This window comes from Variovorax sp. Soil_C_33 (assembly GCF_057656935.1).
The window spans coordinates 55,291-281,199 of record NZ_JBDGJK010000007.1 but is presented as its reverse complement, the minus strand read 5'-3'; the positions used below and the strand labels follow the sequence as shown (position 1 = coordinate 281,199).

Annotated in this window: 208 protein-coding genes, 7 tRNA genes, 2 pseudogenes and 2 riboswitches (2 of these 219 cut by a window edge); of the genes and pseudogenes, 128 read left to right on the top strand and 89 right to left on the bottom strand. The window is 67.5% G+C overall.

Going from position 1 to position 225,909, the window contains the following annotated elements:
- From AC3A6B_RS13750 to ribD, 9 genes are all read right to left on the bottom strand, one after another.
- Positions 1-63, bottom strand: the beginning of a protein-coding gene (locus AC3A6B_RS13750; RefSeq protein ID WP_487837241.1) for an ExbD/TolR family protein. 375 nt of this gene lie to the left of the window's left edge; only the first 63 of its 438 coding nucleotides appear in the window; it begins with the start codon at positions 61-63; its stop codon lies off the left edge, out of view.
- A 14-nt stretch (positions 64-77) separates the two neighbouring features.
- Complete coding sequence (gene tolQ, locus AC3A6B_RS13745; RefSeq protein WP_214701329.1) at positions 78-791, bottom strand: protein TolQ; 714 nt, start codon at positions 789-791, stop codon at positions 78-80.
- Positions 788-1,252 carry a tol-pal system-associated acyl-CoA thioesterase gene (gene ybgC / locus AC3A6B_RS13740; protein ID WP_487837240.1) on the bottom strand — a complete coding sequence of 155 codons (465 nt, stop codon included), beginning with the start codon at positions 1,250-1,252 and terminating at the stop codon, positions 788-790. Before ybgC ends, tolQ begins: the two co-directional genes overlap by 4 nt.
- Positions 1,249-2,442 (bottom strand): pyridoxal phosphate-dependent aminotransferase, encoded by a 1,194-nt coding sequence (locus tag AC3A6B_RS13735; RefSeq protein WP_487837239.1) that lies wholly within the window; start codon positions 2,440-2,442, stop codon positions 1,249-1,251. The genes ybgC and AC3A6B_RS13735 overlap by 4 nt, the downstream gene beginning before the upstream one ends.
- A gap of 82 nt (positions 2,443-2,524) precedes the next feature.
- On the bottom strand, positions 2,525-3,058 hold the full coding sequence (gene nusB / locus AC3A6B_RS13730; protein WP_487837238.1) for a transcription antitermination factor NusB: 534 nt from the start codon (positions 3,056-3,058) through the stop codon (positions 2,525-2,527).
- The gene (ribH, locus tag AC3A6B_RS13725; RefSeq protein WP_487837237.1) at positions 3,055-3,519 is read right to left on the bottom strand and encodes a 6,7-dimethyl-8-ribityllumazine synthase; all 465 of its coding nucleotides are present in this window, start codon (positions 3,517-3,519) and stop codon (positions 3,055-3,057) included. Before ribH ends, nusB begins: the two co-directional genes overlap by 4 nt.
- A gap of 37 nt (positions 3,520-3,556) precedes the next feature.
- A complete protein-coding gene (gene ribBA / locus AC3A6B_RS13720; protein WP_487837236.1) occupies positions 3,557-4,717 on the bottom strand; it encodes a bifunctional 3,4-dihydroxy-2-butanone-4-phosphate synthase/GTP cyclohydrolase II in 1,161 nt (386 codons plus the stop codon).
- Positions 4,714-5,367, bottom strand: coding sequence for a riboflavin synthase (locus tag AC3A6B_RS13715; RefSeq protein ID WP_487837235.1), 654 nt, complete (start codon positions 5,365-5,367; stop codon positions 4,714-4,716). The genes ribBA and AC3A6B_RS13715 overlap by 4 nt, the downstream gene beginning before the upstream one ends.
- A 44-nt stretch (positions 5,368-5,411) precedes the next feature.
- Positions 5,412-6,530: a bifunctional diaminohydroxyphosphoribosylaminopyrimidine deaminase/5-amino-6-(5-phosphoribosylamino)uracil reductase RibD gene (gene ribD / locus AC3A6B_RS13710; protein ID WP_487837234.1), complete on the bottom strand. Its 1,119-nt coding sequence runs from the start codon at positions 6,528-6,530 to the stop codon at positions 5,412-5,414.
- Positions 6,531-6,673: 143 nt separating this feature from the next.
- Between ribD and AC3A6B_RS13705 the strand changes: the two are divergent.
- Positions 6,674-6,766, top strand: a pseudogene (locus AC3A6B_RS13705) (type II secretion system protein); the annotation flags it as partial.
- 4 nt (positions 6,767-6,770) lie between these two features.
- Positions 6,771-6,986: pseudogene (locus AC3A6B_RS13700) on the top strand (GspH/FimT family pseudopilin); the annotation flags it as partial.
- Positions 6,987-7,027: 41 nt separating this feature from the next.
- Here the strand turns inward: AC3A6B_RS13700 and nrdR are convergent.
- From nrdR to AC3A6B_RS13685, 3 genes are all read right to left on the bottom strand, one after another.
- Complete coding sequence (gene nrdR / locus AC3A6B_RS13695; RefSeq protein ID WP_487837233.1) at positions 7,028-7,471, bottom strand: transcriptional regulator NrdR; 444 nt, start codon at positions 7,469-7,471, stop codon at positions 7,028-7,030.
- Between the two features lie 15 nt (positions 7,472-7,486).
- Positions 7,487-8,731, bottom strand: a complete 1,245-nt coding sequence (gene glyA / locus AC3A6B_RS13690; protein WP_487837232.1) for a serine hydroxymethyltransferase — start codon at positions 8,729-8,731, stop codon at positions 7,487-7,489.
- Positions 8,732-8,772: 41 nt separating this feature from the next.
- Positions 8,773-8,899: riboswitch (ZMP/ZTP riboswitch) on the bottom strand.
- Positions 8,900-8,938: 39 nt separating this feature from the next.
- Positions 8,939-9,775 carry a transglycosylase SLT domain-containing protein gene (locus AC3A6B_RS13685; RefSeq protein ID WP_487837231.1) on the bottom strand — a complete coding sequence of 279 codons (837 nt, stop codon included), beginning with the start codon at positions 9,773-9,775 and terminating at the stop codon, positions 8,939-8,941.
- A gap of 597 nt (positions 9,776-10,372) precedes the next feature.
- Between AC3A6B_RS13685 and AC3A6B_RS13680 the strand changes: the two genes are divergently transcribed.
- The gene (locus AC3A6B_RS13680) at positions 10,373-14,173 is read left to right on the top strand and encodes a DUF748 domain-containing protein (RefSeq protein ID WP_487837230.1); all 3,801 of its coding nucleotides are present in this window, start codon (positions 10,373-10,375) and stop codon (positions 14,171-14,173) included.
- An 89-nt stretch (positions 14,174-14,262) separates the two neighbouring features.
- Entirely contained in the window at positions 14,263-17,079 is a 2,817-nt protein-coding gene (locus AC3A6B_RS13675) for a DUF349 domain-containing protein (RefSeq protein WP_487837229.1), read from the top strand.
- 12 nt (positions 17,080-17,091) lie between these two features.
- On the opposite strand, the gene AC3A6B_RS13670 is transcribed toward AC3A6B_RS13675, so the two are convergent.
- The 5 genes from AC3A6B_RS13670 to AC3A6B_RS13650 all read right to left on the bottom strand — a co-directional run bounded on the left by AC3A6B_RS13670 (position 17,092) and on the right by AC3A6B_RS13650 (position 20,395).
- A complete protein-coding gene (locus AC3A6B_RS13670; RefSeq protein ID WP_487837228.1) occupies positions 17,092-17,877 on the bottom strand; it encodes a M90 family metallopeptidase in 786 nt (261 codons plus the stop codon).
- Complete coding sequence (locus AC3A6B_RS13665; protein WP_487837227.1) at positions 17,877-18,638, bottom strand: UDP-2,3-diacylglucosamine diphosphatase; 762 nt, start codon at positions 18,636-18,638, stop codon at positions 17,877-17,879. Before AC3A6B_RS13665 ends, AC3A6B_RS13670 begins: the two co-directional genes overlap by 1 nt.
- A gap of 7 nt (positions 18,639-18,645) precedes the next feature.
- Positions 18,646-19,155: a peptidylprolyl isomerase gene (locus tag AC3A6B_RS13660; protein WP_093109134.1), complete on the bottom strand. Its 510-nt coding sequence runs from the start codon at positions 19,153-19,155 to the stop codon at positions 18,646-18,648.
- Positions 19,156-19,170: 15 nt separating this feature from the next.
- Positions 19,171-19,743, bottom strand: a complete 573-nt coding sequence (locus AC3A6B_RS13655; protein ID WP_487837226.1) for a peptidylprolyl isomerase — start codon at positions 19,741-19,743, stop codon at positions 19,171-19,173.
- A 70-nt stretch (positions 19,744-19,813) separates the two neighbouring features.
- Entirely contained in the window at positions 19,814-20,395 is a 582-nt protein-coding gene (locus AC3A6B_RS13650; RefSeq protein ID WP_487837225.1) for a tetratricopeptide repeat protein, read from the bottom strand.
- Between the two features lie 193 nt (positions 20,396-20,588).
- On the opposite strand from AC3A6B_RS13650, the gene cysS reads away from it, so the two are divergent.
- From cysS to AC3A6B_RS13620, 6 genes are all read left to right on the top strand, one after another.
- On the top strand, positions 20,589-21,965 hold the full coding sequence (gene cysS, locus AC3A6B_RS13645; protein ID WP_487837224.1) for a cysteine--tRNA ligase: 1,377 nt from the start codon (positions 20,589-20,591) through the stop codon (positions 21,963-21,965).
- Positions 21,966-21,982: 17 nt separating this feature from the next.
- On the top strand, positions 21,983-22,633 hold the full coding sequence (locus tag AC3A6B_RS13640) for a DNA-3-methyladenine glycosylase family protein (RefSeq protein WP_487837223.1): 651 nt from the start codon (positions 21,983-21,985) through the stop codon (positions 22,631-22,633).
- A gap of 15 nt (positions 22,634-22,648) precedes the next feature.
- On the top strand, positions 22,649-23,629 hold the full coding sequence (locus AC3A6B_RS13635) for an acetyl-CoA carboxylase carboxyltransferase subunit alpha (protein WP_487837222.1): 981 nt from the start codon (positions 22,649-22,651) through the stop codon (positions 23,627-23,629).
- 33 nt (positions 23,630-23,662) lie between these two features.
- The gene (gene tilS / locus AC3A6B_RS13630) at positions 23,663-24,613 is read left to right on the top strand and encodes a tRNA lysidine(34) synthetase TilS (RefSeq protein ID WP_487837221.1); all 951 of its coding nucleotides are present in this window, start codon (positions 23,663-23,665) and stop codon (positions 24,611-24,613) included.
- Positions 24,614-24,698: 85 nt separating this feature from the next.
- Positions 24,699-25,967, top strand: coding sequence for an aspartate kinase (locus tag AC3A6B_RS13625; protein WP_487837220.1), 1,269 nt, complete (start codon positions 24,699-24,701; stop codon positions 25,965-25,967).
- 22 nt (positions 25,968-25,989) lie between these two features.
- Positions 25,990-26,082 (top strand) — tRNA-Ser (locus AC3A6B_RS13620).
- A 94-nt stretch (positions 26,083-26,176) separates the two neighbouring features.
- On the opposite strand, the gene AC3A6B_RS13615 is transcribed toward AC3A6B_RS13620, so the two are convergent.
- Positions 26,177-26,698 (bottom strand): hypothetical protein, encoded by a 522-nt coding sequence (locus tag AC3A6B_RS13615; protein WP_487837219.1) that lies wholly within the window; start codon positions 26,696-26,698, stop codon positions 26,177-26,179.
- A gap of 413 nt (positions 26,699-27,111) precedes the next feature.
- Between AC3A6B_RS13615 and AC3A6B_RS13610 the strand changes: the two genes are divergently transcribed.
- Positions 27,112-27,651, top strand: a complete 540-nt coding sequence (locus AC3A6B_RS13610; RefSeq protein WP_487837218.1) for a PA2169 family four-helix-bundle protein — start codon at positions 27,112-27,114, stop codon at positions 27,649-27,651.
- Between the two features lie 6 nt (positions 27,652-27,657).
- Here AC3A6B_RS13610 and AC3A6B_RS13605 read toward each other — a convergent pair whose 3' ends face one another.
- Together AC3A6B_RS13605 and AC3A6B_RS13600 are read right to left on the bottom strand one after the other, a co-directional pair.
- Entirely contained in the window at positions 27,658-30,012 is a 2,355-nt protein-coding gene (locus AC3A6B_RS13605; protein ID WP_487837217.1) for a phosphocholine-specific phospholipase C, read from the bottom strand.
- A gap of 119 nt (positions 30,013-30,131) precedes the next feature.
- Positions 30,132-31,409 carry a lytic murein transglycosylase gene (locus AC3A6B_RS13600; RefSeq protein ID WP_487837216.1) on the bottom strand — a complete coding sequence of 426 codons (1,278 nt, stop codon included), beginning with the start codon at positions 31,407-31,409 and terminating at the stop codon, positions 30,132-30,134.
- 115 nt (positions 31,410-31,524) lie between these two features.
- On the opposite strand from AC3A6B_RS13600, the gene AC3A6B_RS13595 reads away from it, so the two are divergent.
- On the top strand, positions 31,525-32,499 hold the full coding sequence (locus AC3A6B_RS13595) for a Bug family tripartite tricarboxylate transporter substrate binding protein (protein WP_487837215.1): 975 nt from the start codon (positions 31,525-31,527) through the stop codon (positions 32,497-32,499).
- Positions 32,500-32,519: 20 nt separating this feature from the next.
- Here AC3A6B_RS13595 and AC3A6B_RS13590 read toward each other — a convergent pair whose 3' ends face one another.
- Entirely contained in the window at positions 32,520-33,161 is a 642-nt protein-coding gene (locus AC3A6B_RS13590) for an NAD(P)H-dependent oxidoreductase (protein WP_487837214.1), read from the bottom strand.
- A 78-nt stretch (positions 33,162-33,239) separates the two neighbouring features.
- Positions 33,240-34,469 (bottom strand): NAD(P)/FAD-dependent oxidoreductase, encoded by a 1,230-nt coding sequence (locus AC3A6B_RS13585; RefSeq protein ID WP_487837213.1) that lies wholly within the window; start codon positions 34,467-34,469, stop codon positions 33,240-33,242.
- A 175-nt stretch (positions 34,470-34,644) separates the two neighbouring features.
- On the opposite strand from AC3A6B_RS13585, the gene AC3A6B_RS13580 reads away from it, so the two are divergent.
- Positions 34,645-35,475: an IclR family transcriptional regulator gene (locus AC3A6B_RS13580; RefSeq protein ID WP_487837212.1), complete on the top strand. Its 831-nt coding sequence runs from the start codon at positions 34,645-34,647 to the stop codon at positions 35,473-35,475.
- A gap of 10 nt (positions 35,476-35,485) precedes the next feature.
- Here the strand turns inward: AC3A6B_RS13580 and AC3A6B_RS13575 are convergent, their stop codons facing one another.
- The 5 genes from AC3A6B_RS13575 to AC3A6B_RS13555 all read right to left on the bottom strand — a co-directional run bounded on the left by AC3A6B_RS13575 (position 35,486) and on the right by AC3A6B_RS13555 (position 39,160).
- Positions 35,486-35,662, bottom strand: coding sequence for a hypothetical protein (locus AC3A6B_RS13575; protein ID WP_214700226.1), 177 nt, complete (start codon positions 35,660-35,662; stop codon positions 35,486-35,488).
- Between the two features lie 121 nt (positions 35,663-35,783).
- Positions 35,784-36,590, bottom strand: a complete 807-nt coding sequence (locus AC3A6B_RS13570) for a PPK2 family polyphosphate kinase (protein ID WP_487837211.1) — start codon at positions 36,588-36,590, stop codon at positions 35,784-35,786.
- 49 nt (positions 36,591-36,639) lie between these two features.
- Complete coding sequence (locus AC3A6B_RS13565) at positions 36,640-37,065, bottom strand: RNA-binding S4 domain-containing protein (RefSeq protein WP_093109148.1); 426 nt, start codon at positions 37,063-37,065, stop codon at positions 36,640-36,642.
- 5 nt (positions 37,066-37,070) lie between these two features.
- Positions 37,071-38,483, bottom strand: coding sequence for a sensor histidine kinase (locus AC3A6B_RS13560; RefSeq protein ID WP_487837210.1), 1,413 nt, complete (start codon positions 38,481-38,483; stop codon positions 37,071-37,073).
- The gene (locus AC3A6B_RS13555) at positions 38,480-39,160 is read right to left on the bottom strand and encodes a response regulator (protein WP_487837209.1); all 681 of its coding nucleotides are present in this window, start codon (positions 39,158-39,160) and stop codon (positions 38,480-38,482) included. The genes AC3A6B_RS13560 and AC3A6B_RS13555 overlap by 4 nt, the downstream gene beginning before the upstream one ends.
- A 102-nt stretch (positions 39,161-39,262) precedes the next feature.
- On the opposite strand from AC3A6B_RS13555, the gene AC3A6B_RS13550 reads away from it, so the two are divergent.
- The 10 genes from AC3A6B_RS13550 (at position 39,263) to AC3A6B_RS13505 (ending at position 50,395) form a co-directional block, all read left to right on the top strand.
- Entirely contained in the window at positions 39,263-40,222 is a 960-nt protein-coding gene (locus tag AC3A6B_RS13550; protein ID WP_487837208.1) for a Bug family tripartite tricarboxylate transporter substrate binding protein, read from the top strand.
- A gap of 79 nt (positions 40,223-40,301) precedes the next feature.
- Positions 40,302-40,862: a tripartite tricarboxylate transporter TctB family protein gene (locus AC3A6B_RS13545; protein WP_487837207.1), complete on the top strand. Its 561-nt coding sequence runs from the start codon at positions 40,302-40,304 to the stop codon at positions 40,860-40,862.
- A gap of 81 nt (positions 40,863-40,943) precedes the next feature.
- The gene (locus AC3A6B_RS13540) at positions 40,944-42,458 is read left to right on the top strand and encodes a tripartite tricarboxylate transporter permease (RefSeq protein ID WP_487837206.1); all 1,515 of its coding nucleotides are present in this window, start codon (positions 40,944-40,946) and stop codon (positions 42,456-42,458) included.
- Positions 42,459-42,558: 100 nt separating this feature from the next.
- Positions 42,559-44,070, top strand: a complete 1,512-nt coding sequence (locus AC3A6B_RS13535; protein WP_487837205.1) for an FAD-binding oxidoreductase — start codon at positions 42,559-42,561, stop codon at positions 44,068-44,070.
- A gap of 21 nt (positions 44,071-44,091) precedes the next feature.
- Entirely contained in the window at positions 44,092-47,307 is a 3,216-nt protein-coding gene (locus tag AC3A6B_RS13530) for an adenylate/guanylate cyclase domain-containing protein (RefSeq protein ID WP_487837204.1), read from the top strand.
- A 45-nt stretch (positions 47,308-47,352) separates the two neighbouring features.
- On the top strand, positions 47,353-47,595 hold the full coding sequence (locus AC3A6B_RS13525; protein WP_487837203.1) for a hypothetical protein: 243 nt from the start codon (positions 47,353-47,355) through the stop codon (positions 47,593-47,595).
- Positions 47,592-47,999, top strand: a complete 408-nt coding sequence (locus AC3A6B_RS13520; RefSeq protein ID WP_487837202.1) for a hypothetical protein — start codon at positions 47,592-47,594, stop codon at positions 47,997-47,999. Before AC3A6B_RS13525 ends, AC3A6B_RS13520 begins: the two co-directional genes overlap by 4 nt.
- A gap of 29 nt (positions 48,000-48,028) precedes the next feature.
- Positions 48,029-49,099, top strand: a complete 1,071-nt coding sequence (locus AC3A6B_RS13515) for an alpha/beta fold hydrolase (protein WP_487837201.1) — start codon at positions 48,029-48,031, stop codon at positions 49,097-49,099.
- Between the two features lie 142 nt (positions 49,100-49,241).
- Positions 49,242-50,195: a hypothetical protein gene (locus tag AC3A6B_RS13510; protein ID WP_487837200.1), complete on the top strand. Its 954-nt coding sequence runs from the start codon at positions 49,242-49,244 to the stop codon at positions 50,193-50,195.
- Positions 50,192-50,395, top strand: a complete 204-nt coding sequence (locus AC3A6B_RS13505; protein ID WP_487837199.1) for a hypothetical protein — start codon at positions 50,192-50,194, stop codon at positions 50,393-50,395. Before AC3A6B_RS13510 ends, AC3A6B_RS13505 begins: the two co-directional genes overlap by 4 nt.
- On the opposite strand, the gene AC3A6B_RS13500 is transcribed toward AC3A6B_RS13505, so the two are convergent.
- The 5 genes from AC3A6B_RS13500 to AC3A6B_RS13480 form a co-directional block, all read right to left on the bottom strand.
- Positions 50,392-50,751, bottom strand: coding sequence for a hypothetical protein (locus AC3A6B_RS13500; RefSeq protein ID WP_487837198.1), 360 nt, complete (start codon positions 50,749-50,751; stop codon positions 50,392-50,394). The genes AC3A6B_RS13505 and AC3A6B_RS13500 overlap by 4 nt on opposite strands.
- 72 nt (positions 50,752-50,823) lie before the next feature.
- The gene (locus tag AC3A6B_RS13495; RefSeq protein WP_487837197.1) at positions 50,824-51,036 is read right to left on the bottom strand and encodes a hypothetical protein; all 213 of its coding nucleotides are present in this window, start codon (positions 51,034-51,036) and stop codon (positions 50,824-50,826) included.
- 803 nt (positions 51,037-51,839) lie between these two features.
- Positions 51,840-54,968, bottom strand: coding sequence for an efflux RND transporter permease subunit (locus tag AC3A6B_RS13490; RefSeq protein ID WP_487837196.1), 3,129 nt, complete (start codon positions 54,966-54,968; stop codon positions 51,840-51,842).
- The gene (locus tag AC3A6B_RS13485; RefSeq protein ID WP_487837195.1) at positions 54,965-56,122 is read right to left on the bottom strand and encodes an efflux RND transporter periplasmic adaptor subunit; all 1,158 of its coding nucleotides are present in this window, start codon (positions 56,120-56,122) and stop codon (positions 54,965-54,967) included. Before AC3A6B_RS13485 ends, AC3A6B_RS13490 begins: the two co-directional genes overlap by 4 nt.
- A complete protein-coding gene (locus tag AC3A6B_RS13480; protein ID WP_487837194.1) occupies positions 56,119-57,606 on the bottom strand; it encodes an efflux transporter outer membrane subunit in 1,488 nt (495 codons plus the stop codon). Before AC3A6B_RS13480 ends, AC3A6B_RS13485 begins: the two co-directional genes overlap by 4 nt.
- Positions 57,607-57,841: 235 nt before the next feature.
- On the opposite strand from AC3A6B_RS13480, the gene AC3A6B_RS13475 reads away from it, so the two are divergent.
- The 8 genes from AC3A6B_RS13475 to AC3A6B_RS13440 all read left to right on the top strand — a co-directional run bounded on the left by AC3A6B_RS13475 (position 57,842) and on the right by AC3A6B_RS13440 (position 65,761).
- Positions 57,842-59,365 carry a sigma-54 interaction domain-containing protein gene (locus tag AC3A6B_RS13475; protein WP_487837193.1) on the top strand — a complete coding sequence of 508 codons (1,524 nt, stop codon included), beginning with the start codon at positions 57,842-57,844 and terminating at the stop codon, positions 59,363-59,365.
- Positions 59,366-59,516: 151 nt separating this feature from the next.
- Entirely contained in the window at positions 59,517-60,713 is a 1,197-nt protein-coding gene (locus tag AC3A6B_RS13470) for a substrate-binding domain-containing protein (RefSeq protein ID WP_487837192.1), read from the top strand.
- Positions 60,714-60,717: 4 nt separating this feature from the next.
- Positions 60,718-61,551, top strand: coding sequence for an ABC transporter ATP-binding protein (locus tag AC3A6B_RS13465; protein WP_487837191.1), 834 nt, complete (start codon positions 60,718-60,720; stop codon positions 61,549-61,551).
- Positions 61,548-62,276: an ABC transporter ATP-binding protein gene (locus AC3A6B_RS13460; RefSeq protein ID WP_487837190.1), complete on the top strand. Its 729-nt coding sequence runs from the start codon at positions 61,548-61,550 to the stop codon at positions 62,274-62,276. The genes AC3A6B_RS13465 and AC3A6B_RS13460 overlap by 4 nt, the downstream gene beginning before the upstream one ends.
- Positions 62,273-63,256 carry a branched-chain amino acid ABC transporter permease gene (locus tag AC3A6B_RS13455; RefSeq protein ID WP_487837189.1) on the top strand — a complete coding sequence of 328 codons (984 nt, stop codon included), beginning with the start codon at positions 62,273-62,275 and terminating at the stop codon, positions 63,254-63,256. The genes AC3A6B_RS13460 and AC3A6B_RS13455 overlap by 4 nt, the downstream gene beginning before the upstream one ends.
- Before the next feature lie 15 nt (positions 63,257-63,271).
- The gene (locus AC3A6B_RS13450; RefSeq protein ID WP_487837188.1) at positions 63,272-64,336 is read left to right on the top strand and encodes a branched-chain amino acid ABC transporter permease; all 1,065 of its coding nucleotides are present in this window, start codon (positions 63,272-63,274) and stop codon (positions 64,334-64,336) included.
- A complete protein-coding gene (locus AC3A6B_RS13445) occupies positions 64,333-65,208 on the top strand; it encodes an alpha/beta fold hydrolase (RefSeq protein ID WP_487837187.1) in 876 nt (291 codons plus the stop codon). The genes AC3A6B_RS13450 and AC3A6B_RS13445 overlap by 4 nt, the downstream gene beginning before the upstream one ends.
- 46 nt (positions 65,209-65,254) lie before the next feature.
- Positions 65,255-65,761 (top strand): DUF1993 domain-containing protein, encoded by a 507-nt coding sequence (locus tag AC3A6B_RS13440; RefSeq protein WP_487837186.1) that lies wholly within the window; start codon positions 65,255-65,257, stop codon positions 65,759-65,761.
- On the opposite strand, the gene hemH is transcribed toward AC3A6B_RS13440, so the two are convergent.
- The gene (gene hemH / locus AC3A6B_RS13435; RefSeq protein WP_487837185.1) at positions 65,755-66,795 is read right to left on the bottom strand and encodes a ferrochelatase; all 1,041 of its coding nucleotides are present in this window, start codon (positions 66,793-66,795) and stop codon (positions 65,755-65,757) included. The two genes, AC3A6B_RS13440 and hemH, sit on opposite strands and share 7 nt — an antisense overlap.
- Positions 66,796-66,810: 15 nt before the next feature.
- Here hemH and AC3A6B_RS13430 point away from each other — a divergent pair, with 15 nt between their 5' ends.
- Complete coding sequence (locus tag AC3A6B_RS13430; RefSeq protein WP_487837184.1) at positions 66,811-67,536, top strand: HAD family hydrolase; 726 nt, start codon at positions 66,811-66,813, stop codon at positions 67,534-67,536.
- A 6-nt stretch (positions 67,537-67,542) separates the two neighbouring features.
- Here the strand turns inward: AC3A6B_RS13430 and AC3A6B_RS13425 are convergent, their stop codons facing one another.
- From AC3A6B_RS13425 to AC3A6B_RS13410, 4 genes are all read right to left on the bottom strand, one after another.
- Positions 67,543-68,025, bottom strand: a complete 483-nt coding sequence (locus AC3A6B_RS13425; protein WP_487837183.1) for a hypothetical protein — start codon at positions 68,023-68,025, stop codon at positions 67,543-67,545.
- Positions 68,025-68,705, bottom strand: a complete 681-nt coding sequence (locus tag AC3A6B_RS13420; RefSeq protein WP_487837182.1) for a C39 family peptidase — start codon at positions 68,703-68,705, stop codon at positions 68,025-68,027. The genes AC3A6B_RS13425 and AC3A6B_RS13420 overlap by 1 nt, the downstream gene beginning before the upstream one ends.
- Before the next feature lie 10 nt (positions 68,706-68,715).
- A complete protein-coding gene (locus AC3A6B_RS13415; RefSeq protein ID WP_487837181.1) occupies positions 68,716-69,063 on the bottom strand; it encodes a hypothetical protein in 348 nt (115 codons plus the stop codon).
- Between the two features lie 83 nt (positions 69,064-69,146).
- Positions 69,147-70,406: a hypothetical protein gene (locus tag AC3A6B_RS13410; RefSeq protein ID WP_487837180.1), complete on the bottom strand. Its 1,260-nt coding sequence runs from the start codon at positions 70,404-70,406 to the stop codon at positions 69,147-69,149.
- A 562-nt stretch (positions 70,407-70,968) separates the two neighbouring features.
- Here AC3A6B_RS13410 and AC3A6B_RS13405 point away from each other — a divergent pair.
- Both AC3A6B_RS13405 and AC3A6B_RS13400 read left to right on the top strand, forming a co-directional pair.
- Positions 70,969-72,270, top strand: a complete 1,302-nt coding sequence (locus AC3A6B_RS13405) for a transporter (protein ID WP_487837179.1) — start codon at positions 70,969-70,971, stop codon at positions 72,268-72,270.
- A 14-nt stretch (positions 72,271-72,284) separates the two neighbouring features.
- Positions 72,285-73,715, top strand: coding sequence for a sigma-54 interaction domain-containing protein (locus AC3A6B_RS13400; protein WP_487837178.1), 1,431 nt, complete (start codon positions 72,285-72,287; stop codon positions 73,713-73,715).
- Here AC3A6B_RS13400 and hpnE read toward each other — a convergent pair.
- The 3 genes from hpnE to hpnC all read right to left on the bottom strand — a co-directional run bounded on the left by hpnE (position 73,631) and on the right by hpnC (position 76,744).
- Complete coding sequence (gene hpnE, locus AC3A6B_RS13395) at positions 73,631-74,905, bottom strand: hydroxysqualene dehydroxylase HpnE (RefSeq protein ID WP_487837177.1); 1,275 nt, start codon at positions 74,903-74,905, stop codon at positions 73,631-73,633. The genes AC3A6B_RS13400 and hpnE overlap by 85 nt on opposite strands.
- 88 nt (positions 74,906-74,993) lie before the next feature.
- Positions 74,994-75,833: a presqualene diphosphate synthase HpnD gene (gene hpnD / locus AC3A6B_RS13390; protein WP_487837176.1), complete on the bottom strand. Its 840-nt coding sequence runs from the start codon at positions 75,831-75,833 to the stop codon at positions 74,994-74,996.
- Positions 75,830-76,744, bottom strand: a complete 915-nt coding sequence (gene hpnC, locus AC3A6B_RS13385) for a squalene synthase HpnC (RefSeq protein WP_487837175.1) — start codon at positions 76,742-76,744, stop codon at positions 75,830-75,832. The genes hpnD and hpnC overlap by 4 nt, the downstream gene beginning before the upstream one ends.
- A gap of 60 nt (positions 76,745-76,804) precedes the next feature.
- On the opposite strand from hpnC, the gene AC3A6B_RS13380 reads away from it, so the two are divergent.
- The 13 genes from AC3A6B_RS13380 (at position 76,805) to AC3A6B_RS13320 (ending at position 92,037) form a co-directional block, all read left to right on the top strand.
- Complete coding sequence (locus AC3A6B_RS13380; protein ID WP_487837174.1) at positions 76,805-78,718, top strand: potassium transporter Kup; 1,914 nt, start codon at positions 76,805-76,807, stop codon at positions 78,716-78,718.
- Between the two features lie 243 nt (positions 78,719-78,961).
- Positions 78,962-80,128: an efflux RND transporter periplasmic adaptor subunit gene (locus tag AC3A6B_RS13375; protein ID WP_487837173.1), complete on the top strand. Its 1,167-nt coding sequence runs from the start codon at positions 78,962-78,964 to the stop codon at positions 80,126-80,128.
- A 10-nt stretch (positions 80,129-80,138) separates the two neighbouring features.
- Complete coding sequence (locus AC3A6B_RS13370; RefSeq protein WP_487837172.1) at positions 80,139-83,315, top strand: efflux RND transporter permease subunit; 3,177 nt, start codon at positions 80,139-80,141, stop codon at positions 83,313-83,315.
- 111 nt (positions 83,316-83,426) lie between these two features.
- A tRNA-Leu gene (locus tag AC3A6B_RS13365) sits at positions 83,427-83,513 on the top strand.
- 28 nt (positions 83,514-83,541) lie between these two features.
- The gene (tig, locus tag AC3A6B_RS13360) at positions 83,542-84,855 is read left to right on the top strand and encodes a trigger factor (protein WP_487837171.1); all 1,314 of its coding nucleotides are present in this window, start codon (positions 83,542-83,544) and stop codon (positions 84,853-84,855) included.
- A 94-nt stretch (positions 84,856-84,949) separates the two neighbouring features.
- Positions 84,950-85,558 carry an ATP-dependent Clp endopeptidase proteolytic subunit ClpP gene (clpP, locus tag AC3A6B_RS13355; RefSeq protein WP_487837170.1) on the top strand — a complete coding sequence of 203 codons (609 nt, stop codon included), beginning with the start codon at positions 84,950-84,952 and terminating at the stop codon, positions 85,556-85,558.
- Between the two features lie 137 nt (positions 85,559-85,695).
- Positions 85,696-86,961 carry an ATP-dependent Clp protease ATP-binding subunit ClpX gene (gene clpX, locus AC3A6B_RS13350; RefSeq protein ID WP_214700303.1) on the top strand — a complete coding sequence of 422 codons (1,266 nt, stop codon included), beginning with the start codon at positions 85,696-85,698 and terminating at the stop codon, positions 86,959-86,961.
- 123 nt (positions 86,962-87,084) lie between these two features.
- A complete protein-coding gene (gene lon, locus AC3A6B_RS13345) occupies positions 87,085-89,526 on the top strand; it encodes an endopeptidase La (protein ID WP_487837169.1) in 2,442 nt (813 codons plus the stop codon).
- Positions 89,527-89,580: 54 nt separating this feature from the next.
- Positions 89,581-89,656: transfer RNA gene (locus tag AC3A6B_RS13340), tRNA-Gly, on the top strand.
- A gap of 55 nt (positions 89,657-89,711) precedes the next feature.
- Positions 89,712-89,785, top strand: a tRNA-Cys gene (locus AC3A6B_RS13335).
- Positions 89,786-89,871: 86 nt separating this feature from the next.
- Positions 89,872-89,964, top strand: a tRNA-Leu gene (locus AC3A6B_RS13330).
- 22 nt (positions 89,965-89,986) lie between these two features.
- Complete coding sequence (locus AC3A6B_RS13325) at positions 89,987-90,619, top strand: DUF6806 family protein (protein WP_487837168.1); 633 nt, start codon at positions 89,987-89,989, stop codon at positions 90,617-90,619.
- Between the two features lie 83 nt (positions 90,620-90,702).
- Entirely contained in the window at positions 90,703-92,037 is a 1,335-nt protein-coding gene (locus AC3A6B_RS13320; RefSeq protein WP_487837167.1) for an MFS transporter, read from the top strand.
- Here the strand turns inward: AC3A6B_RS13320 and AC3A6B_RS13315 are convergent.
- Genes AC3A6B_RS13315 through AC3A6B_RS13305 form a run of 3 tightly spaced genes read right to left on the bottom strand, consistent with a single transcriptional unit; the run spans position 92,004 to position 95,148 of the window.
- The gene (locus AC3A6B_RS13315) at positions 92,004-92,765 is read right to left on the bottom strand and encodes a PA3715 family protein (RefSeq protein WP_487837166.1); all 762 of its coding nucleotides are present in this window, start codon (positions 92,763-92,765) and stop codon (positions 92,004-92,006) included. The genes AC3A6B_RS13320 and AC3A6B_RS13315 overlap by 34 nt on opposite strands.
- A gap of 8 nt (positions 92,766-92,773) precedes the next feature.
- On the bottom strand, positions 92,774-93,598 hold the full coding sequence (gene murI / locus AC3A6B_RS13310; RefSeq protein WP_487837165.1) for a glutamate racemase: 825 nt from the start codon (positions 93,596-93,598) through the stop codon (positions 92,774-92,776).
- A complete protein-coding gene (locus AC3A6B_RS13305; protein WP_487837164.1) occupies positions 93,595-95,148 on the bottom strand; it encodes a fumarate hydratase in 1,554 nt (517 codons plus the stop codon). The genes murI and AC3A6B_RS13305 overlap by 4 nt, the downstream gene beginning before the upstream one ends.
- Positions 95,149-95,209: 61 nt before the next feature.
- Between AC3A6B_RS13305 and fumC the strand changes: the two genes are divergently transcribed.
- Entirely contained in the window at positions 95,210-96,595 is a 1,386-nt protein-coding gene (gene fumC, locus AC3A6B_RS13300) for a class II fumarate hydratase (RefSeq protein ID WP_487837163.1), read from the top strand.
- A gap of 9 nt (positions 96,596-96,604) precedes the next feature.
- Here fumC and AC3A6B_RS13295 read toward each other — a convergent pair whose 3' ends face one another.
- Positions 96,605-97,213 carry a YqhA family protein gene (locus AC3A6B_RS13295; protein WP_487837162.1) on the bottom strand — a complete coding sequence of 203 codons (609 nt, stop codon included), beginning with the start codon at positions 97,211-97,213 and terminating at the stop codon, positions 96,605-96,607.
- A gap of 150 nt (positions 97,214-97,363) precedes the next feature.
- Here AC3A6B_RS13295 and acs point away from each other — a divergent pair, with 150 nt between their 5' ends.
- Together acs and AC3A6B_RS13285 are read left to right on the top strand one after the other, a co-directional pair.
- On the top strand, positions 97,364-99,358 hold the full coding sequence (gene acs, locus AC3A6B_RS13290; protein ID WP_487837161.1) for an acetate--CoA ligase: 1,995 nt from the start codon (positions 97,364-97,366) through the stop codon (positions 99,356-99,358).
- 130 nt (positions 99,359-99,488) lie between these two features.
- Positions 99,489-100,013, top strand: a complete 525-nt coding sequence (locus tag AC3A6B_RS13285; RefSeq protein WP_487837160.1) for a LapA family protein — start codon at positions 99,489-99,491, stop codon at positions 100,011-100,013.
- An 8-nt stretch (positions 100,014-100,021) separates the two neighbouring features.
- Here AC3A6B_RS13285 and AC3A6B_RS13280 read toward each other — a convergent pair whose 3' ends face one another.
- Entirely contained in the window at positions 100,022-100,327 is a 306-nt protein-coding gene (locus tag AC3A6B_RS13280) for a c-type cytochrome (RefSeq protein WP_487837159.1), read from the bottom strand.
- A gap of 106 nt (positions 100,328-100,433) precedes the next feature.
- On the opposite strand from AC3A6B_RS13280, the gene AC3A6B_RS13275 reads away from it, so the two are divergent.
- Positions 100,434-100,697: a TIGR04438 family Trp-rich protein gene (locus tag AC3A6B_RS13275; protein ID WP_126835551.1), complete on the top strand. Its 264-nt coding sequence runs from the start codon at positions 100,434-100,436 to the stop codon at positions 100,695-100,697.
- A 25-nt stretch (positions 100,698-100,722) separates the two neighbouring features.
- Here AC3A6B_RS13275 and ilvD read toward each other — a convergent pair whose 3' ends face one another.
- Positions 100,723-102,417, bottom strand: coding sequence for a dihydroxy-acid dehydratase (gene ilvD, locus AC3A6B_RS13270; RefSeq protein ID WP_487837158.1), 1,695 nt, complete (start codon positions 102,415-102,417; stop codon positions 100,723-100,725).
- Positions 102,418-102,513: 96 nt separating this feature from the next.
- Between ilvD and AC3A6B_RS13265 the strand changes: the two genes are divergently transcribed.
- The 7 genes from AC3A6B_RS13265 (at position 102,514) to AC3A6B_RS13235 (ending at position 109,881) form a co-directional block, all read left to right on the top strand.
- Entirely contained in the window at positions 102,514-103,464 is a 951-nt protein-coding gene (locus tag AC3A6B_RS13265; RefSeq protein ID WP_487837157.1) for a LysR family transcriptional regulator, read from the top strand.
- A gap of 4 nt (positions 103,465-103,468) precedes the next feature.
- Complete coding sequence (gene lgt, locus AC3A6B_RS13260) at positions 103,469-104,299, top strand: prolipoprotein diacylglyceryl transferase (protein ID WP_487837156.1); 831 nt, start codon at positions 103,469-103,471, stop codon at positions 104,297-104,299.
- 121 nt (positions 104,300-104,420) lie between these two features.
- On the top strand, positions 104,421-105,089 hold the full coding sequence (locus tag AC3A6B_RS13255; protein WP_487837155.1) for a GntR family transcriptional regulator: 669 nt from the start codon (positions 104,421-104,423) through the stop codon (positions 105,087-105,089).
- Positions 105,086-106,552: a malonyl-CoA decarboxylase gene (locus AC3A6B_RS13250; RefSeq protein WP_487837154.1), complete on the top strand. Its 1,467-nt coding sequence runs from the start codon at positions 105,086-105,088 to the stop codon at positions 106,550-106,552. The genes AC3A6B_RS13255 and AC3A6B_RS13250 overlap by 4 nt, the downstream gene beginning before the upstream one ends.
- 34 nt (positions 106,553-106,586) lie before the next feature.
- Positions 106,587-107,573 carry a Bug family tripartite tricarboxylate transporter substrate binding protein gene (locus AC3A6B_RS13245; protein ID WP_487837153.1) on the top strand — a complete coding sequence of 329 codons (987 nt, stop codon included), beginning with the start codon at positions 106,587-106,589 and terminating at the stop codon, positions 107,571-107,573.
- On the top strand, positions 107,570-108,328 hold the full coding sequence (locus AC3A6B_RS13240; RefSeq protein ID WP_487837152.1) for an enoyl-CoA hydratase/isomerase family protein: 759 nt from the start codon (positions 107,570-107,572) through the stop codon (positions 108,326-108,328). The genes AC3A6B_RS13245 and AC3A6B_RS13240 overlap by 4 nt, the downstream gene beginning before the upstream one ends.
- A gap of 2 nt (positions 108,329-108,330) precedes the next feature.
- On the top strand, positions 108,331-109,881 hold the full coding sequence (locus tag AC3A6B_RS13235; protein ID WP_487837151.1) for a malonate--CoA ligase: 1,551 nt from the start codon (positions 108,331-108,333) through the stop codon (positions 109,879-109,881).
- Positions 109,882-109,896: 15 nt separating this feature from the next.
- Here AC3A6B_RS13235 and AC3A6B_RS13230 read toward each other — a convergent pair whose 3' ends face one another.
- A complete protein-coding gene (locus AC3A6B_RS13230) occupies positions 109,897-110,280 on the bottom strand; it encodes a VOC family protein (RefSeq protein WP_487837150.1) in 384 nt (127 codons plus the stop codon).
- 97 nt (positions 110,281-110,377) lie between these two features.
- Between AC3A6B_RS13230 and AC3A6B_RS13225 the strand changes: the two genes are divergently transcribed.
- Positions 110,378-111,337 (top strand): AraC-like ligand-binding domain-containing protein, encoded by a 960-nt coding sequence (locus AC3A6B_RS13225; RefSeq protein WP_487837149.1) that lies wholly within the window; start codon positions 110,378-110,380, stop codon positions 111,335-111,337.
- A gap of 18 nt (positions 111,338-111,355) precedes the next feature.
- Here the strand turns inward: AC3A6B_RS13225 and AC3A6B_RS13220 are convergent, their stop codons facing one another.
- The 4 genes from AC3A6B_RS13220 to AC3A6B_RS13205 form a co-directional block, all read right to left on the bottom strand.
- Positions 111,356-111,781: a universal stress protein gene (locus AC3A6B_RS13220; RefSeq protein WP_487837148.1), complete on the bottom strand. Its 426-nt coding sequence runs from the start codon at positions 111,779-111,781 to the stop codon at positions 111,356-111,358.
- A 109-nt stretch (positions 111,782-111,890) separates the two neighbouring features.
- Positions 111,891-112,706: a sulfite exporter TauE/SafE family protein gene (locus AC3A6B_RS13215; protein WP_487837147.1), complete on the bottom strand. Its 816-nt coding sequence runs from the start codon at positions 112,704-112,706 to the stop codon at positions 111,891-111,893.
- 276 nt (positions 112,707-112,982) lie between these two features.
- Positions 112,983-113,321: a cell division protein ZapA gene (locus AC3A6B_RS13210; RefSeq protein WP_487837146.1), complete on the bottom strand. Its 339-nt coding sequence runs from the start codon at positions 113,319-113,321 to the stop codon at positions 112,983-112,985.
- The gene (locus AC3A6B_RS13205) at positions 113,321-113,545 is read right to left on the bottom strand and encodes a DUF904 domain-containing protein (protein ID WP_093109208.1); all 225 of its coding nucleotides are present in this window, start codon (positions 113,543-113,545) and stop codon (positions 113,321-113,323) included. Before AC3A6B_RS13205 ends, AC3A6B_RS13210 begins: the two co-directional genes overlap by 1 nt.
- A gap of 39 nt (positions 113,546-113,584) precedes the next feature.
- Positions 113,585-113,823, top strand: a riboswitch (cobalamin riboswitch).
- A 184-nt stretch (positions 113,824-114,007) separates the two neighbouring features.
- Between AC3A6B_RS13205 and AC3A6B_RS13200 the strand changes: the two genes are divergently transcribed.
- From AC3A6B_RS13200 to AC3A6B_RS13165, 8 genes are read left to right on the top strand one after another with little or no spacing between them, the layout of a single operon-like run.
- Positions 114,008-115,780, top strand: a complete 1,773-nt coding sequence (locus AC3A6B_RS13200; protein WP_487837145.1) for a TonB-dependent receptor domain-containing protein — start codon at positions 114,008-114,010, stop codon at positions 115,778-115,780.
- Positions 115,777-116,349, top strand: coding sequence for a bifunctional adenosylcobinamide kinase/adenosylcobinamide-phosphate guanylyltransferase (cobU, locus tag AC3A6B_RS13195; protein WP_487837144.1), 573 nt, complete (start codon positions 115,777-115,779; stop codon positions 116,347-116,349). The genes AC3A6B_RS13200 and cobU overlap by 4 nt, the downstream gene beginning before the upstream one ends.
- Positions 116,346-117,206 (top strand): ABC transporter substrate-binding protein, encoded by an 861-nt coding sequence (locus tag AC3A6B_RS13190; RefSeq protein ID WP_487837143.1) that lies wholly within the window; start codon positions 116,346-116,348, stop codon positions 117,204-117,206. The genes cobU and AC3A6B_RS13190 overlap by 4 nt, the downstream gene beginning before the upstream one ends.
- On the top strand, positions 117,203-118,207 hold the full coding sequence (locus tag AC3A6B_RS13185) for a FecCD family ABC transporter permease (protein WP_487837142.1): 1,005 nt from the start codon (positions 117,203-117,205) through the stop codon (positions 118,205-118,207). The genes AC3A6B_RS13190 and AC3A6B_RS13185 overlap by 4 nt, the downstream gene beginning before the upstream one ends.
- Positions 118,207-118,995, top strand: coding sequence for an ABC transporter ATP-binding protein (locus AC3A6B_RS13180; protein WP_487837141.1), 789 nt, complete (start codon positions 118,207-118,209; stop codon positions 118,993-118,995). Before AC3A6B_RS13185 ends, AC3A6B_RS13180 begins: the two co-directional genes overlap by 1 nt.
- Before the next feature lie 20 nt (positions 118,996-119,015).
- Positions 119,016-119,585 (top strand): cob(I)yrinic acid a,c-diamide adenosyltransferase, encoded by a 570-nt coding sequence (gene cobO / locus AC3A6B_RS13175; RefSeq protein WP_487837140.1) that lies wholly within the window; start codon positions 119,016-119,018, stop codon positions 119,583-119,585.
- A gap of 9 nt (positions 119,586-119,594) precedes the next feature.
- A complete protein-coding gene (cbiB, locus tag AC3A6B_RS13170; RefSeq protein ID WP_487837139.1) occupies positions 119,595-120,557 on the top strand; it encodes an adenosylcobinamide-phosphate synthase CbiB in 963 nt (320 codons plus the stop codon).
- On the top strand, positions 120,554-121,546 hold the full coding sequence (locus AC3A6B_RS13165; RefSeq protein ID WP_487837138.1) for an aminotransferase class I/II-fold pyridoxal phosphate-dependent enzyme: 993 nt from the start codon (positions 120,554-120,556) through the stop codon (positions 121,544-121,546). Before cbiB ends, AC3A6B_RS13165 begins: the two co-directional genes overlap by 4 nt.
- A 3-nt stretch (positions 121,547-121,549) precedes the next feature.
- Here AC3A6B_RS13165 and AC3A6B_RS13160 read toward each other — a convergent pair whose 3' ends face one another.
- The gene (locus AC3A6B_RS13160) at positions 121,550-122,464 is read right to left on the bottom strand and encodes a LysR family transcriptional regulator (RefSeq protein ID WP_487837137.1); all 915 of its coding nucleotides are present in this window, start codon (positions 122,462-122,464) and stop codon (positions 121,550-121,552) included.
- Between the two features lie 167 nt (positions 122,465-122,631).
- Between AC3A6B_RS13160 and AC3A6B_RS13155 the strand changes: the two genes are divergently transcribed.
- The 4 genes from AC3A6B_RS13155 (at position 122,632) to AC3A6B_RS13140 (ending at position 129,687) form a co-directional block, all read left to right on the top strand.
- Positions 122,632-123,504, top strand: coding sequence for an alpha/beta hydrolase fold domain-containing protein (locus AC3A6B_RS13155; protein WP_487837136.1), 873 nt, complete (start codon positions 122,632-122,634; stop codon positions 123,502-123,504).
- Positions 123,505-123,648: 144 nt separating this feature from the next.
- Positions 123,649-124,893 carry an efflux RND transporter periplasmic adaptor subunit gene (locus tag AC3A6B_RS13150; protein ID WP_487837135.1) on the top strand — a complete coding sequence of 415 codons (1,245 nt, stop codon included), beginning with the start codon at positions 123,649-123,651 and terminating at the stop codon, positions 124,891-124,893.
- 27 nt (positions 124,894-124,920) lie between these two features.
- The gene (locus AC3A6B_RS13145) at positions 124,921-128,190 is read left to right on the top strand and encodes an efflux RND transporter permease subunit (RefSeq protein ID WP_487837134.1); all 3,270 of its coding nucleotides are present in this window, start codon (positions 124,921-124,923) and stop codon (positions 128,188-128,190) included.
- A 12-nt stretch (positions 128,191-128,202) separates the two neighbouring features.
- On the top strand, positions 128,203-129,687 hold the full coding sequence (locus tag AC3A6B_RS13140) for an efflux transporter outer membrane subunit (protein ID WP_487837133.1): 1,485 nt from the start codon (positions 128,203-128,205) through the stop codon (positions 129,685-129,687).
- A gap of 1 nt (position 129,688) precedes the next feature.
- On the opposite strand, the gene AC3A6B_RS13135 is transcribed toward AC3A6B_RS13140, so the two are convergent.
- The gene (locus tag AC3A6B_RS13135; protein ID WP_487837132.1) at positions 129,689-129,922 is read right to left on the bottom strand and encodes a hypothetical protein; all 234 of its coding nucleotides are present in this window, start codon (positions 129,920-129,922) and stop codon (positions 129,689-129,691) included.
- Positions 129,923-130,066: 144 nt separating this feature from the next.
- Between AC3A6B_RS13135 and AC3A6B_RS13130 the strand changes: the two genes are divergently transcribed.
- The 4 genes from AC3A6B_RS13130 to AC3A6B_RS13115 are packed head-to-tail and all read left to right on the top strand — an operon-like array spanning position 130,067 to position 133,912.
- Positions 130,067-131,530, top strand: coding sequence for a cobyric acid synthase (locus tag AC3A6B_RS13130; protein ID WP_487837131.1), 1,464 nt, complete (start codon positions 130,067-130,069; stop codon positions 131,528-131,530).
- Complete coding sequence (cobT, locus tag AC3A6B_RS13125) at positions 131,527-132,570, top strand: nicotinate-nucleotide--dimethylbenzimidazole phosphoribosyltransferase (RefSeq protein WP_487837130.1); 1,044 nt, start codon at positions 131,527-131,529, stop codon at positions 132,568-132,570. Before AC3A6B_RS13130 ends, cobT begins: the two co-directional genes overlap by 4 nt.
- Positions 132,567-133,361 carry an adenosylcobinamide-GDP ribazoletransferase gene (locus AC3A6B_RS13120; protein ID WP_487837129.1) on the top strand — a complete coding sequence of 265 codons (795 nt, stop codon included), beginning with the start codon at positions 132,567-132,569 and terminating at the stop codon, positions 133,359-133,361. Before cobT ends, AC3A6B_RS13120 begins: the two co-directional genes overlap by 4 nt.
- Positions 133,358-133,912 carry a histidine phosphatase family protein gene (locus AC3A6B_RS13115; RefSeq protein WP_487837128.1) on the top strand — a complete coding sequence of 185 codons (555 nt, stop codon included), beginning with the start codon at positions 133,358-133,360 and terminating at the stop codon, positions 133,910-133,912. The genes AC3A6B_RS13120 and AC3A6B_RS13115 overlap by 4 nt, the downstream gene beginning before the upstream one ends.
- Here the strand turns inward: AC3A6B_RS13115 and nth are convergent, their stop codons facing one another.
- Positions 133,913-134,551: an endonuclease III gene (gene nth, locus AC3A6B_RS13110; protein ID WP_487837127.1), complete on the bottom strand. Its 639-nt coding sequence runs from the start codon at positions 134,549-134,551 to the stop codon at positions 133,913-133,915.
- Positions 134,552-134,628: 77 nt separating this feature from the next.
- Between nth and AC3A6B_RS13105 the strand changes: the two genes are divergently transcribed.
- Positions 134,629-135,816 (top strand): aminotransferase-like domain-containing protein, encoded by a 1,188-nt coding sequence (locus AC3A6B_RS13105; RefSeq protein ID WP_487837126.1) that lies wholly within the window; start codon positions 134,629-134,631, stop codon positions 135,814-135,816.
- Between the two features lie 3 nt (positions 135,817-135,819).
- Here the strand turns inward: AC3A6B_RS13105 and AC3A6B_RS13100 are convergent, their stop codons facing one another.
- The 6 genes from AC3A6B_RS13100 to mfd form a co-directional block, all read right to left on the bottom strand.
- The gene (locus tag AC3A6B_RS13100; RefSeq protein ID WP_487837125.1) at positions 135,820-136,884 is read right to left on the bottom strand and encodes an Ldh family oxidoreductase; all 1,065 of its coding nucleotides are present in this window, start codon (positions 136,882-136,884) and stop codon (positions 135,820-135,822) included.
- A 5-nt stretch (positions 136,885-136,889) separates the two neighbouring features.
- Positions 136,890-138,392, bottom strand: coding sequence for a tripartite tricarboxylate transporter permease (locus AC3A6B_RS13095; RefSeq protein WP_487837124.1), 1,503 nt, complete (start codon positions 138,390-138,392; stop codon positions 136,890-136,892).
- Between the two features lie 12 nt (positions 138,393-138,404).
- Positions 138,405-138,872: a tripartite tricarboxylate transporter TctB family protein gene (locus tag AC3A6B_RS13090; RefSeq protein ID WP_487837123.1), complete on the bottom strand. Its 468-nt coding sequence runs from the start codon at positions 138,870-138,872 to the stop codon at positions 138,405-138,407.
- A gap of 7 nt (positions 138,873-138,879) precedes the next feature.
- On the bottom strand, positions 138,880-139,851 hold the full coding sequence (locus AC3A6B_RS13085) for a tripartite tricarboxylate transporter substrate binding protein (protein ID WP_487837122.1): 972 nt from the start codon (positions 139,849-139,851) through the stop codon (positions 138,880-138,882).
- A gap of 123 nt (positions 139,852-139,974) precedes the next feature.
- Positions 139,975-140,685, bottom strand: coding sequence for a phosphoserine phosphatase SerB (gene serB, locus AC3A6B_RS13080; RefSeq protein WP_487837121.1), 711 nt, complete (start codon positions 140,683-140,685; stop codon positions 139,975-139,977).
- Positions 140,682-144,167 carry a transcription-repair coupling factor gene (gene mfd, locus AC3A6B_RS13075; RefSeq protein ID WP_487837120.1) on the bottom strand — a complete coding sequence of 1,162 codons (3,486 nt, stop codon included), beginning with the start codon at positions 144,165-144,167 and terminating at the stop codon, positions 140,682-140,684. The genes serB and mfd overlap by 4 nt, the downstream gene beginning before the upstream one ends.
- Positions 144,168-144,267: 100 nt before the next feature.
- On the opposite strand from mfd, the gene ispD reads away from it, so the two are divergent.
- A complete protein-coding gene (gene ispD / locus AC3A6B_RS13070) occupies positions 144,268-144,981 on the top strand; it encodes a 2-C-methyl-D-erythritol 4-phosphate cytidylyltransferase (RefSeq protein ID WP_487837119.1) in 714 nt (237 codons plus the stop codon).
- On the top strand, positions 144,978-145,463 hold the full coding sequence (gene ispF, locus AC3A6B_RS13065; RefSeq protein WP_487837118.1) for a 2-C-methyl-D-erythritol 2,4-cyclodiphosphate synthase: 486 nt from the start codon (positions 144,978-144,980) through the stop codon (positions 145,461-145,463). Before ispD ends, ispF begins: the two co-directional genes overlap by 4 nt.
- Before the next feature lie 115 nt (positions 145,464-145,578).
- Here ispF and AC3A6B_RS13060 read toward each other — a convergent pair whose 3' ends face one another.
- Positions 145,579-146,979 carry a sensor histidine kinase gene (locus AC3A6B_RS13060; protein WP_487837268.1) on the bottom strand — a complete coding sequence of 467 codons (1,401 nt, stop codon included), beginning with the start codon at positions 146,977-146,979 and terminating at the stop codon, positions 145,579-145,581.
- An 82-nt stretch (positions 146,980-147,061) separates the two neighbouring features.
- Positions 147,062-147,793 (bottom strand): osmolarity response regulator transcription factor OmpR, encoded by a 732-nt coding sequence (gene ompR, locus AC3A6B_RS13055; protein WP_028250078.1) that lies wholly within the window; start codon positions 147,791-147,793, stop codon positions 147,062-147,064.
- A gap of 256 nt (positions 147,794-148,049) precedes the next feature.
- On the opposite strand from ompR, the gene AC3A6B_RS13050 reads away from it, so the two are divergent.
- Together AC3A6B_RS13050 and AC3A6B_RS13045 are read left to right on the top strand one after the other, a co-directional pair.
- Positions 148,050-148,316, top strand: a complete 267-nt coding sequence (locus AC3A6B_RS13050) for a hypothetical protein (protein WP_487837117.1) — start codon at positions 148,050-148,052, stop codon at positions 148,314-148,316.
- 103 nt (positions 148,317-148,419) lie between these two features.
- Complete coding sequence (locus AC3A6B_RS13045) at positions 148,420-149,091, top strand: SIMPL domain-containing protein (protein WP_487837267.1); 672 nt, start codon at positions 148,420-148,422, stop codon at positions 149,089-149,091.
- A gap of 38 nt (positions 149,092-149,129) precedes the next feature.
- Here AC3A6B_RS13045 and AC3A6B_RS13040 read toward each other — a convergent pair whose 3' ends face one another.
- Positions 149,130-149,900, bottom strand: coding sequence for a 3-hydroxybutyrate dehydrogenase (locus tag AC3A6B_RS13040; protein WP_487837116.1), 771 nt, complete (start codon positions 149,898-149,900; stop codon positions 149,130-149,132).
- A 116-nt stretch (positions 149,901-150,016) separates the two neighbouring features.
- On the opposite strand from AC3A6B_RS13040, the gene AC3A6B_RS13035 reads away from it, so the two are divergent.
- From AC3A6B_RS13035 to rimO, 7 genes are all read left to right on the top strand, one after another.
- Positions 150,017-152,248 (top strand): RelA/SpoT family protein, encoded by a 2,232-nt coding sequence (locus AC3A6B_RS13035; RefSeq protein ID WP_487837115.1) that lies wholly within the window; start codon positions 150,017-150,019, stop codon positions 152,246-152,248.
- Between the two features lie 50 nt (positions 152,249-152,298).
- Positions 152,299-152,375, top strand: a tRNA-Val gene (locus tag AC3A6B_RS13030).
- A 425-nt stretch (positions 152,376-152,800) separates the two neighbouring features.
- Positions 152,801-153,193: a hypothetical protein gene (locus tag AC3A6B_RS13025; protein WP_487837114.1), complete on the top strand. Its 393-nt coding sequence runs from the start codon at positions 152,801-152,803 to the stop codon at positions 153,191-153,193.
- Between the two features lie 757 nt (positions 153,194-153,950).
- The gene (locus AC3A6B_RS13020) at positions 153,951-154,550 is read left to right on the top strand and encodes a hypothetical protein (RefSeq protein WP_487837113.1); all 600 of its coding nucleotides are present in this window, start codon (positions 153,951-153,953) and stop codon (positions 154,548-154,550) included.
- A gap of 155 nt (positions 154,551-154,705) precedes the next feature.
- The gene (locus AC3A6B_RS13015; protein WP_214681351.1) at positions 154,706-155,074 is read left to right on the top strand and encodes a hypothetical protein; all 369 of its coding nucleotides are present in this window, start codon (positions 154,706-154,708) and stop codon (positions 155,072-155,074) included.
- Between the two features lie 95 nt (positions 155,075-155,169).
- Positions 155,170-155,706 carry a polyhydroxyalkanoate synthesis repressor PhaR gene (gene phaR, locus AC3A6B_RS13010; protein ID WP_487837266.1) on the top strand — a complete coding sequence of 179 codons (537 nt, stop codon included), beginning with the start codon at positions 155,170-155,172 and terminating at the stop codon, positions 155,704-155,706.
- Between the two features lie 39 nt (positions 155,707-155,745).
- Entirely contained in the window at positions 155,746-157,152 is a 1,407-nt protein-coding gene (gene rimO, locus AC3A6B_RS13005; RefSeq protein ID WP_487837112.1) for a 30S ribosomal protein S12 methylthiotransferase RimO, read from the top strand.
- An 82-nt stretch (positions 157,153-157,234) separates the two neighbouring features.
- Here the strand turns inward: rimO and AC3A6B_RS13000 are convergent.
- A tRNA-Leu gene (locus tag AC3A6B_RS13000) sits at positions 157,235-157,319 on the bottom strand.
- 91 nt (positions 157,320-157,410) lie between these two features.
- Between AC3A6B_RS13000 and rnr the strand changes: the two genes are divergently transcribed.
- Both rnr and AC3A6B_RS12990 read left to right on the top strand, forming a co-directional pair.
- Positions 157,411-159,666, top strand: coding sequence for a ribonuclease R (gene rnr, locus AC3A6B_RS12995; RefSeq protein WP_487837265.1), 2,256 nt, complete (start codon positions 157,411-157,413; stop codon positions 159,664-159,666).
- Positions 159,667-159,679: 13 nt separating this feature from the next.
- Positions 159,680-160,441 carry an SDR family oxidoreductase gene (locus AC3A6B_RS12990; RefSeq protein ID WP_487837111.1) on the top strand — a complete coding sequence of 254 codons (762 nt, stop codon included), beginning with the start codon at positions 159,680-159,682 and terminating at the stop codon, positions 160,439-160,441.
- 6 nt (positions 160,442-160,447) lie between these two features.
- Here the strand turns inward: AC3A6B_RS12990 and AC3A6B_RS12985 are convergent, their stop codons facing one another.
- Genes AC3A6B_RS12985 through AC3A6B_RS12975 form a run of 3 tightly spaced genes read right to left on the bottom strand, consistent with a single transcriptional unit; the run spans position 160,448 to position 164,552 of the window.
- Positions 160,448-161,896, bottom strand: a complete 1,449-nt coding sequence (locus AC3A6B_RS12985; RefSeq protein ID WP_487837110.1) for an NAD(P)H-hydrate dehydratase — start codon at positions 161,894-161,896, stop codon at positions 160,448-160,450.
- A gap of 13 nt (positions 161,897-161,909) precedes the next feature.
- Positions 161,910-163,166 (bottom strand): D-amino acid dehydrogenase, encoded by a 1,257-nt coding sequence (locus tag AC3A6B_RS12980; protein WP_487837109.1) that lies wholly within the window; start codon positions 163,164-163,166, stop codon positions 161,910-161,912.
- A gap of 54 nt (positions 163,167-163,220) precedes the next feature.
- On the bottom strand, positions 163,221-164,552 hold the full coding sequence (locus AC3A6B_RS12975; protein ID WP_487837108.1) for an amidase: 1,332 nt from the start codon (positions 164,550-164,552) through the stop codon (positions 163,221-163,223).
- Positions 164,553-164,741: 189 nt separating this feature from the next.
- Between AC3A6B_RS12975 and rpsB the strand changes: the two genes are divergently transcribed.
- The 21 genes from rpsB to AC3A6B_RS12870 all read left to right on the top strand — a co-directional run bounded on the left by rpsB (position 164,742) and on the right by AC3A6B_RS12870 (position 186,317).
- Positions 164,742-165,497, top strand: coding sequence for a 30S ribosomal protein S2 (gene rpsB / locus AC3A6B_RS12970; protein ID WP_487837107.1), 756 nt, complete (start codon positions 164,742-164,744; stop codon positions 165,495-165,497).
- A 112-nt stretch (positions 165,498-165,609) separates the two neighbouring features.
- The gene (gene tsf, locus AC3A6B_RS12965) at positions 165,610-166,533 is read left to right on the top strand and encodes a translation elongation factor Ts (RefSeq protein ID WP_487837106.1); all 924 of its coding nucleotides are present in this window, start codon (positions 165,610-165,612) and stop codon (positions 166,531-166,533) included.
- Between the two features lie 92 nt (positions 166,534-166,625).
- Positions 166,626-167,348: a UMP kinase gene (gene pyrH, locus AC3A6B_RS12960; RefSeq protein ID WP_487837105.1), complete on the top strand. Its 723-nt coding sequence runs from the start codon at positions 166,626-166,628 to the stop codon at positions 167,346-167,348.
- Between the two features lie 14 nt (positions 167,349-167,362).
- On the top strand, positions 167,363-167,923 hold the full coding sequence (gene frr, locus AC3A6B_RS12955; RefSeq protein WP_487837104.1) for a ribosome recycling factor: 561 nt from the start codon (positions 167,363-167,365) through the stop codon (positions 167,921-167,923).
- Complete coding sequence (gene uppS, locus AC3A6B_RS12950; protein WP_487837103.1) at positions 167,923-168,657, top strand: polyprenyl diphosphate synthase; 735 nt, start codon at positions 167,923-167,925, stop codon at positions 168,655-168,657. The genes frr and uppS overlap by 1 nt, the downstream gene beginning before the upstream one ends.
- A 4-nt stretch (positions 168,658-168,661) precedes the next feature.
- On the top strand, positions 168,662-169,507 hold the full coding sequence (locus AC3A6B_RS12945; protein WP_487837102.1) for a phosphatidate cytidylyltransferase: 846 nt from the start codon (positions 168,662-168,664) through the stop codon (positions 169,505-169,507).
- The gene (ispC, locus tag AC3A6B_RS12940) at positions 169,504-170,691 is read left to right on the top strand and encodes a 1-deoxy-D-xylulose-5-phosphate reductoisomerase (RefSeq protein ID WP_487837101.1); all 1,188 of its coding nucleotides are present in this window, start codon (positions 169,504-169,506) and stop codon (positions 170,689-170,691) included. The genes AC3A6B_RS12945 and ispC overlap by 4 nt, the downstream gene beginning before the upstream one ends.
- 24 nt (positions 170,692-170,715) lie before the next feature.
- Positions 170,716-172,086: an RIP metalloprotease RseP gene (gene rseP / locus AC3A6B_RS12935; protein WP_487837100.1), complete on the top strand. Its 1,371-nt coding sequence runs from the start codon at positions 170,716-170,718 to the stop codon at positions 172,084-172,086.
- A gap of 38 nt (positions 172,087-172,124) precedes the next feature.
- Positions 172,125-174,539, top strand: coding sequence for an outer membrane protein assembly factor BamA (gene bamA, locus AC3A6B_RS12930; RefSeq protein WP_487837099.1), 2,415 nt, complete (start codon positions 172,125-172,127; stop codon positions 174,537-174,539).
- Entirely contained in the window at positions 174,539-175,069 is a 531-nt protein-coding gene (locus AC3A6B_RS12925) for an OmpH/Skp family outer membrane protein (RefSeq protein ID WP_487837098.1), read from the top strand. Before bamA ends, AC3A6B_RS12925 begins: the two co-directional genes overlap by 1 nt.
- A gap of 14 nt (positions 175,070-175,083) precedes the next feature.
- Entirely contained in the window at positions 175,084-176,070 is a 987-nt protein-coding gene (gene lpxD / locus AC3A6B_RS12920; RefSeq protein ID WP_487837097.1) for a UDP-3-O-(3-hydroxymyristoyl)glucosamine N-acyltransferase, read from the top strand.
- Positions 176,067-176,510, top strand: a complete 444-nt coding sequence (fabZ, locus tag AC3A6B_RS12915; RefSeq protein ID WP_076997069.1) for a 3-hydroxyacyl-ACP dehydratase FabZ — start codon at positions 176,067-176,069, stop codon at positions 176,508-176,510. Before lpxD ends, fabZ begins: the two co-directional genes overlap by 4 nt.
- Before the next feature lie 13 nt (positions 176,511-176,523).
- A complete protein-coding gene (lpxA, locus tag AC3A6B_RS12910) occupies positions 176,524-177,312 on the top strand; it encodes an acyl-ACP--UDP-N-acetylglucosamine O-acyltransferase (protein ID WP_487837096.1) in 789 nt (262 codons plus the stop codon).
- A gap of 7 nt (positions 177,313-177,319) precedes the next feature.
- Positions 177,320-178,465 (top strand): lipid-A-disaccharide synthase, encoded by a 1,146-nt coding sequence (gene lpxB / locus AC3A6B_RS12905; RefSeq protein WP_487837095.1) that lies wholly within the window; start codon positions 177,320-177,322, stop codon positions 178,463-178,465.
- Positions 178,437-179,144: a ribonuclease HII gene (rnhB, locus tag AC3A6B_RS12900; protein ID WP_487837094.1), complete on the top strand. Its 708-nt coding sequence runs from the start codon at positions 178,437-178,439 to the stop codon at positions 179,142-179,144. Before lpxB ends, rnhB begins: the two co-directional genes overlap by 29 nt.
- Positions 179,141-179,920: a TrmH family RNA methyltransferase gene (locus AC3A6B_RS12895; protein ID WP_487837093.1), complete on the top strand. Its 780-nt coding sequence runs from the start codon at positions 179,141-179,143 to the stop codon at positions 179,918-179,920. Before rnhB ends, AC3A6B_RS12895 begins: the two co-directional genes overlap by 4 nt.
- A gap of 136 nt (positions 179,921-180,056) precedes the next feature.
- Complete coding sequence (gene carA / locus AC3A6B_RS12890) at positions 180,057-181,241, top strand: glutamine-hydrolyzing carbamoyl-phosphate synthase small subunit (protein ID WP_487837092.1); 1,185 nt, start codon at positions 180,057-180,059, stop codon at positions 181,239-181,241.
- Positions 181,234-184,470, top strand: a complete 3,237-nt coding sequence (gene carB, locus AC3A6B_RS12885; protein WP_487837091.1) for a carbamoyl-phosphate synthase large subunit — start codon at positions 181,234-181,236, stop codon at positions 184,468-184,470. Before carA ends, carB begins: the two co-directional genes overlap by 8 nt.
- Before the next feature lie 8 nt (positions 184,471-184,478).
- A complete protein-coding gene (gene kdoO / locus AC3A6B_RS12880) occupies positions 184,479-185,348 on the top strand; it encodes a Kdo hydroxylase KdoO (protein ID WP_487837090.1) in 870 nt (289 codons plus the stop codon).
- Between the two features lie 65 nt (positions 185,349-185,413).
- Positions 185,414-185,893 (top strand): transcription elongation factor GreA, encoded by a 480-nt coding sequence (gene greA / locus AC3A6B_RS12875; protein ID WP_487837089.1) that lies wholly within the window; start codon positions 185,414-185,416, stop codon positions 185,891-185,893.
- Between the two features lie 10 nt (positions 185,894-185,903).
- On the top strand, positions 185,904-186,317 hold the full coding sequence (locus AC3A6B_RS12870; RefSeq protein ID WP_487837088.1) for a DUF4149 domain-containing protein: 414 nt from the start codon (positions 185,904-185,906) through the stop codon (positions 186,315-186,317).
- Here the strand turns inward: AC3A6B_RS12870 and AC3A6B_RS12865 are convergent, their stop codons facing one another.
- Positions 186,318-187,082: a glycosyltransferase gene (locus AC3A6B_RS12865; RefSeq protein WP_487837087.1), complete on the bottom strand. Its 765-nt coding sequence runs from the start codon at positions 187,080-187,082 to the stop codon at positions 186,318-186,320.
- A gap of 2 nt (positions 187,083-187,084) precedes the next feature.
- Complete coding sequence (locus AC3A6B_RS12860; RefSeq protein WP_487837086.1) at positions 187,085-187,564, bottom strand: YhbY family RNA-binding protein; 480 nt, start codon at positions 187,562-187,564, stop codon at positions 187,085-187,087.
- Between the two features lie 20 nt (positions 187,565-187,584).
- Between AC3A6B_RS12860 and AC3A6B_RS12855 the strand changes: the two genes are divergently transcribed.
- The 5 genes from AC3A6B_RS12855 (at position 187,585) to AC3A6B_RS12835 (ending at position 193,086) form a co-directional block, all read left to right on the top strand.
- A complete protein-coding gene (locus tag AC3A6B_RS12855; protein WP_487837085.1) occupies positions 187,585-188,265 on the top strand; it encodes an RlmE family RNA methyltransferase in 681 nt (226 codons plus the stop codon).
- Between the two features lie 166 nt (positions 188,266-188,431).
- Positions 188,432-190,351, top strand: coding sequence for an ATP-dependent zinc metalloprotease FtsH (gene ftsH, locus AC3A6B_RS12850; protein ID WP_214700529.1), 1,920 nt, complete (start codon positions 188,432-188,434; stop codon positions 190,349-190,351).
- A 58-nt stretch (positions 190,352-190,409) separates the two neighbouring features.
- Positions 190,410-191,270, top strand: coding sequence for a dihydropteroate synthase (folP, locus tag AC3A6B_RS12845; protein WP_487837084.1), 861 nt, complete (start codon positions 190,410-190,412; stop codon positions 191,268-191,270).
- The gene (gene glmM, locus AC3A6B_RS12840; RefSeq protein WP_487837083.1) at positions 191,267-192,601 is read left to right on the top strand and encodes a phosphoglucosamine mutase; all 1,335 of its coding nucleotides are present in this window, start codon (positions 191,267-191,269) and stop codon (positions 192,599-192,601) included. The genes folP and glmM overlap by 4 nt, the downstream gene beginning before the upstream one ends.
- 5 nt (positions 192,602-192,606) lie before the next feature.
- On the top strand, positions 192,607-193,086 hold the full coding sequence (locus AC3A6B_RS12835) for a GNAT family N-acetyltransferase (protein WP_487837082.1): 480 nt from the start codon (positions 192,607-192,609) through the stop codon (positions 193,084-193,086).
- On the opposite strand, the gene AC3A6B_RS12830 is transcribed toward AC3A6B_RS12835, so the two are convergent.
- From AC3A6B_RS12830 to AC3A6B_RS12810, 5 genes are read right to left on the bottom strand one after another with little or no spacing between them, the layout of a single operon-like run.
- Positions 193,087-194,358: an acyl-CoA dehydrogenase family protein gene (locus tag AC3A6B_RS12830; protein ID WP_487837081.1), complete on the bottom strand. Its 1,272-nt coding sequence runs from the start codon at positions 194,356-194,358 to the stop codon at positions 193,087-193,089.
- A gap of 28 nt (positions 194,359-194,386) precedes the next feature.
- Entirely contained in the window at positions 194,387-195,475 is a 1,089-nt protein-coding gene (locus tag AC3A6B_RS12825; RefSeq protein ID WP_487837080.1) for a phosphotransferase, read from the bottom strand.
- 14 nt (positions 195,476-195,489) lie between these two features.
- A complete protein-coding gene (locus AC3A6B_RS12820) occupies positions 195,490-196,209 on the bottom strand; it encodes a Crp/Fnr family transcriptional regulator (protein WP_093107781.1) in 720 nt (239 codons plus the stop codon).
- A 55-nt stretch (positions 196,210-196,264) separates the two neighbouring features.
- Positions 196,265-197,044 carry an oxepin-CoA hydrolase, alternative type gene (locus AC3A6B_RS12815; protein ID WP_487837079.1) on the bottom strand — a complete coding sequence of 260 codons (780 nt, stop codon included), beginning with the start codon at positions 197,042-197,044 and terminating at the stop codon, positions 196,265-196,267.
- A gap of 12 nt (positions 197,045-197,056) precedes the next feature.
- Positions 197,057-198,577 (bottom strand): 3-hydroxyacyl-CoA dehydrogenase, encoded by a 1,521-nt coding sequence (locus AC3A6B_RS12810; RefSeq protein ID WP_487837078.1) that lies wholly within the window; start codon positions 198,575-198,577, stop codon positions 197,057-197,059.
- Between the two features lie 147 nt (positions 198,578-198,724).
- Here AC3A6B_RS12810 and AC3A6B_RS12805 point away from each other — a divergent pair, with 147 nt between their 5' ends.
- Positions 198,725-200,863 (top strand): hypothetical protein, encoded by a 2,139-nt coding sequence (locus AC3A6B_RS12805; RefSeq protein ID WP_487837077.1) that lies wholly within the window; start codon positions 198,725-198,727, stop codon positions 200,861-200,863.
- Here the strand turns inward: AC3A6B_RS12805 and AC3A6B_RS12800 are convergent.
- The 4 genes from AC3A6B_RS12800 to lexA all read right to left on the bottom strand — a co-directional run bounded on the left by AC3A6B_RS12800 (position 200,853) and on the right by lexA (position 204,251).
- Complete coding sequence (locus AC3A6B_RS12800) at positions 200,853-202,028, bottom strand: MFS transporter (protein ID WP_487837076.1); 1,176 nt, start codon at positions 202,026-202,028, stop codon at positions 200,853-200,855. The genes AC3A6B_RS12805 and AC3A6B_RS12800 overlap by 11 nt on opposite strands.
- Entirely contained in the window at positions 202,025-203,032 is a 1,008-nt protein-coding gene (locus tag AC3A6B_RS12795) for a D-2-hydroxyacid dehydrogenase family protein (protein ID WP_487837075.1), read from the bottom strand. Before AC3A6B_RS12795 ends, AC3A6B_RS12800 begins: the two co-directional genes overlap by 4 nt.
- A gap of 92 nt (positions 203,033-203,124) precedes the next feature.
- On the bottom strand, positions 203,125-203,460 hold the full coding sequence (locus AC3A6B_RS12790; RefSeq protein WP_487837074.1) for a hypothetical protein: 336 nt from the start codon (positions 203,458-203,460) through the stop codon (positions 203,125-203,127).
- Between the two features lie 116 nt (positions 203,461-203,576).
- On the bottom strand, positions 203,577-204,251 hold the full coding sequence (lexA, locus tag AC3A6B_RS12785; RefSeq protein ID WP_093107767.1) for a transcriptional repressor LexA: 675 nt from the start codon (positions 204,249-204,251) through the stop codon (positions 203,577-203,579).
- Between the two features lie 74 nt (positions 204,252-204,325).
- Here lexA and AC3A6B_RS12780 point away from each other — a divergent pair, with 74 nt between their 5' ends.
- The 3 genes from AC3A6B_RS12780 to AC3A6B_RS12770 are packed head-to-tail and all read left to right on the top strand — an operon-like array spanning position 204,326 to position 206,237.
- Complete coding sequence (locus AC3A6B_RS12780; RefSeq protein ID WP_487837073.1) at positions 204,326-205,321, top strand: asparaginase; 996 nt, start codon at positions 204,326-204,328, stop codon at positions 205,319-205,321.
- Positions 205,322-205,324: 3 nt separating this feature from the next.
- Complete coding sequence (locus AC3A6B_RS12775; RefSeq protein ID WP_487837072.1) at positions 205,325-205,741, top strand: hypothetical protein; 417 nt, start codon at positions 205,325-205,327, stop codon at positions 205,739-205,741.
- 22 nt (positions 205,742-205,763) lie between these two features.
- Positions 205,764-206,237 carry a DUF6152 family protein gene (locus AC3A6B_RS12770; protein WP_214693379.1) on the top strand — a complete coding sequence of 158 codons (474 nt, stop codon included), beginning with the start codon at positions 205,764-205,766 and terminating at the stop codon, positions 206,235-206,237.
- Here AC3A6B_RS12770 and adk read toward each other — a convergent pair whose 3' ends face one another.
- The 6 genes from adk to AC3A6B_RS12740 form a co-directional block, all read right to left on the bottom strand.
- A complete protein-coding gene (gene adk / locus AC3A6B_RS12765) occupies positions 206,238-206,894 on the bottom strand; it encodes an adenylate kinase (RefSeq protein WP_487837071.1) in 657 nt (218 codons plus the stop codon).
- Between the two features lie 123 nt (positions 206,895-207,017).
- Positions 207,018-207,782, bottom strand: a complete 765-nt coding sequence (kdsB, locus tag AC3A6B_RS12760) for a 3-deoxy-manno-octulosonate cytidylyltransferase (RefSeq protein ID WP_487837070.1) — start codon at positions 207,780-207,782, stop codon at positions 207,018-207,020.
- Positions 207,783-207,784: 2 nt separating this feature from the next.
- A complete protein-coding gene (locus AC3A6B_RS12755) occupies positions 207,785-207,967 on the bottom strand; it encodes a Trm112 family protein (protein WP_093107755.1) in 183 nt (60 codons plus the stop codon).
- On the bottom strand, positions 207,948-208,925 hold the full coding sequence (lpxK, locus tag AC3A6B_RS12750) for a tetraacyldisaccharide 4'-kinase (RefSeq protein WP_487837069.1): 978 nt from the start codon (positions 208,923-208,925) through the stop codon (positions 207,948-207,950). The genes AC3A6B_RS12755 and lpxK overlap by 20 nt, the downstream gene beginning before the upstream one ends.
- The gene (locus AC3A6B_RS12745; protein WP_487837264.1) at positions 208,925-209,350 is read right to left on the bottom strand and encodes an ExbD/TolR family protein; all 426 of its coding nucleotides are present in this window, start codon (positions 209,348-209,350) and stop codon (positions 208,925-208,927) included. The genes lpxK and AC3A6B_RS12745 overlap by 1 nt, the downstream gene beginning before the upstream one ends.
- A 55-nt stretch (positions 209,351-209,405) precedes the next feature.
- Positions 209,406-210,038, bottom strand: coding sequence for a MotA/TolQ/ExbB proton channel family protein (locus AC3A6B_RS12740; protein WP_487837068.1), 633 nt, complete (start codon positions 210,036-210,038; stop codon positions 209,406-209,408).
- Positions 210,039-210,352: 314 nt separating this feature from the next.
- Between AC3A6B_RS12740 and xseA the strand changes: the two genes are divergently transcribed.
- Complete coding sequence (xseA, locus tag AC3A6B_RS12735) at positions 210,353-211,666, top strand: exodeoxyribonuclease VII large subunit (protein ID WP_487837067.1); 1,314 nt, start codon at positions 210,353-210,355, stop codon at positions 211,664-211,666.
- A 47-nt stretch (positions 211,667-211,713) separates the two neighbouring features.
- Positions 211,714-212,295: a superoxide dismutase gene (locus AC3A6B_RS12730; protein WP_487837066.1), complete on the top strand. Its 582-nt coding sequence runs from the start codon at positions 211,714-211,716 to the stop codon at positions 212,293-212,295.
- Between the two features lie 60 nt (positions 212,296-212,355).
- Here AC3A6B_RS12730 and AC3A6B_RS12725 read toward each other — a convergent pair whose 3' ends face one another.
- Both AC3A6B_RS12725 and AC3A6B_RS12720 read right to left on the bottom strand, forming a co-directional pair.
- The gene (locus tag AC3A6B_RS12725) at positions 212,356-212,808 is read right to left on the bottom strand and encodes a DUF192 domain-containing protein (RefSeq protein WP_487837065.1); all 453 of its coding nucleotides are present in this window, start codon (positions 212,806-212,808) and stop codon (positions 212,356-212,358) included.
- A 147-nt stretch (positions 212,809-212,955) separates the two neighbouring features.
- The gene (locus tag AC3A6B_RS12720) at positions 212,956-213,273 is read right to left on the bottom strand and encodes a cell envelope biogenesis protein TolA (RefSeq protein WP_487837064.1); all 318 of its coding nucleotides are present in this window, start codon (positions 213,271-213,273) and stop codon (positions 212,956-212,958) included.
- 193 nt (positions 213,274-213,466) lie between these two features.
- Between AC3A6B_RS12720 and icd the strand changes: the two genes are divergently transcribed.
- From icd to AC3A6B_RS12690, 6 genes are all read left to right on the top strand, one after another.
- Positions 213,467-214,726 (top strand): NADP-dependent isocitrate dehydrogenase, encoded by a 1,260-nt coding sequence (icd, locus tag AC3A6B_RS12715; RefSeq protein ID WP_487837063.1) that lies wholly within the window; start codon positions 213,467-213,469, stop codon positions 214,724-214,726.
- 209 nt (positions 214,727-214,935) lie between these two features.
- Complete coding sequence (gene clpS, locus AC3A6B_RS12710) at positions 214,936-215,295, top strand: ATP-dependent Clp protease adapter ClpS (protein ID WP_214681297.1); 360 nt, start codon at positions 214,936-214,938, stop codon at positions 215,293-215,295.
- Positions 215,296-215,349: 54 nt separating this feature from the next.
- The gene (gene clpA / locus AC3A6B_RS12705) at positions 215,350-217,671 is read left to right on the top strand and encodes an ATP-dependent Clp protease ATP-binding subunit ClpA (RefSeq protein WP_214693401.1); all 2,322 of its coding nucleotides are present in this window, start codon (positions 215,350-215,352) and stop codon (positions 217,669-217,671) included.
- Between the two features lie 78 nt (positions 217,672-217,749).
- Positions 217,750-219,207, top strand: coding sequence for a cardiolipin synthase (gene cls / locus AC3A6B_RS12700; protein ID WP_487837263.1), 1,458 nt, complete (start codon positions 217,750-217,752; stop codon positions 219,205-219,207).
- A 2-nt stretch (positions 219,208-219,209) separates the two neighbouring features.
- The gene (sbcB, locus tag AC3A6B_RS12695; protein WP_487837062.1) at positions 219,210-220,649 is read left to right on the top strand and encodes an exodeoxyribonuclease I; all 1,440 of its coding nucleotides are present in this window, start codon (positions 219,210-219,212) and stop codon (positions 220,647-220,649) included.
- A 4-nt stretch (positions 220,650-220,653) separates the two neighbouring features.
- Positions 220,654-221,175, top strand: a complete 522-nt coding sequence (locus tag AC3A6B_RS12690) for an N-acetyltransferase family protein (RefSeq protein WP_487837061.1) — start codon at positions 220,654-220,656, stop codon at positions 221,173-221,175.
- A 2-nt stretch (positions 221,176-221,177) separates the two neighbouring features.
- Here AC3A6B_RS12690 and AC3A6B_RS12685 read toward each other — a convergent pair whose 3' ends face one another.
- Positions 221,178-222,458: an amidohydrolase family protein gene (locus AC3A6B_RS12685; protein ID WP_487837060.1), complete on the bottom strand. Its 1,281-nt coding sequence runs from the start codon at positions 222,456-222,458 to the stop codon at positions 221,178-221,180.
- 364 nt (positions 222,459-222,822) lie between these two features.
- On the opposite strand from AC3A6B_RS12685, the gene AC3A6B_RS12680 reads away from it, so the two are divergent.
- Positions 222,823-224,376, top strand: coding sequence for a peroxidase family protein (locus AC3A6B_RS12680; RefSeq protein ID WP_487837059.1), 1,554 nt, complete (start codon positions 222,823-222,825; stop codon positions 224,374-224,376).
- Positions 224,377-224,383: 7 nt separating this feature from the next.
- Here AC3A6B_RS12680 and AC3A6B_RS12675 read toward each other — a convergent pair whose 3' ends face one another.
- Together AC3A6B_RS12675 and AC3A6B_RS12670 are read right to left on the bottom strand one after the other, a co-directional pair.
- Positions 224,384-225,307: an ABC transporter permease gene (locus AC3A6B_RS12675; RefSeq protein WP_487837058.1), complete on the bottom strand. Its 924-nt coding sequence runs from the start codon at positions 225,305-225,307 to the stop codon at positions 224,384-224,386.
- Positions 225,304-225,909 carry the 3' portion of an ABC transporter permease gene (locus AC3A6B_RS12670; RefSeq protein ID WP_487837057.1) on the bottom strand. The gene runs 456 nt beyond the window's last position, so 606 of the gene's 1,062 nt are visible here — the last part of the coding sequence; the start codon falls outside the window, past its right edge; its stop codon occupies positions 225,304-225,306. The genes AC3A6B_RS12675 and AC3A6B_RS12670 overlap by 4 nt, the downstream gene beginning before the upstream one ends.

Genomic DNA, 225,909 nt, shown 5'->3' with positions numbered 1-225,909 from the left:
CGGGACCATGTTGATCTCGTTGATCGTTCGGCGGCCGCGGCCGCGTGAGGACATTGCTGGCATGGTGGTGCTCCGCTTCAGCGGCCGGTCGCCGGCGTCACCGATGCCGGGTTGACGTGGGCCGTCAGGTTGCGCTGCAGGATGTTCGAGAACTCCTCGATGAAGGTCTCGAGGGCGATCGCGATCTTGTCGATCTCGCGGGCGAAGCGGTTGTACGCCACCACGGCCGGAATGGCCGCGAAGAGGCCGATGGCGGTGGCGACCAGCGCTTCGGCGATGCCGGGCGCGACGGTCGAGAGCGTCACCTGCGCCAGCGCCGCGAGGCCGGTGAAGGCATGCATGATCCCCCACACGGTGCCGAACAGGCCGACGTAGGGCGAGACCGAACCGACGGTGGCGAGGAAGGACAGGTTCTGCTCGACCGCATCGAGCTCGCGCTGGAAGCTCGCGCGCATTGCGCGGCGGGCGCCGTCGAGCAGCGTGCCGGCGTCGGAGACGTGGCGCTCGCGCAGCTTCTGGTACTCGCGCATGCCGGAGGCGAAGATGCGTTCCATAGGGCCCGCGAACTTGGCGTTCTGCGCAGCCGAGGAGAACAGTTCGTTCAGGCTGGTGCCGGACCAGAACTCGCGTTCGAAATCATCGTTGAGCGCCCGTGTGCGCTTGAGCGAGAAGAACTTGCGGAAGATGGCCGCCCAGCTGGCGACCGACACCACGAGCAGCAAGGCCACGACAAACTGCACCGGAAGGCTGGCATGGAGCAGGAGGGAAAGGATCGACAGTTCTTGATTCATGGCTTCTGAGGTTGAGACATGGAGCCGGCATGGCGCCCGAGGGTTCCCGTAACTTGAGGAGGGATGCGCACCGGCCGCAGCGTGGCCGCGTCGACCCAGCCGATGCGGATCGTGCCTTCGCAAAGGACCGCAGTATCGGGCGCCGGGCCGGTCGCCGGGTTGTGCTCTGATTTTGATAGCACGCGCTGGCCGATTATCAGGGACGCGGAACCCATCTGACGCAGCTCGGCTGTAACCAGCAGTTCGTCGTCGAGCCGCGCGGGCCGATGGTATTTGAGCTGCGTTTCGCTGACCACGAAGATGCCGCCGGTTTCCTCGCGCAGCCGGCCTTGCGCGATGCCGAGCGAGCGCAGCCACTCGGTGCGCGCGCGCTCCATGTACTTCAGGTAGTTGGCATAGAAGACGATGCCGCCGGCATCGGTGTCTTCCCAATAGACGCGGATCGGAAATGCAAAGCTCATGCAGCGACGGCAGCCCAGGCGCGCAGGCGCTCCACCGATTCCTCCAGATGCGCCATCGAGCTGGCGGTCGAGAAGCGCACGAAACGGGCGGTTTCGGCCGAGCCGAAGTCGCGGCCCGGCGTGATCGCGAGATGCGCCTTCTTCATCGCCTCGAAGGCGAAATCCCAGCTGTTCGCTATGCCGAGCTTCTCGCCGAAGGCGGAGCAGTCGGCCCAGGCATAGAAGGCGCCGTCCGGCACCACTGGCACCTGGAGGCCCAAGGCGTCGAGCTGCGGAATGAACCAGTCGCGCCGGGCCTTGAATTCGGCGCGGCGGCGTTCGTACTCGGCGATGCTTTCTGGCTCGAAGCAGGCGAGCGCTGCGTACTGCGAGACGGTGCTCGGGCAGATGAAGAGGTTCTGCGCCAGCCGCTCGATCACCGGAACCAGCGCATCGGGCACCACCAGCCAGCCCAGGCGCCAGCCGGTCATGCTGAAGTACTTGCTGAAGCTGTTGATGCTGATGACCTGGTCGTCGATCGCGAGCGCCGTCTGCCCGAATGCGTCGTCGTATGAAAGGCCAAGGTAGATCTCGTCGATCAGCGTGATGCCGCCGCGCTTGGCCACCACCTCGTGGATGCGACGCAGTTCGTCGGGCGCGATCGAGGTGCCGGTCGGGTTGGAAGGCGATGCCAGCAGCACGCCGCGCGTGCGTTCGCTCCAGGCCGCCTCGACCTTGGCGGCGCTCAACTGGAAGCGCTCGGCGGCCGTCGTCGGCACCAGCACGGCGCGGCCGTCGGCGGCGCTCACGAAGTGGCGGTTGCAGGGATAGCTGGGGTCGGGCAGCAGCATCTCGTCGCCGGCCTCGATCAGCGCCAGGCAGGCCAACTGCAGCGCGGCCGAAGCGCCGGCCGTGACCACGATGCGGCGCGCCGGCACGTCGACGCCGAAGCGCTCGCGGTACCAGCCGCTGATGCGCTCGCGCAGGTGGTCGAGGCCGACGGCATGCGTGTACCGCGTCGCGCCCGCGCGCACCGCGCGCGCGGCCGCCTCCTGCACCAACGGCGGCGCGGTGAAGTCGGGTTCGCCGATGTTGAGGAAGATCATCGGCCGGTCGGTGTGCGCGACTTCGCGTGCCAGCGTCGACGCGGCCTTAGCGACCTCCATCACGTAGAAGGGCTCGATGCGCTCGGCGCGGCTGGAAATCTTCATGTGGCCCCCACGCTCGGCACTGGCGTGTCCTCGCTGCCCCCCGAGGGGGCGCTCGCTTGCTCGGGGCGGCCCAGCGCTGCGCTCATGGCCGCGCCTTGCCGCTCGCGCGATCGGCCTCCACTTCCGCAGGGCGCAGTTGCGGCGCCAGGCCGTTCAGCACCGCGTTGACGTACTTGTGGCCGTCGGTGCCGCCGAACTCCTTGGCGAGCTCGATGCATTCATTCAGCACCACGCGCCAGGGCACGTCGAGGCAGTTCTGGAACTCGTAGACGCCGATCCACATCACGGCATGCTCGACCGGCGAGATCTCTTCGAGCTTGCGGTCGAGCAGCGGCACGATCAGCGCATCGAGCTCGCCCGCGGCCGCAATCGAGCCGTGCAGCAGCGCGTCGTAGTGCGCCGCGTCGGCCTTGTGGAAGCCGGCCAGGTCGCGCGTGAACTGGTCGATGGCTGCGGCGTCGTTGCGTCCCACCAGGTGCTGGTAGAGCGCCTGCAGCGCGAACTCGCGCGCACGGCTGCGGTTCGACTTGGCGGAGGCCTTGCGTGCGCCCGTGCTGGTCAGTCCGGTGCGGGATTGGCGCGGCTTGTCGCCGGCGGTCTTGTTGTCTTCGGTCATGAAAGGGTGGCGAGCAGTTGCGCCATCTCGACCGCCACGCGCGCCGCATCGCGGCCCTTGTCGGTCTGCCGCGCGATGGCCTGTTCGAGGTTCTCGGTGGTGAGGATCGCGTTGGCGATCGGGATGCGGTAGTCGAGCGCGAGACGGCTTACGCTCGCGCCCGATTCGTTGGCGACCAGCTCGAAGTGGTAGGTCTCGCCGCGGATGATGCAGCCCAGCGCGATCAGCGCCTGGTAGCGGCTGCGCTCGGCCAGGGCCTGCAGCGCGACCGGCACTTCGAGTGCGCCCGGCACGCTGACATGGTCGATGTCGGCCTCGGCGACGCCGAGCACACGAAGCTCGCCCAGGCAGGCCTCGGCCAGGGCATCGGTGATGTCTTCGTTGAAGCGTGCCTGCACGATGCCGATGCGCAAGCCCTTGCCGTCAAGCGCGACGTCGCTGCCCTTGTTCGCGTGCTGCATCAGGCTTCCTGCCTTGCGTGTGTGTTCTCGTTCTTCGTCATTGCTCTTCTTTCGTGAGGTAGCCCGCGATCTCCAGGCCGTAGCCCGCCGCCATGCTGGGCATGCGGCGTGGCGTGCCCAGGAGGTTCATCTTGTGCACGCCGCATTCGCGCAGGATCTGCGCGCCGATGCCGTAGCTGCGCAGGTCCATGCGTCCGCGCTCCGGCGCCTGCGCAGGCCGCGCGGTGCCGTCGAATTGCGACAGCAGCTCGGCGCCGGTTTCGCCGCAGTTGAGCAGCACGGCCACGCCCTTGCCTTCGGCCGCGATGTGGGCCAGGCTGGCATCGAGGCTCCACGAGTGCAGCGAGCGATTGACTTCCAGCGCGTCGAGCACCGACAGCGGCTCGTGCACGCGCACGTCCACCGTCTCGCCCGCGTTCCACTTGCCGCGCACCAGCGCCAGGTGCACGCCGTGGCTCGGCTTGTCGCGGAAGGCATGGGCGGTGAACCAGCCCCAGGCGGTATGGATCTCGCGGCAGCCCACCTTTTCGACCAGCGACTCGGTGCGGCTGCGATGCTCGATCAGCGCGGCGATGGTGCCGATCTTGATGCCGTGCTCGGCGGCGAAGAGCTGCAGGTCGGGCAGCCGAGCCATGGTGCCGTCTTCGTTCATCACTTCGCAGATCACGGAGGCAGGCGAGCACCCGGCCATGGCAGCGAGGTCGCAGCCGGCCTCCGTATGGCCCGCGCGCATCAGCACGCCGCCGTCGACGGCCTGCAGCGGGAAGATGTGGCCGGGCTGCACCAGGTCGGTCGCGACGGCATTCGGCGCGACGGCGGCCTGCACGGTGCGCGCGCGGTCGGCGGCAGAGATACCCGTGGTCACGCCTTCGGCCGCTTCGATGGACACGGTGAAGGCGGTCGAATGCTTGGCGCCGTTGCGTGCCACCATCGGCGGCAGCTGCAGCCGCTCGCACATCTCGCGGGAGAGCGTGAGGCAGATCAGCCCGCGCGCATGGCGTGCCATGAAGTTGATGGCCTCGGGCGTCACGTGGTCGGCGGCGAGCACGATGTCGCCTTCGTTCTCGCGGTCTTCCTCGTCGACCAGGATCACCATGCGGCCGGCGGCGAGTTCGGCCACGATCTCTTCGACCGACGAAATCGGCGCGGGCGCCCGGCCGCTGCGCGGGGCGGTGATCGGCGTGACGGAGGCGTTCATGGGGTCTTGTCTTTCTGTGATGAGGGCAGGGCGCCGGCTTGGAGCATGCGCTCCACATAGCGGGCGACGGTGTCGATCTCGAGGTTGACGCGGCTGCCCTGCTTCAGGCTGCCGAGCGCGGTGTTGTCGACGGTGTGCGGAATCAGGTTGATGCTGATCTCGCTGCCTTCCGGCTCGTCGCTCACGCTGTTGACTGTGAGGCTCACGCCGTTGACCGTGATCGAGCCCTTGTAGGCCAGGAAGCGGGCGAGCGCCGGCGGTGCCAGCACGCGCAGCTCCCAGCTTTCGCCCACCGGCGCGAAGCGGCTGACCGTGCCGATGCCGTCCACGTGGCCCGACACGATGTGGCCGCCGAGCCTGTCGTTCGCGCGCAGTGCCTTCTCGAGGTTGATGCGGCCCGCTTCTTCGGCGAGGCCGGCCGTCTTGTCCAGCGATTCGGCCGAGATGTCGATGGTGAAGAGCTGCTTCGCCGGATCGAGGGAGGTGACGGTCATGCAGGCGCCGTTGAGGGCGATGCTGTCACCGAGGCTCACGTCGGCCAGATAGCCGTCGGGCACCGCGATGCTGAGCCGCTTGCCGTGGGATGAAGAGCTGCCGAGGTCGTGGACGGCGGCGATGCGCCCCACGCCGGTGATGATTCCGGTGAACATCGCGGCATTTTCGCAGAGATGCGAAGACGCCCTGTGGGCAAACCCTAAAACCGGTCGCGGCCGGCCACCCGGGCCACGATTCGCAGGTCCGGGCCGATCTGCTCGAAGGACTTGAACTCGAGCGCCAGGGCATCGCCAAGCACGGTCAGGGCGCCGGCTGCATGAGGCTGGCTGGCCATGCCGAGCCCGTCGCCGATGAACTTGGGCGCGAGGTAGACCAGCAATTCGTCGACCAGCTCTTCGCGGATCAGCGAGCCATTGAGCTTGTGGCCGGCCTCGACGTGAAGCTCGTTGATCTCGCGCGCGGCGAGATCCCGCAGCATGGCGGCGAGATCGACCTTGCCCTGGGAATTGGCGAAGTAGCTGACTGTGGCGCCCTTGGCCTCCAAGGCCGCCTGCCTCGCTTCGTTGCGATTGGCGGCGTAGATCCAGATGGACCGGGCCGGGCCGAAGATCCTGGCCTCCGGCGGCGTCTGCAAATGGCTGTCGATCACCACCAGATGCGGCTGCCGCGGCGTGGCGACCAGCCGCACATCGAGGCGTGGGTCGTCTTCGAGCACGGTGCCGACACCGGTCATCACGGCGCTGGCGCGTGCACGCCAGGCGTGACCGTCGGTGCGCGCGGCTTCCGAAGTGATCCACTGGCTGGTGCCGTTTGCCAGCGCCGTCTTGCCGTCGAGCGAAGCCGCGACCTTGAGCCGGACCCAGGGGGTCTTGCGGACCATGCGGCTGAAAAAGCCGAGGTTGAGTTCACGTGATTCATCCGCGCCCGCACCGACCTCCAATTCGACGCCGGCGGCGCGCAGGCGCTCGAAACCCTGGCCGCCGACCAGCGGATTGGGATCGGCGATGGATGCCACGACTTTTCGGACGCCGGCCGCGATCAACGCGTCGCAGCACGGGCCGGTGCGGCCATGGTGCGAGCAGGGCTCGAGCGTCACATAGGCCGTGGCGCCTTTGACCGGGCAATTGCGGGCGGCGGCGTCGCGCAAGGCCATGATTTCCGCGTGAGGGCCCCCCACCGTTTGCGTGGAGCCTTGGCCGATGACCGCACCTTCCTCGTCGAGAAGCACGCAGCCGACCCGGGGGTTCGGTTCGGTTTCGATGCTCGCCCGCCGTGCGAGCTCGAGCGCCTGCGCCATCGCTTGGATATCTCTATTCATGGGACTGCCAATTAACAATTCTTTGAATCTCAGATTTAGTTCAGATTTGGCGAGAATTTCAGCTGATCCTTCAATTCAATCCGTTTGTCGAAAGATTCATTTGCACGTCATTTCGGAACTTAGACTTCGCGCGGATTGAAGACATGAAGCGACTATTTTGCTTGCGAACGCCGGAAACATTCGGGCCCAAGTTAGGACAGGCCGGCTTCACGTTGATCGAGATGTTGGTGACGATCGCCATTGCAGCCATTCTCATGTCGATGGCGGCGCCTTCGATGTGCAATCTCATCGAGCGCAACAGCGTCGCCGACAGCGTCAACAGCTTCGTCAGCGCCGTCAGCTACGCGCGCCGAAGCGATCAGGCGGGGGCTTCCTGTCACTCTGTGCCGCAGCGCCGATGCCGAGACCAGCGGCACGCCGGCTTGCACCGCAGACCCGGGCTGGCAGGTCGGGTGGATGGTCTTCGTCGATCTCGACAGCGATGGTGCTGGCGCTGATCAGATATCCCGCAGCAGCTGCCGGAACTCGTCCACGTCCTCGAAGCTCCGGTACACCGAAGCGAAGCGCACGTACGCCACCTTGTCCATGCGCTTGAGCTCCCGCATCACCAGCTCGCCCACCTTGGTGGATTCGATCTCACGCAGCCCGCTGGACAACAGCTTCTGCTCGATGCGCAGCAGCGCGTGGTCGATCTGTTCGATGCTCACCGGCCGCTTGCGCAGCGCCAGCATCATCGAGGCGCGGACCTTCTTGGGATCGAAGTCGGCGCGGCTGCCGTCCTTCTTGACCACGACCGGGAAGTTGACGTCCGGCCGTTCGTAGGTGGTGAAGCGCTTGTCGCAGTCGCCGCACTGCCGGCGGCGCCGCACGAAGTCGCCGTCTTCCGACACGCGGGTCTCGACGACCTGCGTTTCGAGGTGACCGCAGAACGGGCATTTCATGCGGTCACTTCCAGTTCAACCGTAGACAGGAAAGCGACTGGTCAATGCATGCACCTTCGCACGCACCGTCTCGATGGTCGCAGCATCGCGTGGATTGTCCAGCACGTCGGCGATCAAATTCGCAGTGGCGCGTGCCTCCTCGTCCTTGAAGCCGCGCGTGGTCAGCGCCGGGGTGCCGATGCGCACGCCGCTCGTGACCATCGGCTTTTCCGGATCGTTCGGGATCGCGTTCTTGTTGATCGTCATGTGAGCGCTGCCCAGCACGGCCTCGGCTTCCTTGCCGGTGATGCCCTTGGCGCGCAGGTCGACCAGCATCACATGGCTCTCGGTGCGGCCGCTCACGATGCGCAGGCCACGCGCGCTCAGGGTTTCGGCCACGATCTGCGCGTTCTTGACCACCTGCTGTTGGTAGGCCTTGAACTCGGGCGAGAGCGCTTCCTTGAAGGCCACCGCCTTGGCCGCGATCACGTGCATCAGGGGCCCGCCCTGCAGGCCCGGGAAGATGGCGCTGTTGATCGCCTTCTCGTGCTGCGACTTCATCAGGATGATGCCGCCGCGCGGTCCGCGCAAGCTTTTGTGGGTGGTGGAGGTCACCACGTCCGCGTGCGGCACGGGGTTCGGGTAGACGCCCGCGGCGACCAGGCCGGCGTAGTGGGCGATGTCGACCATGAAGATCGCACCGACGTCCTTGGCCACCTTGGCGAAGCGCTCGAAGTCGATGCGCAGCGAATAGGCCGAGGCGCCCGCGATGATCAGCTTCGGCGCGTGTTCGTGCGCCTTGCGCTCCATCGCGTCGTAGTCGATCTCTTCCTTGTCGTTCAGGCCGTAGCTCACGACGTTGAACCACTTGCCGCTCATGTTCAGCGGCATGCCGTGGGTCAGGTGGCCGCCTTCGGCCAGGCTCATGCCCATGATGGTGTCGCCCGGCTTCAGGAAGGCCAGCATGACGGCCTCGTTGGCCGAGGCGCCGCAATGCGCCTGCACGTTGGCCGCGTCGGCGCCGAACAGCTGCTTGACGCGGTCGATCGCCAATTGCTCGGCCACGTCGACATGCTCGCAGCCGCCGTAATAGCGCTTGCCCGGGTAGCCTTCGGCGTACTTGTTGGTGAGCTGCGTGCCTTGCGCGGCCATTACGGCCGGCGACGCATAGTTTTCGCTCGCGATCAGCTCGATGTGCTGCTCCTGCCGGGCGTGCTCGGCCTGGATGGCGGCCCAGATCTCGGGATCGGTCTGTTCGACCAGGATATTGCGGTTGTACATGGCAGTCCTTTAAGACGATGGTCCTTGTTCTTCAACCAAACAAGGGCTGCCCAGGCGAACGGCGGAACGCCTGCTCAAGACCGCGGGCGGCACGCTTCCCAGTGGTGTTCCACGTCAGCGCAATGCACCTGAAAAGGGTTGCGCCTATCGCCAGTCGCGTGCCGGCCGAGTGTAGCTGACGACGATGGCCGCCGTCTTCGAAAGGGCCTACAGATCGGACAGCAAGGCCACGCTCTGCTCGTTCGCTTCCGTCGGCTTGGCGGGTGCCACCACGGGCAGCGGTTGCGCCCGCATGCCCGGCGGCGTCGGCGTGGTGGTGGGCGGCGTGCGTCCGCCGACCACCTGCTGCAGGCGCGCATGTTCGGCCAGCACCTTGCTTGCATAACCGCCATCGTCGGGCAGGTTGGCGGCGCCGACGTAGAACTTGAGGCCGCCCTCGAGCGAACCCGCGCGCGCGATGCATTCCTGCAGCACCTTGACGCCCACGCGCATGTTGGTCACCGGGTCGAAGGCGGTCAGAGTGCCGCCCGCGCTTTGGTACTTCTCGCCATGGACACGAGTCATGACCTGCATGAGGCCCTGGGCGCCGACCTGGCTCTGGGCAAAGGGGTTGAAGCTGGATTCGACCGCCATGATCGCCAGGATCAGGGTCGGGTCGAGCTTGGTGCGCTTGCCGAGTTCGAAGGCTTCCGCCACCAGCACGCTCAGCGGCTCGACGGCCACGCGGTATTTCTTGCTCAGCCAGTAGGCGACGGCGGCCTGCTGCTTGGGCAGCTCGTGCGGGCTCGCCGCTGTGGTGCGGTCGATGGCCGTGGGCTCGAGATCGGTTGCCTCGGGCGGCGGCTTGCGCGACTGGAGCCAGCCCATGAGCTGTTCCTCGCCGGACTGGCGCAGGTCGGGGCGCGCGGCCAGCGCCAGCGCAGCGAACACGATGGCCAGGCCGACCAAGGCAAAGCCGTTGTGGGTGATCTCGAAAAAACCGTCGGCCACATCGGACACGAAGGTCCGCAGCCCGCGGGCCGTGGCTTCAAACGCCTGTTTCATCGCTCTTCCTTTCTATGCGGCACCTGGGTCGCAGCGCCAGAAAGGCGATGGTCGTAAGGCAGCGGCGCTTGGATTGGTACGAATCAGGTTCCGCGCAAGGAAGGGGGAGAAGGGCGCGGCCGCCTGATTAAGCCGAAAGAATTCAGCAGCGGATATTGGGGGAGTCCCGGCTGCCAAGTGGCGGCGAGGACTGGGCGGATTCTAGGAGGGGCTAAATACCCGGTCAAGAATAATGATTAGGCTTCTTATGCTAATAAGAGTTGAAGAAGCAGGCGAATCGCCGTACCTCGGTCCATTGAAAAAAAGTCATTTGCAATCCGGAGAGTGCGCGCCTACCCTGAGGGTGCCTGAGCTTTCAGGCGCTAAACCAAGGTCCAGCAACCGGAAGAGCAATCGGACGGTTCAGCGGCCGAGGCCCAACGGTGGCAATCTTTTGCTGCCAGCACGATCGGAACGAATGAACTTCCGGTCGAGCGAAAAGATGGCATGGGCGTTGCGCCCGCCATCGAGCCCGGAGGCCAGACTTCGCGTCGAGCCACCGGGCTTTCTTCTTTCTGGGAAGGCGTTCGCACTTTTGCGGCACACTCGCCCCCGATGATGAATGCAGCTTCGCTGAAACAAAATAAGTGGGTGCGACGGGGAGTGCTGGCGTTGCTGGTGCTGCTCGGTTTCTGGCTGCTCGCCTGGTTGGCGGTGCCGCCGATCGCCAAGAATCAGATCCAGAAGATCGCGAGCGAAAAGCTGGGTCGCCAGGTCACGGTCGGCAAGATCGACTTCAAGCCCTGGACGCTCGAACTGACGCTGAAAGACCTGCGCATCGCCACGGCCGACGGCGGCCAGCCCCAGGTGGCGGTGGCGCGCATCTATGCCGATGCCGAGCTGCAATCGATCCTGCGCCTGGCGCCGGTGATCGACGCTGTCGCCGTCGATGCGCCGGCCATCCTGCTGACGCACCTGGCAGACGGCAAGTACGACATCGACGACATCCTGGCGAAGCTCGCCAGCGCGCCCGGCGCGCCCAAGAGCGAGCCGCCGCGCTTCGCGATTTACAACATCGCTATCACCGGCGGCGCGGTCGATTTCGACGACCAGACCGTCAAGCGCAGGCACGAGCTGCGCGATTTCGTGCTCAAGGTGCCTTTTCTCAGCAACCTGCCTTCGCAGCGCGAGATCAAGACCGAGCCCAAGCTGGCCTTCGTCCTGAACGGCAGCGCATTCGATTCGGCCGCCTTCACCACGCCCTTTGCGGAAAACCGCAAGACCGACGCGCAGGTGCATTTCAAGGATCTGGACCTGGTGCCCTACCTGGGCTACATCCCCGGCGGCCTGCCGGTGGCCCTGCGGGCCGGGAAGCTCGACGCAGACCTCAAGATCGATTTCGAACGCGCCGCCACCGCCGGTCTCAAGCTCACGGGCACGGTCGCGGCGCACAGCATCAAGCTGGCGGATTCGAAGGGGCGCGATCTGCTCGGCTTCGATTCGCTCAAGGTCGCGCTGGCCGATGTCCGGCCGCTGGAGCGTGTGGTGCATCTGGGCGAGGTGGCGCTGGCGGCGCCGCAGCTGGTCGTGGCGCGCGATGCGGCCGGGCAGCTCAACCTGCTGGCGACCGACCGGGCCACCGGCGCGACCGAAAAGGTGGCGCCCGCCGCAGCACCGAACGCGAACGGCGAGCCTGTCCCGAAGCCGGCCGGGCAGCCGGGCTGGCGCGTTCGGGTCGACAAGCTGGCGCTTTCCTCCGGCGAGATCGGATGGCGCGACCAGACCACCCAGCCGGTAGCCGCCATCGACGTCAAGCAACTCAACATCGAAGCCAGTGCCGTGACTTGGCCGATGGACAAGCCGGCGCCTTTCAACGGCTCCACCTCGGTCGGCGGGGCCCCCCTCAAGTTCAGCGGCGAGGCGACCGACAAGGTGGCCAAGGTCCAGACCGAGGTCGAGGGCTTGCCGCTGTCGCTGGCGGCTCCGTATCTCGCGCAGAGCCTGGAGCCCACGCTCGACGGCAAGCTCAGCGGCCAGATCGACGTCGCCTGGGCCCAACCCGATCTCAAGTTCAAAGCGCGCCGCGTCGCGGCCGACGGGCTCGCGCTGACACAGGCCAAGACCGCGCTGGCGAGCGTCGGGCGCTTCGAGCTGGTCGATGCCGAAGTCGACATGACGAAGCACACGCTCGCGATCGCCTCGTTCACCGCGACGAATCCCAAGATCGTCGTCGAGCGCGACCATGAAAGGCGCTGGATGTTCGAACGCTGGCTGAAAACGCCGTCGGGCGACAGCCAGGGCAACGGCGCGTCCGCCAAGGTCGCGCCGCCCAAGCCCGCTGCAGCAGCCCCGGGTGCCAACACCAAGCCGTGGGAGCTCTCCATCGGCACGGTGGCGGTCGACAACGGAGCGCTCTCTTATTCGGACAAGGCCGGCGCCACGCCGGTGGCCTTCGAAGTCAGTGCGCTGAAACTCAGCGCGCAGAAGATCGCACCCAACACCGCCACCACCTCGCCCCTGCAGGTCTCTGGGCGCATCGGCGCCGGCCGCGCGGAAGCCGGGCGCTTCGACTACAAGGGCTCGGTCGCACTCAAGCCGGTGGCGGCCGAGGGCCGGCTGGAGATGGCCGCCGTTCCGGCCCATGCCTTCAAGGCCTACTACGCCGATGCATTGAACATCGACATCCGGCGCGCTTTCGCCAACTACCGCGGCACGGTGAAGTTTGCGACGGCACCCGCCGGCATGAGCCTCAAGCTGGCCGGTGATACAGCGCTGGACGATTTCCGCGCCAACAGCACCACGCTCACCCAATCGCCTGGCACGGCGACCCGCAGCAATCAGATCCTGAGATGGAAGACCCTGAGCCTGCGTGGCTTGCAGGTCGATATGGTGCCCAAGGCGCCACTGGCTGTGGACGTGCGCGAAACCACGCTGACCGACTTTTTCGCCCGCGTGATCGTCGACCCGACCGGACGCCTCAATCTGCAGGACCTCACCAAGAAGCCCGAGCAGGCGACCGCCGCCGCGGCGCCGGCCGGCGAACCCAGCACGCGCCGCAGCCTCGGCGGCACGACCACCACGACCACCGCCAAGCCCGCCGCACGCTCGGGCGGCGCCCCGGCCTCGGCAGAAGCCCTGGTCGGCGGCGCACCCGAGACCGCCGCACCGGCCCCCGCGACCGTGGCCAAGGCGCCGACGCCCGAAAGCGACGGCCCCGCGCCGGTCATCAATTTCGGTCCGATGAGCATGGTCAACGGACGCATCGATTTCACCGACCTGTTCGTCAAGCCCAACTACTCCGCCGACCTCAGCGAACTGACCGGCAAGCTCAGCGCCTTCTCGTCGAAGCCCCAAGGCGACAGGCCGGAGCTGGCCGATCTCGAGTTGCGCGGCAAGGCGCAGCAAACCGCCCAGCTCGAAATCACCGGCAAGCTCAATCCGCTGGCCAAGCCGCTCGAACTCGACATCACGGCCAAGATGCGCGAGCTCGATCTGCCGCCGCTGTCGCCGTACTCGGTGCGCTACGCCGGGCACGGCATCGAGCGCGGCAAGCTCAGCATGAACGTCACTTACAAGATCACGCCGGACGGCCAGCTCACCGCTACCAACAAGCTGGTGCTCAATCAGCTGCAGTTCGGCGACGAAGTGCAGGGCGCGCCGAACAGCCTGCCGGTGCGCCTCGCCGTCGCCCTCCTGGCCGACCGCAATGGCGTGATCGACATCGACTTTCCCGTCAGCGGCTCGCTCAACGATCCGCAGTTCAGCCTCGGCCCGCTGATCTTCAAGGCGGTCGTGAACTTGATCGTCAAGGCCGCCACCTCGCCGTTCAGCTTGCTCACGGGCGGTCTCGGCGGCGGCAGCGGCGAATCGAGCGCCATCACCTTCGCACCCGGCAGTTCGGATCTTTCGCCCGCCGCGAAGGAGAGCCTCGACAAGGTGGTGAAGGCGCTGACGGACCGCCCGGGCCTGCAGATGACCGTGGTCGGCACCGCCAGCCTGGAGCAGGAGCGCGAGGCCTACCAGCGCCAGCGCCTGCGTGCGTTGGCCCAGAGCGAAAAGCGCCGCGCCGCGGCACGCAGCGGCAACCAGAATGCGGCCGATGTGCCGCCCCTCACCGATGCCGAGTATCCGGAGCTGCTGGCCGCGGTGTACAAGCGCTCCGAGGTCACCAAGCCACGCAACATGATCGGCCTGGCGAAGGATCTTCCGACCAAGGAGATGGAAGACCTGCTCATGGCCAGCATCCCGGTCGACGAGGAATCGATGCGGCAACTCGCGGTGGAGCGCGGCGCCGTGGTGCGCGACTACCTGCTGGCCCAGAAACTGCCCAGCGAGCGGCTGTTCCTCGGCGCCGTGCGCACGAAGGCTGCCGGCAACGATTGGAAACCAGGTGCCGAACTGAATCTGGCAACCCGCTGAAAGCGGGCTCTAAGTCGGTGAAAATGGCGGAGTGCGCCGGCAAATGCCGGCGCCTTCGCTTTTCCTCTTCAGATAACGACATTCGCGCAGTGACTTCAACTTCCACCAAGCCCAACGACCTCCAGTCCCTCGACACGATGACCGGCGGCGCCTTCACTGCACCGACCTCGGGTGAGCGTGCCCAGCGCGTGCGCGACTGGCTCGCGGGCAATCCGGCGCCCGAGCAGATGCAGGAGGTGTTCAAGGAATTGAGCGGCCGCGACAAGGGCGCCGCGCGCCTGCTGCGCGAGAAGCTCGACGAACTCAAGCGCGCCAAGGGCCAGGAAGCCATCGCCGCCGAATGGGCGCAAAAGGCCGAGGCGCTGCTGGCTCAGCCCAAGCTCAACATCGCCGACGCGCTGGCATGGCAGCGCGACGCGGCCAAGGCGGGCGCGCCGCTGTCGCGCGAGCCGCTGGCCGGCTTCAAGGCCCGCCTGGCCGAGCGCGTGAAGGGCATCGAGGACCTGCAGCATCGCGCGCAGGTTCACCGCGAGGCCGCCGTGCTGCTGGCGCAGCGCTTCGAAGTGCTGTCGACCAAGAGCTGGCGCGACGCGCAGGCCGCCGAAGAAGCCTTGCGCGCCGACGTCGCGCACTGGCAGCAGCAGGCCGCGGAGATCACGGCCGACGGCAACTGGAACAGCCTCGACGCCAAGTTCGCGCCCCAGCTGGAATCCTCCAAGGCTCAGCTGCTGGTGGTGTCCGATGCTTTCCACCAGGCGCTGGCGCAGACCATCGCCGCGGCCGAGGATGCGGCTGCGCCGCTGCCGCCCGTGCCCGTGTGGGCCGACGAGCTGCGCGTGGCGCGCGGCGGCGTGGCCGAGGCGGCTGCGCCTGCGGCGCCGAAGCCGCCCGTGCCGAAGGTCGATCCCGAAAAGCGCGCCACCGCCCAGGCCGCCGTGGAGGCCGCGCTCGCCAAGCTCGAAAAGGAAACTGCCGAAGGACACGGCAAGGCCAGCGCCGGCGCTGCTGCCGCGCTGCGCGCGGTGCTCAAGGAGCACGGCAAGCTGGTCGAACCGCCGCTCGAAGCCCGCGTGCATGCAGCCCTGGTCGCCGCCGGCGAACTCGAAGGCTGGCAGCGCTGGAGCGCCGACAAGGTGCGCGAAGAACTGGTGGCCAAGGCCGAAGCCCTGCTCAAGCGCCCCGAAGGCCAGGCCTTGGGCGGCCGCAAGATGCAGGAAACCTTGCGCACGCTGCGCGAGCAGTGGAAACAGGCCGACCAGGGCGGCGTGCCCAATCATGCGCTCTGGAAGCGCTTCGACGAGGCCTGCAACGAAGCCCACAAGGTGGTCGAGGCCTGGCTCGAGAAGGTGCGCGCCGACGCGGCCGAGCATCGCGCCCAGCGCCTGGCGCTGATCGAGGAAGTGAAGGCCTGGGCCGCGGAGCACGCGGATGCGTCCGACCTCAAGGCGCACAACCGCGCGCTGCACCAGTTCGCCGATCGCTGGCGCGATGCCGGCCACGTCGGCGAGAAGGTGTTCGCCGAACTGCAGCCGCAATGGAACGAGGCCTTCGGCGCCGCGCGCGCGCCCTTCGAAGCACAGCAGAAGGCCAGCATCGAGCGACGCCAGGCGATGATTGCCGAGGCCGCCGAACTCGGCGCCGCGCCGATGCTGCGCATCGATGCGGTCAAGGCGCTGCAGCAGCGCTGGCAGGCCGAGGCCCAGACCGTGCCGCTGGATCGCCGACAGGAGCAGAAGCTGTGGGACGCCTTCCGGGCGCCGATCGACGAGGCCTTCAATCGCAAGAGCGCCGAGCGCGAAAAGGCGGCCGCCGCCGTGAGCGAGCACGACCGCAACGTGCTCAACGCCTCGAAGGCGCTGGATGCCGCCAACAGCACTGGCGATGCGCAGAAGATCCGCGCCGCCGTCGCGCAGCTCGAAGCCGCGCTGCGCGGCGAAGCGCCTGCACCCGCCGCCAAGCCGCAGGCCGCGGCCGCCGACGGTCCCGCGGTGGGTGCCACCGAGGTGGTGGCGCCGGGCCAGGCCGCTGCCGAGTTCAGCGAGAGCGCCGAACAGGCCCCCGCGCCCGGCGATGCCGAGGCTTCGCCCGCGGCGCCGGCCGAATCCGCGGCATCGGCACCCGATCTGGTGGCGCCGGCCGACAGTGCGGGCCCGTCGGCGCGCACCGATGCTGCCGAGGCCGAAGCCAGCCCGGCACCCGCTGCGCCGCCCAAGCCGGCGCCGAAGCCGGTGATCGCCGTGCGCGGCGACGACCGTCCCGGCAACAAGAAGGCCGAGGCCGCGCCAACCGGACGCGGCGGCAAGTTCGGCGATCGCCGCGACAGCCGCGGCGCGCCAGGCGGCCGTCCCAATGACCGCGCGCCACGCGCCGGCGATCGCGGTGCGCCGTCCGGCGCAGGCCGCTTCGGCGACCGTCCGCCGCGCTTCGAGGATCGCGGTCCGCGCCTCGGCGACGCTGCCTTCCGCGCGCAGCGCGAAGCGCTCGAACGCGCCGAGCTGTCGCTGCGCAAGCTCGCGGCCCAGGCGCACGGCGAGGCGCTCACGCAGGTGCTCGGCGCCTGGGAGCAGCGCGATGCGTCGAAGCTGCCCAGCGCCCAGGAACTGGGCCGTGCAGTCACGCCGGCGGTGCGCGGGCAGTGGTCGCAGGCTCTGTCCGCAGGCCCGACGGCCGCGGCCGTCGATGCGGCCGAGGCCTTACTGCGTCTCGAGATGGCGGCCGAAGTGCCGACGCCGGCCGAGCAGCTCGACGCACGCCGTGCACTGCAGCTGAAACTGCTGACCAAGCGCGGCGATCCGGCACCGGCCCAGACCTGGGGGCAGGATGCCGGCAAGGTGCTGGCCGCTGCGCACGATGCGGCATCGGCGCGCCGGCTGCAGAACGCGCTCAAGGCCCTGCTGCGCAAATAGCGCTAACGGGCCCTAGCGCTTGCCGAAGAATTCGTCGAACAGGGCCGCCAGTTCGGCGAACTCTGCGGCCAGTTGCGTGCGGTTCACGAAGTAGGCCTCGCAGGCGACGGCAAAGAACTCGCCCGGCGATTCGGCGGCGTAGGCATCAAGCCACGGCAGCTCGCCGCCGAAGCGCTCGGCCGCGATGGTTTTTTCGCGGAAGGCGTCGTAGGCCGGCTGCAGCACCGCGAACCAGGCGGCGCGTGCATCGCGCGCCGACGAGGTGCCGGCGAAGCCGGCCGGCAGCGGCGGGCAACCATCGGCAGCTCCGCCGCGCATGTCGATCTTGTGGGCGAACTCGTGGATCACGACGTTGTAGCCCGCGTCGCGCGTGATGCTGCTCGCGAGCACGTCCTGCCAGCTCAGCATCACCGGGCCGCGGTCCATGGCCTCGCCGGCCAGCACCTCCTCGTATTCGTGCACCACGCCGGTCTCGTCGGTCGTCTTGCGGCGCGCCACGGCTTCGGAGGGATGCACCACGATGCCGACGAAATCGTCGTACCAGGCGAGGCCGCCCCTCAGGTGCAGTACCGGCAGCACAGCCTGCGCCGCCACTGCGAGCGCGACCTCGTCGGTGATGACGAAACCGTGCGCTCCATGGAATTCCTTGTCGCGCAGGAATTCCGCCGCGAGGCGGCGCAGGCGCTCCAGGTCGGCCGCCGGCCGCTCGGCGAGGAAGGGATAGCGCGTCAGCGTGGCCTGCCAGGCAGGCTCGGGAATCGGGGGCGGGGCGCGCAGGCCGCGCAGCCAGCCGAACATCAGCGCAGGTCGACGCGCTGCGCGCCGGCGCTCGAAAGACAGAGCAATTGGGCGCGCGCCGGATGGGCTGTCAGGTCCCAGTCGCTCAGCACGATGCGCTCGAGGCCGTCGCCGAGGGCGTGCGTCGCGGGCTTGTGCGTGTGGCCATGGATCAGCGTCGCCGCGCCTGCCTGCGCGAGCCATGCGCGCGCGGCATCCGCATCGACGTCGGCCCAGACCATCCCGGGGCTGCGCTTGCGGTCTTCGCTCTGCGTGCGCATCGAGCGGGCAAGCGCGCGGCGCTCGGCAAGCGGACGCGCGAGAAAAGCACTCTGCCATGCCGGCGTTCGCACCTGGGCTCGGAATTGCAGGTACTCGGCGTCTTCCAGGCAGAGAAGGTCGCCGTGGCTCAGCAGCCAGCGCTTGTCATGCAGGACCAGCACGGTCGGATCGTCGAGCAGCGTCAGCCTGCATTGCGCCGCGAACGCGGCACCCACCAGGAAGTCGCGGTTGCCGTGCATGAAGAAAACCGGCCGCTGTTCGGCCGCCGTGCGCAGCAGCTCGCCGCATTGCGCTTCGAAGCCGGGTTCGGTCGCCGCATCGTCGCCGACCCAGACCTCGAACAGGTCGCCGAGGATGAAGATCGCATCGGCCGGCGTGGTTTGCAGATAGCCGCGCCAGGCGTCGAAGGTGGCCGCGTCCGAGGCCTGCAGGTGGAGGTCGGAGAGGAGGTCGACCGTGTGCCACGCCGCAGGGGCCACGAGCTCGGCGAAAGCCGTCATCGATGGATCAGTCTTTGACGACGGCCTTCTCGATCACCACGTCTTCCAGCGGCACGTCGTCGTGGAAGCCCTTGCGGCCGGTCTTCACGGCCTTGATCTTGTCGACGACTTCCTTGCCGCCCACGACCTTGCCGAACACCGCATAGCCCCAGCCCTGCGCCGACGGCGCGGTGTGGTTCAGGAAGCCGTTGTCGGCCACGTTGATGAAGAACTGGGCCGTGGCCGAATGCGGTGCGCTGGTGCGGGCCATGGCGACGGTGTAGTTGTCGTTCTTGAGGCCGTTGTTGGCCTCGTTCTGAATCTCGGCGCCGGTCGGCTTCTGCGTCATGCCCGGCTCGAAGCCGCCGCCCTGCACCATGAAGCCGGGGATGACACGGTGGAACACGGTGTTGTCGTAGTGGCCCTTGGTCACGTAGGCGAGGAAGTTCTCGACCGTCTTCGGCGCCTTGTCCTGGTCGAGTTCGAGCGTGATCACGCCCTGGTCCTTGATGTGCAGTTCGACTTGGGGATTGCTCATGAGGTGCTCCTTTGCTTATTTCGCCACGGTGGCGGACTGGATGGTGATGGTTTCGACCGGCACGTCCTGCATGCCGTTCTTGTTGCCCGTGCGCGCGGCGCGGATTTTGTCGACCACCTCGGTGCCCGCCACCACCTTGCCGAACACGGTGTAACCGTAGCCGTCGGGGTTGGGTGCGTTGAGCATCGCGTTGTCCTTCACGTTGATGAAGAACTGCGAGGTGGCGGAGTTGGGGTTGCCGGTGCGCGCCATCGCGATCGTGTACTTGTCGTTCTTGAGGCCGTTGCCCGCCTCGAGCGGGATTGGGGCGCGCGTGGCTTTCTGCTGCAGGTCGGCCGTGAAGCCGCCGCCCTGGATCATGAAGCCGTCGATCACGCGATGGAATACCGTGCCGTCGTAGTGCTTGTCCTTGACGTACTGCAGGAAGTTCTCGACCGTCTTGGGCGCCTTGTCCGGCGCGAGTTCGATCACGATGTCGCCAGCCGAGGTGCCGAGCTTGACGCGTGGCGGGCTCTGCGCCCAGCTGGGGCTCGCAATGGCCAGCATCGCGGCCAGGACCAGTGCCGTACGGCGTGAAAGGACGTGCATGTTCAAGAGAAGACTCGCTTTCGAAGGAAGAGCGCTGCCCCGTGCCGCTCTCGCGGCAGGCAGCGGGTGCTCATTGGCGAACGGGCTTGCGGATGACGCTCGTCGCGGGCGGCAGTGCGCCGGAGGTCGGCGTCGTGAAGAGCTGGCGGATCAGCGCGAGCTTCGGCGCCACGGTGGCGTTGCCGGCTTCGAGCTGTTGCGCGCGGCCGTAGGACTGGCCGGCGAGGCGGGCATAGACGTCGCCCAGATTTTCGTGTGCGGTGGCGTAGCTCGGATTGAGCTTGATCGCCATTTCGAGCGCGGCGCGCGCCTTGTCGAACTGGCTTTGGGCGGCGTAGAGCGCCGCGAGATTGTTGTAGGGCTCGGGCAGTTCGGGGAAGTCCTGCGTGAGCTGCGTGAAGACCGCGGTCGCGTCGGCCTGCTTGCCCTGCTCGGTGAGGATGACGCCGCGCAGGAAGCGCATTTGCGGATCGCGCGGCTTGCCTGCGATGTAGGCGTCGGCTTTTGCCAGCGCTTCTTGGGACTTGCCCTGACGCAGCAATGCGTTGACATCGGCATAGTCGTCGGCTTGCGCCGCACCGGCGGCGAGCACCAACAGGAGGGCCGAGAGAATGCGCGAAATCATGGAAAAGGGGAGAGCGGCGTGCTTCATGAAGCCTCGAGAGATGGGAGAGACGCGGGCCTCGAAAACACCCGGAAAATATCCGGCGGCGGCCGTTTATACTGGGGTGGATTGTAGCCGAGGGGCCGCGTTCAACCCCTCGTCGCCACAGCATCCACACCCCTGAAAAACCCCTGTCGCTCGCCCGTATCGCATGGGCGCGGAGCGACGCGTTTCGAGCCTCATGAGTCTTCGCATCTACAACACGCTCTCGCGTGAGCTGGAGGAATTTTCTCCTTTGCAACCCGGCCGGGTGCGCATGTACGTGTGCGGAATGACGGTCTACGACTACTGCCACTTGGGCCATGCGCGCTCGATGATCGCTTTCGACGTGGTGCAGCGTTGGCTGAAACTGTCAGGATTCGAGGTCGACTATGTGCGCAACATCACCGACATCGACGACAAGATCATCCGCCGCGCGGTGGAGAACGGCGAAAGCATTCGCGCGCTCACCGACCGCATGATCGACGCGCTGCACGAGGATGCCGATGCCCTGGGCATCGAGCGGCCGACGCACGAGCCGCGCGCGACCGAGTTCATTCCGCAGATGCTGTCGATGATCGCCATCCTCGAGAAAAAGGGCCTGGCCTATCGCTCGACCAATGGCGACGTCAACTACGCGGTACGCAAGTTCCCGGGCTACGGCAAGCTCTCCGGCAAGACGCTGGACGAGCTCCACGCCGGCGAGCGCGTGGCCGTGCTGGATGGCAAGGAAGACCCGCTCGACCCCGTGCTGTGGAAGAGCGCGAAGCCCGCCGAGCCCGACGAGGTCAAGTGGCCCAGCGACTACGGCGCCGGCCGTCCCGGCTGGCACATCGAGTGCTCGGCCATGGCCTGCCAATTGCTCGGCGAGACCGTCGATATCCACGGCGGCGGCATGGACCTGCAGTTCCCGCATCACGAGAACGAAATCGCGCAGAGCGAAGGCGCGAGCGGCAAGCCCCTGGCTCGCACCTGGATGCACAACGGCTTCATCAACATCGACGACGAGAAGATGTCCAAGAGCCTGGGCAACTTCTTCCTGATCCGCGACGTGCTCAGGCAGTACGACGCCGAGACCGTGCGCTTCTTCGTCGTGCGTGCGCACTACCGCAGCCCGCTCAACTACAGCGACGTGCATCTCGACGATGCGCGCGCCTCGCTCAAGCGGCTCTATACGGCGCTGCACCTGGTGGCGCCGGCCGCGGTCGCGATCGACTGGCGCGAGCCCTATGCCGCACGCTTCAAGTCGGCGATGGACGAGGACTTCGGCACACCCGAAGCGGTGGCCGTTCTTTTCGACCTGGCCGGCGAGGTGAACCGCACGCGCTCGGCCGAGGCCGCCGGGCTGCTGAAGGCGCTGGGCGGCTGCATCGGCCTGCTGCAGGCCGATCCGCAGCAGTTCCTGCAGGCCGGCAGCACGCTCGACGATGCCTCGATCCAGGTCCTGATCGCCCAGCGCGCCGAAGCCAAGGCGGCGAAGAACTTCGCGCAGGCCGACCGCATCCGCAACGATCTGCTCGCCCGGGGCATCGTGCTGAAGGATTCGCCGACCGGCACGACATGGACCGTGTCGAAGTAAGGGGCCGAGAAGAAAAAATGCCTGCCGCCAAGAAACCGACCATCGAAGTCTTCACGCCCGACTACTGGGAAGAAGCCTGCAAGCACTTGGCCAAGAAGGACCGCGTCATGAAGCGGCTGATCCCGCAGTTCGGCGACGCCTGCCTGGAGTCGCGCGGCGACGCCTTCACCACGCTGGCGCGCAGCATCGTCGGCCAGCAGATCTCGGTGAAGGCGGCTCAGTCCGTCTGGGATCGCTTCGCCAAGCTGCCGCGCAGGGTGACGCCCGCCAACGTGCTGAAACTCAAGGTCGACGACATGCGTGCCGCCGGCCTGTCGGCGCGCAAGATCGAGTACCTGGTCGACCTGGCCCTGCATTTCGATTCCGGCATCGTGCACGTCGACGCGTGGGAAGACATGTCCGACGAAATGATCGTCGCCGAGTTGATCGCGATCCGCGGCATCGGCCGCTGGACCGCCGAGATGTTCCTGATCTTCCACCTGATGCGGCCCAACGTGCTGCCGCTGGACGACGCCGGGCTGATCAACGGCATCAGTCAGAGCTACTTTTCGGGCGACCCGGTGAGCCGCAGCGATGCCCGCGAGGTCGCGGTGGCCTGGGCGCCGTTCTGCAGCGTCGCGACTTGGTATATTTGGCGATCGCTCGACCCGCTACCGGTCGCATACTGACAACAGGAGAAGACGTTGGCGAAACGAACCTTCCTCGACTTCGAGCAGCCCGTCGCGGAGCTCGAATCCAAGATCGAAGAACTGCGCTATGTACAGACCGAATCGGCGGTCGACATTTCGGAAGAGATCGATCAGCTCGGCAAGAAGAGCCTGCAGCTCACCAAGGAAATCTACAGCGACCTGACGCCCTGGCAGATCACCAAGATCGCGCGCCATCCGGAACGGCCCTACACGCTCGACTACGTGGGCGAGATCTTTACCGACTTCGTCGAGCTGCATGGCGACCGCCATTTCGCGGATGACCTTTCCATCGTCGGCGGCCTGGCGCGCTTCAACGGCACGCCCTGCATGGTGCTGGGCCACCAGAAAGGCCGCGATACCAAGGAGCGCACGGCGCGCAACTTCGGCATGAGCAAGCCCGAGGGCTATCGCAAGGCGCTGCGGCTCATGAAGACCGCCGAGAAATTCAAGCTGCCGGTGTTCACCTTCGTCGATACGCCGGGCGCCTATCCCGGCATCGACGCCGAGGAGCGCGGCCAGTCCGAAGCCATCGGCCGCAACATCTTCGAGATGGCACAGCTCGAGGTGCCGATCATCGTCACCATCATCGGCGAGGGCGGTTCCGGCGGTGCGCTGGCGATCTCGGTCGGCGACCAGGTGCTGATGCTGCAGTACTCGGTCTACTCCGTCATCAGTCCCGAAGGCTGCGCCTCGATCCTCTGGAAGACCAGCGACAAGGCCCAGGAAGCGGCTGATGCGCTGGGCATCACGGCACACCGGCTCAAGGCCCTGGGCCTGGTCGACAAGATCGTCAACGAACCGGTCGGCGGTGCGCACCGCGACCACCGGCAGATGGCCGCCTTCCTCAAGCGCGCGCTCAACGACGCCTTCCGCCAGGTCAGCGACCTGAAGCCGAAGGAACTGCTCGACCGCCGCTACGAGCGTTTGCAGAGCTACGGCCGCTTCGCCGACACCAAGGCCGAGAGCGCCAAGTAGCCCGCGCGGGCCGTCGCCGGCCTGCCACCCCCGATGGAGAACCCCGCCGCCTCAGCGCTCGCGTCCTGGGCAGCGCCCTTGCCGCTGGGCATCGCCTACAGCGGCGGTGCCGACTCCACCGCGCTGCTGCATGCCGCGGCGCAGCGCTGGCCCGGACAGATCCAGGCGCTGCACGTGCATCACGGCCTGCAAGAGGCCGCTGACGACTTCGAGGACCATTGCGCCGCCACGTGCAGCGCCTTAGGCGTGCCGCTGCACGTGGGCCGCGTCGATGCCCGCCACGCGCCCGGCGAGAGCCCCGAAGATGCAGCGCGCCGGGCGCGATACCAAACGCTGGCTGCGCTCGCCCAAGCTCATGGCCTGCAGCATGTCGCGCTGGCCCAGCATGCCGACGACCAGGTCGAGACCATGCTCATCGCGCTCAGCCGCGGCGCCGGCCTCGACGGATTGGCCGCCATGCCGCGCCGGATCGAGCGCCACGGCGTCTGCTTCCATCGCCCGCTGCTCGAAGTGCATGCGAGCGCGCTGCGCGAGTGGATCGCCGCCAGCGGCACCGCGCACATCGACGACCCCAGCAATGCCGACCTGCGCTACACGCGCAACCGCATACGCCTTCAGGTGCTGCCGGCGCTCGCGGCCGCCTTGCCGCAGTTCCGCGAAACTTTCGCGCGCTCGGCGCGCAACGCGGCCAGGGCCTCGGGCCTCTTGGCCGAGATCGCGGCAGAGGACATCGCCGCCGCGGGTTCGCCGCCGACGCTCGCCGCATTGCGTGCACTGCCGCGCGAGCGTCTTGCCAATGCGCTGCGGCATTGGCTCAAGCGCGAGCACGGCGCGGTGCCGAGCGAGGCCCAGATCGATCAGCTGCTCGACCAGATCGAGGCCTGCAGCACGCGCGGCCACCGTATCCGCCTCAAGGTTGCCGACGGTTACGTCCTGCGCGAGGGCGAGTTTCTGCGTTGGTACAATGCCCGTCCCCTGCCGTAGCCCGCAGCCTTCGCGCTGAATGGCGCCCGGCGGAACACGGATGCCGCCGTTGCGGCATCCGAATCCTTCTGTCCTGACTTCACCCATGGCATTGATCGTTCACAAATACGGCGGCACGTCGATGGGCTCGACCGAGCGCATCCGGAATGTCGCCAAGCGCGTCGCCAAGTGGGCGCGCGCCGGCCACCAGATGGTGGTGGTGCCAAGCGCGATGAGCGGCGAAACCAACCGCCTGCTCGGCCTCGCCAAAGAGCTGGCCCCGCCCAAACCCGGCGACGACCACAACCGCGAGCTCGACATGCTGGCTTCCACCGGCGAGCAGGCCTCTTCGGCGCTGCTGGCGATCGCGCTGCAGGCCGAGGGCATGGAGGCGGTCAGCTATGCCGGCTGGCAGGTTCAGGTCAGGACCGACAGCGCCTTCACCAAGGCCCGCATCGAAAGCATCGACGACGAGCGCGTGCGCGCCGACCTCGACGCCGGCAAGGTCGTTGTGGTCACCGGCTTCCAGGGCGTCGACGACGCGGGCAACATCACCACGCTGGGGCGCGGCGGCAGCGACACCTCGGCGGTCGCGATCGCGGCGGCGATGAAGGCGCACGAGTGCCTCATCTACACCGATGTCGACGGCGTCTACACGACCGACCCGCGCGTCGAACCCGATGCGCGCCGGCTGACCACCGTCAGCTTCGAAGAGATGCTCGAGATGGCGAGCCTCGGCTCCAAGGTGCTGCAGATCCGCTCGGTCGAATTCGCCGGCAAGTACAAGGTACCGCTGCGCGTGCTGTCGAGCTTCACGCCGTGGGACATCGACATCAAGGAAGAAGCCCGCTCCGGCACCCTGATCACATTCGAGGAAGACGAAAACATGGAACAAGCCGTCGTATCCGGCATCGCTTTCAATCGCGACGAAGCCAAGATCTCCGTGCTCGGCGTGCCCGACAAGCCCGGCATCGCGTACCACATCCTCGGCGCCATCGCCGACGCGAACATCGAGGTCGACGTCATCATCCAGAACCTGAGCAAGGACGGGCGCACCGACTTCAGCTTCACGGTGCACCGCAACGACTACGCGAAGGCGGTCGACCTGCTCAAGGCCAAGGTGCTGCCCACGCTGGGCGCGGCGGACATCGTCGGCGACACCAAGATCTGCAAGGTCAGCATCGTCGGCATCGGCATGCGCAGCCACGTCGGCGTGGCGAGCAACATGTTCCGCGTGCTGAGCGAGGAGGGCATCAACATCCAGATGATCTCGACCAGCGAGATCAAGACCTCGGTCGTGATCGACGAGAAGTACATGGAGCTCGCGGTGCGCGCGCTGCACAAGGCCTTCGATCTCGATCAACCGGCCGCCTAAGCTGGCATAATTGCGGCTTCCAGGAACTGTGACCGAGTGGCCGAAGGTGCTCCCCTGCTAAGGGAGTATGGGGTGTAGAGCCTCATCGAGGGTTCGAATCCCTCCGGTTCCGCCAAAAATGATTCGATGAATATCCATCGAGTTGAAAAGAGCCCAAGAGAATCAAGCCTCTTGGGCTTTTTTGCATCCGGCTGTGGCCCGCCCACGTCCTATTCGACGCCGTCGCACATCCGCTTGCTGTCCTGCCCCGTGCTGACGATGACCACCTTCCCCGCGCCGTCGACGTTGACATTCGTGCATCCTCTTTGAGTGCTGCTGCCCCCTGGGATCGCACCGAGAATTTCATTGGTGGCAGCAACGGCCTTCTTCACGCCCTCCCAGGTTGTCTCCAAAAAGCTTCTTGCCAGGACCTGAGGCGGCCCCTTCACATCGACGATGACCACCTCGGCCTGGGATCCACCTTCCACGTGGTAGCGCACGCCGCCAGGAATGGCGCGTAGAGCCTTGACCGTTGCACCGTCGGGCAACTTGATCCCTGTTTGAAGTTCCGGGTTGGCCTTCAGGAAATCCTGGACCTGTCGCGCTGACGCGTTGGCCCGTCTGGGGACCGGCACCTGGGTGCCCGGCGGGCTCAGGATGGCTGGAGGCGTGGGCGCAAGTTGCGCCTGCGTGAGACCGGTCAGCCCGAAGCCTGAGAGGAAGAACACCACTACGGCCAAGTACCTGGTCATGATTGCTCCCCATGCCCAGCCCCTCGCCGGGCTCAGGTCATATTAGGTATCCAGCGTCGCAACGACAAGCCGAACGGGTGGAGGTCTGGCTGCGCTCCGCGGAGCCTTCAAAAGACTCCGAATACCTTCAACAGGATGATGACGCCAATAGGGACCCCGCAGAGCCAAAGGATGATGTTCTTCATGTCAGTCTCCATTCGGTGGTTTGGGTGCTGGTCACCGTAGCAGGGCCGCTTCGGCGGCAGGTGAGAAAGAGGCGCTGTTCGCGGTAGGGCAAGGCTGCCGGAAGATGCCCGCTGTGGGATTCGGCCTGCGCTTACAGGCGTCTTCGTGAGCGGACGACGCGAACGACGGCCGCCGCCCTAACCATGATCCTCATCGACCTTGCATCGAACAGCTCCAGGGAGACAAGCATGGCCAACAGCAACGATCTTCCCGTCCTCGCTGACGGATCAGTCGCCGCACAGGCGAATCAGACCGCCATGTGCTGCGACGAAGAGACGGTCGAGGTGCTGAATGATCTGCTCGAGAACGCGCGCGACAGGGAATACGGATTTCGAACCTGTGCGAAGGAGCAGCCTGCCGGATCGAGCCTCCGGCAAGCTCTCAATCAGCGCGCCTCGCAGTACCACGAAGGCTGCGACGAACTGGCGCAACTGATACGGCGCCACGGCGGCTTGCCGGCCGAGGGCGGCACCACCGGCGCGGCGATTCACCGGGGGTGGGTGCATGTTAAGGGGGCGATCGGCGCCAGCAGCGAGTTGTCGATCCTCGAAGAGTGCGAGCGCGCCGAAGAGGCGGCCGTGCTGCGCTGCCTGGAAGCGATGGAGCGGAATCTGCCCCCCGATGTCCGCGACTTGATCGCCCGCCAGGCTGCGGCCGCGCAGGAAAGCCGGGATCGGATCGGAAAGCTGTGCGATCAGGCCCGCACGGGCGGTCGAGCAAAGGCCTGAACGCGATCAGAAGCGGTCTGTCAGCCCCATCGCCGGATCGCTCACCGAGTGCCTGCCGGTCTCCACCCTGCCGGCGAAACGCCGATAGAAGGCGGCGTCGGCATCGCAGGTCACCACGAAGTCGTACCACTGGCCGCTGGCGTCCAGGCTCCACCGCATGCTGGTGTCGCCGCCGCCCTTGACCCGAATGCTCCACGAGCCGTCGGGATTGCTGCCGTAGACCCCATGGTCGTCGTGATCGCTGCCGCGGCGGTCGTCATGACGGTCCTTGCCGCCCGCCTGGTCGGCCTCCGGGCGCGCGTAGACCTTGTTGGCGTGCACGGTGACGCGGCAATCGCGCCGGCCGTCGTTGCGCAACTGCAGGTGGATGTCGCCGCGGCGCGTGTCGTAGCCCACGCGGATCTCGGGAGCCGGCGCCCCCTCGGCACGCAGCCGGTTCAGGTCGCCCTTGAAGTGGCGGTGGTAGCCGTTGGGGCCGAGCACCCACAGGTCGTAGAGGCCGGCGTTGTCGGTCATGGCGGCCCAGTAGTCGTCGAACTGCTTGCCGGGCTCGACCACGTAGCGGCGCGGCAGGCGGTCCGACAGGTGAAGCTTGTCGTAGACGTGGAACACGGCGGCGGCGCGTCCCCCGTTGGCGAACAGCAGCTGGATGCGCCCGTTGCGCGAGTCGCTGCGCGCGCTGGTGTGCAGCTCGTAGGGCAGGGCGCGCGAGGGACGCACGCCGGTCGCCTGCGCCGGCAGGCTGGAGTCGGTCGGCGGGGTGATCTTCGGCAGCGCCTGTTGGGCGATGGTCAGCGCATCGGCCTGGTCCTTGGTCTTGCGCCCGGCCAGGGTGGGCAGAGGCTCGTCGTTGGGACGCTCGAAGTTGAAGGCGCTGGTGAGGTCGCTGCAGACGAGGCGGCGGTATTTGCTGATCTGGGGCTCCGCCACGCCGAAGCACTTCTCCAGGAACAGCAGCGTCGAGGTATGGTCGCAGACCTGCGAGTTGACCCAGCCACCGCGGCTCCAGGGCGAGACCACCCACATCGGCACGCGCGGACCGGGGCCGTAGGGCCGGCCGTCGATCGCGGGCTGGTTCGGCGTCGCCGGCGTGTAGTTGTGATACTCGACGGCCACGTCGGCGTCCGCCAGCGTGCAGCCGCCGGCCAGCGAGCCGTCGGGATTGCGCGAGGGCGCTGCCGGCGACGGCAGGTGGTCGAAGAAGCCGTCGTTCTCGTCGAAGTTGATCAAGAGCACGGTCTTGCTCCAGACCTCGGGGTTGGCGGTCAGCGCGTCCAGCACTTCCTGCACATACCAGCCGCCCTTCGCCGGGCTCGACGGCCCGGGGTGTTCGCTGTAGGCGGATGGCGAAATGATCCAGGACACCGCGGGCAATGTGCCGTTGCGGATGTCCTCGCGGAAGGTTTCCAGGAAGCCTTGCGGCATCGTGTTGGCGAAGCCCTTGGCGAGGGGGCTGAGCGCGTCGTCTGCGACCGGGTCATAGAACGGACCCGCGGCGGTGACCGGCTGCGTGATGTCCGTGGCCGGGACATAGACCGGACGGCGAGCCGGCGGCATCTGCTCGATCGCGGCGCGCCAGTGGCGGAAGCCCATCATCTCGTTGCAGCCGAAGTTGTCGATCAGGCTCTGGTAGACCTTCCAGCGCACGCCGGCCTTCTCCAGCCGGTCGGCATAGGTGGTCCAGGTCCAACCCTGGGTGGACGGGCCGATGTCGTTGCCGCCGTTGAACTGGTTGTTCAGGGCCGCAACCTGGACCTTGCTGCCGTCGAGCGGGCTGATGCCGTTCGGGCCATTGGTTCCGCTCCAGTAGAACAGCCGGTTCGCGATGGTGCCCGTGTGCATCCCGCAGTGGTAGTGGTCGCACAGCGTGAAGGCATCGGCCAGCGCGCGCTGGAACGGGACTTCGGCCGTGTCGTAGTAGCCCATCGACAGCGGATTCTTGGCGTCCGGCCACTTGTACATGCGACCGTGATCCCATGCCGCCTGCGAATCGGACCAGGCGTGCGGCGTGCTGCCGGCGCGCTGCGCATTGCCTTTGGTCTCGTCGAGACGGTAGGGAAGGTAGGTGGTCGGCGGCGTCGTCTTGGTATGGGTCTGATGGAAGATGTTCTTGCCATTGGGCGCCGGGATGGCAAAGCGGTCGCCGAAGCCGCGCACGCCCTTGAAGGTGCCGAAATAGCTGTCGAAGGAGCGGTTCTCCTGCATCAGGAGCACTACGTGCTTGACGTCCTTGATGGTGCCGGTCTCGTGGTGGGCCGGGATGGCGAGCGCACGGCGGATGCTGGGCGGAAAGGCGGCCAGCGTGGCGGCGGCGATGCCGGTGCCGGTGGTGCTTTGGAGAAACTTGCGACGGGTGGTCATGGCGGGCGTCCTTCGTTCTAGGCGTACCGAGCCTAGGCAGCGGCTGTGACACCGCCATGTAGCGAAGATGACGTGACGCGCGTGACGCGCGTGACGCGCCGCGCAGCGCTGACCTCCGGCTAAGGTTCCTGCAGGCGCTGAAGCAGCTCTGCGCTCGGAAAGCCATCCGCCGGCAAGCCAACGCTGCGTTGATAGCGGCGCAGCCCTTCGCGGGTGGCCGGGCCCATCACGCCGTCGGGCGTTCCGCTGGCAAAGCCGCGCTGATTGAGGGCGGTCTGCAGCTCGAGCAGCTGGCTGCGCGTGAGCGCGGCCAGATCCCGCGGCCAGGGCGCCTGCACGCCCGGGCCGCCTGCGAGGCGCTGCGCCAGAAGGCCGACTGCGAGCGCATAGCTGGTCGAGTTGTTGTAGCGCAGGATGGCGCGGAAGTTCGATCCGACCAGGAAGGCCGGCCCGCGGGCTCCCGCGGGCAGCAGGATCGTGCCGTCGGCAATCTCCGGCAGCGGCTGACCGTCAACGGTACGCAGCCCCTCGGCGGCCCATTGAGCGGTGGACTGGCGCACGGCCGTGTCGGCGCGGCCGTAGTCGAAGCCGGCCGGCAACCGGACCTCGACGCCCCAAGGCTTGTCCGCCTGCCATCCCGAGCGCGACAGGAAGTTCGCGGTCGAGGCCATCACATCGGCCATGCTGCCCCAGATGTCGCGCCGGCCATCGCCATCGGCATCCACCGCATACGCCACGAAGCTCGACGGCAGGAACTGGGTCTGGCCCATGGCGCCGGCCCAGGAGCCGACCATGCGTTCGCGCGCGATGTCGCCGTTGTCGAGAATCTTCAGCGCCGCGAGCAACTCACCGCGCGCCCAGTCCTCTCGGCGTCCCTCGAAGCCCAGCGTCGCCAGCGCGTCGATCGTCGGGGTGCTGCCGTAGTTGCTGCCGTAGTTGCTTTCCATGCCCCAGATGGCGACCACGATGCTCGGCGGGACGCCGTAGCGCGCGGCCGCTGCTTCGGCTTGGTTGCGAAGCTGCAGCAGCTTGTCCTGGCCGGCGGCGACGCGTTGAGCCGTCACGGTGCTGTCGAGGTAGTCCCAGACCGAGCGCGTGACTTCGGGCTGCGCACGATCCAGTTCGATGACGCGCGGAAGATATTGGACGTTGTCGAATGCGCTGCGCAGCGTTGCCTCGCCGATGCCCGCGGCACGCGCAGCGGCGCGGAAATCCGCGACCCACTGTGCGAACCTCTGCGGGAGCGCCGCTTCGCCCGCGGCCGCGGGAACGCTCGCGGTGGATGGCTGCGATGGTGCCGTAGATGGCGCGGAAGCGCAGGCTCCCAGCAGCGCGATCGCGAGCGCTGTCGAGACAAGGCGGGGGAAACGCGGCGACGGGCAGTGGTCTTGGTGCATGCCGTGGATTCTCACCTTCATGCAGGGACGGCGAGACAGCGCCATCGGGATTTCCGCGAGGAGCAGATGCAGCTGGGAACTGCGAAGCTTCTTCCGAACGACACAGGAGACCCTCATGCAACGTCGAATCATGCTGTGCGCGGCCATCGCTGCCGCCGCTTCTGCCGCGATGTCCTTCGCCGCGCAGGACAAGTGGCCCAGCAAACCCATCACCTACGTCGTGCCCTTTGGAGCAGGAGGGACCACCGACATTCTGGCGCGCCTGGTCACGAGCAAGGCAGGGCCGTCGCTGGGCACCACCTTCGTCATCGAGAACAAGCCGGGCGCAGGCGGAGGAATGGGAACGGACTACACGGCGAAGGCGGCGCCGGATGGGTACACCATCCAGGGCGGCACCATCAGTTCGCACGCGATCAACGTGAGTCTCTATTCGAAGCTGCCCTACGACCCGATCAAGAACTTCCAGCCGATCACCATGATCGGCTCCATGCCGAACGTGCTGGTGGTGCGCGCCGACAGCCAGTTCAAGACCGTGCAGGACGTGATCACGGCGATCCGAAGCAAGCCCGGTACGGTCAGCTACGCCTCTTCAGGCAATGGCACTTCGCAGCATCTCTCCGGCGTGTTTTTCGAGCAAACGAGTGGCGGCAAGATGGTGCACGTGCCGTACAAGAGCAGCGCCGAATCCCTGAATGGCCTGCTGTCCGGCCAGGGACCCGAACTCATCTTCGAGAACCTGGCTCCCGCCCTGCCGCAGATCAAGGCAGGCAAGCTGCGCGCCTTGGCGGTGACGTCCGAGAAGCGCGCAGCGCAGCTGCCCGAGATTCCGGCCATGGCCGAAACCATGCCCGGCTTCAGCGTGGTGTCGTGGCAGGCGGTTTTTGCGCCGGCCGGCGTGCCGAAGGCCATCGTCGACAAACTCTCCGCCGAGTTGATCAAGGTGGTGAACGACCCGGAGGTGAAGTCCAAGCTGGTGGAGCAGGGCATCGAGCCCGGAGGCATGACGCCCGCCGAGCTGGCGGCTTTCCAGAAGACAGAAATCGACAAGTGGGCGCGCGTCATCAGAGCGGCAAACCTCAAGCTGGATTGATCGGCGCCATCGCCGATCTTTCAGAACACCTCGGCTGCCCCGATCTCGTTCTTCTCGCGCGGGCATCTGTCCCATTCGATGCGGATCCGCCGGCCGATGGACCTCGCGGCGTCGAGTTGAAAGGTCGGCTCTCGCGTCTCGGCCTCCAGCAGGAGTTCGGAAGTGACCACACAGGCACCGCAGTAGTCGAAGATGCCATGGTCGATCTGCGTCTTCATGGCATCGGCGTAGCCGTGCCGGGCATAGGTTGCGGCGTCGGCGCCGCCAACGCCGACAAGATGGACCTGCAGGTGACCCAGTTTCTTCGCCAGCTTGGCGTCATGACTGAAATCGAATGCCCAGCCGTTGGCAAACACGCGATCGATCCAGCCCTTGAGGAGCGCGGGCATCGACCACCAATACACCGGGTAGACCAGAACGATGGCATTCGCACGATCGATACGCGCCTGCTCGGCGGCAACGTCGGCCGGAGGCGGCGATTGCGCTCGATGCACGGCCTGATCGGCCGGGCCGAATCGAGGGTCGAAACCCTCGGCTGCGAGGTCTGCAATCTCGAAGGAACTGGCTGGAGCGGTCGCTGTGAGCCCCTGCGCCACGCACGCAGCGACGCTATGGGTGAGAGACCGGGGATCGGGATGAGCGACAACGATGAGTGCGTGCACGTGGAGATCCTCAAGTAACTTGAATATACGATTGGTAGGTTACGTTGAGTAGGTTTGCGTGTCAACCATGGGGGAGGTTCAGCTTGCCTTCTGCGCGGCGAGCATGCCGTCGGCGATGCGCTGCGCGGTGTTGATGGAATCCGTGAGGCCGAGGTGCCCGTGGCCGACGGCGAGCCACAGGCCCGGCCGGCCGGCGGCGGGGCCGATGACCGGCACCGAATCGGGCATGCAGGGCCGGTGGCCCATCCACTGGGTCGACGACAGCGCCTCGAGCCCGCCGAAGGTCTCGCGCGCGATGCGCTCGAGGATCGCGGCGCGGCGCGGTTCGGGCGGGCTCGTGAGGCCGCCGAACTCCACCGTGCCGCCCACGCGCAGGCCATCTTCCATCGGCGTGACGAAGATCTTGCGGTCGGCCAGGACCACGGTGCGCGAGACGGTGTCGCGCCCGCCGTCGAACTGCACGTGGTAGCCGCGCTGGCTCTCGAGCGCGAGGTGCACGCCGAGCGGGTCCAGCAGCCGGCGCGCCCATGCGCCTGCCGCCACCACGACCCGATCGAAGGTGTTGGCCGCGGCATCGGCTTCGGCGGCGGTGCGCAGCTGCCAGCGCCCGTCGGCCAGCGGCGTCATTGCCTGCACCTCGTCGCGCCGCTGTTGGCCGCCGCGCCTGGCGAAGCCGCGCACCATTGCCTGCACGTAGCGGAAGGGATTGACGATGGTCGCGTGGTCGGCCACGAAGACGCCGAACCGGTAGCGCTCGCCCACGTGCGGTTCCAGCGCCAGGATGCCGGCGCGGTCGAGCTGCTGGAACTGGTAGCCGTAGTACCTGCGCATGCGCCAACCGCCGGCGTCCTTGGCCAGTGCCCGCGCGTCGGGATAGAGATGCAGATGTCCGCGGCGCACGAACAGCTCGGGCACGCCCAGCTCGCGCGCCAGCTGGGCGTGGCGGTCGACGGCGCCCGCGTGCAGCGCGGCGAGCTTGGCGGCCGAGAGCGCGACGCGCGAGGGCTGCGCGGAGGCGACGAAGCGCAGCAGCCAGGGCAGCGCCGTCGGCAGGTAGCGCAGCGGAAGATGCAGCGGGCTTTCCTCGTCCAGCAGCATGCCGGGCACCGAGGACAGAATCCCCGGCATCGCGAGCGGCGCCACCGAGCCCGGGCTGATGGCGCCCGAGTTGCCGTAGCTGCAGCCGCGCCCGGGCTCGTCGCGATCGATCAGCGTGACCGCGGCGTCGCGCTTCTGCAGTGCGAGCGCAATGCAGCTGCCGACGACGCCCGCACCGACGACCGCAACGGCAAGCTGCGTTTCACGCACCGGCACGTCCGGTATCGGCAGCGGCGCCGGGCAGGGCGGGGGCGCGCAGGAAGGCGGTCAGGAGGGAGCGTCGCAGCATCGAAGGTTCGTGAATCGCGAACTGTATTACCTGCCATATTGTTTATCAATATTTGGTATTGCAATGCAATAATGCGCGATCCATCTCGAGGCAAGCATGTCACCAGTCAGACCTAGCGCCGCAGCGGCCGCCCGCAAGCTGCGTAAAGCCGGCGCCGGGCTCGAAAGCCCGCTCTTCATGGGTTCAGTCGCCAAGTGCTTCCAGGTGCTGGAGGCGCTCAACGCCGCCGGGCGCGCGGTGGCGTTGACGGAACTGTCGGCCATTGCGCAGATGGACCGCAGCGCGGTTCAGCGCATCACGCACACGCTGCACGCGCTTGGCTACCTGCGCCAGCATCCGGTCACGCGGGCCTTCACGTTGTCGGGGCGGATGCTCGAGTTCGGCCACACGGTGCTGGCCACGGACCGCCTGCGCGACAAGGCGACGCCGCATCTCGATGCGCTGAACCGCAAAACCGGCGAAACCGTGAACCTGATGGAGCTGGAAGGCCAGGAGATCGTCTATGTCGCGCGCTTCCCGAGCCTGCATGCGGTCAGCGTCGACCTGCACGTGGGTTCGCGCCTGCCGGCCTTCTGCAGCGCGGCCGGCCGCGCGATCCTGGCGCAGCTCGATGAAGAGGCGGCGCTTGCGATGCTGGCGGCGGCCAGACGAGCGCCGATGACCAAGCGCACCGTGACCGATCTGCTGGGGTTGCGCGCAGCGCTCGCGAAAGTGCGCGAACTCGGATATGCGCTGAATGACCAGGAAGCCTTTGTAGGCGACATCTCGATCGCGGCGCCGCTCGTGAACCGCGCGGGCGAGCCGGTCGGCGCGGTCAACATCGCGGTGCCTTCGCCGCGTTGGCTGCTGGCGGACGTGTTGCGCCGCCTGGTTCCGGATCTCATGAAGACCGCGCGCGCCATCAATGACGAGCTGACCGATCTTTGACTGCGCTGCATCAACGCGAGGGTGCGTCCTTGCAGTCGTCGAGCAAGGCGATCGACTGTTCGACCCGGTGCGCGATCTCGTCGTGCAGCGCCTTCGGTGCCCTGCTGGTTGCCGTGAGGAGGAGCATGCCGGTGCCCAGCGCCGCAAGAAGGCCCGTGAGCAGCTCCGAATAGGTCAAGACGTCCATCTTTTGTCCTTGGGGTTGGTGATGGCCCGGAATCGAGCGAGCGCGAAGTCTCCCACCGGGCCCACCGGCCTTCAATACGCCATTTGGGGGAGAAAAGCCGGCCGGGGCCCGTCGACAGGCCCTACTGGACGATCAGCCCGTCCAGGGCCGGGTCGGCGGGCGGCGCCTTGAGCTTCATTTCGCGCAGGGTCTTGACAAGCAGCTGCGCGATCATCAGGTTTCGGTGGCGCTTGCTGTCGGCCGGAATCACGTGCCAGGGCGCGTGGACGCTGGAGGTGGCGGCCAGCGCCTGTTCGTAGACACGCTGGTAGTCGTCCCACTTCTTGCGCGCGTCCAGGTCGCCCAGCTTGAACTTCCAGCGCTTGTCGGGTTCGTCGATGCGCGCCTGCAGGCGTTCGCGCTGCACGTCCTTGCTGATATGCAGCATGCACTTGACGATCACGGTGCCGGTCTCGGTGAGCAGGCGCTCGAAGTCGTTGATCTGCGCATGGCGGCGCCGGGTCTCGGCCTTGTCGATCCAGCCTTCGACCACCGGCACCAGCACGTCCTCGTAGTGGCTGCGGTTCCAGACCATGATCTCGCCGTTGCGCGGCACCACGGTGTGGCAGCGCCAGAGGAAGTCGCGCGCGCGTTCCTCCTCGCTCGGTGCCTTGAAGGCCGTCACCCGCACGCCGAGCGGCGAGGTGCGCGAGAACACCCAGCGGATGGTGCCGTCCTTCCCGCTGGTGTCCATGCCTTGCAGCACCAGCAGCAGCTTGCGCCGGCCCTCGGCATGCAGCAGGTTCTGCAGCTCGTCGAGTTCGACCGCCAGCGCTTCGAGCCGCTCGCGCTGCTTGTCCTCGTGTCCTTCGATGAAAGCCGTATCGGCGGAATCGATGGCGGCGAGCTTGAACTTGCTGCCGACGCGGTACTTCGTGAAGCTGGCCATGCGCAGGGGTTCCTTGCAAAAACAACGAGTCCGAGAGGGTACGCGATGTTCAGCTGTCGTCGGGGTCCAGCGATGCGCTCCAGCGGCTGTCCCAGTCGACGCGCCTCGCCTGGTCGAGCTCGCGCCGGTCGCGCTTGGTGGGTCGCCCCTGTTCGATGCTGAGCGCCGGCTCGCTGCCCATGCGGCGCTGCTCGCGCGCGGCCGCCTGCGCCGCCAGGCTCTCGGGCGTTTCTTCGTACAGCTGCTGCGCCACCGGCGCCGGGCCGCGCTGGCCGCTGAGGCCGCGCACCAGGACGATGCGCGTCAGCGCGCCGAGCCGCATCGCGACCGTGTCGCCCACCTTCACCTCGCGCGAAGCCTTGGCCACGTCGCCGTTGACCTGCACGCGGTTCTTTGCGATCTCTTCGGCCGCGAGCGAACGGGTCTTGAAGAAGCGTGCGGCCCAGAGCCACTTGTCGATGCGAAGTCGATCCATGTGCTTCAAGTATCGCGCGCCAGCGGGAGATGGACGACGGCATCCAAGCCGACATGCTGTCCGCCGGCTTCCCGGTTCTCGAGCGCGATGCGCCCGTCCAGCGCGAGCACGATTTCGCGGCAGATCGCCAGCCCGAGTCCGGAGCCGCTGACCAGGTCGCCGGCCGCAAAGGGCGCGAAGAGGCGCTGCCTCAATTCGTCGGAGACGCCAGGTCCGTCGTCGCGCACGCCGAACACTGCCATATCGCCCTCGGCGTGCACGCGCACCGCGAGCGCGCCGCCGTGGGGGCTGTGCTTGATGGCGTTGTGCAGCAGGTTGCGCGCCAGTTCCTGCAGCATCCAGCGGTGCGCGCGCACACACACCGGCGCGGCGTCGACCGAGAGCTCGAAGTCGAGCGCCTTGTCCGCCAGCAGCGGCGACACGTCGAGTGCGACCTGGCGCACCGCCTCGCCGAGCTCCAGCGTCACCGACTCGGGCTGCTGCCGCAGCTGCTCGACCTTGGCGAGCGAGAGCATCTGGTTCGCAAGCACGGTCGCGCGCTCCACCGTTTCGCCGATCTCGTCCAGCGCCTGTGCGGTCGGCACGTCGCCGCGGCGCGCCGACTGCACCTGGGCCTTGAGCACGGCCAGCGGCGTGCGCAGCTGGTGCGCGCTGTCGCGCACGAAGCGCTTCTGGTGGTCCAGCAAGCGCTGCAGCCGGCCCATGACGCGGGTGGTGGCGTCGACCATGGGGCGCAGCTCGCGCGGCGCATCGGGCGCGTCGATCGGCGAGAGGTCGTCGGCGGCCCGGGCCTCGATGGCTTCGCCCAGTTGGCGCACCGGCCGGGTCGCGCGCTGCACCACGAACACGGTGACCCCCGCGATCACCGCGAGCAGCACCAACTGGCGCCAGAGCATGTCAACGAGCAGCTTGCGCGCCAGCGTCTCGCGCAGCTCCAGCGTTTCGGCCACCTGCACCACGGCCATGCCGCGCCCGCGTGCGCTCGCCACCGGCTGCAACAGCACCGCCACGCGCACCGGCTGCTCGCGGAAGCGGGCGTCGTAGAAGTCGACCAGCGCCGCGTAGGGCGGACGGTCCGGCAGCTTGCCGCGCCAGAAGGGCAGCTCGGCAAAGCCCGAGATCATTTCGCCGTCCTGCGCCGACACGCGGTAGAACATGCGGCTCTGGTTGTCGGCCTCGAAGGCTTCGAGCGCGGAGTAGGGGACGATGGCGCGCAGCATCGCGGCCCCGTCGTAGCCCTCCACGTCGAGCTGCTCGCCGATGGTCTTGGCCGAGGCGAGCAGCGTGCGGTCGTAGGCGGTGGTCGCGGCGGCGAGGCTCTGGCGATAGAGGCTCACGCTGTTGATCACGATGAACAGCGCGACCGGCGCCAGGATGCCGACCAGCAGCCTGGCGCGCAGCGAGAAGGGCCGGATCATCGTTCTTCGCGCAGCAGATAGCCCAGGCCGCGCAGCGTCATCAGGGCGGCGCCGGTGCCCGCGAGCTTCTTGCGCAGCCGGTAGACGACCACCTCGATCGCTTCGTACTGCACGTCTGCCTCGCCGGGAAAGACCAGCTCGAACAGGCGCTCCTTGCTGACCGCATGGCCCGGCTTGACCATCAACGCCTTGAGCAGCGCGAGCTCGCGCGGCGTGAGCTCGAGCACCTGGGCACGGTGGTAGATCGCGCCGCTGTCGGCTTCGTAGCGCAGTCCGCCGACCTGCGGCAGCTGGGTCGCGGCCTCGGGCCCGGCGCTCTGGTGGCGCCGGTGCAGGGCGCGGATGCGCGCTTCGAGTTCGTCGAGATCGAAGGGCTTGGGCAGATAGTCGTCGGCGCCCGCGTTGAGGCCGACGATGCGGTCGCCGACCGTGCCGCGCGCGGTCAGGAGCAGGACCGGCGTGCGCAGGCCTTCGGCGCGCGCCCGGGCCAGCACCTGCAGGCCGTCGAGCGTGGGCAGGCTGAGGTCGAGCGCCACCACGTCGGGCTCGAGGGCGCGCCATTGCGCGAGCGCCTCGGCGCCGTCGCCGCAAAGACGCACGTCGATCATGCGGCGCCCGAGCGTGCGCTGCAGCGTGGTTTGCATCGACGGATCGTCTTCGACTAGCAGCAGCTTCATGGCCGGAATTTCGGTGTTTACCCCAGTGTGCCGGACAGCCAACTGACAGCGGGGCGGCGCATCATAGCGGGCGTTCAGCTTCCCAGATCCAAGGAGACATGCATGCGTCGAGATACCTTTCTGAAGTCCCTGGCCGCCGTGGCCGCCACCGGCGCCTTGCCGCTCTCGGCCTGGGCCGGCCCCAACGTCAAGATGATGATCCCGGCCAATCCGGGCGGCGGTTGGGACACCACGGGCCGGGCGCTGGGCAAGGCCATGACCGACAGCAAGCTGGCTGACACGGTCACCTACGACAACAAGGGCGGCGCCGCCGGCGCGCTGGGCCTGGCCCAATTCGTCAACGGCTCCAAGGGCGACCCGAACGCGCTGATGGTGATGGGCGCCGTGATGCTGGGCGGCATCATCACAGGCAAGCCGCCGGTCAACCTCTCGCAGGCCACGCCGATCGCGCGCATCACGAGCGAGTACAACGTGTTCGTGCTGCCGGCGAGCTCGCCGCTGAAGACCATGAAGGACGTGGTCGAGCAGCTCAAGAAGGACCCGGGCAGCGTCAAGTGGGGCGGTGGCTCGCGCGGCTCCACCGAGCACATCGCCGCGGCCATGATCGCGCAGAAGGTGGGCGTCGACCCGTCCAAGATCAACTATGTCGCCTTCCGCGGCGGCGGCGAGGCCACGGCGGCCATCCTGGGCGGCAACGTCACGGTCGGCGGCAGCGGCTACAGCGAGTTCGCCGAGTACATCAAGACGGGCAAGATGCGCGCCATCGCCGTCACCTCCGGCACGCGCCTGGCCGGCAGCACCGTGCCGACGCTCAAGGAGCAGGGCATCGACGTCGAGATCGGCAACTGGCGCGGCGTCTACGGCGCGCCCGGCATCACGGCCGAGCAGCGCAAGGCGCTGACCGATCTGGTGCTGGCCGCGATCAAGACGCCGACCTGGAACGAGGCCATGAAGAAGAATGACTGGACGCCGGCCGTCCTGTCGGGCGAAGCCTTCGCCAAGTTCGTGGACGACGAGTTCGCGAGCCTGCGCGCGACGATGATCAAGTCCGGCATGGTTTGAGCGCGCGCCTTCGCGAAAGCGCGGGAGCACGCCCGGCGGCGTGCTCCTTTCTTCCTTGACCAACGCGAGGTCCAGAACAATGTCCAACATCGACCCCCCATCGAGCGGATACGCGTCGCTCGAGCCCCAATCGCCGCCGCCCGCCCTCTGGCCGCAGACCCTGGTCGGCATCGGCATCCTCCTCGTCGGCCTCGCGCTCGCCTTCGGTGCGATCGGCATCTCGTCCGAGGCCGGCTACGGCGGCGTCGGTCCCAACTTCCTGCCCTGGCTGGTGGCGGTCGCGCTCACCGTGTGCGGCGCCTGGATGATCTGGGAATCGCGCACCGGCGGCTTCCGCGACATGGATGCGCCTACGGGCGCGGTGCAGGCCTACTGGAGCGGCTTCGCCTGGGTGACGGCCGGATTGCTGCTCAATGCGGCGCTGATCACCACCATCGGCTTCATCCTGAGCTGCACGATGTGCTACCTGCTGGCCGTGCAAGGCCTGCGGCGCGCCAATGGCCAGGCGGCCGTCAATGCGCCGCGCACCTGGATCACCGACATCGTGACCGGCCTGCTGATCTCCGCGCCGGTGTTCTGGCTCTTCACCAAGTTCCTGGCGATCAACCTGCCGGGCCTGACCACGACCGGCTGGTTTTGATGCGCCCCCACACTCACATTCGTTCGCGGCCCCCCGGGGGGGCGCAAGCCGTCCTTGGGGCGGCCCGGCGGGAGGCTTGACATGGAAATCTTCAATGCATTGATGCAGGGCTTCGCGCTCGCGATCACGCCCGTCAACCTGCTCTGGTGCCTGGTGGGCTGCGCCCTCGGCACAGCCGTCGGCGTGCTGCCCGGCATCGGCCCCGCGGTGGCAGTGGCGATGCTGCTGCCGATCACCGGCAAGGTCGACATCACGGCCTCGATGATCTTCTTCTCGGGCATCTACTACGGCGCCATGTACGGCGGTTCGACCACTTCCATCCTGCTCAACACGCCGGGCGAAACGGCGAGCATGGTGACCGCGATGGAAGGCAACAAGATGGCCAAGAGCGGCCGCGCCGGCGCAGCGCTGGCCACCGCCGCCATCGGCTCCTTCGTGGCCGGCAGCATCGCCACCGTGGTCGTCACGCTGTTCGCGCCCTTCGTGGCCGACTTCGCTGTCCAGCTCGGGCCGCCGGAGTACTTCCTCTTGATGGTGCTGGCCTTCACGACGGTGAGCGCGGTGCTGGGAAAAAGCACGCTGCGCGGCATGACGGCCCTCTTCATCGGCCTCGCGGCCGGCTGCATCGGGCTCGACCAGATCTCCGGACAGGGGCGCTACACCGGCGGCATTCCCGAACTGCTCGACGGCATCGAGATCGTCCTGGTCGCGGTCGGCCTGTTCGCGGTGGCCGAGGTGCTCTACGCGGTGCTCTACGAAGGCCGCGTGGTCGAAAGCCAGAACAAGCTGAGCCGCGTGCACATGACGGCGCGCGACTGGAAGCGCTCGATCCCGGCCTGGCTGCGCGGCACCGCGATCGGCGCACCCTTCGGCTGCATCCCGGCCGGCGGCACCGAGATCCCGACCTTCCTGAGCTACGCGACCGAGAAGAAGCTCGCCAAGGATCCGGACAGCAAGGCCGAGTTCGGCACCAAGGGCGCGATCGAAGGCGTGGCCGGCCCCGAAGCCGCCAACAACGCAACCGTGACGGCCGCGCTGATCCCGCTGCTGACGCTCGGCATCCCGACCTCGAACACCACGGCCATCTTGCTCGGCGCGTTCCAGAACTACGGCATCCAGCCCGGGCCGCAGCTCTTCACCACCTCGGCGGCGCTGGTGTGGGCGCTGATCGCATCGCTCTACATCGGCAACGTGATGCTGCTGGTGCTGAACCTGCCGATGGTCGGCCTGTGGGTCAAGCTGCTCAAGATCCCGAAGCCGCAGCTCTATGCCGGCATCTTGATCTTCGCGACGGTCGGTGCCTACGGCATGCGGCAGAGCGCCTTCGACCTGGTGCTGCTCTACGTCATCGGCGTGATCGGCGTTTTCATGCGGCGCTTCGACTTCCCGACCGCGCCGGTGGTGGTCGGCATGATCCTTGGCCCGCTCGCAGAAGCGCAACTGCGCAACGCGATGTCGATCGGCGAGGGCAGCGCGTCGGTGTTCTTCCAGCGGCCGATGTCCTTCGTGCTGATCGTGGTCATCCTGGCGGTGCTGGTCCTGCCGCGCGTCGCCAAGCGCATGAGCGACAGAAAGCTGCGCGCCGCGGCCGTCTGATCCCCGGCCCATCCCGCCTTCATGTGTGTGCGCGCGTAAGACGCAACACAAAAGGCCGACTATCGGACATGATTGCCGGCGTGTCACGCCGGGAACAGTCATGTACATCTGGCCATTCAAGATCGCAGCGGATGACGAGCAGGTCGCCCAGCCGGCCGAGGCGGCGACCGAGCACCGCGCCGGCGCCGGCTTGCCCGACGGACTGAGGCAGTTCCTTCTGCAGCGCCTGCCCCGGCACCGCGTCGTGCTGCCGGGCGACGCGAACTACTTCAAGGCACGCCGGACCTTCAATGAGCGCTTCAACAATCTTCGGCCCTGGGCGGTCATCCTCTGCGAGGTCGAAGAAGACCTGAGAGCCTGCCTCGAAGGGGTGCAGTCGTACAAGGTGCCGTTCCGGATCCGCGCGGGCGGGCATTCCTTCGCCGGTTTTTCCTCGATCGGCGACGGGATGGTCATCGATGTGAGCGGGTTCAACAAGGTCCAGGTCGACCCGGCCCGCCTCGAGGCGAGCGTCGGCGGCGGTTGCAAGATGAAAGCGCTGCAGCAGGGGCTCGGCGGGCTGCAACTGCCGATGGCCACCGACAAGGTCGGCGTGGGCGGCTACATGCAGGGCGGCGGCTTCGACGACAACTCCCGCACCTACGGGATGAATTCGGACAATGTGCTGGCGGTGCGGGTCATGCTCGCCGACGGCCGCGTCGTGCCTGCGAGCGAAACCGTCAACCATGATCTGTGGTGGGCGGTGCGCGGCGGCACGGGCGGCAACTTCGGCGTCCTGCTGGAGGTGCGGTACGCGCTGCATCGCGCGCCCGAGCAGCACGCCTGGTCTTTCTTTTGGCCGATCACGAAGCCGGCCGACCGCGCTTTGGCCGCCGAAGTCCTGGTGGCGCTGCAAAACGACGTGCTGCGCGGCGCCGGTCCGGAACTGAATGCAGCCGCCGAGCTGCGTCGCTGGCCGCAAGAGGATGCAGGCCCGCCGACGACCTTTGGCCTCCTGGTCGCAGGAACTTACTTCGGCCCCGAGGCCGCGATGCACGCGCTGCTCAGGCCGCTGGCGCAACTGGAGGGCCAGCGGAACTTCGTCCAGCCTGCTGCGAGCGCAGCGCCCATCCGGGTGCTGCGGCAGGCCCGCTTCGTGTCGGAACTGGGGTTGCCGGACTGGCAGACGCTGATCGACGATTTCGAGGCGCATGCCAATCTGAACTCGACGTTGACCCTGGCCGGATGGGGCGGCGCCATCAGCGCGTACCCAGTCGAGAAAAGCGCCTTCGTCCATCGCAGTGCCGCCTTCAACATCTACGTCACCGGTTTTTGGCAGGATGACCAGGAGGAACTGAAGATGCAGGCTTACCTGGCGCGCTGGCGCAGCTTTATCGCGCGGTTCTGGAACGGCGGCATCTACCAGAACTTCGCCGATGCCGACTGTCCCGACTACAGGTCGAGCTACTGGGGCGACGCGTTTCCGGCGCTGCTCGCGGTCAAGAGGAAATACGATCCGAATGGGCTGTTCAGGTTCGCGCAGGCGATCGAAGCCCGCCCCGGCGGACAGCCGCCGGCGGTGTGGCCGCCGACGGTCGTGGCCTGGTTGGACAAGCCCATCGAAGAAGCGTGATGGCGCGCGCAGGTCCGGGACATGATCAAGTGCAGGCACTGCCAGGCGCTCAATCCTGAGGGCGGCCGATTCTGCGAATTCTGCGGCGGCGCCCTGGAGGCCGTGTGCGCCGCTTGCGGCGCGGTCAACCGGCAGGCGGCGCGCTTCTGCGGCCAGTGCGGCGCTTCGATGGATGCCGGGCGCGTGCCGTCGCCCGGGTCCGCAGTCCCCGGCGAAGGCTCCCTGGCCGGGGAGGGTGAGCGCAAGCAGGTGACCGTGCTGTTCGCGGATATCCGCGGTTCGACGCAGCTTATCGAAGCGCTGGATCCCGAGGCGGCGATGGGCCAGCTGGACCCGACGTTGCAGGCCATGGCGACCGCGGTGACGCGCTTCGGCGGCGTGGTGAACTCCGTTCGGGGCGACGGCATCATGGCGCTGTTCGGGGTGCCCGTGGCCTGCGAGGACCATGCCGTGCGCGCCTGCCTGGCCGCCTGCGACATGATCGATGCCGCCCAGCGCCTGAACGATCCGAACATCTCGATCCGGGTCGGCATGGACAGCGGCGAGGTCGTGATCCGCCCGATCGGCAGCGACGCCTCCGACTACGAGGCCACAGGCGTCATCGCGCACCTGGCCAACCGGGTGGAGCAGCAGGCGACGCCGGGCAGCGCCTTCCTGACGGGCCGCACCGCGCGGCTGGCGCGCGGCCACGTCGATGTGGCTTCGTTGGGGCGCGTGCCGATCAAGGGACTCTCCGAGCCGCTGGACTTGTTCCAACTGCTGGCGGCCACCGCGCGGCCGACCTGGGAGGCGCGTTGCTCGGTGCATGCGCTGAACTCCTTCGTTGGGCGCGATGCCGAGCTTCACCAGTTGTCGGCGGCGCTGGAACGCGCGGCGCTGGGCTGCGGCCAGGTTGTCACGTTGGTGGCCGACGCCGGTTTCGGCAAATCCCGCCTCGCGCACGAGTTCCTGCGCGAGGCGCGCAGCGGCAGCTGGAATGTGCTGCGCGTCGCCGCGATGGCGCACACCACCGGTGGGCCGTATCACCTGGCAGCCGAACTGCTGCGCGCTCTGCTGGCGGTGGATGCGGGCGACGATCGCGCGGAGGTCGCGCGCAAGCTCACGCACACCCTGGCGCTGATCGATCCCGAGGGCCGCGTTGACCTGGCGCCGCTGCAATCGCTGCTGGATCTTCCGGTGCATGAGGAAGCATGGCCGAGGCTGGCGCCGCCGGTGCGCCGCAGCCGCTCGATCGCGGCGCTGCGCACCGTGGTTCTGCGTGAGGCCGCGCTGCATCCACTGATCCTGCTGGTCGAGGACTACCACTGGGCGGACCTGCCCAGCACCGAGGTGCTCGATGCAGTGGTCGAAGGCATGGGCGCGGCCCGGCTGTTGCTGCTGGTGACCACGCGCCCGGACCGCTATCCGCCATGGACGCGGCGCAGTTATTGCCTGCAGTTGCAGTTGCCCGCGCTGGAACCCGAAAGCGCAGGGGTCCTTCTGCGCGAATTGATCGGTCCTTCCAGCGACCTGGCCTCGCTGCGGCAGCAGATACTGGTCCAGGCCGGCGGCGTGCCGCTGTTCATCGAGGAGATCGCGCGCTCGCTGAACGAGAGCGGCGTGGTCGCGGGCCAGGACAGATCCCACGGACCGGCCGAGCGGCGCGACGAAGTCGTCATCCCGGCATCCGTGCAGGCCATCATTGCAGCGCGGATCGACCGGCTGCCGCCGCTGCGGCGCCGGCTGCTGCATGTGGCATCGGTGATCGGCAAGGACGTACCGCTCAATCTGCTGGAGGCGGTGGCCGGCCTGCCGCACGATCAGCTCGAGCGCGGAATCGCCGAGCTTCAGGCGGGCGAGTTTCTCTACGAACTCGACATCCCCTCGGGCCGCGAGTACACCTTCAGGCATGTCCTGATCCAGACGGTTGCGTACGAGGAGATGCTGCGCAAGACCCGCCGCGAGCTCCATGCCCGCGTCATGAGCGCGATGCAGACCCTGCTGGCGGATCGCCTCGGCGAATTGACGGAGCGCCTGGCCGAGCACGCGATGCGCGGCGAGGTCTGGGCTGCGGCCGTGACCTATTCGCTGCAGGCCGGCGACCGCGCGACGGGTCGGTGGGCGTGGCGGGAGGCGATCGGCTTTTACGATCGCGCGATCGAGGCGCTGACGCACCTGCCCGTGAACGAGGACACCGTCAAGACCTCGATCGAGGCGCGTCTGCGGCTGCGGGTGGCGCTACCGGGCGTGGCCGATCTGCCCCGCATCGCGCGCTGCCTGGACGAGGCCAGGAGCCTGGCGCTCACCGTGGGCGACCCGGCGCAGTTGGCCGAGATCGACACCAGCAAATGCCTCACCCTGACAAAGATGGGGCTGCTGGAGCAGGCGGTCGAGGCTGGCCGGCAGGGCTACGAGCGGTCGCGGGAACTGGGAGAGAAGGCGGCCTTCGTGAATGCGAGCTTTGCACTCGCCCAGGCCTGCTGGTACCAGGGTGAGTTCCGGCAGTCCGAAGACCTGCTGCTCGATCGCCTGGACGACCTGCGCGGGCCCTTGCGGCTGAAGAACACCGGCACCACGGGGACGGCCTCGGTGCTTGCGCTGGTCTGCCTGTCAAAAACCTACGCCATCACTGGACAGCACGAGAAGGCCGCCGCCAGCATCGCCGCGGCCCGCGCCATCGCACAGGAACTGGCCAAGCCCTTCGACCTCAGCTACAGCGGCGTGGGCAGCGGCTTCTGCCTGCTGCTGAGCGGCGACGCCCAGGGTGCCGTTGCGGAGCTCGAGGAGTCGCTGCGTCTTGCTCGCAGCGCCGACATCGCGTTGCTGATTCCTTCCTCCCAGCGCTACCTGGGCCGCGCTTACGCGCTGACCGGCCGCCTGCAGGAAGCGGAGGCCGTGCTCGATGACGCCATCGCGCGCACCACCACCGCGGGGCTGCTCGGCATGCGGCTGTGGTCGCGCGCCGCGCTGGCCCAAGTCCAGCTTCGCAATGCGCCCGGCGCGGCCGGCGAGACGCTGGCGACCACGCTCGAGCTCGCACGACGCTACGGCTTCAGACCGCTGCAGGCGCTCCTCATGCGTTTGCTGGGGAAGCTGTACGCGACGCACGGCGGGCAAGGCGCCCAGGCGGCGCTGGCCTGGTGCCGCCAGGCCATCCAGCTGGCCGACGAGTTGGGCATGGCGCCGGAGGCCGCGCAGGCACGGCGCGACCTGGCTGCAGCGCTTTCGCATATCGATCTGCGGACACCCATTGAGTAATGCGGTGATGTGAACTAATCTATTCGTCTTCACAAGGAGAATGCCATGGCGAAATCCAGTTCGAAGAGCGACGAAAAAGAACCATCCAAGAACAGATTCGTTGTCGACCTGGGAGCGATGGCGCTCAGCGAACCCGACCAGCGCGCCGTGGCAGCCGCGATCCAGGGCGCGGTGCTCGCACACCTTGCCGCGAGGCATCCCATTCCGCAGGACCAGGTGCAGCTGACTGCCCCAGGCGGCATCAAAGGCATGTTCCTGCCGGACCCGAAGCCCGGTCCCTACAAGTGAGCCCCGAGGCTGCAGGCGACCCGCTGTGTCCCAGCGCGCCGGCCGAGCCCGGCGCCTCGCTGTTCGGCGTGGTCGATGCGAAGGGGCGGGTCGTCCATCTGATCACGCCGCTCGTGGTCGACGACAACTTTGTCGAAGTGGCCCGCAGGACCGGCGCGCCGGAGCGACGCTTCCGCTTCTCTTCCCCGTGTCAGGAAGGACGCTGCGGCCATTGGGCGGGGCATCAGTGCGGGCTCATCGGCCAACTGCACAGCGCGGCAACGGATATGGGCTTGGCTGCTGACGAGGAGCGGCTGCCTCCCTGCGCTATCCGCGCCCAGTGCCGGTGGTGGCTGCAACGCGGCCGGCAGGCGTGCGGTGTCTGCTCGGTCGTGGTAACGGATCAGCGCATGCCTACAGCCTGAGCCGCTGGGTACGGCGCAGGGGTGATGCGATGCCGCTGAAACAGCAGATCCGCTTCTGCACCGCGCCCGACGGCGTGCGGATCGCTTACGCGACCAGCGGCAAGGGGCCGCCGCTGCTGAAGGTCGGCAACTGGCTTTCCCACCTCGAGTTCGACCTCACCAGCCCGGTGTGGGGCCACGTGCTGGAGATGCTGTCGTCCGAGCACACGCTGGTGCGCTACGACCAGCGCGGCACCGGCCTGTCGGACCGCGACGTCGAGCAGGTGAGCTTCGCGCTCTGGCTGCAGGACCTGGAGACCGTGATCGATGCCGCTGGTCTCGAACGCTTTCCGATGCTCGCGATCTCCCAGGGCGTCAGCCTGGCCATCGCCTACACGGCGCGCCATCCCGAGCGGGTGAGCCACCTGGTGCTGCAGGGCGGCTATGCGCGCGGGCGCAGGAAGCGCGGAGGCGGACGGCTGCTCGACGAGGAGGCCGAGACGCAGGCCAAGCTGATGGAGATCGGCTGGGGCCGCGCCGATGCCGCCTTCCGCCAGTTCTTCACGAGCCAGTTTCTGCCGGAAGGAACGCCCGAGCAGCATCAGTGGTTCAACGAGCTGGCACGCGTGTCGACCTCACCGGCCAATGCGGCGCGCACCTTGCGCGTCTTCGACAGCATCGACGTGTCGGACCTGCTTCCGCAGGTGCACTGCCCGACGCTGGTGCTGCATGCCACCGGCGATCTGCGCGTGCCTTTCGACGAGGGCCGCTTCATCGCGGGCGGCATCGCGCAAGCCCGCTTCGTGCCGTTGCACAGCGTGCACCACCTCATGCTCGCGCAGGACGCGGTCTGGCCGCAGTGGGTTGAGGAAGTGCGGGAGTTTCTCGGCGCCGCCGGCACCGCCGTGCAGGATCCGGCCATCGCGCGCCTGACCGCACGCGAGCGCGAGGTGCTGGAACTCATCGCGCAGGGCCGCGACAACGCCCAGGTGGCGGCGGCACTGCAGCTCAGCGAGAAGACCGTGCGCAACCACATCACCAGCATCTTCGCCAAGCTGGAAGTCGAGAACCGGCCGCAGGCGATCGTGCTGGCGCGCAACGCCGGCCTGGGCCGCGGCTGAGTCCGACCCCGGACCGTGGCCCCAGGCCCTGCGCTCGGCGCGGCCCGCCGAATGCGGTTTCCGGGACCGCCGCCTCATGGTCGCGAAACCCGCTTCTTCGAACAATAGGCTCACCCCACGACGAGTTCGAAAGGAGCACACCATGCAGTCCGCACCAGCCCTGTCGCCCGCAGCGGCATCCACGCCCCGCTATGCCCGTTGCATCGAGAACTCGAAGCGCATCCGCTGGGACATCGATCGCGACGTGATCCGCCGGCGCGAATTCGGCGCGGCCGACAAGTTCCTGCCCGACGGGCTGACGCTGCTGGAGGAGCGCCTCGCCTTCCTGAGCCCGGGCGAGCGGCGTTTCCTGAACCGCATCCAGGGCCGCACCTACGCCAATATGTTCGGCCTGCTCGAGCGCTTCGTCGGCGCCAAGATGCTGGAGGTGAGCCGCGACCACTGGCTCGGCGACCAGGTGGCGCTGGAGGCGCTGGTGCGCTTCACTGACGAGGAGCTCAAGCACCAGGAGCTGTTCCGCCGCATCGAAGGCCTGGCCGCGCGCTGCATGCCGGACGGCTACCTGTTCGTGCCCGAGCCCAACACGGTGGCGCAGTTCGTGCTCGGCAAGTGCACCTGGGCCGTGCTCGCGCTGACCTGCGACGTCGAGCTCGTCACGCAGGTGCACTACCGCGAGAGCATCGCCGTCGATGCCGAGATCTCGCCGCTGTTCAAGGACGTGTTCCTCTTCCACTGGAAGGAGGAGTCGCAGCATGCCGTGCTCGACGAGCTCGAGTGGCGGCGCGAGGACGCGAAGCTCACGCCGGAAGAACGCGATGCGGCCGTCGACGACCTCATCGCGCTGGTGGCCGGCGTCGACGGCCTGCTGCAGTTGCAGGCGCAGGCCGATTGCACCTACTTCATGGCCAACAAGCCGCAGGCCGGCGTGCTGGACGCGGGCGAGGTGGACACGGTCGGCAAGGCGCTGCTTGCGGCCTACCGCTGGCAGTACATCCACTCGGGTGCAGGCCAGGCGCGCTTCGGCGAACTGCTGACGGGCTTGATCACGCCGGCCCAGGGGCAACGCATCCAGGGCGCATTGGCAGGGCTGCAATGAATACCCTTCGGGCAAGGCTGGCGGCCAAGCTGGAAGCCTGGTCGCAGCGCAGGCATCGCGAAGAATTCGAGCAGCCGGGCAGCGCGGCGCTGCGCGATCTGGGGCTCTGCCGGTCGGAGTACAGCTCCTACCGGATCGAGTCGGCGTCGAAAGGGATCGTCGTGACGCGGCGCCGCGTGGTGCCGCGAAACATGGGCTAACGAGGCGCCGAGCGATCGGCCGGCGGCACGATGGTTGCGCGGCCGTCGCGCGATCGAACGGCATCGGAACCGCTGGAGGGCGGCGGCGCGCCGGCCGGGCCGACGATGGTGGCGCGGCCGTCGGCGGAGGGCGCCGTGACGTCCGCCGGCGGGCCGCCGAGGGCGCGGTCCAGCGCGTTGCCGGCGGCGCGAATGCAGGCTTCGCGCGCCGGCGCCGCCAGCGCGCCGCTGTTGCAGGCCGCTACCTCGCGTTCGTAGCGCTGCCGGGCCTGCGCTTCCTGCGCCACCGGCTGCGCCGCGGCGGCTGCCAGCAATGCCCCAAGGAACAGCGCTGCAGGGATCTGCTTCTGGCTCATGGCATCTTGCCTCCGTGTGTACACGATGGCCTGATGCTGCCATGTTCGAAGCAGCACTGCCGGCGTCCTCGGTTAGGCGTCGGTCGCTGCTTCAACCTCGGCCGCACCCTTGCCGGCGCGCCGCTTGCCCGGTACGTACGTCGGAATGACTTCGTCGATGTCCTGATAGACGTGGAACTGCACCTTGGTCGGATCGACGAGCGCACTGGTTCTTACGCGATCCCTTGCGACGGGGCCGCCCACGATGCGCATGAGCACCGACGTTGCGGCGTTGATGCCCGACATCATGGGCGCCTTCGCACCATCCGCCCTGGAAGCTGACACTGTGTCCCGCCACGTAGACACGCTGATAGGGCTGGGGCGGCGCCGATACGTTGGAGGGGCCGAACCAGGCAACGGTGTACTGGAAGGCCAGGCTGGCCGTGTAGTACTGGTCACCGGGATTGTCCAGCTTGAAGGCCCTGTACATGTAGTTCGTGTCCTGCCAATCGATGACGAGATAGTCCGGGTTGGCAAGACTATCCTGCATGGCCTTCGAAATTTGCAGGGAGTAGTCCGGGAACCGCGGGTCGTTGCGCGACGAGCCGGCATACGTATTGGCGTAGGTCCGCAAACGCGGCAGCGGTTCCAGCGCCATGACCTTGATCGACTCGTTGCCCCAGCAGCGCCGCGTAGTCAAACACGAACGTGTCGGGAAAGCGCCGGTACCCGCGATTGATTGTTGAGAGCTTGACGGGATCCACCTGCACTGCGTGCCGACTCGTCCAACCACCGAAACCTGCCATGCTCGGAATCATGTGTACACCCCATGTGCGTTAAGGAAGCGAGAGTTGGCTCTGCTTGTTCGCGTCCGGGATGCGTAGATCCAGTCGAATCGCTCACAGGTGCAGAGTTGCTTGTGGGCGCGACAGCCATTGGTGTACGCCCGAAATCATTCTTGGGCGGCGGTTTGCAAGGCTGTCAAAAAAGTCACAAAAAGACAGATTTGGTGCTACTGGTCCAGGCGCGACATTGCGATGGGGCAAGCCCTTCGCATCGAGCCAACGCGGTGGCTCCAGGCGCGCACCGCAGCGCGCGCCGCTGCCCTGTCAGCGGGCGGCGGCCTGTTCGCCGGCGAGCGGCGGCGCCCCTTCCGGCGCATCGGCCGGGTCGGGCGCCCGGCCGCGGATGCGCGCGACCGTGCGCTTGATCCAGTGCTCGATGTCGTCGATGTAGGTGAACACGGCCGGCACCACCAGCAGGCTCAGCACGGTGGAAGTGATGAGGCCGCCGATCACCGCCATCGCCATCGGCGCGCGGAAGCTGGAATCGGCCGCGCTCAGGCCGAAGGCGATCGGCGCCATGCCTGCGCCCATGGCGAGCGTGGTCATGATGATCGGCCGCGCGCGCTTGTGGCAGGCATCGCGCAACGCGTCCCAGCGGCTCATGCCGTGGTCGCGGCGCGCGACGATCGCGTACTCGACGAGCAGGATCGAGTTCTTGGTCGCCACGCCCATCAGCATGATGAAGCCGATCATCGAAGGCATCGAGAGCGCCTTCTGGCCGATCAAGAGGCCGAGGAAGGCGCCGCCGAGCGCCAGCGGCAGCGCGCACAGGATGGTGACCGGGTGCAGGAAGTCCTTGAACAGCAGCACCAGCACGATGTAGATGCACAGCACGCCGGTCAGCATCGCCAGGCCGAAGCTCGCGAACAGCTCGCTCATCATCTCGGCATCGCCGACCTCGGCCACCCGCACGCCGGGCGGCAGGTTCTGGATCGAGGGCAGTTTCATCGCCGCGGTCTTCGCATCGCCCAGGCCGACGCCGGAGAGCTCGATCTCGAAGTTGACGTTGCGCGAGCGGTCGTAGCGGTCGATCACGGCCGGGCCGCCTTCCATGGTCAGCGCGGCGACCTGGCTCAGCATCACGGGGCCGTTCTTGCCGGGCACGGTGAGCCGTTCTAGCAGCGCGAGGTTCTGGCGCGCCGAGTCCTCGAGCTTGACCACGATCGGCACCTGGCGCTGCGCCAGGTTGAGCTTGGGCAGCGCCTGGTCGTAGTCGCCCAGCGTCGCGACGCGCAGCGTCTCGGCGATGGCCGAACTGGTGACGCCCAGGTCGGCCGCACGCGCGAAGTTCGGGCGCACCGCGATCTCGGGCCGGATCAGGCTTGCGGTGGACGTTATGTTGCCGAGGCCCGGAATGGTGCGCAGGTCCTTTTCGACCGCGCGCGCCGCGCTGGTGAGCGCTGCCGGGTCCTCGCCGGTCAGCACCAGGATGTATTTCTCGCCGGAGCCGCCCAGGCCCACGGTGCTGCGCACGCCGGGCAGGGTTTCGAGGGCCTTGCGGATCTCGTTCTCGATGCCCTGCTTGCGCGGCCGGTCGCCGCGGTCCGCCAGCTTGATGGTGAGCGTGGCCTTGCGCGTCTCCGGCGTGCCGAAATTGGCAAAGGGATCGCCGCCCGCGCTGCCGCCGCCCACGGTGGTGTAGACGCTCTTTACGTGCTCGACCGCCATCACGCGCTGCCGCGTCTCCTCGGCCATCGCCATGGTCTGGGCCAGCGTGGCACCCGGCGCGAGCGACAGGTAGACCTGGGTCTGCGAGTTGTCGTCGGGCGGGATGAAGCCGGTCTTCAGCAGCGGGATCATCGCCACCGAGCCGAAGAAGAAGAGGGTGGCCAGCACCATGGTGGTGAAGCGGTGCCTGAGGCTGCGCTCGGCCAGGCGCATGTAGAAGGCGAGCCAGCGCGGCTCCTTCTCGGCGCCGACGAGAGGCTTCAGGATGTAAGCCGCCATCATCGGCGTCAGCATCCGCGCCACCACCAGCGAGGCGAACACCGCGAGCGAGGCGGTCCAGCCGAACTGCTTGAAGAACTTGCCGGCCACGCCGCTCATGAAGGCGGTGGGCAGGAACACCGCGATCAGCGTGAAGGTGGTGGCGATCACCGCCAGGCCGATCTCGTCGGCCGCCTCCATCGCGGCCTGGTAGGGGCTCTTGCCCATGCGCAGGTGGCGCACGATGTTCTCGACCTCCACGATCGCGTCGTCCACCAGGATGCCGACCACCAGCGAGAGCGCCAGCAGCGTGACGACGTTGATCGAGAAGCCCAGCAAGTACATGCCGATGAAGGCCGGGATCGCCGACATCGGCAGCGCGACGGCCGAGACGAAGGTGGCGCGCCAGTCGCGCAGGAACAGCCACACCACGATCACCGCGAGGATGGCGCCTTCGTACAGCAGATGCAGCGAGCCGTCGTACTCCTCCTGCACCGGCTCGACGAAGTTGAAGGCCTCGGTGAGCTCGATGTCGGGATGCTGCGCGCGCAGCTCGGCCAGCGCCTTCTGCACCGCGCCGCCGACCTCGACCTCGCTCGCGCCGCGGCTGCGCGCGACTTCGAAGCCGACCACCGGCTTGCCGTCCAGCAGCGCGGCGGCGCGCGGCTCGGCGATGGTGTCGGACACGCGCGCCACCTGATCGAGCCGGATGCGGCGGCCGTCCGAAAGCGGGATCTGCATGTCCGCCAACTCATCGGCCGAACGCACCGTGGCCAGCGTGCGCACCGGCTGCTCGCTGCCGCCGAGGTCGGTGCGGCCGCCCGCGCTTTCGGTCTGTACCTGGCGCAGCTGGCGCGAGATGTCGGCCGCGGTGGCGCCCAGCGCCTGCAGCTTGCCAGGATCGAGGTCGACGTGCACCTGGCGCGTGACGCCGCCCACGCGGTTGACCGCGCCGACGCCGCTGATAGCCAGCAGCTTCTTGGTGACGGTGTCGTCGACGAACCAGGAGAGCCCCTCCGGGTCCATGCGCGTGGAGGCGATCGTGAAGGCCAGCACCGGCTGGGCCGCGAAGTCCAGCTTGTTGATCACCGGGTCGCGCACGTCGGCCGGCAGGTCGGCGCGCACCTTCTGCACGGCCGAGCGCACGTCGTCGACCGCTTCCTGCACCGGCTTCTCGAGCCGGAACTCGACGATCAGCGTGGCCGCGCCGTCCTGCACCTTGGTCGTGATGTGCTTCAGGCCCTGCACGGTGGCGATCGAGTTCTCGAGCTTGCGCGCCACGTCGGTCTCGAGCTGCGAGGGGGCGGCGCCCGGCAGCGAGGCCGAGACGGTGACGGTCGGCAGGTCGATGTCGGGGAAGTTCTGCACCTTCATCGCGTTGAAGGACAGCATGCCCGCGAAGGTGAGCAGCACGAACAGCATCACCGCCGGGATCGGGTTGCGGATGGACCAGGCCGAGACGTTCATGAACGCTGCTCCTTGTTCGGCGCGGCATCCACCACCCGCACCAGGTCGCCGTCGTTCAGGAAGCCGGCGCCCTGGACCACGACGCGCGCATCGGGCGGCAGCTTGGTCGTGATCTCCACGCGATCGCCGACGCGGCGGCCGGTCTCGACCTTGAGCTGCGCGACGCGGTTGTCCGGCTGCAGCAAGAGCAGGTGGTTGAAGCCGTCGCGCGGCACGATCGAGGCCTGCGGCACGGTGAGCGCGCTGTTGCGGCCGAGCTGGAAATCGCCGCGCGCGAACATGCCGGCCTTGATGCCGGTGTTCTCCAGAACGTTGGGAATGTCGACATACACCAGCGCCGCGCGCGTCTGCGGATCGACCGTCGGCGCGATGCTGCGCACCTTGCCGCTGACCTGGGCGCCGCTGGCGCTGATGACGATGGCCGGCGTGCCGACCGCGACCCGGCTCAGCTCGGCCGAGGTCACTTCGGCGCGCCATTCGAGCCGGCCCTGGCGGATCAGCCGGAACAGCTCGGTGCCGGCACTGAGCACGCTGCCTACGGTGGCGGTGCGCGAGGAGATCACGCCGTCGTCGGGCGCCAGTACCTGCGTGTTGCGCCCCCGCACCTGCTGCGCCGCGAGCACCGCCTCTGCCGCCTCGACGCGGGCCTTGGCCGTCTGCTCGGTGGTTTGGTACTGGTTGATCTGCTGCTGGCTCAGCGCGCCGGTGGCCTGCAGCGTGCGCGCCCGCGCGGCGTTGCCGGCGGCATCGGCGGCGGTGGCCTTGGCCTCGGCCAGCGAGGCGCGTGCCTGCGCGACGTCGGCCTGCACGGTATCTTGCGAAAAGGTCGCGAGCACCTGGCCCTTCTTGACCACGTCGCCGACGTTGACGCGCACTTCGGCCAGGCGCAGGCCGTTGGATTCGGAGCCGATGCTGGCCTCCTGCCAGGCCGCGACATTGCCGTTGGCCGCGAGCGTGACGGTGAGTTCGCTGGCCTCGGGCTTGGCGACGGTCACGGTCAGCGCCGGCTTGGCCGGCGCGGCCGCGGCGTCCTTGGCCTTGGCAGCGCCGGCGCCCTCCGGCTTGCCGCGCGAGAACATGAACGCGGCGGCTGCGGCGAGCAGCACAAGCACGGCGAGCACGATGACGAGGGTGGAACGCTTCATTCTTTTCATGATTTCGACGTCTCGGTCGTTGGAGTCGTGGTTGTCGTTGCGGATCCAGGCCGGGTCCAGCCGCCGCCCATCGAGCGATAGAGCGCGACCCAGGCTTCGGCGCGCTCGCGCTGCAGCGAGACGCGCGCGGTCTGCGCCGCGAACAGCGTGCGCCGCGAATCCTCGAGTTCGAACAGGCTGGCCAGGCCGCTCTGGTAGCGCGCGCTGGTGGCGTCGAAGGAAGCCTGGTAGTTCTGCACTGCCGCATCGGCATCGCCGGCGCGCGCATCGGTGCTCTGCAGGTTGATCAGCGCTTCCTCGACCTCGCGCACCGCCTGGCGCACGTTGGAACGGTAGAGCGCGACGGCCTCGTCGTAGCGCGCCCGCGCGGCATCGACGTTGGCCGCGAGCGTGCCGCCGTCGAAGATCGGCACGTTGAGCGCGACCGGGCCGATGGTCCAGGTGTCCATGGTCTCGCGGATGCCGCTGGTGCGGATCTGCAGCCGGCCGATCGAGCCCTGCAGCGTGAGGCGCGGAAAGCGCTGCGCCAGCGCCGCGCCGGCGTCGGCGCTCGCCGCGGCCACGCCGAGCTCGGCCGAGTACACGTCGGGCCGCTGCGCGAGCGCCTCGGCCGGCACGCTGGCGACGGCCTGGACCGCCGGCAGCGGGCGGTCGACCGGCGCGGCATCGAGCTTGGCCTGCATCGTGCGCGCATCGATGCCGGTGAGCGACACCAGCGCCTGCTGCAGCAGCGCGCACTGCGCCCGCTGCTGCGTGAGGCGCGCCGACGCATCGGAGGCGCCGGCACGCGCGAGCGCGGCCTCGGCCGGGGCGGTGAAGCCGGCACGCATCGACAGGTCGGTCAGGCGCGCGGTTTCGGCGCGCGACTGCGTGTCCGACGTGGCCACCGCGAGCTGGCGCCGGCAGGCGCGCTCGCCGAGGTAGGTAGTGGCGGTCTCGGCCGCGACCGAGACCCGCGCTTCGTGCCACTTCGCATCGGCGCCGGCGAGCCGGGCCTGGCTGGCGTCGCGGCTGGCGCGCAGGCCGCCGAACAGGTCGATCTCCCAACTCGATTGCAGGCCGGCCTGGATCGTCGTGATCGGCGGGATCGCGGTGAGGCCGCTGCCGGTGCCAGTTCCGGTTTCAGTTCCGCCGAAGCCGCTGGTGGGCGAGTTGCCGCGGCTGGCCGATACGCTGCCGGTGAGATTCGGCGCCAGTGCTGCGCCCGCAGATACGCGCGTCGCCCGCGCCTCGGCAATGCGCGCGGCCGCACTGGCCACGCTCGGGCTGGCGGCCTGGGCTGCATCGATCAGCTCGCCCAGCAGCGGATCGTCGAGCTGGCGCCACCAGTCGGCCAGCACGGGCAGCGAGCCGCCGTGGGGCAGGGGGGTGTGCCATTGCGCGGGTGCCGGGGCCGCCACCTGCTCGGGCGGGCGCGGCAGCGCGCAGGCCGACAGCAGCAGGGGAAGCGCGAGCCAGAGCGCGGGAAGCCGGGAGGTCCTCATGAGAAAAGCGTTCCGCAAAAGTGGCGTGGCTGGCGAACCGATCGTTCGTCGCTGGGCCGGGGCGCAGCCGGGTGGGCCGTGCAAGGCGCGCAGCATAGCAAGTCTGCAGACCTCGAAAGCATTGCCCTTACTGCAATTCGAAAAACCCCGCATCCTAACCAAGTGCTAAGAATTCATTGATGCCGAACTCGTCGACCATTGATGCGCCTCAGGATGCGCGCGCTACGATCCGGCGATGTCCCCTGCCACCGTGCCACCACCCGCATTGCCGCTCGATGCCGACGGCATCCTCGCGCTCGCCGCGCGCTCGATGTTCCATCTGTTCTCCAGCATCAGCCAGGGCATGTTCCTGGTCGACCGCGGCGGGCGCATCGTCTGGGTCAACGAGGGCTATCGGCGCTTCCTGCCGGCGCTGGGCTTCTCGTCGATCGACCAGTTCCTCGGCCACCAGGTGGAGGACGTGGTCCCCAACACGCTGATGAACCGCGTGCTCGAAACCGGCGAGCCGATCCTGATCGACCTGCTCACCAACAAGGCAGGCACCTTCGTCGTCAGCCGCATTCCGCTGCGCGAGGAGGGCGAGGGCGGCGCGGCCGGCGAGGTCATCGGCGCCATCGGCATCGTGCTCTTCGACCATCCGGAAACCACCCTGCAGCCGCTCATCAGCAAGTTCGCGCTGCTGCAGCGCGACCTCGACGATGCGCGGCGCGAACTCGCGAGCCAGCGCAACAACCCGCTCTACCAGCAGTCGGCCGACGGCCTGCGTCGTTCCAAGTACACCTTCGCCAGCTTCATCGGCTCGAGCCCGGCGGCGGTGGAAGTCAAGCGCCATGCGCGACGCGCGGCGCAGTCGTCCAGCCCGGTGCTGCTGCTGGGCGAAACCGGCACCGGCAAGGAACTGCTCGCGCATGCGATCCACGCGGCTTCGGCGCGCGCGCAGAAGCTCTTCGTGAGCGTGAACATCGCGGCCGTGCCCGACACGCTGCTGGAAGCCGAGTTCTTCGGCGTCGCGCCCGGCGCCTATACCGGCGCCGACCGCAAGGCGCGCGAGGGCAAGTTCAAGCTGGCTGATGGCGGCACGCTGTTTCTCGACGAGATCGGCGACATGCCGCTCGGCCTGCAGGCCAAGCTGCTGCGCGCGCTGCAGGAGGGCGAAATCGAGCCGCTGGGCTCGAACAAGCTGGTGCCCTTCGATGCGCGCGTGATCGCTGCCACTTCGCGCGATCTCGCGGTGCTGGTGCGGGAAGGGCGCTTTCGCGAAGACCTCTACTACCGGCTCAACGTGCTGCCGGTGCGCGTGCCGCCGCTGCGCGAGCGGCGCGCCGACATTCCGGCGCTGGTCGAGGCGCTGGGCGAGGACATGGCGCTGCGCAGCGGCGAGGCGCCGCCCGAGCTCACGCCCGATGCGCTGGCGCTGCTGGCCGCGCAGCACTGGCGCGGCAACATCCGCGAGCTGCGCAATGTGCTGGAACAGGTGACCATGCGCAGCGATTCGCAGCGCATCGACGCGGCGCAGCTCGAACGCATCCTGCGCGAGACCGGGCAGGAAAAGATCGCCGCGCCCGATGCGCTGCCGGCGGCCCCCGAAGCCGCCGACGGCAAGGCGCTGCTGCGGCCGCTCGCGCAGCAGATCGCGGAGCTGGAACGCCGCGCCATCGCCGCGGCGATGGCCGAGACCGGCGGCAACAAGCTGGCGGCCTCCAGGCTGCTCGGCATCTCGCGCGCGACGCTCTACGAACGTCTGGAAAACCCTGACTGAAAATCGTACAACTGTCTGAAACTGAGGCAAATCAAGTGTCTTGATTTCGGACTTCGCAGCGGGCGTCCGAGGGAAAGTCCCTTGCCATCAAGGCGATCAGGACTGGCACGAACTGTGCAATATTCAGTCATCCCAAATCAGGAGACAAAGAATGCACCGTCGTCACATCGTCGCCATCGCGGCGCTCGCCACCCTGGGCGCTTCGGCCCTCACGACCCCCGCCTGGGCCCAGTCGAACGAGATCAAGATCGCCCACATCTACAGCAAGACCGGCCCGCTCGAGGCCTACGGCAAGCAGACCCAGACCGGCTTCATGATGGGCCTCGACTACGCCACCGGCGGCACCATGGCCGTCAACGGCAAGAAGCTGGTCGTGATCGAGAAGGACGACCAGGGCAAGCCCGACCTCGGCAAGTCGCTGCTGGCGGCGGCCTATGCCGACGACAAGGCAGCGCTCGCGGTCGGTCCCACGTCATCCGGCGTCGCGCTGGCGATGCTGCCGGTGGCGGAGGAATACAAGAAGATCCTGCTGGTCGAGCCCGCAGTGGCCGACTCGATCACCGGCGACAAGTGGAACAAGTACATCTTCCGCACCGGCCGCAATTCGAGCCAGGATGCGATCAGCAATGCGGTCGCGCTCGACAAGCCCGGCGTCAGCATCGCCACGCTGGCGCAGGACTACGCCTTCGGCCGCGACGGCGTGAAGGCCTTCAAGGATTCGGTCAAGAAGGCCAAGGTCGTCCATGAAGAGTACCTGCCGCAGAACACCACCGACTTCACGGCCGGCGCCCAGCGCCTGATCGACAAGCTCAAGGACCTGCCGGGCCGCAAGGTGATCTGGATCGTGTGGGCCGGCGCCGGCAACCCCTTCAAGATCGCCGACCTCGACTTGAAGCGCTACGGCATCGAGATCGCCACCGGCGGCAACATCCTGCCGGCGATGGCCAGCTACAAGCAGTTCCCGGGCATGGAAGGCGCGACCTACTACTACTTCGGCATCCCGAAGAATCCGGTGAACGAGGCGCTGGTCGCGGCCCATTACAAGCAGTTCAAGACGCCGCCCGATTTCTTCACGGCCGGCGGCTTCTCGGCTGCGATGGCGGTGGTGACGGCGCTCAAGAAGACCGGCGGCGACACCGGCACCAACAAGCTCATTTCCACCATGGAAGGCATGAGCTTCGACACGCCCAAGGGCCCGATGACCTTCCGCAAGGAAGACCACCAGGCGCTGCAGAGCATGTACCACTTCAAGATCAAGGCCGACCCGGCGTTTGCCTGGGGCGTGCCGGAGCTGGTGCATGAGATCAAGGCGTCCGAGATGGACATCCCCGTCAAAAACAAGCGCTAGCCCGATGCTCGAAACGCGCGGGCTCACCGTCCGTTTCGGAGGCCACGTCGCGGTCAACGATGTCAGTTGCAGCTTCGCACCTGGCACGCTGACCGCGATCGTCGGCCCGAACGGCGCGGGCAAGACCACCTACTTCAACCTGATCTCGGGTCAGCTCAAGGCCACCGCCGGGACCGTATCGCTCGATGGGCAACTGCTCTCCGGGCAGAGCGCTTCGGCGCGCACGCGGGCCGGGCTGGGTCGGGCCTTCCAGTTGACGAATCTCTTTCCGAATCTCACGGTGCTGGAGAACGTGCGGCTCGCGGTGCAGGCCACGCGCGAAGGCGCGCACCGGCACGGGCTCAACCTCTGGAGCATCTGGAGCGATCATCGCGCGCTGACCGAGCGCGCCGACCAGATCCTGGCCGAGGTCGCGCTCAAGGCGAAGGAGCACGCGACGGTCGCGAGCCTGCCGCACGGCGACCAGCGCAAGCTCGAAGTGGCGCTCCTGATGGCGCTCGAACCCAAGGTCTTCATGTTCGACGAACCGACGGCAGGCATGCATGCGGCCGAGGCACCGGTGATCCTGGATCTAATTCGAGCGCTCAAGAAGGACAGAACGAAAACCATCCTCCTGGTCGAGCACAAGATGGACGTGGTTCGCGAGCTCGCGGACCGCATCATCGTGCTGCACAACGGGCAACTGGTGGCGGACGGAGAGCCGTCGGAGGTGATCGCTTCGCCGATCGTGCAGGAGGCTTACCTCGGCTTGCCTGCGGCTGGCGCCGAGGGCGCTTCGCGGCATGTGACCGCCCCCATCCCGGCCTTCCCCCGCGCGGGGGAAGGAGCAAGACCATGAGCCATTCAGCCTTGTTGCAACTCGAAGGCGTGCATACCCACATCGGCGCGTATCACATCCTCCACGGCGTCGACCTCGCGGTGCCCCGCGGCCAGCTCACGATGCTGCTGGGCCGCAACGGCGCCGGCAAGACCACCACGCTCAGAACCGTCATGGGCCTGTGGCATGCCTCCGAGGGCCGCGTGCGCTTCGGCGACCAGGACATCACGGCCCTGCACACGCCGCAGATCGCCGGGCTCGGCATCGCCTACGTGCCCGAGAACATGGGCATCTTCTCGGACCTCACGGTCAGGGAGAACATGCTGCTCGCGGCCCGCGGCGCGAAGAATGCCGACCAGATGGACGATGCGCGCTTGAAGTGGATCTTCAAGCTCTTCCCCGCGGTGGAGAAGTTCTGGAACCATCCGGCCGGCAAGCTCTCGGGCGGCCAGAAGCAGATGCTCGCGGTGGCCCGCGCGATCGTCGAGCCGCGCGAGCTGCTGATCATCGACGAGCCGAGCAAGGGCCTCGCGCCCGCCATCATCAACAACATGATCGACGCCTTCAGCGAGCTCAAGCGCGGCGGCGTCACCATTCTCCTGGTCGAGCAGAACATCAACTTTGCGCAGCGCCTGGGCGATACCGTGGCCGTGATGGACAACGGACGCGTGGTGCACAGCGGGACGATGGCGGCGTTCTCGGCAGATGAGGAGTTGCAGCATTCGCTGCTCGGACTTGCACTATGAGAATCGAATTCGACTGGAAGCCGATGGCGCTGGTGCCGGTGATCGCGCTGATCGCGCTGCCCTTGACCGGTTCCGTCTCGACCTGGCTCACGCTCACCGTCGCCGGCCTCGCGATGGGCATGATCATCTTCATCATCGCCTCGGGTTTGACGCTCATCTTCGGCCTGATGGACGTGCTCAACTTCGGCCACGGCGTGTTCATCGCGCTTGGCGCCTTTGTGGCGAGCAGCGTGCTCGGCGGCATGAGCGACTGGACCGGCTCGCAGGATCTGTGGCGCAATCTGGTGGCCGTGTTTCCCGCGATGCTGGTCGCGATGACGGCGGCCGGCGCAGTCGGCCTGGCCTTCGAGCGCTTCATCGTGCGGCCGGTCTACGGCCAGCACCTGAAGCAGATCCTCATCACCATGGGCGGCCTGATCATCGGCGAGGAGCTGATCAAGATGATCTGGGGGCCGGGCCAGCTGCCGCTGCCGCTGCCCGATGCACTGCGCGGCTCGCTGCTGGTGGGCGACGCGGCGATCAGCAAGTACCGCATCCTTGCGGTGGCGGTCGGCGTCTTCGTCTTCGGGCTGCTGGCCTGGACGCTGGGCCGCACCAAGATCGGCTTGCTGATCCGCGCCGGCGTGCAGGACCGCGAGATGGTCGAGTCGCTCGGCTACCGCATCGGGCGCCTGTTCGTCGGCGTGTTCGTGGTCGGCAGCGCGCTCGCGGGACTGGGCGGCGTGATGTGGGGCCTGTTCCAGCAGAACCTGATTCCGCAGATGGGCGCGCAGGTCAACGTGCTGATCTTCATCGTGATCATCATCGGCGGCCTGGGCTCGACCACCGGGGCGCTGATCGGCGCCTTGCTGGTCGGCCTGATGACCAACTACACCGGCTTCCTGCTGCCGACGGCCACGCAGTTCGCGAGCATCGCGCTGATGGTGGCGGTGCTGCTGTGGCGGCCGCAGGGCGTGTACCCCGTCGCCAGCAGCCGCTGAAAGAGAAACAGGACCATGCTTGCTCGTCTTCTTTCCAACGACCTGCCGAAGAGTCGCGTGCTCGCGGTGCTGCTGGTCGCGCTGGTGCTCGGCCTGGCCTTCGCGCCTTTCATCTTCCCGGGCGTCAAGGCGCTGAGCGTCGCGGCCAAGGTGCTGGTGTTCATCGTGCTGGTCGCGAGCTTCGACCTGCTCTTGGGCTACACCGGCATCGTGAGCTTCGCGCACACCATGTTCTTCGGCATCGGCGCCTACGGCATCGCGATCTCGGCGACGCGGCTCGGGCCGGGCTGGGGCACCATGCTGCTCGGCCTGGGCGCGGCGCTCGCAGTTTCGCTGGTGCTGTCGCTCGCGATCGGCCTGTTCTCGCTGCGGGTGCGTGCGATCTTCTTCGCGATGATCACGCTTGCGGTGGCCTCGGCCTTCCAGACCTTGGCTTCGCAGCTGTCTGACTTCACCGGTGGCGAGGACGGCCTGACCTTCAGGTTGCCCGAGTTGATCTCGCCGAGCTTCGAGTTCGCCGAAGAGCCTTTTCTCGGCGTCTCGCTCGACGGCCGGCTGCTGTGCTACTACCTGCTGTTCGTGACGACCGTGGCGCTGGTGCTGGCGCTGCTGCGCATCGTAAACTCTCCGTTCGGCCGCGTGCTGCAGGCGATCCGCGAGAACGAGTTCCGCGCCGAGGCGATCGGCTACCGCGTGGTGGTCTACCGCACCACGGCCTCGGTGCTGTCGGCGCTGTTCGCGACGCTGGCCGGCGCCATGCTCGCGATCTGGCTGCGCTACAACGGACCTGACACCTCGCTCAGCTTCGAGATCATGGTCGACGTGCTGCTCATCGTCGTGATCGGCGGCATGGGCACGCTCTACGGCGCGGCCGTTGGCGCGGTGCTCTTCGTGGTGGCGCAGAGCTACCTGCAGGACCTGCTGCGCATCGGCAGCGAGGCTGCGAGCGGCGCGCCCTGGCTGGCTGCCTTGCTCTCGCCCGATCGCTGGCTGCTGTGGCTGGGCGTGCTGTTCGTGCTCTCGGTCTACTACTTCCCGACCGGCATCGTGGGCCGCTTGCGCGCGAGGGCACTCCGATGAACGCGCCGACCTCGAACTACCTGCAGATCGCCGGCCGCGAGATCCATTGGATGGACTGGGGCGAGCAGGGCGGTCCCGTGGTGATCGCATGGCACGGCCTCGCCCGCACCGCCCGCGACATGGACGAACTGGCCGCGCATTTCGCCGAGCGCGGCTTTCGCGTGATCTGCCCCGACACCATCGGCCGCGGCCTGAGCCAGTGGAGCCCGGCGCCGGACGACGAATACCAGCTGTCTTTCTATGCGCGGCTGGCGACGGGCCTGTGCGACGCGCTCTCGCTCGAACGCGTGCACTGGGTCGGCACCTCGATGGGCGGCGCCATCGGCATGGTCTGCGCCGGCGGGCAGCTGGAGCCGCGCATGAAGCCGCGCATCGCGAGCCTTGTGCTCAACGACAACGCGCCGCAGATTGCGCAGACCGCAGTCGAACGCATCCGTTCCTATGCGGGCCAGCCGCCGGCCTTCGACACCGTCGTCGAACTCGAGGCTTTCTTTCGCACGGTCTACAAGCCCTACGGCTGGCTCAGCGACGCGCAATGGCGCCGGCTCACCGAGACCTCGACGCGGCGGCTGCCCGACGGCCGCGTCACGCCGCACTACGACCCGGCGATGGTGCGGCAGTTCGTTGCCCATCCGGAGGACTACCTGCTCTGGTCGCACTACGACGCCATCGAGGCGCCCGTGCTGTGCCTGCGCGGTGCGGAATCCGACCTGGTGCTGCCCGCGACGCTGGACGAGATGCGCCGGCGCGGGCCCGGCGCGGCGGGGCGCCTCGAGATCATCGAAGTGCCGGGCTGCGGCCACGCGCCGGCGCTCAACGTGCCCGAACATCTGGTGCCGATCGAGGCCTTTGTGCGCGCCGCCGGCACGTAGTTGGCGCAATGGCCACAATCGGCCGCTGCATCAATCCGGAGCTTTCATGGCGCTTTCCCTCTACGACATCTCGATACCGGTGTTCATTCGCGGACTCGGCCAACTTTCGCATCTGCTCGACAAGGGCCTCGCGCATGCAAAGGCCTCGGGCATCGACCCGGCGACGCTTGTCGATGCGCGGCTGGCACCCGACATGCTGACCCTGGCCGGGCAGATCCAGCGCGCCAGCGACGCTTCCAAGCTCGGCGCCGCCCGGCTGGCCGCGATCACCGCGCCCAGCTTTCCCGATACCGAGCAGACCTGGGACGAGCTGCAGGCGCGCATCGCCAAGACCATCGACTTCCTGAACAGCGTCGATCGCGCCCAGATCGTCGGCTTCGAGGAACGCACCGTCAAGATGAAGGTGGGCGAGCATGAACTGGAATTCACGGCGCAGCGCTACCTGCTTCAGTTCGCGCTGCCCAACTTCTTCTTCCACGTGACCACGGCCTACGACGTGCTGCGGCACAGCGGCGTGCCGATCGGCAAGCGCGACTACCTGGGCCGCTACTGAGCCCGGTCCGAGCGGGTTGGCCAGCCGGCGAGGTGACGCTCCGCGATCGCCGCCAGCGCCGTGATCCAGGCCCTGCTGTCGTTGAGGCAGGGGATGTAGTGGAACGCCTTCCCGCCCGCGTGCAGGAAGGCCTCGCGGCCTTCCATCGCGATCTCTTCGAGCGTCTCCAGGCAGTCGGCCGGAAAGCCCGGGCACATCACGTCGACACGCGCGATGCCCGCTGCGGCCATCTCGCGCAGGCTCGGCTCGGTGTAGGGTTCGAGCCATTTCGCGCGGCCGAAGCGCGACTGGAAAGTGACGCGGTATTGCTCGCGCGTGAGTTGCAGCCGTTCTGCCAGCAGGCCGGCGGTGACCAGGCACTGGGCCTGGTAGGGGTCGCCGAGCCGGATGTTGCGCTCGGGAATGCCGTGGAAACTCATCACCAGCTGGTCGGGCCGGCCATGGTCTTTCCAGTAGCGGGTCACGCTGTTCGCCAGCGCCTCGATGTAGAGCGGCTCGTCGTGGTACTGATTGACGAAGCGGAACTCCGGCAGGCGGCGCACGCGTGCGCTCCACGCATTGACGGCGTCGATCACGCTCGCCGTGGTGGTGGCCGAATACTGGGGATAGGCCTGCAGCACCAGCACGCGGGTGGCGCCTTCGGCCTTGAGCGCATCGAGCTGCGCGGCGATCGACGGGTTGCCGTAGCGCATGGCGTCGCGCACCGTCAAGCGGTGGCCGCGCTCGCCGAGCCAGCCGGCCAGGAGCTTCGCCTGCTTCTGCGTCCAGACCTTGAGCGGCGAGCCTTCGGGCGTCCAGATGCTCGCGTACTTGGCAGCCGACTTGGGCGGCCGCGTGCGCAGGATGATGCCGTGCAGGATCAGCGCCCACAGGGCCCGCGGAATCTCGACCACGCGCGGGTCGCCGAGGAAATCGGCAAGGTAGGGACGCACGGCGGCGGCGGTCGGCTCGTCGGGCGAGCCGAGGTTGCACCAGAGCACGGCGGTGCGCTCCCGGTTCGTTTCGACGGCAGGAGCTTCGGGGCGAAAAGGCATGCGCTATTCTCGGTCATGGCCCTGGCGATCCCCGACTCCCTGACCCTCGACGTGAAGCGCATTGCCGCGATCTCGCTCGACCTCGACGACACGCTCTGGCCGATCTGGCCCACCATCGAACGCGCCGAGCGCGTGCTCTACGAATGGCTGGTGCGCGAGGCGCCGAAGACCGCGAACCTGCTGGTGACGCCCGGCGTCTTGCGCGAACTGCGCGAGGCCACGGCCAAGGAGCGTTCCGATCTCGCGCACGACCTGAGCGCGCTCAGGCGCGAATCGATACGCACGGCGCTCAGCCGCGCGGGCGAAGACCCGGCGCTGGCCGATCCGGCCTTCGAGGTCTTCTTCGCCGAACGCCAGCGCGTGACGCTCTACGACGACGCCTTGCCCGCGCTCAAGTGGCTCAGCGAACGTTATCCGCTGGTGGCCGTCTCCAACGGCAATGCGGATGTCCATCTGGCCGGTGTCGGGCGCTGGTTCCGCACCGCGTTCAACGCGCGCGAGTTCGGCAGCGGCAAGCCGCATGCGCCGATCTTCCGCGCCGCCGCGGCCTCGGTCGGCCTGCTGCCCAAGGACGTGCTGCACGTCGGCGACGATGCGGCGCTCGACGTGGTCGGCGCGCTCGATGCCGGCATGCAGGCCGCCTGGCTGGTGCGCGAGGAGCGGCCCTGGGAGCACGGCGCGCGGCCGCAGCTGATCGTGCCGAACCTGCACGCCTTGTGCATGGCGCTCGACGCAGGTTGAGAGGAGTCAGCGCGGGGCAGCCGAACGGGTCACGGCATCGTTCAGCGTGTTCTGGATATTGAGGTTCTTGATCATGCCCATCGCGTTGCTGCGGGCATCGATCACGGTCTGGTTCACGATGTGCTGGTTGTTCAGCGTGTTCTGGATGATGGTGCCCGCGCCCGTCGACACGACGTCCGGAGCGACGCTGTTGCCCGGCCCGGTCTGTACCAGATTCAGCGCCCCCATCTGCTGGTTGAGCTGCGCGGCCTGCGCCGGCGTCAGCTCCGACAGCCGGCCGAAGTTGAGCGTGGTCTGGGTGACCAGGTCGCCGTTGACGTAGACGGCGCGCGTGATGCCGAAGCTGACCAGGAGGCCGCTCCCCACGTCGAAGCCGCCGCGCAGGCCGTCCAGCGTCCGGTCGCTCACGGCCTCCCATACCGCGTCGGCCCGCGCCGGCAGGCACAGGGCTAGGCCGAGCAGGGCGCAGAACAGGCGGGCGGTGCGCATCAGAACTCTCCCGGTCCCAGCTTGGGCAGGGTGATGTGGGACAGGCCCTCCCGGCTGACGCCGCCGCCCAGCGGCGCACGCGGCGCCACGCGCCAATCGGCCGCGAGATTGAAGCGGGCCGACTCCATGCGGTTGTGAACCACGAACAGCAGGTTGTTCTTCCAGACGGCTTCGAAGGTCTTGCGCGGCAGTGCACGCGTGCCTTGCGCAGGGTCGCCGATCAGTACCCGGTCGGCCTGCACGCCCTTGACCACCACGAAATGGTGATACCCGTTCTCGTTGATCAGGACGATGGCGGGAACGCGGGCCTCGTTGAGCTTGTCCAACGGCTGTTCGAAACCGTCGGCCTCGAAGCCGTGCGCCGCCAGGTAGCGCTTCATGTCGAGCAGCGAGAAGCCTTCGGTGTGAATCTTCTTCTTGTCGCCGCGGGCGTACATCTCCTCGAACACCATCTGTTCCGTGACAGGGTAGCCGTAGTGGTGCGTGAGCAGCGTGGCGAGCGCCGCCGAGCCGCAGCTGAAGTCGTACTTCTGCAGCAGCGTGCCGGCCAGGCGCGCCTGCCGCATGCTGACGACCGGCATGATCACGTCGCCCGTGCCCATGGACGGCAGGTGCGCCAGCTGGCCCGGCGCTGCGCTGGCCGCTGCGATCAGCGAGATGAAGAGCAACAGGCCGCGCATGGCGCCCCCGTCAGTTCATCTGCAGGTGAAGGATCACGGCGTTCTGGATCAGCACGTTCGCGCCGGTGTTCTGAATCACGACCGGCAGGCCGCTCATGTTGGCGAAGGAGCCCGAGCTGATGTCATTGCTGCCCGTGGTCACGTTGCGGGCGGTATTGTCGGCCGTGACGCCGCTCAGCTCCATGTCGTTGCGCACCAGCTGGTTGCCGCCGCGGTAGTTGTCCAGCACCGCCGAGTCGACGGGTTTGGAGAAGGCCATCGTGCCGCTCGGCACCACCGAGGTTTGCGCCGCGGCGCCCTGCGCCAGCATGAATGCCGCGGCCAGGCCGACGGAGCCGAAGAGTGCGATCGATCTCATGTGTCTCTCCGGTGAGCGAGCCGCCATCGCCGTGCGGCCTGCATGCGCTGCAGGCCGCACGGGCGAGTGCGAGCTCTACGGGCCTACCGTCCCACGGCCAGGTTGGCCTGCACGTTCACGCTCTGCTGAACCAGCGACGAGAGGCCGCTGTTCTGGTTGGCGATCATGATGCCGGCCGCCGACTGTCCGACGCTGGTCATGGTGTTGGACATGTTGAAGGTCCCGGCATTGACCGTGTTGGTGCCGCCGGCACCGCCCGAACCGCCTTCACCCACGCCGCCGGTGCCGCCCTGGCCCGTGTTCGTGCCGCCGCTGCCCGCGCCGCCTGCGCCACCCGTGCCGCTGCCGCCGCTGCCGCCGCTGCCGGCGGTGTTGTTGCCGTTGCTGGCGCTGCCGTTGGTGGCGCTGCCATTGGTGGCCGAGCCGCCCGCGCCGCCTGTGCCTGCACCGGCCGTGCGGCTGCCGCTGTTGGTGCTGGTCGCCGTGCCGCCGGCACCGCCCGCGCCGCCCGCGGCCGCTGCAGCCGCAGCATTGCCTGCGCCACCCGCACCGCCTGCGCCCGTGCTGCCGCCCGTCCCGTTGGCCGTGCCGGTGGTGTCATTGCCGGCGCCGCCCGCGCGGCCGCTGGAGCCGCCGGTGCCGTTCGCATTGCCGGAACCCCCGCCGCCACCGCCGCGGCCACCTGCTGCGGCTGCATCGCCGTCACCGCCGCTGCTGCCGCCCGCGCCGACGAGGCCGCTGGCATTCAGTCCGTTCGCGCCGCCGCCGTCGCCCCAGCCACCGTTGCCCGCGCGGGCGCTGCCGTTCGTCGCGCTGCCATGGTTGATGGCGCCGTTCGAGGCCGTGCCGCCCGCCGCGCCCACGGCACCGTTGCCGACTGCGCCGTTGCCGCCGGAGCCGGTGCCGGAGGCCGAGCCGCCGCGGCCGACGCCGCCGTAGCCGCCGTTGCCCGTGCCGCCCGCGGCGGAGCCGGTGTTGTAGGCCTGGTTGCCGATGTTGTAGATGCTGTTGCCCGTCACCACGCCGGTCAGGTTGCTGGTGGCGGTCGCCTTCGTCACGTTGAAGGCATTGCTGAAGGTTCCGGTGGAGCCGTTGTTGAGCGCGGCGGAGCGTGCAGCGCTGGTGTAGGCGTCACCCGAATCCTTGTTGGTGCTGCTGTCGCTGCGCGACGAGGTGCGCGTGCTGGTGCTGGTCCTCGTGCTGCTGGAGGTGCTGGTGTTCGTGCTGGTGTTGTCGCCTTCACCGGTCAGTTGAACGCCGAGCTGGAGCGGGCCGTTGGCGAACGCCATGCCGCTGAACCCGAATGCAACCGTGATGGCCGAAGCCAGAAGTGTCTTCTTCATAGGGTCTCCATTTGTTGACGTGACAAAGCGCGGATGAGTTGCGTCGCCGCAATTCAGGAGTCCTCGTGCAACTTCGATGCCAGACGATGGCGACCCTGCTCTCGTACGAGGAAGAAGGCCGTGCAGCTGCCCTGGCCGGGTTCATCTCGCGGCCTCGTGCACGGGCCTCGAGTCGAACGATTTGTCACAGCGGCTTGACGGCTACGCAGGACTGCTTACACGTGCAGCAGGCGTGCGCCTTGGAAGTGTTCCCGACCCGGGCGGGCAAGCGGATGCGCTTGCTGTCTCATCCATGTGACGGGCCGCCGAGTCGGCGAGCGAGGGCGTCCGCAGCGATTGACGTTGTGCGACAAGGCCTTGCGTGGCGCCTCCTTCAGTTGACGTATTCCATACGGCCGAGCCTTGAAGTGCCTCAGTTCTGAGACAGCGATAGAGCGCGTATCGTCACTCGGCTGTCACCATTACTTTTGTTTTCAACTTGCACCTTGCCACGTTTTGAAAGATGCGTTTACGCTGGCGCGCGACATTCAACCCCCGAGCGAACAACAAGGGAGGTGGAGATATGGAGACATCGCGGCAGCACGGGGCGCTTGCGCTCCTTGCGTGTTCTTCCTTGGCATGGTCGGGCGCCGTTGCGCAGGCCCAGGGCACATCGCCCGCCAGGAGCGCGGCCAAGCGCATGGAAGCACTGCAGCAGCAGCTGACGGAGCAGGGACGCCAGATCGAGGCACTGCGGCAACAGGCGCAGGAGCAGGAGGCCCGATACCGCGAACTGCAGGAGCGCCTGCAGACCCAGGAGGCGCGCAGCGCACCCCCACCAGAGAGCAAGCCCGCGGCAACCGAGGTTGCCGACACCGGTCCGCGGCCGGTGCGCGTGGGCGTGGCACCCAGCAGCAGCGATGCGCCCGCGGTGCCGGAGGTGGCGCCGATCTTCGACCAGCCCGGCATCCTCACGCCGCGCGGCAGATATGTGATCGAGCCCTCGCTGCAGTACGCCTACTCGTCGAACAACCGTGTCGCGCTGGTGGGCTACACGGTGATCCCCGCGCTGCTGATCGGCCTGGTCGACGTGCGCGAGGTCAAACGCAACACGCTGACCGCCGCGCTCGCCGGCCGCTGGGGCATCACCAACCGGCTGGAACTGGAAGCGAAGGTTCCCTATGTCTATCGCTCCGACTCGACCATCAGCCGCGAGATATTCACCGGCTCCGCGAACGAACGGGTGTTCGACACCAGCGGCCGGTCGATCGGCGACATCGAGCTCGCGGCGCGCTACCAGTTGAACGAGGGCAAGGGCAACTGGCCCTACATGATCGGCTCGCTGCGCTTCAAGACCCGCACCGGCAAGGACCCTTTCGAGGTGGTCACCGATTGCGTCACGCGCTGCATCGGCAACACGACCGGAACCGGCCTGCCGCTGGACCTGCCCACGGGCTCGGGCTTCTATTCGCTGCAGACCGGGCTGACCTGGCTGCTGCCTACCGACCCGGCCGTGTTCTTCGGCAGCTTCACCTACACGTACAACTTCAGCCGCGACAACCTGAGCCGCCTGGTGCTGAACGGCGAACGCGAGTTCATCGGGTCGGTCAAGCCGGGCAATATCTTCGGCGTCAACTTCGGCATGGGCTTGGCGCTCAACGAGCGCTCGTCCTTCAGCGTCGGCGTAGAGCTCAATTCCATCGGCAAGACCAGGCAGAACGGCACGCCGGTGGTGACCTCGGTGCGCACGCAGCTGGGATCGCTCAACCTGGGCTACTCGTACCGGGTCAGCGACAAGACCGCGGTGAACGTGACCGTGGGTGCCGGCCTGACGCGGGACACGCCCGACCTCACATTGACGGTCAGGGTGCCGATGTCGTTCTAGTTTCCGAGTTTGCGATGCAGCTTCGAACCCTTCTGTACGTGGCGCTGGGCGGCGACGCGGGTGGTGTCAAGGAGCACTTGCTCGCCCGCGGCTGGGAGCTCATGCAGGCAACCGACCTGGCGGCGGCGAATCGCATCCAGGCGCACCGCCATCTGCCGGTCGGCCTCCTGGTGGTCGGCGCCGCGCTGACGGTGCCGGAGGCGGCGATCGAGGCCTGCGTCAACGCGTCGCACGGCATGGAGTGGGTGGCCGTGTGCGAGCCGCAGGCGCTGGAGTCGCCCGGTTTCCGCGAGCTGGTTCTCGGCTGCTTCTTCCACCACCAGGTCCTGCCGCTCGACGGGCATGAGCTGGAGCGGGTGCTGGACCATGCCTGCCAGCGCGCCATGCTGCGGCGCCGGCACAAGACCCATACGCACGTGGTGGATGCCATGGGCATGGTCGGCCAGGGGCCCGCCATCACGCGGCTGCGCCAGCAGATCCGCAGGGTGGCAGCGACGGATGCCCCGGTGCTGATCGGCGGCGAAAGCGGCAGCGGCAAGGAACTCGCCGCGCGCGCCATTCACCAGTGCTCGCTGCGCTCGGCCGGGCCTTTCGTGGCAGTCAACTGCGGCGCCATTTCGCCGTCGCTGATCCAGTCCGAGCTGTTCGGCCACGAGAAGGGCGCGTTCACCGGCGCATCGTCGGAGCGGCGCGGGCTGATCGAGACTGCCAACGGCGGCACGGTGTTCCTCGACGAGATCGGCGATCTGCCGCTGGAGCTGCAGACCAACCTGCTGCGCTTCCTGCAGGAAAAGACCATCAGCCGCGTGGGTGGCGTGCGCAGCCTGCAGGTCGACGTGCGCGTGCTGGCGGCTTCGCATGTGGACCTGGCCGAGGCGGTGGCCGTGGGCCAGTTCCGCGACGACCTGTTCTATCGCTTGAACGTGCTGTCGATCGAAGTGACGCCGCTGCGCCGCCGCATGGAGGACGTGCCGATCCTGGCGGAATACTTCTTCCAGCGCTGCGCGGGCAAGAGCAAGACGCGCGTGAAGGGCTTCAGCCGGCAGGCGCTCGCGGCCCTGATGGCGCACGGCTGGCCAGGCAATGTGCGCGAGCTGTACAACCGCGTGCAGCGCGCGGTCGTGATGAGCGAGCAGCGGCTGATCGGGCCGGCCGACCTCGGCCTCGCCGCGGTCGAGACACCGGTGGGGATGGGCCTGGACACGGCCCGCACCATGGCCGAGCGCGATGCGATCTGCCTCACGCTGACCCGTGTCGGGCGCAATGTCACGCACGCAGCGCGCGAACTCGGCGTGTCGCGCATGACCTTGTACCGCCTGATGGACAAGCACAGCATCGCGCTGAGTGCGCCGCCGAGCCCTTACGCGGAGCCGCAGGCGGCGGCCGCGGTGCGGCCGCTGCGCACGGCGCCTTCGATCGTTGCCGGATACGGACCTTCGACATAGTCGCCGCAGGCCAGCAGGCCCGGCGCCACCTGGGCCCGGGGGCGCACCAGCGCCGGCGTGCAGGCGAAGGTGGCGCGGCGCTCCACCACGGTCTGCACCGGCTGCAAGCCGGCCAGACCGAGTTGCTCGCGGGCTTGCCCGAGCACCTGCTGCTGCAAGGTCTCGCGTTCGTCGTTGCTGGCGCTGACCACGAAGGCCAGCAGGCCGCGAGGTCCGCCGAGCTGGCCGCGATCGAAGACGAACTGCGCCGGCGCGCGTGCGCCTGGACGCAGCGCCAGCATCGGTGCGCTCAACGCGATGCCGCCTGCCATGTAGAGGGTCGCGATGCTTTCGTGCTGCAGCGCTTGGGCCGTCTGCGACCAGGCGACCGCTTCGGGCAGGGCGATGCCGGCGGCCAGGCGCGCGGCCTCCCACGGCGGGCAGGCGAGCACCACGCGGTCGAAGCCTTCTCCATCGACCTGCCAGCCTGCCGGTCCGTGGGCGATGGCCTGCACGCGCGTGCCGCTGCGCACTTCGGCGCCGTGCTGCGCGAGCCAGCGCGTCGCGGCATCCGGGAACAGCCCGCCGAGGTCGACGCGCGGCAGCAGCAGGTCGGCGCCGCCGCGCTCGACGAACAGCGCGTCGTGCAGCACGCGCAGGAAGACTTCGCCGCTGGCGCACCCCATCGGCGTGTTGAGCGCCGAGACGCACAGCGGCTCGATCAGCTCGGCCATGACGCGCGGCGTCAACGCTGCGCAGAGCGCGGCCACCGATGTGCCGGGGTCGCAGCGGAAACCGTCGCGGCGCCAGCGCCATGCGGTGCGCATCAGCGCGGCCTTGTCGCGCCAGGACCAGCCGCGCGCACCCAGGATGCCGGCCAGCAGGTCCAGCGGCGGCGGCCCCTGCGGCACTTGCAGCCCGCCGCCGTCGGCGAAGCGCAGCGTGAGCGGCATGCGATGCAGCACGGCGCCGGGATCGACGCCGAGCTCGCGCATCAGCGACAGCGTCGCGTTGTAGGCGCCGATCATGATGTGCTGGCCGTTGTCCAGCATGACCGGTTGCCCGTCGGGCATCTGCGCCGGCAGGGCGCGCGCGCGGCCGCCGAGGGTGCGTGCGGCTTCGAACAGCACGACGACGTGGCCCGCACGCGTCGCGTCGATGGCGCAGGCCAGGCCGGCCCAGCCGGCGCCGATGACGGCAACCCGGCTCAAAGGCGACCGCCGCCGGGCCGCCCCAAGGCGGGTCGCGCCGCCCGCCCCGGGGGTGGCGAAGCACACGAAGTGGCAAGCCGGGGGGCAGTCATAGCTTGCCCAGCGCCTGCACCCGCCACGCGAGCCACAGCTTGCGCACCGGCGTCAGGCTCACGCGCTGGTGCAGCACCTGGAAGTCGTCGCGCTCGATCTCGCGCAGCAGCGTGCGGTAGATGCTGGCCATCATCAGGCCGGGCTTCTGGGTGCGCCGGTCGGCCGCGGGGAGCAGGGCGAGCGCCTCGTCGTAGGCCGCATGCGCGCGCTCGGCCTGGAACTTCATGAGCGCTACGAAGCGCTCGGAGTGCAGGCGGTTCAGGATCTCGTGCGCCTTGACGTCGAACTGCTGCAGCTCGCTGACCGGCAGGTAGATGCGTCCGCGCAGGGCGTCCTCGCCGACGTCGCGGATGATGTTGGTCAGCTGCAGCGCCAGGCCCAGCTGATGGGCGTAGGCGGTGGTCTGCGCATCGGTCTGGCCGAAGATGCGCGCCGCGCCTTCGCCCACCACGCCGGCCACCAGGTGGCAATAGCGCTTCAGGGCCTGGAAGTCGAGGTAGCGGGTCTGGTCCAGGTCCATCTGGCAGCCGTCGATCACCTCGTGCAGGTGGCGCGCCTCGATGCCGTAGACCGCCGCATGCGGCATCAGCGCCTGCATCACCGGATGCTGCGGCTGGCCCGCGAAGGACTGGGCGACCTCGGAGCGCCACCAGGCCAGCTTGGTCGCAGCGACGCCGGGGTCGCTGACCTCGTCGACCACGTCGTCGATCTCGCGGCAGAAGGCGTAGAAAGCCGTGATGGCGGCGCGGCGCGGCTTCGGCAGGAACAGGAAGGCGTAATAGAAACTGCTGCCCGAGGCGGCAGCCTTGTCCTGGACGTACTGCTCGGGCGTCATCGTGGAAAACTCTTCATCGCGGGGGATTGTCTCCGCATCCGGATGGCGCGCCAGGCGAGCAGCGCTGCATCCGGCTTGCCGATGGTCGGACGCTGCGAAAAGCTGTCGCAGCCCAGCGCTTCGATCTTGTCGAGGATGCGCAGGCCGCCCTGCACGACGAAGCGCAGCTCCCAGCCGGCGCGGCCCGGCAGGCGGTGCACCAGCGGCGCGCCTTCGTTCATCAGCGCGCGCGCCCAGGCCACCTCGCCGGCGATCAATGCGAGGGCGGCCGGCGGCGGTGCGGCGGTGCCCAGCGGCCTGAAGCTTTCGAAGTCCTTCGCCATGAGGCCATGCGCGGCACTGTCGGCGTGCGGCAGGTAGAAGCGGCCGCGCGGCAGGTCCACGCTCAGGTCCTGCCAGAAATTGATGAGCTGCAGCGCGCTGCAGATGGCGTCGCTCTGCGCCAGGGCGCGCGCATCGTCCACGCCGTAGAGGTGCAGCAGCAGGCGGCCGATCGGGTTGGCCGAGCGGCGGCAGTAGTCGAGCAGTTCGGCGCGATCGGCGTATCCCCGGCCGTCGCGCGTCTTCTCGATGTCCTGCATGAAGGCGGAAAGCAGATCGGCCAGGAGCGATTCGGGCAGCGCGAAGCGGCGCATGGCATGCGCGAGCGGGCCGAAGACTTCGGGCCAGCGCGCCGATGGCGCCGCGCTGCGGGACGCGGCCGCGAGATCGGCGCGAAAGGCGCGCAGCTTGTCGAGCCGCTCGGCCGCGCCGGCGTCGCCTTCGTCGGCAATGTCGTCGGCCGTGCGCGCAAAGCCGTAGATCGCGGCGATGGGCGGCCGCAGCCGCGGCGGACACAGCCAGGAAGCGACCGGAAAATTCTCATAGTGCGTCGGCGCAGGCGCGGCGACCGGGTGAGGAGGAGAGGACACGCGCCGGATTGTCGTGTACCGCGCAGTACCATCGTCGCGCCATCGCTCGCACTCCGCACCATGACCTCTTCCGCGCAGACCTTGAGTCCCACGGAGCCTGCCGCCCATGCCAAGGGTGGGCCTGTTCTTCTGATCGCCGCGCTGGGCGTGGTCTTCGGCGACATCGGGACCTCACCGCTCTATGCCTTCAAGGAGACGCTGAACCCCGACCATGGCGTGCCGCTGACGCCGGGCGCGGTGCTGGGCCTGCTGTCGCTGGTGTTCTGGGGCCTGATGTTCGTGGTGACGCTGAAGTACGTGGTGTTCGTGCTGCGCGCCGACCACGACGGCGAGGGTGGCATCCTCGCGCTGCAGGCGCTGGCGCGCAACGCGGTCGCCGGCTCGGCCACGCGGCCCTGGGTCTGGCCGATGGTCGGCGTGCTGGGCCTCGTGGGCGCCGCGATGTTCTACGGCGACTGCCTGATCACGCCGGCCATCTCGGTGCTGTCGGCGGTCGAGGGCCTGGAGGTGCAGGCGCACGGGCTCAAGCCCTTCGTGATTCCGATCACGATCGCGATTCTGGTCGGTCTGTTCTGGGTGCAGCGCAAGGGCACGGGCGTGGTCGGCAAGGTCTTCGGGCCGGTGATGCTGCTGTGGTTCGCCGTGCTCGCCGCCGCGGGGCTGTGGCAGGTGCTGCAGCAGCCCCAGGTGCTGGCGGCGCTCGATCCGCGCCATGCCGTCGGCTTTCTCGTCACGCACCGTGCGCAATCGCTGGCGGTGCTGGGCGCGGTGTTCCTCGCTTTCACCGGCGGCGAGGCGCTCTATGCCGACATGGGGCACTTTGGCGCGCGGCCGATCCGGCTGGCCTGGCTCTTCATCGCCATGCCGGGGCTGGTGCTCAACTACTTCGGGCAGGGCGCGCTGGTGCTGGCGAATCCGGCCGCGATCGACAACCCCTTCTTCCGGCTTTTTCCTGCGTGGGGCGTGCTGCCGATGGTGGTGCTGGCCGCGATGGCGACCGTGATCGCATCGCAGGCCGTGATCTCGGGAGCCTTCTCGCTCACCACCCAGGCGATGCGCATGGGTTACCTGCCGCGCATGCGGGTGGTGCAGACATCTGGAGAGTCGATCGGCCAGGTCTATGTGCCCGTTGTCAACTGGCTGCTGATGGCCGGCGTGCTGCTCCTGGTGCTGGGCTTTCGCACATCGAGCGCGCTGTCGGCGGCCTACGGCATCGCGGTCTCGATCACGATGGTGACGACCACGCTGCTGGCCGGCGTGGTCGCTTACCGGCTCTGGCGCTGGAACCGCGTCGCGGTCGTGGTCGGCGTGCTGGCCTTCGCGGTGATCGACATCACCTTCGTGGTCGCCAACAGCCTCAAGGTCTTCGAAGGCGGCTGGCTCACGCTGGCGGTGGCGGTGCTCGTGATGGTGTTGTTCACCACCTGGGCCAAGGGGCGCCGTCTGGGGCTCGCGGCTGCCGCGGCGCAGAGCATGCCGCTCCAGCCCTTTGTGGAATCGCTCGCGGCCAACATGCCGCATCGGGTACGCGGCACCGCGGTGTTCCTGAATTCCGATGCCGAGTCGGTGCCGCATGCGCTGCTGCACAACCTCAAGCACAACCAGGTGCTGCACGAGCAGGTGATCGTGCTGCGCGTGCTGGCCTGCCACACGCCGCGGGTCGACGCGCGGCAGCGCATCGAGGCTCGCTCGCTGGGGCACGGCGTGTGGGTGGTGACCGCGCGCCATGGCTTCGTCGAGCGGCCTGACGTGCCCGAGTTCATCCGCATCCTGGCGTACCAGCAGGGCCTGGCCTGCGAATCGATGAGTACCTCGTACTTCGTCTCGCGCGCCTCGCTGGGCGACAAGCCGCTCGCGGGCATGAACCCGGTGCGCCGAGCCCTGTTCGGCTGGTTACAGCGCAATGCGGGACGTGCATCGGACTATTTCGAAATCCCCGGCAACCGTTTGGTGGAGCTTGGCCAAAGAACGTGACAGGCCCCCCGGCTCGCCACTCCGTGTGCTTCGCCACCCCCCGAGGGGCTGAGTTCCGCGGCTCCAAGGCTGCCCCGCGCAGCGTTGGACGGAACGAAGGGCTGACGCCTCTGGCGACAGCATGTGGGCTCGGCCGCCTTGGGACGGCCCGGCGGCGGCCGTGATTGACACGGGTTCTCGTTTACCCTAAATTACTAACCGGCCGGTCATTAATGACCCCGTTCGTCTTTTCTAGGGTGTTCCATGACCGCGTCCGCCTCCCCCGTTGTTCGTCCCGCCAGCCTCTTGTTGCTCGCCGCCCTGGCCCTCGCCGGCTGTTCCCGGCCGCCGGCCGCCGAAGAGCCTCTGCGCGCCGTCAAGGTGATGACGGTGGGCATCAGCGCCTATGGCACCGAGCCCGAGTTCTCGGCCGAGGTGCGGGCCCGCGTCGAATCCCGGCTCGGCTTTCGGGTGGCAGGCAAGATCACGCGCCGCCAGGCCGAGCTCGGCCAGCATGTACAGGCCGGACAGGTGCTGGCACAGCTCGATCCGCAGGACTACCGGCTGGCCGCCGACGCCGCCCGCGCGCAGCAGGCCGCGGCCCTGACCAACCGCGACCTGGCCGAGGCGGACCTCAAGCGCTACCGCGGCTTGCGCGAGCAGAACTTCATCAGCGCCGCCGAACTGGAACGGCGCGAAAGCACCTACAAGGCCGCCCAGGCGCAGCTCGAACAGGCCCAGGCCCAGCTCTCATCGCAAGGCAACCAGACCAATTACACGACGCTGGTGGCTGACGTGCCGGGCATCATCACGGCGATCGAGGCCGAGCCGGGCCAGGTGGTGTCGGCCGGCACGCCGGTCGTGCGCATCGCACAGGACGGCGCGCGCGACGTGGTGTTCGCGGTGCCGGAAGACCGCGCTGCGCTGATCAAGCCGGGCTCGCCCGTCACGGTGCGCGGCTGGGCGGGCGGGGCCGAGATGGAAGGCAAGGTGCGCGAGGTGGCGGCCAGTGCCGACGCGGTGACGCGCACCTACAGCGTCAAGGTCGCGATCGACGCTGCCACCGCGCCCGCGCTGGGTGCCACCGTCTATGCGCGGCCGCAGGCGCTGTCGCGCACCGGCACCCCGGTGCTCAAGCTGCCGACCAGCGCCTTGCGCCAGGAAGGGCAGGGCAGCGCGGTCTGGGTGCTCGACAAGAGCAGCATGACGGTGCGCTCGCAGCCGGTGCAGGTGGCCACGGCGGACGGCAACGAAGCGGTGATCGCCGCCGGCATCGCGCCGGGCACGACGGTGGTGGTCGCCGGCGTGCACGTGCTGTCGCCGGGCCAGAAGGTCTCGATCTACAGGGAGAAGACGGCCGCGCCGGCCGCTCCGCAGCGAGAGGCCGTCAGCGTGCAGGCGCCGGCGGCGGCTCCGGTTGCCTCCCGCTGAGGACGCCGCCATGACGTCGCAGCAGACCGCAGCGGCCGGCAAGGCCGGCTTCAATCTTTCGAAATGGGCGCTCGAGCACGCCGCGCTCACGCGCTACCTGATGCTCGTGCTGATGGTGCTGGGCTTCGCGGCCTACTTCCAGCTCGGCCAGGACGAGGACCCACCCTTCACCTTCCGCGCGATGGTGGTGCGCACCTACTGGCCGGGCGCGACCGCGCAGCAGGTGGCCGAGCAGGTGACGGACAAGCTCGAGCGCGCGCTGCAGGAGGCGCCGTACGCCGACAAGATCCGCAGCTATTCGAAGCCGGGCGAGTCGCAGATCATTTTCCAGATCAAGGATTCGTCGCGGCCGGGGGATGTCGCGAACGTCTGGTACACGGTGCGCAAGAAGATCGGCGACATGCGCGGCACCCTGCCGGCCGGCATCCAGGGGCCCTTCTTCAACGACGACTTCGGCGACGTGTACGGCGTGATCTACGCGCTGGAGAGCGACGGCTTCAGCTATGCCGAGCTCAAGACCTTCGCCGACGACGTGCGCCAGCAGCTGCTGCGCGTGAAGGACGTGGCCAAGGTCGAGCAATTCGGCGTCCAGGACGAGAAGGTCTTCATCGAGGTCTCGCAGAAGCGCGTGGCGCAGCTGGGACTCGACTTCAACGCGGTGCTGGCGCAGATCGGATCGCAGAACGCGATCGAAAGCGCCGGCACGATCCAGTCGCCGCAGGATGTGGTGCAGGTGCGCGTGGGCGGCCAGTTCACGAGCGTGGAGCAGCTGCGCGCGATGCCGATCCGCGGCAGCTCGGGCAACCAGATGCGGCTCGGCGACATTGCGGAGATCCACCGGGCCTACGTCGATCCGCCGGCGGTCAAGGTGCGGCACCAGGGCAAGGAGGTGATCGCGCTCGGCGTCTCGATGGGCAAGGGCGGCGACATCATCGCGCTCGGCAAGGCGCTGCGCGTCGCCACGGCCGAGATCGACAGGCGGCTGCCGGCCGGCGTGACGCTGGCGCAGGTGCAGAACCAGCCGGTGGCGGTTTCCAGGTCGGTCAACGAGTTCGTGAGCGTGCTGATCGAGGCTGTGGCAATCGTGCTGGCCGTCAGCTTCATCGCGCTGGGCCTGCACAAGGGCGGGCGCTTCGGCTGGTACATCGACATCCGGCCTGGGCTGGTGGTGGCGATCACCATCCCGCTGGTGCTGGCCGTGACTTTCCTGGCGATGAACTACTTCGGCATCGGGCTGCACAAGATCTCGCTCGGCTCGCTAATCATCGCGCTGGGCCTCTTGGTGGACGACGCGATCATCGCGGTCGAGATGATGGTGCGGAAGATGGAGGAGGGCTACGACAAGGTGCGCGCCGCCACCTTCGCCTACGACGTCACGGCCAAGCCGATGCTGACCGGCACGCTGATCACGGCCGCGGGCTTCCTGCCGATCGGCATCGCGAAGTCGGTGACCGGCGAGTACACCTTCGCGATCTTCGCGGTGACGGTGATCGCGCTGGTGCTGAGCTGGATCGTCTCGGTGTACTTCGTGCCCTATCTCGGCACGCTGCTGCTCAAGGTGAAGCCGCACGATCCCGACGCGCCGCCGCACGAGCTCTTCGACACACCCTTCTACAACACCTTCCGGCACACCGTGAACTGGTGCGTGAAGCATCGCTGGCTGACCATCGGCGCCACCTTGCTGATCTTCGCGCTCGGCATCGTCGGCATGGGCAAGGTGCAGCAGCAGTTCTTCCCCGATTCCAGCCGGCCCGAGATCATGGTCGACCTGTGGTTCCCCGAAGGCACCTCGTTCGCGGCCAACGAAGAGGTGGCCAAGCGGGTCGAGCAGCGCCTGCTGAAGGAAGAGGGCGTGACCACCGTCAGCACCTGGGTCGGCTCCGGCGTGCCGCGCTTCTATTTGCCGCTCGACCAGGTGTTCCCGCAGACCAACGTCTCGCAGCTGATCCTGCTGGCCAAGGATCTGAAGTACCGCGAGACGCTGCGCCTCAAGCTGCCCGCCCTGTTGGCCGAGGAGTTCCCCGAAGTGCGCGGCCGCGTGAAGCTGCTGCCCAACGGCCCGCCGGTGGCCTACCCGGTCCAGTTCCGCGTGATCGGCACCGAGCCGCAGCAGTTGCGCGTCCACGCCGACGAGGTCAAGGCCGTGATGCGCGAGAACGCCAACATGCGCGGCGTCAACGACAACTGGAACGAGTCGGTCAAGGTGATCAAGCTCGAGATCGACCAGGACAAGGCGCGTGCGCTCGGCGTCACCAGCCAGGCCATCGCGCAGGCCTCGCGCACCATGTTCAGCGGCACCACCGTCGGCCAGTACCGCGAGAACGACCTCCTGATCGACATCGTGCTGCGGCAGTCGCCCGACGAGCGCGAGGCGATCTCGGACATCGGCAACGCCTACCTGCCCACGAGCTCGGGCCGCTCGATCCCGCTGACCCAGATCGCGCGGCCGGTGTTCAGCTGGGAGCCGGGCGTGATGTGGCGCGAGAACCGCGACTACGCGATCACCGTCCAGGGCGACATCATCGAAGGGCTGCAGGGCGCGACCGTCACCGAGCAGTTGCTGCCGGCGCTGCGCAAGCTCGAAGCGAAGTGGCACGCCGACGGCGAGGGCGCCTACCGCATCGAGGTGGCCGGCGCGGTGGAGGAGAGCAGCAAGGGCTCCGCCTCGATCGTGACGGGCGTGCCGATCATGCTGTTCCTGGTCTTCACGCTCCTGATGCTGCAGCTGCACAGCTTCAGCCGCTCGATGCTGGTGTTCATCACCGGCCCGATGGGCATCGCCGGCGTGGCGGGTGCGCTGCTGGTGCTGAACCGGCCGTTCGGCTTCGTGGCGCTCCTGGGCGTGATCGCGCTGATGGGGATGATCCAGCGCAACGCCGTGATCCTGATCGACCAGATCGAAAGCGATCGCGAAGCCGGCGTGCCGACCTGGGACGCGATCGTCGAGTCGGCGGTGCGGCGCCTGCGGCCGATCGTGCTGACTGCCGCGGCGGCCGTGCTGGCGATGATCCCGCTGTCGCGCAGCGTGTTCTGGGGGCCGATGGCGGTCGCGATCATGGGCGGGCTCGTCGTGGCCACCGTGCTTACGCTGTTGGCGCTGCCGGCGATGTACGCGGCCTGGTTCCGCGTCAAGCGCAACGAGCCCAGGCCGGCCGATGAGGCCGAAGAGGCCCTGGTTCGCGCTTAAAATACGCGGTTGACCGATTTCAGGCGGGAGGCCTCACAGGCCGCCCGCCCCGAATGACCGAAGGCGGCCTCCGGGCCGCCTTCGGTATTCATCACCTGAAAAATTGGAACCGCGCGGGTGGCGAAATTGGTAGACGCACCAGGTTTAGGTCCTGACGTTCGCAAGAACGTGCCGGTTCGAGTCCGGCCCCGCGCACCAGCACAAGACCCTCTCAAGGAAGACACAAATGACCGTGAACGTTGAAACCCTCGACAAGCTCGAACGCAAGATCACGCTGACCTTGCCTGTCGGCACCATCCAGTCCGAGGTCGATTCGCGCCTCAAGAAGCTGGCCCGCACCGTCAAGATGGACGGCTTCCGTCCGGGCAAGGTGCCGATGAACGTCGTGGCCCAGCGCTACGGTTACTCGGTCCACTACGAAGTCATGAACGACAAGGTCGGCGAGGCCTTCTCGCAAGCGGCCAACGAGGCCAAGCTGCGCGTGGCCGGCCAGCCGCGCATCACCGAGAAGGAAGAGTCGCCCGAAGGCCAGCTCGCGTTCGACGCGGTGTTCGAAGTCTTCCCGGACGTCAAGATCAACGACCTGACCAATGCCGAAGTCGAGAAGCTCAGCGCCGAAGTCGGCGACGACGCGATCGACAAGACGCTCGAGATCCTGCGCAAGCAGCGCCGCACCTTCGCGCAGCGCGCCCAGGACGCGGCTGTGCAGGACGGCGACCGCGTGACGGTCGACTTCGAAGGCAAGATCGAAGGCGAGACCTTCCAGGGCGGCAAGGCCGAGGACTTCCAGTTCATCGTCGGCGAAGGCCAGATGCTCAAGGAGTTCGAAGACGCCGTGCGCGGCCTGAAGGCCGGCGACAGCCGCACCTTCCCGCTCTCCTTCCCGGCCGACTACCACGGCAAGGAAGTGGCCGGCAAGCAGGCCGACTTCATGGTCACCGTGAAGAAGATCGAGGCCTCGCACCTGCCCGAAGTCAACGAGCAGCTCGCCAAGTCGCTCGGCATTGCCGACGCCACGGTGGAGGGCCTGCGCGCCGACATCAAGCGCAACCTCGAGCGCGAGGTCAAGTTCCGCCTCCTGGCCCGCAACAAGACCGCGGTGATGGACACGCTGATCGCCAATGCCGAACTCGATCTGCCCAAGTCCAGCGTGCAGTCCGAAGTCGACCGCATGGTCGAAGGCGCCCGTGCCGAACTCAAGCAGCGCGGCATCAAGGACGCCGACAAGGCCCCGATTCCCGATGACGTGTTCCGCCCGCAGGCCGAGCGCCGCGTGCGCCTGGGCCTGGTGGTGGCCGAACTCGTGCGCGCCAACAACCTGCAGGCCAAGCCCGAGCAGATCAAGGCGCACATCGATGAGCTGGCCGCGAGCTACGAGAAGCCGGCCGACGTGGTGCGCTGGTATTTCAGCGACAACCGCCGCCTGGCCGAGGTCGAGGCGGTCGTGATCGAGAACAACGTCACTGACTTCGTGCTCGGCAAGGCCAAGGTCAACGCCAAGTCGGTGTCCTTCGACGAATTGATGGCTCAGCAAGGCTGATCGCCAGATCGCTGCGTTCCCACGGGGCTTGTGCTTTGATGCGCGAGCCCCATTTCGTCTGGGTACAGTACAACCCCTCTCTGGAGAGCAAAACATGAGCGCACAGGAAATTCAGGGCCTCGGCATGATTCCGATGGTCATCGAGCAATCGGGTCGCGGCGAGCGGTCTTACGACATCTATTCGCGGCTGCTCAAGGAGCGGGTGATCTTCCTGGTCGGCGAGGTCAACGACCAGACCGCCAACCTGGTGGTGGCGCAGCTGCTGTTCCTCGAGAGCGAAAACCCGGACAAGGACATTTCGTTCTACATCAATTCCCCGGGCGGCAGCGTGAGCGCCGGCATGGCGATCTACGACACCATGCAGTTCATCAAGCCCGACGTGTCCACCCTCTGCATCGGCTTCGCGGCCAGCATGGGCGCCTTTCTGCTGGCGGCCGGCGAGAAGGGCAAGCGTTTCTCGTTGCCCAACTCCAAGATCATGATCCACCAGGTGCTGGGCGGCGCCCGCGGCCAGGCCACCGACATCGAGATCCATGCCCGCGACATCCTGAAGACGCGCGAGCAGATGAATCGCATCCTGGCCGAACGCACCGGCCAGTCGCTGGAGAAGATCGCTCGCGACACCGAGCGCGACTACTTCCTGACGGCCGACGAGTCGAAGGAATACGGATTGATCGACCAGGTGATCGCCAAGCGCAGTTAAGGTACCCCGGCGCCGAGGCGCCCAGGCAAAACGGCGCTTTCCGTGCGGAAAGCGCCGTTTTTGTTCCGGTGTTCGCCGGTTCGGGGGGCTTCCATCTTCGCTATCATTGTTAAACCCCTGTTACGAGGCATCTTCCCATGGCCGAGAAAAAAGGCTCCTCCAGCGAAAAAACGCTTTATTGCTCGTTCTGCGGGAAGAGCCAGCACGAGGTCAAGAAGCTGATTGCCGGACCGTCGGTTTTCATCTGCGACGAGTGCATCGATCTCTGCAACGAGATCATTCGCGACGAACTGCCCGCCGGTGAAGAGGCGCGCGAAGCGCGCAGCGACCTGCCGACCCCGCTCGAAATCAAGGCCAACCTCGACAACTACGTGATCGGCCAGGAGCCGGCCAAGCGCATGCTGTCGGTCGCGGTCTACAACCACTACAAGCGCCTGCGCCACAAGGACAAGGCCAAGGGCGACGACGTCGAGCTCAGCAAGAGCAACATCCTCCTGATCGGCCCTACTGGCTCGGGCAAGACCCTGCTGGCCCAGACGCTCGCGCGCATGCTCGACGTGCCCTTCGTGATGGCCGACGCCACCACGCTGACCGAAGCCGGCTACGTCGGCGAAGACGTCGAGAACATCATCCAGAAGCTGCTGCAGAGCTGCAACTACGAGGTCGAGCGCGCCCAGCGCGGCATCGTCTACATCGACGAGATCGACAAGATCTCGCGCAAGTCCGACAACCCCTCGATCACGCGCGACGTGTCGGGCGAGGGTGTGCAGCAGGCGCTGCTCAAGCTGATCGAAGGTACCATGGCCAGCGTGCCGCCGCAGGGCGGCCGCAAGCACCCCAACCAGGACTTCCTGCAGATCGACACGACCAACATCCTGTTCATCTGCGGCGGCGCGTTCGCCGGGCTCGAGAAAGTGATCGAAAACCGCACCGAGGCCTCGGGCATCGGCTTCGGCGCCTCGGTCAAGAGCAAGAAGCAGCGCAGCATCACCGAGGTGTTCCGCGAGGTCGAACCCGAGGACCTGATCAAGTTCGGCCTGATTCCCGAGCTCGTCGGCCGCATGCCGGTCGTGGCCTCGCTGGCCGAGCTGAGCGAAGACGCGCTGGTGCAGATCCTGACCGAGCCGAAGAACGCGGTGGTCAAGCAGTTCACCAAGCTGCTGCAGATGGAAGGCGTCGACCTCGAGATTCGCCCGGCGGCGCTCAAGGCCATCGCACGCAAGGCGTTGGCCCGCAAGACCGGCGCGCGAGGCCTGCGTTCGATCCTGGAGCAATCGCTGATCGACACCATGTTCGAACTGCCGAATGCCACCAACGTCGACAAGGTCGTGGTCGAAGAATCGACAATCGACGAAAACAAGCCACCGCTCCTCGTGTACCGTGAGGCGGCCAAGAAGGCCTGACCGAGTGACTTTCTGGCCGGCTCCTCCGATACCGGCGACCGGCGTCTTCGGCGATTACCGAGCCCGCGGGCTTGAAAAGCGCGCGTGGCCGACCATCTTTCCATGATCAAGTAAAGGATTCCCATGTCCGGTCATACCCCCCTGCCTGCCACCGAACTCGACCTGCCGCTGCTTCCGTTGCGCGATGTGGTCGTGTTCCCCCACATGGTGATTCCGCTGTTCGTCGGCCGTCCGAAGAGCATCAAGGCGCTCGAGCTCGCGATGGAAGCGGAGCGCCGCATCATGCTGGTGGCGCAAAAGGCCGCCGCCAAGGACGAGCCCTCGGTCGAGGACATGTTCGAGGTCGGCTGCATCTCGACCATTCTGCAGATGCTGAAGCTGCCCGACGGCACGGTGAAGGTGCTGGTGGAAGGCCAGCAGCGCGCGCGCGTCAATCGCATCGACGACGGCGAAACCCACTTCTCGGCCAACGTGACGCCGGTCGAAGTGGTCGAGGCCGCCGCGCAGAAGGGCACCGAGGTCGAGGCGCTGCGCCGCGCCGTGATGCAGCAGTTCGACCAGTACGTGAAGCTCAACAAGAAGATTCCGCCCGAGATCCTGACCTCGATCTCGAGCATCGACGATCCGGGCCGCCTGGCCGACACCATCGCCGCTCACCTGCCGCTCAAGCTCGACAACAAGCAGGCGGTGCTCGACCTGGCCGACATCAAGTCGCGGCTCGAGAACCTGTACGGGCAGCTGGAGCGCGAGGTCGACATCCTCAACGTCGACAAGAAGATCCGCGGCCGCGTGAAGCGCCAGATGGAGAAGAACCAGCGCGACTTCTACCTCAACGAGCAGGTCAAGGCGATCCAGAAGGAGCTCGGCGAAGGCGAGGAGGGCGCGGACATCGAGGAGATCGAGAAGAAGATCAAGCTCGCGAAGATGCCCAAGGAGGCGCTCAAGAAGGCCGAGGGCGAACTCAAGAAGTTGAAGCTGATGTCGCCGATGTCGGCCGAGGCGACCGTGGTGCGCAACTACATCGACGTGCTGATCGGCCTGCCGTGGAGCAAGAAGACCAAGATCAAGCACGACCTCGCGCACGCCGAAGAGGTGCTCAACGAAGACCACTACGGGCTCGAGAAGGTCAAGGACCGCATCCTCGAATATCTCGCGGTCCAGCAGCGCGTCGACAAGGTGAAGGCTCCGATCCTGTGCCTGGTCGGCCCGCCGGGCGTGGGCAAGACCTCGCTCGGGCAGTCGATCGCCAAGGCAACCGGCCGCAAGTACACGCGCATGGCGCTGGGCGGCATGCGCGACGAGGCCGAGATCCGCGGGCATCGCCGCACCTACATCGGCGCGCTGCCGGGCAAGGTGCTGCAAAGCCTCAACAAGGTCGGCACGCGCAACCCGCTGTTCCTGCTCGACGAGATCGACAAGCTGGGCACCGACTTCCGCGGCGACCCGTCGAGCGCTCTGTTGGAAGTGCTCGACCCCGAGCAGAACCACACCTTCGGCGACCACTACGTCGAGGTCGACTTCGACCTCTCCGATGTGATGTTCGTCGCCACCTCGAACTCGATGAACATCCCGCCGGCGCTGCTCGACCGGATGGAAGTCATCCGCCTCGCGGGTTACACCGAAGACGAGAAGACGCACATCGCGCTGAAGTACCTGCTGCCCAAGCAGATGAAGAACAACGGCGTGAAGGAGGAAGAGCTCCTGATCACCGAAGAAGCCGTGCGAGACATAGTGCGTTACTACACGCGCGAAGCCGGCGTGCGCTCGCTCGAGCGCGAGCTCTCGAAGATCTGCCGCAAGGTGGTCAAGGGGCTGCTGCTCAAGAAGATGACGCCCAAGGTGCTCGTCGAGGGCAAGAACCTCAACGACTTTCTCGGCGTGCGCAAGTACAGCTTCGGCCTGGCCGAAAAGCAGAACCAGGTGGGCCAGGTGGTGGGCCTCGCGTGGACCGAAGTCGGGGGCGATCTGCTGACGATCGAAGCGGTCACGATGCCCGGCAAGGGCGTGATCAGCCGCACCGGTTCGCTCGGCGACGTGATGAAGGAGTCGGTCGAGGCCGCGCGCACGGTGGTGCGCAGCCGCGCACGGCGCCTCGGCATCAAGGACGAGGTGTTCGAGAAGCGCGACATCCACATCCACGTGCCCGACGGCGCGACGCCGAAGGACGGCCCGAGCGCTGGCGCCGCGATGACGACGGCCTTCGTGTCGGCGCTCACCGGCATCCCGGTGCGCAGCGACGTCGCGATGACCGGCGAGATCACGCTGCGTGGCGAGGTCACGGCCATCGGCGGCCTGAAGGAAAAGCTGCTGGCCGCATTGCGCGGCGGCATCAAGACCGTGCTGATCCCCGAAGAGAACGCGAAGGACCTGCAGGAGATTCCCGAGAACGTGAAGAACGGCCTCGAGATCGTGCCGGTGAAGTGGATCGACAAGGTGCTCGAGATCGCGCTCGAAAAGACGCCAACGCCCTTGTCCGATGAAGAGGTCGCCGCCTCTGCAGCGGCCGTGGCCGAGCTTGCGAAACAGCGCGGCTCGCAGCCGGCGGAAGGCTCGGTCAAACATTGAGTCGCAGGACTTGCGGGGCCTCGAAAAAATACTATATAATTCGAGGCTCGAAACGCGGGAATAGCTCAGTTGGTAGAGCGCAACCTTGCCAAGGTTGAGGTCGAGAGTTCGAGACTCTTTTCCCGCTCCAGTTTTGAAAAAGGGAAGCTTCGGGCTTCCCTTTTTTTCGCGAGTTCAAACAGCAGGGCGCGATAGCAAAGCGGTTATGCAACGGATTGCAAATCCGTCTAGCCCGGTTCGACTCCGGGTCGCGCCTCCATCCATATCGATATCGATCCGACAGCCCCACCAACCATCGTTGCCGGGGCTGTTTTTGTTTCGGTTATCGTGCATATCCGCCAGGACGCCCGGATGGTGAAATTGGTAGACACATCGGACTTAAAATCCGCCGCTTCCTGCATAAGGGGCGTACCGGTTCGACCCCGGTTCCGGGCACCATCACATACAAGGGAGCAATGACATGCCTCGCTACAACGCTCCGTTCGAAATCCATGTGCACGGCGATGTGCCGTTGCGTTCCGATGTGAGCTTCGAGCAGATCCAGGAAGCGCTCAGGCCTCTGTGGAAATATGCCGGTGCCAAGTCGCTGGCCGATGGCGCGACCAGCGTCTACGAAGAGGAGCCGGGCATCCGCTTCGAGCAGAAGGAGCACATGCTCCAGATCTGCTGGACGGTGGCCGGCGACGAGGATTTCCGCCAGGCACTCGACGAGATGTGCATGGGACTCAACGAACTCGCCGAGCAAGGCGCTGCGCTCGAAGTCACCTTCTACGATACCGACTTCGACGAGGAAGAGGGCGACCCCGACGAAGAATCGCGTGACGATTTCCTCATGCTGTTCGTGGGACCGAACCCGGCCGCGATCATGCAGGTGCAGCGCGACCTGCTGGTGGAAGACGTGGTCAACCTCATGGAGCGCCACTTCGACGGTGCCGAGCTCGGCGGCGTGGTAGCGGAAATCGACAAGCTCTTCGGCGACCGCTTCGATGCGCTGGTGAACTCGCTCGAGATCGGCAAGCGCCCGCGCGGCGGCACCGGTGGTCCGGGCACGGGCGGCCACGGCGGCGGACGCCGGCCGCGCCACCTGCACTAAGGGCCTGTTACCAGGCCCTATGCGCCACGGAGCGGTCAAGCCGCTCCGCTATGCTCGGCGACCTTCTGTTCGAGGAGAGTCGCTTGGCCTTGTTTTCACAATCTGCCCTCCGTCCCGGCGTGCGCAAGCGCGAAGTCTTCGGCTGGGCGATGTACGACTTCGCCAATTCGGGCTACACCACGGTCGTCATCACGGCGGTGTTCGCTGCCTACTTCGTCGGCGGCATCGCCAAGGGCGAGCCCTGGGCCACCTTCGCATGGACCGCGGCGCTGAGCACCTCCTATGCGATCGTGATGCTCTCCATGCCGGCGATCGGCGCCTGGGCCGATCTGCATGCCGCCAAGAAGAGGGTCCTGGCCGTCGTCACCACCGGCTGCGTGCTCGGCACTGCGGCCCTCGCGCTCACACCGCGGCTCGGCGGTCCGTATGCGGTGGCGATGGCGATGGGTCTGGTGATCATCTCCAACACCTTCTACTCCTACGGCGAATCGCTCACCGGCGCGTTCCTGCCGGAACTCGCCACGGCCGAGGGCATGGGCAAGGTCAGCGGCTGGGGCTGGGCCTTCGGCTACATCGGCGGCATGCTCGCGCTCGGGCTGTGCCTGGCCTATGTGCTCTCGGCACAGGCCAAGGGCCTGGCTGCCGCGCATTTCGTTCCGGTCACGATGCTGATCACGGCTGCGCTCTACGGCGCCGCGGCCTGCGCCACCTTCGCGCTGCTGCCCGAGCGCGCGTTGCCGCAGCCGGCCGGTGCACGGCAGAGCGCCTGGCGGCAGCTGCGTCACACTTTCCGCGAGGCGCGTGCCTACCGGGACTTCATGTGGCTCCTGGCCTGCACGGTCTGCTACCAGGGCGGCGTGGCGGTTGCGATCACGCTGGCGGCGATCTACGCCGAGCAGGTGATCGGCTTCGTCGCCAGCGAGACCATGGTGCTGATCTTCGTGCTCAACATCGCAGCGGCGCTCGGCGCCTTCGGCTTCGGCTACCTGCAGGACCGCATCGGCCATCGGCGCGCGCTGGCAGGTGCGCTCGTGGCCTGGATCGCCGTGTGCGTGATCGCGGCATCGGTCACGACCAAGGGTGGCTTCTGGTGGGCCGCTTCGATCGCCGGCCTGGCGATGGGTTCGAGCCAGTCGGCCGGCCGCGCCATGACCGGCGTGCTGGCCCCGCCGCGCCAACTCGCCGAATTCTTCGGGCTCTGGACCTTCGCGACGCGGCTAGCCGGCATCATCGGGCCGCTGAGCTACGGCGCCATCACCTGGATGACCGGCGGCAACCAGCGCATTGCCATCCTCTCGACCGCCGCGTTGTTCGTCGGCGGCCTCTTGCTGCTGCTGCCGATCGACATGCGGCGCGGCCGCGCCGCGGCACTGCGCGAAGTGGCTCAGTCGGAAGCCGCGCCCTTGGAGGCGCGGTAGATCGTCCCGTCGTAGCGCAGCGTCATCGACGTGAACTTCGCCGGTCGTTCCTGCGTCACGCATTCTTCGCCCTGCGGAGTGGAGCGGCTCTGGGTGCGCGTCTGGCGCAGCAGCAGATCGGCGTAGCCGTGGCTCGTGCTGCGCGCGATCGACAGGCTGCCGCGCACCGTCTCGAAGTTGCCGGCGCAGTTGGTGTCCCACTCGCCGCGTTCCAGCGTCGTTTCGAGCCCGTCGAGCACCTTGGCGAGCCTGGGGCCCTGGGGGACGTACAACGTGAGCGTTTCGCTCGAATAGGGATTGGCGCGGGAAGAGCCCTGGCGGATCACGCGAACGCCGAAGGCGCGTGCGTCGCCGGCCAGCGCGTAGCGCGCGGTGTCGACCTTGATCGCGCCGATGCGGACGGCGTCTTCGGTCAGCTCCGCGGGCTGGAGCAGGCGGCTGATCACCGCCGCGCGATCCGTGTTGCCGTTGTCGGCCTGCTGCACCACGAGCACGTCGAGATCGAACTCGGTGAAGTTGGGCTCGGACGATGGACGCGGCATCGGCAGCACCACGATGAAGCGACCCGCGAAGCCGCGCCAAGGCTGGCACACCGCGCGCTCGTGGTCGAGCAGGCGCTTCGGATGCAGCTTGGCGTGCATGCGCTCCGCGAGGCCGGTATCGCAGGCCGCGTGACCGGCAACGCAGAAGCCGGCGAGCAGCGGGGCGAGGAGCAGGCGGCCGCGCATGGACGGGATCAGGCGATCGTCGCCGTCGATGCGACTGCGGTCGTCGCAGGGCCGGCCGGGCGCGTGAGCCAGCGTGCGGCCGCGGCATCGAGTGCATGCGGTGCCGCGCTGCTGATGAGCGCGACGGCACCGTCGTCTGCTTCGGCGAGTTGCCTGGCTTGGGACAGCAGCCGCCGCGTTTGCTGCGCGACCGGCGCACCGGTATCGATGAAGCGCACCGCGTCGCCGGCATAGCGGCGCAACTCGGCCGCGATGAAGGGGTAGTGGGTGCAGCCGAGCACCAGCGTATCGATCTGTCCCGGCGCGCTGCCGAAAGTGCCCGCGGCGCTCAGGTAGCGTTGGCTCAGCGCCGCGATCTCCGCGCGGTCGGAACGCTCGATGGCGCCTGCGAGGCCGTCGCAGGGCACGATGCGGAAGTCCGCCTGCGCAGCCAATGAAGCATGCAAGGCCTCGAACTTGCGGCTTTCCAGGGTCACGCGGGTTGCGATCACTGCGATATGGCCGGTGCGGCTCGTGGCCACCGCCGGCTTGAGCGCAGGCTCGACGCCGACCAGCGGGAGCGCCGGATGATCGGCCCGCAGCTCGTGGATGGCGGCCGCCGTCGCCGTGTTGCAAGCCACGACCAGTGCCTTGATCCGATGCCGATCGAGCAGGTAGCGCGCGACCGCACGGCTTCGCTCGGCCACATAGGCATCGCCACGCTCGCCGTAGGGTGCGTGGCCGGTGTCGGCGAAGTAGACGAAGCGCTGGTGCGGCAGCTCCTCGCGCAGCGCGTTGAGGACCGAGAGGCCCCCGACACCGCTGTCGAACACGCCGATCGGCAGATGGCTCAAGCGGCTTCCATCATGATGGTCTTGAACTCGCCGCTGGCGATGCGCTTCTGCCATTCGGCCGGCCCAGTGATGTGGGCGCTGGTGCCGCCGGCGTCCACCGCCACCGTGACCGGCATGTCCACTACGTCGAACTCGTAGATCGCCTCCATGCCGAGGTCGGCGAAACCCACCACCTTGGCCGTCTTGATCGCCTTGCTCACCAGGTAGGCCGCGCCGCCCACCGCCATCAGGTAGGCGCTCTGGTGCTTCTTGATCGCCTCGATCGCGACCGGCCCACGCTCGGCCTTGCCGATCATCGCGATCAGGCCGGTCTTGGCGAGCATCATCTCGGTGAAGCCATCCATCCGCGTGGCGGTGGTCGGGCCGGCCGGGCCCACGGCCTCGTCCTTGACCGGATCGACTGGGCCGACGTAGTAGATCACCCGGTTGGTGAAGTCCACCGGCAGCTTTTCGCCCTTGGCCAGCATGTCGGCGATGCGCTTGTGCGCCGCGTCGCGGCCGGTGAGCATCTTGCCGTTGAGCAGCAGGGTGTCGCCCGGCTTCCAGCTCGCGACCTCGGCCGGCGTGAGCTTGTCGAGGTCGACGCGCTTGCTCTTGTTGTAGTCGGGCGCCCAGTCGATCTTGGGCCACAGGTCCAGCGAGGGCGCTTCGAGGTACACCGGGCCCGAGCCGTCGAGCACGAAGTGCGCATGGCGGGTGGCCGCGCAATTGGGGATCATCGCCACCGGCTTGCTCGCCGCGTGCGTGGGGTACATCTTGATCTTGACGTCGAGCACCGTCGCGAGGCCGCCCAACCCCTGCGCGCCGATGCCCAGTGCATTGACCTTCTCGTAGAGCTCGACGCGCAGCGCCTCCACCTTGCTGAGCTCGGCGCCCGAGCGCTTCTTGGCCAGCAGTTCGTGCATGTCGAGATCGTCCATCAGGCTTTCCTTGGCGAGCAGCGCGGCCTTCTCGGCGGTGCCGCCGATGCCGATGCCCAGCATGCCCGGCGGGCACCAGCCGGCGCCCATGGTGGGCACGGTCTTGAGCACCCAGTCGACCACGCTGTCGCCGGGATTCAGCATCACCAGCTTGCTCTTGTTCTCGCTGCCGCCGCCCTTGGCGGCGACCGTCACTTCGACGGTGTCACCCGACACGATCTCGGTGAAGATCACGGCCGGCGTGTTGTCCTTGGTGTTCTTGCGATCGAACTGCGGGTCGGCCACGACCGAGGCGCGCAGCGTGTTGTCGGGATGGTTGTAGCCGCGGCGCACGCCCTCGTTGATGGCGTCGTCCAGGCTGCCGGTGAAGCCGCCCCAGCGCACATCCATGCCGACCTTGAGGAACACGTTGACGATGCCGGTGTCCTGGCAGATCGGGCGCTGGCCGGTGGCGCTCATCTTGCTGTTGGTGAGGATCTGCGCCATCGCGTCCTTGGCCGCCGGGCTCTGCTCTCGCTCGTAGGCGCGCGCCAGGTGGGCGATGTAGTCGGTCGGGTGGTAGTAGCTGATGTATTGCAGCGCGGCGGCAACCGACTCGATCAGGTCGGCTTGTTGAATCGTGGTGGTCATTGGGGGTTTTTGCTTGGGCGGATACTGGCGGGCCCTCCATTTTGACAGCTCAGGCCCGCCCATGAAGACACGCACCGAACGCGACACCTTTGGCCCCATCGAAGTGCCGGCAGACAGGCTCTGGGGCGCGCAGACCCAGCGCTCGCTGCAGAACTTCGACATCTCGGGCGAACAGCAGCCGCGCGAGATCATCCAGGCCTTGGCGCAGGTCAAGCGTGCCTCGGCCGTGGTCAACCATGCGCTGGGCCTGCAGGACGAGAAGAAGACGAAGGCCATCGTCGCCGCGGCCGATGAAGTCATCGCCGGCCGGCATCCCGGAGAGTTCCCGCTGGTCGTGTGGCAGACCGGCTCGGGCACGCAGACCAACATGAACGTGAACGAGGTGCTGGCCAACCGCGCGAGCGAACTGCTGGGCGGCGAACGCGGGGAAGGGCGCCTCGTGCATCCGAACGACGACGTGAACCGCAGCCAGTCCTCGAACGACGTGTTCCCGACCGCGATGCACGTGGCGGCGGTCGATGCGATCACCCACCGGCTGCTGCCGGCCATCGCCAAGCTGCGCGCAACGCTGGAGAAGAAATCGCAGGACTTCGCCGACATCGTGAAGATCGGCCGCACCCATCTGCAGGATGCGACACCGCTCACGCTGGGCCAGGAGTTCTCGGGCTACGTGGCGCAGCTCGCGCACGGCGAAGCCCACGTGCGCGCCGCGCTGCCGCACCTGTGCGAGCTGGCGCTGGGGGGCACCGCGGTCGGCACTGGCCTCAATGCGCCCAAGGGCTACGCCGAGCAAGTGGCAGCCGAACTCGCGAAGCTCACCGGCCTGCCTTTCGTCACCGCGCCGAACAAGTTCGAGGCCATGGCCTCGGTCGACGGGCTGGTGCATGCGCACGGCGCGCTCAAGACCCTGGCCGCGAGCATGACCAAGATCGCCAACGACGTGCGCTGGCTCGCGAGCGGCCCGCGCAGCGGCATCGGCGAGCTGAGCATTCCCGAGAACGAGCCGGGCTCGTCGATCATGCCCGGCAAGGTGAATCCGACGCAGAGCGAGGCAGTGACGATGCTGGCCGCGCAGGTGTTCGGCAACGATGTCGCGATCAACATCGGCGGCGCCTCGGGCAACTTCGAGCTCAACGTGTTCCGCCCGATGGTGGCGCACAACTTCCTGCAGAGCGTGCGCCTCGTGGCCGACGGCATGGTGAGCTTCAACGACCACTGCGCGGTGGGCATCGAGCCCAACCGTGAGCGCATCGCCGAACTGGTGCAGCGTTCGCTGATGCTGGTGACGGCGCTCAACACGCACATCGGCTACGACAAGGCGGCCTTCATCGCGAAGAAGGCGCACAAGGAGGGCACGAGCCTGCGCGAGGCAGCGATCGCCTCGGGCCATCTCACGGCCGAGCAGTTCGACCAGTGGGTGGTGCCGGAAAAAATGACCGGGCGCTAGGGCCCGCTGTCAGTGATGCGGCGGCGTGGGCGCCATCAGCTTGTCGGTATAGGCGATGGCCATGGCCGACAGCAGGAAGGTGATGTGGATCGCCGTCTGCGCGATCAGCACCCGGTCGGTGTAGTTGTCGGCGTTGATGAAGGTCTTGAGCAGGTGGATCGAGCTGATGCCGATGATGGCGGTGGCCAGCTTGACCTTCAGCACCGAGGCGTTCACATGGCTCAGCCACTCGGGCTGGTCGCGGTGGCCTTCGAGGTTCATGCGGCTCACGAAGGTCTCGTAGCCGCCGACGATCACCATGATCAGCAGGTTGGAGATCATGACCACGTCGATCAGCGCCAGCACCACCAGCATGATCACGGTTTCGTTGAGCGTCGTGACCGGCACAGCGGTCTTGTAGCCGATGCTGGTGATCAGCGATTCCAGCGCCTGTTTGCTGCCGAAGGCCGCTTCGACCAGGTGAAACAGCTCTACCAGGAAGTGCACCACGTACACGCCCTGCGCAACGATGAGGCCCAGGTACAGCGGCAGCTGCAGCCAGCGGCTGGCGAAGATCAGGTTGGGCAGCGGGCGCAGCGGCGAGACTTTGCCGGGGGTAACGGGGTCGAGGTTGGACATCGGGTCGTTGTGGGCGGGAAAACGCGCGATTCTAGGGCGCGCGAGAGGGCTCCGGTGTCACGCTCCTGTCGTTAACATGGAGCGTCAGTCATTCGTAAGTGCGGCCGCCGACATTAGCGCCGGCCACTTCAAAGCTACAGGAGACAAGGAATGAGCAGCGCATCGACAATCGAGTCCACCCTGGTCGAGAACCGCGTATTTCCGCCGGACGCCCGCGCCACGCAGGGGGCGCGCATCGAAAGCATGGCCGCGTACGACGCGCTGTGCAAGGAAGCTGCCGACGACTTCGAGAGCTTCTGGGCCCGCCAGGCGCGCAGCAACGTGGTGTGGACCAAGCCCTTCACCCGCACCCTCGACGAATCCAATGTGCCCTTCTACAAATGGTTCGACGACGGCGAACTCAACGCTTCGGCCAACTGCCTCGACAAGCACATCGGCACGCCGGTCGAGAACAAGACCGCGATCGTCTTCGAGGCCGACGACGGCGCGGTCACCAAGGTCAGCTACAAGGAGCTGCTGGCCCGCGTCTCCCAGTTCGCCAACGCGCTGAAGGCGCAAGGCATCAAGAAGGGCGACCGCGTCATCGTCTATATGCCGATGACCATCGAGGGCGTGATCGCGATGCAGGCCTGCGCCCGCATCGGCGCCACCCACAGCGTGGTGTTCGGCGGCTTCTCGGCCAAGGCGCTGCAGGAACGCATCATCGATGCCGGCGCCGTGGCGGTCATCACGGCCAACTTCCAGCTGCGCGGCGGCAAGGAACTGCCGCTCAAGGCCATCGTCGACGACGGCATCGCGCTCGGCGGCTGCGAATCGATCAAGACCGTGCTGGTCTACCAGCGCACCTCCACGGCCTGCAACATGGTGGCCGGCCGCGACAAGACCTTCGACGAAGCGCTCCAGGGCCAGAGCACCGAATGCGCGCCGGTGCCGGTCGGCGCCGAGCATCCGCTCTTCATCCTCTACACCTCGGGCTCGACCGGCAAGCCCAAGGGTGTGCAGCATTCGACAGGCGGCTACCTGCTGTGGGCCAAGCTCACAATGGACTGGACTTTCGACGTGCGGCCCGAAGACGTGTTCTGGTGCACCGCGGACATCGGCTGGATCACCGGCCATACCTACGTGGCTTACGGTCCGCTCGCCGCGGGGGCGACGCAGGTCGTGTTCGAGGGCGTCCCGACCTTCCCGCATGCGGGCCGCTTCTGGCAGATGATCGAGAAGCACAAGGTCACGATCTTCTATACCGCGCCGACCGCGATCCGCTCGCTGATCAAGGCGGCCGACAGCGACGAGAAGGTGCATCCGAAGAACTGGGACCTGTCCTCGCTGCGCATCCTCGGTACCGTGGGCGAGCCGATCAATCCCGAAGCCTGGATGTGGTACTACCGCAATGTCGGCCGCGAGAAATGTCCGATCGTCGACACCTTCTGGCAGACCGAGACCGGCGGCCACGTCATCACGCCGCTGCCGGGCGCCACGCCGCTGGTGCCGGGCTCCTGCACTTTGCCGCTGCCGGGCATCATGGCCGCGATCGTCGACGAGACCGGTAAGGACATTCCGAACGGCGCCGGCGGCATGCTGGTCATCAAGCGCCCCTGGCCCTCGATGATCCGCACCATCTGGAACGACCCCGAGCGCTTCAAGAAGAGCTATTTCCCCGAGGAAATGGGCGGCACCATCTACCTGGCCGGCGACGGCGCGGTGCGCAGCGCCGACCGGGGCTACTTCCGCATCACGGGGCGCATCGACGACGTCCTCAACGTGTCGGGCCACCGGCTCGGCACGATGGAGATCGAATCCGCACTGGTCGCCAAGACCGATCTCGTGGCCGAGGCCGCAGTGGTCGGCCGGCCCGACGACGTGACCGGCGAGGCGGTCTGCGCCTTCGTCGTGTTGAAGCGCGGCCGTCCGAGCGGCGACGAGGCCAAGCAGATCGCCGCCGAGCTGCGCAACTGGGTGGCCAAGGAGATCGGCCCGATCGCCAAGCCCAAGGACATCCGCTTCGGCGAGAACCTGCCGAAGACGCGCAGCGGCAAGATCATGCGGCGCCTCCTGCGCAGCATCGCCAAGGGCGAGGCGATCACGCAGGACACCTCGACGCTCGAAAACCCGGCGATCCTCGAACAGCTCGGCCAGGCCTACTGACGGCCCCCGCCCCCAAGGAGCCGCAGGCCGCCTTGGGGCGGCCCGGCGCCTGCCTGCGGCGCGCCCCTGTCCGACAGGGGGAGCGCGCCGGATGCGGTACAACAGTCCATCGATTGTTGAGGAGAGATCCATGGGACTGAGAACAGGCGTGCTGCTGGTGGTCGTGCTGCTGATCGCGGCGCTCGCTGCCTTGAACTGGGGCCTGCTTGTCACGCCGACCGTCATGTCGGTCGGCTTCATGCAGATCACCGCACCCTTCGGGTTGATCATGCTGGGCCTCACGCTGCTTCTGAGCATCTTCTTCGTGGCCTACATCATCTACCTGCAGACCACGGTGCTGCTCGAAACGCGCCGCCACACGAAGGAAATGCAGGCCCAGCGCAGCCTAGCCGACCGGGCCGAGGCTTCGCGCTTCACCGAGCTGCGCAGTTTCCTCGAGACCCAGGAGAACGTCCACATGGCACGCAACGCCGAGCGGCATGCCGCGCTGCTGGCGCGCGTTGAGCAGCTGGAGACGATGATCAAGCTGCGCTCCGACCAGACCGACAACACGCTGGCGGCCCACATCGGCCAGCTCGAAGACCGCTTCGACCGCCGGCCGGCGACATCGACGGTGGCATCTTCGCCGGCCGTGGGCATGCCGCCGCCGGTCTGAGGCCCGCGCTACTTCGTCGACAGGATCCAGGCCGCCAGCTTCTTCGCGTCCGCTTCGCTGACCTGGTTGTTGGCCGGCATCGGCACCTGGCCCCAGACACCCGAGCCGCCCTTGATAATCTTGCCGGCGAGCATGTCGGGCGCTCCCTTGTTGTCCTTGTACTTGGCCGCGACTTCCTTGAACGACGGACCGAGGATCTTGCGCTCGACCGCGTGGCAGCTCATGCAGTTCTTGGAAGTGGCCAGAGCCAGGTCGGCGAGGGCGGGTGCAGCGGAAGCTAGGCCCAGGGCGGCCAGCAGAAGCGCTCTTTTCATGGGGTCCTTGTCGCGTGGGTGCGTTAAAGTCGATCCAACGCGATTGTAGGTAGCGCGGTGCACGGTCCGCCGCGATGCGGGCCTGGACAACCGGAGGGGATTCTCTATGTGGTTTCTGTTGCTGGGCCTGCTTGCCGTGGCCCTGAAGTACTTCGAAATCGGCTTCGTGGCCCAGTGGGACTGGTGGATCGTGCTGATCCCGTTCGCACTGGCCGCGGCCTGGTGGGCCTGGGCCGACTGGTCGGGTTACACCAAGCGCAAGGTGGTCGAGCGCGAGAACGCGCGCCGGCAAGACCGCATCGACCGGCAGCGCAGCAATCTGGGCCTTCTGACGAGCCGCTCCAACAGGCGCCGCCGCGGCGGACGCTGAAGCCTCTCTCCGACTCGACGAGCGATCAGTACTTGTCGAGCACCGCACCCGAGCTCGCGCTCGATGCGTTGAAGGCGAACTTGGCCTGCACGCCGCGTGTGTAGCGCGGGGCAGGTGCCTTCCAGCCCTCGCGGCGTTTGGCGAGTTCGGCGTCGGACACATTGAGCTCGAGCTTGAGCTGATGCGCGTCGATGGTGATCGAGTCGCCCTCGTTGACGAAGGCGATGGTGCCGCCCGCCGCTGCTTCGGGCGCCACGTGGCCGACCACCATGCCCCAGGTGCCGCCCGAGAAGCGGCCGTCGGTGATGAGGCCCACGCTTTCGCCGAGGCCGGCGCCGATGAGCGCGCCGGTGGGCGCCAGCATCTCCGGCATGCCGGGGCCGCCCTTGGGGCCCAGGTAGCGCAGCACCATCACGTCGCCGGCCACGATCTTGCCGTCGAGGATCGCCTGCAGCGCCGACTGCTCGTCGTCGAACACGCGCGCCGGGCCGGTGATGACCGGGTTCTTGAGGCCGGTGATCTTGGCCACCGCGCCTTCGGGCGAGAGGTTGCCCTTGAGGATCGCCAGGTGGCCTTCGGCATACATCGGATTCGTGATCGGGCGGATCACGTCCTGGTCGGCACGCGGCTGGTCGGGCACGTCCTTCAGCACCTCGGCGATGGTCTGGCCGGTGATCGTGATGCAGTCGCCGTGCAGCAGGCCCGCGTTCAGCAGCACCTTCATCACTTGCGGAATGCCGCCGGCCTGGTGCAGGTCGACCGCGAGGTATTTGCCGCTGGGCTTGAGGTCGCACAGCACCGGCACCTTCTTGCGCATGCGCTCGAAGTCGTCGATCGACCATTCCACGCCCGCCGCGTGCGCGATGGCGAGAAAGTGCAGCACCGCGTTGGTCGAGCCGCCGGTGGCCATGATCACGGCCACCGCGTTCTCGATCGCCTTCTTGGTCACGATGTCGCGCGGCTTGATGTCCTTCTTGATCGCCTCGATCAGCACCTTGGCCGATTCCTTGGCCGAGTTGGCTTTTTCTTCGTGCGGGTTGGCCATGGTCGAGGAGTAGGGCAGCGAGATGCCGAGCGCCTCGAAGGCCGAGCTCATGGTGTTGGCCGTGTACATGCCGCCGCAGGAGCCGGTGCCGGGAATGGCGCGCTTCTCGATTTCCAACAGGTCCTCGTCGCTCATGTTGCCCGCGGCGTTCTGGCCGACCGCCTCGAAGACGCTCACGATGTTCAGGTCCTGGCCCTTGTAGCGGCCCGGCAGGATGGTGCCGCCATAGACGTAGATCGCCGGCACGTTGGCGCGCAGCATGCCCATCAGGCCGCCGGGCATGTTCTTGTCGCAGCCGCCGACCACCAGCACGCCGTCCATCCACTGGCCGCCAACGCAGGTCTCGATGCAGTCCGAGATGACCTCGCGGCTCACCAGCGAATACTTCATGCCTTCGGTGCCCATCGCCATGCCGTCGGAGATGGTCGGCGTGCCGAAGACCTGCGCATTGCCGCCGGCCTCCTCGATGCCGGCGATCGCGGCGTCGGCCAGCTTCTGCAGGCCCGAGTTGCAGGGCGTGATGGTGCTGTGGCCGTTGGCCACGCCGACCATCGGCTTCTTGAAATCGCCTTCCTCGTAGCCCATCGCGTAGAACATCGAGCGATTGGGCGCGCGCGACTTGCCTTCGGTGATGTTGGCACTGCGGGCGTTGATCTTGATCGTCTGGGTGGCCATGGTGTCTCTGGTCTTGAATCGGGGGGAAGGCAAGTATCGGACGATTGACTGATTGCTTCCAATCCTAATTTCAAGCCCCATTGATATGCTTGGCATATGAAAGAAGCCTGGATCGACCTGCGCGGCTGGCGCCAGTTCCTCGCGGTGGCCGAGGAGCTGCATTTCGGCCGCGCCGCCGCGCGTCTGCACATGACGCAGCCGCCCGTCACGCAGGCCATTGCACAGCTCGAGAAAACGCTGGGCGTGCGGCTGTTCGACCGCACTCGGCGCCGGGTCGCGCTCACGCCCGCGGGCGAGGCGCTCCTGCCCGAAGTGCGCGAGCTGCTGGCGCGCGCGCAGGCGCTGCCGGTGCGGGCGAGGGCGGCGGCGGCCGGCGAAGTGGGGCGCGTGCGACTCGCCTTCGTCTCGACCATCGGCTTCGAGCGCCTGCCGGCCTGGGTGCGTGAATTCCGCGTGCGCTGCCCCGAGGTCGCGCTGGAACTGGTCGAGGCCACCGGCGACGTGCAGCTCGAAGCCTTCGCCCGCGGCGAGATCGATGCCGGGCTGATGCTGCATTCGCCCGGCTTCGCGCCGCCCGGCCTGGAGCGGCTCGCGGTGTCCGAGGAGCCGCTGGTGCTGGCGCTGCCGGCGAAGCATCCGCTGGCACGGTTGCCGAAGCTGCCGCTGGCCGAAGTGCTTGCCGAGCCGCTGGTGATCTTTCCGCGCCGCATCGTGCCCTCGCTGCACGACGCGATCTTCGGGCTCTACCACGCGGCCGGCCTGGCGCCCCGGGTTGCGCAGGAAGCGATCCAGATGCAGACCATCGTGAACCTGGTCTGGGGCGGACTCGGCGTGGCCTGGGTGCCGGAGAGCGTGACCCAGTTCCGGCGCGCGGGCGTGGTCTACCGCGCTGCGGCCGAGTTCGCGCCCTCCGGACGGCGCAAGGCCGCCGTCCTGCCCGGCTGCGAGACCAGCCTGGTCTGGCCCGGCCACACCGACAACCCCGCCCTCGCCCGCTTCGTGCGATTCGTCCAGGAGCAGGGACTGTCACATCCGTGGGCACAATAGGCCGATGCTCACGTACCCGCAGATCAATCCCGTGGCCCTGCAACTCGGGCCGATCGCCATCCACTGGTATGGCCTGACCTATCTGGCCGCTTTCGCGCTGTTCTACTTCCTCGGCACGCGCCGGCTGCGGCACGAGCCTTTCCGCTCGATCGCCGGCCCGGGCGCCTGGACCCGCAAGGACCTGGAGGACATCCTCTTCCTCGGCGTCATGGGCGTGATCGTCGGCGGCCGGCTCGGCTACTGCCTGTTCTACAAGCCCGGCTACTACCTGACGCACCCGCTGGAGATCTTTTTCGTGTGGCAGGGCGGCATGAGCTTCCATGGCGGGTTGCTCGGCGTGATCGCTGCGATGGCCTGGTTCGCGCGTTCGCGCGCGCGGCCCTTCTGGCAGGTGATGGATTTCGTCGCGCCCTGCGTGCCCACCGGGCTGGCAGCGGGACGGGTCGGCAATTTCATCAATGGCGAGCTGTGGGGCCGCTTCAGCAGCCCCGACCTGCCCTGGGGCATGGTGTTTCCGCAAAGCGGATCGATGCTGCCGCGCCACCCCTCGCAGGTCTATCAGTTCCTGCTCGAAGGCCTGCTGCTGTTTGCGATCCTCTGGCTCTATGCGCGCAAGGAACGGCGCGAGCGCCGCGTATCGGCGGTGTTCCTGATCGGCTACGGGCTGATGCGCTTCATCGCCGAATACTTTCGCGAGCCAGACGACTACCTGGGCCTGCTGGCGCTCGACATGAGCATGGGGCAATGGCTCTGCGTGCCGATGATCGTGTTCGGCATCTGGCTCTATGCCAGCGCGCCCGCGGCGCGGGCCGCCGCGACGCCGGCGCGCGGCTGAAGCGCCGCGACGGCGGCAGGGTTTATCCCGGGGCAAAAATCTTTGCGTTGTGCCCCCCGGGTTCTAATAATTACGCGTAATTACCGAAAATCACGCGAACCCGACCACCTTTCCGCCCGCCATGCGCATCGTTCACAACTCGCTGCACGACGAAGTCGCCGCCACGCTGCGCGAAGAGATCTTCGCCGGCACGCTGGCGCCGGGCAGCTTCGTCGACGAGGCGGCGGTGTGCGAACGGCTCTCGATCTCGCGCACGCCGCTGCGCGAGGCGCTGAAGGTGCTGACGGCCGAAGGGCTGCTGCGGCACGAGCCGCGGCGCGGCTGCTTCGTGGCCGAGGTCACGCAGCGCGACCTGGACGACATCTTTCCCGTCATCGCGCTGCTCGAAGGGCGCTGCGCCTGGCAGGCGGCGCGCAACGCCAGCGATGCCGAGCTGCTGGCGCTCGAGGCCATGCACGACAAGCTCGCGAAGCACGCACGCGCCAAGCGCATCAACGAGTACTACGCGACCAATTTCGCGATCCACGAGGCGATCATCATGCTGGCCGACAACCGCTGGCTGGCGCAGGTGATCGGCGATCTGCGCAAGATCCTCAAGCTCGCCCGCCTGCAGCAGTTGCATGCACCGGGGCGGCTCGAACAGAGCCTGTCCGAACATCTCGCGGTGTTCGCCGCACTCAAGGCGCGCGACAGCGACGGCGCCGAGGCCGCGATGCGCACCCACCTGAACCGCCAGCGCGAAGCCCTGCGGGCCATCGCGCTCCAACAGAAAGCGAAGCTGATCTCATGAATGCCAGCGACTGGATCACCCGCAGCGTCTCGCGGCTGCGCCCCGGCGGCGACGCTGCCGAGGTCAAGAAGCCCGCAAGCTCCGAAAAGAAGATGAAGCCGGCCGCCGCTGTCGGCCCGCGTCCGATGGCCGAACGGCTGGAGGCCACGCTGCGCCGTCACGGCGAAGCGCTGGCGCCGCGTGCGCTGCGCCGCGCGCTCACCGAGCTGCAGGCGGTGGTCGACCCGCGCGTGAGCGAGGTCGAGGCCGGACGCCGCGCCCATGCGGTGGTGCAGTGGTATGCCGGGCGCGAGCTCGACGAGCGGCGCGACGTCTGGCTGCTCATGAGCGAGCGCTTCGCGCCCGACCTGCAGAAGGTCAGCAGCGCGCGCGACCGGCACGGGGCCGCCATGGGAACGCCCGACGAGGCCCAGGCCGAGGTGCACCTGCGCCGCGCGCTGGTCTCGCCGCGCGCGCGCCTGTTGCAGCGCTTCGCCATCGATCCCGACGGCATGCGCTTTCTGGTCGACCTGCGTGCCGAGCTGCTGCCGCACCTGAAGGGCGACCGGCGCCTCCTGCCGCTCGATGCCGAGCTCGAGCACCTGTTCTCGACCTGGTTCGACGTCGCCTTCCTGGACCTGCGCCGCATCAGCTGGGACTCGCCGGCCTCGCTGATCGAGAAGCTGATCCAGTACGAGGCGGTGCACGACATCAAGAGCTGGGCCGACGTCAAGAACCGGCTCGACAGCGACCGTCGCTGCTACGGCTTCTTCCACCCGCGGCTGCGCAACACGCCGCTGATCTTCGTCGAGGTGGCGCTGGTCGACCACATCAGCGAAGGCATCGTGCCGCTGCTCGACGAAGCCGCCGCGCCGGTCAAGCACGACCGAGCGACGACCGCGATCTTCTATTCGATCAGCAACACCCAGAACGGCCTGCGCGGCGTGAGCTTCGGCGATTCGCTGATCAAGCGCGTGGTCGAGGAGCTGCAGAAAGAGCTGCCGCGCCTGAAGATCTTCGCGACACTGTCGCCGATCCCGGGCTTTCGCGGCTGGCTGGCAAAGAACGCGGGCTCCCTGCTGGAGCGGCTCGACGAGAAGCGCACCACCGAGCTGGGCCGCGTCATCGGTTCCCTGCCGCCCACCGCCGAACGCGTGCTGGCAGCGGCCGAGGAGGCGATCGCGCTGGATGCGAAGTCGCCGGTGCGCCAACTGCTGCTGAACGCCGCCGCCGAATACCTCGGGCGGGCCACCGCCGAGGGCAAGCCGGTCGATCCGGTGGCGCGCTTCCACCTCGGCAACGGCGCGCGGGTGGAGCGGCTCAATTGGGCCGGCGATCCTTCGCCCAAGGGATTCAAGCAATCCTACGGACTCATGGTCAACTACCTCTACGATCTGAAGCGGCTCGACAAGCACCGTACCCTGCTCGCACAGGGCAAGGTGGCGGTGTCGGGCGATATCGACGATCTTTTTCTCAAGGGCTGAGGCCCCGACGGTTTATCACAAAGGAGACAAGGCAATGACCCCAAGCTTCCAGCGGCGCGACGTTTTGCGCCTCGCCGCGGCAGCCGCCGCCGTTCTGGGCGGCGGCGCACGCGCCCAGGCCAGCTGGCCCGCCAAGCCGGTGACGATGGTGGTGCCCTTTCCGGCCGGCGGCGGCACCGACGCCTTCGCGCGGCCGCTGTCGGCACAGTTCGCCAAGGTCGCCGGCCAGACGCTGGTCGTCGACAACCGCGGCGGCGCCGGCGGCACCCTGGGCGCGAGCATCGCGGCCAAGGCGCAGCCGGACGGCTACACGCTCTTCATGGGCGCGGTGCACCATGCGATCGCGCCCTCGGTCTATCCCAAGCTCGACTACGACATCGAGAAAGACTTCGTGCCGCTGATGCTCTTGGCCAGCGTGCCGCAGGTGGTGGTGATCAATCCGAAGCGCGTGAGCGCGACCACGCTCAAGGACTTCGTCGCCGAGGCCAAGAAGAACCCCGGCAAGCTCAACTACGCTTCGGCCGGCGCCGGCACCTCGCATCACCTGGCGGGCGAGCTCTTCAAGCTGCAGACGGGCACCTTCATCACGCACATTCCGTATCGCGGCGCGGGCCCGGCGCTGCAGGATCTGATCGCCGGCAACGTCGACTGCATGTTCGACGGCCTGGGCTCTTCGGCGCAGCACATCAAGGCCGGCCGCATCAAGGCGCTCATGATGGCCGGCACCAAGCGCAACCCGGCGTTTCCCGACGTGCCCAGCGCCGCCGAGGTCGGCCTGCCGGACTACACCGTGACCACCTGGTACGGGCTGTGGGCGCCCAAGGGCACGCCGGCCGAGGTGCAGGCGAAGATCGTCGACGAGATGAAGAAGGCGCTCGCCACCGACGAGCTGAAGGCGATCTGGGCCAACAACGGGGCCGAGATCCCGAACCTCGCGATGGCGCCCTACGGCAGCTTCGTCAACTCCGAAATCAAGCGCTGGGCCGGCGTCGTGAAAGCTTCTGGCGCCAAGCTGGAATGACGGCCTCGGTCAGGCTGGAGCGCGATGGCGCGATCGCCTTCGTGACGCTCGCCAATGCGGGTCGGCTCAACGCGATGTCGCGCGCGATGTGGCGCGAGTTGCGCGCCGTGTTCGAGCAGGGTCTCGCGCAGGACGCGGCCACGCGCTGCGTCGTCGTGCGCGGGGAGGGCGCTGCCTTCTGCGCCGGCGGCGACATCTCCGAGTACCCGTCCTTCCGCTTCGACGAAGCCAGCCTGCGCGAATTCCACGAGAACGAGGTCTGGGGCGCTCTGGCCGCGATGCTGGCCTGCGAGCTGCCCCTGGTTGCGCAGATCGAGGGTGCCTGCATGGGCGCGGGCCTGGAGATCGCGAGCTGCTGCGACATCCGCCTGGCCGCCGAATCGTCGAAATTCGGCGCACCCATCGCGAAGCTGGGCTTTCCGATGGCGCCGCGCGAGGCGGCCCTGGTCCGTGTCGCCATCGGCGACACGCTGGCGCGCGACATGCTGCTGGCCGCCGGCGTGCACGATGCGCGCCGCCTCTACGATGCCGGCTTCGTGCTGAGCGTGCTGCCCGATGCGCAGCTCACTGCGGCAGTGCTGGCGCATGCGCAGCGCATCGCCGCGCTGGCGCCGGCGGCAGCGCGCCAGAACAAGCGGACCTTCTTCGCCGGCACGGTCGACCGGCTGCTTGCCGGCGCCTACGACTACGCCGACTCGCCCGAGCACCGCGAGGGCATTGCCGCCTTCATTGCCAAGCGCACACCCGTCTTCTGACCATGACCGACACGACCAACGCCAATCTCTACGCCGCGCTGCGTGCGGCCTTCCCTGCCGATCTCGATGCCGTCGCGGTCGAGACCGACGACGGCTTGTTCTATTCATGGCGCGACCTGGAGCGCGCGAGCGCGATGATCGCGAACCTGCTCGAGGCGCTGAAGCTCGACAAGGGCGCCCGCATCGCCGTGCAGGTCGAGAAATCGGTCGAGGCGATGCTGCTCTATCTCGCGACGCTGCGCGCTGGCTACGTGTTCCTGCCGCTCAACACCGCCTACCGCGGCGCCGAGATCGAGTATTTCATCGGCAATGCCGAGCCGGCGGTGGTGGTCTGCAGCAGGGCGAATGCATCGTGGGTGGCGCCGATCGCGGCCGCGGCCGGCACCCGCCACGTGTTCACGCTCGACGACGACCGCAGCGGCACGCTGCTCGAGGTGGCGGCGCAGTGCAGCGACCGCCACACCGTCGCCCAGAAGAAGGACGACGACCTCGCCGCCATCCTCTACACCAGCGGCACCACCGGCCGCAGCAAGGGCGCGATGCTCACGCACCGCAACCTGCGTTCCAACGCCGAAGTGCTGAAGGACTACTGGGGCTGGCACAGCGGCGCGCAGGGGGAGGGCGATGTGCTGATCCATGCACTGCCGATCTTTCATGTGCACGGGCTCTTCGTCGCCATCCACGGCGCGCTGATCAGCGGCAGCAAGATGATCTGGCTCAACAAGTTCGATCCGAAGCGCGTGGTGGCCCGGCTGCCGGAAGCCACCGTGTTCATGGGCGTCCCCACGCTCTACGTGCGCATGCTGGCCGAGCCGGGGCTGACGCGCGAGGCCTGCAACGGCATGCGCCTCTTCATCGCGGGGTCGGCGCCGCTCCTCGTCGAAACCTTCGAGGCCTGGCGCGAGCGCACCGGCCACACCATTCTCGAGCGCTACGGCATGAGCGAGACCGTCATGCTCAGCTCCAACCCCTACAGCGCGGTGCAGGGCCAGCGGCGCGGCGGGACCGTGGGTTTTCCGCTGCCCGGCGTGCAGCTGCGCGTGCGTGACGACGCCGGCCAGCCCTGTCCGACGGACGAGATCGGCCACATCGAGGTGGCCGGCCCCAACGTGTTCTCCGGCTACTGGCGCATGCCAGAGAAGACCAGGGAAGAGTTCACTGCCGACGGCTATTTCAAGACCGGCGACGTCGGCAAGATCGACGGGCTCGGCTACGTCACCATCGTCGGCCGCAGCAAGGACCTGATCATCAGCGGCGGCTACAACGTCTATCCGGCCGAGATCGAAGGCTACATCAACGAGATGGCCGGCGTGGCCGAGAGCGCCCTCGTGGGCGTGCCGCATCCGGACTTCGGCGAAGTCGGCATCGCCATCGTCACGCCCAAGCCCGGCGCAGCGCTCGACGGCGACGCGATCATCGGCGCGCTCAAGAAGAAGCTGGCCAACTTCAAGATCCCCAAGCGCTGCTTCGTCGTCCCCGAGCTGCCGCGCAATGCGATGGGCAAGGTGCAGAAGGCCCTGCTGCGCGAGCAGCACAAGGGCTTGTTCGTCTAGGACCTGTCAACAGCCCTAGCCGCCGCTGCCGTAGGGCCGCGTGAGGATCTCGAGGTTGTGGCCGTCGGGATCGTTCCAGTAGACGCCGCGGCCGCCGTCCCCGTGATTGATCTCGCCGGGACGGCGGTGGCCCGGATCGGCCCAGTAGGGCAGGCCGCGCTCGCGGATGCGGCCGAAGATGTCGTCGAATTCGGCCTCGCTCACGAGGAAGGCCAGGTGCTGCCACGGGATGTCGCCCTCGACCTGCATGTAGTCGAGGGTGACGCCGTTGTCGACCTCGACGCCCTGGAAGGGACCGAAGGGGACGGGCGCACCGCGGCCGAGGATCTCCGCCAGGAACACCGCGGATGCCCGTGGATCGCGGGCCCGGACGATCGTGTGATTGAGCTGGATGGACATGCGGCGGATGGTAGCGCCGGGCGCGGGTTAGCGCTGTGGCATGCAAGCTGCTTTCCACGTAAGTTTTCGCCTCTCGCCCCGCATCCTCGGAGGATCTATGAACCGCCTGCTCAGCACAGACGCCGTGCCGCGCGAACAGCGGCTCGCCTACTGGACCGACATGATCTGCAACATCTACGTGCAGCTCGGTTGCGATCCGGTGCGCAACGGCCTGCCGGGCGACTTCGAAGGCAGCATCCGCCAGCACACGCTGCCGGCCCTCGACGTATCGGTGGTGCGATCGGGTGCGCAAAGCGTCAGGCGCACGCCGAGCCACATCGCACGCTCCTGCGACGACTACTTCCTGGTCGGCATCCAGACCCGCGGCCACGGCGTGGTGCGGCAGGACGGGCGCGACGCGGCGCTGTCGGTGGGCGACTTCGCGCTCTACGACAGCACGCGGCCCTACCAGCTTCTCTTCGACGATGCCTTCGAACAGATCGTGCTCAAGCTGCCCGGCGAGCGCCTGCGCAGCGAGCTGCGCGACACGGAAGCACTGACCGCGACCGCCGTGTCGGGCCGCGAGGGCGCCGGCCATCTGCTGATCAACATGATCGGCACGTTGCGCGAAGACATCGACACCCTGCAGCCTGCGTCTGCGCTGGCTGTGGCCAACGGCGTGCTGAGCATCCTCGTGGCCGGCCTGCAGACGCTGCCCGCGGCCCGCTCGCCCAGCCTCAGCAACCTGACGGCTTTCCACCTGGCGCGCATCAAGCGCCGCATCGACGAACAACTGGGCGATGCCGGGCTCTCGGTGGCCAGCCTCGCGGCCGAACTGGGCCTGTCGGCGAGCCAGATCCACCGCGTGTTCAAGAGCGAGCCGCTCACGCCCGCGCAGTACATCTGGGAGCGCCGGCTCGAGGCCTGCGGTCGCGACTTGCTGGAACCCCGGCTGGCCGGCCGCACCGTGAGCGAGATCGCCTATGGCCGCGGCTTCAACGATGCGGCGCATTTCAGCCGCGCATTCCGCGAGCGCTTCGGTTGCTCGCCGCGCGAGTGGCGGCTGCGCGGGCAGTGATGAAGCTCTCAGGCGGCCTTATTGCACCAGCAGCACCGAGATGTCCGTCTCCGAAACGACCTTAGTCGCCACCGAGCCCATGAGGGCGCGGCCGAAGATGCCGTGGCCGTGGGTGCCCATCACGATCAGCTCGGCGCCGCCCGCGGCCGCGGCCTTCAGGATTTCTTCGGCGGCGTGGCCGTGGCGCGGTTCGGTGCGGAAGTTGCCGATCTCGTGCCTGGCGAAGAAGGCCTTGACCGGCTCCAGCACCTTCGCGTTTTCTTCCTTGTAGTAGTCGTCCACCACATCCCTGCTGAGATGGCGGACCGCATGGCCGGGCAGGCCGGTGCTCACGTGCACCACGATCAGCTCGTGGCCGTCGACGAACATGGCGCGGTGTGCGGCCAGGTAGTCGAGCGCCTTCTGCGTGTGGAGACTGCCGTCGACGGCGATCAGGATCTTCATGCACTGCCTCGTTTTCTTGCGACCTGCGGCGAAAGCGCCGCATGGCAAGGTTATACGGCGAGGCGCCGCGTGCGCACAGAGAAGCCGACCGGATGCAGGGGCCTTGCGCTCAGCCGCGCAAGCCCTTCCACAGCATGTAGGCCGCCAGCACATAGAGGATGCTTGCGAACACGCGCTTGAGTTTCGATACCGGCAGGCTGTGCGCGGCCTTGGCGCCCAGCGGGGCGGTGAGGAAGCTGCAGACCGCGATCACGGCCAGCGCCGGCAGCCAGATGTAGCCGATCGAGCCGGCCGGCAGGCCCTGCACCGATTGGCCGCTGCCCACATAGCCGAGCACATTGGCCACCGCGATCGGAAAGCCCAGCGCCGCGCTGGTGGCGACCGCGTTGTGGATCGCGACATTGCACCAGGTCATGAAGGGCACGCTGATGAAGCCGCCGCCGGCGCCGACCAGCCCCGACAGGAAGCCGATCGCGCCACCGCCCGCGAGCTGGCCCGCGGTGCCCGGCATCTGGCGCGTCGGCTTGGGCTTGCGGTTGAGGAACATCTGCGTTGCCGAGAAACCGACGAAGAGCGCGAAGAAGATGGCGAGCACCGAGCCCTTGAGCAGGGCGAACACGCCGAGGCTGCCGACCAGGCTGCCGATCACGATGCCGGGCGACAGCCTTTTCACGATGTCCCAGCGCACGGCGCCGCGCCGATGGTGCGCAAGCACGCTCGAGATGGACGTGAACATGATGGTCGACATGGAGGTCGCGATTGCCATCTTCACCGCCAGGTCGGACGGCACGCCGCGATGGCCCAGGATGATCGTGATGAAGGGCACCATCAGCATGCCGCCGCCGATGCCGAGCAGGCCGGCGAGAAAACCGGTGCCGACGCCGAGCACGGCGAGCTCGGCGACCAGCAGGGGGGCGATCGTCATGGAAGCAAGTCTCTGAAAAAAGCCACGGCCCCGAAAACGGGGCCGTGGCCGTCCAAAAAAGGTGTCTGCGAGTGAGGCCGGACTCGCATCCTGAACCAGGGTTCAGGTGGGCGAGGGCAGCAAGGCTTCGGGTTCATCTGACGCGAGATGATCACACCCGCCAAGCGATATACCAAGCCCTGCTCCGTAGAGCATTGGAACAAGGAAATATTAAGCCCGACACGCACCGCAGACAGGGTGGATTTTACGCCCGCAATGACGAGCGCATGTAGTCCGTCACAGCAAATGGTCGTCGCCGGCGAGGGCTTGGTCGAGGCGCTGGATCAGCTGCGCGGCGCGGGCATCGTCGGCCGCGGCATCCGGACCCGCCGCAGGAGCGGCGGCCGCCGGCGCGGCAGGCGCCGCGATCGCCGATTCGCGCTGGGCCAGGTCGAAGGCGAGATTGAGCGAAGCCAGCACCGCGATGCGGTCGCGCGCCTTCACCTTGCCCGCATCGCGGATCTTGCACATCGCGGCATCGACGCGCTCGACGGCTTCGCGCAGCTGCGGCTCGCCGCCTTCGGGGCAGCCGAGCAGATAGCTCTGGCCCATGATCTGGACTTCGACTTGTTTCATCAGGAGGAGGGAGCGTCTTGGGAGGGTTCTGCCGGCAGCTGTTCGAGCAGCGCATCGAGCCGCGTGCGTGCCGCGGCCAGCCGCGACTTGAGCGCATCGCGTTCGCGCGTGAGCGCGTTCACCTGGTCTTGCAGCAACGCATTGGTGCGCTGCACTTCTTCGTGGCGCACAAGCAAACGTTCGACGCGCTCGGCGATCTGTTCAATACGGCTCGGTGCAGGCATGGGGGGCGATTGTAGTTTCCGGCGGGCGTGCTTTCGCACTTAAAATCCCGCGCGTTGGTGCTCGCGCCGCGGTTCACGCGGCGCAGTTCAACGGGAAGCAGGAGTCGAGGTCCCCACCGGGCCGAGCCAGCCTGCGCTGCCCCCGCAACGGTCAAGCAGACGGCGTCTTTCCGATGCCACCCTCGTCAAGAAGCCACTGGGCGCCCTGAAACAGGCGCCTGGGAAGGCGACGGGGGCGCGCTGCCAGCCCGGATACCGGCCAACGAGGCGGCTGCCGCATGCGTGAAGCATGGGCGGCCATGACGTCCAAGCACCGGCGGGGAAGCCGGTGGCGGACATTGATCTCTTGTGTTTCCCATGATGACAACCTGCGTTTCTTCCGCACGCGCCGCCGGGCGTGCTTCGTCGCGTCCGCTTTCGCGGCCCAGTGCCGTTTCCCTTTCGATCGCCGCGTTACTGGGCATGCCCATGCTCGCTTTCGCGCAAGCCGAAACGCCTGCGCTGCCCCAAACGGTGGTGACCGCGACCCGCACGCCCACCCGCGTCGACGAACTGGTGTCGGACACCGTCGTCATCGAACGCGCGCAGATCGAGCGGCAGGCCGGCCGCACCTTGCCCGAGTTGCTGGCGCGCGTCGCAGGCGTCCAGATGACGGCCAACGGCGGCGCGGGCAAGGCGAGCAGCGTGTTCATTCGCGGAACCGAGGCGCGCCACACGATCCTCCTGATCGACGGCGTGCGCTACGGCTCCGGCACGCTCGGGACGCCGGCATGGGAGAACATTCCGATCGAGATGATCGACCGGATCGAAGTGATCAAGGGGCCGGCTTCGGCGCTCTACGGCAGCGACGGCGTGGGCGGCGTGGTGCAGATCTTCACGCGCAGGGCCAAGCCGGGCGAGGATTCGTTCAGCCCGCGGGTGTCGACGACGATCGGCAGCGAGGGCTACAAGCAACTCGGCGCGGGCTTTGTGGGCGCCACGGGGGATGTGACCTACTCGCTCGATGTCGCACGCACGATCGACAAGGGCTTTTCCGCGACCAACCGCAAGGCGCCCTTCGGCAACTTCAACCCCGACCGCGATCCCTTCATGCAGAGCGCCCTGAACGCATCGATTGGCTACCAACTCAATCCCGACTGGAAGATCGACAGCGGCCTGCTGTACGCCGAAGGCCGGAACCGTTTCGACGACGGCCTCCAATTCGATTCGCGCGGCATCGTGCGCACCCAGACCGCCTACATCGGCGCGCGCGGCAAGCTGACGCAGAACTGGAGCACGCAGCTGCGCTATGCACAGAGCCGCGACTACTCGCGCTCCATCATCGCCGCCACGCTGCCGGGTCTGTTCGAGACCACGCAGGACCAGTACCTCTGGCAAAACGACATCGCGACGCCGATCGGCACCGTGGTCGCCGGGCTGGAGCGCCGCGTGCAGGAAGTGAACAGCGACACGGCCTACACGGTCACCAAGCGCGACATCGACTCGGCCTTCGTTGGCCTCAATGGCAGCGCCGGCGCCCACAGCTGGCAGGTCGATGCGCGGCACGACCGCAACTCGCAGTTCGGCGACAGCAACACCTGGTTCGCCGGCTACGGCTATCGCATCACGCCGAACTGGCGCGCCCACGTGTCGCACGGCACCAGCTTCGTCGCGCCCTCGTTCAACCAGCTCTACTTCCCCAACTTCGGCAACGCGGCGCTGCAGCCGGAAGAGGGCAAGAACACCGACGTCGGCATCACCTGGAGCCAGGACGGCCAGAGCGTGAAGCTGGTGCGCTACGACAACAAGATCCGCGGCTTCATCACCAACTCCACCCGGGCCGAGAACGTGCCGCGTGCGCGCATCGAGGGCTGGACGCTGGGCTACGACGGCCAGTTCGGACCCTGGGGCCTGCACGCGAACCTCGATTCTCTGGACCCGCGCAACGAGGTCAGCGGCAAGCAGCTGCCGCGCCGGGCGAAGAACACGGTGTCGCTGGGTATCGACTACGCCGTCGGCCCCTGGAAATTCGGCGGCTCTGCGCTGCATGTGGGCCGACGCTTTGACGACGTGGCCAATACGCGCAGACTCGGCAACTACACGACCGTCGATCTTTACGCCGAGTACCAGGTGGCGAAGGACTGGTCGGTGCAGGGGCGCATCACGAACCTCAACGACGTGACGTATGAAACGGCCTATGGCTACAACCAGCGTGGACGCGCTGCCTACCTGACGGTGCGGTGGCAGCCGAAATGAGCTTTGCCCGCCGCGAGCTGATCCTCGGCGGCCAGCGCAGCGGCAAGTCACGGCGCGCCGAAGCGCGCGCGGCCGAGTGGCTGGCGCATTCGCTCGGGCATCACGCAGTGCTGATCGCGACCGCGATGCCGCACGACGAGGAGATGCGCGAACGCATCGCCCGGCATCGCGAGGACCGCGCGCAGCGCGTGCCGGGCCTGGCCATCGTCGAGGAGCCGATCGCGCTCGGTCCCGCCCTGGCGAGAATGAGCGCGCCGCATACGCTGGTGGTGGTCGATTGCCTCACGCTGTGGCTCACCAACCTGCTGATGCCGGTCGAGGCCGCGCCTCACGAAAGCAGCGCTTCGCTGGAGATGGTGCAGGCTTCGCTGCTGCGGGCCTTGCGCGAGGCGCGCGGCCCGGTGGTGCTGGTCGCCAACGAGATCGGCCTCGGCGTGATCCCGATGGGCCGCGAGGTGCGCGCCTTCGTCGATGCGCTGGGCCGCCTCAACCAGGAGGTGGCGGCAGCCTGCGATCGCGTCACGCTGATGGCCGCGGGCCTGCCGCTCAGTTTGAAAGAACCCGAATGAATCTGCTTTCCAGGTGGTCGCTCGCGCTGGCTGCGGCCGCATTGGCGATCGGGGCGCATGCCGTGGTCGTGACCGACGAACGCGGCGTGCGCGTGGACCTCCCTCGACCGCCGCAGCGCATCGTGAGCCTGCTGCCCTCGCTGACCGAATCGGTCTGCACGCTCGGCGCCTGCGATCGCCTGGTCGGCATCGACCGCTATTCCAACTGGCCCGATGCCGTGCGTGCACTGCCGCAGCTCGGCGGCGGCATCGATCCGAATGTCGAGGCCATCGTGGCGCTGAAGCCCGACGTGGTATTGCTGGCCAAGTCCTCGCGCGTCACCGAGCGGCTCGAGGCGCTGGGGCTCAAAGTGATCGTGCTCGAACCGAAGAGCCATGCCGACGTGCGGCGCGTGCTCGACGCGCTCGGCCAGGTGCTGGGCATCGGCGATGCGCAGCGCGTGTGGCGCGCCATCGACGCCAGCGTGACGGCTGCGGCAGAGGCGCTGCCGGCGCGCGCGAGGAACCGGCGCGTGTACTTCGAGATCAACAGCGCGCCCTATGCGGCGGGCGAGGTCTCGTTCATCGGCGAGACGCTCGCGCGGCTCGGAGTGAAGAACATCGTGCCGGCCTCGCTCGGTCCCTTTCCCAAGCTCAATCCCGAGTACGTGGTGCGCGCCGATCCCGACCTGATCATGGTTGGCGAGCGCAGCGCGCAGGGGCTCGAACAGCGGCCGGGCTGGGCTTCCATCCGGGCGGTGCGCGAAGGCCGCATCTGCCGCTTCAAAGCCGCGGAATCCGACGTGCTGGTACGGCCCGGCCCGCGCATGGGCGAGGCCGCGCAGCTCATGGCGAAGTGCCTGCAGGACAAGGCGTGAAGAGCGAGCATCGCCGCGCCCTCTCGCTCGGCATCGCGCTGGTGTTGCTCGCCGCCGCGCTGATCGTGCTCGGCGCCGGCATCGGCAGCACCGGCTTCGAGAGCGTGTTCGCGGCGCACCGCGATCCGATCGCGCTGCAGATCGTGCGGGACATCCGCCTGCCGCGCACGCTGGGTGCCTGGCTCGCCGGCGCGCTGCTCGGCCTCGCGGGCGCGGTGGCGCAGGGGCTGTTCCGCAACCCGCTGGCCGACCCCTATCTGCTGGGCAGCGCTTCGGGCGCCTCGCTCGGCATGGCGGTGGCGCTATCGCTGTTCGGCGTTTCGGCGGCCAGCACGCAATGGGTGGTGCGCCTGGGCCTGACCGGCGCGGCCTTCCTCGGCGCCGTGCTGGGCGTGCTGCTGACGCTGGTGCTGGCGCGCGGCGTGCAGCAGACGCTCCGGCTGTTGCTGGCGGGCGTGATCGTCGGCGTGGTGCTCGGTGCTGCCAAGGACCTGATTACCATCGCCTCGGCCGACATCCTGCAGGCGATCCAGGGTTTCATGCTCGGCAGCACGGGCCTGGTCGGCTGGAGCGCCTGCTGCGTGATGGGCGCGCTCGGCCTGGTCTGCCTGCTGGCGGGCTGGGCGCTTGCGCCGGTGCTCGACGGGCTGGCGCTCGGCGAGGCCACGGCCAGCAGCCTGGGCTTGCCGCTGGGCGCCATGCGTGCGGCGCTGGTGGCGGTGCTCGCGCTGGCCACCGGCACCGCGGTGGCGCAGACCGGGCTCATCGCCTTCGTTGGCCTGGCGGCGCCGCACCTGGTGCGCTCGGCGGTGAAGACCACGCATGCGCGCCTGATCGTGCTGTCGACTGCGATGGGCGGGCTGCTGCTGATGGCGGCTGACCTGCTGGCGCGCTGGCTGATCGCGCCGCAGGAGCTGCCGGTCGGCGTGCTGACCGCCGTGCTCGGCGGCAGCTACCTGCTGTGGCTCATGCATCGGCGCAGCGCGCGGGGAGGCCTCTGATGGAGCGGGCGGTGGCGCGCGGCATCGCGCTCGAGGCGAGGCAGGTTAGCGCTTCGCTGGGCCAGGCAGAGGTGCTGCACGGCATCGATCTCGCGCTCGCGGCCGGCCGCTGGACCAGCATCGTCGGCCCCAATGGCGCGGGCAAGTCCACCTTGCTCAAGGTGCTCGCCGGCCTGCTGGCGCATCGCGGCGAGGTGCGCCTGTTCGGGCAGCCGCTCGACGCCGTCTCCGGCCGTGCGCGTGCGCGGCGGCTGTCGTGGCTCGGCCAGGGCGGCGCGGGCGAAGGCTCTGCCGACGACCTGATGGTTTATGACGTTGCCATGCTCGGGCGCCTGCCGCACCAGCGCTGGCTCGCCGCGCCCAGCGATGCCGATCGCGCAGCCGTCGAGCGTGCGCTGCGCAGCACCCAGGCCTGGGAATGGGGCGGGCGGCCGCTCGGCCAACTCTCGGGCGGCGAACGCCAGCGCGTGCTGCTGGCGCGTGCGCTGGCTGTCGAAGCCGAGCTGCTGCTGATGGACGAACCGCTCGCCAACCTCGATCCGCCGCACCAGGCCGACTGGATGGCAAGCGCCCGCGCGCTGGTGGCCGAAGGCAAGACGGTGGTCAGCGTGCTGCACGAACTCAATGCCGCGCTGGCGGCCGATGCGATGGTGGTGATGGCCAAGGGCCGCGTGCTGCACCATGGCCGCTGCGACGATGCAGCCACGCACCGGGCGCTCGAAGCGGTGTTCGACGGCCGCGTCGCCGTGCATCGCGTGGCCAACCAGTGGCTGGCCGTACCGCACTGAACACTCAACCGGGAACTCCCATGCAGATCGAAACCCCACCCGCCGACAAGCCCTACGAGAAGCCCGAAGGCGAGCGCCGCGGCCTCGTGATCGTCAATACCGGCGACGGCAAGGGCAAGAGCACCGCGGCCTTCGGCCTTGCGCTGCGCGCACACGGCCGCGGCAAGGCGGTGAAGATCTTCCAGTTCATGAAGGTGCCGAGCGCGCGCTTCGGCGAGCACCGCATGTTCGAGCAGATCGGCATCCCGATCGAAGGGCTGGGCGACGGCTTCAGCTGGAAGAGCCAGGACCTCGAGCGCTCGGCGCAGCTCGCGCGCGACGGCTGGGAGAAGGCGAGGGCGGCGATCCTCTCGGGCGAGCACTTCCTCGTGGTGCTCGACGAGATCACGTATCCGCTGATCTACGGCTGGCTGCCGCTGGAAGGCGTGCTCGAAACTTTGCGCACGCGGCCGAAGGAAGTCCATGTGGTGCTGACCGGGCGCCGCTGCCCGCCGGAGATCGTCGAGCTGGCCGATACGGTGACCGAGATGCAGATGGTCAAGCATGCGTTCAAGGCCGGTATTCCCGCCCAGCGCGGCATCGAAGACTAGGACTTCGTCTTGACGACCGTGGCCGCGCTGTGGGTCGCGCTCGCCATCGATCGATGGCTGGGCGAGCCGGCCGCGCGCTGGCATCCGGTCGTCTGGATCGGCCGCTACCTGGGGGGGGCGGGGCGGCGCATCGCACCGCAGGCCGAAGGGGCGCGCTCGCCGGATCGCGCGCGCTTCGCCGCGGGGGCGCTCGCGTGGGGCGCCGGCGCCGCGATGGTCCTGCTGGCCGCGTGGGCCGTGGCCGCCGCCGCGGGACGCCTGCCAGGCTGGGCCGAGGCGCTGCTGCTGGGCCTGGCGCTCAAGCCCTTGCTGGCCTGGCGCATGCTGCGCGACGAGGTCCTGGCCGTCGAAGCGGCGCTGGCCGGCTCGCTCGACGCCGGCCGCGATCGCCTGGCACATCTGGTCAGCCGCGATGTGCACGCCCTAAACGAAGCCGAGGTGCGCGAGAGCGCGATCGAATCGCTCGCCGAGAACCTCAACGACTCGGTGGTCGCGCCGGTGTTCTGGTTTGTGCTCTTCGGCCTGCCCGGCGCCGCGCTCTATCGTTTCGCCAACACCGCCGATGCGATGTGGGGTTACCGCAGCGTGCGCCAGGGCCGTGTCTGGGAATGGGCCGGCAAATGGGCCGCGCGCGCCGACGATGTGCTGTCCTGGCTGCCTGCGCGGCTGACGGCCGTCCTGCTGCTCCTGTCTTGCTCCCTCTCCCGCGAGCGGGAGAGGGCGGGCGTGAGGGCGCTGCTCGCCACTGCCCGCGAGTCCCGCCGCACCCCTTCCCCCAACAGCGGCTGGCCCATGGCCGCCATGGCGCTCTGCCTCGGCGTACGGCTCGCCAAGCCCGGCGTCTACGCGTTGAACGGAGCGGGACGCGCGGCCAGCGCGGCGGACACGCAGCGCGCCGCGTCGTTGGCAGCCAGGGTCGTGGTGCTGCTGGCCCTTGCCGCATCGGCGTCGATCCTGGGACTGGCCGGGTGACTTTCCTCGACGAAGCCCTGCACGGCGGCCCGGATGCCCGCGGGGCCGCGCCGCACGACTTCTCCACCAATGCGAATGCCTGTGGCCCGTGCCCGGCGGCGCTGGCCGCGCTGCAGCAGGCGGACGCGAGCCGCTATCCAGACTCGCGCTACGCCGCGCTGCGCGAAACGCTGGCCCGCTTCCATGGCGTCGATGCCGAGCGCATCGTGATCGCCGCCAGCGCGAGCGAATTCATCGCACGCATCACGGCGGCGGTCGCGCAGCGGGGCGGGCGCGGTGCCTGGATGCCGCCGCACAGCTATGGCGACTACCAGCGGGCCGCCGGCGCGTGGGGCTTCGAATACGTTCAGCCGAACGAGGCCGACCTCATCTGGTGCTGCGATCCGTCCAGTCCGCTCGGGCAGGTGCACAAGGGCTTGCAGCGGCAGGTGGATACGCTGGCGGCGCAATCCACCTGCGTGCTCGACCTTGCCTACGAGCCCTTGCGGCTCGAAGGCGGCCTGGGGCTGGGCCCGGCACAGCAGGATCTCGTCTGGCAACTGTGGACGCCGAACAAGGCGCTGGGCCTCACCGGTGTCCGTGCCGCCTACGCGATCGCGCCGGGCGGTGCAGGCGAGATGGTCGCGCGCCTGGGCCGCCTCGCGCCATCCTGGCCGGTGGGTGCGCAGGGCGTCGCGCTGCTGACCGCCTGGACCGGCGCCGAGGCGCAGGACTGGCTCCGGCACAGCCTGGACACATTGCGCGCGTGGAAACGCGAGCAGGAGGCGATGTGCGCCGCGCTGGGCTGGACCTGCCTGCCCAGCGTCGCCAACTATTTCTGCGCGCGGCCGGACATGCCGTATGCGCCGCGTGCCGCGGCACTTCGTGATGCAGGCATCCAGCTGCGCGACATCCGCTCCTTCGGCCTGCCGGACCACGTGCGGCTCAGCGTGCTGCCGCCGGCCAGCCAGTCGGCGCTGCGACGCGCATGGCCGGCGGCGCGACGCTGAGCCTCAGCGCCGCTGCAGCCGCGGATTCTTCTGGAACAGCTCGGCCGCCCAGTCCACGAACACCCGCACCTTGGCGCTCAGGTGGCGGTTCGGCGGATAGACCACGTGCACCGGCAGCGGCGGCCGCGTCCAGTCCGGCAGGATCTCGATCAGCTCGCCGTTGGCCAGGTGGGGCTCGGTCATGAAGGTGATGCACTGCGAGATGCCGAAGCCGCCGAGCACCGCCGCCAGGTGGGCGTTGCTTTCGTTGACCGAGACCCGGTAGGGGCCTGACATCTCGATGTGCTCGTCGCCCTTGTGGAACTCGTGCGGGTAGACGCGGCGCGTGCCGCCGGCGAAGAAGCTCACGAGATGATGGCGCTTCTCGATGTCGGTCGGATGCTGCGGCACGCCGTAGCGCTTCAGGTAGGCCGGCGAGGCCACGGTCACGAACTCCAGCGTGCCGATGCGCCGCGCCACCAGGGACTGGTCGGTCAGGTCGCCGGCCCGGATCACGCAGTCCACGTTGTCGCTGATCAGGTCAACCGGGCGGTCGCTCACGCCCAGGTCGACCTGGATGTCGGGATAGCGGTCGCAGAAGCCGGCCAGTGCCGGCAGGATGATCATCCGCGCTGTCGAGGTGCCGACGTCGATGCGCAGCCGGCCGGTCGGGTTGGCCTGCGCATTGGTCATGCTGGCCTCGATCTCGTCGAAGTCGTTCAGGAGGCGCGCCGTGCGCTCGAAGTAGGCCGCGCCGTCGGGCGTGACCGTCACCCGGCGCGTGGTACGGTTGAGCAGTTTCACGTGCAGGCGCGATTCCAGCGCCTGGATCTGCTTGGTGACCGTGCCCTTGGGCAGGCCGAGCGAATCTGCTGCCCGGGTGAAGGTGCCGGCTTCTACGACGCGGACAAAGATCCGCATGGCCTGGATCTGGTCCATTGATGCTGCTCCTGGAAAACCCGGTGTTTCCACCGGGGTGCGGATTCTCACATGCCGCTTCTTAGCTGATTGTTAGCCGATTGGAAACAGAGTAGGGGCCACGAGCTTGTTGAAGCAGCCAATCCGGGCCGTAATATTCAACCATCGTCCACACACCGAGGCCGCTCATGTCATCCCGTCCCACTCCGCGTTCTGCTGAAGCCGCCAAGGCCCCGGCGGGAGCCGTTGTGCAAGGCGCCGAAACCGACATCAGCATCCCGCTGCCCGGCCGCGAGCCGGTCAACGCGCGCCTCTACGGCCAACGGGCCAAAGGTGCAGGCGTGCCGCTGGTGCTGCACTTCCATGGCGGCACCTTCATCAGCGGCGACCTGGACTTCGGCCGCAACGTGGCCCGCCTGCTGGCGAGCGCCGGCGCGGTGGTGGTCTCGCTCGCCTATCCGCTGGCGCCTTTCCCCGAACCCATCGAGGTCGGCTTCGCAGCGCTGGAGTGGCTCTACAAGCAGCGCGTCAAGCTGGCAGGCAAGGGCGCCCGCATTTACCTGGCCGGCGAGGAAGCCGGCGGCAACGTGGCGGCCGCGGTGGCTCTGATGGCGCGCGACCGTGCGCATCCGCCGCTGGCGGGCCAGATCCTGCTGTCGCCGATGCTCGACCCCTGCGCGGGTACGCAGTCGCTGCGCAAGGCGACGAGCGATGCAGTGAAGTGCCGCTGGGCGACCGGCTGGCAGGAATACCTGAGCCGGCCGATGAACGCGACGCACCCCTATGCGGTGCCGGGCGCATCGCTCAGGCTGGCCGAGCTGGCGCCCACGCTGGTGCTGGTCGGCGAGGACGATGCGATGCGCGACGAGGCCCTGCGCTTCGCGCAGCGGCTGCAGGATGCGGGCATTTCCGTGACCCGGGGCGTGCTGCCCTCGGCCGCGAAGTGTCCGGACGAGTTGTACGACCCCGCCTATGGCGATTGCGCGTGTCCGGAGACAGTCGGTGAGCACATGCGCGCATTTTTTGCTGCCACGGTGCCGCCGGTGCCTCCCCCGGTCTAGGCCCAGCCGGCTACGCCGGTAACCCGTTTTTCAAACCTTCTCGATCCGCCGGCTTCTGTCGGCGCCAACGGATTCGTCTTGCCTGCGCCCGAGCACAGGCCGGGCTGTTGCATTTCCAAAGTCATCCAAAAAAGGACGTTCATCATGCAAAGCAAGCTGTCTAACCAGAACCGCCGCCGCCTCTGGCCCGCCGTGACCGGCATCACCGCAGCGGTCGCGATCGCCTGTGCGGCACTCGTACTCGGCTTGCCGAGCTTCAAGGCCGAGGCCAACAATGCGCCCGCGGCCGGCGCCCCGCGCGCCACGCCGGTGTCGGTGGCCACGGTGGCCGCGACCGACGTCAACACCTGGGACGAGTTCTCGGGCCGGCTCGAGGCGGTCGAGCGGGTCGATGTGCGCTCCCGCGTGGCCGGAGCCGTGCAGGCGGCGCACTTCCGCGAAGGCTCGCTGGTCAAGCAGGGCGACCTGCTGATCACGATCGACCCCGCGCCCTACGCGGCCGAGGTGGAGCGTGCCGAAGCCCAGGTGGCCTCGGCCCAGGCGCGCGTGTCCTTCACGCGCAGCGAGCAGGAGCGCGCACGCCGCCTGTGGGAAGAGAAGGCCATTGCCCAGCGCGAGCTCGACGAGCGCGTCAATGCCGGCCGCGAGGCCGAGGCCAACCTGCGTGCGGCGCAGGCTTCGCTGCAAAGCGCACGCCTGAACCTGGGCTACACCCAGGTGCGCGCGCCGGTGGCCGGGCGCATCGGCAAGATCGAAGTGACGGTGGGCAACCTGGTCGCGGCCGGACCCGGCGCGCCGGTGCTCACCACGCTGGTCTCGGTGAGCCCGATCTACGCGAGCTTCGATGCCGACGAGCAGGTTGTGGTCAAGGCGCTGAAGGACCTGCCCGGCGGCGCCAGCGCGCGCGCCAAGCTCGAAGGCATCCCGGTCCAGATGGGCACCGCCGGCCTCGAAGGCACCCCCTACGAAGGCAAGCTGCAGCTGATCGACAACCAGGTCGACGCCAAGAGCGGCACGGTGCGCGTGCGCGCCGCCTTCGACAACAAGGACGGCGCACTGATCCCCGGCCAGTTCGCCCGCATCCGCATGGGCCAGGCCCGCAGCGAGAGCGCGGTGCTGGTCAACGAACGCGCCGTCGGCACCGACCAGAACAAGAAGTTCGTGATGGTCGTCGACGCCGACAACAAGACCGTATACCGCGAAGTCACGCTGGGCGCATCGGTCAACGGCCTGCGAATCGTGACCAAGGGCCTGAAGGCCGGCGAACGCATCGTGGTCAACGGCCTGCAGCACGTGCGCCCCGGCGCGCTGGTCGCGCCGCAGGCCGTCACCATGGACGCCAAGACCGAGGTGCAGCCGCAGCGCGTGGCGGCTGCCGCGAAGTCCTGAGCACAGGGCGCTCTCTAGAGAATCATCATGAATCTATCCAAGTTCTTCATCGACCGGCCGATCTTCGCGGGGGTGCTGTCGCTCCTGATGCTGATCGCCGGCCTGATCGCGCTGCGCGGGCTGCCGATCTCCGAATACCCCGAGGTCGCACCGCCCTCGGTGGTGGTGCGCGCCCAGTACCCGGGCGCCAATCCCAAGGTGATCGCCGAGACGGTGGCGACGCCGATCGAGGAGCAGATCAACGGCGTCGAGGGCATGCTCTACATGGGCAGCCAGGCGACCACCGACGGCGTGATGACGCTGACCGTCACCTTCAAGCTCGGCACCGACCCCGACAAGGCGCAGCAGCTGGTGCAGAACCGCGTCTCGCAGGCCGAGCCGCGGCTGCCCGAGGAAGTGCGACGGCTCGGCGTGACCACGGTCAAGAGCGCGCCCGACCTCACGATGGTGGTGCACCTGGTGTCGCCCAACGACCGCTACGACATGACCTACCTGCGCAACTACGCAGTGCTCAACGTCAAGGACCGGCTGGCGCGCATCGAGGGCGTCGGCCAGGTGCAGATCTTCGGCGGCGGCGACTACTCGATGCGCGTCTGGCTCGACCCGCAGAAGGTCGCGCAGCGCGGCCTCTCGGCCAGCGACGTGGTGGCTGCGATCCGCGGCCAGAACATCCAGGCGGCGGCCGGCGTGGTCGGCGCATCGCCGGGCCTGCCGGGCGTGGACATGCAGTTGTCCATCAACGCCCAGGGCCGGCTGCAGACCGAAGAGGAGTTCGGCGACATCATCGTCAAGACGGGTGCCGGTGGCGAGGTGACGCGGCTGCGCGACATCGGCCGGCTCGAGCTCGGCTCGGCCGACTATTCGCTGCGCTCGCTGCTCAATAACGACAACGCGGTCGGCATCGGCGTGTTCCAGGCGCCCAACTCCAACGCGCTCGACATCTCTTCCAACGTGCGCAAGACGATGGCGGAGATCAACAAGAACATGCCCGAAGGCGTGGAATACCGCATCGCCTACGACCCGACGCAGTTCGTGCGCGCCTCCATCGAGTCGGTGGTGCACACGCTGCTCGAAGCCATCGCGCTGGTGGTGCTGGTGGTGATCCTGTTCCTGCAGACCTGGCGCGCCTCCATCATTCCGCTCCTGGCAGTGCCGGTGTCGGTGATCGGCACCTTCGCGGTGCTGCACGTGCTGGGCTTCTCGATCAACGCGCTCTCGCTCTTCGGCCTGGTGCTGGCGATCGGCATCGTGGTGGACGACGCGATCGTGGTGGTGGAGAACGTTGAGCGCAACATCGAGGCGGGGCTCACGCCGCGCGAGGCCACGTACAGAGCCATGCGCGAAGTGTCCGGGCCGATCATCGCGATCGCGCTGGTGCTGGTGGCGGTGTTCGTCCCGCTGGCCTTCATCAGCGGACTCACGGGGCAGTTCTACCGGCAGTTCGCGGTGACCATTGCGATCTCGACGGTGATCTCGGCGATCAACTCGCTGACGCTCTCGCCCGCGCTCGCCGCGCTGCTGCTCAAGGGTCACGACGAGCCCAAGGACGCGCTGACGCGCGGCATGGACCGCGTGTTCGGCTGGCTGTTCCGCGGCTTCAACAAGTTCTTCCATCGCGGCGCCGAGGCCTACAGCGGCGGCGTCAAGAACGTCATCTCGCGCAAGACGCTGATGCTGGTGATCTACCTCGCCCTCGTCGGCGTGACCTTCGGCCTCTTCAAGGCGGTGCCCAGCGGCTTCGTGCCGGCGCAGGACAAGCAGTACCTGATCGGCTTCGCCCAGCTGCCCGACGGCGCCACGCTCGACCGCACGGAAGAGGTGATCCATCGCATGGGCGAGATCACCAAGAAGAACCCGAACGTCGAGGACGCGGTCGCGTTCCCGGGCCTGTCGATCAACGGCTTCACCAACAGCTCGAACTCGGGCATCGTGTTCGCGACCTTGAAGCCCTTTGCCGAGCGCAAGCGCGCCGACCAGAGCGGCGGCGCAGTGGCGGGCCAGCTCAACCAGCAGTTCGCGGGCATCCAGGACGCCTTCATCGTGATGTTCCCGCCGCCGCCGGTGGCGGGCCTGGGCACCACGGGCGGCTTCAAGCTGCAGCTGGAGGACCGCGGCTCGGTCGGCTACGAGCAGATGGACGCCGCGGTGCAGGCCTTCATGGCCAAGGCGCGCCAGGCGCCCGAGCTCACGGGCATGTTCACCAGCTGGCAGGTCAACGTGCCGCAGCTCTATGCCGACATCGACCGCACCAAGGCTCGCCAGCTCGGCGTGCCCGTGCAGGACATTTTCGACACCATGCAGATCTACCTCGGCAGCCTGTATGCGAACGACTTCAACAAGTTCGGCCGCACGTACAGCGTGCGGGTTCAGGCCGATGCGCCATACCGCGCACGCGCCGAAGACGTGGGCCTGCTGAAGGTGCGCTCGAACTCGGGCGAGATGGTGCCGCTGTCGGCGCTGATGAAGGTGAACTCCAGCTTCGGCCCGGAACGCGCCATGCGCTACAACGGCTACCTCTCGGCCGACATCAACGGCGGCCCGGCGCCCGGCTTCTCCTCGGGCCAGGCGCAGGACGTGATCGAACGCATCGCGGCCGACACGCTGCCCAAGGGCGTGAGCTTCGAGTGGACCGAGCTGACGTACCAGGAAATCCTGGCCGGCAATTCGGCGGTGCTGGTGTTCCCGCTCGCGATCCTGCTGGTGTTCCTGGTGCTGGCGGCGCAGTACGAAAGCCTCACGCTGCCGCTGTCGATCATCCTCATCGTGCCGATGGGCCTGCTCGCGGCGATGACCGGCGTATGGCTCTCGGGCGGCGACAACAACGTGTTCACGCAGATCGGGCTGATCGTGCTGGTGGGCTTGAGTGCGAAGAACGCGATCCTGATCGTGGAGTTCGCACGCGAGCTCGAGTTCGCCGGTCGAACGCCGATCCAGGCCGCGATCGAAGCCAGCCGGCTGCGCCTGCGCCCGATCCTGATGACCTCGCTGGCCTTCGTGATGGGTGTGCTGCCGCTGGTGCTGGCGACCGGCGCCGGTTCGGAGATGCGCTCGGCCATGGGCGTGGCGGTGTTCGCCGGGATGATCGGCGTGACGGCCTTCGGCCTGTTCCTGACGCCGGTGTTCTACGTGACGCTGCGCCGGCTGACCGGCAACCGACCGCTCAAGCTGCATGGCCAGGTGCCGCACCTGGACGACAGCTTCGTCTCGGCCGACCACCCGGCGGCGGCGCCGCATGCGGCGGGCGGCGGCGGTGGCCTGCAGCCTGCACCGGCCTCGCCGCTCAAGTTGCATGAATAAAGAAGGTTGATCATGAAATCCGATTCGAAACTCTTCCGCCCCTGGCGCGCCGCGCTGCTGCCGCTGGTTGCCGCGCTGGTCCTGGTGGGCTGCGCAACGGCACCGGCGGAACTGCCGGCCTTCAACACGCCGGCCCAGTTCAAGGAACAGGCGGCGCCCCAGGCCGAGGGCACCTGGACGCGCGCGCAGCCGGCCGAGTCGCAGCCGCGCGGCGAATGGTGGCGCGCCTTCAACGACCCGGTGCTCGACACGCTGGTCCAGAAGGCCGCTGCCAACAACACCAGCATCCAGTCCGCGGCTGCGCGCCTGGCCGAGGCGCGCGCCGTGCTGCGCAGCACCGATGCCGATCGCGCGCCGCAGGTCGGGTTGGGCGCGGGCGCCAGCCGGCAGGCCGGCCTGGACCGCAACCAGAGCAACAGGCCCTCCACGCTGATCACGGCCGGCCTCGATTTCTCCTACGAGATCGATCTCTTCGGCCGCCTCTCGCGCGCCAGCGATGCGGCGCGGCTCGATGCCGAATCGCGCGAAGGCCTGCTGCAAAGCACGCGCCTGCTGGTCCAGGCCGAGACGGCCCAGGCCTACCTCTCGCTGCGCGCGCTTGACGCCGAACGCGCGCTGGTGCGCGAAACCGTCGGCGCCTACCGCGACACCCTGCGTCTCGTGCAGCGCCGCAACCAGGCCGGCGACCTGGCCGAACTCGACGTGGTGCGCGTCGAAACCGAAGTGGCGGCCACCGAATCCGAAGCGCTGACGCTGGACCGACGCCGTGCCGAGCTCGAACACGCGCTGGCGGTGCTGACCGGCGAGACGGCATCGAGCTTCGCGCTGGAGACGCAGGAGTGGTCGACCGCCTTGCCCACCATTCCGGCCGGCGTGCCGGCGACGGTGCTGACGCGCCGGCCCGACATCTCGGCCGCGCAGAAGGCCGTGTTCGCTGCGCAGTCCCGCGTCGGCGTGGCGCAGACCGCATGGTTCCCGAGCATTTCACTGACCGGCGGCGGCGGCTATGCTTCATCGGAAGCCAGCGACCTCTTCAAGTGGTCGGCGCGTTCCTGGGGCATCGGCGCGCTGCTCGCGTTGCCGCTCTTCGACGGCGGCCGGCGCGAGGCCGGCGTGCAGAGCGCCAATGCGCAGCTCGACGGTGCGCTCGCGAACTATCGGGCCCAGGTGCTCGGCGCCTTCAAGGACGTGGAAGACCAGCTCTCTTCGCTGCGCATCCTCGAGCAGCAGTCGGGCGTGCAGGGAAGGGCGGTCGCTTCGGCGAGCCGGGCCACCACGCTGTCGGATTCGCGCTACCGCAACGGACTGGTCAGCCAGCTCGACCTGCTCGACGCGCGCCGCCAGGAACTGCAGAACCGCCGGCAGGCGCTGCAAGTGCGATCGGCGCAGTACCAGGCGACGGTCGGGCTGGTCCGCGCGCTGGGCGGCAGCTGGGAAGTGCCTCAAGCCGTTGGCGCAGCGACGCCGGAGGCACCGGCGCAGATCGCGACCCGCTGAGTCAGCCGTCTGCGTCCGCTGCGGGCGCCGGCTGCGCATCGGCCAGCCGGCGCAGCGCCGCCGCTCCGAGCGCCAATGCGCTCGAGTAGCTCGCTTGCGGCGTAGCGGCCGACTTGAAGCGGCGGTAGAGCATCGCTTCGCCTGCCTCGTCGTCAAGCGCTTCGATCAGCACCCAGAAGAAATTGCCTTTCTCGCGCTCCTCCACCGTGAGCGCCATGTCGCGTATCGCGGGCATCAATCCACTCCCTCATTTGTCGATGCGAGGAGGCTACGAATCAATGAGGGTGTTTCACGCCGGCGCGCCCGAAAGCAAGGCGCCGAAGCGTGAAGGACTCCGCGAGCGGCCCGAATGGCTGGGGTCGTAGCGGACAATCCGCAGATGATTACAACAACCGCCAGAGCCCGTTGCGTCATGGTCCTCGGCACCACCAGCGGTGCCGGCAAGAGCTGGCTCGCAACCGCGCTGTGCCGCTGGTATGCGCGCCAAGGCTTCAGGGTGGCGCCGTTCAAGGCGCAGAACATGAGCAATAACGCACGCGTGGTCGCCGGCGGCGAGATCGGCAGTGCGCAATATTTCCAGGCGTTGGCGGCGGGAGCCGAGCCCGATGTGCGCATGAACCCGCTGCTGCTCAAGCCGGAGCGCGACACGCTGAGCCAGGTGGTACTGATGGGCCGCGTGAGCACCGAGTTGACGGCACTGCCGTGGCGCGGGCGCAGCGAACGCGTCTGGCCGCAGATTGCAGAGGCGCTCGACGAGCTGCGGGCCGAGAACGACGTGGTCGTGATTGAAGGCGCCGGTTCGCCGGCCGAGATCAACCTGATGGGGAGCGACATTGTCAACCTGCGCGTCGCCCGGCATGCGCAGGCGCGCTGCCTGCTGGTGACCGACATCGACCGCGGCGGCGCCTTCGCGCATCTCTACGGCACCTGGGCGCTGATGCCGGAGGCCGACAAGGCGTTGATCAAGGGCTTCGTGCTCAACAAGTTCCGCGGCGATGCCGCGCTGCTCGCGCCGGCGCCGCAACAGCTCGAAGCGCTCACGCGCATCCCGACTGTCGCGACGCTGCCGATGTGGTGGCAGCATGGGCTGCCCGAAGAAGACGGTGTCTTCGACGACCGCAGCGTCTCGTCCGGAGAGGTCACGCGCACCATTGCCGTCATCGCCTATCCGCGCATCAGCAACCTCGACGAATTCCAGCCGCTGAAGAACATCGCCGGCGTGCGCCTGCGCTGGGCGCGCAGCCCGGCCGACGTCGCCGGCGCCGACTGGATCGTGCTGCCCGGCTCGAAGAACACCAGCGGCGACCTGGCCTGGCTGCGCGCGCAAGGCCTGGACCGCGCGGTGGCCGCACATGCGGCAGCCGGCGGTGTGGTGCTCGGCGTCTGCGGCGGGCTGCAGATGCTGGGCGAGGCGCTGATCGATCCGCACGGTGTCGACGGCAATGGCCCCGGCCTCGGTCTGCTGCCCCTGGTCACCGTGTTCGCGGCCGACAAGACCGTGCAGCCGCGCGAGGCCCGCTTTGCCCAATTGACCGGCCCCTGGGCCGCGCTCTCCGATGTCGCCATGCGCGGCTACGAGATCCATCATGGCCAGACCGCGCCCCATGCCGCGATGGCCGCCGCCGGCGATCACGCGATGGCTGTCATGCCTGACGAGCTGGCCTGGCAGAACGCCGCCGGCAACGTGCTCGGGCTCTACCTGCATGGCCTGTTCGAGGACCCGGCCGCGCTGCACGCGCTCTTCGGCGTGGCCGCGCGCACGCTGGACAGCGTGTTCGACGGACTGGCCGACCAGATCGATTCCCACTTTGAACCGGGCGTGCTGCGCTCACTGATCGAATGATGCTTGAACTCCCTACCGCCCCGAAGCTCGACGACGCTGCGCTTGCTGCGCGACTTCAACATCAGATCGACAACAAGACCAAGCCGCTCGGTGCCTTGGGCCGGCTGGAGGCGCTGGCCTTGCGGCTAGGCCTGATCCTCGACAGCGAATCGCCTGTGCTCCAGGCGCCGCAGATGCTGGTCTGCGCGGGCGACCACGGCCTGGCTGCTCGCGGCGTGTCGGCCTATCCGAGCGACGTGACCTGGCAGATGGTCGAGAACTTTCTTGCCGGCGGCGCGGCCGTCAGCGTGCTGGCGCGGCAGCATGGGCTGGCGTTGACCGTGATGGACTGCGGCGTGCGGCACGACTTCGCGCCGCGTGATGGCTTGCGCATCCGCAAAGTTGCGCCGGGCACTGCCGATTCGTCCGCAGGAGCGGCCATGAGTGTCGCGCAGTGCGAGCAGGCGATCGCCAACGGCATCGCGCTCGTGCGCGAGCTGCCTGGCAACGCGCTGCTGCTGGGCGAGATGGGCATCGGCAATACCTCGGCCGCGTCGCTGCTGCTGGCGCGGCTCACGGGCCTGGACATCGATGCCTGCACCGGCAGCGGCACCGGCCTCGATGCCGACGGCCTGGCGCGCAAGCGCCGGCTGCTGCGCGAAGTGCTCGCGCTGCATGCCGACGCCGGCACGCCGCTGGCGGCGCTCGCAGCCTTCGGCGGCTTCGAGATCGCGACCCTGGTCGGCGCCGTGCTGCAGGCCGCGCACGAGCGGCGCGTGATCGTGGTCGACGGCTTCATCGCCAGCACCGCGGTGCTGGTGGCGCAGGCGCTGCGGCCCCACGTCGTGCAGCGCTGCGTGGCGGCACACGAATCGGCCGAGCCGGGCCATCGGCTGCTGCTGGATGCGCTCGGCCTCGATCCGCTGCTGCGCCTGGATCTTCGCCTCGGCGAAGGCTCCGGCGCCGCGCTCGCCTGGCCCTTGCTCGAATCCGCGTGCCGCATCCTGCGCGAGATGGCGAGCTTCGAGTCGGCCGGCGTTTCGCAGCGGGACAACACATGAACGGTGTGCGCCACTTCCTGCTGGCGCTGCAGTTCTTCACGCGCGTGCCCGTGACCGGGCGACTGGCCGGATGGGTGGGCTTCAGCCCGGCGATGCTGCGCGCCAGCGCCGCGCATTTTCCCGGCGTGGGCTGGCTGGTCGGCGCGGTGGGCGCGGGCGTGTTCCTGCTCGCGCAGGGGGGGCTGCCCGGCGTGGCAGGCGCTGCCGTTGCGGCGCTGCTGTCCACGGCTGCGACGGTTTGGATGACCGGCGCCTTTCACGAGGACGGCCTGGCCGACGTGGCCGACGGCCTCGGCGGCGCGTCCGATCGCGCGCGGGCGCTGGAGATCATGAAGGACTCGCGCATCGGCGCCTTCGGCGCGATCGCGCTGGTGCTGGCGCTGGGCCTGAAGATCGCGCTGCTCGCCGTGCTGGCGGGGCAGGGTGCGATGAGCGCAGCCACCGCGCTGCTCGGCGCGCATGTGCTGTCGCGGCTGGCGCCGCTGTTCCTGATCCGCTGGCTGCCCTATGTCGGCGACGAACGCGCGAGCAAGGCGAAGCCACTCGCCGATGCAATCGGCGGCGGGGCCTTGCTGGTGGGCGTGCTGTATGCGCTGCCGGCGGCGGCCCTGCTGCTGCTCGCACATCCGCCGCTGCAGGGCGCTGCAAGCCTGCTCGCATGCCTGCTCGGCGCGCTGTACATGGCGGCGCTGCTGTGGCGCCGGCTCCAGGGTTTCACCGGCGACGGGCTCGGCGCGACGCAGCAGGTCTGCGAGCTTGCGATCTACCTGGCGCTCGCCTGGCAGGCATGAAGCTCGGGCTCGTGCGCCACGCGCAGACCGACGCCGCGACCGGCCTGTGCTACGGCCGCAGCGATGTGGGGGTGGCGCCCGAAGCGATGCGCCTGCTGGCCGAACGCATTGCGCCGCAGCTTGCCGAAGGGATCGAAGAAATCGTCTGCTCTCCCTTGCAGCGCTGCGCCGGATTGGCGCAGGCGATTGCTGGGCTCCGGCCCGGCCTCGCAGTCCGCACCGATGCGCGCATCGCCGAGATGGATTTCGGCGCCTGGGAAGGCCGCAGCTGGTCGAGCATCGAGCGCGCCGAGTTCGACGCCTGGACCCGTAGCTTCGCCGATACGCGCGCGGGCGGCGACGGCGAAAGCACGCGCGCCTTCATGCAGCGGGTCGGCGAAGCTTTCGACGCCTGGCGCGAGAGCGGCCGCGATGCGCTGTGGATCACGCATGCCGGCGTGATCCGTGCGGTCTGGCTGCTGCGCGAGGGCGTGCGATGTGCCGAGCGCGCTGACCAGTGGCCCGCGCAGAGCATCGCGTTCGGCGAATACCTGACCGTCGAGCTGCCCTGATCAGGGCGCCGGCGTCTTCGGCTTGTAATCGCAGTACGGCGCCACCGCGCACTTCCAGCACATCGGCTTGCGCGCCACGCAGACATAGCGCCCGTGCAGGATCAGCCAGTGGTGCGCATGCAGCCGGAACTCGGGCGGCACGCGCTTCATGAGCTTCTGTTCGACTTCGAGCGGCGTCTTGCCCGGCGCCAGCCCGGTGCGGTTGCCGACGCGAAAGATGTGCGTGTCCACCGCCATCGTCGGCTCGCCGAAGGCCACGTTGAGCACGACGTTGGCGGTCTTGCGGCCCACGCCCGGGAGCGCCTCCAGCTCGGCGCGCGTGCGCGGAACCTCTCCGCCGTGCTGTTCGACCAGCATGCGGCAGGCCTCCAACAGGTGCTTGGCCTTGCTGCGGTAGAGCCCGATGGTCTTGATGTAGCTCTCCAACCCTTCGATGCCCAGGTCGAGGATCTCCTGCGGCGTGTTCGCGACCGGGAACAGCTTGCGCGTCGCCTTGTTGACGCCGACGTCGGTGGCCTGCGCCGACAGCAGCACGGCGGCCAGCAGCTCGAAAGGGGTCGTGTACTCGAGTTCGGTTTCGGGCTCGGGGTTGGCTGCCTGCAAGGTGGCGAAAAAGGGCGTGATCTCTGTTTTTTTCATCGTGGCGCGCAGTGTAGGGTTCTCTTTTCCGAACTTGGCGACAATGGCGGGCGTCACTCCATTTGCAGAAGGTTGCCATGCAATTCGCCACCCGCCTCGACAACGTCGAAACCTCCGCCATCCGCGAACTCTTCAAGCTCCTGGGCAAGCCCGGCATCATCAGCTTCGCGGGCGGCTTTCCCGACAGCGCCATGTTCGACGTCGAAGGCCTGAAGGAAGCGAGCGCCAGGGCGCTGGCCGAGGAGCCGGGCGGTGCCTTGCAGTACGGCGCGACCGAGGGCTACGAACCGCTGCGCACGCAGCTCAGCGCCTTCATGAAGAACAAGGGCGTGCAGGTCGATCCCAGCGGGCTGATCGTGACCACCGGTAGCCAGCAGGCGCTGGACCTGCTCGGCAAGACCCTGATCTCGCCCGGCGACAAGGTGATCGTCGAGGGCCCGACCTTCCTCGCCACCATCCAGTGCTTCCGCCTCTACGGCGCGCAGCTGATCAGCGCGCCCATCGATGCCGACGGCGTCGATGTCGACAAGCTCGAGCAGTTGATCGCCGAGCACAAGCCCAAGTTCGTCTACCTGATCCCGACCTTCGGCAACCCGAGCGGCGCGATGCTGAGCCTGGCGCGGCGCAAGAAGGTGCTGGAGCTGGCGGTGAAGTACCAGACGCTGATGGTGGAGGACGACCCTTACGGCGACCTGTACTTCGGCAAGGCGCCGCCGCCCTCGATCATGTCGCTCACCCGCGAAGTGCCGGGCAGCCGCGAGCTGGTGGCGCACTGCGGCAGCCTCAGCAAGGTGCTGAGCCCGGGCCTGCGCATCGGCTGGATGATCGCGCCGGCCGAGCTGCTTGCGAAGGCCACCATGTGCAAGCAGTTCAGCGATGCGCACACCAGCACCTTCGCACAGGCGACGGCCGCGCAGTACCTGAAGAGCGGCCGCATGCCTGACACGCTGGCGCACGTGCGCAAGGTCTATGGCGAGCGGGCCCAGGCCATGGGCGCGGCGCTCAAGCGCGAGCTCGGCGACGCGATCGCCTTCGAGCAGCCGGGCGGCGGCCTGTTCTTCTGGGCCCGGCTCACCGGCGCCAACGGCAAGCTGGCCGATGCCAACGTGCTGGCCCAGCGCGCGATCGAGAAGCTGGTGGCCTTCGTGCCCGGCGCGCCTTTCTTTGCCGAGAAGCCCGATGTCGCGACGCTGCGCCTGAGCTTTGCGACCGCCAACGTGGAGAAGATCGAAGAGGGTATCGCGCGGCTCGGCGCCGCGCTCTGAAGCTCAGCGCCGCGCGTCGGAGAGCTTCAGGCCATAGCGCTGCCCGGCGTCCTCGAGCGACGGCGCGATCGAAGGGTGCAGGCGCACGCCCTGGTCGAGCTGCTCGGCGCGCCGCTGCAGCCCGCGTTCTCCAGGCACGCGCACCGGCCTGGCCGCATCGATCGGTGCATTGCCGCGGCACTGCATGGCCAAATGGTCCATCTGCCGCAGGAACTCCGCCTTGCCGCCGAAGGCCTGCAGGTCGTGCAGCGTGAGGTGCACGGTCGCGCCCCAACCCTCGCGCGCGTCGGCACGGCCATGGCCTGCGAGGCCAGCGGTCAGCGCCTCCACCAGCAGCGCCAGGCCGTAGCCCTTGTGGCCGTGGCTCAGGCCGCCGACCGGCAGCAGCGTGCCGGGCGGCTGGGCGAACAGCACTGCAGGGTCCCTGCTCGGGCGGCCCTGTGCGTCGACCAGCCATTCCTCGTCGAACAGCTCGCCGGCCGCGCGCTTGCGGTTGCTCATGCCGTTGGTGGTGATGGAGGCCGAGATATCGACCATCACGCCGCCTTCGCTGAGCGGGAAGCCCAGCGCCAGCGGATTGGGCGTGAACACCGCCTGCGTGCCGCCGAAGGGCGCGACGCTGGCCGCGTTCGGGTCGGAGCAGGCGAGCACCAGCAGCATGTCTTCTTCGAGCGCGCGCAGCAGGTAGACCGCCAGGCAGGCGATGTGGTGGCTGCGGCGGATCACGAGCGAGGCGGTGCCCAGCTCGCGGGCGCGCGGCAGCAGCAGATCCAGGCCCTGGTGCACCAGCCAGGGGCCGGGCAGGCGCTGGCCGTCCCACAGTACGGCGGCGGGGCGGTCGGAAACGACGAGCGGTGCGCCCTCGCGCTTCATCGTGCCGGCCTCGAGTTCTTTCACATAGCCGGCCAGGAGCGCGAGGCCGTGGGTGTCGTGGCCCAGCAGGTCGCCTTGCACCAGCGTATCGGCCACGGTCCGCGCCATGGCTTCGGCCAGGCCGGCATGCTGCAGCAGTTGCACGGCGAATCGGGTGAGGGCGGCGGCGTCGTAGCGGATGGAGGTGTCGTTCATGGGTTTCAGGTGGCTGCAGCGAGTTGCATCCGTCGCCGCTGGCGCCGCCAGGCCATGGCGCCCGAGCCGACCCAGACGAGGAGCGTGAAGATCGCCAGGCCGGCGGCGATCGGGCGCTCGACGAAGGGCAGCCAGCTGCCGTCGGACTTGATCATCGAGGTGATGAAATTCTCCTCGAGCATCTTGCCCAGCAGCATGCCGAGGATGGCGGGCGCGACGGGGAAGCCGTTTTCTTCCAGCAGCCAGGCCGCGACGCCGAAGCCCAGCAGGATCCAGAGGTCGAAGAGCGCGTTGTTGATGGCGAAGGAACCCACCAGGCAGAACACCAGGATGATCGGCATCAGCACGTTGCGCGGCAGGCGCAGGATGCGCGCCGAGGCCTTGATGCAGGCCCAGCCCAGCGGCAGCATCAGCAGGTTGGCGAGGATGAAGACGATGAACACCGCATAGACGCTCTGCGGGTTGTTCATGAAGATCATCGGCCCGGGGTTCATGTTCTTCATGTAGAGCACGCCGATCACGATGGCGGTGATCGAGTCGCCGGGAATGCCGAACACCAGCGCCGGAACCCAGGCGCCGGCGAGGGCGCTGTTGTTGGCGGCGCCGGCCTCGACCAGGCCTTCGGGGTGGCCGGTGCCGAACTTCTCCGGCTCCTTCGAGAGCTTCTTGCTCATCGCGAAGGACATCCAGGCCGCGATGTCGGCGCCGGCGCCGGGCAGGATGCCTACGGCCGTGCCCAGCACGCTGCCGCGCAGGGTCTGCTTGGCGTACTTCCTCATCAGGCCGCCCATGCCGGCGAAGACCGAGCCGATCTGCTTGGTGAAGCTGCCGATGTGGTCCGTGGTCAGCGTGAAGCGCAGGATCTCCGAGATGGCGAACATGCCGATCATGGCCGGGATCAGGCTCAGGCCGCCCAGCAGGTCCGCGCTGCCGAAAGTGAAGCGCGGATGCCCCGCCGGGTTTTCGAGTCCCACGCAGCCCATCAACAGGCCGAGGAACAGCGTGATGAGTCCCTTGAGCGGCGTCTCGCTGGTGATGAAGACCGCGCAGGTCAGGCCCAGCACGACGAGCCAGAAGTATTCGAAGGAGCTGAACTTGATCGCGACCTCGGCCAGCGCCGGCGCGGCGACGATCAGCACCGCAGTGCCGAACAAGCCGCCGATGCATGAGAACACCAGGCCGATGCCGAGCGCGGTCTCGCCGTGGCCCTTGCGTGTCATGGCGTACGACTCGTCGGTGTAGGCGGCCGAGGCCGGCGTGCCCGGGATGCGAAGCAGCGCGCCGGGAATGTCGCCCGCGAAGATCGCCATCGCGGTGGCGGTGACGATCGCCGCGATGGCGGGCACCGGCGGCAGGAAGAAGGTGATGGGCACCAAGAGCGCAGTGGCCATGGTGGCGGTGAGCCCCGGCACGGCGCCGACGAACATGCCGAACAGGCCCGACAGCAGCATCACGACCAGCACGGTCGGCGTCGCGACCATCTGCATGGCCAGCCAGACGGAATCCATCAGGGGTGCTCCTTACCAGGCCCAGCGTTGAAGAACACCCCAGGGCAGTGGCACCTTGAGCAGCTTGTAGAAACAGGCGTGGATCACCAGCGTCGCGACGATGGCCACGGGCATGGCCAGGCGCGGCCGCACGCCGCAGGCCCACTGCAGCACGAAGAGCACCAGCACGCTGCACAGCACGAAGCCCAGCTTCTCCGACAGCAGGATGTAGAACACCATGCCGGCGACGGCGAGCACGAAGGCCGCCAGATGGCGCGTGGAACGCATGCCCTCGCCGAGCCGAAGCCACGGCTGGTGTGCCCGCAGGCCCTGCCACATTAGCACCGCTGACGACAGCGCGAGGCCGCAGGCGACGAGTCCCGGAAAGACAGCGGGCCCGTAGTTCTGGCCGGCCGCAGGCGGAAAGCCCTGGATGTGCCAGAGCACGGCCAGGGCCAGCGCCAGCAGCACGCCGCCGATCAGGCTGTCATGGATGCGCATCGGGCGCTTATTTGGCGATGCCCACTGCCTTCATCGCGACGGCGAAGCTGGCGTCCTTCTCGGCCATGAACTTGGCGAACTCGCCCCGGTCGGCGTAGAGCGCGCCGAAGCCGCGCGAGGCGAGGAAATCCTGGTAGCCCTTGCCGTCGAAGATCTTCTTGAGCGTGGCCGCGAGCCGTTCGCTGACGTCCGCAGGCAGCCCCTTCGGACCGGCGATGCCGCGCCAGGCGCCGGCATTCCACATCTTCCCCGAAGCATCGGTGTAGAGCGGCACATTGGGAAAGATGGCGTCGGGCTTGGAGCCAAGCAGGACCAGCGGGCGCACCTTGCCGGCGTCGATGAGCGAGCGTGCCTCGGGCAGCGAACACGACACCACGTCGACGCCGCCGGCCATCAGGTCCTGCAGCCCGGGCGCAGCGCCCTGGCTTGGCACCCAGGCGATCGCATTGCCGGGCAGCTTATTGTCGACCAGCCATTGCGCGAGGCCCAGGTGCCAGATCCCGCCCTGGCCGGTGCCGCTGGCCTTCAGCTTGCCGGGGGTGGCGCGCGCGGCATCGAGCAGCTCCTTGGCGCTCTTGATCGGCGAATCGCTGCGCACGAAGACCGCGTTGGCATCGAAGTTCATCAGCGCGAGCGGCGTGTAGTCGGTGCCCGAGAGCTGGGTCAGGCCGGCGTGGCGCATCATGCCGATCTCGACCGTGATGATGCCCAGGGTGTAGCCGTCGGGCGCGGCCGAGGCGATGGCCTGGTGGCCGACCACGCCGCTGCCGCCCGTGCGGTTGACTACGTTGATCGGCTGCTTGAGCTCCTTCTCGAGCTCGGCCGCGATGATGCGGGCCACGGCATCGGTGCCGCCGCCGGCGCCCCAGGGCACGATCAGCGTGATCGGGCGCTCGGGATAGGCCGCATGGGCGAGCCCGGGAAAGACCACGGCGGCAACGGCTGCACCCATGGCAGCGAGGGACTGGCGGCGCTTCATCTCGTCTCCTTCGTTGTTGGAAGGCCATTCAAGCACCCAAGGCGCCGGCCGCGAAACTGAAGATAACCCTAGGACATCGCAAGCGGCTTTTGCCGTAGGGAGAAACCGGTTTCTGGCAGCGCCTCAGCGCAGCACTTCCAGCAGCCGGTCGAGCCCGCCGTGGTCGATGGCCACCATCGCCTGTTCGCGTACCTTGGGTTTGGCGTGGTAGGCCACCGACAGGCCGGCCTCGGCCATCATCGGCAGGTCGTTGGCGCCGTCCCCGACGGCGATGGTTTCGCCCGGCGAGATGCCGAGCAGGGAAGCGACCTCGAGCAGCGTGCGGCGCTTCTCGGCGCCGTCGCAGATGTCGCCCCACGACTGCATCACCACGCGGCCGGTGAGCCGGCCGTCGGCCTCGTCGAGCAGGTTGGAGCGCGCGAAATCGAGGCCAAGCCGATCCTTCACGCGGTTGGCGAAGAAGGTGAAGCCGCCCGAGACCAGCAGCACCTTGAGGCCGGCCGCCTTGCACGCCGCGACCAGTTCCGCCGCGCCGGGGTTGAGCCGCAGGCGCTGGTCGTAGACCTGCTGCAGCGCATCGACCGGCACGCCCTGCAGCAGGGCTACGCGACGGCGCAGGCTCTCCTTGAAGTCCTTGATCTCGCCGCGCATCGTGGCCTCGGTGATGGCCGCGACCTCGGCCTTCTTGCCCACCGCATCGGCGATCTCGTCGATGCACTCGATGTTGATCAGCGTCGAGTCCATGTCGAAGGCGACCAGCTTGAAGTCGGCCAGAGCGAGCGGCGGCGTGATGCCGCGCACGGCGAGGCCCGGGGAGATTTCTTTTGCGCTCATGCGACCACCGCTTCCTGTTGTACCTTGGGTTGTCCAAGGCTGCGCAGCACGTCGCGCACCATCTGGGCCCGCTCCTTGGGCTCCTTGAGTTCGCGTTCGATGCGCAGCTTTTCGTTGCCTGCGAGCTTGATGTGCTTGTTCTTCTGGATCAGGGCGATGATGTTCATGGCGTCGACCGGCGGGTCCTTCTTGAAGGTGATGTGAATCACGCCCGGAGCGGCGTCGACCTTGACCACACCGTAGGGCCGCGCCAGCACGCGCAGCCGGTGCACATCGATCAGCGTCTGCGCCTGCGGCGGCAGCTTGCCGAAGCGGTCCACGATTTCTTCCAGCAGCGTATCGATCTGGTCGGAGGTCTTCGCGGTCGCGAGCTTCTTGTAGAAGGACAGGCGCAGGTGTACGTCGCCGCAATAGTCCTCGGGCAGCAGGGCCGGCGCGTGCAGATTGATCTCGGTGGTCACCGACAGCGGCGCGAGCAGGTCGGGCTCCTGGCCGGCCTTGAGCGAGCGCACCGCCTCGGCCAGCATCTCGTTGTAGAGCTGGAAGCCGATCTCCATCATGTTGCCGCTCTGGTTCTCGCCCAGCACTTCGCCGGCGCCGCGGATCTCGAGGTCGTGCATCGCGAGGTAGAAGCCGGAGCCGAGCTCTTCCATCTGCTGGATGGCGTCGAGCCGCTGCGCGGCCTGCTTGGTCAGGCCCTCGGTGTCGGGCACCATGAGGTAGGCGTAGGCCTGGTGGTGGCTGCGGCCGACGCGGCCGCGCAGCTGGTGCAACTGGGCCAGGCCGAACTTGTCGGCGCGGCTCATCACGATGGTGTTGGCGCTCGGCACGTCGATGCCGGTCTCGATGATGGTGGAGCACAAGAGCAGGTTGTAGCGCTGCGCCACGAAGTCCCGCATCACGCGTTCGAGCTCGCGCTCGGGCATCTGGCCGTGGGCGACGGCGATGCGCGCCTCGGGCAGGATCTGCTCGAGCTTCTGGCGCCGGTTCTCGATGGTTTCGACCTCGTTGTGGAGGAAGTAGACCTGCCCGCCGCGCTTCAGCTCGCGCAGCACGGCTTCGCGGATCACGCCGGTGCCCTCGTTGCGCACGAAGGTCTTGATCGCGAGCCGCCGCTGCGGCGCGGTGGCGATCACGCTCAAGTCGCGCAGGCCCTCGAGCGCCATGCCCAGCGTGCGCGGGATCGGGGTGGCCGTGAGCGTGAGCACGTCGACCTCGGCGCGCATGGCTTTCATCGCCTCCTTGTGGCGCACGCCGAAGCGGTGTTCCTCGTCGATGATCAGGAGGCCGAGGTTTTTGAACTTGACCGATTGCGAGAGCAGCTTGTGCGTGCCGATCACGATGTCCACGCTGCCGTCGGCCAGGCCCTTGGCGGCCGCATTGATCTCCTTGGTCGAGCGGAAGCGGCTCATCTCGGCCACCTTGACCGGCCACTTGCCGAAGCGGTCCATCAGCGTCTGGTAGTGCTGCTCGGCCAGCAGCGTGGTGGGCGCCAGGAAGGCGACCTGCTTGCCGCCGGTGACGGCGATGAAGGCGGCGCGCAGCGCGACCTCTGTCTTGCCGAAGCCGACGTCGCCGCAGACCAGCCGGTCCATCGGCTGCGGCGAGATCATGTCGTGGATGACCGCGTGGATGGCGGCCTTCTGGTCGGCCGTCTCGTCGAAGCCGAAGTCGTTGGCGAACACCTCGTAGTCGGCGGCCGAGAAGCGGAAGGCGTGGCCTTCGCGCGCCGCGCGGCGGGCGTAGATGTTGAGGAGCTCCGCGGCGGAGTCGCGCACCTGCTCGGCGGCGCGGCGCTTGGCTTTTTCCCACTGGCCGGAGCCCAGCTTGTGCAGCGGCGCCTCGTCTGCGCTGACGCCGGTGTAGCGGCTGACCAGGTGCAGTTGGGAGACCGGCACGTAGAGCGTGGCCTTGTCGGCGTACTCCAGGTGCAGCATCTCCTGCAGCAGCGGCTTGCCCTCGGCATCGGTGCCCTGGCCGAGATCCATGTGCACCAGGCCGCGGTAGCGCCCGATGCCGTGGGCCGAATGCACCACCGGGTCGCCGATCGCGAGCTCGCTCAGGTCCTTGATCAGCGCCTCGACGTCGCTGACCTGCTCCTGCTTCTTGTTGCGGCGACGGGTGGCCGGCGCGGTGGCGAAGAGCTCGGTCTCGGTGACGAAGTCGATGCCTTGTTCGCGCCAGGCGAAGCCGGCGACCAGCGCGCCTGTCGCGATGCCGATCTTCTCGTCGGGCGAGGCCTCGAACTCCGCGAGCGTGTCGAAGGCCGGCGGGGCGACGCCGCTGGCGCGCAGAAAGTCGAGCAGGCTCTCGCGCCGGCCGTCGCTCTCGGCGATCAGCAGTACGCGGTGCGGCGTCGTGCGGATGTGCTCCTTGAGCTTGACCAGCGGGTCGTCGGCGCCGCGCACGACGGCGAAGGGGGGCAGCAGGTCGAACTCGGCGTAGGGCGTGTCGGACGTGGCCTCGCCCCGCACCGCCAACTGCGCCAGCGGCTTGGCGCGCTGGTAGAACTGCTCGGCATTCAGGAACAGCGCTTCCGGGGGCAGGGCGGGACGCTCCGGATCGCCGCGCACCAATCGATAGCGCTCGCCGGTGTCCTGCCAGAAATGCTGAAAGGCGGGCTCGAGCTCGCCGTGCAGCACCACCGTGGCATCGGCGCCGAGGTAGTCGAACACCGTCGCCGTCTCTTCGAAGAAGAGCGGCAGGTAGTACTCGATGCCGGCGGTGGCGACGCCATTGCCCATGTCCTTGTAGATGCGGCTGCGCGTGGGGTCGCCCTCGAGCAGCTCGCGCCAGCGGCTGCGAAAGCGCGCGCGGGCGTCGTCGTCCATCGGGAACTCGCGGCCGGGGAGCAGGCGAACCTCGGGCACCGGGTAGAGGCTGCGCTGGGTGTCGGGGTCGAAGTTGCGGATCGAGTCGATCTCGTCGTCAAACAGGTCGACGCGGAAGGGCATCGGCGAGCCCATCGGGAAGAGGTCGATCAGGCCCCCGCGGACCGCGTACTCGCCGGGGCTTACGACCTGCGTCACGTGGCTGTAGCCGGCCAGCGTGAGCTGGGCCTTGAGCTTGGATTCCTCGAGCTTCTGCCCGCTCTTGAAATGGAAGGTGTAGCCGGCCAGGAAGGCGGGCGGCGCGAGGCGGTAGAGCGCCGTGGTGGCCGGCACCAGCACCACGTCGGCCTCTTTCTGGCTGATGCGCCAGAGCGTGGCGAGCCGCTCGCTGATCAGGTCCTGGTGGGGCGAGAAGTTGTCGTAGGGCAGGGTCTCCCAGTCCGGGAAGAGGGCGCAGCGCAGCTCGGGTGCGAAGAAGGCGATCTCGTCGATCAGCCGCTGCGCGTCGTTCGCGTCGGCGGTGAAGACCGCGGTGGCACGGCCCGCCGCCTTCTCGCGTTCGGCCAATTGGGCCAGCAGCAGCGCGTCGGCCGACAGCGGGGGGCGGGGCAGCGTGAAACGCTTGCCTGCGGTGAGTTGGGGGAGGTCCATGAAGTGTTGGAGAAATGCAGAACACCCCGCGCCGGTCGGCGAGGGGTGTGACGGCCGATTCTAGAATGGCTGCCTTTTTGCCGCTCGTGCCTCGACTCCCATGATCGCTTCCCGTCTTTTCGTGTTGATCCCCTGTGCGGGCTCGGGCAACCGCGCGGGCGGCACGGGGCCCAAGCAATACCAGCGCATCGCCGGCCGGCCGATGGTGCGCCACACGCTCGACGCGTTCCGCGCGCTGGCGGGGCGCTTTGCGGGCATTGCGCTGGTGGTGTCGCCGGAGGATCGCGAGGTCTCGGCCGCCTTGCCGCGTTTCCCGGCCGAGGGAGAACATCTGCTGCACGTGGGCGGCCCGACGCGCGCCGCCACCGTGCGCAACGGCCTCATGGCACTGCGACAGCTCGGCGCCGGTCCGCACGATTGGGTGCTGGTGCACGATGCCGCGCGCTGCCTGGTCACGCCGACGCAGATCGAAGCGCTGATCGCCGCCTGCGAGCACGACGCCGTCGGCGGCCTGCTGGCGCACCGCCTGCCGGACACGCTCAAGGTCGCTTCGCCCGACGGCCGCGTGGCAAGCACGCTGACCCGCGCCGACAAGTGGCTGGCCCAGACGCCGCAAATGTTCCGCATCGGCATGCTGCTCGATGCGCTGGAGCGCGCCGGCGATGCGGTGACCGATGAAGCCGGCGCGATCGAGGCGATCGGCCTCGCGCCGCTCCTGGTGCCGGGCAGCGCGCAGAATTTCAAGCTGACCTATGCCGAGGACTTCGCGCTGGCCGAGGCGGTTCTGCACAGCCGGCGCGTCGCACAGCCATGACCGCTTTCAATGTTCGTGTCGGCGAGGGCTGGGACGTCCATCAGCTGGTGGCGGGCCGCAAGCTGATCCTGGGCGGCGTCGAGGTACCGCACAGCACCGGCCTGCTCGGCCATTCGGATGCCGATGTGCTGCTGCATGCGATCACCGATGCGCTGCTCGGCGCAGCCGGACTCGGCGACATCGGCCGGCACTTTCCCGACACCGATCCGCAGTTCCGCGGCGCTGACTCCGCCGCGCTGCTGGCCGAGGCCGCGCGCCGCGTGCGTGCGGCGGGCTGGCAGATCGGCAACGTCGACAGCACCGTGGTCGCGCAGGCGCCCAAGCTCGCGCCGCACATCCCGGCCATGTGCGCGCGCATCGCGGCCGCGCTCGAGATCTCGGTCGACCAGGTCAATGTGAAGGCGAAGACGGCCGAGAAGCTCGGCCCGGTCGGGGAGGGCCGGGCGATGGAAGCGCGCGCCGTCGCGCTGCTTCACCGCTGAAGAACAAGCTCACCCCCAGGCTTCGCGCACTTCGTGTCGCTACGCCGACCCCCTCGCCGGGGGCAACACCAGCGGCCCGGCAAAGCTGGTTCCGCGGTGTTCCCCGAAACGGGCGCTACTTGACCGCCGGTACTTCGGGCTTGACCGCAGCGGCGCGCGGCATGCGGATGTGGGCTGCGAGGCCTCGGCCCGGCGTGCTGGTGAGCGCGAAGGTGCCGCCCATGCGCTCGATGTTCTTGGTCACGATCGACAGGCCCAGCCCCGCGCCCGCGGCCGAGGTGCGTGCCACGTCGCCGCGGAAGAAGGGCTTGCTCAGCTGCGAGAGCAAGGCGGGCGCGACGCCGGCGCCGTGGTCGCGCACCTTGATGAGCACCGCGTCGTTGTGCGCCTGCGCCTGGATCGCGACGTCGGCAACGCCGGTGGACGGCGTCTTGCCGTAGCGGCGCGCGTTCTCGATCAGGTTCGAGATCACGCGTTGGAGCTCGACCTCGTCGGCCATCACGCGCAGGTCGGCCGGCACGTCCACCGTGATGCGGATGTCTTCGTGGTCCTGCACCGCGTAGGTACAGGCATCGATCACGTCGCGCAGCAGCACCGGCTTGAAGTCGACGTGGTCGGGGCGCGCGTAGTCGAGGAACTTGTCGATGATGGCGTCGAGCTGCGCGATGTCGGCCGCCATGTGGTCGCGCGCGTCCTCGTCGGTCACGCTCATCTCGGTTTCGAGCCGAAGGCGCGCGAGCGGCGTGCGCAGGTCGTGCGAGATGCCGGCCAGCATCACGGCGCGGTCCTGCTCGATCTTGGCGAGCTGGTCGGCCATGCGGTTGAAGCCGACGTTGACCGCCCGGATCTCGTTGGTGCGCGCGCGTTCGTCGAGCCGGTGCGCTTCGTACTCGCCTTCGCGCACCTGCATGGTGGCCCGCGACAGCTGCTTGAGCGGCAGGTTGATGAGGCGCGTGATCAGGGCCGCGCCGGCCAGCGACAGCATCATTGTTGTCACCAGCCAGACCAGCCAGGTGCGCCCGCCCAGCCGCGTGAAGCGCGTGGGGTCGAGCAGCAGCCAGTACATGTCGCTCTCGATCGTGAATCCGATCCAGAGCCCGGGCTCGTCATTGACGCGGCTGGCCACCGTCGTGCCTTCTCCGAGGCGGTCGATCAGCTCCTCGGTCACTCGCTGGTCGAGCGCCCCGGTGGTGTAGGGGACGAAGCGGTCGTTCGGCTCGCGCGGCAGGATGCGCACGCCTTCCTGGTCGGCCAGGGTCTTGATCAGCGACACGCGCGTGATGGCATCGGAATACACCAGCGCCGCCCGCGTGAGATTGACGAGCGACGCGATCTGGTGTGCGGTCTGGATGGCGCGCGGCTCGTACTCGAGCGCCCGGAAAGTCTGCAGCCAGGCCACCGTGCAGCCGATCAGAAGCAGCACCAGCAGGAAGAAGGTGCGCCAGAAGAGGCTGAGGCCGAGTTGCAGCCTGGGGCGGCGCCTGGACTGGCCCAGGCCCTCCAGCGGGCTCGGCAAGGTGACCTGGGGGCCGTCTTCGCCGAAAGGGCTGGGCTGTGTCGTCTTGGGGCCGAGGGTGGCGGCCACGAGCGTCAGCGCTTCAGGTCGTGCCGTCCGGCACGAACACGTAGCCGACGCCCCAGACCGTCTGGATGTAGCGCGGCGCCGCGGCATCGGATTCGACCAGCTTGCGCAGGCGCGAGATCTGCACGTCCAGGCTGCGGTCGAAGGGTTCGAACTCGCGGCCGCGCGCCAGCTGGGCCAGCTTTTCGCGCGACAACGGCTGTCGCGGATGCCGCACCAGCGCCTTCAACATGGCGAACTCACCGGTGGTCAGCGAGAGTTCCTCGCCGTCCTTCTTGAGCGTGCGCGAGCCGAGGTCGAAGCTGAAGGGGCCGAAATTCACGGTTTCGTTGTCGGTCGAGGGCGCGCCGGGCGCCTCGAGCGGCGGGCGGCGGCGCAGCACCGCATGCACGCGCGCCAGCAGCTCGCGCGGGTTGAAGGGCTTGCCCAAGTAGTCGTCGGCGCCGACCTCGAGACCGACGATGCGGTCCACATCCTCGCCCTTGGCGGTGAGCATGATGATCGGCGTGCGGTCGTTGGCGGCGCGCAGGCGGCGGCAGACCGAGAGACCATCTTCGCCGGGCATCATCAGGTCGAGCACGATCAGGTCGACCGTGTCGCGCAAAAGTATGCGGTTGAGGGCCTTGCCGTCTTCCGCAACGATGACCTCGAAACCTTCCTGGGTCAGGTAGCGGCGCAGCAGGTCGCGGATGCGGGCGTCGTCATCGACGATGACGATCTTGTCTGTGCGGGCGGGAGCTTGATTCATTTCTACAACGCTGAATTTGTAACAACGCCGATTCTGAAGCCGTTAGGAGCCCATTGAGCCGCTTTTCATAATGCTTTGACACTAAGTTACAAAACTTGCGGGAGCTCGCCGTCCAGACGTCTGCGCCATGCGCAGGGGTGGCACAGTGACTTTGCCCCCCTGACTCAGCATCATGAAATCGACTGTACTCGCGTTGACTGTCTTGCTCGCTTGCTCCTCGGCTCCCTCCGGGGCCGAACCCTGGGGATTCCTGCCGGTGAGCGATCTGCGGCGCAATGAGGTGCGCGACGCTGTGGAAGCTCACCGGGCTGCCAAGCGCGAGGAGGTGCGGCGCCAGGAAGCAGCGGCCGGCCGCCGTCTAACGGCCGCCGAACTGGCCGAGTTGCGGCAGCAGGTGCGCCAGCAATCGACACCGCGACAGGACGTCGTCCACTCGGCAGAATCGCAGCCGGCTGAGCGGATGACGCCCTTGCCCTCGTCGACAGGCAGGGTGATGGTGGCGCCGCGCAGCCTGCGCCCGTGAGCGGGCCCCCTTGCGGGCTCGATGCTTTTTCTCTTTTCTCCACTTGGGTTTCATTGCCTTGAACAACAAGAATGTCAGACGAATCGCGGCCTGTGCCGTGTTGATGATGAGCGCCGGCGCCGCCATGGCCCAGGTCGCGCCCTGGGCGCCGCCGCAGAACGTACTGCAGCTGTCGGCCACGGGAACGGTCGAAGTGCAGCAGGACCTGCTGAGCATGACGCTCAGCACCACGCGCGATGCGGCCGACGCCGCGACGGTGCAGGCGCAGCTGAAGACTGCGCTCGACGCTGCCCTGACCGAGGCGCGCAAGAACGCGCAGCCGGGCCTGCTGGACGTGCGCACCGGGAATTTCAGCCTCGTGCCGCGCTACACGCGCGACGGCAAGCTCACCGGCTGGCAGGGCACGACCGAGCTGGTGCTGGAAGGCAAGGACTTTCCGCGCATCACGCAGACGGCGGGTCGCGTCTCCACGCTCACGGTGGGCGGCATCGGTTTCGGCCTGAGCCGCGAGCAGCGCGCCAAGGTGGAGGCCGAGGCGCAAACGATCGCGATCGAGAACTTCAAGCAGAAAGCGGGCGAGTTGGCCAAGGGCTTCGGCTTCGGCGGCTACACCTTGCGCGAAATCTCGATCAACGCCAATCAGGGCGGGCCGATCCGGCCGCGCATGATGGCGGCGGAGGCGTCGTCGAAAATGAACTACGACGCGGCGGTGCCGGTCGAGGCCGGCAAGACCAGCGTCGTCGTCAACGTTTCGGGCTCGGTGCAGCTGAAATAGTTGGTCGCCGCCGGGCCGCCCCAAGGCGGCCGCCTATTTTATTGGGCGGTCCAGCCGCCGTCGACCTGCCAGGCGACGCCGCGGACTTGATCTGCTGCCGGCGAGCACAGGAACACTGCAAGCCCGCCCAGCTGTTCCACCGTGGTGAACTGCAGCGAAGGCTGCTTCTCGCCCAGCAGATCGTTCTGCGCCTGCGTGATCGAAATGCCTTCGCGTGCCGAGCGGTCGTCGATCTGCTTCTGGACCAGCGGCGTCAGCACCCAGCCGGGGCAGATCGCATTGCTCGTGATGCCGGTGGTCGCGGTTTCGAGCGCCACCGCCTTGGTGAGGCCGACGATGCCGTGCTTTGCCGCCACGTAGGCGGATTTCTGGGCCGAGGCCACGAGGCCGTGCGCCGAGGCGATGTTGATGATGCGGCCCCAGTTGGCTTCGCGCATGGCGGGCACGGCGAGGCGGGTGGTGTGGAAAGCGCTCGTGAGGTTGATCGCGATCACGGCATCCCAGCGCTCCACCGGAAAGTCCTCGACCTTCGCGACGTGCTGGATGCCGGCGTTGTTGACGAGGATGTCGACGCGGCCGAACTTTTCGGCTGCGACTTTCATCATCTCTTCGATCTGCGTCGGCTGGCTCATATCGGCGCCGTGGTAGCCGACCCTCACGCCGAGCGCTTCGATCTCCGCCCTCGGCTTGTCGGCATCGCCGAAGCCGTTGAGCACGATGTTGGCGCCTTCTTGCGCCAGCGCCTTCGCGATACCGAGGCCGATGCCACTGGTGGACCCCGTGACAAGCGCGGTTTTGCCTTTGAGCATGATGGTCAATCTCCGGATGAATTAGGATGCAACGAGACAATTATCTTCATCGCGACTTCCCCCTGTTTCATGACCGAGCCTGCTCTCCATCACGCTACCCGGGAGGGAGCGACCGAGTGAAGCGCGAACAGCCCAATCTCTCGTTGTCCGGCTCCGCGGTGGTCGACTACCCGCTGTCGGCAGCGACGGCCGATCGCACGCCGGTGGTCGAGAACATGCTCGGGCGCGCGCGCGCCTTCGCCGAGCCGCTGATCGCCGACGAAACGCTGGACACCGGCGAAAACACGCTCGCGCATGCCGATGCAGTGGCCGCGATCGTCTCAGCCATGGGCGGATCAGAAGCGATGCAGGCGGCAAGCTACCTGGTCTATTCGTGCCAGCACTTGAACCGGCCGCAGGAAGTGATCGCCAAGGTGTTCGGCGACAACTTCGCGGCGCTGGCGGTGGAAACCACCAAGCTCGTGCATGTGCAGAAGCAGGCGCGTTCGGCCACGGCCAGCGCGCACCTGGCGGATGGCGCGGGCACGCAGACCGAGAACGTGCGCAAGATGCTGCTCGCGTTCTCGCGCGACCTGCGGGTCGTGATGCTGCGGCTGGCTTCGCGCCTGCAGACGTTGCGGCATGCAGCGGCAAGCAAGCAGCCCGTGCCCGAAGGCGTGGCGCGCGAATCGCTGCAGGTGTTCGCGCCGCTCGCCAATCGGCTCGGTATCTGGCAGGTCAAGTGGGAGATCGAAGACCTGTCCTTCCGCTTTCTCGAGCCCGAGACCTACAAGCTCATCGCGCGGTTGCTGGACGAGAAGCGCATCGAGCGCGAAGGCTATGTCGAGCAACTGCGCGCACGGCTCGAACGCGAGCTGGCCGAGGAGGGCGTCAAGGCCACGGTGCAGGGCCGGCCGAAGAACATCTACAGCATCGTCAAGAAGATGCGCGGCAAGTCGCTCGACTTCGCGCAGGTTTTCGACATCATGGCGCTGCGCGTGGTGGTGGCAGACGTCAAGGATTGCTATGCGGCGCTGGCCTGGGTGCATTCGCACTTCCAGCCGATCGACGAGGAATTCGACGACTACATCGCGCGTCCCAAGCCCAACGGCTACCAGTCGCTGCACACGGTGGTGCGCGAAGTGGTCGACGGGCAAGCCGGCAAGCCGATCGAGATCCAGATCCGTACCGAGGAGATGCACGACCACGCAGAGCATGGCGTGGCTGCGCACTGGGCCTACAAGGAGGCGGGACACAAGGGCTATGCCGGCGTCTGGGCGAGCGGCGAGTACGACGCCAAGATCGCGGTGCTGCGCCAACTGCTGGCCTGGGAACGCGACCTGTCCGGCGGCTCGCAGGGGCAGGGGCTGTTCGACGACCGCATCTACGTGCTGACGCCCGATGCGGCGATCGTCGAGTTGCCGCAGGGGGCAACGGCGGTCGACTTCGCCTACACGGTGCATACCAGCCTGGGCCACCGCTGCCGCGGCGCGCGCGTCGACGGTGCGATGGTGCCGCTCAACACGCCGCTGCAGAACGGGCAGACGGTGGAGATCATCGCGGCCAAGGAAGGCGGCCCCTCGCGCGACTGGCTCAATGCCGAGCTGGGTTACCTCGCGAGCCATCGCGCACGCGCGAAGGTGCGGGCCTGGTTCAACGCGCAGATCACGCACGAGACGGTGGCGCGCGGCCGCGAGGCGGTCGAGAAGGTGCTGCAGCGCGAAGGCAAGACCGCGCTGAAGCTCGACGACCTCGCCTCGCAGCTGGGCTTCAAGTCGGCCGACAACCTGTTCGAGGTGGTGGGAAAGGACGAGTTCTCGCTGCGCAACATCGAGATGCTGCTGCGTCCCCCGGAGCCCGCGCCCGGTCCGGACGACGGCGTGATCATCAAGAAGGCGCGCGCCGGCGGCAATGCGGGCAAGGGCGGGGTGCTGGTGGTCGGCGTCTCCTCGCTGATGACGCAGCTCGCCAAGTGCTGCAAGCCGGCGCCGCCCGACGCGATCCGCGGCTTCGTGACCCGAGGCCACGGCGTCAGCATCCACCGCGCGGACTGCAGCAGCTTCCGCATGATGGCCACGCGCGATGCCGAGCGCGTGATCGACGTCGAGTGGGGCGAGCAGAAGGCCGATGCGGGCTCGGTCTATGCGGTCGACGTGGCGGTCGAAGCCGCCGATCGCCAGGGATTGCTGCGCGATATTTCCGACGTGTTCGCGCGCGAGAAGATGAACGTGATCGGCGTGCAGACTCAGTCCGTCAAGGGCACCGCATGGATGACGTTCACGATCGAGATCGCCGACGCCGCACGGCTCGCGCAGGTGCTCAACGTGGTGGCCGCGGTGGCCGGTGTGCGTTCTGCGCGTCGCCGCTGAAAAACCGGCTCCTCAGCCTGCTACAATCTCGGCTTCTCGGACACATCCTTAGGCGCGTAGCTCAGCTGGTTAGAGCACCACCTTGACATGGTGGGGGTCGTTGGTTCGAGTCCAATCGCGCCTACCAATTTCCCTTTTCGAAGACCAACCATCTTCGACTTCGCAGGGAAATTCCGGGCAGGACCTGCCCCGAGCGCTGCCTGCAACCGTCCCTCTCTATATCGTCGCCGGCACGTCAGTCCACATGACATCCGCCGTGCGCGGCATCCTGGCTGTTCCCTGTCCCACCCATCGCAGAGCTCGATGACGCAAGGGATCGCAGGCAAACGGCGCATTCGCGCTTCACGGGAACGGCAGCCCCGATTCCGTTACTCACCGTGCGCGCCCGCATCCGCCGCTTGGTCAAGCGAGCACGAGTGCGTCGCTGCACAAGGGATCTCGGCGAGCCGCGCGTGGCGCGCGTTGTCCGACTGAAGCATTGAATGCGTGGTCTGCCCCAGCGACCCGCGCAACCGGAGGCGAGCATGGATTCGGCGTATCGGGCGGGACGCTATGGAGGCGGCGGAAGAGCTGGAAGAGGCGGAAGAACCGACCTTGGCCGCGGGCCCGGGCGACCCGGCCCGGCGCAACGGCAGGGCCTCGAGCAGCAGACTGCAACTCTCCCACAGCGCAGCGGAGCTCACGGTCGTGTACTTCGAGGACGACGAGGCCAAGGGGCGGGAGCGGCTCGCCGACGCGTTGATCGCGCAGCTGTGCGAAGCCGTCGGGGACATGAAGGGCCCGATCGACGAAGGCGACGCCTGGGAGTTGTACAGCGCCGCCGAGGCGATAGTGCCCGAGCAGGCGGGACAACGTCTCGCGCGCGGGCTTGCCGCGTCTGGCGCGGATGGAACTCGGCTACGTCGAACGAGTGGTGAGGGGCGTGTTCCGCCTGCGTCGAAATGAAGTCACGCTGGATCTCGGCGAGCCGGCCCTGATCCAGATCAACGAGGCCACTGCCGTGGGCCTCTTGCTGGGGAGGCGTCCTGTGATGGTTGAGCGGTCTTCGGCGGGCTTCCTCCTGTGCGACGCGGGCGCCGATGTTGCCGTGAGAGGCTTCGCGGCGCGACGATGAAGGAGGCGCTCGCCGATGCACTTGCACGGATGGGCGCGCGGGGTGAAGGCGCGGTGAGCGTGATCTGTCCGACGCCGCGGCGGCTCATCGAGGTCGAGCCGCAGCGAGAGGATGACCAGGCCGTTTCAACGGAGACGAAGTCCGCGCAGGCGCCGGGCGACGCTGCGCTTGCGTCAAAGGAGCCTGCGGCCGCCACGAGCGAACCCGACCGCGCAGTCGAGCCTTCGTCGACGGACGTGGCGAGCTTGAGCACTGCCGAAGTGCACCGCCTCTTCAAGCAGGAATTTCCAACACTGGCGAAGGGGCGCCAGGCCTTCCCAAGGGCGGCCTGGTCGGATCGACCTCGAACGTCGACCTCAAGCGTATCGGCAGGACGATCGAGAACGTCTACGACATCGTGCCCGTGCGCGAGATGAGGCGGGCACTGCAGTGCGCCCTCGAGAAGAAGCCTGTGACGGTGCAATCCCTGTGGTACTGCGGCCGAACCTATGGCGAGGGCGACTACCACGAGGTGCCCACGTTCTCACGACGGACGGTGCACATACTGAACCACCTCAATACGGTCCTGAGCGGCAACGCGACACCAGCGTGTTCATCACCGTGGCCATCCTCGATGCCTTCGTCGACAAGACATTCGGCGTGAAGCGCACGCCGAACGACCCCTTTGCCGAACTGGTGGCGTTCAGCAAGGCTCACCCGGAGTTGCCTGCCCTCGAAATGGCGACGGTCCGGATCGATCGCACGGGATTGAAGTTCGACACGCCGGCGCTCGCGGCGGCCGTCTGCAAAGCGCCGGCCGTCGATCGAGAGGGCAGGCGCAACGCGAGCCTGCTGCCAGCACGGAGCGCGCAACGGCCGCGGACCTGGAAGAGCTTCTGCGACAGCAGCGCGAGCGCCCGATGTCGCTGTCTCCCGCCCCAACGCCGGAACCAGCGGCGACCGAAGCCGCGCTGCCAGGCGAGCGGGCTGCGTCAAAGCACGACGACGCCTGAGCAATCGTCCGAAGCTGCAAGCCGCCAGATCAGAGATTCTCAGCAACGTCTACTCGTACGGCACGCAATGGAACGGCCAGATGCCGTTGCTGTCGAGCGCACCCGAGGGCGGCAAGCCTGGATCGACGAACCGGCGCACGCGCCGGAAAAATCAAGCGATGGCGACGCGGGTGGTCAGGGCTCGGCGCCGTCATAGAGCTCGATCAGCGACGATTTTTCTTGATCGCAGCATCCGTTTGACCGAGGGCCCCCTCGACGCAAGGCCTACTGCCTTCGTCGACTGGCGAATACGCCGTCAGTTGTGGTAACTTGGCCGTCCGCCATCTCCAAAGCACTTGACTCAGGGAACCGATGAACACGCCTGCGGCTGAGAGCGACCCGGCACTCGAGGAGCTTCGTCTCGCCGCACTGTTGCGGCAAGCGCCCCTCGAATTCGCGCGCGTGGTCTACGGGCTCAACGATCGCGCCAACGGCCGCGCCGGCACCATGGCGGCTGAAGACGTCGCGCGTACCGTGCGGCAGGGTGCTCCCGTAACGCGAGAGCGCGCCGAGCAGCGGGCCCGAGGCTATCTGCCGCTGGCCGGCCAGGAGCACTGCCCGCGTTGCTGGGTTTTCAACGGCGTCAAGAGTCCCTTGCACTTTCGCGAAAATACCGAAGAGCGCCCCGAATCGGCGGTCTGCAAGGTGTGCGGCGCCGAGTACGCCACTTCACTGGACTGACGCTCCCGTCAGGGTAAACCTTGGCGCGGTGCAGCAAAACCGCTCCCTAGAATTTGTTCGCGCGCCCCTGGCGTGAAAACTTGAAGGAGTCCGTAGTGCAGAGCAAGAAATCCGCCGGTGCCAAACCGGTACAGCGGGTGATCAAGAAGTATCCGAACCGAAGGCTCTACGACACGGAAACCTCTACCTACATCACGCTCACCGAAGTCAAGCAACTGGTGATGGACAAGGCGCCCTTCGTGGTGCGCGACGCCAAGAGCGGCGACGATCTCACGCGCAGCATCTTGCTGCAGATCATTCTTGAAGAAGAGGCCGGCGGCGCGCCGATGTTCACCGAACAGGTGCTGGCCAACATCATTCGTTTCTACGGCCAGGCCATGCAGAGCTACATGGGCCCCTATCTGGAGAAGAATATCCAGGCGATGACGGAGGTACAGGCGCAACTGGCCGAAAAGGCGCAGAACCTGACGCCCGAGATGTGGGCCCGGTTCATGACCATGCAGTCCCCGATGCTGCAGGGGCTGATGGGAAGTTACGTCGAGCAATCGAAGAATGCGTTCCTGCAGATGCAGGAGCAAATGCAGAAGAACACAGAGCAGGTCCTGGGCGCCTTTGGCATCAAGCGTCCCTAGATCGAGCGCGGAGCCGGATAGCTGGGACAATAGGGGGATATGAGCGAAGTTGCCTCCCCTGAACGAATTGCCGCGCCGACCGCCCCCAAGGTCGGTTTCGTGAGCCTCGGCTGCCCCAAGGCGCTGACCGATTCCGAACTGATCCTCACCCAGCTGAGCGCCGAGGGCTATCAGACCTCCAAGACTTTCGAGGGCGCCGACCTGGTGATCGTCAATACCTGCGGCTTCATCGACGATGCTGTGAAGGAAAGCCTGGACACCATCGGCGAGGCCCTGGCCGGCAACGGCCGGGTGATCGTGACCGGTTGCCTGGGCGCCAAGACGGGCGAAGAGGGCGGCAACCTGGTGCGCCAGATGCACCCCAGCGTGCTGGCCGTCACCGGCCCGCATGCGACGCAGGAAGTGATGGATGCGGTGCACGCGAACCTGCCGAAGCCGCACGACCCCTTCGTCGACCTGGTGCCGCAGGCTTTCGGCATCGCCGGCCTGAAGCTGACGCCGCGGCACTATGCCTACCTGAAGATCAGCGAAGGCTGCAATCACCGTTGCACCTTCTGCATCATTCCCTCGATGCGCGGCGACCTCGTATCGCGGCCGGTCGGCGACGTGCTCGGCGAGGCCAAGGCGTTGTTCGAAGGCGGCGTCAAGGAACTGCTGGTGATCAGCCAGGACACCTCGGCCTACGGGGTGGATCTCAAGTACCGTACCGGCTTCTGGGACGGCAAGCCGGTCAAGACGCGAATGCTCGAGCTGGTGCGCACGCTCGGCGAAATCGCCGAGCCCTATGGCGCCTGGGTGCGGCTGCACTACGTGTATCCGTATCCCAGCGTCGACGAGGTCATTCCACTGATGGCAAGCGGCCAGGTGCTGCCTTATCTCGACGTGCCGCTGCAGCACAGCCATCCGGACGTGCTCAAGCGCATGAAGCGGCCGGCCAGCGGCGAGAAGAACCTGGAACGCATCGCGCGTTGGCGCGAGGTGTGCCCGGAGCTCGTGATCCGCAGCACCTTCATCGCGGGCTTTCCCGGCGAGACGGAGGAGGAATTCGAGCACCTGCTGGCCTTCGTTCGCGAAGCGGAGGTCGATCGTGCGGGCTGCTTTGCCTACAGCCCGGTTCAGGGCGCTGCCGCCAACGACATCCCGGGCATGCTGCCCGAGGCGGAGCGCGAAGCGCGGCGCGCGCGCTTCATGGAAGTGGCCGAAGCGGTGTCGATCGCGAAGCTGCAAAGGCGCATCGGCGCGACGATGCAGGTGCTGGTGGATTCAGCGCCGGGCATGGGGCGCAGGGGCGGAGTGGGCCGGAGCTACGCCGATGCGCCCGAGATCGACGGCATCGTGCGGCTGCTGCCGCCCGAGAAGATCAGCAAGACCTTGAAGGTCGGCGAATTCACCCGGGCCCGCATCGTCGGCGCCGAGGGTCACGACCTGATCGCGCTGCCTGTCTAATAGATGCCGCAGACAGACAAGAAAAAAGCCACCGGAAACCGGTGGCTTGAATCGAGGAATCCCGCGAGGGATTATCTAAACTTGGTGCCCAGAAGAGGACTCGAACCTCCACGATGTTACTCGCTAGTACCTGAAACTAGTGCGTCTACCAATTCCGCCATCTGGGCCCACGTGCTGCTTGGGAACTAACCCTTGCAACAGGTTTTGAATTTCAGGAAAGAGAGAGATCATATCAAAAATTTAAGCCACCCAAGCGGACTGCTGGACGAGGTTGAAGGCACGGTGCAAGGTCATCGCGACGGGCACGGATTCGTCCAGCGCGACGATGGTGAAGCCGACATCTATCTGCCCCCCAATGAGATGCGTGCGGTCCTGCACAAGGACCGCGTCAAGGCGCGCGTCGTGCGCCAGGACCGGCGCGGTCGTCCCGAAGGCCGCGTGGTCGAGATCATCGAGCGGCCCGAGCAGCCGATCATCGGCCGCCTGCTGCACGAAGGCGGCATCTGGCTGGTCGCGCCCGAAGACAAGCGCTACGGCCAGGATGTCCTGATTCCCAAGGGCGCGACTGGCACGGCCAAGGTCGGCCAGGTGGTGGTCGTGCAACTGACCGAGCCGCCCGCGCTGTTCGGCCAGCCGGTCGGGCGCGTGAAAGAAGTGCTCGGCGAGATCGACGATCCGGGCATGGAGATCGAGATCGCGGTGCGCAAGTACGGCGTGCCGCACGAATTTTCCGAAGCCTGCATGGCCGAAGCGAAAGCCCTGCCCGACAAGGTGCGAGCGCCCGACAAGAAGGGCCGCATCGACCTGACCGACGTGCCTCTGGTCACCATCGATGGCGAGGATGCGCGCGACTTCGACGATGCGGTGTACTGTGAACCCGCCAAGGTGGGCCGCGGCAAAGGCTGGCGCCTGCTGGTCGCGATCGCCGATGTCAGTTCCTATGTGCAGACCGGCTCCGCGATCGACATCGATGCCTACGACCGCGCCACCAGCGTGTACTTCCCGCGCCGCGTGATCCCGATGCTGCCCGAGAAACTGTCGAACGGGCTGTGCTCGCTGAACCCGGAAGTCGAGCGCCTATGCATGGTCTGCGACATGCTGGTCGCGTCCGACGGCGAGATCTACGCCTATCAGTTCTATCCGGCGGTGATGTGGAGCCATGCGCGCTTCACCTACACCGAGGTGGCTGCCATCCTCGGCAACACGCGCGGGCCGGAAGCGGCGAAGCGCAAGGACCGGGTGAAGGACCTGCTGAACCTGCACGACGTCTATCGCGCACTGCTCAACCAGCGTTCGAAGCGCGGCGCCGTCGACTTCGAGACCACCGAGACGCAGATCATCTGCGACGACGCCGGCCGCATCGAGAAGATCGTGCCGCGCACGCGCAACGAAGCGCACCGCCTGATCGAGGAGGCCATGCTGGCGGCCAATGTCTGCAGCGCGGACTTCATCGCCGAAGGCAAGCATCCGGGCCTGTACCGCGTGCACGAGGGGCCGACGCCCGAGAAGAAGGAGATCCTTCGCGGCTATCTGAAGGCAATGGGCGTCGGGCTTTCGATCACCGACGATCCGAAGCCCGGCGAGTTCCAGGCCATCGCCGAGGCGACCAAGGAGCGCCCCGACGCGCAGCAGATCCACACCATGCTGCTGCGTTCGATGCAGCAGGCGATCTACACGCCGATCAACAGCGGCCATTTCGGTTTGGCCTACGAGGCCTACACGCACTTCACGAGCCCGATCCGGCGTTATCCCGATCTGCTGGTGCATCGCGTGATCAAGGCCATCCTCGGCAAGACCAAGTACCAGCTGCCGATGCTGCCGACGCCGGGTGAGGCGCATGCGAAGCTCGCCAAGCGGCTTGCGTCGCGCGTGAAGGCGCCCACCGCCAAGCCGCAGAAGGCCACGGTGGCGCCCAGCAAGGAAGTGCTGGCCTGGGAGGCTGCCGGCCTGCACTGCAGCGCCAACGAGCGGCGCGCCGACGAAGCCAGCCGCGACGTGGAAGCCTGGCTCAAGTGCAAGTACATGCGCGAGCACCTCGGCGAGGAGTACGGCGGCGTGGTCACGGCGGCCACCACTTTCGGCATCTTCGTCACACTCGATGCGATGTATGTCGAGGGCCTGGTCCACATCACCGAGCTCGGCGGCGAATACTTCAAGTTCGACGAGCAGCGGCAGGAATTGCGCGGTGAGCGCACGGGCATCCGCTATGCGATCGGCACGCGGGTGCGGGTGCAGGTGAGCCGCGTCGATCTCGACGGCCGCAAGATCGATTTCCGCCTGGTGCGCGAGGGCGAGGAACTGGGCACGCGTGCCATGAAGGACAAGGGCGTCGCCACCGGCGGCGTGCCGGCCAAGGCATCGGCCAAGCGCAGTGCGCGCAGCAAGAAGCCTGAAGCAGCGGTCGAACGCAGCGACCGGGTCGCTCCGGCTGCGCCGCAATCGGCGATGCAGGCCTTCAGGTCGGCTGTCAAGAAGGCGGCCAACAAGATGAAAGGGCGCAAACCGCGCCGTTGAAGGAGAAACGAAGATGAGCGTTGAAAAGAAGAGTCGCATCGCGGTCGTCACGGGCGCCGGCACCGGCATCGGTCGCGCCGCCGCACTCGCCTTGCTGGGCGACGGCTGGAGCGTGGTGCTGGCAGGCCGCCGGCTCGAGCCGCTTGAGGATGTGGCCGATGCCTCGGGCGCCGGCGCGCGCGCGTTTGCGGTGCCCACCGACGTCGCCAATCCGGAGTCGGTGCAGGCGCTGTTCGCCGCCGCGGTGGAGCGCTTCGGCCGCGTCGACCTGCTGTTCAACAACGCCGGTGTCGGCAATCCGCCCGGCCCGTTCGAGGATTGGACGCCCGAGCAGTGGCGAGGTGTGGTCGACATCAACCTGAACGGGATGTTCTATTGCATCCAGCAAGCCTTTCGCACGATGAAGGCGCAGACGCCGAGGGGCGGCCGCATCATCAACAACGGCTCGATCTCCGCCACCTCGCCGCGGCCCAACTCGATGGCCTACACCGCGACCAAGCACGCGGTGGAAGGGCTCACCAAGACGGCGTCGCTCGATGGGCGCAAGCACGATATCGCGGTCGGGCAGATCGATGTCGGCAACGCGCTGACCGAGCTGGCCGCGCGCATGGCCAAGGGCGTGCCGCAGGCCAACGGCGAGATCGCGATCGAGCCGGTGATGGACGTGTCCATCGTCGGCCAGTCGGTGCTCTACATGGCGAACCTGCCGCTGGAGGCCAACGTGCTGTTCCACACGGTGATGGCCACCAAGATGCCGTTCGTCGGGCGCGGATAGGCGCGCTCAGGCGCGCGCCAGCGCGCTGGCGGTGAGCGGGCTGTCCGCCGGCCACAGGTCGGCCCGGTGGCCGTGTCGCCATACCGCCTCGCAGGCCGCGGCCATGGCGGGGCGACCGGCCGCCAGCGCGGCGCCGATCATGCCGGCCAGCACGTCGCCCGTGCCCGCGCTGGCGAGCCGGGCGCTGCCGGTGGTGTTGATCACGGGCGTGGTACCCGGTGCGGCCACGACGGTGCCCGAACCCTTGAGGACGACCGTCGCACCGAAGCGCTCCACGAGCCGATGCGCGGCACGCAGCCGGTCGGCTTGCACGTCGGTCGCGCTCACGTTCAGCAGCCGCGCCGCTTCCAGGGGATGGGGCGTGAGCACAGTGGCGCGGTTCGCCCGCGTGCGTGCAACGAGCAGGGTCCGCAAGACGTCTTCGCCTGCGATGGCATTGAGCGCGTCGGCATCGAGCACCAGCGCACGGGCTGTCCCTATCACTTGCGCCAGAAGATCGCGCACCGCCGACCCGCCGCCGCAGCCGCAAACGACCGTCATGGCGCTCAAGTCCAGCGTTTCCGGACGCCGGAACATCAGCTCGGGCTGCACGAGGTCGAGCATGGCGAGTTGGGTGTCGAGCGGGGCGACGAACACGCGCCCGGCGCCGGCGTTCAAGGCTGCGGAAGCCGCAAGCAAGGCAGCGCCGGCCATGCCGGGCGCGCCTCCGATCACGGCCACGTCGCCGTAGCTCCCTTTGTGGGAAGCGTGCCGCCGCGCTTGTTCGGACGGTGTGCCGGACAGGCAAGCCGCGGCTTGCTCGGCAGCTGGTGCGATGCCGAGGTCGTCGAACCACACCTCGCCGGTCGCATCGCGGCCCTGGCCCGTGAAGAGACCCGGCTTGAGCGTCAGCAGGCTCAAACAGGTACGCCGGACCCCTGCGGGCGCTGGCGGGAATTCCATCGACAGCACGCCGGTGTCGGCATTCAGGCCCGAAGGCGTGTCGACGCTGAGCACGGCCGCGGAGCCGGCGTGCATGCGGCGCAGCCAGTCGGCCATCAAGCCCTTGGGCGGGCGCGCGGAGCCGATCCCGAGCAAGGCATCGATGGCGAGATCGGCATGCTGCGGCGGCGCATCCGCGAAGCGCACGCCGGCCTCGCGTGCGCGTTGCAGCGAAGCGCGCGCGTCGGCCGGCAGGCGGCTGTCGTCGCCGATCCGCGTGACAACCGCCGCGAAACCGCGCTGCTGCAACTGCGCCGCCGCCTCGAAGCCATCGCCGCCGTTGTTGCCGGGCCCGCAGGCGACCCAGATCGTGCGCGCGTGGGGCGCAATCGCCATCGCCAGGCGCGCAACTGCCAGGCCTGCTCGCTGCATCAGCGTGTGCGGCGGGAGAACGGCCGCGGCCGCCTGTTCGATCCGCCGGGAGGCCGCGACATCGAACAGCGGGGCGGCGGTGGCGGCGGTGATGCGCTGCATGGACGCTTCTGCTTCAGTGTTGCAGCAGGCGTTCGATACCCAGGCCTTCGAGGTCGACACCCGCGTCGCGGCCACCCATCATGTCCGCCAGAACGCGCGCGCTGCCGCATGACAGGGCCCAGCCGCTCGAGCCATGGCCGAGATTGAGCCACACGCCGGGTATGCCGCTCGGCCCGATGATGGGCGGTCCGTCCGGCAGCATCGGGCGCGCCCCTTTCCATTGCTGAACGCCGGCCTGCAGGGTGACAGCACCCGGAAACCAGTCGTGCAGCACCTTGTAGAGCGTTTGCAGCGCGGTGGGGTGCATCGCGCCGAGCGAACCGCCGAGCTCGGCGCTTCCGGCCACCCGCACGCGCAGGCCGAGGCGGGAGATCGCCACCTTATAGCGCTCGTCCATCACGGCGCTGCGCGGTGCGTTGAGCGGTTCGCGGATATTGGCGCTGATCGAATGGCCGTAGACCGGCGCGAGCGGAATGCGCAGGCCGAGCGGCCGCAGCAGATCGGCCGAGGCCACGCCGGCGCACACCACGACCGCGTCGAAGCGATGGCCCTCCGATCCGCTCGCAAGCGAGAGCTCGGTCGGCGCCGCGCGCTTCAGCGGCGCGAGGTCGCAGTTGAAGTGGAACTGGGCGCCCAGCGCTTCGGCCTCCCACTTGAGCAACAGTGCGAACTGCCGGCAGTTGGCGACCTCGTCCTCCGGCAGGTAGATGGCGCCGGCAAGCGGGGTGTCGGCGCTGAGCGCGGGCTCGATCTTGCGGGCCTCGTCCGCATCCACCTCGCGGAAGCTGCTGCCTGCCGCTCGCAGTACCTCCAGGCCGGCTTGAACGAGCTTCTTCTCGCGCTTGGAACGAAGCAGCACCAGGTAGCCGTCGGCACGTTCGTAGCTGAGCTCGCGTGCCTCGGTGATCTCGTGCAGCCGTGTGCGGCTGTAGAAGGCGAGGCGCTGCATGCGCGCGCGGTTGCTCAGGTAGGTTTCGAGCTTGCAGGCGCGCTGCCAGTGCGCCATCCAGGACAGGTCGCGCCGCGACAGCGGCCAGCGCAGCTTGATGGCGCCGTGCGTGGAGAGCAGCGAGCGCAGCACCTTGCCCCGCATGCCCGGGCCGGCCCAGGGCGTGACATAGCCCGGTGCGACCACGCCGGCATTGGCGAAACTGGATTCCTCTGCGGCGGCGCCGCGGCGCTCGAAAACGACCACTTCGTGCCCGTCCGACGCCAGCTCCCAGGCTGTGGTGACGCCGATGATTCCGGCGCCCACGATCGCGATTTTCATTCGATTCTTTGCGGTGAAATGTATGCCGGCGCCTGCCTGCGATGTGCAGGGCCGCTAGTGCTGTCGTTGTAGCTCGCGTTCGGCCTGCAGTGCGATCGCGAGCAGCGCGTCGTCGTGTAGGGCGCCATGCCAAAGCATGAGGCCGACGGGCAATTCGCCGTCGACGTGGCAAGGCAGCGAGATCGCACAGCCGTCGAGCATGTTGACGACCGACGGGTTGCGCAGAAGCAGCGCGTTGATGCGGAAAAAGGCCTCGTCGCGTTCTGCGCCGGGCGCCACGCTGGCGATGGCCGGCGCGCTGATCGGCACGGTGGGCGAGAGCACGGCGTCGAAGGGCGCGAGCGCCCGTTCCATGCGGGTGATCCAGTCCCGGCGTGAGTGGACCAGGTCGATGTACTCGTGAGCCTTCATGGTCGCGCCCTTGAGGATCCGCTGCGCCACCCGCGGGTCGTAGCCGGCGCCGCTGCGCTCCAGCAGCAGGCGGTGCCAGGCGTAGGCCTCGGCTGCGGAGAAGCCGCCGGTGGCATTGATCGAGCGCAGGTCGGCCAGTTCAGGCAGCGCGACCTCGTCGATGCGGGCACCGGCAGCGTGCAGCGTCCGTATCGTGCGCTCGAAGGCGCTTGCCACTGCGGGCTCGATTTCGTCGAAGAAGAGATCCTTGACCACTGCCAGCCGGTAGGCGGACAGCGGTGCGGTGCCGGCGGTGACGCGCCGGGCGGCGAGGATTTCGTGCGCGGCGATCGCATCGCGCACCGAGCGCGTCATGGCGCAGACGGTGTCGAGCGTGGTCGACAGCGGCAGCGCGCCGTCCGCCGGCACCAGCCGCGCGGTGTTCTTGAAGCCGACGATGCCGTTGAGCGCGGCCGGGATGCGGATCGAGCCGCCGGTGTCGGAGCCCAGCCCGATGAAGGCGGCGCCGCTCGCCACCGAAACCGCAGCCCCGGACGACGAGCCGCCCGGGATGCGCGGCGTTGCGGCATCGCTCGCGTTGGCCGGCGTGCCGTGGTGCGGGTTGACGCCCACGCCCGAGAAGGCGAACTCGGTCATGTTGGTCCGGCCGATGAGCGCGCCGCCGGCAGCGCGCAGGCGCGCGACCGCCGGGGCGTCCGCCTTGGCCGCCGGCGCATGGGCCAGCACCACCGAGCCGGCCGGCGTCGGCTGGCCGCGCAGGTCGAACAGATCCTTGGCGGAAAATGCAAGACCGGCCAGGCGTTGCTGCGGGCTAGCGGATGCCGCAGCATGGCGCGCCTCGTCGAACAGGGTGCGCGTAAAAACGTGCCGGCAGGCCGGAGACTGGGCCTGCGCAATGGAGTGCTCCATTTCGGTGCGCGCATCGGAGGCGCCCGCCAGCAGGGCGAGGCGGGTGGCGTGCAGGTCAGGGCGCATGGTGAGGGTGGCTACAGAGGAGGGGATGGGGTGGTGCGTGCTATACTCCTTGGGTTTCGCCATGGGCATTTTCCCGAGGCGAGATGCATCCGCAAACCAGCCCATTCAAGGTGTTGTGAACCTCTCTTCCTTCGAAGGAAGGTGCACAAAACGGGCTGGATTTTAGACCCAACCTTTGGAGTTATTTCTATGTCGACGACCATGCGCGAAATGCTGGAAGCCGGTGTCCATTTCGGTCACCAAACGCGCTTCTGGAACCCCAAGATGGCCCCGTACATCTTCGGCCATCGCAACAAGATTCACATCATCAACCTGGAAAAGTCGCTTCCGATGTTCCAGGAAGCGATGAAGTACGCCAAGCAGCTCACCGCCAACCGCGGCACCATCCTCATGGTCGGCACCAAGCGCCAGGCCCGCGAGATCGTGGCGGCCGAAGCCCGTCGCGCCGGCGTGCCCTTTGTGGATACCCGCTGGCTCGGCGGCATGCTGACCAACTTCAAGACCGTCAAGACCTCGATCAAGCGCCTGAAGGACATGAAGGCCCAGCAGGAAGCCGGCCTCGACAGCCTGAGCAAGAAAGAGCAGCTCACCTTCACCCGCGAGATCGAGAAGCTCGAGAAGGACATCGGCGGCATCCAGGACATGACCTCGCTGCCCGACGCCATCTTCGTGATCGACGTGGGCTTCCACAAGATCGCCGTGGCCGAAGCCAAGAAGCTCGGCATCCCGCTGATCGGCGTGGTCGATTCCAACCACTCGCCTGAAGGCATCGACTACGTGATCCCGGGCAACGACGACTCGTCCAAGGCCGTCACGCTGTACGCCCGCGGCATCGCCGACGCGATCATCGAAGGCCGCGCCAGCGCGGTCAGCGACGTGGTGAAGGCCGTGGCCGAAGGCAGCGGCGATGAATTCGTCGAAGTCGAAGAGGGTGCTTCCGCCTGATCTGCGCTCTCGCGAGCCTGAAGAAGGGGCTTTGTTGCCCCTTTTTTTTAACTTGATTTTCGCGGCGCCCGGTGCCGGCCGCCGCAACTGACAAACCGAACGGAGAAACGACATGGCAACAATCACCGCAAGCATGGTCGGCGAACTGCGCGCAAAGACCGACGCCCCGATGATGGAATGCAAGAAGGCCCTCACCGAGGCCGACGGCAACATGGACAAGGCCGAAGAGCTGCTGCGCATCAAGCTCGGCAACAAGGCCGGCAAGGCCTCGGGCCGCATCACGGCGGAAGGCGTGGTCACGGCGTTCGTCGGCGGCGACGCCGGCGCGATGATCGAAATCAATTGCGAAACCGACTTCGTCACCAAGAACGACAGCTTCCTCGCCATGGCCAATGCCGCGGCGATGCTGGTCGCCAAGCACAACCCGGCCGACCTGGCCGCGCTGGGTGCGCTGCCCTACGAACAGGACGGGTTCGGCCCGACGCTGGAAGACGTGCGCAAGGGCCTGGTCGGCAAGATCGGCGAGAACATGAGCTTCCGCCGCTTCAAGCGCTTCGCCGGTACGGCCAAGCTGGCCTCGTACCTGCACGGCACGCGCATCGGCGTGATGGTCGAGTTCGAGGGCGACGACACCTCGGCCAAGGACGTTGCGATGCACATCGCCGCGATGAAGCCGGTGGCCATCTCCAGCGCCGACGTGCCGGCCGACCTGATCGAGAAAGAGCGTGCGGTCGCCGCCGGCAAGGCCGAGGAAGACCGCAAGGCCGCCGAAGCCGAAGGCAAGAAGCCGCAGCCGGCCGACATCGTGGCCAAGCGCATCGAAGGCGGCGTTCAGAAGTACCTGAAGGAAGTCTCGCTGCACAACCAGGCTTTCGTGAAGAACGACAAGCAGACGGTGGAGCAGATGCTCAAGGCGGCGAACACCTCGATCAAGGGCTTCACCCTCTACGTGGTCGGCGAAGGCATCGAGAAGAAGGTCGACGACTTCGCGGCAGAAGTGGCGGCGCAGGTCGCTGCGGCCAAAGCGGCAGCCTGAGCGCCGCCCCAGGCGACGGCGCGCACTGCGTGCCGCCGCTTTCTCGCAATCACGTTTTACACTCGCCCCGCCAACCCCAAAGGAACCCACCCATGTCCGACACCCGACCAGCCCACAAGCGGATCTTGTTGAAGCTGTCGGGCGAGGCCTTGATGGGTGACGACGCCTTTGGCATCAATCGGGCGACCATCGTGCGCATGGTCGGCGAGGTGGCCGAAGTGGTGAACATGGGGGTCGAGGTCGCCGTCGTGATCGGCGGCGGCAACATCTTCCGCGGCGTGGCCGGCGGCTCGGTGGGCATGGACCGCGCCACCGCCGACTACATGGGCATGCTGGCGACCGTCATGAACGCCCTGGCGCTGGCCGATGCGATGAACAAGCAGGGCCTGATCGCCCGCGTGATGTCCGCCATCGCGATCGAGCAGGTCGTGGAGCCCTACGTTCGCCCCAAGGCGCTGCAGTACCTCGAAGAGGGCAAGGTCGTGATTTTCGCGGCCGGCACCGGCAACCCCTTCTTCACGACGGACACGGCGGCAGCGCTGCGCGGCGCCGAGATCGGCGCGGAGCTGGTGCTCAAGGCCACCAAGGTCGACGGTGTCTATACCGCGGACCCCAAGAAGGACCTGAGCGCGACGCGCTACTCGCGCTTGAGCTTCGACGAAGCCATCGCGCAGAATCTCGGCATCATGGACGCCACGGCCTTCGCGCTGTGCCGCGACCAGAACCTGCCGATCAAGGTGTTCTCGATCTTCAAGAACGGCGCGCTCAAGCGCGTCGTGATGGGCGAGGACGAGGGCACGCTGGTGCATGCCTGAAGAGGACCAAGAAGATGACCATTGCCGAAATCCGCGATGCGACCGACACCAAGATGAACCAGTCGCTCGCCGCATTCCAGAACAACCTGACCAAGATCCGCACCGGCCGCGCCAATCCGGCGCTGCTGGACTCGGTCCACGTCGAGTACTACGGCTCCTCGGTGCCGCTCTCGCAGGTGGCGAACGTGTCGCTGCTCGATTCGCGCACCATCAGCGTCCAGCCCTGGGAAAAGGGCATGGGCGCCAAGATCGAGAAGGCGATTCGCGAAAGCGACCTCGGCCTGAATCCCGCATCGATGGGTGACCTGATCCGCGTGCCGCTGCCGCCGATGAGCGAAGAGCGCCGCAAGGAGATGACCAAGCTGGTGCGCAACGAGGGCGAGACCGCCAAGATCGCGACCCGCAACCTGCGCCGCGACGCCAACGATGCGATCAAGAAGCTGGTCAAGGACAAGCTGGCGTCCGAGGACGATCAGAAGCGGGCCGAGGCAGAGATCCAGAAGGTGACCGATCGCCACATCGGCGAGATCGACCGGTTGGTGGCGGCCAAGGAAGCGGAGATCATGGCCGTCTGATGACAACGTCGCCTGCCATACCCCACCACATTGCCATCGTCATGGATGGCAATGGCCGCTGGGCCACGCGCCGCTTTCTGCCGCGCGTCGCGGGGCACAAGCAGGGCGTCGAGTCCTTGCGCCGCTGCGTCAAGGCCTGTGTCGATCGCGGCGTCGCGGTTCTCACCGTGTTCGCCTTCTCCTCCGAGAACTGGAACCGGCCCGTGGAGGAAGTTTCCGGGCTGATGGACCTGATGGTCGGTGCGCTCGGCCGCGAGGTGCCGAAGTTGAGCCATGACGGCGTGCGGCTGCATTTCATCGGCGAACGCGGAGGCCTGTCCGAAAAAATCGCCGCCGGCCTGCTGCAGGCGGAGGCGGCGACGGCCCACAACACCCGGCTGGTGCTCAATGTCTGCTTCAACTACGGCGGCCGCTGGGACATCGCGCGCGCCGCGGCCCAGCTCGCCGCGCGCGGCGAACCGCTGACCGAGGCCAACCTCGATGCGGCGATGGCGCTGTCGCACGTGCCGGATCCCGATCTGTTCATCCGTACCGGCGGCGAGCAGCGGCTGTCGAACTTCTTGCTGTGGCAGAGCGCCTATGCCGAGCTGTTCTTCAGCGATCGCCTCTGGCCCGAGTTCGACGAGGCCGCCCTCGACGAAGCCATTGCCGCCTTCCAGCGCCGCGAGCGCCGCTTCGGCCAGACTTCCGCGCAGGTCGCGGGCAACGCATGGCGCGATCCGCAGGCAGCCTGAGCGAATGCTCAAACAACGCATCATCACTGCGATCGTCCTGCTGGCGATCCTGCTGCCGGCGCTTTTCTATCCGTCGCATGTGCCCTTTGCCTGCGTGATGCTGGCGCTGATTGCCGCCGCGGCCTGGGAATGGGGGCGGCTCAACGGCTATGGGCCGAGGTTGTCGCTGTTCGTGGGACTCGAGACGCTCGTGCTTTGCGCCCTGTCCTGGTGGCTGGGACTGCTGGATCAGTCGCTGCTGCCGGTCTGGATCTTCGCCAGCGCCGCCTGGGTGCTCGGCGGGGCGGCGCTGCTGCGCGTCGCCGTGCCGGGTTGGCCGCGCGTCCCGAGAGGGTTGCGCCTGGTCGGCGGGTTGCTGGTGCTTTGGGTCGCGTGGCTTGCTGTGGTCAAGGCCCGCATGGTCGGCATCAATTTCCTGCTGTCGATCCTCGTGCTGGTGTGGGTGGCCGACATCTTTGCGTACTTCGCGGGGCGCGCCTTCGGGCTCAGGTTCACGCGCAACAAGCTTGCGCCCACCATCAGCCCCGGCAAGAGCTGGGAGGGTGTCTGGGGCGGCATGGCCGGCGTTCTCGTTCTGGCCCTGGCCTGGGTCTGGGCCGACGCAGCCGCCCAGCCCGTGGTGGCCAGCCTCTACACGCGGCTGGCCGAGCGCGGATGGTGGCTGCTGCTGATCGGCGTGGTGTTTCTGGCGGCGATGAGCGTGGTGGGCGATCTGGTTGAGTCGCTGATCAAGCGCAGCGCTGGCGCCAAGGACAGCAGCGCCCTGCTGCCGGGCCACGGCGGCGTGCTCGATCGCGTCGACGCCTTGCTGCCGACGCTGCCCATTGCCATGATGTTGGCTTTCCTGTGAACACGAAAAGACAACGCATCACGGTGCTCGGCTCGACCGGCTCGGTCGGCGCCAGCACCCTCGACGTGATCGCCCGGCATCCCGAGCGCTTCGAGGTGTTCGCGCTCTCGGCCGCGACCAAGGTCGACGAACTGCTGGCCCAGTGCGTGCAGTTTTCGCCGAGGTTCGCGGTCATGGCGAGCCCCTCGCATGCCCGGCTGCTGGCCGACAAGCTGAAGCTGAGCGGCCTGCCCACGCGCGTGCTGCAGGGCGCGGACGCCATCGAGACGATCGCCTCGCACGAGGAATGCGATGCCGTGATGGCCGCCATCGTCGGCGCGGCCGGGCTCGGACCCTGCCTCGCGGCTGCCCGCGCCGGCAAGCGGCTGCTGCTTGCCAACAAGGAGGCCCTGGTGGTCGGCGGCGAGCTGTTCATGCGCACGGTGCGCGAGGGCGGGGCGACGCTGCTGCCCATCGACAGCGAGCATTCGGCGATCTTCCAGTCGCTGCCGGAAGATCCGGCCACCTGGCCGCGGCGCATCGACAAGATCATCCTGACGGCATCCGGCGGCCCGTTCCGGACCCGCTCGCCCGATACGCTCGGCACCGTGACGCCCGAGCAGGCCTGCGCGCATCCGAACTGGGTCATGGGTCGCAAGATCTCGGTGGATTCCGCCACGATGATGAACAAGGCGCTCGAGGTGATCGAGGCGCGCCACCTGTTCGGCGTGTCGCCCGAGCAGATCGAGGTCGTGATCCATCCGCAGAGCGTGGTGCATTCGATGGTGCAGTTCACCGACGCCTCGGTGATCGCGCAACTCGGCACGCCCGACATGCGGGTGCCCATCGCGGTGGGGCTGGCCTGGCCCGAGCGCATCCAGAGCGGTGCCGCCAGGCTCGATTTCCGGCAGATGGCGGCGCTGACTTTCGATGCGCCCGACGCGCTGCTGTTCCCCGGCCTCGGGCTCGCCTGGCAGGCGCTGCGCGCTGCCCCCGGCACGACCGCAGTGCTCAATGCGGCCAACGAGGTCGCGGTCGAAGCATTCCTGCATCATCGCCTGCGCTTCGACCGCATCCATGCGGTGAACATGGAAACTTTGGAGGCGGTGCTGCCCTCCAACCCGGCATCGCTGGCCGACCTGCTGGCACTAGACGCCAGCGCCCGGGCTGCTGCCAACGCCGCAGCGCTACGCTTCGCAGCCTGACTTTTCCATACGCCGGGGGTCCCCATGCTCACAGTCGTTGCCTTCATCGTCGCGCTCGGCTTGCTGATCGCGGTGCACGAGTACGGCCACTATCGGGTGGCGGTCGCATGCGGGGTCAGGGTGCTGCGCTTTTCGATCGGCTTCGGCAAGACGCTGTATCGCTGGCAGCCCAAGCGCCAGCACCCCGGCCAGGACACGGAGTTCGTGATCGCCGCGTTCCCCCTCGGCGGCTACGTGAAGATGCTCGACGAGCGCGAGGGTCCCGTGGCACCCGAGGAGCGGCACCGCGCCTTCAACACCCAGCCGCTGCGTTCGCGTGCCGCCATCGTCGCCGCCGGCCCGATCGCCAATCTTCTGCTGGCGGTCGTGCTCTACACCGCGGTCAACTGGATCGGCGTCGAGGAGCCGGTCGCGAAGCTGGCCCGGCCGGTGGCCGCTTCGCTGGCCGAGCAGGCCGGCTTGCGCGGCGGCGAGCACATCACGCGCGCCGGTTTCGACGGCGACCTGGAGCCCGTGCAGTCCTTCGAAGACCTGCGCTGGCGCATGACGCGCGGCGCGCTCGACGGCCGCGATCTGACGCTCGAAATCGCAGGGGAGGGCACCCGGTCTGCGCGCGAGATCGTGCTGCCTCTGAGTCGCATCGAGGCCAAGGATGCCGACGCGCAAATGTTCCGCAAGATCGGCGTGGTGGCACCGCTGACGCGACCCGAGATCGGCGAGGTGATGGCAGGGGGCGCCGCGGAGCGCGCGGGCCTGCGTCGCGGCGACGTTGTGCGCTCGGTTGGCGGCATGGCCATCGTCGACGGCCAGCAATTGCGCGATGTCATCCGCGCCTCGGTCGATGGCGGTCAGCCGCGCGCGCAGACCTGGGAGATCGAGCGCGGCGGTCAGATGCTTCGCATCGAAGTCACGCCGGAGGTGCGCGACGAAGCTGCGACCAAGGTCGGCCGCGTCGGCGCCTATGTCGGTGCGCCACCGGAGATGGTGACGGTGCGGCTGGGCGTGGTGGATGGCGTCTGGCGCGGCGTGGTCCGCACCTGGGAGGTGTCGGCACTCACCGTGCGCATGATGGGCAAGATGCTGATCGGCGAAGCCTCGATCAAGAACCTGAGCGGGCCGTTGACGATCGCCGACTACGCGGGCAAATCCGCCAGCATGGGTCTCACGCAATACCTGGTGTTCCTCGCGCTCATCAGCGTGAGTCTCGGCGTGTTGAACCTCATGCCGCTGCCGGTCCTCGATGGAGGGCACCTGATGTATTATCTTTGGGAGGGCCTGACCGGTAAGAGCGTCTCCGATGCATGGATGGAACGGCTCCAACGCGGGGGTGTCGCGTTGCTGCTGGTCATGATGTCGATCGCACTCTTCAACGATGTGACTCGACTCTTTGGTTAACTTTCTGCCGGCCCATTCCGCGCCGGCTCAATTCACAGATGAACAATAAATTCAGTCGCTTTCGCCTGCGCAGCGTTGCCGCGGTGGTCGCCAGTGCACTCGCTGCCACGGCCGCCTGGGCCGTCGAGCCCTTCACGGTACGCGACATCCGGGTCGAAGGCCTGCAGCGGGTGGAGCCCGGCACCATCTTCGCTTCCCTGCCGCTGCGCGTGGGCGACACCTACAGCGACGAGCGCGGCAGCGCTGCCATCCGTGCGCTGTTCGACCTCGGTCTCTTCAAGGACGTGCGCATCGACGTCAGCGGCAACGTGCTGGTGGTCATCGTCGAGGAGCGCCCCACCATCGCCGACGTCGACTTCGTGGGCACCAAGGAGTTCGACAAGGCCGCGCTGCAGAAGGCGCTGCGCGAAGTGGGCTTGGCCGACGGCCGCCCCTACGACAAGGCCCTGGCCGACCGCGCCGAGCAGGAGCTCAAGCGCCAGTACGTCAGCAGGAGCCTGTACAACGCCCAGGTCGTCACCACCGTCACGCCCATCGAGCGCAACCGAGTCAACCTCACCTTCACCGTGACAGAAGGCGAGCCCGCGCGCATCCGCGAAGTGCGCATCGTGGGCAACAAGGCCTTCAGCGAAGGCACGCTGCTGGATCTCTTCGACCAGGACGCGGGCGGCTGGATGAGCTGGTACACCAAGAGCAACCAGTACTCGCGCGCCAAGCTCAACGCCGACCTGGAGACGCTGCGCTCCTACTACATCACGCGCGGCTACCTGGAGTTCCGCATCGACTCCACGCAAGTGGCGATCTCGCCGGACCGCCAGGACCTCGCGATCACGGTGAACCTCACCGAGGGCGAGAAGTTCGTGGTGGCCGGGGTCAAGCTGGAGGGCAACTACCTCGGGCGCGAGGAGGAGTTCAAGTCGCTGGTGACGATCCGGCCCGGGGAGCCCTACAACGGCGAGCTGGTGACGGAGACCACCAAGGCCTTCACCGACTACTTTGGCACTTTCGGCTATGCGTTCGCGCGGGTGCAGGCGGAGCCGGAGATCGACCGCAGCAACAACCGGGTGAGCCTGACGCTGAAGGCGGAGCCCTCGCGGCGGGTGTACGTGCGGCGGGTGGCCATCGGGGGCAACAACCGCACGAGGGACGAGGTGATCCGGCGCGAGTTCCGCCAGTACGAGGCGTCGTGGTACGACGGCGACAAGATCAAGCTGTCGCGCGACCGGGTGGACCGCCTGGGCTTCTTTACCGAGGTGAACGTCGAGACGCAGGAGGTGCCGGGCTCGCCGGACCAGGTCGATCTGGCGATCAATGTGGCGGAGAAGCCGACAGGCACGCTGCAGCTGGGTGCGGGTTTTTCGAGCGCCGAGAAGGTGTCCTTCACCTTCGGCATCGCGCAGGAGAATGTCTTCGGCTCCGGCAACTACCTGGGGCTGCAGGTCAACACCAGCAAGTACAACCGCGCGCTCTCGCTGACGACCACGGACCCCTACTTCACGAAGGACGGCATCTCGCGCACCTTCGGCATCTACCACACGACCACGCGGCCCTACTACAGCGTCGACGGCGACTACCGGCTGGTCAATGAAGGCGCCACCATCAAATTCGGCGTGCCGTTCAGTGAAGTCGACACGGTCTTCTTCGGCATCGGATTGGAGCGCTACCGCTTCGACCCGGGCGGAAATGTCGCCTTCCTGACGCCGCAGTCGTACCGCAACTACTTCGGCTGCAGCACCAGCGCGTCGGGTCTTGTCACCGGCTGCACCAACGACAGCGTCTGGGGCGTGCCGTTGACCGTCGGCTGGTCGCGCGACGACCGCGACAGCGCCCTGGTGCCGACCCGCGGGCGCCTGCAGCGCGCCAACCTCGAGGTGGGCGTGGGCGGCGACATGAAGTACCTGAAGACCAACTACCAGTACCAGCAGTTCTTTCCGATCAGCAAGCAATACACCTTTGCGATCAACGGCGAGGTCGGCTACGGCAAGGCGTACGGCGGCAAGCCATACCCGATCTTCAAGAATTTCTACGCCGGCGGCCTGGGTTCGGTCCGCGGCTTCGAGCAGAACTCGCTGGGACCTCGCGATGTTCCGCTGCTGGGGCAGACCGAAGGCGCTGCGCTGGGCGGCACCAAGAAGGCGATCTTCAACGCCGAGCTCAGCACGCCGTTCCCCGGCGCCGGCAACGACCGCACGCTGCGCCTCTACGGCTTCTTCGACATCGGCAACGTGTTTGGCACGCGGGACGCCTTCTCGACCGACGCCCAGTGGAAGGCTGCGAAGAAGCTCCGCGCCTCCGTCGGCCTGGGCATCAGCTGGATCTCGCCGCTGGGCCCGCTGCGCCTGGCTTACGCCATCCCGGTCAGGAAGCAGGATGAAGACCTGACCGACCCGTTGCATCCGATCCCGAAGGATAGAATTCAACGCCTGCAATTCCAGATCGGAACCTCTTTCTAATGAATCCATTGCTTCGTGCCGCCGGTGCGCTGCTGATCCCCGCCTTCGCCCTCATGGGTGCGCCCGCGCACGCGCAAGAAACTTTCCGCATCGGTTTCGTCAATCCCGATCGCGTATTGCGTGAAGCGCAGCCGGCCAAGGCCGCGCAGGCGAAGCTCGAGTCAGAGTTCCTGAAGCGCGAGAAGGATCTGACGGCGCAGGGCGAGGCGCTCAAGGCGGCATCCGAAAAGTTCGAGCGCGAGGCGCCGACGCTGTCCGAAAGCCAGCGCGTGGCCCGCCAGCGCTCCCTGGTCGATCAGGATCGCGATTTCCAGCGCCGCCGCCGCGAATTCCAGGAAGACCTCAACGCACGCAAGAACGAAGAGCTGCAGCAGGTCTACGAACGCGCCAACCGCGTGGTCAAGCAAGTGGCCGAGGCCGAGAAGTACGACGCGATCCTGCAGGAGGCGATCTACATCAATCCGAAGCACGACATCACCGAGAAGGTGATCAAGGCGCTGAACGCGTCCACTTCTGCCGGCGGCAAGTAGCGCCGCGAATTGGCGTGGCACTGCGGCTAGGCGCAATCGTTGAAGCCCTCGGGGGCGAACTGCAGGGGGACCCCGCGTTGTCGATCGAGCGGCTTGCGCCGCTGGCGACGGCGCAGGCCGATGCGCTCAGCTTCCTGAGCCATCCCAAGTACCGCAAGGAACTCGCCGCCTCGCAGGCCGGCTGCGTCATCGTGTCGCCCGCCATGCGAGAAGTCGCGGTCCAGCGCGGCGCTTTCATCGTGACCGCCGACCCGTACCTTTATTTCGCGCGGCTGACCCAGCTCTGGAAGCAGTCTCACGCCAGGCCGGACAGCGCGCGCATCCATCCGAGCGCGGTAATCGACCCCGACGCGCAGATCGACCCCAGCGCCCGCATCGGCGCGCTGTGCGTGGTCGAGCGCGGCGCGCGCATCGGGGCGCAGACAGTGCTGAAGTCCAGGGTGACGGTGAGCGAGGACTGCGTCGTCGGCGCGCGCTGCCTGCTGCATCCGGGCGTGGTGATCGGGGCCGACGGCTTTGGGCTCGCGCCGCACGAGGGCGCCTGGGTCAAGATCGAGCAGCTCGGCGCGGTGCGCATCGGCGACGACGTGGAGATCGGCGCCAACACCTGCATCGATCGCGGAGCGCTCGAGGACACCGTGATCGAAGATGGCGTCAAGCTCGACAACCTGATCCAGATCGGTCACAACGTCCGCGTCGGCAAGCACACCGCCATGGCGGGCTGCGTCGGCGTGGCGGGCAGCGCGGACATCGGTGCGAACTGCACCATCGGCGGCGGCGCGATCGTGCTCGGCCACCTGAAGCTGGCCGACGGGGTGCATATTTCGGCCGCGACGGTGGTGACCCGGTCCATTCTCAAGCCCGGCCAGTACACCGGCGTGTTTCCCATCGACGACAATGCCGCCTGGGAGAAAAACGCCGCCACGCTCAAACAACTGCACGCTCTGCGCGAGCGCCTGAAGGCGCTTGAAAAACCGGCGATGCAAGACAGAAAATCATGACGCTCGACATCCATCAGATCCTCAAACTGCTGCCGCACCGCTACCCCTTCCTGCTGGTAGACCGCGTGCTCGAGATGGAAAAGGGCAAGCGCATCACCGCGCTCAAGAACGTGACCATGAACGAGCCGTTCTTCAACGGCCACTTCCCGCACCGTCCGGTGATGCCCGGCGTGCTGATGCTCGAGGCGATGGCACAGGCCGCCGCCTTGCTGTCCTTCCATTCGCTGGACATCGTGCCGGACGACAACACCGTGTACTACTTCGCGGCCATCGACGGCGCGCGCTTCAAGCGCCCGGTGGAGCCGGGCGACCAGCTCACGCTCGAGGTCGAGATCGAGCGCATGAAGGCCGGCATCTCGAAGTTCAAGGGGCGCGCGCTGGTCGGCAGCGAGCTGGCGTGCGAGGCCACCCTGATGTGCGCGATGCGCCAGATCAATTGATCGTGCTCGAGGCATGACGCAGGTTCATCCGACGGCCATCGTCGACCCCCAGGCCGAACTCGACCCGACGGTCAGCGTCGGCCCCTATGCCGTGATCGGCCCGCACGTGCGGGTCGGCGCCGGCACCACGATCGGGTCGCATTGCGTGATCGAGGGCCGCACCACCATCGGCCGCGACAACCGCATTTTCCAGTTCGCATCGCTGGGTGCCGTCCCGCAGGACAAGAAGTACGCGGGCGAACCGACCGAGCTCGTGATCGGCGACCGCAACACGATTCGCGAGTTCTGCACCTTCAACATCGGCGTGCCGGGTGCCGGCGGCGTGACGCGCGTGGGCAGTGACAACTGGATCATGGCCTACACGCACATCGCGCATGACTGCCGGGTCGACGACCACACCACGCTCGCCAACAACACGACCCTCGCGGGCCACGTGCACCTGGCGGACTGGGTGACGGTGGGCGGTCTGACCGGCATCCACCAGTTCGTCTCGGTCGGCGCCCACGCGATGATCGGTTTCGCCAGCGCGGTGGCGCAGGACGTGCCGCCCTTCATGCTGGTCGACGGCAACCCGCTCGCAGTGCGCGGTTTCAATGTAGTCGGCCTGCGTCGCCGCGACTTCTCCGCCGCGCGGATCGGGGCGGTGAAGCAGATGCACCGGCTGCTCTACCGCCAGGGCAAGACGCTTGAGGAAGCGCGCGCAGGGATCGCGGCGCTGGCCGTCGAGGTGCCCGAATCCGCCGCCGACGTCGCGCTGATGAGCGGCTTCCTGTCCAGCGCCACGCGCGGCATCGCGCGCTAGGTCGCTCATGTCCGACACACAGCGGCAGTTCGCACTGGTCGCAGGCGAGCCCTCGGGCGACCTGCTGGCCGGGCTGCTGCTCGACGGCCTGCAGGCGCGCTGGCCGGCCATGAAGGCAATCGGCATCGGCGGCCCGCAGATGCTCGCGCGCGGCTTCGAAAGCTGGTGGCCGCAGGAAAAGCTGGCCGTGCGGGGCTATGTCGAGGTACTGCGCCATTACGCCGAAATCGCCGGCATCCGGCGCCAGCTCCGCGCCAGGCTGGTGCTCGAGCGGCCCGAACTCTTCATCGGCGTCGATGCGCCGGACTTCAACCTGGATCTCGAGGCCGCCTTGCGGGCCAGCGGCATGAAGACCGCGCATTTCGTTTGCCCTTCGATCTGGGCCTGGCGCCCGGAGCGCGTGCAGAAGCTGCGGACGGCGGCCGACCATGTGCTGTGCATTTTTCCGTTCGAGCCCGCGCTGCTGGCCGAACACGGGATCGAGGCAAGCTACGTCGGCCATCCGATCGCCAATGTGATCCCGATGACGCCCGACCAGGCCGGCGCACGCGCCTCGCTCGGACTGGACGCGCAAGCGCCGGTGGTCGCCTTGCTGCCGGGCAGCCGGCGTTCGGAGATCCGCTACCTCGCCGCCAGATTCTTCGAGGCCGCCGCGCTGATGCAGCGTGCCCGGCCTGAACTCCAGTTCATCGTGCCCGTGCTGCCGGGCCTCCGGGACCAGGTCGAGCAGCTGCTGCAGGCCAGCGGCATGGTCGGCCGCGTGAAACTGCTCGACGGCCGTTCGCACGCCGCGCTCGCGGCCTGCGACGCCACCCTGATCGCCAGCGGGACCGCGACGCTCGAAGCCGCGTTGTTCAAGCGGCCGATGGTGATTGCCTACAACATGAACATGCTTTCGTGGGCACTCATGCGCCGCAAGCAGCTGCAGCCCTGGGTGGGCCTGCCGAACATCCTGTGCAGCGAATTCGTCGTGCCCGAGCTGCTGCAGGACGCGGCGACCCCGCAGGCGATGGCCGATGCGACGCTCGCCTGGCTCGCTTCCCCGGACAAGGTTCACGCCTTGCAACAACGTTTTTGCGCGCTGCATGCCGAATTGCAGCGCGATACGCCGACACTGTGCGCCGATGCGATCCAGAAAGTTCTTGAAGGCTGAGCAGGCCAGGCTGGCCTGGGACGCGCCCGGGCTCCTGGCCGGCGTCGACGAGGCTGGCCGCGGGCCGCTGGCCGGGCCGGTGGTGGCCGCGGCCGTGATCCTCGACGACCTGCGGCCGATCCGCGGCCTGGCCGATTCGAAGACCCTGACCGCACTGCAGCGCGAGCGCCTGAACGACCAGATCCTGGCCAAGGCGCTGTGCTGCTCGGTCGCCCACGCCAGTGTCGAGGAGATTGACACCCACAACATCCTGCAGGCCACGATGCTGGCCATGCGGCGGGCGGTCGAAGGCCTGCGGCTCAAGCCGGCCAAGGTGCTGGTCGACGGCAACCGGCTGCCCACGCTGGACGTGCTGGCCGAGGCCGTCATCGGAGGCGACGCGCGGGTGAAGGCGATCTCGGCCGCTTCGATCCTGGCCAAGGTGCACCGCGACCGGCTCTGCCAGGAACTGCACGCCGAATTCCCGCACTACGGCTTCGCGGGCCACAAAGGCTACGGTACGCCCGAGCATCTGGAGGCGCTGCTGCGCCACGGCGCTTGCGTGCACCACCGCAGATCCTTCAGCCCGGTCGCTGCCGTGCTCGCACGCGGGCAGGGGCAAGCGGAGCCCATGACGGCCGCGATGCTGAGCGAGATGGTCGCGGAAACCGCCCAGCTCGAGGTGCGGATCGCTCAATGACCGCGGACGAGGTCAGCCACATCACGTCGCGGGACAACCCGCTCCTGAAGGAATTGCGCAAGCTGGCGCACGACCCGGGTGCTTACCGCAAGGCGGGCCGGGTCTGGCTGGAAGGCGATCACCTGTGCCGGGCGGCGCGCGAGCGCGGCGTCCGGCCGGCCGTGGCGGTCTTTGCCGAGTCGCTGTGGCCTTCGGCGCGCTCCGAATGGAGTGGCGTGGCGGCCAAGACCATGGTGCTGGCCGATGCCTTGCTCGCCGGCGTGAGCGGCCTGGAGTCGCCCGCGCCGATGGGCTTCGTGCTCGATCTGCCGGCGCGACCGCCGGTCGCCCCCGATGCGCCCACGGTGGTGCTCGACCGCCTGCAGGACGCCGGCAATGTCGGATCCATCCTGCGCAGCGCGGCGGCCTTCGGCTTCGGCCAGGTGATCGCGCTCAAGGGCACGGCTGCACTGTGGGCGCCCAAGGTGCTGCGCGCCGGCATGGGCGCGCATTTCGGGCTGCGGCTGATCGAGGGAGCGGGCGTAGAGACGCTCGATGCGCTGGCCGTGCCCTGGATCGCCACCAGTTCGCACCGCGGCGACTGGCTGCATCGCACGCAGCTGCCGTACCCGTGCGCCTGGTTGATGGGGCATGAAGGGCAGGGCGTTTCCGACATTCTGGAGGCGCGCGCGGCGCGGCACGTGCGCATCGCGCAGCCGGGCGGCGAGGAGTCGCTCAACGTCGCGGCGGCGGCGGCGATTTGCCTGCACGCGAGTGCCGCCGCGGCCAAGGGATAAGCCCGCGCCGGCTATAATCAAGGGCTTTCCCGCTCACACCCCGCCCACAGCGCACGCAAGCCAACTCCTCGACGAAAGTCGCAGCCCAAAGTCACTTCTTGGGTTCGCTTTGGGCGTCATCCATCCGGAGATCCCAGTGCTTTTGTCTCTCAAGGGAAATTTCCCGCCCGCCATCCTGGCGCTTGCAGACGGCACGGTCTTTCTCGGCAACTCGATCGGCGCCCAAGGCGCCACCACCGGCGAAGTGGTGTTCAACACCGCCATGACCGGTTACCAGGAAATCCTGACCGACCCGAGCTATTGCCAGCAGATCGTGACCCTCACTTATCCGCACATCGGCAACTACGGCGTCAACGAGGAAGACATCGAGGCCGACAAGATCCATGCCGCGGGCCTGATCATCAAGGACCTGCCGCTGATCGCGTCCAACTTCCGCAAGACCGCCACGCTCACCGACTACCTGGTGCGCGGCAACACGGTCGCCATTGCGAACATCGACACGCGCAAGCTCACGCGCCATCTGCGCACGAACGGTGCCCAGAACGGCTGCATCCTCGGCCTCGCTGCGGGCGAAGCCGTGACGCAGGTGCTGATCGACAAGGCAGTGGCCGCTGCCAAGGCCGCGCCCAGCATGTCCGGCCTCGACCTCGCCAAGGTCGTGTCGGTCAAGGAAACCTACGAGTGGACGCAAACCGAGTGGAAGCTCGGTGCGGGATACGGCGTGCAGATCACGCCCAAGTTCCACGTCGTCGCTTTCGACTACGGCGTCAAGAAGAACATCCTGCGCATGATCGCCCAGCGCGGCGCGCGCATCACGGTGGTGCCGGCCCAGACGCCGGCGGCCGACGTGCTCAAGCTGCGTCCGGACGGCATCTTCCTGGCCAACGGCCCGGGCGATCCCGAGCCCTGCGACTACGCCATCGAGGCGACGCGCGAGCTGATCGAAACCGGCATTCCGGTCTTCGGCATCTGCCTGGGCCACCAGATCATGGCGCTCGCCTCCGGCGCGAAGACCTTCAAGATGAAGTTCGGCCACCACGGCGCCAACCATCCCGTGAAGGACCTGGACAACGGCCGCGTGAGCATCACGAGCCAGAACCACGGCTTCGCGGTCGACGAAAAGACCTTGCCCGCCAACCTGCGGCCGACGCACATCAGCCTGTTCGACAACACGCTGCAGGGCCTGGCGCGCACCGACCGGCCGGCCTTCTGCTTCCAGGGCCACCCGGAGGCCTCGCCCGGGCCGCACGACATCGGCTACCTGTTCGACCGCTTCACGGCACTCATGCAAAGTCACAAAGAAGGACAGAAGAATGCCTAAGCGCACCGACCTCCAAAGCATTCTCATCATCGGCGCCGGCCCGATCATCATCGGCCAGGCCTGCGAGTTCGACTACTCCGGCGTTCAGGCCTGCAAGGCACTGCGCGAGGAGGGCTACAAGGTCATCCTGATCAACAGCAACCCCGCGACGATCATGACCGACCCGGCCACGGCCGACGTCATCTACATCGAGCCGATCACCTGGCAGACGGTCGAAAAAATCATCGTCAAGGAGCGCCCCGACGCCATCCTGCCGACCATGGGCGGGCAGACCGCGCTCAATTGCGCACTCGACCTCTGGCGCAACGGCGTGCTCGACAAGTACAAGGTCGAGCTGATCGGCGCCACGCCCGAGGCGATCGACAAGGCCGAAGACCGCCTGAAGTTCAAGGACGCGATGACCAAGATCGGCCTGGGCTCGGCGCGTTCGGGCATCGCCCATTCGCTCGACGAGGCCTGGGCGGTGCAGAAGACCGTCGGCTTCCCGGTGGTGATTCGCCCCAGCTTCACGCTCGGCGGCACCGGCGGCGGCATCGCCTACAACCCGGAGGAGTTTGAGACCATCTGTAAGCGCGGCCTCGAAGCCTCGCCGACCAACGAGCTGCTGATCGAGGAGTCGCTGCTCGGCTGGAAAGAGTACGAGATGGAAGTGGTGCGCGACAAGGCGGACAACTGCATCATCGTCTGCTCGATCGAGAACCTCGACCCGATGGGCGTGCACACCGGCGACTCGATCACGGTCGCGCCGGCCCAGACCCTGTCGGACAAGGAATACCAGATCCTGCGCAACGCCTCGCTGGCGGTGCTGCGCGAGATCGGCGTCGACACCGGCGGCTCGAACGTGCAGTTCTCGATCAATCCGAAGGACGGCCGCATGGTCGTGATCGAGATGAACCCGCGCGTCTCGCGCTCATCGGCGTTGGCCTCCAAGGCCACCGGTTTCCCGATCGCCAAGGTCGCCGCCAAGCTGGCCGTGGGCTATACGCTCGACGAGTTGCGCAACGAGATCACCGGCGGCGCCACGCCGGCGAGCTTCGAGCCCAGCATCGACTACGTGGTCACGAAGATTCCGCGTTTCGCCTTCGAGAAGTTCCCGCAGGCCGATTCGCGTCTGACGACCCAGATGAAGTCGGTGGGCGAGGTGATGGCCATGGGCCGCACTTTCCAGGAGTCGTTCCAGAAAGCGCTGCGCGGCCTGGAAGTCGGCGTCGACGGCCTCAACGAGAAGACGCAGGATCGCGAAGTGCTCGAAAAAGAGCTCGGCGAGCCCGGCCCCGACCGCATCTGGTACGTCGGCGATGCCTTCGCCATGGGCCTCTCCGTCGATGAGGTTTTCGCGCTGACCAAGATCGATCCGTGGTTCCTGGTGCAGATCGAGGAGATCGTGAAGATCGAGCTCGAACTCGAAACCAAGTCGCTCGACGACATCGACAAGAACACCTTGCTCGCGCTGAAGAAGAAGGGCTTCTCGGACCGCCGTCTCGCCAAGCAGCTCAAGACCACCGACACCGCGATCCGCGAGAAGCGCCGCGCGCTCGGCGTGCGTCCGGTCTACAAGCGCGTCGATACCTGCGCGGCCGAATTCGCAACCAACACCGCCTACATGTACTCGACCTATGAGGACGAGTGCGAAGCCGCGCCGACGGACAGGAAGAAGATCATGGTGCTCGGCGGCGGTCCCAACCGCATTGGCCAGGGCATCGAGTTCGACTACTGCTGCGTGCACGCCGCGCTCGCGATGCGCGAAGACGGCTACGAGACCATCATGGTCAACTGCAACCCCGAGACCGTCTCGACCGACTACGACACCAGCGACCGCCTGTACTTCGAGCCGCTCACGCTCGAGGACGTGCTCGAGATCGTCGACAAGGAAAAGCCGACCGGCGTGATCGTGCAGTACGGCGGCCAGACGCCGCTCAAGCTCGCGCTCGACCTCGAAGCCAACGGCGTGCCGATCATCGGCACCAGCCCCGACATGATCGACGCGGCCGAAGACCGCGAGCGTTTCCAGAAGCTCTTGAACGAGCTCCACCTGCGCCAGCCGCCGAATGCGACCGCGCGCACCGAGGCGGAAGCGCTCGAGAAGGCCGCTCAGCTCGGCTATCCGCTGGTGGTGCGCCCGAGCTATGTGCTCGGCGGCCGCGCGATGGAGATCGTGCACGAGCAGCGCGACCTCGAGCGCTACATGCGCGAAGCCGTCAAGGTCAGCAACGATTCGCCGGTGCTGCTGGATCGATTCCTGAACGACGCCGTCGAATGCGATGTCGACTGCCTGCGCGATGCCGAGGGCAACACCCTGATCGGCGGCGTGATGGAGCACATCGAACAGGCCGGCGTGCACTCGGGTGACTCCGCCTGCTCGCTGCCGCCCTACAGCCTCAAGGCCGACACCGTGGCCGAACTCAAGCGGCAAAGCGCAGCCATGGCCAAGGCGCTCAATGTCGTCGGCCTCATGAACGTGCAGTTCGCGATTCAGGAGAAGAACGGCCAGGACGTCATCTACGTGCTCGAAGTGAATCCGCGCGCCTCGCGCACGGTCCCCTACGTGAGCAAGGCCACCGGCATCCAGCTGGCCAAGGTGGCGGCGCGCTGCATGGCGGGCCAGTCTCTGGCTTCGCAGGGCGTCACGCGCGAAGTCACGCCGCCGTACTTTAGCGTCAAGGAAGCGGTGTTCCCCTTCGTCAAGTTCCCCGGGGTGGACACCATCCTCGGCCCTGAGATGAAGTCGACCGGCGAAGTGATGGGCGTGGGCAAGACCTTCGGCGAGGCCTTCGTGAAGTCGCAACTCGGCGCCGGCACGCACCTGCCGAAGTCGGGCAAGGTCTTCATCTCGGTCAAGAACAACGACAAGGCACGCGCGGTGGAAGTGGCGCGCGGCCTGGCGGCGCTTGGCTTCGAACTGATCGCGACCAAGGGCACCGCCGCTGCCATCAACGCGGCCGGCATCGCCTGCGCCGTGGTGAACAAGGTCACCGAGGGCCGCCCGCACATCGTCGACATGATCAAGAACAACGAGATCGCGCTGGTCATCAACACGGTGGAAGAGCGCCGCAATGCGATCACCGACTCGCGCCAGATCCGCACCTCGGCGCTGCTGGCCCGCGTGACCACCTTCACCACCATCTTCGGTGCCGAAGCCGCGGTCGAAGGCATGCGGCACATGGACGAACTCGACGTGATCTCGATCCAGGAGATGCACGCGCAGCTCGCGCAGCTCCCGCTCGCCTGAGGCGGCCGATGGAAACGCAGCTCGTCGAACTCGACCTGGCCGACTGGGACGGCGCTGCGCCGAACGAGGCGTGGATCGCCGCGCTCGAAGCCGGCAAGGTGCTGTATTTCCCGCGGCTGGGCTTCGAGGTGCTGACCGAAGAGCGCGCTTTGCTGTCGCCCGCCGTGTTGTCGCCGGACGTGCGCAACATCAGCCTGGATGCCAATGGGCGCTTGAAAGGCGTAGCGGGCGACGAGAACATGCAGCGCGCCGTGGCGGCGATGGTCGGGCGCTTCCGCGCGCAGGCGCAGCAACTGATTGACGGCTTGCTGCCGCACTACACGCCGGCCCTGCGGCTGGCGCCGACCAGCTACCGCCCGGCGCAGGTGGAAACACGCGTTCAGTCGTGGCGGGCCGACGATCGGCGGCTGCACATCGATTCGTTTCCGTCGCGCCCCAATTACGGCGAGCGCATCCTGCGCGTCTTCACCAATGTCAATCCCGAGGGCGCGCCGCGCGTCTGGCGGGTCGGCGAGCCCTTTGAGGCCGTGGCGAAGCGCTTCCTGCCGCGCGCCAAGCCTTACTCGCGCTGGCAGGCGCGCCTGCTGCGGGCGCTGCGCGTCACCAAGTCCTTGCGCAGCGAATACGATCATCTGATGCTGCAGCTGCACGACGGCATGAAGTCCGACCTGGAATACCAGAAGAACGCCCAGCAGGAGACCGTGGCCTTCCCGGCCGGATCGGTGTGGGTGTGCTTCTCGGACCAGACCTCGCATGCCGTGATGTCCGGCCAGTACATGCTCGAGCAGACGCTGCACCTGCCCGCCGCAAGGCAATACAATCCCGGTTCGAGCCCGCTCGCCATCCTGAGCCGGCTCACTGGACGTCAACTCGTCTGATCATTCCCTTCCATGAACCGCCGAACGGCAGCGTTCGGCGGTTTCGCTTTCTGGAGAGACAAAACATGGCCACCACCATTCCGATTACCAAGCGCGGTGCGGAGAAACTCCGTGACGAGCTGCAACGACTGAAGTCCGTCGAGCGGCCCGCCGTGATCACTGCGATCGCCGAGGCCCGCGCCCAGGGCGACCTCAGCGAAAATGCGGACTACGACGCCGCCAAGGAGCGCCAAGGCTGGATCGAAGGCCGCATCAAGCAGGTCGAAGGCATGCTCTCGAATGCGCAGATCATCGATCCCACAGACCTCGATGCGGGCGGCAAGATCGTCTTCGGCTCCACCGTGGAGCTCGAGGATGAGCACACCGGCGAGGCCGTGAAGTACCAGATCGTCGGCGAGGATGAAGCCGACCTGAAGCTGGGCCTCATCAACGTCTCCAGCCCGATCGCGCGTGCGCTGATCGGCAAGGAGGAGGGCGACACCGCCGAGGTGCAGGCGCCGGGTGGCGTGAAGCGCTACGAGATCGTCGGCGTTAGCTATCTCTGATTCGCCTTTCGTGAAAGACCGCATCGCGCTGCTGCTGGCCGCCCTCTGGTGGGGCAGCCTGACGACGATCGGCTTTCTGGTCGTGCCGATGCTGTTCGCCCAGCTCGGCAATCCGAGCCTTGCAGGCAATTTCGCGGGGCGGCTGTTCGCGGCCCAAAGCTGGGTTGCGCTGGCCTGCGGACTGGCGCTTTTGACCTATTTCAGGTCGAAGATCCAGGAGCTCGCGGACCCGTCGTCGCGTACTGCCGTTGCCTGGATCGTCGTGGCGCTGCTGTTGGCCCTGCTGCAGGAATACGCCGTCGCGCCCCGGATTCTCGCGCGCGAAAACCTCCGGCTCTGGCACTCGCTCGGCAGTGCCATGTACCTTGGCCAGTGGCTCTGCGCCGGAGTGCTGCTCTGGCGCATGGGGCGCCGCCCCGACTGATCAGGCCTTCCAGAAGCTGGTGATCCAGCGCGCCGGCCGGATGAAGCGGAAGCGCCGGTTGCGCCGCCCCGCCAGCGCGTCCGGCGGATTGCATTCCCCGTGAAACACCATGATCCGCGCGCCCTGCGGCACGAAGGGCTCGCGCCAGTAGTTGGTGGGCCAGGTCGGAATGCCGTGGTATTTGAAGCTCGGGCACCATTCGGGAGGCCAGTAGGCGAGCTTGCCCTTGCGGTCCATGAAGTCCGACAGGTAGGCCTGCTCGTTGCGGTATTCGGCCTGTACCGCGTCCATGTTCTGGCGGAAATGCGCCAGCACGTCGGGATGGGCGCCGAGCTCGAAGCGGTAGACCGACGAGTTGCCCGTGATGCGCCGCCGCCGCCAGGGGCGGGCGTAGTCATGGATGATCAGGAACTCGCCCGGATGCTCGAAAAAGGCATCCAGGCTGCCCACGACGACCACGTCGAGATCGATGAAGAGCGCGCGGCCGCGCAGGCCGTACAGGTCCTGCTCGAAGGTGGTCAGCTTTTTCCAGGCGCGGTCCACCTGTCCCGGCTTGAGCTCGAGGTCGAGCGGCGGGATCGGGAAGCACTGCACCTCGCTGCGGATGCCCTGGCTGTCGTCGGTCAGGCAGACGAAGTTGAAGTCGCCGCTCAGGTGGCGCCGCACCATGGCATAGAGGCGGTTGACGTACTCGGGCCCGTACTTGGTGCCCCATTTCATGCAGAGGATGTGACGCTGCGGCGCTGCCGTCGGCTCGATCGGCATCCTCAGTCCGCCTGGCGACGTTTCTTGACCGACAGCGGCTTCTTGGCCTTGGCGCGCTTGATGGTCCCGCCGGGCGTCAGCCGCTGGTTGCCGAGCACGCGCAGGGTCTTGATCTCCGGGCGCTGTCCTCCACGCTTGCTGTACTTGATCACCTTGACGTCACGCGGGCCGGGCATGCGGTCCTCGTCGATCTCGCGCGCTTTTTCGGGGATGGGGCGCCAGAGCACGAGCAGCTTGCCGATGTGCTGGATCGGCGCGGCGTTCAGGTCGTCGGCCAGGGTCTGGAGCATGGCTTCACGGGCAGGCCGGTCGTCGGAGAAAACGCGCACCTTGATCAGGCCGTGGGCCTTGAGCGCGGCATCGGCTTCCTTCTTGACGGCTGGCGTCAGCCCGTCGCCGCCGATCATGACGATCGGGTCCAGATGGTGCGCTTCGGAGCGGTGCACCTTGCGCTGCGCAGGGGTAAGTTGAATGGCGGGCATCCCCGTATTATCGAGCGTCAATGAATCCCAAACCCCGAAGCGATAAGGTTGGCAAAAAGCTCAACAAGGCGTGGCTGCATGACCACATCAACGACCCCTACGTGAAGCTGGCCACGCGCGAGGGATACCGGGCCCGCGCAGCCTACAAGCTCAAGGAAATCGACGAGACGCTGGGCCTGATCCGGCCGGGTCAACTGGTGGTCGACTTGGGCTCGACGCCCGGCGCCTGGAGCCAGTACGTGCGGCGCAGGCTGTCGCCGAGCGGGGCGGCGGCCGGCGAGCTGGACGGCACCATCATCGCGCTCGACATCCTGCCCATGGAGCCGATCGAGGGCGTGACCTTCCTGCAGGGCGACTTCCGCGAGGCCGAAGTGCTGGAGCGGCTCGCTCAGGCCATGGACGGCCGGCTCGCCGACGTCGTCGTGTCCGACATGGCACCCAACCTGTCGGGCATCGCCTCAGCCGACGCGGCCCGCATCGCGCATCTGATCGAGCTTGCAATCGACTTCGCACGCCACCACATGAAGCCTGAAGGCGCGCTGGTCGCCAAGCTGTTCCACGGCAGCGGCTACGGCGAGCTGACGCAGCTTTTCAAGAGCAACTTCCGGGTGGTAAAGCCCCTGAAACCCAAGGCTTCGCGCGACAAATCGTCGGAGACCTTCATGGTGGGCATCGGGCTCAAGAACGTCGATACGAATTGATACCCGGGCGCCGGCCCAGCATTTGAATCCCAAAACCGTGCGCGTCCTATGGCTGCTATAGGGAAATTCCGGCATTTCGCAGGTTGAAAAGCCTAAAATGGGTGCCAATTGCGTGCCCTAGCGCGTTTTTTGTTTTCGTGTCACGCGCTTTCGACTGGAGCTTCGTTTGAACAATCAGTGGTTTTCCAAAGTTGCCGTCTGGCTCGTCATTGCGATGGTGTTGTTCACTGTGTTCAAGCAGTTCGACACCCGCGGCGTCGCCGGGGCCGGCAATGTCGGTTACTCCGACTTCCTCGAGGAAGTCCGCAGCAACCGCATCAAGAGCGCAACCATCCAGGAAGGCCAGGGCGGCAGCGAGATCGTCGCGATCACCAACGACGACCGCAAGATCCGCACGACGGCCACCTATCTCGATCGCGGCCTGGTCGGCGACCTGATCGCCAACAACGTCAAGTTCGACGTCAAGCCGCGCGAAGAGGGCTCGCTCCTCATGACGCTGCTCGTGAGCTGGGGTCCGATGCTGCTGCTGATCGGCGTCTGGGTCTACTTCATGCGCCAGATGCAGGGCGGCGGCAAGGGCGGCGCCTTCAGCTTCGGCAAGAGCAAGGCGCGCATGCTCGACGAGAACAACAACCAGGTGACCTTCGCCGACGTCGCGGGCTGCGACGAGGCCAAGGAAGAGGTCAAGGAGGTCGTCGACTTCCTGAAGGACCCGGCCAAGTTCCAGAAGCTCGGCGGCCGCATTCCGCGCGGCCTGCTGCTGGTCGGCCCGCCCGGCACCGGCAAGACCTTGCTGGCCAAGGGCATCGCCGGCGAGGCCAAGGTGCCGTTCTTCTCGATTTCCGGTTCGGACTTCGTCGAGATGTTCGTCGGCGTGGGCGCGGCCCGTGTGCGCGACATGTTCGAGAACGCCAAGAAGAACGCCCCCTGCATCATCTTCATCGACGAAATCGATGCGGTCGGCCGCCAGCGCGGTGCCGGCCTCGGCGGCGGCAACGACGAGCGCGAGCAGACCCTCAACCAGATGCTGGTCGAGATGGACGGTTTCGAAACCAATCTCGGCGTGATCGTGGTCGCTGCGACCAATCGCCCCGACATCCTGGACGCCGCGCTGCTGCGTCCGGGCCGCTTCGACCGCCAGGTCTACGTGACGCTGCCCGACATCCGCGGCCGCGAGCAGATCCTCAACGTGCACATGCGCAAGGTGCCGCTCGGCCAGGACGTGAACCCGAGCATCATCGCGCGCGGCACCCCTGGCATGTCGGGCGCCGACCTGGCCAATCTGTGCAATGAGGCCGCGCTGATGGCCGCGCGCCGCAACGCGCGCGTGGTCGAGATGCAGGACTTCGAGAAGGCCAAGGACAAGATCTTCATGGGCCCCGAGCGCAAGAGCATGGTCATGCCCGAGGAAGAGCGCCGCAACACGGCCTACCACGAGTCCGGCCACGCGCTGATCGGCAAGCTGCTGCCCAAGTGCGACCCGGTCCACAAGGTCACCATCATTCCGCGCGGCCGCGCGCTGGGCGTGACGATGAGCCTGCCGGCGCAGGACCGCTACAGCTACGACCGCGAGTACATGCTGAACCAGATCAGCATGCTGTTCGGCGGCCGCATCGCGGAAGAAGTGTTCATGCACCAGATGACCACCGGCGCCAGCAATGACTTCGAGCGCGCCACGCAGATCGCGCGCGACATGGTGATGCGCTACGGCATGACCGAATCGCTGGGCCCGATGGTCTACGCCGAAAACGAAGGCGAAGTCTTCCTCGGCCGCTCGGTCACCAAGACCACCAACATGAGCGAATCGACCATGCAGAAGGTCGATGCCGAGGTGCGTCGCATCATCGACGAGCAGTACGCCCTGGCGCGCCGCCTGATCGAGGAGAACAGCGACAAGATGCACGCCATGGCCAAGGCGCTGCTCGAATGGGAAACCATCGACACCGAGCAGCTCGACGACATCATGGCCGGCCGCGCGCCGCGTCCGCCCAAGGATTGGACGCCGCGCATCCCGCCCTCGGGCAGCGGCGGAGGCAGTGGCGGTACGCCGGCGGTCAACCCGGATCCGGCGCCGACAGCGGCTTGAGCATGACGCTTTGGCAATCGACGGGGCCTGTGGCCCCGTTTTTTCTTTGGAAGGGCGTATGACGATCTGGCGCACCGCGCGCTTTGCCATCGATCTCGCGCAGCCGCGCGTGATGGGCATCGTCAACGTCACGCCCGATTCCTTTTCCGACGGCGGCGCCCATGCCTCGACCGAGGCTGCGGTGCGGCATTGCGTTCAACTGGTGGAAGAGGGTGCCGACATCCTCGATATCGGCGGCGAGTCCACGAGGCCCGGAAGTCCTGCCGTGCCGCTGGCGGAGGAGCTGGATCGGGTGCTGCCGGTGGTGCGCGAGGCAGTGAAGCTGGGCGTGCCGGTCTCGGTCGATACCTACAAGCCCGAAGCGATGCGCGCAGCGCTGGAGCTCGGCGCCGACATCGTCAACGACGTGTGGGCCCTGCGGCAACCCGGCGCACGGCAGGCCGTGGCGGCCCATCCCTCGTGCGGCGTCTGCCTGATGCACATGCACCGGGATCCGCAGACCATGCAGGCGGCGCCGATGGAGGGCGACGTGCTTCCAGCAGTGCGCGCCTTTCTGGAAGATCAGACGCAGCTGCTACTGGCATTGAAGGTCGACGCAAGCCGCATCGTGCTCGACCCGGGCATCGGCTTCGGCAAGACCGTGGCGCAGAATTTCTCCTTGCTCGCACGCCAGCAGGAGTTGCTCGCCGCCGGCCGGCCGCTCTTGATCGGCTGGTCGCGCAAGTCCTCGCTCGGCGCCGTCACCGGCATCGAATCGGCGGCCGGGCGCATGGTGCCCAGCGTGGCGGCGGCGATCCTGGCCGTCGAGCGCGGCGCCTCCATCGTGCGCGTGCATGATGTGCGCGAAACCGTCGCCGCGCTGGCCGTATGGCGCGCCATGAGGCAAGAACAACAAGCACGACAGGAGCCACATCCATGACAAGAAAATATTTCGGCACCGACGGCATCCGCGGCACGGTCGGCCAGGCGCCGATCACGCCCGACTTCGTGCTGCGGCTCGCGCATGCCGTCGGCCGCGTGCTCAAGAAGACGGAGTCGCGTCCGACGGTGCTGATCGGCAAGGACACGCGCATCTCGGGCTACATGCTGGAGTCGGCGCTCGAATCGGGCTTCAACTCGGCCGGCGTCGATGTGGTCCTGCTGGGGCCGCTGCCGACACCGGGCGTGGCCTACCTGACGCGTGCCCAGCGGGCCAGTCTGGGTGTGGTGATCAGCGCCAGCCACAACGCCTATCCGGACAACGGCATCAAGTTCTTCAGCGCCCATGGCACGAAGCTCAGCGACGAATGGGAGCTGGCGGTCGAAGCCGCGCTCGAAGAGCCGCCCGTCTGGGCCGATTCGGCGCAGCTCGGCAAGGCGCGCCGGCTCAACGATGCGCCGGGCCGCTACACCGAGTTCTGCAAGAGCACCTTTGCCAACGACCTCACACTGCGCGGTCTGAAGCTGGTGGTCGACGGCGCCCACGGCGCGGCTTACCAGGTGGCGCCGCAGGTGTTCCATGAGCTCGGTGCAGACGTGGTCAGCATCGGCTGCGCGCCGGACGGCTTGAACATCAACAAGGGCTTCGGCGCCACGCATCCGCAGGCGTTGATCGACGCGGTGCGGGCACAGGGCGCGCACTACGGCATTGCGCTCGATGGCGATGCCGATCGCCTGCAACTCGTGGACGCAAGCGGGCGCCTGTTCAATGGCGACGAACTGCTGTACCTGATGGTGATGGAGCGCATCGCGCGCGGCGAGAAGCCCTCGGGCGTGGTCGGCACCCTGATGACCAACAAGGCCGTCGAGATGGCGCTGCGCGGACAGGGCATCGAGTTCGTGCGCGCCCGCGTGGGCGACCGCTACGTGCTGGAAGAGCTCGAAAAGCGCCATTGGCTGCTCGGCGGCGAGGGCTCCGGCCACCTGCTCGCGCTCGACCGTCACACGACCGGCGACGGCATCGTGAGTGCGCTGCAGGTGCTGCAGGCCTGCCAGCGCAGCGGCAAGCGCGTGGACGAGCTGCTGGCTGACGTCACGCTCTTTCCGCAGACCCTCATCAATGTCCGGTTGGCCGAAGGGCAGGACTGGAAGGCCAACCAGGCACTGGCGGCCGAAATCCGGCGCGCCGAGGCTGAACTTGGCGATGCAGGCCGCGTGCTGATTCGCGCCAGCGGCACCGAGCCGCTGCTGCGCGTGATGGTCGAGGCGCGCGACGCAGCGCAGGCCGAAGCCTGTGCAAAGCGCCTGGCGGCGGTTGTCGAGGCGGGTTGAATCTCATGATCGACATCCTGCTCGCGGACTACCGCAACCCCGCGCATGCGCGTGCGCTGGTCGACCTGCTGGACAGCTATGCGCGCGATCCCGCGGGCGGCGGTGCGCCGCTGGCGCCCGAGGTGCTGGCCGAGCTGCCCGAGGCGCTGGCGGCACGGCCGCAGGCCTTCAGCGTGCTGGCCTACGACGCAGCGCAGCCGATCGGCCTCGTCAACTGCATCGAAGGCTTCTCGACCTTTGCCTGCAGACCGCTGGTCAATGTGCACGACGTGGTCGTGCTGGCCAGCCACCGCGGCCGGCGGGTTACGCAGCGCATGCTGGCGCGTGTCGAGGAAGAGGCCCGCGCTCGCGGCGCCTGCAAGCTCACGCTCGAGGTGCTGTCGGGCAACCGGAGCGCGCTGCGTGCCTACAAGCGCGAAGGCTTTGCCGGCTACCAGCTCGACCCGGCTTTCGGCTCAGCGATGTTCCTGCAGAAGAAGCTCTGATCAGAAGCGCGTGACGGGCATTTCGGCGTCGTTCTTGCCGGTGCCGTACTTGCCCAGCTCCCACTTGGCGATCGCATTGCGGTGCACCTCGTCCGGACCGTCGGCGAAGCGCAGGGCGCGCGCGCCGACATAGGCGTAGGCGAGCGGGAAGTCGTCGGACATGCCGCCGCCGCCGTGCACCTGCATGGCCCAGTCGATCACCTGGCAAGCCATGCTCGGCGCGACCACCTTGATCATCGCGATCTCGTTCTTGGCGACCTTGTTGCCGGCCACGTCCATCAGCCAGGCGGCCTTCAGCGTCAGCAGGCGCGCCATGTCGATCTTGCAGCGCGCTTCGGCGATGCGTTCCTGCGTCACGGTCTGCGAGGCGACGGACTTGCCGAAGGCCACGCGCGACGACGCGCGCTTGCACATCAGTTCCAACGCACGCTCGGCCAGGCCGATCAGGCGCATGCAGTGGTGGATGCGTCCCGGGCCCAGGCGACCCTGCGCGATCTCGAAGCCCCGGCCTTCGCCGAGCAGCATGTTGCCGGCCGGCACGCGCACGTTCTCGAAGTACATCTCGACGTGGCCGTGCGGCGCATCGTCGTAGCCCATCACGTTGAGCGGGCGCACGATGCGGATGCCCTTGGCATCGGCGGGCACCACGATCATGCTTTGCTGCGAGTGGCGCGGCGCCTCCGGATCGCTCTTGCCCATCGTGATGAAGACCGCGCAGCGCGGATCGGCTGCACCCGAGATCCACCACTTGTGGCCGTTGATCACGTACTCGTCGCCCTGGCGCTCGACGCGCGTCGCGATGTTGGTGGCATCGCTCGACGCGACCTCGGGTTCGGTCATTGCGAAGGCCGAGCGGATCTCGCCCTCCAGCAGCGGCTTGAGCCAGCGCGCCTTGATCTCGTCCGAGCCGTAGCGCGCGATGGTTTCCATGTTGCCGGTGTCGGGCGCCGAGCAGTTGAAGGCCTCGCTGGCCCATGGCACGCGGCCCATGATCTCGGCCAGCGGCGCGTATTCCTGGTTGGTGAGGCCGGCGCCTTCGTAGCCCGAGGCAGCGGCGCTGTCGACCGGCAGGAACAGGTTCCACAAGCCCTGGTTCTTGGCTTTCTGCTTGAGCTTCTCGACGGTCTTGAGTGCGGTCCAGCGCTTGCCTGCCGTGGTGTTGGCGGCCAGTTCGGCTGCGTACTCGGCCTCCGCCGGGTAGATGTGGTCTTCCATGAAGGCGGTGACGCGCTTCTGCAAGTCCTTGGTCTTGGCCGAATATTCGAAATCCATGGTGTCTCCTCTGAAGGTGTGGGAAGGCTCAGGCCCGTTGTGCGAATTGCCAGGCCATCTCGGCCATCGGTCGCGCACCGCGGCCCGAGGCCACGGCTTGCTCGCTCGATGCGGTACCGGCCTCGACCCGCTTGGCAATGCCTTGCAGGATCGCGGCCATGCGGAACAGGTTGTAGGCCTGGTAGAAGTTCCAGTCGGTCGCGAGCGCCTCTGGCGTGGTGATCCCGGTGCGGTCGCAGTACTTGCGGATGTATTCGCTCTCGGTCGGGATGCCGAGGCTCTTCAGGTCGAGCCCGCCGATGCCGCGGAACGAACCCGGCGCGATGTGCCACGACATGCAGTGGTAGCTGAAATCGGCCAGCGGATGGCCCAGTGTCGAGAGTTCCCAGTCGAGCACGGCGATCGCACGCGGCTCGGTGGCATGGAACATCAGGTTGTCGAGCCGGTAGTCGCCGTGCACGATCGAGGTCATCTTCTCGTCGCGCGCGCTGGCCGGGATGTGGGCTGGCAGCCATTCCATCAGGCGGTCCATCTCGGGAATGGGCTGCGTGATCGAGGCCACGTACTGCTTGCTCCAGCGGCCTATCTGGCGCTCGAAATAATTGCCTGGCTTGCCGTAGTCGGCCAGGCCGCGCTCGGCGAACTTCACGGTGTGCAGCGCCGCGATGACGCGGTTCATCTCGTCGTAGACGGCGGCGCGCTCGGCATTGCTCATGCCGGGCAGCGACTGGTCCCACAGCACGCGGCCGGCCATGAATTCCATGACGTAGAAGGCGCGGCCGATGACGGCTTCGTCCTCGCACAGGCAGTACATCCGCGGCACCGGCACGCCGGTGCCGGCCAGGCCGCTCATGACCTTGAACTCGCGCTCGACCGCATGGGCCGAAGGAAGCAGCTTGGCGACCGGGCCGGGCTTGGCGCGCATCACGTAGCTTTGCGTGGGCGTGACGAGCTTGTAGGTCGGATTGGACTGGCCGCCCTTGAACATTTCGACCGTGAGCGGTCCCTTGAAGCCCTCGAGGTTGTTGTCGAGCCACGCGGTCAGTGCATCGACGTCGAAGACGTGCTGCTTGGATACGGCACGGGTGCCGACGAAGTTGTCGAAGTCCTGGGTCATGTCTCTGCGGTCTTTTATTGATCTGCTTCGGAAATTCGCATCAGTGCCGCGCGGTCCAGCACCACCAGGCCGCCGGGCTCGATGCGGATCGCGTCCTCGCGCTCCATGGCCTTGAGTTCCTGGTTCACGCGCTGGCGCGAGGCGCCGAGCAGCTGCGCCAGCTCTTCCTGCGCCAGGTGCAGCCCGATGCGCATCTGGCTGCCGTCCGCCAGGTTCGGCACGCCGTAGCTGCGAACCAGGTGGATCAACTGCTTGGCCAGCCTGGCGCGCAAGGGCAGCGTGTTGAGATCTTCGACCAGCCCGAACAGCTGGCGGATGCGGCGCGCCTGCAGGCGCATCAGCGCCTCGTAGAGCTCGACGTGGTTCGACAGGATCTTCTGGAAATCGGCGCGCGCCACGCAGAGGATCGTGGTCTCGCCATGCGCATAGGCATCGTGGGTGCGCCGGTCGCCGTCGAACATCGCCACGTCGCCGAACCAGATGCCCGGCTCCACGTAGGTCAGCGTGACCTGCTTGCCCGAGACCGCCGTCGAGCTCACGCGCACCGCGCCCTTGGCGCAAGCGATCCACTGCTCGGGCGGATCGCCGCGCGCAGCGATCAGCTCGCCGTCCTTGTAGCGTTTGACGAAAGCACATCGGAGGATGTCGTGACGAAGCGATGGTGAAAGAGAAGAAAACCAGCGACCACCATTGATCGCTTCTCGTTCTTCGATGGTAAGAATGGGGTCGTCCATGGACTGTCCTGTGCGTGACTGAAAGGCTGGGGGTTGTCGCGGGAGCGACGCGTCGCTACTCGTAGCGCGGCGTCTCCTTGGCGAGGAAAGCGGCGATCCCGATGCCGGCGTTGCGGTGGTGCAGGTTGCGCACGAAGTGATCGCGCTCCTGCGAAAGTTGCGAAGCCAGGGTGGCGCCTCGCGCCTCGCTCAGCAGCTCCTTGATGCTGGCCAGCGAGTTGGGCGCGCGTGCGTTGAGGCGGTTCGCCAGCGCGAGCGCCGCGCTCAAGGCCTGGCCGTTCTCGGTGATCTCGTTCACCAGGCCGAGCGCATGCAGGCGCTGTGCTTCGATGCGGCCTCCGAGCATGAGCCATTCGCTCGCGAGCTGCCGAGGCAGCGCCTGCGCGAGATGCCAGCTCAAGCCGCCGTCCGGCGACAGCGCGACGGTGCTGTAGGAGGCGGCGAATACCGCATCGCGCGCGGCGACGATGAAGTCGCAGGCCGCGGCGAGCGAGAAGCCGGCGCCGGCCGCAGCGCCCTCGACGGCTGCGATCACCGGCTTGGGAAAGGTGCGGATCGAATCGATCCAGCTGTGCAGTGCCTCGATGCTTTCGGCCTGCACCGAGGGATCGCGTTCGCGATTGGCCGAGAGGCGCTGCAGGGAGCCGCCGGCGCAGAACCATGCACCTTCGCCCACCAGCACCACACTGCGTATCTCGTCGCTGTTCTCGGCGCCGCTGAGCGCCTCGATGCCGGCCGCGTACATCTCCGGGCCCAGCGCATTGCGCTGCGAGGGATTGGAGAGCGTGAGGACCATCGTGTGTCCCTCGCTCGTGCTTTTCAGTTCTGCGCTCATGGTCGTTGTCTCTTACTCTTCTTCATGCGTGAGGCTCAGGCCGAGTGCGCCGCGGCGGCGCAGCCACGGGCTTGGGCGATAGCGCGGGTCGCCGTACACGGTCTGGAGGTTGAACAGCACCTCCAGCACGTTGGTCGGCCCGTAGAGGTCGCCCATGGCCAGCGGGCCCTGCGGGTAGCCGAGGCCCAGGCGCACGGCGACGTCGAGGTCGGCGGGCGAGCAGACGCGCTGCTGGCACATGTCGGCGGCGATGTTCACGATGGTGCCGATCACGCGCTGGGTGACGAAGCCGCCGCTGTCGCGGATCACGCTCACCGCCTTGCCGTCGCGCGCGAACAGCGCATGGGCCGCATCGCGCACATCGCGCCGCGTGGCGGGATTGGTGGCCAGCACGCGGCGCTTGGTGGCGGCGTCGTCCACCATCAGGTCGATGCCGACCGTGCGCGTTGCGTCGAGCCGCTCGACGGCGGCCACGGTCGTGACGTCGAAGCCCAGCGGCGCGACCAGGATCAAGGCGGCCGACGAAGGCGTGGCACCGCTTTCGAGCTGCGCGCCCAGCGCGTGCACCAGCCGCAGCAGCTCAGGACGCCGTGCCGCGCGGGGTGAGACCCAGACCGCCGGATTCGCGTCGATGGTCGGCGCGGGTGCTTCGGGCGCCGACTGGGCCACGCCGTCGACATAGCGGTAGAAGCCTTCGCCGGTCTTGCGGCCGAGCGCACCGGCGGCGAGCCGCTGCGCGGTGATCACGCTGGGCCGGAAGCGCGGCTCCTCGTAGTACTGGCGGTAGATCGACTCCATCACGGGATGGGAAACATCGAGCGCCGTCAGATCGAGCAGCTCGAAAGGCCCGAGGCGAAAGCCTGCCTGGTCCTTCAGGATGCGGTCGATGGTGGCGAAGTCCGCCACGCCTTCTCCGGCGATGCGCAGCGCCTCGGTGCCGTAGCCGCGGCCCGCGTGGTTGACGATGAAGCCGGGCGTGTCCTTGGCCTGCACCGCGGTATGGCCCATCTGCGCGGCGTAGTCGGCAAGCCGGCGGCAGACCTCGGCCTCGGTCTTGAAGCCGGCCACGACCTCGACCACTTTCATCAAGGGCACCGGGTTGAAGAAATGAAAACCCGCCATGCGCTGCGGATGCGTCATCACCGCGGCGATGGCGGTGACCGAGAGCGAGGAGGTATTGGTGGCCAGCACGGCCGAGGGCGCAACCACTGCTTCGAGCTCGCGGAACAGCTTGCGCTTGACCTCGAGGTCTTCGACCACGGCTTCGATCACGAGCTCGCAGCCGGCGAGCGCCTGCACCGATTCGACGGCGCGGACTCGTGCGGACAGCGCGTCGCGCTGCGCCTGGTCCAGCTTGCCCTTCTCGTGCTGCTTCTGCCACTGTGCGAGGATGGCATCGCGTCCGCGGACCGCAGCGCCTTCGAAGCTGTCGAGCAGCAGGACTTCGCTCCCGGCCTGCGCGGCGATCTGCGCGATGCCGCGCCCCATGGCGCCGGCACCGATGATGCCCACATTGGAAAAGTTCACAGTCATTTGATAATTGTCTCTCTGAGGATGGCTGCCACGGATGCCCATGCCAGAATGTGTCTACTTTCGATTACTTTTTGTCGAACCATTTTGCAACTCCCACGCCTCGCGGCGGCCCTGTTTTTATTCGGGTTCGCACTTGACTCGCCTGCCTTGACGATCGGGCGGCCCCAAGGGGCTGTCTGGATCGGCAAGCCGCTGGATGTGGTGATTCCGCTTTCGCTGGATGCTGCCGGAGACAGCGGCGGGTTGTGCCTCGAGGCCGAGGTGGTGCAGGGGGACACCCGCATTGCCGATCGGAGCCTGACTGTATCGCTGGAGCCGGGGCCGAACGCCAGCAGCCCGCGCATGCACATCCGTTCCACCGTCGCCGTGGACGAACCCGTGGTCAATGTGAGCGTGCGTGCCGGCTGCGATACGAAGTCGACGCGCAGCTATGTGCTGCTGGCCGACGTTCCGTCCGAACCCGTGCTGCCCGCCGTTGCGCCGCCTTCGGGTGCGAGGGCAGCGTCCGAGGCCCAGGCGCGAGCGCCTGCGCGGACACCGCCGCGTGCTGCTGCAGGGGGCGCATCGTCGGGCCTCGAAGGCCCGGCTGCGGCGCCGCGCAGCGCCGCAGCGGCGCCTGCCGCACGCACGCGCGACGCTGACGCGCAGTCGCCGCGTTCCGGCGCTGCCCCTGCCACCGCGCCGCGCCGGACTGCCGCCGCACAACCGCCCGCCGCACCGCGCACGGCTGCACCGCGCACCGCTTCGGCGGCTGCGGCCGCAGAACCGAAGCGCGAGGCCGCCGCCGGCGGATCCCGGCTCCAACTCGAAACGCTGGAGCCGGTTCCCGCCGCGCAGCCTGGCCTCAAGACGAGCCCGCAACTGACGCTGCCGGGCAGCGAAGACCTCGCGCGCCGCGCGGCAGCCGCCGCCGAGTGGCGCGCGCTCAACACCGAGCCCGAAACGGCGCAGCGCGAGGCCCAGCGCATGCAAGCCCTGGAAGCCACGCTGGCCGCGCTGCGCGAGCAGACGGCGCAGAACCAGCGCACCTTGCTCGAGATGCGCAGCGAGCTCGCGCAGGCGCGCGACAGCCGCTACCGCAATCCACTGGTCTACGCGCTGGTCGCCCTGTTGCTGATCGCGCTTGTGGCGATCGTGCTGCTGTGGCGCATGGCGCGCCGAGCCGCAGCGCCGGCCTGGTGGGGCGAGACGCCGTCGAGGGGCGAGGGCGGCCCCACGCGGCCGAGCTCCTTGCGCGCACTGCTCGAGGAGGAACCGGACGTCGACTCCGTACCGCCGCGGCGGCGCAGCGCGAATTCCACCAGCTTCGGCGCGGCCACCTTTGCGGCCGTGGAGCCCGACGACGACAGCGGCTTTGGCGAACCCGAACCCCAGCCGGCACGCACGCCCGATGGCGCGCCGGTGCGGCCGGTCAACACCGAAGAGCTGTTCGACGTGCAGCAGCAATCGGACTTCTTCCTCTCGCTCGGCCAGCACGATCAGGCGATCGCGGTGCTGCGCGAACACATCGCGACAAGTCCCGGCACCAGTGCCTTGGCCTACCTGGACCTGCTGCGGATTTTTCATTCGCTGGGGCGCAAGGAAGACTATGCGCGCCTGGCGGAGGAATTCGAACGGGCCTTCAATGCCGACGTGCCGGCGTTCGAGAATTTCAATGAGACGGGCAAGGGTCTCGAACACTATCGCAGCACGCTCGCGCGCATCGAATCGCAGTGGCCGGCGCCGGGCACCCTGGCGCTGATCGAGGAACTGATATTCCGCAAGCCCGGCGCGCACGAGGACGAGGCCTTCGACCTGGCGGCGTACCAGGAACTGCTGCTGCTCTATTCCGTGGCCAAGGAAGTGATCGATCCGAACAGCGCACCGCCGGCGCCCGTGACGCCGCACTCCTTCGTCGACACCTTCGGCCACGACCAGCTGGCCACGACGCCTGCGCCGCTCGTTCGCGAGAGTGCGCCCGAGGCCGTCGAGTACGCCCCGACGCTGCCCCCCTCGATCTACGGCGCCATCGACGACCATCTGAACCATGAGACCGTGCTGGCGCCGGATGCGCCGCCGCCGGCGCGTTCCGCAGGCGCCGCAACGGTGCCGCGCGCCAAGCCCGACATCGACCTGGACCTCGCCGAATTCGACAAGACGGCCTTCGAAACCATGCGAGCGCCGATCGAGACGCCGAAGCCGCCACCGGCGCCATCCAGCGACCCTCACGTGATCGATTTCGAGCTCTTCGATCCGGCCACCGAGGCGGAGATCGCTCCCAAGCCGACCAGGCCGCTCAAGCGTTGAACGCCGCCGGGGCGCGGCGTTGCGCCCGGTCGACCGCCAAGCTGAGCGCCAGCGCGCAGAGCACCATCGCCAGGCCTGCCCAGCTCATCCAGGCGATCGCTTCATGGGCCAGCAGCCAGCCTCCGGCCGCGGCACCCACCGCTTGCCCCACGTAGATGCCGGAACTGTTGAGCGCCACCGAGCCCGGCGCGAGCGCGGGCGCCATCGCAACCAAGCGCGCCTGCTGGGCCGAGTTGGTGGCGAAGCAGCCGAAGCCCCAGGGCACGATGATCAGCGCCAGCCCTGCGAGCGTCACGCCCAGGGGCCACAGAAGAAGGCTCAGCGCGATCAGCGATGTCGTGAGCAGCACCATCTGCGAGGCGCCCATGCGGTCGATGTACCGGCTCACCAGCATGTTGCCGAGCAGGCCGCAGACGCCGAACCAGCCCCACACCAGGCCCAGTGCCGTGGCGTCCGCACCCAGCGTTTGCTTGAGGATGGGTGCGAAATAGCTGAACAGGACGAACTGGCCCGCGCCCTGAAGCGCGGTGACGGAGACGACGCCCATCAGCAGCGGACTCTTGAGCACCTGGGCCCAGGCCGCGCGTGACAGCGCGGCCGGCCGGATGCCCGGTGGCAGCTTGCGCCAGATCCAGGCAGCGCTGAGGAGCGACAGGAGCGCGATCGCCGCGAACGCGGTGCGCCAGCCGAAATGGCCGCCGATCAGCGTGCCGAGCGGAAGGCCCAGCACCGAGGCCATGGACCATCCCAGAAAAACGAAGGTGACGGCGCGGCCGCGCTGCTCGAGCGGCACCAGCAGTCCCACGCAGGCCGCCGCCTGCGGTGTGAAGATCGCGGGGGCGACGACCGTCAGCATGCGCACCACCAGCAGCCCGCCGAAGTTCGGCATCAACGTCGCGAGAAGATGCCCCGCCGCATACCACAGCATGGTGCAGGCCAGCAGCACCCGGCGGTCCCAACCCGCGACCACGGCTGCCAGCAAAGGTGCGCCGAGGCACATCACGACGGCCGCTGCGGTGATCAGCTGGCCGGCGGTGGCTGCGCTGACCTGCAGCGAAGTGCTGAGTTCGTTGAGCGTGCCGGGCACCACCATCACGCCCGTCCCGATCACGAAGTTGCCCGCCAGCAGGGCCCACAACGCCGCCGGGAGCGCAGGCTGCTTCAACGGCGGACCTGCAGGGCGCCCGGATTCACGATGTTGGTCGGGTTGCCCTTGATGAAGCTGACGACGTTGTCGAAGGCCTGGCCGAAGTACATCTCGTAGCTGTCCTGCTCGACATAGCCGATGTGCGGAGTGCAGATGCAGTTCTCCAGGCGCAGCAGCGCATGGCCTTGCAGCGGCGGCTCGCTCTCGAACACGTCGACGGCTGCCAGCCCGGGCCGTCCGCGATTGAGGGCCGCAAGCAGCGCGTCCTGTTCGACCAGCTCGGCGCGCGAGGTGTTGACGAACAGTGCGGTGGGCTTCATGCGCGAGAGATCCTCGAGGGTGACCAGGCCGCGTGTTTCCTCGGCCAGCCGCAGATGGATCGACAGCACGTCGGCCACGCTGAAAAACGTTTCACGGTTCGGCGCCACCTGGAAGCCGTCCGACCTTGCCCTGGCGCAGCTCTCTTCGCGGCCCCAGATCACGACTTGCATGCCGAAGGCCTGCCCGTAGCGTGCGACCAGCTGGCCGATGCGCCCGTAGCCCCAGATGCAAAGCGTCTTGCCCTTGAGCACCGAGCCAAGCCCGAAATTGGGAGGCATCGACGCCGACTTGAGCCCCGACTGCTGCCAGGCGCCATGCTTGAGGTTGCTGATGTACTGCGGCAGGCGGCGCATCGCCGTCATGATCAACGCCCAGGTGAGCTCGGCCGGCGCCAGCGGCGAGCCCGTGCCTTCGGCCACCGCGATGCCTTGCTCGGTGCAGGCATGCACGTCGATGTGGCTGCCGACCCGGCCGGTCTGCGAAATGAGCTTGAGCTTGGGGAGCTTCTCGATCAGCTGGCGAGAGATCTGTGTGCGTTCGCGGATCAGCACGATCACGTCGGCATCCTTGAGCCGCACCGAGAGCTGCCCGATGCCTTTGACCGTGTTGGTGTAGACCTTGGCCGCGTACGCGTCGAGCTTGGAAGCGCAGCGCAGCTTGCGCACCGCGTCCTGGTAGTCGTCGAGGATCACAATGTTCATGGCATGCCATTGTGCCTCGCACCATCCGCGGGCTCCGTAGTCCGTCTCCCGCAGACGCATGGCGTCCGGGGACAAGCTCGCCCGGAACTACTTCAATGCAGACGGCCGGCGTTCGATATCGTGCCCGCCGCCTCCAGGGCGGCCAGTCGGTCGAGTTCGGCGCAGACATCCGCCATGCGACCCGAGATCACGACGCGGCCCGCGTTCCGGCCGGATTGCTGCGCGTCGACCGTGCGCACCACGCGCAGGGGACGCGCCGGTGCAGACACGTGGGCCAAGGCTGCAGCGCCGGCGCGCGAGCCGCAGCTGGGCCGGATCCCGACATAGTGAAGGCCGGACGAGCGCCGGCGGCGCGAAGGCATCCAGCGATCGGCCAGAGACTGCAGCGGCATGAACAGATCAGCAAGACTGAGAAGAGCGATTCCCATGTGAACTCCAGAAAAGTCAGAGGTTGAACACAGGCAGGATTGCTTTCGTCGGCTGCTACAGGGTGATGGCCCTCGGCCATACGCCCGCCACCTGTCGCGGCCGGGGTCTGGACCCCTTACATGAGCATCGTGTTTCGGATCAGGCCCACGGCCAGGCCTTCGATCTCGAAAGGCTCGCCGGGCTGAACGACGATGGTGGGGTAGTCGGGGTTTTCGGCGTGCAGCTCGATGACCTGCTTGTTGCGCTTGAGGCGCTTGACCGTGACTTCGTCGCCCAGCCGGGCCACCACGATCTGGCCGTTGCGGGCTTCCTTGGTGGCTTGCACCGCCAGCAGGTCGCCATCCATGATGCCGGCGTCGCGCATGGACATGCCGCGCACCTTGAGAAGGTAGTCGGGCTGGCGCTGGAACAGGGTGTTCTCGACGTAGTAGGTCTGATCGACATGCTCCTGCGCGAGGATGGGCGAGCCCGCAGCCACGCGGCCGATCAGCGGCAGAGCGAGCTGGGCCATGCCGGGCAGCGACAGGGAGAACTGGTTGTTGCGCGATTCGTTCAGCGAGCGCAGCGCGTCGCCCTTGAGGCGGATGCCGCGCGAGGTGCCGCTCACGAGTTCGATCACGCCTTTGCGTGCGAGGGCCTGCAAATGCTCTTCGGCCGCGTTGGCCGACTTGAAGCCCAGCTCGGCGGCGATCTCGGCCCGCGTGGGCGGGGCGCCGGTGCGCGCGATGGCGCTCTGGATCAGGTCCAGAATCTGTTGCTGGCGGGCGGTAAGCTTGACGGCGAACTGCATTGATGACTCCTTGCGGCACTGGCTGAATATCCAGTACCTGTATTTTTAACCAGTTTCCGGAAGTTTGGCAAGCCATGGTCGAAACACCTCGAGAAGGCAAGCGCCGCGTGATCGTTCTGGGCACCGGCGGCACCATCGCCGGCCGGGCCGCGGCCGCCGGCGACAACATCGGCTACACCGCCGGCCAGGTGGGCGTGACGGAGTTGCTGGGCGGCATCGAAGCGCCCGACGGCATTGCGCTCGCGGCCGAGCAGGTGGCGCAGGTCGACAGCAAGGACATGAGCTTCGCGATCTGGCGCACGCTGGCCGAGCGCTGCGCCCATTGGCTGGCCGAGCCCGACGTGGCGGGCCTCGTCATTACCCATGGCACCGACACGCTGGAGGAAACGGCCTTCTTCCTGCAGTCGGTGCTGGCGCCGTCGAAGCCGGTGGTCCTGACCTGCGCGATGCGGCCCGCGACCGCGCTGTCGCCCGACGGGCCGCAGAACGTGCGCGACGCGATCGCGGTGGCGTCCAGCTCCGGCGCGCGGGGCGTCGTGGCCGTCTGCGCGGGGACGGTGCACAGCGCCTTCGACGTTCAGAAGGGCCACACCTACCGGCTCGATGCCTTCGACTCCGGGGATGCAGGACCCGTGGCCTATGTGGAGGAGGGCGCGCTGCGCAGTCTCCGAAGCTGGCCGGTGTCGCCGCAGCAGCATGCGCGCGACCTGTTTGAAAGAATGACCCAGGGCGCCCGTTGGCCGCGTGTGGAGATCGTGGTGAGCCATGCGGAGGCGCGCGGCAGCCTGATCGATGCACTGGTCCGCGAGCGGCAGTCCGGCGCCTCCGAGCCGGTAGAGGGCCTGGTGCTCGCAGCCACCGGCAACGGCACCTTGCACCTTGCGCTGGAAGAAGCCGCGCTGCGGGCGCAGGCCGCCGGCATGGCAGTCGTGCGTGCCACGCGGTGCGCACAAGGCTGCATCCTGCCGGCGCCGAACGCACTCTTGCGCGCCGCGGGCGCACTGACGCCGGTCAAGGCGCGCGTCGCGCTGGTGCTGGAGCTGATGGCCGATCAACCAGCCGCGGCCTGAGGCATGTTCAGCGCCCTGCAGTCGCACTCATGGGCCTATCCGGCGCTGGAGGCGGTGCACATCGTCGGTATCGCGTTGCTGCTCGGCAATCTCGTCGCGCTCGAGCTGCGGGTGTTCGGGCGCGGGGCCGCCTTGCCGGTTCAGCCGATGGCCAGGCTGTCGCTGTCGATCGCGCTCAGCGGCTTCACGCTCGCAGCCGCCAGCGGCTCGCTGATGTTCGCGACCCAGCCGGGCGAACTGCTCGCCAACCGGGCCTTCCTGATCAAGATGGGATTGCTGCTGGCGGCCGGATGCAACGCCGGGTGGTTTCACGCGCGAGGGTCCTTGCGCAAACTCGACGCGCTGGCGCGGGTACAGATGTTGTTGTCCACTGCGATCTGGCTGGCCGTCGTGTTCTGCGGCCGCTGGATCGCATACTGAAGAGAAGAAGGAGTTTTTTTCGATGAAACGTCGCAGCATCGTCATCGCCGCCGCATCCCTTCCCGTTGCGGCTCCGTTCGCCTGGGCGCATCACGGCTGGAGCAGCTTCGACCAGGACCGTCCGCTCTACCTCGAAGGAAAGGTCGTGCGCGCGCGTTGGCAGAACCCGCATGCCGAATTGGTGATCGAGGTTCCGCCGAGTCTCAAGGTGCCGGCCGATCTCGCGACGCGACAGCCGCCCGCGCAGAGCGCGCCGGTCGACGGCCCAGGGCTTCTTGCCAAGGCGAGCGCCCCGCGCCGCGCCGATCGCCAGTGGACGCTCGAGCTGGCGCCGCTGACACGCATGGAGGCCTGGAAAGTTGCGGAGATCAAGCCCGGCGCCACCATCTCGGCGGTGGGCTTCACCTTCAAGGAAGAAAAGGGCGAGCCGGTGATGCGCGTCGAATACCTGTTCGCCGACGGCAAGGTCTACGGGCTGCGTTCCAGCCCGGCCTGATCAACTGCCGAGGGCGGCCAGCGCGCGCTGCGTGATCTCGTCGACCGTGCCGACGCCGCTGATGGCGCGGTACTTCGGCGCCGCAGCCGGATCCGCCTTGGCCCAGGCCGAGTAGTAGTCGACCAGCGGCCGGGTCTGCTGGCTGTAGACCTCGAGCCGCTTGCGCACGGTTTCTTCCTTGTCGTCCTCGCGCTGGATCAGGTCTTCGCCGGTGAGGTCGTCCTTGGCTTCGATCTTCGGCGGATTGAACTTGACGTGGTAGATGCGTCCCGATGCCGGGTGCGAGCGGCGCCCGCTCATGCGCTCGATGATGTCGGCGAAAGGCACGTCGATCTCGAGTACGTAGTCGATCTTCACGCCCGCCGAGCGCATGGCCTCGGCCTGCGGAATGGTGCGCGGGAAGCCATCGAACAGAAAGCCCTGGGCGCAGTCCGGCAACGCGATGCGTTCCCTGACGAGGTCGATGATCAGGTCGTCGCTCACCAGGGCGCCGGCATCCATCACGGCCTTGGCCTGGAGCCCGAGCGGTGTACCGGCCTTGACGGCGGCGCGCAGCATGTCGCCGGTCGAGATTTGAGGAATGCCGTATTTCCGGCAAATGAAGGCCGCTTGCGTGCCTTTGCCTGCCCCGGGGGCGCCCAACAAAATCAGTCTCATGGTGTCCTCGGACGGTTCTTCGATTTCTGTCGCGCCACGCGTTTCACGAGTGAGATCGCAGGGCGGAGTTGCGTCGAGGATAGCACGCGCTCCACGGCCGATTCGGCCTGCGCAGGGACGAAATCAGGCGCCGGAGAGCAGTGCCCGGACCCGCTCCAGATCTTCCGGGGTGTCGATGCCCGGGCCGGGTGCATGGGCGCTCACGTGCACGGCGATGCGGTGCCCGTGCCACAGCGCGCGCAGCTGTTCCAGGGCCTCCGTGGCTTCGACCGGCGCCGGCGGCAGGCCCGGAAACTGCCGCACGAAGCCGGCGCGGTAGCCGTAGATGCCGATGTGGCGCAGCGCTGCGGGCGAGTCCGGCAACACGATGGCCCCGCCTTTCGCGAAGCCGTCGCGCCACCAGGGAATCGGTGCGCGGCTGAAGTACAGCGCATTGCCTTGCGCGTCGAGCACCGCCTTCACGACGTTCGGATTGAGGTAGTCGTCGATGGATTCGATCGCATGGGCGGCCGTGCTCATCGAGGCGTCGGGATGCGAGGCCAGCGTGTGGGCCACGGCGTCGATCAGCGCCGGGTCGATCAGCGGCTCGTCGCCCTGGACGTTGACGACGATCGCGTCGTCGGCGAGGCCGAGCTGCGCACAGGCCTCGGCGAGACGATCGCTGCCGCTCGCGTGGTCGGTGCGCGTGAGCAGGGCCTGGACGCCGTGCGCCTCGCAGGCGGCGACGATGCGCGCATCGTCGGCGGCCACCACCACGCGCTCGGCGCTCGACAGCAGCGCGCGCTGCGCGACGCGCACCACCATCGGCAGGCCGGCAATGTCGGCCAGCGGCTTGTCGGGCAATCGTGTGGACGCGAGCCGAGCCGGGATCAGGACGGCGAAACGCAAGGTCAAAGTCCCAGTTCTTCGTCCGAAAGGGTACGCGCCTCGGTTTCGAGCAGCACCGGGATGCCGTCGCGCACCGGGTAGGCGAGGCGGGCGCTGCGCGAGGCGAGCTCCTGCTTCTCGGCATTCCACGTGAGCGGCCCCTTGGTCACGGGGCAGACGAGCAGTTCAAGCAGCTTGGTGTCCATCGAGCGATGATAGCTTTGCGTCGAGCGCTGAAAAGAATGCGGGCTCGGGTTCGAACACCAGCGGCAGCGCCAGCGCGTCGGGGACGCGGCGCCACAGCTTGACCGCGTCTTTCTCGGTGCAGATCAGCGTGTAGCCGCTTCCGGGCGGCGGGGTCCAGTCGCTGAAATCGTGGTGATCCGGCAAGGCGATGCACTGCTGCGGCACCAGGGCGCGTTCGCGCAGCATCTGGAAGAAAGCCTCGGGCTTCGCGATCGCGGCAACCGCGACCAGCGCCCGGCCGGCCAGGGAGGCGAGCGGAACCGGCGTGCCGTCGAGGCGCAGCGCATGGTCGGCCAGCGCACGCCGTGCCGTGAAGCCGGCGAAGGCGGGTCGCGTGCCGGTGTGAATCACCAGGTCGCAGCGGCGCGGCCAGTGCTCGCGCAGCGGGCCGGCGGGCAGCAGCCAGCCGTTGCCCGTGCCACGGTCGTCGAAGACGCAGATCTCGATGTCGCGCGCCAGCGCAAGGTGCTGCAGGCCGTCGTCGCTCACGATGAGCTGCGTGTCCGAGTGAAGAGCCAGCAAGGCGCGCGCCGCTTCGGCACGCCGCCGCGCCACGAAGACCGGCACCGCGGTCGAGCGGCGAATCAGCGTCGGTTCGTCGCCGACCTCGCGCGGATCGCTGTCGTCCTGCACCGCGCGGCAGTCGTCGGTCGCTCGCCCGTATCCGCGCGATACCACGCCGACCTTCCATCCGCGGGCCTGGAGGCGCCGCACGACCGCCATCACGACCGGCGTCTTGCCGGAACCGCCGGCGATGACGTTGCCGACCACGATCACCGGCACGCCGACGCGCTCGGTTTGGAGGATGCTTCGGCGATAGAGTGCGCGCCGGATTGCGGCCAAAGCGCCATAGAGCAGCGAGAGAGGCCACAGCAGCCGCGCGAGCGTCCCGCGTTGCAGCCAGGCCCTCTGCAGCACTAGCGTCCCGCCTGCGCGGCCGACTGCGTGGCGAAGGTGATCTGCATGAGGCCCGCGCGCCGCGCGCCTTCCATCACCGTGATCACGGACTGATGTGCGGCGCTGGCATCGGCGCTGATGATCACGACGCTGTCCTTGCCGCCGTTCGCCGCGGCGCCCAGCGCTGCGGCCACAGTCTCCACGCTGCGGTCGGGCAGCTGGGTCTTGTTGATCGAATAGCGTCCGTCGGCCGACACGGCGACGATCACTTCCTTCGGGTAGTCGCGCTGGGCCTCCACGTCGGCCACCGGAAGGCGCAGTTGCATCTCGGTGAACTTGCTGTAGGTGGTCGAGAGCATCAGGAAAATCAGCACGACCAGCAGCACGTCGATGAACGGGATCAGGTTGATCTCGGGCTCTTCCTTCGAGCCGTGGCTGAAATGCATGCGTCTCATATCCAGCCTCCGCAGGGCCGACCCGAAGTGGCAAGCGTGGGGGCGTTCATGACCGCAGCGTATTCAAGTGGCGGGCAAAGCGTTCGCCGGCGAGTTCCAGGTTCAGCAGGTACTCGTCGACCCGGCTGCGGAAATAGCGCCAGAAGATCAGGGCCGGGATCGCCACGATCAGCCCGAAGGCCGTGTTGTAGAGCGCCACGGAGATGCCGTGCGCCAGCTGTGCCGGGTTGCCGGTGCCGACGGCGCCGCTGCTGGGCGACTGCGAACCGAAGATCTCGATCATGCCGATCACCGTGCCCAGCAGCCCGAGCAGCGGGGCCGCCGACGCGATGGTCGCGAGCGCCGGCAGGTAGCGCTCGAGCCGGTGCGCGACCACGCGTCCGGCCGATTCCATCGACGCGCGCAGGTCGTCTTCGGTCGAGAGGGGGTTGGAGTTCAAAGTGCGGAAGCCGGCGGCCAGCACCTCGCCCAGCCCCGAGTTTCTTTCCAGCTTGGTCACGACGTCCGGGCCCGGGACCGCGGTGCGCGAGACCGTGATGGCCTCGTCGAGCAACTTGGGCGGCAGAACCTTGGATGTCTTCAGGCTGGTGAATCTCTCGATGACGAGCGCGAGCGCAATCACCGAACAAGCGAGCAGCGGCCAGATCGGCCAGCCCGCAGCAACTATGATCGAAAACAAGTATTTCCTCCGGCCCCGTGGACTGCAAATGCGCGGCGATTATCCACCGGCGCAAGGCATTGTTCCGATTTGTATTCGCTGTAGGTTCCGACCCACAGTTTCTGTGGATAACTTTGTGGCTAACCCGCGGAGCAACTCATCTGGGACCACATGCGGCGGGCCTTTCGCCGGATCGACTGAATTTTGAGCAGCACTTTTTTCAATCAAATCAATGGTTTGCACGTGAAGTCGTGGGTGTCGCGCGGATGCCTCATTCGGCTGGAAGGCAGCAGCCCCGCTTGTGGACGACTGCCCACCTGTAACACCGCCTCGACATGAACGAGCGTGAAGCAATTCCGCCGGCGGGACCGCGGGTCTGGGCCGTGGGCGCGCTGTGTCGCGCCGTGGCCGATGTGCTCGATGCGCGCTTCAATCCGGTCGCGGTGCGCGGCGAGATTTCCGGGTTTTCGCGTGCGGCCAGCGGCCATTGCTACTTTGCGCTGAAAGACGAGTCGGGCCAGTTGCGGTGCGCCATGTTCCGGCGCGCAGCAGGGCTGCTTGATTTCTCACCGCGCGATGGCGACCAGGTCGAGGTGCGCGGCCGATTGGCGGTGTACGAGCCGCGCGGCGATCTGCAACTGGTGGTCGAGAGCTTGCGTCGAGCCGGGCAGGGCGCGCTGTTCGAGCAGTTCCTGCAGCGCAAGGCCCAACTGGAGGCCGAGGGCCTTTTCGATGCCGCCCGCAAGCGACCGCTTCCGGTCATGCCACGCGCGATCGGCGTCGTGACCTCGCTCGGCGCGGCAGCGTTGCATGACGTTGTCACTGCACTGCGCCGCCGCGTGCCGCACATTCCCGTGGTGCTGGCGCCGGCAGCGGTGCAGGGTGCCGGTGCGCCGGCAGAGCTGGTGCGCTCGCTGCAGTCGCTCTACGCGCAGCAGCCGGCGGTCGACGTGATCCTGCTGGTGCGCGGCGGCGGCTCGATCGAGGACCTTTGGGCCTTCAACGACGAGTCGCTGGCGCGCACCATCGTGCAGAGTCCGGTGCCGGTGATCAGCGGCGTCGGCCACGAAACCGACTTCACCATCGCCGACTTCTGCGCCGATCTGCGCGCACCGACGCCGACCGCCGCGGCCGAACTGGTCGCTGCGCCGCGCGATGTGTGGCTCGGTGCGATCGATCTGCTCGAAGAGCGGCTGCGCGATGCGATTTCCACGCGCCTCGATGCCCTGAGCCAGCGCCTCGATGTGGCGGCAGGCAGGCTGGGGCGCCCATCGGCGCTGGTGACGCGCCAGCAACTGCGTCTGGCGCACCATGCGCAACGATTGCAATACGCCGTGCTCTCGAGGACGCAGCGGTTCGCGCAAACGCAGCAGGCGTTGCAGGCCGAGTTGCCGCTCAAGTTCACGCGTGCCCTGGTGCAGCGCAAGGAGCGGCTCGAACGGGCTGCGCTGCGCCTGCAACTGCTCGATCCGGCGCTGGTCCTGCAGCGCGGCTACGCATGGCTCACGAATGAACAGGGACAGGCTGTCACCAGCGTGCGCGGCCTGACACCCGGCGATGCGGTGCGCGCGCGCCTGGCGGACGGTACGATCGACATGACGGTCAATCAAACGGGTACGACGGGAAAGCGTCCGACGCGAGCCTCGTGATTCCTTTTTAGAATGCTTCGTCCCACAACCAACCCGCGAGAAAAGACATGGAACACGTCCTCCCACCCCTGCCGTACGCGCTGGACGCACTGGCGCCCGAGTATTCGAAGGAAACGATGGAATACCACTACGGCAAGCATCACAACGCCTACGTGGTGAACCTGAACAACCTGCAAAAGGGCACCGAGTTCGAGAGCATGACGCTCGAAGAGATTGTCAAGAAGTCCAGCGGCGGGATCTACAACAACGCCGCCCAGATCTGGAACCACACCTTCTTCTGGAACTGCATGAAGCCTTCGGGCGGCGGCGAGCCCACGGGCGCGCTGGCGAAGGCCATCGATGCCAAGTGGGGCAGCTATGCGGCCTTCAAGGAGGCCTTCGTGAAGTCGGCGGTGGGGAACTTCGGCTCGGGCTGGACCTGGCTGGTGAAGAAGGCCGACGGCTCGGTGGACATCGTGAACATGGGTGCAGCGGGCACGCCGCTGACCACGGGCGACACGGCGCTGCTGACTGTGGACGTCTGGGAGCACGCCTACTACATCGACTACCGCAATCTGCGGCCCAAGTACGTGGAGACTTTCCTGGCCAAGCTGGTGAACTGGGACTTCGCGGGCAAGAACTTCGGCTGAGCCGTGGCCTTGCAAAAAAGCCGACCCGCGGGTCGGCTTTTTTGATGAGCGGGCGATAGTTCAGCGCCTGGCCGCAAACAGTTCGCCGCCGAGCTTCGCCCCCTTCTTGATGTTCTTCTTGGCGAACCAGCCCTGGTTCATCTCGAGCACGAAGCGCACCGGCTCTTCGGAGCAATGCGACTCCTCGGTCAGCGGCTTCATGTCGGCCAGGTTGACGATGCGGCCGTCGTCGGCCACGAAGGCTGCAGTCAGCGGCAGCAGGGTGTTCTTCATCCAGAAGCATTGGGTCGCGGGCTGCTCGAAGACGAAGATCATGCCCTCGGTTTGCGGCATTTCCTTGCGGAACATCAGGCCGATCTGCCGCTGTTCTGGGGTCTGTGCGACCTGCGCATCGATCTGGTACATGCCCGCAGACAGCTTCACGCGCTGGAGATTGGTTTGAGCTTCCTGACCGTGTGCAAGGGGCATCAATGAAGCTGACAGCGCAAGCAGGGCCACAAAACGCTGGAACATGAGTCGACTTTCTTAAACGGTGGAGTGCAAACAAAAATGCCCGCTGATTGCGGGCATGTCCATTTGCCTGGAAGCTTACATCTTCTTGAGTGCAGACGAAAAAAAGCGTTCCGAAGAACGCTTTCTTTTTTTGTGGCGCCAACCAGCTTACTGGGGCGTGGTGCCTTGCGCGGGAACCGGCTTCTTGCCGCCGCCCTTGGCGGGGCGGCGCGCGTCGCGCGAGTCACGGCGTGCCTGGGCGGCCTTGTCGGCGCCGGTCTCGGTCACGCCGCCGCTGCCCTCTGCCACCTTGCCCTGGTCGCCACCAGGAGCCTTGACTTGGCCGGCAGGCCTCGCGTCCTTCTTGGCTTCGGCGCGCTCGGCCGCCTTGCCCTTGCCTGTGGGGTCGACTTCGGCGGGCTTCGTCTGGGCATATGCGCCAACGGCGAACAGGCCGGCGATCATGACTGCGAGAACTTTGCTCATTACGGGTTCCTCTGTGGAGATGGATTGAAAATGCCTCCCGGCCAGCAGAAGGTCAGCCAACAACGAGACCCCCATGGACTCGGTTGACAGAACCTTCGGACTCCTCCGGTTGCGTCTAAAATTCTACGGCTATTCAGCCGGCTGGAAACCTAGTGTCTTCCAGCCTCCAATTCATCCCCGGAGCCCTTGCCTCATGTCCAGCTATCAGCACATCAAAGTCCCGGCCGAAGGCCAGAAGATCACGGTCAATGCCGACAACTCGCTCAATGTGCCTGATCAGCCGATCATTCCCTTCATCGAGGGCGACGGTACCGGTCTCGACATCACGCCCGTGATGATCAAGGTGGTCGACGCCGCAGTGGCCAAGACCTACGGCGGCAAGAAAAAGATCCAGTGGATGGAGGTCTACGCCGGCGAGAAGTCGACGAAGGTCTACGGCCCCGACGTCTGGCTGCCCGAAGAAACCCTGCATGCGGTGCGCGACTACGTGGTCTCGATCAAGGGGCCGCTGACCACGCCGGTCGGCGGCGGCATCCGCTCGCTCAACGTCGCGCTGCGCCAGGAACTCGACCTGTATGTCTGCCTGCGCCCCATCCAGTACTTCGAAGGCGTGCCCAGCCCGGTCAAGGAGCCGCACAAGACCAACATGGTGATCTTCCGCGAGAACTCGGAAGACATCTATGCCGGCATCGAGTTCGAAGCCGAAAGCGAGAAGGCCAAGAAGCTCATCAAGATCCTGCAGGACGAGTTCGGCGTCAAGAAGATCCGTTTCCCGAATACCTCGGGTATCGGCATCAAGCCGGTGTCGCGCGAAGGCACCGAGCGCCTGGTGCGCAAGGCGATCCAGTATGCGATCGACAACGACAAGCCCAGCGTGACGATCGTGCACAAGGGCAACATCATGAAGTTCACCGAAGGCGGCTTCCGCGACTGGGCTTATGGCCTGGCCGCCAAGGAATTTGGCGCCGAGCTGATCGACGGCGGCCCCTGGATGAAGTTCAAGAATCCCAAGACCGGCAAGGAAATCACCGTCAAGGACTCGATCGCCGACGCCTTCCTGCAGCAAATCCTGCTGCGCCCGGCCGAATACAGCGTGATCGCCACGCTGAACCTGAACGGCGACTACGTGTCCGACGCATTGGCGGCGCAAGTCGGCGGCATCGGCATCGCCCCGGGCGCCAACATGAGCGACACCGTCGCCATGTTCGAGGCCACCCACGGCACGGCGCCCAAGTACGCCGGCAAGGACTATGTGAACCCCGGTTCCGAAATCCTGTCGGCCGAGATGATGCTGCGCCACATGGGCTGGACCGAGGCGGCCGACCTGATCATCCGCTCGATGGAAAAATCGATCGCCAGCAAGAAGGTGACCTACGACTTCGCCCGCCTGATGGATGGCGCCACGCAAGTCAGTTGCTCGGGCTTCGGTCAGGTGATGATCGACAACATGTAAATCCCGGTGTCCGAAGCGTCGGCTGACGCCTCATCGGTAAAGCCCCGGCACCGCAAGGCGCCGGGGCTTTTTCGTGGAGCCGGCGGCACGCAGCTTGCATGCGCCGATGCCGGCAGTTCGCCAGGCATCCGTCTTGAATGTCACAAAGCCGCCACCAGTTGTGTCCCTTGCGCAAGTACAACCGGCGGCGGCTCTATAAAATGATTTTCATGGCTACCAAAATCCCCTCGATTCCACCTACGCCGCCGGCCGTGAAGCCGGGGCGGGACGACGGCGATGCGGTCGTGATCGAGCGGCGGCCGCAAAAAACCGCGCCGCCGCAGATGTATCAGGTGGTGATGCTCAACGACGACTACACGCCAATGGAGTTCGTGATCGTCGTGATCCAGGAGTTCTTCAACAAGGACCGGGAAACCGCCACCCAGATCATGCTCAAGATTCATCTCGACGGTCGCGGCATCTGCGGGGTGTATTCCCGCGACATGGCAGCTACCAAGGTCAATCAGGTGATGGAGGCGGCCCACCAGGCCGGGCATCCGTTGCAGTGCGTCAGTGAACCGGTTGAATAAATCGCGCTCCAACCCATCTGAGAAATTATTTACAGCAAGGCAAAAGGAAATCACATGATTGCCCAGGAACTGGAAGTCAGCTTGCACATGGCTTTTGTCGAAGCCAGGCAGCAGCGCCATGAGTTCATCACGGTGGAGCACCTGCTGCTCGCTTTGCTGGACAACCCGAGTGCCGCAGAGGTTCTGCGCGCCTGCTCGGCCAACGTCGACGACCTCAGGGCGTCGCTCACCAATTTCATCAAGGACAACACGCCTCAGGTGGCGGGTACCGACGATGTGGATACCCAGCCCACGCTCGGTTTCCAGCGCGTGATCCAGCGCGCCATCATGCATGTGCAGTCCACCGGCAACGGCAAGAAGGAAGTCACCGGCGCCAACGTGCTGGTCGCGATCTTCGGCGAAAAGGATTCGCACGCGGTCTACTACCTCCATCAGCAGGGCGTGACGCGGCTCGACGTGGTGAACTTCATCGCCCACGGCATCAAGAAGAGCGATCCGCCGGAAGCCGCCAAGGGCAGCAGCGAATCGTCCTCCGGCGAAGGCGAGGAGGGCGGCGGCGAGAAGAACGAGAAATCGTCCCCGCTCGAGCAGTTCACGCAGAACCTCAACCAGCTGGCCAAGGAAGGCAAGATCGATCCGCTGATCGGCCGCGAGTACGAGGTCGAGCGCGTGATCCAGATCCTGTGCCGCCGGCGCAAGAACAACCCGCTGCTGGTGGGCGAGGCCGGCGTCGGCAAGACGGCGATCGCCGAGGGCCTGGCCTGGCGCATCACGCAGAACGACGTGCCCGAGATCCTGGCCGAGTCCCATGTCTACTCGCTCGACATGGGCGCGCTCCTGGCCGGCACCAAGTACCGCGGCGACTTCGAACAGCGTCTGAAGGGCGTGCTCAAGTCGCTCAAGGACAAGCCGAACGCGATCCTCTTCATCGACGAGATCCACACGCTGATCGGCGCCGGGGCGGCCTCGGGCGGCACGCTCGATGCCTCGAACCTGCTGAAGCCGGCGCTGTCCAGCGGCCAGCTCAAGTGCATCGGCGCGACCACCTTCACCGAGTACCGCGGCATCTTCGAGAAGGATGCGGCCCTGTCGCGCCGTTTCCAGAAGGTCGACGTGGTCGAGCCGACGGTGCAGGAAACCGTCGACATCCTGAAGGGCCTGAAGTCGCGCTTCGAAGAGCACCACGGCGTGAAGTACGGCGTGGCTGCGCTGCAGGCTGCGGCCGAGCTGAGCGCCAAGTACATCAACGACCGTCACCTGCCCGACAAGGCAATCGACGTCATCGATGAGGCCGGCGCCGCCCAGCGCATCCTGCCCGCGAACAAGCGCAAGAAGACCATCAGCAAGGCTGAGGTCGAGGAAATCGTCGCCAAGATCGCGCGCATCCCCCCGGCCAACGTCTCGAACGACGACCGCGGCAAGCTGCAGACCATCGAGCGCGACCTGAAGAGCGTCGTGTTCGGCCAGGACAAGGCCCTCGAAGTGCTGGCCTCGGCCGTCAAGATGGCGCGTTCGGGTCTGGGCCGCGAAGACAAGCCGATCGGCTCATTCCTGTTCAGCGGCCCCACCGGCGTCGGCAAGACCGAGGCGGCCAAGCAGCTCGCCTACATCATGGGCATCGAGCTGATCCGTTTCGACATGTCGGAGTACATGGAGCGCCATGCGGTGAGCCGGCTGATCGGTGCGCCTCCGGGCTACGTCGGTTTCGACCAGGGCGGCCTCCTGACCGAGGCCATCACGAAGAAGCCGCACGCGGTGCTGCTGCTCGACGAAATCGAGAAAGCGCATCCGGACATCTTCAACGTGCTGCTGCAGGTCATGGACCATGGCACGCTGACGGACAACAACGGACGCAAGGCCGACTTCCGCAACGTCATCATCGTCATGACAACGAATGCGGGCGCGGAGACCATGAACAAGGCGACCATCGGCTTCACCAACCCGCGCCAGGCGGGCGACGAGATGGCCGATATCAAGCGCCTGTTCACGCCGGAGTTCCGCAACCGCCTGGACGCGACCGTGAGCTTCAAGGCCCTCGACGAGCAGATCATCCTGCGCGTGGTCGACAAGTTCCTGCTGCAGCTCGAAACCCAGTTGGCGGAGAAGAAGGTCGACGTCACCTTCACCGACGCGCTGCGCAAGCACTTGGCGAAGAAGGGCTTCGATCCGCTGATGGGCGCACGCCCGATGCAGCGCCTGATCCAGGACACGATCCGCCGCGCCCTGGCCGACGAGCTGCTGTTCGGCCGCCTGCAGGAGGGTGGCCGCCTGACGGTGGATCTCGACGACAAGGAAGAGGTCCAGCTCGACATCCAGCCGATCGCGAAGAAAGAAGGGCGCGCGAAACCCGAAGCGGAAGAGGCTGCAACGGGCTGATCCGCTCTTCCGGAGTCCGTTTACAGGGCCGGTAGCATTGCGCTACCGGCCTTTTTCATTCATCGACCTCCTTTGCCCTTGATCCTCCCCGAGCTCAGCCACGAATGGAAGACCGGCCTCTCCCTGGCATGGAGCGGCTACATCGCCGTGTTGTCCGTCTGGATCGTGATGCAGAAGCGCGCGCCGGTGTCGACGATGAGCTGGATCCTCTCGCTGGCGCTGCTGCCCTTCGCCGGCTTCGTCATCTACTACTTCCTCGGGCCGCAGCGCTTGAAGAAGCAGCGCCTCAAGCGGCTGCGCAGCCGCGCGATCGCCCAGGCGCCGGCCGACGTCGCCACGCTGCGCGAGGCCGCGGAACGTGCGCCACCGGCCCTGCGTCAGATGGCCGCGCTCGGCACGGCCGCCTGCGGCCTGCCGGTGTCGAGCGCGACGGCGACCAGCTTGTTGTCCGGCGGCGCCAGCACCTTCGACGCCATCTTCGAAGCGATCGGCAGCGCGCGCGACCACATCCACCTCGAGTACTACATCTTCGAGCCCGACACCATCGGCACCGCGCTGCGCGACCTGCTGGTCGAACGCGCGCGGGCGGGCATCACCGTGCGCCTGCTGCTCGATGCGCTCGGCTCCAAGCGCATCGGCCGCAGCTTCATGGCGCCGATGCATGCTGCCGGCATCCAGGTGGCGCTGTTCCACGACACCCGCATCGGCCGCCGCTTGCGGCCGGTGACCAACTACCGCACCCACCGCAAGATCGTGGTGTGCGACGGGCGCATCGGCTTCACCGGCGGCGTCAACATCACAGACGAGGAAGACCGGCGGGTGCGGCCCGACGCGTACCACGACGTCCACCTGCGCATCGAAGGCAGCGCGGTGCGCTGGCTGCAGACCACCTTTCTCGAAGACTGGGCCTACGCCACCGGCGAAGACCCGCGCCGCATGGACGAAGCCATCGACAGGCTGCTGCCGCGGCTTCCGGCCGAGGAGGGCGCGGGCGACATTCCGGTGCAGATCGTCACCAGCGGTCCCGACAGCGGCCTCGAAGCCATCCATCGGATGCATGTCGCGGCCATCCACTCGGCCGCGCAGCGCGCCTGGCTGACCACGCCGTACTTCGTGCCCGGCGAGCCGGCCCTGATGGCGCTCACCAGCGCGGCGCTGCGCGGCGTCGATGTGCGCCTCCTGGTGCCGAGGCGCAGCGATTCGCTGATCGTGAGCGCGGCGGCGCGCTCCTACTACGACGAGCTCATCGCGGCTGGCGTCAAGATCTGGGAGTACAAGGCGCGCATGCTGCACTCCAAGACGCTGGTGGTGGACGACAACTGCGCGATGATCGGCACCGCTAATTTCGACAACCGCAGCTTCCGGCTCAACTTCGAGGTTTGCGCCGTCATCTATGGTCCGGCGCTCGCCAAGCCGCTCGCCGCCCAGTTCGAAACCGACCTTCACAGCGCCGCGGCCGTGCGCGCCAACCGGAAGCGCAGCTTCCTTCCCCAGCTCGGCGATGCGACGGCACGCCTTTTCTCACCCTTGCTCTGACGATGTCCCAAACCTTCCTCTGGCACGACTACGAAACCTTCGGTGCCGTGCCGCGCCGCGACCGGCCATCGCAGTTCGCCGCCATCCGCACCGACGCTGCGCTCAACGAGATCGGCGAGCCCATGATGATCTACTGCAAGCCCGCGCCGGACTATCTGCCGAGCCCGGAGGCCTGCCTGATCACCGGCATCACGCCGCAGGTCTGCCTCGAACGCGGGATCCCCGAGCACGAGTTCGCCGCGCAGATCGAGCGAGCGTTCTCGCAGCCCGGCACCATCGGCGTCGGCTACAACACCATCCGCTTCGACGACGAGGTGACGCGCTTCCTGTTCTGGCGCAACCTCATCGATCCCTATGCGCGCGAATGGCAGAACGATTGCGGCCGCTGGGACCTGCTCGACGTCGTGCGGCTCACCTATGCCTTGCGGCCCGACGGCATCGAGTGGCCGAAGAAGGATGACGGCACGCAGAGCTTCAGGCTCGAAGACCTGGCGCGCGCCAACGGGCTGCTCCACGAATCGGCCCACGATGCGCTGTCGGACGTGCGTGCCACCATCGCGCTGGCGCGGCTGATCCGCGACAAGCAGCCCAAGCTCTTCGACTTCGCCTTCGCGCTGCACAGGAAAGACCGGGTCGCGAGCGAGCTGGGCCTGCCGGCCACGCGCGAGACGGCGCGGCCCTTCCTGCACGTCTCCGGCATGTTCCCGGCCGAGCGCGGCTGCCTGTCCGTGATGTGGCCGCTCGCAAGCCATCCGACCAACAAGAACGAACTGATCGCCTGGGACCTGGCGCACGACCCGAGCGAGCTGCGCGACCTCGACGTCGCGACGCTGCGCCAGCGCCTCTTCACGCGCAGCGCAGATCTTCCCGAAGGCGTGCTGCGCCTGCCGGTAAAGAGCGTGCACTTGAACAAGTCGCCGATGGTGGTCGGCAACCTGAAGACCTTGGCGCCGGCCATGGCCACGCGCTGGAGCATCGATATCGAAGCGGCGCTGCGCAACGCCGCGCTGGCGGCCGCCTTGCCCGACATGAGCGCGATCTGGCCGCAGGTCTACGAACGCCCGCGCGAGGCGGCGCCGGACGTCGACGAAGACCTCTATGGCGGCTTCGTCGGCAATGGCGATCGCCGCCGGCTCACCCAGCTGCGCAGCCTGTCGCCGGCAGAGCTCGCGCATTCGCGCACGGGCTTCGACGATCCCCGGCTCGAAGAGCTGTTGTTCCGCTACCGCGCCCGCAACTTTCCCGAAACGCTGAGCGAAGAGGAAGCCGAACGCTGGGAGGCGCATCGCGTCGCGCGGCTGCTCGAAGGCGAAGGCGGGGTGCGCAACGTCGACCAGCTCTTTGCCGAGATCGACGTGCTGGCGGAGACGGCCGACGGGCGCGGTGAAGAAATTCTCGGCGCGCTGTATGAGTACGCCGAGGCCATTGCGCCCTCGATCTGAAACCGTGAGCCTTCGCCGCCTGACCCCCGACGACGCCGCAGCCTACCGGGCGCTGATGCTCGAAGCCTACGCACGCCATCCCGACGCCTTCACCTCCACCGTGGCCGAACGCGAGGCCTTGCCGCTGTCGTGGTGGAGGTCGCGGCTCGATGCCTCGCCGCAGGCACCGCAGGTCGTGCTGGGCGCCTTCGACGCGATGGGCCTTCTGGCAGGCGCGGCAGGCCTGCTGTTCGAGTCGCGCGAGAAGGCGCGGCACAAGGCGAGCCTGTTCGGCATGTATGTCGCGCCGGCCGCCCGGCAAGGCGGCTTCGGCCGCCAGCTGGTGCTGGGCCTGCTGGCGGAGGCTGCGGCGCGCGAGGGCGTCAAGCTGGTCCAGCTGACGGTGACCGAGGGCAACCATGCCGCACAGGCGCTCTACGAACGTTGCGGCTTTGCCGCCTTCGGCATCGAACCGTTCGCCATTGCGCAGGGCGGAACCTTCCGGTCGAAGGTCCACATGTGGCGCGCGGTCGCCGCGCTCGCCTGAGCTCAGTGCTTCGGATGCATCCAGGCGGTGGCTGCCGGCCGGTCCGCCAGGTGCAGGGCCGCCGTCGCAGCCGGCGTCTCGGCCAATAGCCGGCCCTCGCGGTACACCTTGAGCCGCGTCGCGCGCAGCCGGATCGCCTCTACCGGGTCGCGCGCCTGCAGCACCACGAAGCTCGCATCGCAGCCCGCTTCGAGGCCGTAGCCGTCGAGCCCGAACACTTTCGCGGCATTGACCGTGACCGCGTCGAAGCATTGCCGAATGCCGTGCTGGCTCGTCATCTGCGCCACGTGCAGGCCCATGTGCGCGACCTCCAGCATGTCGCCCGAGCCCATACCGTACCAGGGGTCCATCACGCAGTCGTGGCCGAAGGCGACGTTCACGCCTTGGCGCATCAGCTCGGGCACGCGCGTCATGCCGCGCCGCTTGGGGTAGCTGTCGTGGCGGCCCTGCAGCGTGATGTTGATCAGCGGGTTGGCGATCACGCTGACGCCGGCCTCGGCGATGAGCGGCAGCAGCTTGCTCACGTAGTAGTTGTCCATCGAATGCATCGAGGTGCAGTGCGAGCCGGTGACCCGGCCCTGCAGCCCGAGGCGCTGTGTTTCGAAGGCCAGCGTCTCGATGTGGCGCGAGAGGGGGTCGTCCGATTCGTCGCAGTGCATGTCCACCGGCAGGCCGCGCTCGGCGGCCAGCTCGCACAGAAGCTTCACGCTCGCGGCGCCGTCGGCCATGGTGCGTTCGAAGTGCGGGATGCCGCCGACCACGTCCACGCCCATGTCGAGTGCACGCTTGAGATTGTCGACACCGCCCGGCGAGCGCAGCACGCCGTCCTGCGGGAAGGCGACCAGCTGCAGGTCCAGGTAGGGTGATACGCGCCGCTTGACTTCGAGCAGCGCATCGACCGCGAGCAGGCTCGGGTCGCTGGTGTCCACATGGCTGCGGATCGCGAGCAGGCCCCTGGCGACGGCCCAGTCGCAGTAGGCGAGTGCGCGCTCGATCAGCGCCTCGGCCGTCAGCATCGGCTTGAGCTCGCCCCACAGCGCGATGCCTTCGAGCAGCGTGCCGCTCTGGTTGACGCGCGGCAGGCCGTAGCTCAGCGTGGCGTCCATGTGGAAGTGCGGGTCGACGAAAGGCGGTGCGACCAGCAGGCCCTGAGCGTCGAGCTTTTCGTGCGCCGGTGCATCGAGACCTGCCGTCACTTCGGCAATGCGGCCGTCCTGCACGGCGATCGACATGTCGGTGCGACCGTCGGGGAGAGTGGCGTGGGTAATGAGGAGATTCAGCATGGGCGGGTCTCGTGGCCTGCAGCAATCGTGCCTGCTGTTCGGATTATGTGGGTCCGCGGAAGAGGTCTTCCGGCTATGGCCCCCGTCGTAGTTGGCGTGCATTAGAGCGGGTGTCGTATGGCGAATGCCGCGCCGCAAACCTTTGAAAAATCACAGTTGCGGCGCCCACAATGACCCGCATCGATGCCGGACTGTTCGGCACTTCGATGTCGCGCTCATTCGGCGCCATGAACGGCGGCCGACACGATCCGCGCATCTGCGCGGAGATTCGACACCCCCTACTTAACGATCAGGCCCAAGGCAACGAGGGTCGCGGGGGTGTGCTTTCCTCTTTAGTCGAACTACTCCCCCAAGGAGTTCCGTGATGAACAGCCCGTCCTCGAAGTCTCCCCCGCCACCCAAGCCGCCGACCAGCCATGGCGAGAGCACGGCCAATGCCGACCCGGTGCGCAGCAACATGGTCAAGCCGGGCCGCTTCGGCTTCCTGTTCCCCGAGCTGTCGAGCAGCCCGTGGACCACCGGCAGCGCGGCAACCGATGCCCAGGTGGCCGAGGAACTCGGCGACGCGATGCATGCCAGCGGGCCGCCGAAGCCCGGCGTGATCCCGGCGGGCTTCACCTACTTCGGCCAGTTCGTCGACCACGACATCACCTTCGATCCGACCAGCATCGGCGAGAACGCGGTCGATGTCGCCGATCTCGTCAACTTCCGGACTCCGGCGCTGGACCTCGACAGCCTCTACGGCTCGGGCCCGCGCGACCAGCCCTTCCTCTACCGCCGGCAGACCGGCACCAAGAGCAATCAGTTCCTCATCGGCCCGGCGGCCGACCCCAAGGGCGGACCGGGCCAGGACGTGCAGGCCGTCAAGGATCTGGACGGCGCACTGTACGACCTGCCTCGTGCCTGCTTCGGGCTCGGCGATCGCACCGCCATCCTGGGCGACAAGCGCAACGACGAGAACCTGATCATCGCGCAGCTGCACCGCACGATGCTGCATTTCCACAATGCCGTGTGCGCCGAGTTTCCAGAAAAGTCCTTCGAGGAGGTGCGCCTGATCGTCATCCAGCACTACCAGCAGATCCTGCTGAACCAGTTTCTGCCGCTGATCGTGGGCAAGAAGGCGCTGAAGGACGCTTTGGACAAGCTGCGCTTCTATCGGATCGGCCCCTGCGCTCTGGCGACGCAGGCCTTCATTCCGTTGGAGTTCTCGGGCGCGGCCTATCGCTACGGACACAGCATGGTGCGTTCCGTCTACAACTTCAACCGCGTGTTTCCCCAAGGCACCGACTTCAGGCTTGCTTTCACCTTCACCGGTGACGGCGGGTTCTTCGGTGGCCTGCAGTACCCGACCAACTGGCTGCTCGACTGGAGCGCCTTCTTCCCCGGTCTCGGCGTGGAGCCGCAAATGGCCAGCGCCATCGATGCAAGCCTGTCGGATCAACTGATGATCGGCGGCGACCCTGCGGCCGATCCGCCCGTCAAGGGCATTCCACTGGCCAGGCTCAACCTGCTGCGCAGCTCGCGCCACTACAAGCTGCCCACCGGGCAGGCGGTGGCGGCGCGCATGAAGATGCCCCTGCTGACCAAAGCCCAACTCGAATCGGGAACGGGCGGCAAAGTTGTCAAGAAGTTCAACATCGGCCGGCACACGCCGCTGTGGTTCTATCTGCTCAAGGAGGCGGAGATCAAGACCGGCGGCGAGCATCTCGGCCCGGCCGGCGCGGCCATCGTCGCGGAGGTATTCATCGGGCTGCTCAGGGACGATCCCGAGAGCGTGCTCAGCAACCCGCAGAGCACGGTGCTGCCTTCGGCCGATGGCGCCTTCAAGATCAACGACCTGTTCAACTTCGTCGAGAAGCGCAAGGGCCAGTCGAATATTCCGGCGGCGGGCGTGATCAACCCGCTGGGACCGCCTTGAAGCCGGATCAGCGTTCGCCTTTGCGGTACGGCTTCATGAGGGCTTGCGGATAGCTGGCTCTGCGTGCCACCAGCACCAGCGCCACGATCGACAGCACATAGGGCAGCATCAGGTAGAGCTGGTAGGGCAGTGCCGCATCGCCCGATTGCTGCAGCCGCAGCTGCAGCGCGTCGAAGAAGGCGAACAGCAGGGCGCCCAGCAGGGCCTTGGCCGGCCGCCAGGAGGCGAAGACCACCAGCGCCACGCAGATCCAGCCGCGGCCGTTGACCATGTTGAAGAAGAAGGCGTTGAAGGCCGACAGCGTGAGGAAGGAACCCGCCACGCCCATCAGCGCCGAGCCGGCGACGATGGCGCCGCTGCGCGTGGCCGCGACCGAGACGCCCTGGCCCTCGGCCGCCTGCGGGTTCTCGCCGACCATGCGCAGCGCCAGGCCGAGCGGCGTGCGGTAGAGGATGTACGCCAGCACCGGCACCAGCAGCAGCGCGAACAGTGTGAGCGGCGTCTGCGCATCGAGCACCGGAATGTGCAGCCATTCCATCGGCGCGAAGGGCGTCACGGTCGGCGGCGTGTTCACCTTCGGAAAGCTCACGCGGTAGCCGTAGTAGCTGAGCGCCGTCGCCAGCAGCGTGATGCCGAGGCCCGACACATGCTGCGAGAGTGCGAGGCCTACGGTCAGGAAGGCGTGCAAGAGGCCGAAGACGGCGCCCGTCAGCGCCGCCACCGCGACGCCGATCCACAGCGGTGCGCCGGCATACACCGCGAGCCAGCCGGCGAAGGCGCCCGCGACCATGATCCCTTCGATGCCGAGGTTCAGTACGCCCGCGCGCTCGCACAGCAGCACGCCCAGCGTGCCGAAGATCAGCGGCGTGGCGATGCGCAGCACCGCGACCCCGAACGAGGCGTTGGACAGGATGTCGGCGATGTCGCTCATCTCCACCGCACCCGGTACTGCGTCAGCAGGGTCGCCACCAGCACCGCGATCAGCGAGGCCGCCACGATCACGTCGGCAATGTAGGTCGGCACGCCGATCGCACGGCTCATGGTGTCGGCGCCGACCAGCACGCCGGCGACGAACACGCCCGCCGCCAGCACGCCCAAGGGATGTAGCCCGGCCAGCATCGCGATCACGATGCCGCTGTAGCCGTAGCCGGGCGACATGTCGAGGGTGACGTAGCTGGTGCGGCCCGCCACCTCGATCGCGCCCGCCAGCCCGGCCAGCGCGCCTGAGAGCAGCGCCACCAGCACGACGGTGCGCGTGACCGGCACGCCCGCAAAGGCGGCTGCGCGCGCATTCGCGCCGGTCGCACGGATATCGAAGCCGATTACCGTGTACTTGAACAGCACCCAGACCATCAACGCCAGCGCGCCGGCCCACAGCAGGCCGGTATGGACGCGGGTCTGCGCGATCAGCCGCCCCAGTTCGAGCTCGGGCTGCAGCGACACGCTCTGCGGCCAGCCCATCGCCGTCGGGTCCTTCATCGGCCCGTCGAGCATCGCCGAGACGCCGAGCAGCACGATGAAATTGAACAGCAG

Coding starts and splice junctions, on each gene's coding strand:
- rnhB (WP_487837094.1), top strand. CDS start 178,437: ATGCGATCCAGAAAGTTCTTGAAGGCTGAGCAGGCCAGGCTGGCCTGG.
- AC3A6B_RS13545 (WP_487837207.1), top strand. CDS start 40,302: ATGTCCAACATCGACCCCCCATCGAGCGGATACGCGTCGCTCGAGCCC.
- AC3A6B_RS13285 (WP_487837160.1), top strand. CDS start 99,489: ATGGGACTGAGAACAGGCGTGCTGCTGGTGGTCGTGCTGCTGATCGCG.
- AC3A6B_RS12685 (WP_487837060.1), bottom strand. CDS start 222,458: ATGCTGAATCTCCTCATTACCCACGCCACTCTCCCCGACGGTCGCACC.
- AC3A6B_RS13500 (WP_487837198.1), bottom strand. CDS start 50,751: ATGAGCCAGAAGCAGATCCCTGCAGCGCTGTTCCTTGGGGCATTGCTG.
- AC3A6B_RS13495 (WP_487837197.1), bottom strand. CDS start 51,036: ATGTCGGGCATCAACGCCGCAACGTCGGTGCTCATGCGCATCGTGGGC.
- AC3A6B_RS12830 (WP_487837081.1), bottom strand. CDS start 194,358: ATGGATTTCGAATATTCGGCCAAGACCAAGGACTTGCAGAAGCGCGTC.
- AC3A6B_RS12865 (WP_487837087.1), bottom strand. CDS start 187,082: ATGCCGATCGAGCCGACGGCAGCGCCGCAGCGTCACATCCTCTGCATG.
- AC3A6B_RS13095 (WP_487837124.1), bottom strand. CDS start 138,392: ATGGATTCCGTCTGGCTGGCCATGCAGATGGTCGCGACGCCGACCGTG.
- folP (WP_487837084.1), top strand. CDS start 190,410: ATGACGATCTGGCGCACCGCGCGCTTTGCCATCGATCTCGCGCAGCCG.
- glyA (WP_487837232.1), bottom strand. CDS start 8,731: ATGTACAACCGCAATATCCTGGTCGAACAGACCGATCCCGAGATCTGG.
- cobO (WP_487837140.1), top strand. CDS start 119,016: ATGCAGATCGAAACCCCACCCGCCGACAAGCCCTACGAGAAGCCCGAA.
- AC3A6B_RS13295 (WP_487837162.1), bottom strand. CDS start 97,213: ATGTCCAACCTCGACCCCGTTACCCCCGGCAAAGTCTCGCCGCTGCGC.
- AC3A6B_RS13685 (WP_487837231.1), bottom strand. CDS start 9,775: ATGAAACAGGCGTTTGAAGCCACGGCCCGCGGGCTGCGGACCTTCGTG.
- AC3A6B_RS13535 (WP_487837205.1), top strand. CDS start 42,559: ATGTACATCTGGCCATTCAAGATCGCAGCGGATGACGAGCAGGTCGCC.
- ispF (WP_487837118.1), top strand. CDS start 144,978: ATGACCGCTTTCAATGTTCGTGTCGGCGAGGGCTGGGACGTCCATCAG.
- AC3A6B_RS13140 (WP_487837133.1), top strand. CDS start 128,203: ATGAAATCCGATTCGAAACTCTTCCGCCCCTGGCGCGCCGCGCTGCTG.
- mfd (WP_487837120.1), bottom strand. CDS start 144,167: ATGGACCTCCCCCAACTCACCGCAGGCAAGCGTTTCACGCTGCCCCGC.
- AC3A6B_RS13250 (WP_487837154.1), top strand. CDS start 105,086: ATGAATGCCAGCGACTGGATCACCCGCAGCGTCTCGCGGCTGCGCCCC.
- AC3A6B_RS12945 (WP_487837102.1), top strand. CDS start 168,662: ATGCTCAAACAACGCATCATCACTGCGATCGTCCTGCTGGCGATCCTG.
- AC3A6B_RS13215 (WP_487837147.1), bottom strand. CDS start 112,706: ATGACGATCGCCCCCCTGCTGGTCGCCGAGCTCGCCGTGCTCGGCGTC.
- AC3A6B_RS13405 (WP_487837179.1), top strand. CDS start 70,969: ATGGAGACATCGCGGCAGCACGGGGCGCTTGCGCTCCTTGCGTGTTCT.
- lpxA (WP_487837096.1), top strand. CDS start 176,524: ATGACGCAGGTTCATCCGACGGCCATCGTCGACCCCCAGGCCGAACTC.
- AC3A6B_RS13100 (WP_487837125.1), bottom strand. CDS start 136,884: ATGAACGACACCTCCATCCGCTACGACGCCGCCGCCCTCACCCGATTC.
- AC3A6B_RS13680 (WP_487837230.1), top strand. CDS start 10,373: ATGAATGCAGCTTCGCTGAAACAAAATAAGTGGGTGCGACGGGGAGTG.
- uppS (WP_487837103.1), top strand. CDS start 167,923: ATGACAACGTCGCCTGCCATACCCCACCACATTGCCATCGTCATGGAT.
- AC3A6B_RS13155 (WP_487837136.1), top strand. CDS start 122,632: ATGTCATCCCGTCCCACTCCGCGTTCTGCTGAAGCCGCCAAGGCCCCG.
- AC3A6B_RS13120 (WP_487837129.1), top strand. CDS start 132,567: ATGAACGGTGTGCGCCACTTCCTGCTGGCGCTGCAGTTCTTCACGCGC.
- AC3A6B_RS12825 (WP_487837080.1), bottom strand. CDS start 195,475: ATGACCCAGGACTTCGACAACTTCGTCGGCACCCGTGCCGTATCCAAG.
- AC3A6B_RS13410 (WP_487837180.1), bottom strand. CDS start 70,406: ATGAAGAAGACACTTCTGGCTTCGGCCATCACGGTTGCATTCGGGTTC.
- AC3A6B_RS13425 (WP_487837183.1), bottom strand. CDS start 68,025: ATGCGCACCGCCCGCCTGTTCTGCGCCCTGCTCGGCCTAGCCCTGTGC.
- AC3A6B_RS13605 (WP_487837217.1), bottom strand. CDS start 30,012: ATGACCACCCGTCGCAAGTTTCTCCAAAGCACCACCGGCACCGGCATC.
- icd (WP_487837063.1), top strand. CDS start 213,467: ATGTCCAGCTATCAGCACATCAAAGTCCCGGCCGAAGGCCAGAAGATC.
- frr (WP_487837104.1), top strand. CDS start 167,363: ATGACCATTGCCGAAATCCGCGATGCGACCGACACCAAGATGAACCAG.
- AC3A6B_RS13625 (WP_487837220.1), top strand. CDS start 24,699: ATGGCATTGATCGTTCACAAATACGGCGGCACGTCGATGGGCTCGACC.
- ribH (WP_487837237.1), bottom strand. CDS start 3,519: ATGCAGCACGCGAACAAGGGCAGCGACGTCGCGCTTGACGGCAAGGGC.
- AC3A6B_RS13475 (WP_487837193.1), top strand. CDS start 57,842: ATGTCCCCTGCCACCGTGCCACCACCCGCATTGCCGCTCGATGCCGAC.
- AC3A6B_RS13570 (WP_487837211.1), bottom strand. CDS start 36,590: ATGGCCAGCTTCACGAAGTACCGCGTCGGCAGCAAGTTCAAGCTCGCC.
- rpsB (WP_487837107.1), top strand. CDS start 164,742: ATGTCGACGACCATGCGCGAAATGCTGGAAGCCGGTGTCCATTTCGGT.
- AC3A6B_RS13240 (WP_487837152.1), top strand. CDS start 107,570: ATGACGGCCTCGGTCAGGCTGGAGCGCGATGGCGCGATCGCCTTCGTG.
- AC3A6B_RS12725 (WP_487837065.1), bottom strand. CDS start 212,808: ATGTTCCAGCGTTTTGTGGCCCTGCTTGCGCTGTCAGCTTCATTGATG.
- clpX (WP_214700303.1), top strand. CDS start 85,696: ATGGCCGAGAAAAAAGGCTCCTCCAGCGAAAAAACGCTTTATTGCTCG.
- AC3A6B_RS13145 (WP_487837134.1), top strand. CDS start 124,921: ATGAATCTATCCAAGTTCTTCATCGACCGGCCGATCTTCGCGGGGGTG.
- AC3A6B_RS12985 (WP_487837110.1), bottom strand. CDS start 161,896: ATGCAGCGCATCACCGCCGCCACCGCCGCCCCGCTGTTCGATGTCGCG.
- AC3A6B_RS13265 (WP_487837157.1), top strand. CDS start 102,514: ATGAAAGAAGCCTGGATCGACCTGCGCGGCTGGCGCCAGTTCCTCGCG.
- ompR (WP_028250078.1), bottom strand. CDS start 147,793: ATGAATCAAGCTCCCGCCCGCACAGACAAGATCGTCATCGTCGATGAC.
- AC3A6B_RS13515 (WP_487837201.1), top strand. CDS start 48,029: ATGCCGCTGAAACAGCAGATCCGCTTCTGCACCGCGCCCGACGGCGTG.
- lgt (WP_487837156.1), top strand. CDS start 103,469: ATGCTCACGTACCCGCAGATCAATCCCGTGGCCCTGCAACTCGGGCCG.
- cysS (WP_487837224.1), top strand. CDS start 20,589: ATGAGTCTTCGCATCTACAACACGCTCTCGCGTGAGCTGGAGGAATTT.
- AC3A6B_RS13105 (WP_487837126.1), top strand. CDS start 134,629: ATGCAATTCGCCACCCGCCTCGACAACGTCGAAACCTCCGCCATCCGC.
- tig (WP_487837171.1), top strand. CDS start 83,542: ATGACCGTGAACGTTGAAACCCTCGACAAGCTCGAACGCAAGATCACG.
- adk (WP_487837071.1), bottom strand. CDS start 206,894: ATGAGACTGATTTTGTTGGGCGCCCCCGGGGCAGGCAAAGGCACGCAA.
- AC3A6B_RS12975 (WP_487837108.1), bottom strand. CDS start 164,552: ATGCGCCCTGACCTGCACGCCACCCGCCTCGCCCTGCTGGCGGGCGCC.
- clpS (WP_214681297.1), top strand. CDS start 214,936: ATGGCTACCAAAATCCCCTCGATTCCACCTACGCCGCCGGCCGTGAAG.
- ispD (WP_487837119.1), top strand. CDS start 144,268: ATGATCGCTTCCCGTCTTTTCGTGTTGATCCCCTGTGCGGGCTCGGGC.
- AC3A6B_RS13130 (WP_487837131.1), top strand. CDS start 130,067: ATGATTACAACAACCGCCAGAGCCCGTTGCGTCATGGTCCTCGGCACC.
- AC3A6B_RS13235 (WP_487837151.1), top strand. CDS start 108,331: ATGACCGACACGACCAACGCCAATCTCTACGCCGCGCTGCGTGCGGCC.
- AC3A6B_RS13205 (WP_093109208.1), bottom strand. CDS start 113,545: ATGCCTGCACCGAGCCGTATTGAACAGATCGCCGAGCGCGTCGAACGT.
- AC3A6B_RS13180 (WP_487837141.1), top strand. CDS start 118,207: ATGGAGCGGGCGGTGGCGCGCGGCATCGCGCTCGAGGCGAGGCAGGTT.
- hpnD (WP_487837176.1), bottom strand. CDS start 75,833: ATGACGCCCGAGCAGTACGTCCAGGACAAGGCTGCCGCCTCGGGCAGC.
- AC3A6B_RS13040 (WP_487837116.1), bottom strand. CDS start 149,900: ATGCTCAAAGGCAAAACCGCGCTTGTCACGGGGTCCACCAGTGGCATC.
- AC3A6B_RS12720 (WP_487837064.1), bottom strand. CDS start 213,273: ATGAGCAAAGTTCTCGCAGTCATGATCGCCGGCCTGTTCGCCGTTGGC.
- AC3A6B_RS12755 (WP_093107755.1), bottom strand. CDS start 207,967: ATGGACACCAAGCTGCTTGAACTGCTCGTCTGCCCCGTGACCAAGGGG.
- AC3A6B_RS12770 (WP_214693379.1), top strand. CDS start 205,764: ATGAAACGTCGCAGCATCGTCATCGCCGCCGCATCCCTTCCCGTTGCG.
- AC3A6B_RS13660 (WP_093109134.1), bottom strand. CDS start 19,155: ATGAGCAATCCCCAAGTCGAACTGCACATCAAGGACCAGGGCGTGATC.
- sbcB (WP_487837062.1), top strand. CDS start 219,210: ATGTCCCAAACCTTCCTCTGGCACGACTACGAAACCTTCGGTGCCGTG.
- AC3A6B_RS12810 (WP_487837078.1), bottom strand. CDS start 198,577: ATGACTGTGAACTTTTCCAATGTGGGCATCATCGGTGCCGGCGCCATG.
- AC3A6B_RS13460 (WP_487837190.1), top strand. CDS start 61,548: ATGAGCCATTCAGCCTTGTTGCAACTCGAAGGCGTGCATACCCACATC.
- AC3A6B_RS13505 (WP_487837199.1), top strand. CDS start 50,192: ATGAATACCCTTCGGGCAAGGCTGGCGGCCAAGCTGGAAGCCTGGTCG.
- AC3A6B_RS12860 (WP_487837086.1), bottom strand. CDS start 187,564: ATGCCCGCCATTCAACTTACCCCTGCGCAGCGCAAGGTGCACCGCTCC.
- AC3A6B_RS13655 (WP_487837226.1), bottom strand. CDS start 19,743: ATGCACGTCCTTTCACGCCGTACGGCACTGGTCCTGGCCGCGATGCTG.
- AC3A6B_RS12795 (WP_487837075.1), bottom strand. CDS start 203,032: ATGAACATTGTGATCCTCGACGACTACCAGGACGCGGTGCGCAAGCTG.
- tolQ (WP_214701329.1), bottom strand. CDS start 791: ATGAATCAAGAACTGTCGATCCTTTCCCTCCTGCTCCATGCCAGCCTT.
- ribBA (WP_487837236.1), bottom strand. CDS start 4,717: ATGAACGCCTCCGTCACGCCGATCACCGCCCCGCGCAGCGGCCGGGCG.
- AC3A6B_RS13025 (WP_487837114.1), top strand. CDS start 152,801: ATGGAGGCGGCGGAAGAGCTGGAAGAGGCGGAAGAACCGACCTTGGCC.
- AC3A6B_RS12925 (WP_487837098.1), top strand. CDS start 174,539: ATGAATCCATTGCTTCGTGCCGCCGGTGCGCTGCTGATCCCCGCCTTC.
- AC3A6B_RS13190 (WP_487837143.1), top strand. CDS start 116,346: ATGAATCTGCTTTCCAGGTGGTCGCTCGCGCTGGCTGCGGCCGCATTG.
- clpA (WP_214693401.1), top strand. CDS start 215,350: ATGATTGCCCAGGAACTGGAAGTCAGCTTGCACATGGCTTTTGTCGAA.
- AC3A6B_RS12680 (WP_487837059.1), top strand. CDS start 222,823: ATGAACAGCCCGTCCTCGAAGTCTCCCCCGCCACCCAAGCCGCCGACC.
- rimO (WP_487837112.1), top strand. CDS start 155,746: ATGAGCGAAGTTGCCTCCCCTGAACGAATTGCCGCGCCGACCGCCCCC.
- AC3A6B_RS13480 (WP_487837194.1), bottom strand. CDS start 57,606: ATGAGGACCTCCCGGCTTCCCGCGCTCTGGCTCGCGCTTCCCCTGCTG.
- AC3A6B_RS12780 (WP_487837073.1), top strand. CDS start 204,326: ATGGTCGAAACACCTCGAGAAGGCAAGCGCCGCGTGATCGTTCTGGGC.
- nusB (WP_487837238.1), bottom strand. CDS start 3,058: ATGACCGAAGACAACAAGACCGCCGGCGACAAGCCGCGCCAATCCCGC.
- cobU (WP_487837144.1), top strand. CDS start 115,777: ATGAGCTTTGCCCGCCGCGAGCTGATCCTCGGCGGCCAGCGCAGCGGC.
- AC3A6B_RS13735 (WP_487837239.1), bottom strand. CDS start 2,442: ATGAAGATTTCCAGCCGCGCCGAGCGCATCGAGCCCTTCTACGTGATG.
- AC3A6B_RS13370 (WP_487837172.1), top strand. CDS start 80,139: ATGACGTCGCAGCAGACCGCAGCGGCCGGCAAGGCCGGCTTCAATCTT.
- AC3A6B_RS13610 (WP_487837218.1), top strand. CDS start 27,112: ATGGCCAACAGCAACGATCTTCCCGTCCTCGCTGACGGATCAGTCGCC.
- AC3A6B_RS13550 (WP_487837208.1), top strand. CDS start 39,263: ATGCGTCGAGATACCTTTCTGAAGTCCCTGGCCGCCGTGGCCGCCACC.
- AC3A6B_RS13315 (WP_487837166.1), bottom strand. CDS start 92,765: ATGCGCGGCCGCCTGCTCCTCGCCCCGCTGCTCGCCGGCTTCTGCGTT.
- AC3A6B_RS13565 (WP_093109148.1), bottom strand. CDS start 37,065: ATGGATCGACTTCGCATCGACAAGTGGCTCTGGGCCGCACGCTTCTTC.
- AC3A6B_RS13245 (WP_487837153.1), top strand. CDS start 106,587: ATGACCCCAAGCTTCCAGCGGCGCGACGTTTTGCGCCTCGCCGCGGCA.
- AC3A6B_RS12675 (WP_487837058.1), bottom strand. CDS start 225,307: ATGAGCGACATCGCCGACATCCTGTCCAACGCCTCGTTCGGGGTCGCG.
- rseP (WP_487837100.1), top strand. CDS start 170,716: ATGCTCACAGTCGTTGCCTTCATCGTCGCGCTCGGCTTGCTGATCGCG.
- AC3A6B_RS13485 (WP_487837195.1), bottom strand. CDS start 56,122: ATGAAAAGAATGAAGCGTTCCACCCTCGTCATCGTGCTCGCCGTGCTT.
- AC3A6B_RS13380 (WP_487837174.1), top strand. CDS start 76,805: ATGACCTCTTCCGCGCAGACCTTGAGTCCCACGGAGCCTGCCGCCCAT.
- AC3A6B_RS13670 (WP_487837228.1), bottom strand. CDS start 17,877: ATGTTCGGCTGGCTGCGCGGCCTGCGCGCCCCGCCCCCGATTCCCGAG.
- clpP (WP_487837170.1), top strand. CDS start 84,950: ATGAGCGCACAGGAAATTCAGGGCCTCGGCATGATTCCGATGGTCATC.
- ribD (WP_487837234.1), bottom strand. CDS start 6,530: ATGAATAGAGATATCCAAGCGATGGCGCAGGCGCTCGAGCTCGCACGG.
- AC3A6B_RS13280 (WP_487837159.1), bottom strand. CDS start 100,327: ATGAAAAGAGCGCTTCTGCTGGCCGCCCTGGGCCTAGCTTCCGCTGCA.
- AC3A6B_RS12895 (WP_487837093.1), top strand. CDS start 179,141: ATGACCGCGGACGAGGTCAGCCACATCACGTCGCGGGACAACCCGCTC.
- xseA (WP_487837067.1), top strand. CDS start 210,353: ATGAACGAGCGTGAAGCAATTCCGCCGGCGGGACCGCGGGTCTGGGCC.
- AC3A6B_RS13420 (WP_487837182.1), bottom strand. CDS start 68,705: ATGCGCGGCCTGTTGCTCTTCATCTCGCTGATCGCAGCGGCCAGCGCA.
- greA (WP_487837089.1), top strand. CDS start 185,414: ATGGCCACCACCATTCCGATTACCAAGCGCGGTGCGGAGAAACTCCGT.
- lon (WP_487837169.1), top strand. CDS start 87,085: ATGTCCGGTCATACCCCCCTGCCTGCCACCGAACTCGACCTGCCGCTG.
- kdoO (WP_487837090.1), top strand. CDS start 184,479: ATGGAAACGCAGCTCGTCGAACTCGACCTGGCCGACTGGGACGGCGCT.
- lpxB (WP_487837095.1), top strand. CDS start 177,320: ATGTCCGACACACAGCGGCAGTTCGCACTGGTCGCAGGCGAGCCCTCG.
- AC3A6B_RS13045 (WP_487837267.1), top strand. CDS start 148,420: ATGATGAGCGCCGGCGCCGCCATGGCCCAGGTCGCGCCCTGGGCGCCG.
- AC3A6B_RS12835 (WP_487837082.1), top strand. CDS start 192,607: ATGATCGACATCCTGCTCGCGGACTACCGCAACCCCGCGCATGCGCGT.
- AC3A6B_RS13540 (WP_487837206.1), top strand. CDS start 40,944: ATGGAAATCTTCAATGCATTGATGCAGGGCTTCGCGCTCGCGATCACG.
- AC3A6B_RS12855 (WP_487837085.1), top strand. CDS start 187,585: ATGAATCCCAAACCCCGAAGCGATAAGGTTGGCAAAAAGCTCAACAAG.
- AC3A6B_RS12745 (WP_487837264.1), bottom strand. CDS start 209,350: ATGCATTTCAGCCACGGCTCGAAGGAAGAGCCCGAGATCAACCTGATC.
- AC3A6B_RS13445 (WP_487837187.1), top strand. CDS start 64,333: ATGAACGCGCCGACCTCGAACTACCTGCAGATCGCCGGCCGCGAGATC.
- AC3A6B_RS13615 (WP_487837219.1), bottom strand. CDS start 26,698: ATGACCAGGTACTTGGCCGTAGTGGTGTTCTTCCTCTCAGGCTTCGGG.
- tilS (WP_487837221.1), top strand. CDS start 23,663: ATGGAGAACCCCGCCGCCTCAGCGCTCGCGTCCTGGGCAGCGCCCTTG.
- acs (WP_487837161.1), top strand. CDS start 97,364: ATGAGCAGCGCATCGACAATCGAGTCCACCCTGGTCGAGAACCGCGTA.
- glmM (WP_487837083.1), top strand. CDS start 191,267: ATGACAAGAAAATATTTCGGCACCGACGGCATCCGCGGCACGGTCGGC.
- AC3A6B_RS13715 (WP_487837235.1), bottom strand. CDS start 5,367: ATGTTCACCGGAATCATCACCGGCGTGGGGCGCATCGCCGCCGTCCAC.
- AC3A6B_RS13415 (WP_487837181.1), bottom strand. CDS start 69,063: ATGAGATCGATCGCACTCTTCGGCTCCGTCGGCCTGGCCGCGGCATTC.
- AC3A6B_RS13325 (WP_487837168.1), top strand. CDS start 89,987: ATGCCTCGCTACAACGCTCCGTTCGAAATCCATGTGCACGGCGATGTG.
- AC3A6B_RS13150 (WP_487837135.1), top strand. CDS start 123,649: ATGCAAAGCAAGCTGTCTAACCAGAACCGCCGCCGCCTCTGGCCCGCC.
- AC3A6B_RS12790 (WP_487837074.1), bottom strand. CDS start 203,460: ATGGGAATCGCTCTTCTCAGTCTTGCTGATCTGTTCATGCCGCTGCAG.
- AC3A6B_RS13225 (WP_487837149.1), top strand. CDS start 110,378: ATGAACCGCCTGCTCAGCACAGACGCCGTGCCGCGCGAACAGCGGCTC.
- AC3A6B_RS13115 (WP_487837128.1), top strand. CDS start 133,358: ATGAAGCTCGGGCTCGTGCGCCACGCGCAGACCGACGCCGCGACCGGC.
- carB (WP_487837091.1), top strand. CDS start 181,234: ATGCCTAAGCGCACCGACCTCCAAAGCATTCTCATCATCGGCGCCGGC.
- AC3A6B_RS13490 (WP_487837196.1), bottom strand. CDS start 54,968: ATGAACGTCTCGGCCTGGTCCATCCGCAACCCGATCCCGGCGGTGATG.
- nrdR (WP_487837233.1), bottom strand. CDS start 7,471: ATGAAATGCCCGTTCTGCGGTCACCTCGAAACGCAGGTCGTCGAGACC.
- fumC (WP_487837163.1), top strand. CDS start 95,210: ATGAAGACACGCACCGAACGCGACACCTTTGGCCCCATCGAAGTGCCG.
- AC3A6B_RS13160 (WP_487837137.1), bottom strand. CDS start 122,464: ATGGACCAGATCCAGGCCATGCGGATCTTTGTCCGCGTCGTAGAAGCC.
- AC3A6B_RS13305 (WP_487837164.1), bottom strand. CDS start 95,148: ATGACCACCACGATTCAACAAGCCGACCTGATCGAGTCGGTTGCCGCC.
- AC3A6B_RS13440 (WP_487837186.1), top strand. CDS start 65,255: ATGGCGCTTTCCCTCTACGACATCTCGATACCGGTGTTCATTCGCGGA.
- AC3A6B_RS13580 (WP_487837212.1), top strand. CDS start 34,645: ATGTCACCAGTCAGACCTAGCGCCGCAGCGGCCGCCCGCAAGCTGCGT.
- AC3A6B_RS13430 (WP_487837184.1), top strand. CDS start 66,811: ATGGCCCTGGCGATCCCCGACTCCCTGACCCTCGACGTGAAGCGCATT.
- ilvD (WP_487837158.1), bottom strand. CDS start 102,417: ATGGCCACCCAGACGATCAAGATCAACGCCCGCAGTGCCAACATCACC.
- AC3A6B_RS13220 (WP_487837148.1), bottom strand. CDS start 111,781: ATGAAGATCCTGATCGCCGTCGACGGCAGTCTCCACACGCAGAAGGCG.
- AC3A6B_RS13575 (WP_214700226.1), bottom strand. CDS start 35,662: ATGGACGTCTTGACCTATTCGGAGCTGCTCACGGGCCTTCTTGCGGCG.
- AC3A6B_RS13230 (WP_487837150.1), bottom strand. CDS start 110,280: ATGTCCATCCAGCTCAATCACACGATCGTCCGGGCCCGCGATCCACGG.
- AC3A6B_RS13600 (WP_487837216.1), bottom strand. CDS start 31,409: ATGCACCAAGACCACTGCCCGTCGCCGCGTTTCCCCCGCCTTGTCTCG.
- fabZ (WP_076997069.1), top strand. CDS start 176,067: ATGACGCTCGACATCCATCAGATCCTCAAACTGCTGCCGCACCGCTAC.
- serB (WP_487837121.1), bottom strand. CDS start 140,685: ATGAGCGCAAAAGAAATCTCCCCGGGCCTCGCCGTGCGCGGCATCACG.
- AC3A6B_RS13640 (WP_487837223.1), top strand. CDS start 21,983: ATGCCTGCCGCCAAGAAACCGACCATCGAAGTCTTCACGCCCGACTAC.
- nth (WP_487837127.1), bottom strand. CDS start 134,551: ATGAAAAAAACAGAGATCACGCCCTTTTTCGCCACCTTGCAGGCAGCC.
- AC3A6B_RS13275 (WP_126835551.1), top strand. CDS start 100,434: ATGTGGTTTCTGTTGCTGGGCCTGCTTGCCGTGGCCCTGAAGTACTTC.
- AC3A6B_RS13525 (WP_487837203.1), top strand. CDS start 47,353: ATGGCGAAATCCAGTTCGAAGAGCGACGAAAAAGAACCATCCAAGAAC.
- AC3A6B_RS13015 (WP_214681351.1), top strand. CDS start 154,706: ATGAACACGCCTGCGGCTGAGAGCGACCCGGCACTCGAGGAGCTTCGT.
- AC3A6B_RS13085 (WP_487837122.1), bottom strand. CDS start 139,851: ATGAAGCGCCGCCAGTCCCTCGCTGCCATGGGTGCAGCCGTTGCCGCC.
- hemH (WP_487837185.1), bottom strand. CDS start 66,795: ATGCCTTTTCGCCCCGAAGCTCCTGCCGTCGAAACGAACCGGGAGCGC.
- AC3A6B_RS13510 (WP_487837200.1), top strand. CDS start 49,242: ATGCAGTCCGCACCAGCCCTGTCGCCCGCAGCGGCATCCACGCCCCGC.
- AC3A6B_RS13375 (WP_487837173.1), top strand. CDS start 78,962: ATGACCGCGTCCGCCTCCCCCGTTGTTCGTCCCGCCAGCCTCTTGTTG.
- pyrH (WP_487837105.1), top strand. CDS start 166,626: ATGTCCGACACCCGACCAGCCCACAAGCGGATCTTGTTGAAGCTGTCG.
- AC3A6B_RS13255 (WP_487837155.1), top strand. CDS start 104,421: ATGCGCATCGTTCACAACTCGCTGCACGACGAAGTCGCCGCCACGCTG.
- AC3A6B_RS13200 (WP_487837145.1), top strand. CDS start 114,008: ATGCCCATGCTCGCTTTCGCGCAAGCCGAAACGCCTGCGCTGCCCCAA.
- bamA (WP_487837099.1), top strand. CDS start 172,125: ATGAACAATAAATTCAGTCGCTTTCGCCTGCGCAGCGTTGCCGCGGTG.
- AC3A6B_RS13595 (WP_487837215.1), top strand. CDS start 31,525: ATGCAACGTCGAATCATGCTGTGCGCGGCCATCGCTGCCGCCGCTTCT.
- AC3A6B_RS12815 (WP_487837079.1), bottom strand. CDS start 197,044: ATGAGCGCAGAACTGAAAAGCACGAGCGAGGGACACACGATGGTCCTC.
- AC3A6B_RS13470 (WP_487837192.1), top strand. CDS start 59,517: ATGCACCGTCGTCACATCGTCGCCATCGCGGCGCTCGCCACCCTGGGC.
- AC3A6B_RS13450 (WP_487837188.1), top strand. CDS start 63,272: ATGCTTGCTCGTCTTCTTTCCAACGACCTGCCGAAGAGTCGCGTGCTC.
- AC3A6B_RS13560 (WP_487837210.1), bottom strand. CDS start 38,483: ATGATCCGGCCCTTCTCGCTGCGCGCCAGGCTGCTGGTCGGCATCCTG.
- AC3A6B_RS13465 (WP_487837191.1), top strand. CDS start 60,718: ATGCTCGAAACGCGCGGGCTCACCGTCCGTTTCGGAGGCCACGTCGCG.
- AC3A6B_RS12820 (WP_093107781.1), bottom strand. CDS start 196,209: ATGGACGACCCCATTCTTACCATCGAAGAACGAGAAGCGATCAATGGT.
- AC3A6B_RS12775 (WP_487837072.1), top strand. CDS start 205,325: ATGTTCAGCGCCCTGCAGTCGCACTCATGGGCCTATCCGGCGCTGGAG.
- AC3A6B_RS12990 (WP_487837111.1), top strand. CDS start 159,680: ATGAGCGTTGAAAAGAAGAGTCGCATCGCGGTCGTCACGGGCGCCGGC.
- lexA (WP_093107767.1), bottom strand. CDS start 204,251: ATGCAGTTCGCCGTCAAGCTTACCGCCCGCCAGCAACAGATTCTGGAC.
- AC3A6B_RS13400 (WP_487837178.1), top strand. CDS start 72,285: ATGCAGCTTCGAACCCTTCTGTACGTGGCGCTGGGCGGCGACGCGGGT.
- AC3A6B_RS13650 (WP_487837225.1), bottom strand. CDS start 20,395: ATGAAGCACGCCGCTCTCCCCTTTTCCATGATTTCGCGCATTCTCTCG.
- AC3A6B_RS13455 (WP_487837189.1), top strand. CDS start 62,273: ATGAGAATCGAATTCGACTGGAAGCCGATGGCGCTGGTGCCGGTGATC.
- AC3A6B_RS12730 (WP_487837066.1), top strand. CDS start 211,714: ATGGAACACGTCCTCCCACCCCTGCCGTACGCGCTGGACGCACTGGCG.
- AC3A6B_RS13665 (WP_487837227.1), bottom strand. CDS start 18,638: ATGACGGCTTTCGCCGAGCTCGTGGCCCCTGCGGCGTGGCACACGGTC.
- AC3A6B_RS13090 (WP_487837123.1), bottom strand. CDS start 138,872: ATGCGCATCCATGACAGCCTGATCGGCGGCGTGCTGCTGGCGCTGGCC.
- tsf (WP_487837106.1), top strand. CDS start 165,610: ATGGCAACAATCACCGCAAGCATGGTCGGCGAACTGCGCGCAAAGACC.
- AC3A6B_RS12980 (WP_487837109.1), bottom strand. CDS start 163,166: ATGAAAATCGCGATCGTGGGCGCCGGAATCATCGGCGTCACCACAGCC.
- AC3A6B_RS13135 (WP_487837132.1), bottom strand. CDS start 129,922: ATGCCCGCGATACGCGACATGGCGCTCACGGTGGAGGAGCGCGAGAAA.
- ybgC (WP_487837240.1), bottom strand. CDS start 1,252: ATGAGCTTTGCATTTCCGATCCGCGTCTATTGGGAAGACACCGATGCC.
- AC3A6B_RS13555 (WP_487837209.1), bottom strand. CDS start 39,160: ATGAAGCTGCTGCTAGTCGAAGACGATCCGTCGATGCAAACCACGCTG.
- AC3A6B_RS13530 (WP_487837204.1), top strand. CDS start 44,092: ATGATCAAGTGCAGGCACTGCCAGGCGCTCAATCCTGAGGGCGGCCGA.
- cobT (WP_487837130.1), top strand. CDS start 131,527: ATGATGCTTGAACTCCCTACCGCCCCGAAGCTCGACGACGCTGCGCTT.
- AC3A6B_RS13210 (WP_487837146.1), bottom strand. CDS start 113,321: ATGAAACAAGTCGAAGTCCAGATCATGGGCCAGAGCTATCTGCTCGGC.